Below are 223788 nucleotides of genomic sequence, written 5' to 3' on the forward strand. Positions count from 1 at the left end.
CGAGGCGTGGCGAAGGACGTGGACGCGGAGGTCGTGCTCACGGTCGGCACTGACTGTTCCGTGGGGAAGATGACCGCGACCCTCGAACTGCTGGAAGCCGCCCGAGAGCGGGGCGTCGACGCTGGCTTCGTCCCGACCGGCCAGACTGGAATCATGATAGACGGGTGGGGAAACCCGATCGACCGCGTGGTGAGCGACTTCACCGCCGGGGCGGTCGAGGAGATGATTCTGGAGCGCGGCGACGACTACGACTACCTCTTCGTGGAGGGGCAGGGAAGCATCGTCCACCCCGCCTACTCCGCCGTGACCTGCGGCATCCTCCACGGCTCGATGGCCGATAAACTCGTCCTCTGTCACGAGGCGGGCAAGGAGGTCATCCACGGGTACGAGTCCTTCCCCCTGCCGCCGATTCCGGAGTACATCTCGCTCTACGAAGACCTCGCCCGGCCGGTTCACGAGACGGAGGTCGTCGCCGGAGCCATCAACACCTCGGGAATCGAGGACGACGACGACGCCCGCGACGCGGTTCGGTCGTACGAATCCGCCCTCGGCGCGCCTGCGACCGACCCGGTTCGCCACGACGCCGACGATGCGCTGGAGGCGATACTGTGACTCTCTCGACCTCGTTCGAGCGACTCTCCCTCCCGCTCGAACACGCGTTCACCATCTCGCGGGGCACCCAAACCACCGCCGAGAACGTTGTCGTCCGCATCGAGGACGACGCCGGGAACGTCGGCGTCGGCGGGGCGGCCCCCTCCGAACACTACGGCGAGACGGCGGCGACGGTCGAGGCGGTCTTGCCCGACCTGCTCGACGTGGTCGAATCCGTGGACGATCCCCACGCCCTCGGCCGAATCGAGCGCGAGATGCGCAAGACGGTGAACCGAAACCCGGCGGCGCGATGCGCAGTGAGCATCGCGCTCCACGACCTTGTGGCGAAGCGCGCCGACCTCCCCCTCTATCGGTATTGGGGACTCGACCCCGCTGACGGCGTCGAAACCTCGTTCACCATCGGCATCGACGCGACCGAAGTGATGCGCGAGAAGACCGAGGAGGCGGTCGAAGCCGGATACAGGACGCTGAAGGTGAAAGTCGGCACCGACCGCGACGAGGAGATCATCGGGACGATTCGGGACGCCGCCCCCGACGCGACGATTCGGGTGGACGCGAATCAGGCGTGGAGTCCTCGCGAAGCGGTTCGGAAAATCGACGCGCTCGCCGACTACAACGTGGAGTTCGTCGAACAGCCGGTTCCGGCCGAGAATCCCGAGGGGATGCGGTTCGTCCGGGAGCGCGCCGTCCTCCCCATCGCGGCCGACGAATCCTGCGTGACGCTCGAAGATGTACCGCGAATCGCCGGAAAAGCCGATATCGCCAACCTGAAACTGATGAAGTGCGGCGGTCTCCGCGAAGCGATGCGGATGATCCACACCGCGAGAGCCCACGGGTTGGAGGTCATGCTCGGCTGTATGATCGAGAGCAACGCCAGCATCGCCGCGGCCTGCCACCTCGCGCCCCTGCTCGACTACGCCGACGTGGACGGGTCGCTCCTGCTCGCCGAAGACGAGTACGAGGGCGTCCCGATGCCGAACGGGCGAATCGACCTCGGAACCGGACGGCCGGGAACCGGTGCGCGCAGGTGATCGGCCGTCAGAGTTTCCCCACCCTCTCCGCGCGAAAGCCGACCATCTCGTCGTATCCGTCGGTGGACATCAATACCGGGTAGAATGGGCGGTCGGCGCGCAACTCCTCGCCCACCGTTCGAGCAAACACCGCTCCCTCCTCGACGCGGACGAAGTTCTCGCCGACGAACTCGTAGTCGCGCCCCATCACGGCGTCGAACACGCGATACAGTTCGGGCGTCCCTTCCTCCGAGAGCGCATCGAGCGCGCCCATGGAGCCGAGGGCGTTGCGGAGGACGCGCTCCGCGTTCCGCGCCGCTCGCTCGGTACCGCGAAGTCCGCACTCGACCGCCACGCCGTCGACGTGGTCGACGAGACCTCCGGCGACGTAGCTGATGTCCACCACGCGACCGACGTCGGTCGCCCGCACGAGTCGTTTCGTCCGGTCGTTCAGCCGCGAGACCAGCGCGAACGGATCGGGGTGGGAGCGCGTCGAGTGAAAGTCGAGAACGGCGCAGTCGCGCAGTTCCGACAGGAGCGCCGCCGCAAGTCGAGACTCGTGCGTCGCTCCGTTGGGGTCGCCCGGAAACGCGCGATTCAGGTCTTCGTCGACGTACCGGGCGTTCGCCGCGATAGCTTCCTCGTTGGCGACGACGAACCTGACGGGGCGTTCGAACGCGGGCGTCTCGGCCAGCATGCGCTCGATAGCGGTCTCGCCGCACGGTTCGTCGCCGTGGAGGCACGCGACGACCGCGAGTTCGGGCGTGCCATCGCCGACAGTTCTAACGCGCATCGATGGCGGGTAGCACGCAGACCGCCGACTTGAGACTGTGGTTTCTCCGGTCAGGCGTCGCGGGTGCGCAGCCGAATTTCCTTGTCGGTTATCTCGTCGATGGCGTCGGGCGGAAGCGGGTGGACGTCCTTCGACTTGTCGCCCCAGCCGAGCAGCACCCTGTACTCGTTCACGAGGCTCGGATCGGGGTCGATGTACGCCGTGCCGTCGGTCACCCGAGCGACGATGCCGATCTTCTGGTCGTCCACGTTGAACACCGGTTTCCCTTCGTCGTCGTCTGTCAGTGTGTGGCGCATACGTGCCGTTCGCTCGCCGGGACTATGAGGGTGATTGCCGAGAAGTCGTCGTCTGGTCAGCGTCGGTACGGCTTACTCGCCGGTAGATTCGTCGCTCGCCGTGAACCGAACCGTATCTTCGGCGACCTGCCATATCTGCCGTGCGACGATCTTCAGGTCGAACCAGAACGACTGACGGCGGATGTACTCCAAGTCATACCGGAGCTTCGTCGTCGGGCTCGTGCTCTTGGCGTCGTGAATCTGGGCCAGTCCGGTGAGCCCGGGTTTGACGAACCACCGCTTTCGCCACGTCTTCGTCTCCGGCTCCAGCAGGGGCTCCTCTTCCGTCCAGACGGCGCGTGGGCCGACGACGCTCATCTTCCCCGTGAGTATCGTCCAGAGCTGCGGAATCTCGTCGAGGTGGGTCTTCCGGAGCATCCGACCGACTCGCGTGATGCGGTCGTTGTCCTCGTCTTCCTCGGGTTCCGCCGACTCGCTGTCGGGGAGCATCGTCCGGAACTTGTACACCGGGAATGTATCGCCGAGTTCCGCCGTCCGCTCCTGGCTGTAGAAAACCGGCCCCGGACTGTCGAGTTTGATGGCGAGCGCGATGACGACGAGGATGGGCGCGAACACCGCGAGGCTCACGACCGTGAAGGCCACGTCGAAGATGCGCTTGAATAGGTAGTCCTGTCAGTCCCACAGTTCGAGGGCGATGTCGACCAGTTCGTCGGTGTCCGTCGTCTCCGACCTCGTGAGCACGCTGTCCGTGTGTTCGCGATGGGCCATCGCGGTCACGCCGTGTTTGTAGCAGGTGTCGAGCGCGCTGAAGAACTCGGCCCGGTCGGAGGTCGAGAAGGCGAATATCGTGGTGTTGATGTCGTTCTCGACGAGCACCTCTTCCAACCGGGAGAGGCCGCCGAGACGGTCGACCCCGGAGAACGGTTGTTCGCCCCAATCGTCGGCGACGGGTGGTTCGTTCTTTCTCCCTTCGATTTCGTACCTGTTCGGCGGGGAGACGTACCCCAACACCGGGATGCTGGTGGTCTCAAGGACGGAGCCGATCTGGTCGATATCGTCGCCGACGAAGATGGCGCGCTGAGTATCGCCGACGGGAGGACGGCGAATCGTGATGAACCAGAGCGGAAGGGAGAGGCCGAGCAGCGCCATGACGACGATGAGCGTCGAACGTGGCAGTCGGTAGGTGTAATCGAAGTAACCGATGGTGGCGAGCGCGAAACACGCCGTCAGCACCCGTTTTTCGGTGACGAAGATGATATCCAGGATTCGCCGGAGACGGGGCTTGAATAGGGGAACGAGGCTGGCGGTCACGACCGTCGCGGTCGTGAGACCGTGATGGTAAGGCGCTCCGCGGTGAGCATCTGCGACTCTAGCTGGCTGACGACGGGGAGGAACGTCGTCGAAACCTGCTGAACGGTGGCGTTGTTCGCGAGTAAGACGGCGAGGACGACGGTCAGAACGGTACCACCGACGCTCGCCAGTCGATAACGGAGACCGAAGACCATTTGCTGAGTAAGGGCCGGATCACTGTATAAATCCTGCATGCCGATAATTTTAATAAGAGTTCTAATATCATTCTAAGATGTTGCTATCTCTATTATGTAGATAGGATATCGTGAAATAAGAAACAGCTACCGTATCGTAGACCGCGTCCGTCGACGTGCTGATTGCCGTCTCCGTCGTCTCGGTGCGTCGAACGACGTTCCGAAGATACGATGCAACCGTAGGGGGTGGCTCAAACCGCGTTAGAGCGCGAGGAAGACGACGCACCAAAGGGAAAGAGAGAGCATGGTGGCGAAACAGATACCCTTCCAGAGGTCGGTGAATTCGGATATCGTCTATTCGAGTTCGGCCTTAGCCATCACCTATCGATATATTACGAACGTAAATACTGTCGGATTAGAAGATACAGTCTTTATATGGAGGCGCCGTATCGCCGAGTCGAATCGAACTCCCCCGCTACAGCCGGCGCTTTTGATACTCGCCCGATATCGTGGCGGCCAGAATCTAGAACACGAACGCGATTTTCGCGTTGTATAATTCGGATTCCAGAACGAGTACGCCGCGATACCGAGTAGTCCAGCTAGCGTCCCGGCGACGAGGAGCGTCCCGGTCGAGCGCGCCCGAATGAGTCGCCAGCCGTAGTAGCCGACGACGGTTATCGTCCCGGTGTACAGCGCGAAACCAAGCAGTCCGGTCTCGGTCAGCAACACGAGGTAGGTGTTGTATATAAGACGAGGATGAGCGTACCCGTCGGGAACCGGCAATCCGTACTCCTCCGCGACGTGGACGAAGTTCATGCCGCCGATGCCGACGATGGGATGAGAGGCAAACACGTCGAGCGTGACGGCGTACTGTTGGAATCGAACCCCCAGGTGTTTCGTGGAGAATAGCGGAAACGAGACTTCTGTGGTGGTCCTGTCGCCGCCGGTCGTCTCGGTTGCGTTCTGCGTCGTGGTCGTCTCGGCCGACCACGGCGAATTCCTCGGCGAGCGCCTGTTTCCGACGCCGGTTCAAATCTACGGCCACTCGGACGGCGTGTACATGGAAGAGTTCGTGAAAGTACCGTAGTTCGTCACGCAGAACGGGGAGCACAAGGATATTCGCGGGAAACCGCCGGTCGAGGCCAAATCATACGACGACTCCGCGGTCGAACAGCAGCTCCGCGACCTCGGCTACAGGATGTGAGCCGCGGCGACGCGGAAGCGCGAGATGACGAACCAAGTAAATAAACGCCCGGAGAGGACGGTTTTCTAACAGGAGAGCGACGAAACCGAACCACCTTTCTTCCCCGCCCGACCCCCCTTTGACATGGTCGACCGCTCGCTCCTCATCGCGCTTCTTGCCGGAGTCCTCCAAGGCGTCTTCGAGTGGCTCCCCATCTCCAGCGAAGGGAACATCACCCTTTTCCTCACTGCCGTCGGAACTGCGCCGGAGGCCGCGGTGCGGTTCTCGCTGTTCTTACACGCTGGAACCGCCATCGCCGCCGCGGGCTACTACCGCGGAGAACTCGGGACAGTTCTTCGAGAACTACCGAACTGGCGGCCCTCCTCGGCCTTTGAAGGCGAACGCGCCGACCTAACATTCCTCGCCGTCGCCACGGTCGTCTCGGGCGTCGTCGGCCTCCTCGCGTACTTCACCCTCTACGAGGTCGTCCCCGAACTGGCGGGCGGCGGATTCGTCGCGCTCATCGGCCTGCTGTTGGTCGGCACCGGTATCCTCCTCCGCACGGTGGACAACCTCGATATGGGCGGCCGCGAGTCGCCGGACTTGCTCGACGCGGTGCTCGTCGGCGCGATGCAGGGAATAGCCATCATCCCCGGCGTCTCCCGCTCGGGTACGACGGCGAGCGCACTCCTCTTCCGGGGTCACGACGGACCCAGCGCCTTCCGCCTCTCCTTCCTGCTCAGCATCCCGGCGGCTGCGGGAGCGGGCGTGTTGGTCGTCCTCGACACCGGCGGCCTTCCGGCGGTCGAACCCGGTTCGGCGGTGGTGGCGCTCGCCGCCAGCGCCGTCGTCGGCTACCTCACCATCGACGCGCTGATGCGGGTCGTCGAGCGCGTCTCCTTCTGGGCGGTCTGCGTCGGTCTCGGCTCGTTGGCGGTGCTCGGCGGTGCGTTCTTGCTCGTCCTCTAAACTTGGCGTCGACTCGTGCCGGTTTCGAACGAAAAACGGCGACGTACCGTCCGTCGCACAGAATCCTCCAACACATTTATCTAACATGAAAGATGATACGACAACGCTACCGTTCGGTGCACGCATCGAATCCCGGAGACGGCCGGACGTGAAGCCGGAACGGTCGAGACGCGTGTCCGAACTCGACGAACCACGGTGGGAGTAGAACTATACATCTAGTAGAACTGGACGAGGATACGAATGGAGTTCGACACGCTCGACCGGCGGCCGGGACTCGCCATCTTCGACCCCATCGAGAACGTCCGTTTCGAACTCTACACCGACGAACCCACCGCGCCGGAGCCGGTCGCAACGTCCGACTTCTACTTCCCGGTGGACACCGCTATCGGCCTCGAAGCCGCGTCTATCGAGATTCCGAAGCTCGTCTCCACGGTCGTCCGAATGCAAGACGGGACGATGGTCACGGACGCGACGACGAGCGACGGCCAGACGTTCGCCACCGGAGCGTACCTGCTCGAACTCAACAGCACGCCGATGAAACTCTACGTCGCCGTGGAGGGACGATTCGAACTGTGTCCCGGCGAGACGTCCGTCACCGTGCGATTCGACGGAGTCCAGCGCGTTCGTATCGGCGCACGGTCGTTCCACGAACGTCCGGTCGGGACGATAACCGTCACCGACGACGTCGAAGACGCAATGCGCGCGGTGTCGTTGCTCGGGTCGGCGCTGAAGACGACCTCCTGCGAGCGGTCGTTTCCGACGCTGCGCGGTCATCCTCCCCTCATCGAGCGCGGCGACGCGTTCACCGTTCCAGAGGGTATCGAACGCCCGGAGACGGGCGTCGAACTCGTCCTTCCGCCCGACTGCGAACACGTCTATCCGGCGGCGTCGCTCGCGTACTATCTCGGCGCGGAACTCGTGGCCGGAACCGACCCCCGGCTACTCGTGGACGGAGACGAACACTCGCTCGACGGGCGAGGAGGGTACGAGGTGACGGTCAACCGCGTGCTTCGACAGGCGTTCTTCCTCGACTGTCTCACCCGTACCGAGGGCTACTATCGGGTCGAACTCCACGAGCGCCGACAGGTCGAACCGCTGGTCGACCTCGATTTCGCCGACCTATACGGACGCCCGCTCGCCGACCAGTTGACCGCGTATCTCTCGATACCGTTCGAGACGCTCGAACCGCACGTTCTGGACTGGCACCTGACGACCGACGTCGTCCCGACCGTGGAGAACCTCCCCGCGCTCCCGTACTTCGCCGACGAGCTTTCGCTCCTTCGAACGCCACAGAGCCCACAACAACGCACCGTCGCGCCGACGCCGGAGATACTCGACGAGTTCACGAGGTCGGCCGTCGCCGCGGGCGATTTCACCCGCGGTGCGAGTGACGCGTGGGACTGGGACGACGAGGAGATGTTCCAGGTCGAATCGGCGGAGACAGTCGAGCACGCGTGGGTCGGAAACGGCTATCCGCTCGGGGCCAACAAGGTCACGCTCGAATCGCTTCAGCGACAGGTCGAGCGAACGCCGCCCGACGACTCGGCGCTGAAGATTCACGTGGTCTGCAACGACCGGGAGATGGCCGAAGAGAACGTCGTCAGCGAGTTCTACGGGCTGCGCGATTTCATCAACTACGACGTGTCGATCCACGAGGAGATGACTACCGCCGAACTAGCCGCGCTGTTCGAAACCGACGCGGACTTCGTCCACTACATTGGCCACGTCGACGAGGAGGGATTCCGCTGTACCGACGGATATCTCGACGTGCACTCGCTCGACGAGGTGAACGTCGACGCGTTCCTGCTGAACGCCTGTCGCTCCTACGAGCAGGGCGCGACGCTCATCGAGAAAGGAAGTCGCGGAGGCGTCGTGACGCTGGCGGAAGTCGTCAACACCCCCGCGACGAAAGTCGGACGAGCACTCGCCCGCCTACTGAACTCCGGATTTTCGCTTCGCGCGGCGCTCTCGATAGCGAAGGAAGAAGTCGTCGTCGGAGCCGAGTACATCACCATCGGAGACGGTGGTCTGACGCTCTGTGAGGGGGACAGCGGAGTTCCGACGATGTATCGGGTCAGTCGTGATGAAGGCAGATACGCTCTCGAACATCACTTCTTCCCCGCATCGAATCACGGAATGGGAACGATAACTGAGTCTGAAATCGAGGACGCCTCGACACATTATCTCGCATCCGGCTCAGTGACAGAATTTTACTTGTCCGCGGAAGAACTAGACAGGGTGTTAGGCCTCGAACTCCTCCCAGTCAAAATCGACGACAAACTCCATTGGAGCGACGAACTCTCCGTCTCTGACCTGTCCTAGTTCACGGCCCGGGATTCGAACCCGCTGAGGCCGCAGCCGCGTTTCCGGCCTGCGACGCGACGACACAGATGGTGAACAGGACGCCGATCATTCGTGGGTGCTCTGCCAAGTACGCTTGTGCAGTGTTGTCCGACATGCATGCGAACTATTGTGCTACTGTAACGTATCTTTTTCTTAAATGTGCATACCGTTGTAATATAGGAAAAACGTGTGAACGCACAAAAGGCCACCTCGATTGGGATCTTCGCTCGGGAACGCGAACCGACGAACGAAAAGGCGTTCGACGAGTAGCGCCCGGTAATGAACATCGAGTTCCTCGGCGGTGTGCGCGAGGTCGGCCGGAGCGCAATCCTCGTCAACGACTCCCTCTTGCTCGATTACGGGATGTTGACGGGGACTCCGCCTCGGTTTCCGGTCGGTAGCGTCGCTCCCGAGGCGGTCGTCGTCTCCCACGGCCACTTAGACCACGTCGGGGCGGTTCCGTCGCTCCTCTCCGGCGACGCCCGACCGCCGATTCACTGGACGCCGCCGACCCACGAACTGACGCTGTTGCTCGCGCGGGACACCTTGAAACTGCATGGCGGGAGCTACGACTGCCCGTTCACGGAAGAGGAGATCAGGCGCGTCACGCAGGTCTCGGAAACGCACGGGTACCGCGAACCATTCGACGCCGCGGGCCACGAGGTGACGTTCTTCGACGCGGGGCACATCCCCGGGAGCACGCACGTCCTCGTGGATGACGGCGAGACGCGACTGCTCTACACCGCGGACTTCCACACTGGAAACCAGCGGTTGCTCTCCGGGACGACCGCCCGCCCGAACGCGGACGTCGTGATAGCCGAGAGCACGTACAGCGACGTGGAACACGACGAGCGGGCCGCCGTCGAGGAGCGATTCGCCGAGAGCGTGAAGACGACGCTCTGGGAAGGTGGCACGGTGGTCGTCCCCGCCTTCGCCATCGGCCGCACGCAGGAGATGCTGCTGGTCTGCGACGCCCACGACATCGACTGCTACGTCGACGGGATGGGAAAGCGGGTTACGCGAACGTTCCGCCAGCATCCAGCGTTCGTCCGCGACGCCGACGCCCTCCGGCGGGCGATTTCGAACGCCCGGTTCGTGACCGGCAGAGACGGACAGCGAAAACGAATCGCGGCGAAGAACGCGGTCATCGTCACCACCTCCGGAATGCTCTCGGGTGGTCCGGCGATGACCTACGTTCCGGAGATCCGAGCGAATCCGGTCAACAAAATCACGATGACGGGGTATCAGGTCGAAGGGACGCCCGGACGCGAACTGCTGGATTCCGGGTGCGCGGAGATCGACGGGCGGGTGATGCCGGTGAGCGCGCAGGTGGAGTCGTACGATTTCTCGGCGCACGCCGACCGCGACGGACTGCTCGACTTTCTCGACGCCTACCGCGACGCCCGACTGCTTGTGAACCATGGCGACCGATGCGAGGCGTTCGCGGCAGAACTGCGAAACGACGGGTTCGACGCGAACGCGCCCGAACTCGGCGACGTGGTGGCCTACTGACCTCCTAGCCTGCTGATGGCCGAGACCCGGCCAAAACCTGTCGGTACTTATTTATCACTAGCTATGAAACGCTACTCCGCAATGCGTCGTACCCAAACAATAGACGGTTCCAACCGTGAGTCCGGCGCGGCTCACGGCTGGGTTCCGCGATAACTGTACCGACACGAACACTGACTGGTTTTGTCGCCACGCGATCTGCGAACGAGAGCACTCCGTAGCGACCGCTGGAGGTGATGGTCGTGCGTCGAACTGAGGCGTTCCTCCCCACCAGCCGTGAATCGCGCAACCGAGCCGGGGAGACGGTTCGACTGGCCCTCCGTGCCGGTCTCGTCCGCCAGTTCGGCAGTGGTCTCTACGGCTTCACGCCCACGGCGAACAGATTCGCCGAAAGGTCGTTCACCGCATCGAAGCCGAGATGGATGCCATCGGAGCGCAGGCGGTGAGCCTCCCCCAACTCCAGTACAGACCCCACTGGGAGCAGAGTGGTCGCTGGGCGAATTTCGAAGGAGAGATGTTCACCTTCGAGAACCGCGACGCACGGGAGATGTGCCTCGCACCCTCTCACGAGGAGGGGATCGTCCATCTAGTGGACGGCTACGTCCGCTCGTACGACGACCTGCCCCTCCTGCTCTATCAAGTCGGGACGAAACACCGCGACGACCACGCCCGGAACGGCCTGCTCCGGACGAAGGAGTTCACGATGAAGGACGCATACAGCCTCCACGCCACCGCCGAATCGCTCGAAACGTGGTATCGGCGCGTCCGTGACGCGTACGAGCGAATCTTCGATACGCTCGGCGTCGAGTTCGTCATCGCCGACGCCGAGAACAACGTCATGGGCGGCTCCGCCTCGGAGGAGTTCGTCGCACCCGTCAAGGACGGTTCCTGCGAACTCGTCGCGTGCACGAGCGACCCCTGTCGATTCGGCGTGACCGACGAACACGTCGAATTCGAGCAGTCCGCCGATGGAGATGACTGCCCCCGGTGTGACGGCACGCTCACGGCGAGCGAGGGCATCGAGATCGGCCACGTGTTCAAACTGGGGACGTGCTACTCCGACGCGATGAGGTTGACCGTCGACACGGGTAACAACTCGTCCCGCCCCGTCGAGATGGGAAGCTACGGAATCGGGGTGACGCGCCTCATCCAGACGCTCATCGAACAGCACGCCGACTCGAACGGCTGTCGATGGCCCGTGACCGACGCTGGAACGGTCGCCCCCTACGAGGCCGCCATCCTCCCCCTCCACCACGACGGGGAAATAGGGGAAGTCGCAGACCGCCTGCACGAAGACCTCGAAGAATCGCTGCTCTTCGACGATGAGATGCAGAGTGTCGGCGAGTGCTTCGCCGAGAGCGACCTTCTCGGCATCCCCGTGAAGTTGATCCTCGGGGACTGCTTCCGTGAAACCGGCCAAGTCGAGGTCGAGACGCGGGACGGAGAGACCCGGTATCTCGATCCCGAGGAAGTATCGGCGGTGGTCGGTCAAAATCCGCTGTAGACGCTGGTTCGGGGAGATCACAGTCCTCGCCGTGCTCGAACTACCTTCTAAAACGTCAGGTGCGACGACGACCCCGGCATCCCGTCATCGTCTTCGATACCGCCCTCGTGGAGAAACGTACACTCGTCGTCGGTCAGGTAGACAGCACCGTCGTCGACGGTCACGTCCACGGGAACCAGCGTCGAACCGGCGGCTTTCCCGTTGTCGCAGTGGCCGGAGCAGGCGTCGAACATCGAGCCGTGTTTCGGACAGATTATCTCGCCGTCGCGCATCGCCGCGCCGAACCCGCGGTCGAGTCGCTGGTCGGTCTCGTGCTGGCAGAAGTTCTTCCACGCTTCGATACACCCCTCGCCCCGAACCAGAATCACTTCCTCTCGCGTCCCGTCGTGCTCTCGAACCGTGAACAGAAACGAACCGTTCTCCGGAATCTCCTCGATCGCCGTCAAACGAACCTTGACGCCCATGGACGGGGGTCGTCCGCGCGGTAATTAACCGTACTCCTCCCGCCGCGCGAACCGACGTTACGTCGGTGACCGTCTCGTCAGTCCAATCCGCCCGCGCCCGTGGGTGCGTCGGGGAGGTCGACGGGTTCGACCGGGATGTCGAGTTCTTCGAGCGCGGCTTCGAGGTGTTCTTCTTTGGCGTAGTCGGCACCCGCCTCGACGCGCTTTCGCTGGGCGAGCGCGAGCACTTCGCCGCGCCGGTCGTCGGGGACGTCGAACTTGTCGGTCGTCAACTCGATGGTGAGACCGTTGTGGTCGCTGGTGTACAGCGAGTAGAAGATGCTCCGGTCGAACTCGTTGTACCCGCGACCGCGTTCTTCGAGTCCCGCCCGGACCTCCTCGATTCGCTCGGGGTCGAACCGGAACGAGATGTGGTGAACCGCACCGATGCCGGTTCGTTGCGGGGCAGGGTTCGACTGCCGCCCTTCCTCGACGAAGAACGTGATGATGCGACCGTCGCCGGTGTCGAAAAAGAGGTGCGTGACGTGCGGCGCGTCGAGGTTCGGCTGTTTCAGGACGAGCGGCATGCCGAGAACGTCGCGGTAGAACTCGACCGTATCCTCGACGTTGCTCCCGATGAGCGTGATGTGGTCGGTTCCGGTGACGTGAAACGCGCTATCCGGGCGCTCGGCCGTAACCGGGGGTTCGGTGTCGTTGGTGTTATCGGACATGGTATCCTGTCTACGGATTGTCGTCGGACGACGATATACTCTCGGCGACGGCGACGACACCTCGTTACACCGATGTCAGTGCGAATCAGATGCGGTCGGCGTCACCGGTCGTCTATCAGCGCCCGAATCTCCGGATCGAGGTCGTCGAACGCTCTCCGTCGACCGCCGTCGTCTTCGCTCGCTTTCTGCACGTACGTCCGTTCCTCACGGTCGAAGATGGCGGACTCGTCGAGACTGCGCTCCTCGACGAACCGTCGTATCTTCTTGTTGTCGAAGCTCATCGCTTCGCGGGGGTCGATACCGGCGCGTTCCAGTTCGGCGCGAACGACGGTCTCGTCTTTCAGGTTTCGCCGTCGGGAGGTGTAGCGGCGTATCGACCCGAAGTCGGACGACACCTCGCGGTCGTCCGGTACGACTTCGGTGAGAACGTCGCGCACCTGCTTTCGCGCGTCGTTAGCTCCGCGATTCACGTCGGAGAGCAACGTGTAGAGGTTCACCAGTCGGGACGTGTCCAACTCGTTCAAGGAGTCAGCGTCGTATCGGCGGACGGTATCGAGCAACAGGAGCGCGTCCCGGGCGAATTCGAGGTCGAGTTCGACCGATTCGTCGGCCGGGACGGGCGGTTCATCCGCGGACGGCGCGACCGAGTCGCTACCGGACGACGGATTCGAATCTCGGGAAGACGGGTGGCGCGTGCCGGACTCGAACGTCCCGCTCGCTTCGGTCGTTCCAGTCGCCCCGGTCGTTTCGTTCGCTCCGTCGTGCTGGCGTCGTTTCTCCCGCATCACGAAATCGCGGGGTCCCTCGAACGCGAGGTTGTCCCACGAGTGGCGGTCGTCGTCCGTTCCACTGATGTGCGCGGCGACGGTGCGGATGGCGTCCTCGTAGTCGCATCCGGCGGCCGGGCACACGGTCGAGTCGTACTCTTCGTCTTGCATGGTCGATTTTGGATTCTACTTCGACGCACCGTTCGCACGGGGCGAGGCGCGAGCGGTTGCCGTCCGAACGAGTCGCGCAAACGCCCACGCCGCACCGACCGAGAGCGCCGCCGCAACCCCGGCGGTCACGACCGGCGAGCGGAACGCGAGGTCGGCTCTCGCACCCGCGTAGGCGATCAACGTGACCACCGCGTTGTAGTATACCAGTCGGACGACGAACTGCGAGGGCGTCATCGGCGGCCACTCGACGCCGAACCGCTCACCCCGAAGCGTACCGACGGTGAGTGTGAGCGTCGTCCACGTGACCAGCAGGGTGAACTTCAGCGGACCGTTCGGTTCGGCGTCCATCAGCGCGACGAAGACGGGCAGGGAGAGAAACGTCACTTCGCCAAGGGCGAAGAACACGTCTTCGATCCACTGCTCGACGCCCGCTTTCCCCTCGCGGGGTCGAAGCTGACGCTCATCCGGCGCGTAGTCCGTGCTGCGACCCGTCACAGGAGAAATTTCGGCGTCTTCGCATATAAACGTACGGTGGGAAAAGCGCGACAAGGGGCGGCAAAAGCCATCGATTCCGTCGAATTCATTTCCACGAACGGTTCCTTTTTGCCGCGTCAGACCAATGGTCGTTCGATGACCGAAGGCCCCGAGGAATCGCCCGCGAACCGCGAATCATCCACAGACCGCGAACCGGCCACCGAACCCGAACCCCCCTCAGACCGCGAGTCGCCGGTCGGAAAACCCGTCATTCGCGGGGACGAGACCATCACCGGCGAACGCGCCGACGAAGCGAAAGCGTTCGACCCGACCGACCCCGAGAGCGTCGCCGAGGCGGCGGCGACAGTTCGGGCGTTCGCGGAAGGGAGCGCCGGGAGCGAGGACAACGTCTACATGCTCCGGGGGGCCGCAGCCTGCGCCGCGCTCGTCCGGGGCGAGGGGTCGTACAAGGGTGCCGCGGAGCGGGCGGGCGGCGATGCGACGGTGGCGTTCATCCGAAAGTGGGCGCGGGTACACGACCTCCCGCGGTCGATTCGACGCCACGTCGCGCTCGGCTACATCGCGCCGACGGCGGCCAAGCACGTCGCGCGGGTTGGCGGCGACGCTCGCTACCAACTCGCATGGGCCATCCTCGACGATTCGCTGACCGTTCGGGAGGTGCGCTCCATCGTCAGCGAGATAAACGACGGGACGCCCGCGGAACGAGCACTGCGCGACCACGGCGTCACTCCCGGACGGGTGGCGCTCACCCTCCCGTCCGAGGTATACCGCGAACTCCGGCGCGAGGCCGCGCTCGCGGACGAGGAGCCGGAAGACGTGGTCGTTCGGGCGTTGAAACGCGAACTCGGCTTGGCGGAGAGCGATTAGTCGAGGAATCCGCGAGCCGCGTCGGCTAGCACCGCGCCCGCCGTCTCCACGTCCGGCCAGTGAACCGTCTCGTTCGGGAAGTGCGCCTGTTCGATGGTGCCCGGGCCGAACAGGGCGGTCGGGATTCTGGCGGCGACGTAGTGGCGCGAGTCCGCACCGTAGGTCGCCCCGCGGGGGGTGGTGTCGAGGTCGTGGTCGGCCATCGCCGACCGGAGCGCGGCGACGACCGGTTCGTCGGCGTCGGTCTCCGCGGCCTCGAACTGGATGGAGAATCGCTCGAACTCGGGCGGATGCTCGGCGAGCCATTCGTCTTCCGCGACCAGCTCGGCGAGGCGGTCTTCGTACGCCGCCTCGACCTCAGCGACCGTCTCGCCCGGCGCGACGCCAATGCGCATCTCGGCGGTCAGGTTCGCCGGCACGGTCGACGACCACGTGCCCGCTTCGACCGTGCCGACGACGACCGGCCACGGAACCTCGAACCCCTCGTAGAGGGGGTGAGTGACCGACTCGCTTCTCTCGGCTTCGAGTTCGAAGAACGCCCGTCGGATTCGCTCGAAGTGCGGGAGGATGCTCTCCCCGCGCCAGCGCGTGGCCGCGTGCGCGGAGCGCCCCGCGAGACGGAGGCGTTTCATCATGCTCCCCTCGGTGGCGACGACCGGCGTGAGGTCGGTCGGCTCCGCGACGATGGCCGCGTCGCGCTCGAATGGGTAGGGCGACGAGTGGGCGGCCGCCGTCGCACCCAGTCCGCCTTCCTCCTCGCCAACGACACTCTCGACGACGATTCGCCCGTCGAGGGTTTCCGATTCGGCCCGCTCCGCGATGTGTTTCGCCGCGAAAACGCAGGCCGCCAGCCCGGACTTCATGTCCGCCGCGCCGCGGGCGACGAGGTTCTCGCCGGTTTCGTCCCACGCCGGTTCGAAGGGGTCGGTGTCCCACGAGTCGCGGGCCACGGGCACCACGTCCACGTGGCCGTTCAGGACGAGCGTCGGGCCGGCCTCGGGACGCCCGAACTCCAGCACGCCCGCGACGTTCGGACGCTCGGCGAGGCTCGGCCCGTCGGCGCTGGCCTCGGTGTGCTCGATGTCGGCGGGATCGTCGGGGAAGGAAGGGTGGTCGGCCAGTTTTTCGGCGTCGGCGAACCACTGGTAGGTTTCGAAGCCGAACTCGGCGAGTCGGTCGGCGAACCACTCCTGCGCCGGGGCTTCTCGCCCCCCAGTCGTGTCGAACGAGAGGAGTCGTTCGGTGAACTCTCGCAACTGGTCGCCCTGCGCGTCGGTGAACTCCGTCATGATTCGACAGTCGCGGCCGGAACGGTAAATGTTGCTGACATCGGGCGGGCGTCGGGTTCCGGGCCGGAATGGTAAACGTTTAACCGTCACCACCCGCAACAGCAGTTGTGGGCTGGTAGCTCAGTTAGGCAGAGCGTCTGGCTTTTAACCAGACGGCCAGGGGTTCAAATCCCTTCCAGCCCGCTTTTGCGACGAACGACGGTGAGGAGCGAAGCAGCATGGGGAGTCCGAAGGCGAAGAACGCACACGGCGGTTTCGGTACTTCAAACGCTCACGAAATCCGTTAAATACACTTCCGTGTTAGCTGATACCCTACGTCTCCCATGACTTATCCGTGTCCGCTCCTTACTGATACGTGTGAGTGAAGAAACAGGGCGTCGAAATCTTCGGATGCCCACGAGTGACGAGATGTTCGGTGTCGTAACCCAGCACGACGGCGGAAACCACGTCCGCGTCCAGTGCGAGGATGGCGAAAACCGGATGGGACGGATTCCCGGCCGGATGAAATACCGCACGTGGATCAACGAGGGCGACGTCGTCCTCGTCGAACCGTGGGACTGGCAGGACGAGAAAGCGAACATCGAGTGGCGCTACACGGGGCAGGACGCCGACCAGCTTCGGCGCGAAGGCCACATTCAGTAATTCGCCCTCGAGGGTACGAACGTCTGCATACGGATTCTTATCGAGATCGGCGTCGAGATGCTTCTGTCCAATAGTACGCACGACGAACGACCGCCTCGCCCGAGACGCCCGCCGTCGTTCAGCAGATATTATAAGTTAGCCCGACACAGAACACGGACATGAACCGCTACGTCTCGGATTCGCTCGAACCGCTCGGAGGCGCTTTCGGGGTGCTCCTCGCCCTCGTCGGACTCGCAACGCTCGTCGGGATGCCGTGGGCGCACAAGTCCGGAAGCGTCCTGCTCATGCTCGGGCAGGTGCTCGGGGCGCTGGCCGCAGTCGGTATCGGCGGAGCTCTGGCGTGGATCGCGCGAACGTAAAAGGTTCTCTCGAATTCAACTCCGTTGAGATCGGCAGGACTTGCCACCCTCATCAATTAGCGTGAAAGAGAAAAATTCATGACATATAACCTCACTCTATCGAGAAATGCCCTCCACCCGTCGCCGCTTCTTGATCGGGAGTGGCATCACGGTCGTGCTGCTCTCCAGGTGTACGCGCTTCGGCGATAACGCGGCCACCGTCGACGAATTGGAGGTCGAACTCGTGAACCAGACGAACGTCCGGCAGAGGTTTCACTTCGCCGTCGAAACGGCCGAAGGACTCGGAGAGTGGGAGTCGTGCGAATCCGTGGTGAGAAACCCCCCGAGAGTTACGACCCCGTCGCGATTCACGGCGTCGTGTTACGACCCCGTCGCGATTCACGGCGTCGTCGATGACCACCCGACGGGCGGTGAGTTGATCGGCATCGGCGGAGCGGAAACGGAGATATCTGTCTTCGAATTCTCTTCGAATACGGAATGGGTACGGAGCCGACTATCTTGCAAAGTTCTGACGTCCGCTGCTGACGAGACCGATTGCTCGTTCGCAGACGCAGTCGCTGTTCGGACAGGAACCGATGTGAAAAGGTGTTCCAATGGAGCCGTTCTCTTATCCTTTGAACGGCATGTAGGCGAGCATCGCCAGCAGCATCGCCGCGATGAAGCTGAGGATGGAGACGCCCCAGAGACCCGCGATTCGCTCTTGGAAGTGTCGTATCTCCGCCTGTTGTTCGTTGTAGGCTTTCACGTTCTGCGAGAGCAGAACCTTACTGCCTTCGCTGTGTGCCACGAACGTCTTGTTGTTCGGACCAAGTTGAACCCTCCCGCCGTCGGAGAGCGAGGTCGTGGTCGTCTTCGGTGCCGTCCACTGGAGAGTCACTGACTCCTTCGAGATGTTCGCGATGGTCGTGGAATTGTTCTGGTACCGGAAGTTGTTCCCCTCGCGCAGCGTTCGGGTTTCGGGTTCGCCGAACTGCTGGCGCTTGTACTGCTCGACCGGGACGAGCGACTTGTTACCGCCGCTTCCGTTGACCACGACGTAAGTCTGGTTGCCCTGCTGAACGGTCTGCGTGTTGTTGGTCAGGTTCTGCACCTCGCGGAGCGTCGCCCTGTTCGGATTCGACTGGTTCGGGATGAGGAGGCGGAACGTCGTGTTGCCGCGCTCGACGGTGGAGTTGTTCTGTAACGCTGCCGAGTGGGTGGCCGACTGATTCGTCCACGCGACCTTCGCGGAACCGTCGCTGAGGGAGGTGACGTTGTACTGTCGCCCGTCGACGCTGAATTTCTGTCCCTGATTCGAGAGCGTCTTGTCGGGATTCTCGACCGAGACCGTCGGCTCCTGAGCGACTCCGATGAGTGAGTACGCCCCGGCAGCGATAACGAGAAAGACGGCGACGTAAATGCCCGCTGCTCGTCGTTGCATATCCTAGCCCCAGTCCGCGTGCAGTATAATGGTTACTTTTTGGCGACACCGCATCGGCATCCCGCCTGCGTGACACGGACGGCACGTCGAGGGGCGAAACCGACTACGACGAAAGCGGCTACGGACGAGTCGTGACGAAGACGACGCCGCCCCACGCGACGGCGACGAGACCCGCACCGAACAGCAGCGGTCTGTACCCCGTGCTCACCACGAGCCCCGCGAACAGCACGGGGCCGACCGCCCGACCGAGGAACGTCGTGCTGTTGCGGATGCTCAGCGCGCCGGCGAGGAATCGAGGCGAAACGAGGCCGCTGATGGCCGCGTCCACCGAGGGCATGCTCAGACCAAGACCCGCACCGATGAAGACGACGCTGACGCCGACCAGCAATGGGGTCGCAGCGAGCCAGAGACCGAATAGTCCGACGCCGTAGAGGACGAATCCGAGCGTGCCGTTCGAGAGGAATCGAGCGAAGAGACCGTTCTGCAAGGCGACGACGGACGCCAACTCAGCGACCATCACGACGAGACCGATGAGTACAGGAGAGAGGGAGAACTGTTCAGCGAGGAGAAAGGGGAGCGCGGTGAGCACCGACCCGAAGAGCAACACTTCGGTGAAGAAGGCGGTTCCGTAGAAGGTTATTGTCCGCCGACCGCCGAGCGCGGAGAGCGCGCCTCTGATGTACGTGAGGCTTCGCGGTTCGCGCTCGCTTATCGGTTCGTCGAGGGTCAACAGGGCGAACGCGGCGACCGGTAGCCCGGCGAGATACGCCAAAAACGGCGCGTTCCACGCGTAGCCAACGAGGACGCCACCGACGAGGGGGTAGAGCGCCGCCCCCGCCGACAGCACCGCGGTGTTCACGCCGAGGACGGCGTTGCGCTGGACGCCGTCGAACGCGTCCCCGATGAGCGTGACGGTCGTGATGAAGATGCCGGCGGCCGCAGTTCCTTGGAGGAGGCGGATTATCAGCAGGGTCGTGTAGTCGGGCGACAGCGCGAGCGCACCGCCGCACAGACTAAACACGAACAGCGACGGGACGAGGACGTATCGTCGTCCGAGTCGATCCGCCAGTATGCTGATGAACGGGGAGAGGACGATGCCCGTCAGGAAGTACACCGAGATGAGCAAACTCGCCTGCGCGTCGGTGATGCCGAACGCGTTGCGGATGACCTGAAGCGCGGGGCTGACGAGCGGAACGACTAACGGTGCGAGCGTCGTGCTGGCGAGAACGACCTTGACCGTCGCAGCCCCCACGGAACGGCGTCCCGCGTTCGTTCGCCGGGTACCGTCGTCATGCCACTCTCGACAACGGAAGCGGAGATATAGCCACGTTCGAGGTTCGGCAACCGACGGGCGAAATCATCTTTGGAGATGTTTATCGTATTATAATATGTATTATATGTCTTATAGCTCTCATACTCAAAACGTCCGGTTTCCTCGGACTCGCGGTGATGATGTGTATCGGCGTCTATCAGTTCACGCTGTTAGCGGGCGGCAGTGGGAAGCGACGTTTGATATCGACGAAGCGTCACTACCGATCGCAGTCGAGGTGCTGACCGATGCTATTTGCACTGTTGCTCATCGTGATCCACTCGATTATTCTGAAGAATAAAGAGGGCAATATCGAGCGCGTGAACTTGCCGGCTAGTGTAGTGCTTCGCGCCTCCATTAAGGCTGAAACTTCCTGTTTCAGCAGCAGAAATTGCACCACTGTGAACATAGCGGTTCTTGACTCTATGGGCGATATCCCTCGTTGTGCGGTTTGACCTGGCCCACTCCTATCAATTTGGCACTTTGTCTACACGTCTTCCACACGTTTCTTTCTGCGTTTGATCATCGCTAGAAGCATGGCGGATATCTTACTACTTATTCGATCGCCGATGTTGGAAGATCAGCCACATAGTGAAAATACAGAAACGCTACTGTATTCCTCCCTTACTCTTTTGTCCCCTCCGTTGAAGATGGGGCTTACCACTTGTATTTTGGATACCGTGGAACACCAATTCGGAACTGTAGTCCCTCACGAGTTAACGAGTATGTCTTGGAGTTTTTCCGCCGAGAGGTTGCTTCCTGTGATTGGTAAAACGACGGTCTTCCCTGCAAGTTTGTCGCCCAATTGAACTGCAGCTGCAACACCGACGGCGGCTGCCCCCTCGGCTAATACTGCATCCTCGGTAAGAAGTTTCTGAATGGCAAATCGTATGTCGTCGTCTTCGACAAGCATCATCTTTGTCAGGTAGTCTTGCATAATCTGAAGCGGGAGTGCAAATGGGGTCCGTGTATTGATTCCCTCAGCAAACGTATCAGCTTGCTCTTGGAGTTCAATCGTTCCCTCACTCCACGCTCGATAGACAGCATCAGCCCCGGTTGCCTGAACGCCAATAACATCACCTCCGAGGAGTTTGCCAATCGTGAGTGCATAGGCTGAAGCACTGCTCCCTCCGCCGACAGGGTTAATTACAACATCCACTTCTGGACAGTCCTCCATAACTTCGAGACCAGCACTGGCACGGCCGGCAATCAGATGGGGCTCATTCCCACCGTGCACATACCGATATCCTTCCTTAGCTGCCTGTTGTTCAGCGTATTCGCGGGCTTCATCGAAATCCTGGCCGTGTTTGATGACGGTCGCACCAAGCCGCTTCATACTGCTGATTTTCGTCTGATTCTCGAGTGTCTCAGGAACGACGATAATTGCCGGAATATTGAATTCGCGTGCAGCTGTCGCCATCCCTTGGCCGTGATTGCCCATACTCGCCGTGATTAATCCTTTCTCACGAAACTCTGGCTCAAGCTCGGCGACGAGGTTATAGAACCCCCGAATTTTGAAAGATCGTGTCGGAAGTGTATCCTCACGCTTGATCAACACATTAGCGTCAAGTTCGGCTGAGAGACTCTCACTACGCACTAACGGAGTTCGCGGGAGATACTGCCTGACTATTTGTTGTGCCTTATAGATGTCCCGTGTTGTGGGAGGGGTCAGGTCGTGATAAGAGAAGATCGTCGTCTTGTCTGGGGAGTTGACTGGTTTGTATGGTGGCATCGGCTCGTCGATAGGAGTGCAAGTGAGTTAAGTGTCTACGGCAGGGATGATCGCGTCTTATTAGGGTTTACTACTCTTAGAGGAATTACAGGCGAGAATACCAGACCCTCAAGGGCGTGGATGCATCGCCGTTTTTATCTGTTTAAATCCCCCCTAATCGAAGTCTTAGATGCTCTCTCCGCGCATCTTGCATTGTCAATTCGATGGGGGCCATCGGATTCTGACAGTCTATAAACTGGCAGTTGATTGGGTGTTTGTCTTACCAAATAAGTACGCCCTCGGACGGCGGATCGACACAAAACAACCAAGTACCTCCAAGTCCCGTTCGTTTCCTGAACAAGATAGGAGTACCGGCCACGTGGCATAGCCAGTACCTCGTCGGGGTGCGAACCGTAACCATCCAAACTTAGCACGATCGGCTTGTGGGAGCCCCGCGTCTGTAGGCGCGGGAGGATGTCACACTAACCTGGAAAGGATCTATGGAGCGAGGTGCCAATGCTTAGCGTCCTCACTGGATTTTAGCAGCTCTCCGATATTCTTCTCTCGATGGGTGCGTAGTTGGTGCAAAGTTGGCCGCTTAGGAGCCGCAGGTGCTCGAAAATTTAATACCATGGCGAGCGTATCTACTTATCCCGTTGAGTAATCAGGGAAATCATCCCAGAAATCGACATGATCGTCGATCAGAACAAGTCGTAAATGTATCGCCGTCGGCAGTTCAAACGATCGTTAACCGAACGCCGTATCAATAGTATCCCTACCGTTCGACACTGACTTCCCGAAGGTTGATACGGTCGCTCCTGATACGTAAAAACATGCCAAACTTTCGACTGCGACGGAACGGATGGGCGACGGTCAGTCTCGGGCTCTCCGTGGCATTCGCCGTTGTCGCATTCTCCTACTTCTCACTCGCGGGGGCTCCGTTACGCGGCGCGTTATTTGCGCTCCTCATCTTGTTGGCTGGTGGATGGGAGTATCGACGGAAACTGCAGGATACTGTTATTGCCGAGTCGTACGAGGCGGAAGCAGAGGCACAGCAGCGCAAGAATCGCCAGTAACATCCTCCTTGCCGTAACGGCGAGGCTTCCAACGCATGGGGAATACCAGTTAGTCGTCGCTGGCAGAGGGTTCTGACTCTCGAAACGCCGTGAGCGTCATCTGCGCTGGTATGCTCTTCTCACGGTGAGACGTGGCGGTGTCACAACCGCGCCCATCCCGAGGCGAGTCATCGCGTTCCGCCTTGTCAAGCGGAATGCTCTCTCCCCACGGGTCAACCCGTCGTGCGATATTCGCGGAAGCGTTGATATCAGCCTGAAACGTCGAAACGTAGCAGTCGTCGTTCGGACACCAGAAATCAGCCTGTGAGTCCCGCTGACCAATACGATTGCAGCCGTGACATGTCTGTGACGTGTACGCCGGGTTCACGTACTCGACCGGGATGCTTGCCTCCGTCGCCTTATCCTTGATGCACCCTTGCAGTCGGGCGAACGCCCTCGAGTGAAGGCGACGGTTCATGTACTTCCCGTAGTCAAGCCTTCCCGAATGTACGCAAGTCCTCCATCACCAACACCGGGTTCTCAAACTGTTTGACGTACTTGATGGTTTGCCGAGACACTTTCTCCACGATGTCGGTGAGCGCGTTCTGGTAATGCGAGAAGCGGTCTTCAATCCACCACTCGAATGTGCCACGATCTTGGAGGCGTTTCAGGGTCGTGTGCATCTCTTTGCAGAGGTGCTTTGCTCTGCTTCCGTCATACACGAACGGGTCAGCCAGAGAACCGTCCTTGAGGGCACAGCCCGTTATCAGGCGGTTTCTCCGATGTCTAAGCCGATGTGGTGGCGTTACCGACCGTCGCTGACTCTTCGACCGGGTACTCGACGGTGACGTGTAGTACCCAGTTCTTCCGGTGCTTCTGAAGCCGTATCTCGCCTGCCTTTGCGTCCTCTGCTACGAGGTCGTGCCAGAGATCTTCCTGCTCGGGATTGATGCGAAGCGGTATCCAGAAATTCATTCCCCGACCGGGGCGCGGAACCCACCACATAAACTCATAGTCGCGTTCCTCTAAGTGGTCGAACTTCGCAGACTGATTCGTGAGCCGTATCGGGTGGCCATCGTCCAACTCCTTCGCGTTGTATGTCTTCCGCAGTTTCGGGACGTAGTTGCACAGAGCAGCCTTCGCCTGATACGACAGGTCGTAGGGCGTCACGATGTCGCTCACCGCCGACATGATACTCGCCCCAGCGTCGAACGCCTCTTGCAGACCGTCCTGTAGGTGTCGAGCAAGTCGTTGAGTTTCGACTGCTTGTGCACCGTCGGCGGAGCGAAGGTCGCTTGGAGCGTCTTAGTTATCATCATCACTGACGTCTAATCCCTTCTCGATTAGTTCAGCGTAGGCACGGGGATGTCGGATACCGTTGTCACGAGCGTAGTCTTTTACTCGCTCGTGGAGGTCGTCTCCCCGTTCTATATCGATTTTAGTTCGCACAATTATTTGTGCATTATTTTTGCACTAATAATTTGCGTTGGGTATTCGGACTGCTGTAGATGGTGACTTGCGTAGTCGAGTGACGCGATTCACGCCTGCCCTAAAGGGCGGAATTCTCTCGCTGTTTAAAGATAGTCGAGTCGATCTTCAATGCGTTCACTCGTTCGAGCAATGATAAACCCGGTCGACCTCCGGTGGTTTCATACCTTATTGATTGGTATCCTTTCGCATGACAAAGAGCGACGACCCGATAGCGGCGATGGAATGGTTGCTCGACCGCTTAGAGGACGACGACGATGTCGCGTACGCTGAGGTGGGAGCCGTCTCGCAGGCGAAGACGGACATCGTCGTGACCGAAGATGGCCCACGGGACGAACTCATGTTCGACGAGACAGGCATCTGGTGTCGCGTCTTCGCCAATGGCGCTGCCGACTATCGATACACGACGAATTTAAACGAGGAGACGTTAGCCGACGTAGCGGACAGAGCAGTTCGCGGCGGCAAGTTCCTGGCCCAGGCTGACCCCGCCCGATTTGACCAGCTCACCACCCACAGAGCCGTCCACGATGGTTGGGCAATAGATCGAATCGACAATGTACCGCTAGAAACGAAACGCTCGACCATTAAAGCAAGTCTCACAGCGGCGGCAGATATTGATCTAGAACGACAGTGGGTCAACTATGCCGACGCGCACGTTGAGGAGACCGCGGCGACGACGACTGGAAGCACCGTTCGAACGACGCTAGACCGCGCGAGCGTGGTGTTCACCTTCGCAGTCCGAAACGGGCCGACGATTCGACGCCACGCCGGGTCCACTCGAGGCGCAGCGTTCCTCGACGAGCTCCCAGACATGTTCGAGTCCGTAGCCGCCGACGCTCGGATGTTGACGCGAGCGGCGACGGCCGACGTGCCGACCGGCGAGACGACCGTCGTTCTAAGTCCGCGGGCGGCCGGGCAGTTGTTCGCGTTCGTCTCGCGATATCTCGAAGCAGACATGGTCGAGATGGGATTAAGTCCATACAACATCGGCGACGAACTCGGTCCCGAGTCGCTGTCGATAGAGGATACCGTTCACGCCGGATCGTGGGCCGCTCGCAGCTATGACGCCGAACTCCGGCCGACGACACCGGTGCAACTGGCCGAGAATGGAACTGTGACGAGATACCTCCACAACACCGCCACCGGAGTCGAAGCAGACGAGTCTCCCACCGGGAACGCTGTCCACAGTCTCGGCTTCGGGCAGGCACCACGAATCCATGCCCGCCATCTAGAGGTCGCACCCGGCGACACCAGCCGGACGGCCCTCCGCGACGGGGCCGACGTACTCGTCGAACAATTCGACGAACCGTGGCTTCGTGACGAGTTTGAACGCGTCCAGCGGTCGGGCGTCATGCCCGCTAGTGCCCTCTACGCGAGAGATATTGACCGAAAAGTCGATAATCGAACCGACCGAGGCTGCGCCGAGTTCCCCATCGCGGAGGGCTACAGACTTCGGAACAGCGAACGCGCCGGCCGCATCGAAGGGCTATCGCTAGCGTACGACCCCTCGACACTCCGCAAGGTGACCGCCATCGGATGTGTTCGCGGAACTGTCACGGGTGTCGACGAGAAACACAAATCACAGATTCCGTACGCGGTGACTGCGCCCAGCGTTCGCCTCCGAACGAGGCTTTGCACTCAAAAGTAAGCCGCGGAGAGGAATTAGTCAGAAACTACAGAACTCGCTGTCGGTGACGATACGTAGCGAACAGAGCTTCCCCCGGAAATGCTTCCATACGACGAACGTGTCGTCGACGATAGAATTCCCGGTGGGTTTACAATCCACCTCTACGGAGGTCTCAATTATCAGGATTGCCAGCGTCTCCGATAACCAACGAGAGAGGCGACAACTAACCGACTGACTCACGAAAATGACGAACTCACGATCAGCTATGTTTCATCGGGGTACTGTAGAACGGCAGAGAGCTCGTCTCGCTACGCGACGGCAAATCGATCACGAAGGGCGGGCTGCTCCCGTCGCATCGACCCGATCACCCGGTCCGCCCATCGGACCGCAACGCATGCCGGAGACATCGACTTACACGGATAGTCGCCGGAAAGACCCATGAAGCTTGGAACTGCAGAGTCGGACCCCGGTGAGGTTTCTACGGGCTATCTCTCCGTCACTGATTTGCCGACGGGGCAGCCCGAACATATTCCCGTCGTTGTCATCGAAGGAGAAAAATCCGGGCCGACGGTATGGGTGACCGGAACGATTCACGGCGACGAACCGACCGGAATGGAAGCGATACACGAGTTTGTGGCCCGAATTCGGGACGAACCGCTCCAGGGAACCGTCGTCTGTATTCCGGTGATGAACCCGTCTGGACTCCGGACGAATGCTCGAACCTCATACTATCACGGTGACGACCCGAATCGGTACTTCGGCTTCGAGCGCGGAGACGGCGAGACGCCACCAAGCGTTCAGCAGTTGATCTGCGAGCGGCTGTACGAGGAGATCAGCGCGAGCGCAGATGTGGTCATCTCGCTTCATACGTCTTGGGTCGCGACGTACCCGTACACGATTCGACCGCGAGTGAGCTACGGGGAAAATCGAGAGAAAGTCGAAGCCGTCGAGTTACGTGACCGTATCACCGAACTCACTGATGCGTTCGGCCTCCCTGTGGTCAACCAGTTCAGTCACGAGGAGACCGAGCGACGGTCGCTCGAGCACACGTTGACCGGGACAGCCGTCGCAGACGGGATTCCGGCGTTCACTCCGGAACTCGGCGGTCGGTTCGTCGTGGAACAGGACGTCTGTGAGGCAGCTATCGTCGGGTTGTACAACGTGCTCCACGTCTCCGGGATGGTCACCGAATCGACGTCGTTCCCGATGGAGTTCGAGCTGTCTGCCGAGACCGATCTCAAACGGCTCATCCACCCACACGCGGACACCGCTGGAATCGTTCAATATAGGGTGCAAGAGGGAGAGTGGGTCCAATCGGGACAGGTAGTTGCGGATATTGTCACTCCCCACGGGGAGACGAAGACCCGAGTGAACGCAGACCACTCGGGGTACGTCCTCAGCCGTTACGAGGGCGTGGCAGTATACGAAAACGATCCACTCCTCGATATGGCCGTACCAGACGACGAACCACTGCTACGAGAGCACCGAGACTAATTGGGTTCGTAGCGGCGCCCGGTGAGTTCGGGGCAGCGCCCGGTGAGCGAGACGAGATGAATAGGTCAATCGTCCGCCGGTGCCGACTCGGTGTCGTCGCTCGTGGTGACTTCGTCCTCTCGACGTTCACCTGCTAACTCCTCGTAGGGATTGTACCCCTCCGCACTCTCGTAGAGGTGGCAGGCGATGTCCTGCTCTCCGTCGACGTCCGCCTTCTGTTCCAACGGCGGGGCGACTTTGTCACAGACGTCGCCGATGTGCTTCGGACAGCGGGCCTTGAACCGACAGCCAGTCGGAATGTCGATAACGTCGCCCACTTCGCCCTGTAATTCGACTCGCTCACGTCCCACGTCCGGGTCGGGGACGGGAACCGCGTTGATGAGTGCCTGAGTGTAGGGATGTTGGGGATTCTCAATTACCTGGTCCGTCGGCCCCTTCTCGACGATTTTGCCCATGTACATGATAGCGAGGCGGTCGCACATATGCCGAAGCAACGAGAGATCGTGACTGATGTAGACGACCGAAAGTCCGAACTCGTCGGTCATCCGATCCAGCAGCGACAGAACTCCGGCTCGGAGACTAACGTCGAGCATCGACACCGGTTCGTCTGCGACGATAAAATCGGGATCAAGCGCGAGGGCACGCGCGATGGCGACGCGTTGGCGCTGACCTCCGGACAGCTCATGGGGATACTGATCGAAGTACTGCTCGGCCGGGAGAAGTTCCGCGAATTCTAGTGCGCGCTGGACCCGCGCAGTCTCGTTGCGGATGTCGTGGATGCGGAGCGGTTCGGCAACGGTGTCGTACACCGTCATCCGGGGATTCAGGCTCTCGAACGGGTCCTGAAATATCATCTGGGCGTTCTGCCGGAACTCTTTGAGTTCGTCGTCGCTGGCCTTCGAAAGCCCTTTGTCGTTGTAAATGATTTCACCGGCGGTCGGTTCATGGAGCTTTACCAGCGACATTCCCGTTGTGGTCTTGCCGCAGCCGGACTCGCCTGCCAATCCGAGAGTTTCGCCCGCGTGAAGGTCGAAACTGACGCCGTCGACGGCGTGGACGTACTCTGGTTCCCCACCGGAGACCGACTGCATCAGACTTGCTATCCACCCCTGATCGACCTTGAAGTGTTTCTTGAGATCGTCGACTTTGAGGAGTACGTCGCTCATCTCAGTCACCTCCGACGTCTTGGGCTGCAGCAGTCTGGTCCCACGTTCTTGCGTCGTCGGCGTACGGACGTAGCTCTGCGTCGATCTCGTCGGCATAGTGGCAGTACGATCGCAGGCTGTTGATGTACTGTGCTTCAGGTTCCTCCTCGCGGCACCGGTCGGTTGCCATCGGACATCGCTCGGCGAATCGACAGCCCTGGGGCGGATCCACCAGTTCGGGTGGATACCCCGCTATGGACAGTAGGTCTTGGTCCGTCATCCGGATGTTCGGGAACGCCCGCTTCAGGCCAATAGTGTATGGGTGATACGGTTGATTGAATATCTCTTCGACCGATCCCTCTTCCGCCACTTTCCCAGCGTACATCACGAGGACACGGTCGCATGTCTCAGCAACAACACTCACGTCGTGGGTGATGACCAGCATTGAGGAGTTAATCTCCTGTTGAATCGAGCTGATGCGTTTGAGGATCTGATCCTGCATGATGACATCAAGCGCCGTGGTCGGCTCATCGGCCAACATCAGCGACGGTTCGAGCACAAGCGCCATCGCGATCATGGCGCGCTGACGCATCCCGCCGGAGAACTGATGGGGATAATCGTCGGCACGATCCGGGTCCAGTCCTACGAGTTCGAACATCTCAGTCACCATCTCGTCGGCCTCAACGCGGCCCGTTCCTGGACGATGAGTCTCGACTGCCTCGACTATTTGTTCGCGGATGGTGTACACTGGGTCCAACGAGTTCATCGCCGACTGAGCGATCATCGATATCTCTTCCCACTTGAGGCGGCGGCGCTCGGGGCCTATCATTTCGGTGAGATCGTCGCCCTTGAACTCGATGCTGCCGTGGTTGACATATCCAGCGTCGGGAAGGATGCCGATTATCGCCTTAGCGAGTGTGGTCTTACCGCAACCCGACTCGCCGACGATGCCGAGGTTCTCGCCCTCTTCGAGTTCGAATGACACACCGTCGACCGCCTGAGCGGGACCATCTTCGGTTTCGTAGTAGACTTCGAGGTCTTTGACTTCGAGTAGACTCATTGTAGCTTGGGGTTGGTTATCTCTTCGTAGCCGCGGCCGATGAGGAAGCCGCTAATCACGAGTAGTCCGATACAGATGCCCGGCGGTACGAACCACCACCACGCACCGAACTGGAGTGCCGAGTACGCTCGCGATGCCTGGAGCATCGTGCCCCACGAGACGGTGTTCGGATCGCCGAGACCGATGAACGAGACGCCCGCCTCGGCCAAGATCGCCCACGCGATGCCGAACGAACCGTACAGGAATGTTAGCGGCAGGACGTTGGGGGCAAGATGTCTACTGATGATATGCCAGTCGCCTGCACCGGCGACCTCCGCGGCCTTCACGAACGGCCGCTCGCGGAGTGAGAGTGCCTGCGACCGAATAACACGGGCGGTCGAACGCCACTGGAGGATGATCAACGCGAGGATGATGTTCCAGAGATTCGGCCCCAGCACTGCGACGAGGACGATGACGGTCGGCAACAACGGCATTCCGTACAGAAAGTCGACCAGCCGCATGAGCGCGTCGTCGACTTTTCCGCCGTAGTAGCCCGCGACAAGACCGACGAGCGTCCCTATCCCGGCGGTGAACACCGCTGCGATGAGCCCGACCATCAGCGCCGCACGCGTACCGTACACGAGTTGGCTGAAGATGTCGAACCCCTCTGCGGTCGTCCCAAGGATGTAGGAATTGTCGGCGCCAAGGAGCGATGGTTTTGCCCACTTTTGGATAATTATCTCGGCGTCACCCTGATACTGGCGCTGAAGGGGCTGATGGGTCGCGATGTACGGCGCAAAGATGGCAACGAGTACGAACCCTGCCACGGTTATCAGCGAGAGCTTGACCGAGAGTTCGCTGGTCAATTTTCCCCAGTGGTCGCGAAGCGTCTCACGCCAGAGACGGGCTGTTCGTTGCCACTTGTTGATCTCGTGATCGGACGACCTGTCGTCGAGGTCGGTGAATATCGACCGACTGGTTGGTTCTTCTTGTGCCATTGTTCTAATCGTAGGTCACCCGAGGATCAAGATATCCGTACGCCAAATCGGCGATGAAGTTCAGAGTGATGATGGTTGCAGCGAGGACTATGAACGTCCCCTGTGCGACGGGGAAGTCCCGCCGGAGCACTGCTCGCACCATCTCCCGACCGAGACCGGGCCACGCGAACACCGTCTCGATGAGGACGCTCCCGCCGACGGCATAGCCGAGGGCGATGGCCGCTGCGGTGACGATGGGCAGCAGCGCGTTCCGTGCGGCGTGTTTGAACATTATGGTCCGCTCTTTCAGTCCCTTCGCGCGGCAGACATCGATAAAGTCCTCCGAAAGCACTTCGAGCATGCTGGAACGCATGATGAGCAGCGGGTAGCCCATGAAATAGAAGCCCAGCACCAGCGCCGGAGCGAGGAGGTGATGCAGGAAATCTAGGGAGAACACTATCTGCCAGAATCCCGTACTTTGAGATCCCAGACTGGTCATACCACTCATTGGGATGACGCCAAGGCCTGCACCGAAAATCCACAGGACGATAAGTCCGACGTAGAACGTGGGAACGCTCCGAGCGGTCAGTGCAACGATGACTGTATTTTTCTCGAACCGGGAGCCACGGTACCACCCAGATAAGATGCCGAGCGTGATACCAATAGCGTAAGCCAAGATGAACGCCGTCAGCATGAGCACGAGCGTGTTTGGCAGGTAGGTCGCAATGACGTCTGTGACTGGTCGGTTCGAGTGGAATGATTGACCGAAATCCAGCTTTATCAGGTTCTCAAGGAACTTGATGTACTGAATGTGGAGTGGTTGGTCGAGGCCGTAGCTTGCGATAATCTTTCGACGCGCTTCCGGCGTCATTTGTGAGGAAACCACGTACGAGGTCGGGTCACCTGGCATGAGTCGAAACAGGCCGAATAGCACCGTCCCGACCGCCCAGAGCGTCACGACGAGTTGGAGCGTGCGTCTGATAACGAAACTCGCTTTTCCCATGATATTGTATTATATTTTTCCGTTTTATTTAAGTGAGATCGCGAACCGAAATCGGTTCGTCCAGCTTAGTTACCACTCGGCGCTTGAAGCATGTCGTTGTCATCCCACGTGTAACCAGCCTCCTTGAGTCGGCTTCGGGCGGCTTTTTTGCTCTCCTTGTACTCGGTCACATCATCGGTGTGGAGTTTCCCGAACGCCGACGAGACGACGTTGCTGCCAGGCTTCGGGAAGCCGAACAGAATCTGTTCGACGATGGGCGTCCGAGGGATGGTCTCGACGAGCGCCTTCCGCAACTGTACATCGTCGAGACCCTTTTTACGCTCGTTCGGTGTGAACATCCAAAACGTCGGCGCGGTCTGGAATTTCGTGCCGATGTTCTTGTGATTTTGGTTCTGGTCGAGACTTTTGTCGATGCGGCCGAACGGCTCGTAATTGAGGTCGCCGTTCTTGAGGTTCTCCCACACTGTCGACGATTCGGGGATGACGCGCCAGAACCGTTTTTTGAAGGAAACGGGAGCGAAGTGTTTGTCGAACTTCTTCATTCCAAACTCGCTGCCCTTCTCCCAGTAGTCGAACATCATGGGACCGCTACCGACCGGTTTCTGGACGTTTGCCTTACTCGGGTTTTTCCTGTCGGCCCATTTGTGCTCAGGGATGATGGGGATGAGGTTCGCGACTGCGAGGTTGAACGGTCCCAGCGGTTTGGACATTTTGATTCGAACCGTCGACTCGTCGACAGCTTCGGCGCTCTTGAGGTACTCTATCTGCGTCGAGTACAGCGGTACCTCGTTCTCGATGATGTAGTTGTATGTGAACGCGACGTCCTTGGCGGTGAGGTCCTTGCCGTCGTGCCACGAGTGGTCGGTACGGATGGTGTATTCCATCGTGGTCTCGTCGACCCGGTTCCAGTCCGTAGCGAGGCTGACCTTGGGGTCTGGTTCGGCTTTGTTATTGAGCTGAACCAAGAAGTCGTACATCATGTTGAACTGGTAGACGTGCTTGCTCTCGTCGTTGTGACCGAGCACGTTCATCGTCGAGAGCGTCTCGGGCCAATAGCCCTTGAGGGTGTCCTCGCCGCCCTTCATCTCCAGGTTTATCATCGTCCAGTAGGAGTTGAACCCGTTTGCGAGGTCCGCTTGCCAGTTGCCTACCTGGTTTTTGTTGTAGATGGCCGCCTGCGGCATTTGCGTGATCGGCATCATCGGCACTTCGTCCATCAGTGTCTTCTGTATCTGATGGGCCAGGTCGACTCGCTTGTCGGATTTCGGCTCGGCCAGATAGCTCTTCATTTTCTTGTCGAGGTCAGGGTTCTTATAGCCGGAGTAGTTACCCTGCCCCGGGCCGGTGTTTTTAGAGTTGAAAAGGGTGTTCAGCTCCGTCACCGGTTCCGAGACGAAGAACGTGTGCCACGTTGCGAAACTGTAGTTGTACTCTTCGGATACTCGGCTGTACAAGGTACCCCATTCGAGCACGTCGACGTTCATATCCAGTCCGAGTTCGCTGAACTGTTTCGCGATAAGATTTATCGCGTCGTGTCTCGGAGGGTTGTAGCTTTGGGCGTTGTTAACGTAGGTGTAGGTCGAGAGGCCCTTGCCTGCGCTTGCATTGCCGTTCTTGTTGTCGTTTTGTTTGTCATTCGAATTGCCACCAGAACAACCCGCTAAGGCCGTCATACCCGCGACACCGCCCGCAGTCGCCGCTTTTAGAAATTTCCGCCGCTGGACTAGATTGTCATCCTCTGCCATGGAGTCACAAACCCAAACCCACCATAAAAACCTTTCTGACAGCAATGATAGATTAAACTCTTTTGTTCGAGTACTGTGATCAGTGGGTGATTCTTCAGTACTTAGTGGCTCCGCTATCTCGGTCTGGATGGGCGCGACGGCGGCGCTCGATATCCTGAGCACCGAACGTGGAAAGCCGTTCCACGATTTCGATACGTCGGCCGCTATCGAGTGACGTCCAAACAATGAGCAGAAATAGTAGGGCTGCCGCTCACGACAGGGAGCTAACAAACCGGCGACTACCCGCCTATTCCGGTGGGGGCCCTCTTGGAACGCTGCCAGTGACACGGCTCGCGTCGGGGGCGGGGTGTTGCCAGGCCTAGTGGGTTCCGCCTGTCGCGTCTCGACGGCTTCAATCACTAACGATCACGTATTGGAGCCCCATACGAGGCTGTTAGCGATCTCCTCCGCACCCAGGTCAACCACACCACTCGTCGGTCCCTCCTCAGCGTGGAACACGTCCGCACCGTGTGTCCCAACACTCTCATGACATCGAACGAGGCCGTCGTCGAGCAGTCGAGCGAGTGTCTTTGCCACATGGCGCTTCGACACATCTGTTGCCGCAGCTAACTCTCGAGCCGTCGCAGACCGCCGCTTTCGGAGTGCCTCGATGATAGCACGCTGTGCGTCGGTTGCAACTCACTCGACCTCGGGGACACGACAGTCAGCGAAGCCAGTTGGCATCGCACTCGTGTGGACGAACATGATCGCCTGATTCGCTGGATCATCGGCGCCCCGTGTGTATCGACCTGCGGCCTGGGCGACGTGCGTCTCCCGCACCGAGACCAGAATGTCGCTGGCGCTGTCCGCATCAGGGCCCTCGAACCCACGGCCGTGCGCCCGTCGCTGGTCGCCGTCCTCGGTCTCGACGGTCTCTGGTTGGGCGTGGAGGTCACACTCTGCCAGCAGATTCAGCACTAGTCATCACCAGGATCGATCGACTTGTGGACGAACCCAACGGGACGGTCACCGAAGTCATCGCGAGACCGCTCCTCACCGAAGTGCATCGTCTTGGGGTCGTCAATGCCGACCTCACGCATGAAGTGTTTGACGTCATATTCAACACTCACAGCGGTGATGCAGGTGTCGAACGCATCGCCATAGTGGTTACTGAGGTGGTTTAGGAGAACCTTCGTCACGTCCGGATTGAAATACTCACCACTGGCGAGCGGGCGAACGGCGTCCCCGACCTGCAGAACGCGAAGCCCTCGCTCGTAGCGCCGCCAGAGCCGGCGTTCATTGACATCGAGCACCTGCTCGGGGAGGATGTCCTTGGTCGTATTCCGCTGCCACAGCAGGACTTGGATGGGCGTCGAGGCCGACTACTCACCGTGCTCCTGAGAGATCCGGGACGCTTCGAACGGCGCTTACATGGTTGTCCCTGTCGACGACGACGGTGACCCATGTCCGCGACCACGAGTCGTCATCGCGAGCACTGGCATCGAGCCGGGGCGGCGTGTGCGTGACTGTCCCCACACCGCGCCCGTTCTCGTCGAAGCCCTGCGCCAGCGCCGACCACACTGCCTTCACGAGCGCGGGAATGAGCGTGTGAGCATCCTGCTCTTCGAGATACCATTCACGATCCGGTTCATAGTCGAGAACCGCGCGGGTTGCATGCGCCTCCCGGAGCGCGTCCCCGTGGACGTTCCGCCCATAGGTTCGTCGCGCGAGCTGGACGAAGGCCTCCCAAGTGCTGACCGGCGCACCTGCCTCTTTGAGGAAGGCTGCCGTACCCCGCTGGAGCTGCTCGTTCGAGAGCGACTCACCATCGACAGCGAAGTCAGGTCGCTCATCGAAGATGACGTTACACGACTGCCTAAGCGCTGGAACGTACGCGAACTGGTGGGTGGCGTGAATCACGTCAACCGCCAGCGTCCCGTCCTCGTTTCGCGGCAGCCCTTCCCACTGGCCGATTGCAGGACAGGGATCCTCGCCCCGCGAACACGCAGTTCGATACCCTAGTCGTTGTGCTCGGCGAGGTAGGCATGGGCCGTCGAAAACGGAATGCCGTGGCCGTCACAGACTGCGTCAAACCACTCGGAGGCGGGCGTCCGATTCATCGTCACATCGACCATGTTGGTATCCTCCTCCGATGGATCGTGAATGCCGTGAGCGACCGTGCATTCCTCCTTTCGCCCGCGAAGGACGGCATACGACACACCGTCAGCCTCGCAGCTATGCTCAGCGGCCGCGTCGCGGGCTTTTCGTGTCGGGCTGAAGTGGACGACCGGCTGTTCATTGGTCACGTCGGCGTGATTCAGTCACGGCTCGGTCGCAACGGTGTAGCTCTTCCCCAGGCCGGTCGGGGCGTCGATGACGACCTACTCTTGATGCCGGATGGTGTCCAGCAGGCAATCCCGCAGGCGGTCACGCGCCTCGCCCGTCGATGGCCACTCGACATCGTGCGACGCCGCAACGCGCTCGCTGGCCGTCATCGACGGCATCGAATTTCGTGACCGAGAGCGAACTCAGTGGGTCGGACGAGTCGGATTGGACTCATACTCCGGGATGTGGACACACGATTCCGCAGCGTTTCGACAGCTTCCCAGAACGCCTCGCCACTGGGATACTCGGTGACCTCGGTGATGTTTCGCTCCTCGAGTGCAACGACTTGCAGGGCGTCGAGCTCATACATTCCCTTCCGGTAGACCCAGCCGTCACCAACCTGCGCGAGGCGTGTTCCGCTCTTCGACTGCGCCCAGCTCGGGTCGAAATCCTTGCTGCCGTCACTCCGCTCGCGCGTGACGGTCGACCGAAGCCGAATGTTGGCAGGGCCAGTGTGCTGGATGGCGTCGAAGACGTCCTGGATGTCGGACGTGATCACGATATCTGCGAGGTCGGCCTTCGACGTCTCAGGCTCGCGCTCGAATCCGTCCCGCCGACCAGCAGGCGTCGTCGCCCGCACTGCGTCGAGCGCTCCTAGGTTAGCTGCAAGAATATCGTCGACGATGCCGTGGATGTCTTTCGTTTCGGTCGCGGTGCCAGGGATGTGGTCGCCCGTAATCGTGGTGTACCGGCGCCCAAGGTAAATTTCGAGTTCTGCATCCGGCCACTCAGAGGACGACAAGTCGATTGTGAGTGCCTTCACGTCCTCCGGCAGGGAGAACCCACCAAGGGCGTGCGCACCAGTCCCAGAGGGCGACCACTCGCAGAATGTCCCGGTCAGCCGCTCCAGAAGTTCTGCCGCCGCTGGTGCCACCGCACCGGTCGTCCGGGTCACGGATGTCGTCAAAATCGAGGAGACCGACGTGTGGTTCGTCGGCAGGGTCGTCGTGGGTGTACTTCTCATCGTCCTCCCAGTCGTCACGGTCGGGAGTCGTGAGGTAATATGCAAGCCCGAGGTCGTCGTCGTGGTCAACCCAGCCGGTTGCCTTGTCGAACTCGAACTAGGCCCGTGGATCCTTTGCACCGGCGAACGCGTAACCCGCGCCATGGTCGGAGTATCCCCAGGCTAGATTGCGGGGTACTTCCCGGTCGTCGCTGTATTGCCAGAGTAGCCAGCGGGCACCGTTCTCGACGAGATCTTCGGGATAGGTGCCAGCGGTGACGCCCTGGAGGTCGATCTCCGTCGTCTCACTTGAGGTGGTGGCATCCGAGGCAGCGGTACCGTCAGTGTCGGTGTCATTCTGAGGGTAGTCGTTGGTGTGCCCGTCCGAAATGACAGACGCATCGCTGGGGGCTGTCTCAGTGCCTATCACCGTATCGCTCAGCTGTGCAAAGTGGTATGGACAGCGACTGTTCGATCCGGAGGAGTCCCTCGCTGTTCGCTGACAGTCAGGGAGTCCACACTGGCGGTTGGACGGCCGATCCGTCACGTCGCCTCACCTCCGTTGGGGGCCGCATCTCGAGAAAGGAAGACGAAAATCCCCGCTGCACTATGGGAGTTATTACTCGGATTGTGAGAAAATGGGTATAAGCCAAGGGCCGGATTTGAACCGGCGATGGGCGGCTCTGCAGGCCGCTGCGTTCGGCCGGACTCTGCCACCTTGGCGCACGTCCTGCTTCGTATTCGCTCGCTTTAAATATAGCGGTCTGGGGGAAGCCGCCGAAAATAGAAAAACCCCACACAGAGCATGCTCTGTGTGGGGTTGATGTCGTATGAATGGAGGCGGCGAATCGAATTTCCCAGAGGCTCGCGCACTCCAGTACTGATCGAAACGCAGGCAGGCTTAACTACCGTGTTCGGGATGGGTACGGGTGTGACCCTGCCGCTCTGGCCGCCTTAACGTCAACTCACGGAATCGAACCGTGACGCGGATACCAATCGTTGATGGTTCGTGTGACCATGTGTATGTGCAATCCAGTTTGCGCCTGGACTCACCGTCGGAGTCGACAGTGATTCCAAATGCGGTATGATTGTGTGGCGTTGACCGGTTAGTACTCGCGGGCTGAACACCTCGTTGCCTCGGTGCGTACACCCCGAGTCTATCGAACTCGTCTTCTACGAGTAGTCTCGGTGGTATCTCTTTTCCAGGTGGGTTTCGAGCTTAGATGCGTTCAGCTCTTACCCCGTGATGCGTGGCTGCCCAGCACGCGCCTTGTCAGACGACTGGTACACCAGTGGCATCCATTCGTAGTTCCTCTCGTACTATACGAACGTTCCCGTCAGATACCATAACACCCCCAATAGATAGCAGCCGACCTGTCTCACGACGGTCTAAACCCAGCTCACGACCTCCTTTAATAGGCGAACAACCTCACCCTTGCCCGCTTCTGCACGGGCAGGATGGAGGGAACCGACATCGAGGTAGCAAGCCACCGGGTCGATATGTGCTCTTGCCGGTGACGACTCTGTTATCCCTAAGGTAGCTTTTCTGTCATCAATCGCCCGCATCAAGCAGGCTGATTGGTTCGCTAGACCACGCTTTCGCGTCAGCGTCCTTCGTTATGTAGGACACTGTCAGACTTCCTTGTGCTCTTGCGCTCTTCTCCGAGTCTCCGACTCGGGTGAGGAAATCTTGGGGCGCGCTCGATATCTTTTCGAGCGCGTACCGCCCCAGTCAAACTGCCTGGCTACCGGTGTCCTCCGCCAGGAGTGAGGGTCGCAGTCACTACCGGGTAGTATTTCACGGATGCCTCGGCGGCCCGCTAGCGCGGGTGCCTGGGTGACGGCTCCTACCTATGCTGCACAGTAGCGACCACGTCCCAGCGACAGCCTGCAGTAAAGCTCTATAGGGTCTTCGCTTCCCCTTGGGGGTCTCCAGACTCCGCACTGGAACGTACAGTTCACCGGGCCCAACGTTGGGACAGCGACGCTCTCATTGATCCATTCATGCAAGCCGCTACTGAAGCGGCAAGGTACTACGCTACCTTAAGAGGGTCATAGTTACCCCCGCCGTTAACAGGTCCTTCGTCCCATTGTACTGGGTGTTCAGATACCTGCACTGGGCAGGATTCAGTGACCGTACGAGTCCTTACGGATTTGCGGTCACCTATGTTGTTACTAGACAGTTGGAGCGTCCGAGTCACTGCGACCTGCCCTTCCACAGGGCAGGCATCCCTTATCGCGAACTTACGGGACTAATTTGCCGAATTCCCTAACGTCGGTTGCTCCCGACAAGCCTTGGCTTTCACCGCCAGAGTACCTGTGTCGGATCTCGGTACGATCTTCACACTCACCTTTTCACGGGCCCCAGATTGAGTCGACTTGCGCTATCCCGCCATTCGCTCGCTTCCTGCCATTACGGCTTCCACGGGCTTGGACGGTTCGACCGGGCGACTGCCCGGCTCGACCTGCTCCGAGGCGTCAGTTTTCACTGTGTGAAGGCACTGGAATATTAACCAGTTTCCCTGTTGTCTCGCTCGAATTGCGACGAGACTTAGGATCGGCTAACCCTCAGCTGATCAACATTGCTGAGGAACCCTTACTCGTAAGGCTGTCGAGGGTCTCACCCGACTAACGCTGCTACTATGGCCAGGATTTTCTAAACTGAGCGGTCCATACGAACTCTCGCCCGTACTTCCACCCGCACAGATTGCCAACCTACTGGATCACTCGATGATGAGTGCCGCCAGGTCTCGGTGGCGAGCTTGAGCCCCGATCATTTTCGGCGCCGCAAACCTCGGCCGGTAAGCTGTTACGCTTTTCTTAGAGGGTAGCTGCTTCTAAGCTCACCTCCCGGCTGTTTAGGGCTTGCGACCACCTTCGATTGCACTTAGCTCGCACTTTGGGACCTTAACCCAGCTCTGGGTTGTCTCCCTCACGGTACACAGGCTTACCCCGCGCACCGGATTCCTCGCGTCGACGGCGTCCGTAGGTTCGGAGTTTGACAGGAAGGCCGACTCCTCTCGGAGGCGGGACTTCCAATCGGTCGCTCTACCCCACGAACTGCCTCAGCGAAGGTCATGCTTCGACATGTTTCGGTTGGAACCAGCTGTTGCCGGGTTCGATGGGCCTTTCACCCCTACACATAGGTCACGAGAGGGTATTGTAGGACACCAACTCTAGCAGGCCTCCACGTGGCTTTCGCCACGCTTCGCCTTGCCCATGCGTAGATCACCCGGTTTCGGGTCGTATCCGGTCGACTCCCCGCCCTTGAAGACGGTGACCCTCGCGCAAAGCGCTGCGGTCGTATTGGTTTCCCTGTGCCTGCCCCGATGCTCGGGTTAGGCTCGCCGATCAGATACACTCCCTGGCTCGTTTTTCAAAACGTACGACAGAACACCGGCTCCCAGCAAGTCCTACTGCGGGTTTGCACCCGGGTCGTTTGTTGCTGGGCCTTGTATGCCCTGTCGCTCCATCGCCACTTGATTTCAAGCCCTATTTCACCTCCCTTTTCGAGGTGCTTTTCAGCGTTCGCTCACGCTACTTGTTCGCTATCGGTCTCGAGTCGTGTTTAGTCTTCGCGGTCAATGCCCGCGATATTCACGAGGGATTTCCGACCCCCGCTACTCGGGAGCTGACGCACAACGTAGTAGTCTCTCATACGGGATTGTCACCCTGTTTCATGCTCCGTTCCAGAAGACTTCTGAGAGGCGTTTCGATGCTGAGAGTCAGTCCGCACACCACATTGCCCGTGAGGGCTTCGGTTTGGACTGTGTCGTGTTCACTCGCCGTTACTAGCGACATCGCGTTTGCTTTCTTTTCCTGCCGATACTGAGATGTTTCAGTTCTCGGCGTTCCCCATTGCGCGAAGCAATTGCGGTGGGGATTCCCATTCGGAGATCCTGAGTTCTTCGCCTCCGTGCGGCTCCCTCAGGCTTTTCGCAGCTTGGCACGTCCGTCGTCGGCGCTCGAGCCGAGCTATCCACCAAGTGGCACAGTAGCCACGTAATATTGGATTGGATTCACTGTATGACTCACGGATGTGAGTCCAGTGGACGCCTGGATTGCACGTACACACGGTCGTCATCGCACGTCCCGGTGGTCGCCAAGAGCGTGCGTCGAACCCTTCCCAACCGCGCTTTCGCGGGATGGTGCATCGGTTTATCTCCGGGACCAGAACGTTTCGTCCTCGATTACTTAAGAGGAACGATTACGTTCTGCCCCGAGCAATGGACCCACTGGGATTCGAACCCAGGGCATCCTCCTTGCAAAGGAGGCACTCTACCACTGAGCTATGGGCCCACCTCACCTTGCGGCGAGGGGTCGTGTTAACCCTGGCAGTTCAAAGGTGCCCGGCCAGAAACGTGGCCGAGGTTGTCGAGGACAGCAAAGGTGGGTCAGGCGCGTCGGCCTGATCCCGATCGTTAGGAGGTGATCCAGCCGCAGATTCCCCTACGGCTACCTTGTTACGACTTAATCCCCCTTGCGAAGCCCAGATTCGACCACCGCATGGTGGCCTCATCCGGACCTCACTCGGGTGATTTGACGGGCGGTGTGTGCAAGGAGCAGGGACGTATTCACCGCGCTCTTCTGAAGCGCGATTACTACCGAATCCAGCTTCATGAGGGCGAGTTTCAGCCCTCAATCCGAACTACGACCGAGTTTCCGAGATTAGCGCCCCCTTTCGGGGTTGCAACCCATTGTCTCGGCCATTGTAGCCCGCGTGTAGCCCAGCACATTCGGGGCATGCTGACCTACCGTTGCCCGTTCCTTCCTCCGCTTTGGCAGCGGCAGTCTCCGTAATGTACCCAGCCACCACAAGGGTGCTGCTGGCAATTACGGACGCGGATCTCGCTCGTTGCCTGACTTAACAGGATGCCTCACGGTACGAGCTGACGGCGGCCATGCACCTCCTCTCAGTAGCTCTAGTAAGCTCATCAAACTGACCGTCACTGCTACTGTCGGTGCTGGTGAGATGTCCGGCGTTGAGTCCAATTAAACCGCAGGCTCCTCCGGTTGTAGTGCTCCCCCGCCAATTCCTTTAAGTTTCATCCTTGCGGACGTACTTCCCAGGCGGCTCGCTTCTCGGCTTCCCTACGGCACAGCACAGGCTCGTAGCCTGTGCCACACCTAGCGAGCATCGTTTACAGCTAGGACTACCCGGGTATCTAATCCGGTTCGTGACCCTAGCTTTCGTCCCTCACCGTCGGATCCGTTCTCTCGAGGCGCTTTCGCCACCGGCGGTCCGTCCAGGATTACAGGATTTCACTCCTACCCCAGACGTACCCCTCGAGTCTTCCGGTCCCAAGCCGACTGGTTTCCGCCGGACGCCTGCTCGTTGAGCGAGCAGATTTCCCGACGGACCTGTTCGGCCGGCTACGGACGCTTTAGGCCCAATAATAGCGGCCATCACTTGAGCTGCCGGTATTACCGCGGCGGCTGGCACCGGTCTTGCCCAGCTCTTATTCGTGTACCACCTTACGATACACAAAAGCGAGGACTATATGCCCTCGCACTTGGAGTTCCCTTATCGCACTGGCGTGCAGTGTAAAGTTTTCGCGCCTGCTGCGCCCCGTAGGGCCTGGATTCTTGTCTCAGAATCCATCTCCGGGCTCTTGCTCTCACAACCCGTACCGATTATCGGCACGGTGGGCCGTTACCCCACCGTCTACCTAATCGGCCGCAGCCACATCCTATAGCGCCGGAGCGTTTCCAGCTCCCTGCATTCCAGCACGGGAGCGTTATCCAGTATTAGCCTCAGTTTCCCGAGGTTATGTTGGTCTATAGGGTAGTTTGGCCACGTGTTACTGAGCTTTCCGCTACGAGTCTGAACTCGTACAACTAGCATGGCTAAATCGAACTCCAATAGCAATGGCCTCCGGCAGGATCAACCGGAATGGTTGCCGAGCATACTGCTCGGTGGGTCTGGCGGAGACATGCTAACGCATGTACATTGGTCGCATATACGTTGGTCCGTCAGTTCGACGACCCCGAGCCAAGTAACTGGCCAGGCGTCACCGAACTGCCAGGGCTAACATCAGATCCCATCGTGTACGGAAGACCGCAGGGGTGAGATCCTCATTTCCTTCGGACTTACTGGTAGGCGAGGACAGGTATTAAACCCATCGAAGTGCCGGCGGGGAGCCGACGTGCCGAGCCAGCGCAGCCCGAGATCGCGGGACGATTTGAACGCCCCGCGAATCACAGCGTATCTTTCTTCGCGTTATTATCCAAGCCCTCTCGTTCACTTAAGGGCGTCGGATTCCGCTCGCCCTCGACGGATGACCGCCGAAGGCGCGTTCGTACTTGACCGAGTGGCCTTTAGTGTATAAAGGCATCGAATCGATTGCGTTTGAACGTCCCGAATCGAGAGACGCCGTCCACGTCATGTTCGACTCGCCCCATACACTTAAGGACATTGAATCGGCTTCCTTCCGCCCTAGCAGACACCTTTGTACTAATAAAGGCATCGTATTCGAGCGACCACCGAGTGGGAAAACCACTGGGCGGCGTTCACATTGCTACGAACGGCAGAGTCACACTTAAGGCCGTCGAAAGAGGTTCACTTCGGGATAGAGTAACTAACAATCGCTTGGCCGAACGACGAAGTCGAGCCTGGATGTGTTTGAGAAGTTTATAGCGCGAATGGAGGCCGAGCCGTCATCCCACGCGTCGTGCGCTTAGTCCGGTCGGATGTGTCCCGCGCATCTCTATCGTCGAACAGGGCGAGGAAAAATCTTTCATAATCGGTGCTCGCGTGTGCACGAAGAATTACTAGTATGTAAGCAATCCTCGATAAAACGCACGAGTTGTCGAGTAGGTGTAGTTCACTCGTCCAAGTGCTCGATACCCTGCTTGGAGACGTTCGCTTCGGTGATCTCGTCCGGCATCCAGTCCGGTTTGTCGTCGGGCGCCGCCTCGTGCCACGCCCAACCCTCGTAGATGTGAACCTTGTCTGTACCCTTCTCTCGGAGACGGAGTTCGATTCGATCCGCTTCGTCTTCGGAGCTTCCCGGGTCGAGTCGACGTGCTGCCTTCAAGGCGGCCTGTCGGGGGGTGTTACCGGAAAAGACGCTCGATTCGTCTCCGTCCGTTGCGCGCAGTGCAAAGTTTCGCTTACCATCGTCACGTACCATGGTTTTCTCCTCCATGCCAACCCAGCACAGGGGCCGTTATAAATATATCGCCGATATGAGCGGTTTTCAGCGACAGATATTTATATTAGAATGCCGGAGTCACGTGATTTTCGTGATGAGCAGGTAGTGACAGGCCGAGCAAGGTAAGTGGCTACGGTACATAGCAACTTCCGAAAACGGTCGAAGCGGGATAGTATAGTAGAAAACACTTAAGTACATCCTACGGCGAAGGACTGCATAAGATACCGCGATGGTACGGAAAAAGAAGCTCAGCCCGAGTGGCGCGAAAGACGAAGACGGTGAGTACCATAACGTCCACGTCAACCTGCACGAAGACGAACTAGCCGTCGCAGGCATGGAGATCGGTGACGAAGTCTTCGTCCGAGTTCGGGAAGACAAGATCATCATCCAGAAGGCCGACAAAGACGAGGTCGAACACGAGTTTTAACGCGCCGCGGGCGAGCCGCAGGCGATGCCTTCTCTCTAGGTAGAACGATGAACGGATACGACGTCGTCAAACCGCTGTTGTTTCGATTACCCGCGGAAACCGCTCACGAAACCGTCCACACGCTACTCGAAAGCGTCCAAGGAACGCCGGTCGAACGACTGCTCCGCGCGCGCTACTGCGTTGACGACCCTCGGCTGTCCGTCGATGCGTTCGATCTGCCGTTCCCGAACCCCGTCGGAGTCGCCGCAGGCTTCGACAAGAACGCACAGATTCCATCGGCGCTCGCCAGCCTCGGATTCGGTCACGTCGAAATCGGAGGCGTGACCGCCGACGCACAGGACGGTAACTCCCGTCCCCGAATGTTCCGCCTGCGCGAAGACGAAGGTATCATCAACCGCATGGGGTTCAACAACCACGGGGCCGACAGGATCGGCGCGCGCATGGCACGGCAATCGCTCCCCGACGTGCCGGTCGGCGCGAACATCGGGAAGTCGAAGGCGACCCCTCTCGAACGCGCCGAGGAGGACTACCTGTACACCTACGAGCGCGTGTCCGCACACGCGGACTATTTCGCCGTCAACGTCTCCAGCCCGAACACGCCGGGGCTGCGCGAACTCCAGAACCGTGAGAACCTCGAACGAATCCTGACGACGTTACAGGACGCGGGTGCGAGTCCGCTGCTCGTGAAACTCTCGCCCGACCTCCCCGAACCGGCCATCGCCGACGCGCTCGATCTCGTGACAGAACTCGGTCTCGACGGCGTCATCGCCACGAACACGACGACGGAGCGCCCGGATGGCCTCTGCAGTCGCTACCGCGACGAAGAGGGAGGCCTCTCGGGACGACCCATTCAGTCACGGGCGACGGAGATGATTCGCTTCGCCGCCGAGCGCGTAGACGTTCCGATCGTCGGCGTCGGCGGGATCTTCACCGCCGAGGACGCCTACCGGAAAATTCGTGCCGGAGCGCACGTCGTCCAGTTGTACACCGGTCTCGTCTATCGCGGCCCCTCCATCGCCCACGACATCAACGAAGGACTGCTGGGACTACTGGAGCGCGACGGCATCGATAGCATCGAGGACGCCATCGGCGTGGATCTCGACTGAACGTTTTTTCGGAGCATTTCCGTCCGTACTCGATGGTCACAAGCGACACATCGACGAGGATTAACCCCCTCAACGGAGGGTTCGTCACGATAGCAAACGACGAAAACCGAGGCAACAGACCGGCGCTAGGACGACGAAACCGGGAACGTCATTCGCAGAAACTCGTACTCTCCGCCGTTCGTCTCCTGCACGAACGTCTCGCGTTGTTCGAAGCCGAGAGTTTCGTACACGGAGATCGCCCGCTCGTTGAACGTCGCCACGGCCAGCGAGAACTCCTCTGGGTGATACGCCACCTCCGCAAACTCCAGTCCCGCCTCGACGAACGATTTTCCGTTACCCTGCCCGGTCAAGTCGGGATGCATTCCCAAGCCGATTTCGAGCGTTCCGTCCGCCGATTCGAACGAAAAGAAGCCGACACGCTCCCTCTCGGCATCGAACACTGCGTACTTGTCGTCCCAGTTGTTTGGGTTCGTGAACAGTGCGAAATCCTCCGGGTCGCTCTCCATGTCGTAGAAATCGTAGGGCAGGTCGTAGTGCCACGAAACGATGTCGTCCACGTCGTCGGCAGTGAGTGGGGAGAACTCGTACTTCACACCTGAAAATCGGGTGTCGGAGTATCAATCGTTTCTATTCTAGCGCGTCGAGGCGGAACTCGAATCCGGCCACTGGCAGTTCGAGGTCGTGTTCGACGAGCACTTCGGGATGCACCTCGCCGACGACGCCGACCGTCTGCCCATCCAGCACGATATCCGCCGCACGTCCGGAGATGAACGTCGGGTGCTCGGTCGGCGGCGTCTCCAGTTCGGCGTCGAAGTTCCGCGCGATGGCTTGCAGGCGCGCCTTCGCGTCCTCGTAGGAGGCGTCGTGGCGCGCGAGGACGCTAGCCACGGTGCGGTGTTCCGCGACGCTGGTGTTCTCCGACTCGTCCACTCGCGCCGCCAGCCCGATTTCCGCGAGGTCTTGCGGGTAGGAGCGATGCGTGTTGTTCTCGAGCACCATCATGAGCGAGGGAAGCGCCCACGTCCGAAGCATCGTGTAGTCCTCGCTGTAGGGGTTTTTGATGGTCGCGGGGGTGCCGCCACCGACCACGTCGGTTTCGGTCTCCACGCGCATCCGCTCGAAGTTCTCCTCCTCGCTGATCATGTGGAAGTTGAGCAGGTCTTCGAAGCCCAACCCGACGAGCACCTCGCGGGCCGCGTCTTCGAGTTGCGACCGCTCGTGGCGTCCGCCGACCGTTCCTACGTCGGGGTAGCGCGGCGAGAGATCGTTGAAGCCGTACGCTCGACCGATATCGTCCACGATGTCGACCGGGTGGAGCACGTCCACGCGGTAGGGCGGTATCTCGACGTCGTAGACGACCGAGTCGCCTTCCTCGCTCGCCTCGCCCGACAACCCGGAGCGCTCCAACAGATCGAGCACCTCGTCCGGCCCGAGGTCGACGCCGAGGAGCGTCTCGATTCGCTCGTGCGTGACGGATTTCGTCGTCACTTCCAAGTCCGGCCGAACGAGCGTGTGATCCGGATACTCGACCTCGATCTCCTCGATGGTCGCGCCGCGGGCGTCCAACGCGTAGCAGATGATGGTGCACATCTTGTCGATGGTCCACTGGTCGGTGCCGGTAAGTTCGACGAACAGGTCGCGCGAGTCCGTCGCCACCTCGGTTCGTCGACCGTTGATGACCGGCGGGAACGAGAACAGGCCGATGTCGTCGTAGATGGCCGGGTAGCGTGCGTGGTCGGCGACGAGGTCGGCGTACTTCTCGCCGGTCTGGTGGGAGCGCAAGACTTCTGCGGGCGTCATCTCCGCGTCCGCGTCAAGCGGGACGAACCGGTCGCCGTCGGGGTCGACCCCGACGTACTCGATGCTGTTCCCGCCCTCGTCGGTCGCGGACGACCCCTTCAGCATCGTCAGGTCGTGGATTCCGATCGCGCCCTTCGCACGCTTTCGACCCATCGTCGAGTGGAGCTTCTCCTGCAGTTGGATGAGCGAATCGAGCGCCTGTTCGCTGAGGTTCACGCCGCGAGCGATGGCACCCGTGACGTACGGTCGCTCCTCGGGGACGCTCTCGTCCACCTCGATGACCCAGTCGGGGTCGTTCGGCTTCGGGACGTAGATTCCCCTGTCGTCACCGTACTCGTAGCGAAGCGACCGCGCGACTCCTTCGATGGAGAGGCGGTCGAGGCGGTCAGGTGCGAACTCCAGTTGCATATCGCCGCCTTCCGTCTCGCCCTCGTACTCCAGTCCAAGCGCGAACAGGTCGTCTTTCAGTTCTTCGTCGTCCTTCTCCTCGTGGCCGGTCAATCGGCGCAGTTCGTCGGCGGAAACGTCTACGGTCGGCATCAGTGAATCACCTCCACGTCGCGCAGCAGTTCGAGGTCACACAGCGTTCCGTGCACGTCGCGGATGTCCTCGAAGCCGTACATCAGCATGAGCAGGCGTTCCAGCGCGAGCCCCCACGCCATCACGTCACAGTCGACGCCGAGGGGTTCGAGCACCTCGGGACGGAACATCCCGCTGTTACCGATTTCGATGAGTTCCCCCGTCTCGGGGTGGTTGCCGAACAGTTCGAAGCTCGGCTCCGTGTACGGATTGTAGTGGGGTTTGAACTGGATGTCGGTGATGCCAAACTGCTCGTAGAACTCCTCGAAGGTGCCCATCAGGTCGCGCACCGAGAGGTCGTCGGCCATCACCCAGCCCTCGATCTGGAAGAACTCCAGCAGGTGGGTCGGGTCGAGCGTGTCGTTGCGGTACACCTTCTCGACGCTGAAGAATCGCTTCGGCGGTTCGAGTTCACCGACGGCGTGCCCGGAGAGGTAGCGCATCGACAGCGACGTGGTGTGCCCGCGAAGCGCGATGGCCCGCGCGAACTCCTCGTCCCACGGGGAGTGGTAGCCGTCACTGTCCACTCCGATTCCTTCGAGGTGCGCCCGGCGAACGCGCTCGACGAGGTCGTCAGGCAGGTCGCGGATTTCCGTCGGGTTTGACAGCGCGAACCTGTCCCAGTGGGTTCGCGCCGGATGGTCTTGGGGCATGAACAGGCAGTCGTTGATCCAGAAGTCCGCGTCCGCGTGCGGCCCGTCCATCTCCTCGAAGCCCATCCCGACAAGCACGTCCTTCACGCGATTCGCCGTCTGGCGCAGAATGTGCACCTTCCCGCCGTCGATTCGCTCGGCGTCGGCGGCGACGTTGTACTCGGCGAACTCCACGTCGCGCCACTGGCCCGTGGTGAGCATCTCGGGGGTCAACTGGCCGACCGTCTCGGCGGTCTCGACGCCCTCCATCATCGCCGTGACGCCCGCCTCGGTGAGCGTCACCGACCGAACCGTCGATTCGGCGCGTTCGATTAGTCCGCGGCTCTCCAGTTGGTCGAGGGTGTCCGTGTCGTCCACCGACTCCCCGGCGGCGAGCGCGGACAGGGCGCTCGCTTCCGCGTCGAATTCGGGGTCGGCGTCCGGTGCGGCGGTTATCTCGCCGCTCTCGATGCTTCCGTAGCCTTTCCGGGCGTAGTTAGAGAGCGCGATGTTCACCTGCGAACCGCCCAAACCGGACTGGCCGATGGCCTTCCCCATCTGGGTCGGTTCCTCGTCGGCCCCGGCGTCGAGAGCCGCCTCGTAGAGCCGAATTTCGGGAAGGTTTCCCTCGGCGTACTCCTCGCCCTCCTCCGTGAGCGAGACGGATTCGTCGGTTCGTTCTTCGACGATGAGTAAGCCCTCGTCTTCGAGTTCGAAGACCGCGCCCGTCGCCGTCTCGGGTTTCAGGCCCGCCTTCTCGGCGATCTCTTCGATGGTCTGTTCCTCGTTCGCGCTCGCGGCTTCGAGCACCGCGACCCGTGATTCTGGTAATCTCATCTGCTCTCGGTGGTCGTTGGTCGTATGTCCCTGTCCGGCGGTTTAGCCCTTCTGAAGACCGGGCGTACTGCGTGCGGTTTCGTCCCCCGCCGCGGGGGAGTCCGCCGCGCGCTCAAACCGCGCTAAAAAAGCTGAATCCCGTCGCCGGTCGCCGTTCGACTGCGATACTGCCACGTCGGGATTCGGATGGCATGCGTGGAGATGGGCGGAGAATCGAGAAAAGCGTTCCGGAGGAATTTACCTCGCCACCAGCGATAGACGAGTCGTGATGGATTGGGAGCGGTTCTACCAAAACGCGGACTACGACCGCTGCGCCTACATCGGCGGCGAACGGATGGCCGACCTCGTGGAGCGATTTTTCGAGTGGCGGGGCGTACCCGACGATTTCGCCTCGGTCGGCTGCGGCCCGGCAGTCGTCCCGTTCCTCCTCGCGGAGCGATATCCCGAGGCCGACTTTTTTGGCTTCGACCTCTCGGAGACGGTGGTTCGGGACAACGGCGAGCGGGCGGACGAGCGCGGCTTGGAGAATCTCCGCTTCGCGGTGGACGCGCTCCCCGACCTCGACATCGACCGCCGGTTCGACGTGGTGTACTGCGTCGCCACGCTCTACTTCGTGAAGGAACCGAAACGCGCAATCGAGAGCTTGTACGCCCGAGTGCGAGAAGGCGGCCACCTCGTGTTGAACTACCCGAACGAGGCGAGTCGGGAGACGTTCGACGCGGAGTTCGAGGGGCGAAAGCGCGAGTCGTTCGAATTGGTGATGAGCGGAGCGAATTTGGTGAGCGAGAACGTCATTCGAGAGGTGACCGGTGGCGAGATGCGGAACTACTGGAAACTAGTCGATGCCGAGGACGAGGAGTTCGTGGATTCCGCGACGCCGTGTGTCGTCGTGGAAAAGTGAAATTCGGAGTTACGGGGTTTTTGCGTGTTGGAACCGTAGACATTCTGAATGTCGTCCATCACAACCGAAAACGAAGTCGTGGCGGGAACGACGCAGTGGCTCCGCGGACTGTGGAACTACTATCGGAACTATACCCACACCGCGGTTCACGCCGCCTCGGCGGCGGCACTCACCGCGTTCGGTCTGCTCATCTTTATCGACCGACTGTTCGTGGTGCTAGCGATTGTCGCGTACATCGCCCCACCTCTCATCCTCTACAGCATCGGTTCCGACATCGGGAGGGAATCCGACGCGCGGGAAATCGCTACCGACCGACCCGTCCCGGCAAGAGGCATAGAGACCAATGCGAGCACCAACTCGGAGAGCGGCGACGGGGATACTGATTCGGACGGCAGCGATGGAGATACCGATTCTGATGGTACTGATGGAGACACTGACTCGGACAGCGACGACGGAGACACGGATTCCGATAGCGACGACGGTGATACTGATTCTGATGGAATCGATACGGACACCGACACGGATAACTAGCCGCCGTAATATCTGTTCTCTCTTTTTCGAACAGTGATAGAATAGAGCGCGAGCCGACTTATCGCCGCGACGATTTTAACTGAATGTCTAATTCCTCTAACAACTCCTCCGCCTCCTCGCGCTTTTCCTGATGCTCTTCGAGGAACTCCTCCATCAACCGCGCCGCCTGCTCCTTGCAGTCGCCGCAGAGTCGCTCCCCGCCGACGCACTCGTCGTACACTTTCTTGGCGAACTCGTCGTCGTCGCCGGATAGGAGGTAGGCGTACAGTTCGTACACCGGGCACTCGTCCGCCCTGCCGCCCAACTCGCGCTGAAGCTCCGCCGTCTCTCGTCCCCCCGTCGTCGCCGCCTTCACCTTCTCGTACCCGTCCTCGGGGTCGTCCAGTAGGCTGATGTGGCTCGCCGGAACCGACGAGGACATCTTCCCGCCCGTCAGGCCGGTCATGAACCGGTGGTAGATCGAGGAGGGCATCACGAAACCGTACCCGCCTGTCTCCATCTCCACCTCGCGGGCGAGTTCCTCGGCCTCCTCCCGCGAGAGGTCGAAGGTATCGATGTGCTCCTCGAAGACGCGCTTCTCGCCGTCGATGGCTTCGATGAGGGCTTCGAAGGCCGCCTCGGTCGCGTTGCGGTCGAGGAACCGAACGCGGGGTCGGAGGGGTTCCATACCCGCGTTTTCGAGCTTGGAGATCGCCGTCTCGACCGCGGAAACCCCGGTATCGACGGATTCAGCCAGCCAGTCCGCCGCCTCCTCGCACCGAGGCGTCTCGGGGTCTTCGGCGTACTCAGTGCGCGCTTCGTAGGCCGCCGCGACGTGCGACAGCTCGGTCTCGTCCGCTTCGAAACTCGCGTAGGCTCTCGTCACGCCGAAGTAGCGCATCCGAACCGCGAGGTCGCGGGCCAGTCTGACGTGCGGGTCTTGGTCGGGGCCCACCGGAATGACCGTCGGCTTCGGTTCGTCGAACTGGGGGTAGAGGATGTCGGCCATCTGCGTGACGACGCTCTGGACGTGCGAGACGTTCGTCTCCCCGTCGAAACCGTAGATGGACTGGAACTCCGAGAAGTTCGCCTTCGACCCGAGTTCGAACGAGAGGTCTTGGAGGTCGCGGTTCTCGGACTGGCGGTAGAGCGTTCCGTCCTCGGCGTCGAAGTCGAGCGCAAGCAGCGAGAGCAGGTAGTCGCGGGCGTGTTCGTCGATCTCTTCCCACGACAGGCCGCGGGCGCTGTGGGCTTCGAGGTCGGCGATGAGACCGTAGGTGTCGCCGCCCTGCCGTTGGTGCCAGATGAGTTCGTCGAACACCAGTTTGTGTCCGATATGCGGATCGCCCGTCGGCATGAATCCGGAGAGCGCGGCGAACGGTTCACCCGCCTGCATCGCTTCCGCCACGCGACGGTAGTCGCGGTGGCCGAAGATGACGCCGCGGCGCATCAGGTAGTGCGGGTTCGGAACGTCGGGGAGCACATCGTCGAACTCCTCGATGCCGAACTCCTCGAACAGTTTTCGGTAGTCGGAGATGGTCGCCGACCCCCACGGGTCGAGCGCGACTTCGTCCTCACCCGCGGCGGTACCTCCATCGGACGCGAGTGCCGTCCCGTCCGTCTCGAATCTGTCGTCGGTGTCGTCTCGTGTCATGGTGTAAGTCGCGTAACCGAAAGGAAAGTCGTTATTCGTTCGTTCTCGGCGACGAGCGCAAAAAGCATTCGCTTTCGCACCCCGTGAGCCAGTCGAACGTCCAGCGCGAGGTCTCGCGGGATGAACTCGTGGTCGTCCCGGAGAACCCGAACCAGAAATTCGGAGTGGCCGAGGTTCTCCACCGACTCCACGTCGGCGTAGGTGCGGAAATCCGCGCCGAATTTGAAGCCCGTCTTCGGGACGATGTTCCGCTCCCGAAGCGCGCGATAGACTTGCAGACGGCGGTCGAATCGCTCGCCCTCCACCTCCCGACCGCGCGCGACGATCTCCTCATAGCCTCCCTCGACGGCGAGTTTACCGTCCGCGACGAGGTGGGCCGCCTCCACGAGCGACAACTGGAGGGCACCCGCCGGGTCGCGCCCGCTTATCGGTTGGCCGTAGAACGACCGCCGGTGAAGTTCGTCCGGCGCGTCCCAGAGCAGTACCCGGTCGGCGACGAGCGACCCGGAGAGGTCGGTCGGCACGTCGTGGTTCGTCGTTCCCCGGACGTCGAGTCGGTCGGTTTCGAAGTAGGTTATCTCGCTCTCCTCGTCCACGACCGCCAGCGCCACGTCGCCGAGGCGCGCCGCCGGAATCGTCTCGCGCTCGCTGACGATCCGAAGGCGGTACAGCACCTCGTCGTCCCACGGTCCGCTCCCCCGCGGGTAGACGACGAAGTCGGAGTCGGGGAGGGGATCGTACACCCAGCCGGAGCGGTCGGGTGAGAGGTAGAATCCGCGTTCCCGCAGGTCGGCGTAGACGAGAAACCGCGCGGCGAAGCCGTCGCCCGTCGAACCCTGCAGAAACTCTCGGAACCCCTTCCCGTCGACCGAATCGAGGTCGCCGCGGAGCATGAGGTGAGCGGCCTCGACGCGCGAGAGCGCCACCTCGTTCCCCCCGAGCGGGCGACCGTATCCCCGCGAATCGTAGTAGCGCTGACGGGCGTCGCCGCCAACGAGTACCTCGTCGTCGCGCAGGCGTCCGTCCATACCATCCCTGTGGTGCGGGTCGTCAAAGGCACTGCGACTCTCCGGCGCTGGTCGAAGGTGATTTTCGGAGCGAGGGGAGGGTCGCCAACTCCGTGCTAGCAAGCTTTTTCCGACGCGGACCAATCGCCTCACACATGAAAACGACGGGTGGAAGCGACGAGGCGAAGCGCAACGCGGGTGAGAGCGCGGCGGAGGCGGTCGAAGACGGCACGGTGGTCGGGTTGGGAACAGGGAGTACGGCGGCCCACGCGATTCGAGCCATCGGTCGCAAAGTGGACGCCGGACTCGACGTGCGAGGCGTTCCAACGTCGTTCCAGTCGCGCCAGTTGGCCCGCGACGTGGGGGTTCCGCTGGCCGACCTCGACTCGGTGGCGGCCATCGATCTCGCCATCGACGGGGCGGATCAGTTCGCCGGGCCGCACCTCGTCAAGGGCGGCGGAGCGGCGCACGCCCGCGAGAAGGTGGTCGATGCAGCGGCGAACCGATTCCTGGTCGTGGCCGACCCGAGCAAGGCGGCGGAGCGACTGGCCCATCCCGTCCCCGTCGAAGTGCTCCCGGCGGCGCGAACCGCGGTCGCCGACGACTTGCGCGTGCTGGGCGGTGACCCCGACCTGCGCGAGGCAGACGGGAAGGACGGGCCGGTCGTGACCGACAACGGAAATCTCGTCCTCGACTGCTCGTTCGGCGAGATTCGGTCGCCCGGCGAACTCGCGGACGATCTCTCGACGATTCCGGGCGTGGTGGAGCACGGCCTGTTCGTCGGGATGGCGGACGAGATACACGTCGGCACCGACGACGGCGTCGATATCGAGCGACTGTAGCGGTCGCTCGTCGGTCGAGGATAAATGGAAGGAAGTTCTGAGTTTACAGGTCGCGCGGCTGGACGGTCTTTCGGTCGTTTTCCTCGGCGCGACGTGCGGCGTGCTCGAGGAGCCCAGCGACTTCGTCGTCGAGTGCGTCGTAGAAGTCCGACGCAACGTTTTTGTCGTCGAGCGCTTCCTTCACAGCGGCTTTGACAATAAGGTCTGCCATACAACTTCGACGTTCCGCATCCCTATTAATAAAGCTTCCCAAATTATCCGGCGAACGGCCACGATTCGAAGACTCTCACCTACTCTGTCGACATGGCCGAAGGATTTAAGTTGAGAAAAGTCGAGAGGCGTGGGGCGACAAACAGGAGTAGGAGCGCCACAGAAGGACGCGTATGCGCAAATTACTCGAAGCGGTCGCGGAGGGCGAGGTGAGCATCGCCGAAGCGGAGGCGAAACTTTCGGGCTACGCGACAAGCGAGGCCGGACGGTTCGACGCCGCTCGCGAGACTCGCCGCGGTGTTCCGGAAGCCATCCTCTGCGACGGGAAGACGCCGGACGAGGTGGCGACGCTCGCCGCGACCGCGGTTGAGACGACAGGCCGAGCGCTGGTGACGCGTGCGGACGACGAGCAGGCTGATGCAGTCCGCGAGCGCCTCGCGGACATCCAGCCGGGTTCGGACGTGCGAACCCACCAGCGTGCGGGCGTACTCGTCGCGCACGCGACGGCGTTCGACCCGCCCGAACTCGACGCCACGGTCGGCGTCGTCAGCGCGGGCACGAGCGACGCGATTCCCGCCGGGGAGGCCGCGGTCGTCGCCGGGGAGATGGGCGCGCGAGTCGAGGAGGTACACGACGTGGGCGTCGCGTCGCTGGTGCGCGTGCTGGACGAGGTGGACGCCCTCCGCGCCGCAGACGTGCTCGTCGTCGCCGCCGGGCGTGAGGGCGCGCTTCCGACCGTCGTGGCTGGACTGGTGAACACCCCCGTCATCGGACTCCCAGTGTCGAACGGCTACGGCCATGCGGGCGAGGGCGAGGCGGCCCTCGCGGGGATGCTCCAGTCGTGTACCGTGCTCTCGGTCGTGAACATCGACGCCGGGTTCGTCGCGGGTGCGCAGGCCGGGTTGATAGCGCGGGCGATAGATTCGGCGAAGACGGAGTAAAGACGGTTCTAAAAGTGGGGTATGCCGAAGGATAGTCGAAGGTCGTGGTTCGATTCGCTGGTCGTTCCATTCGATTCGCAGTAGCAGGCCACACAGCCGCTTTTGGGATGCGCGGTGCGTGCACCCGAGCCAGCGGTCGACGAGGGCGCACACGCCGGAGAGGGATGAGGCCGCGAAGGTGGGCGGTCCTCGCGGTTCAGGCCGCCCGTCCGCGCTGCGGTTGCGGTATCGGCCCTAGCGATTCCTGCGGTGGTGGGTTCACCCTCGCAGTCCCAACCACCGGGGTCACCAAAGCGAGCAGACAGTTGCGATCACGGACGAAAACACCGCAGAACCGGTAAACGCCGTAGACCGCCCGAAACGACGTGCGCTGACGGTGCGGTATTTTACCCGAGCGTCGGTAGCGGCCTCGGCTGTAGTGATACCGATATCGGCAGCAGCTACTCCGCCGCTGGCGGACGATACGGCTCAAAAATACCGAAAAAACGGATTTGTTCGTCAGGCTGTGACCTTGACGTGCTCTTCGGCACCCAGCGCTTCGACCACGAGTTCGGCGACGTCCACGATTTCGATCTTGTCCTCGTAGTCGCCCGTCTTCCGCCCATCCTCGTACATCGTCATGCACATCGGGCAGGCGACGACGAACTTCTCGACGGCGCTTCCGGCGTCGGTGTCCTCGAGCGCCTCTCGGATGCGCTCCTCGCTCGGCTTGGGGTCTTCGTCGAAGTCCATCCAGAGGCCGCCGCCGCCCCCGCCGCAGCAGAACGAGTTGGAGCGGTTGCGGGGCATCTCGTCCAGCGTGCAACCGGTGGCGCGGATGATCTCTCGGGGAGCCTCGTACTCGTCGTTGTAGCGCCCGAGGTGACACGGGTCGTGGTAGGTGACGGTGTAGTCGAGTTCGGTGCCCGAGAGACCCATCCGGCCCGCCCGGAACAGTTCCTCGACGACCTGCGTGTAGTGGTAGACCGGGGCGTCGAACTCCTCGGCCTCCTCCGGATACTCGTTTTTGAACGTGTTGTAGCTGTGTGGGTCGGTGCAGACGATCTTGTCGAACCCGCACTCCTCGAAGGCGGCGACGTTGTCCTCGACCAACATCTCGTACAGCCCTTCCTCGCCGACCCGGCGCACGTCATTCCCGTCGTTCTGCTCGTCCTCGTAGAGGATTCCGTAGGAGACGTCCGTCTCGTGGAGGATGGTCGCCAGCGAGCGCGCAACCCGGCGGTTGCGCTCGTCGTAGGACGGGTAGTCGCCGACGTACCAGAGGAACTCCACATCCTCGTCGCGAGCGTCCGGGATCTCGAAGTCGAGTGTGTCGGTCCACTCCGGACGCTTTCGCCCGGGGTCGCCGAAGGTGTTCCCGTTCTGGAAGACATTCATCATCGCATCCTGCACGTTGGCGTCCATCTGGCCGGACTCGGTGAGTCGGCGGTTCATGTCGGTGAAGGAGGTGAGGTGTTCGATGTCCACCGGGCAGGCGTCCATGCAGGCCATGCAGGCCATGCAGGACTCCATCGTCTCGCTGTCGATAACGCTCGCGCCGCCGTCGGCGATGATGGGTTTCTCGTCCGTCCGGCCCGCGTCGAGGTCTTCGCGGTACTGTTTCAGGTCGAGAATCACGTTTCGAGGGTCGAGCGGGCGGTCGGACGCCTTCGCGGGACAGACCGACGAACAGCGACCGCACTTCGTGCAGGCGTCCTGATCGAGTAGCTGTCGCCACGAGAAGGAGTCGATGTCGGTCGCGCCGATTTCCTCGGGGCCGGCGTCCGAAGGGACACCTGGCAGGCGCTTACCCGCCTTCTCGTCGTGGGTGACGACGTTGGCGAACGACGAGAGCATGTGGAACGGTTTGGCGTAGGGTATCGCCGCGACGAACACGAGCGCGGGAATCGCGTGCGCCCACCAAACAACCGGATACCACGCCACGGCCGCTCCCTGAGAGACGCCGACTATCTGCAACACGTCGGCGACGAACCAGCCGACGAAACTGACGCTCTCGAAGTTCCTAAAGCCAGTGCCGAGGATGCGCATGCCCTCTGTGACGTACCCGCCGACGCCGAGCAGGAAGAGCGTCCAGATGAAGAGGTCGTCCTCCAAGCTGGTGTGTCTCCCCCAGAGGCGGTGGTTGCGCACCCAGTAGCGCCGGTAGATAGCCATCCCGACGCCGACGACGAACAGCAGGCCCATCGCGTCCATCACGAGCGAGTAGGCGAGGTAGAAGTCGTTCACAAAGAACGACCGCTCGTTTCCGAGGGCGTAGTGAGTGAACTTCTGATAGATGTCCATATCGATCATCAGGATGGTCGTCCCGATGAGCAGGGTCAGAAAGCCCCACATGATGAACGAGTGCATCAACCCGCCGTACAGGTCGCGGTTGAACTGCTTCTCGTTCGAAACTACGACCTTCGCTGCACGAGAAATCCGTCCCGGAAGGTCGTCCAGTCGGTCGAACCAGTCCTCCTCGCCGCGCGTGTACCGCGCGAAGCGGTCGTACACGCCGTAGACGAAAAAGAGGACGGCCACCACGGCGAGGTAGTAAAACACCGCCTCACCGAGGAGCCCGATCTTCCAGAACGTCGGGCGCGTGGTACCCGTCGTCTGTGCGAGCACGAAGTTTGCCATGTTTTATCAGGTGGGGACGACCCGCTTAAATCTTACCCCCCGTCGTCGCCGCGCCGTCTTGCGAGAATAAGAAACTTGTTTCTAGTTTATAACAGAGTCGACCCGAGTAGCGCAACCGATAGACAAGCGACCGGCACGTCCCACCGCGAAACCGACAGCGGGGGAAGGGTCGGGTTCCACGCGAAGCAGCGAGCGCGAAGCGCGAGCGAGAACCTGTCCGCTCGGTCGAACGCCCGCGCCAATCCCGCAGAGCCGACGAGTCGCATCCGCTCCGCGAGCGGTCGTCTCGCACCGAGGCGCGCCGACATCGCCTCCCGAATCGCCCGGATGTCGGCCTGCAAGACGGGTAGAAACCGGAAGACGAACGCGACACCCATCCCCAAGAACTGCCCCGGTCGTCCCGGAACGAGCCACTGGAGCGCCGCCCGCGACTCACGAACCGGCGTCGTCCGGACGTAGGCCGCGCTGACGCAGAGGACGAGGAAGACGCGGTAGCTCGCCAGCGCGGGCGCGATCGCCTCTTCCGGAACCACCCACGGAGAGCCGAACGAGAGCGCGGCGAACAACGGGCCGCCTAGCAGGAACGGGAGGACGTGCCGAAACTCCCGAATGACCCAAAATGGCGACGTGGCCGCCCCGGCAAGCACCGCGGCGATCAGTACGGTCGACGCTGCGAGTCCGCGAGGCGTCGCGTGCGCGAAGACGGCGACCGCGAACGTAGTCTGAAAGAATAGTTTCGTCCGCGGGTCGAGGCGTTCGGCGAACGACCCGGTGGGGTGATATGCGAGCGTCACGGGACGCGAACCCCGAGGTCGGCGAGTTCGGCTTCGACCTCGGTGGGTGAGCCGTCCACCGCAACCCGGCCGTCGGAAAGCGCGACCACCCTATCCGCGAGCGACCACGCGTCTCGAAGGTCGTGCGTGACGACGACGACGCCGGTTCCGGTGTCGGAGAGGCGTTCGAGATGCGCGACGACCGACTCGCGGGCACGAGCATCGAGTCCGGTGAACGGTTCGTCCAGCACGAGGTGGTTCGGCTCCATCGCTAGCGCGCCCGCGATAGCGACGCGCTGGCGCTCGCCGCCGGAGAGGGCGCCGATTCGGTCGTCGCGGCGATCCGCCATCCCGACCGCCGAGAGTGCGAGATCGACCCGGCGGTCGATCTCGTCGCGCGAGAAACCGAGGTTCTCGGGGCCGAAGGCCACGTCCGCGCCGACGGTCGCCGCGACGAAGCTATCGCGAGGGTTCTGGAACACCATCCCGACGCGCGTTCGCGCGGCCACGAGGTCGTCGGCGACGGGCACGTCGTCCACTAGCACCTGTCCTTCGTCCGGCGCGAGCAGGCCGTTGAAGTGCCGGACGAGCGTCGTCTTCCCGCTTCCGTTCGGACCGGTGAGGACGACGAACTGTCCACCGGGAACGGAGAGGTTCACCCCGTCGAGTGCCCTCGTCTCGCCGAAGCGGTGAACGAGGTCCTGCGTCGCTATCATTCGGCGGTGACGCGGTCGCTCCGGACGATACCGACCGCGGCGGCGATCTTGAACGCCTCGAAGGGGACGAACGCCAGCGCCGAGAGCGTGAACGCTTCGGCGAGCGCATAGTTTCCGACGAGCGAGAAACCGACGGTTCCGAAGGTGTAGATGACGGCAGTTCCGGCGAGCATCCCCGCGACGAGACGGGGGACGCCCGCCGTCTTCGGATCGTGGAGCGTCAGACCGCCGTGAACCGTCGTGCCGACGACGAACGCGGCGACGGGGTACGAGAGCAGGTAGCCGCCGGTCAGACCGACCAGTTCGACCAGCCCCGCGGAACCGCCCGCGAAGACCGGCGCACCGACCGCGCCCGCGACAAGGTAGAGGACGAGCGACGCGCTCCCCCACAGCGGGCCGAGAAAGATACCGGCGAGGAAGACGCCGAGCACCTGCAACGTGACCGGAATTGCGGGAGCGAGCGGATTCGGAAACGATACCTGCGCGAACGCGCCGACGACGGCCGCGAACAGCGCGGTACGAGTGATATTGCTTACCGTCTGCTCGCCGACCAGTTCGACCGACCCAGTTTCCGTTGACATGGCGAAGCGTCGCTCGTCAACCAGCATGATAGCTTCGGTTGACGACCTTGGTTCGTCGAATCATCGCATGGAAAATTTTAGCGCCCGCCCAACAGGTTTTTATATGATTCAGGCGTCACAAACGCGCCATGGACAAGAAGACGGAGGAACTTCGAGACATCTTCATGGATGTGACGGACGAAGCGACGGTTACGGAAAAACAGGAGGAGACGCATGGGTCGCTCGGCTCGGAGAAGAAGGTGGGCGAGCGACTGCGCGGCGTGGTTGAGGAGATGCGCGAGCGGTACGCCTTCGATACGGCGCTCTCCGACGAGGAACTTGTGACGGTTGTCCGACACTTCTACGCCGGGGACGACGACGAGGAGATCGCCGACGAACTCGGCGGTGCGGCGGACGAGAAGACCATCGCGCGGGCGCGGGTCGACCTCCACCTCTTTCGAGAATCGGACGACGACGCCCCGTTCGACGTCGCGGAGTTCCGCGCACTCCTCGCGGACGACACGCCCACCGCCGAGTGCGCCGAGGAACTCGACGTCGGCGAGTCCACCGTCCGGCGCTACCGGCGCATCGTCGAGGCGAAGGACGCGGCGCGAACGGTCAACCGGCAGTACACCAACGAGTTCGAGAACATCCTCCAAGACCGCGAGCTCTCCGACCAGATGACGCGGGATATCCAGCAGGACGGGTTGGACGACGCGACCGAGGGGATGGAGACGAACGTTTCATTCTAACCGAGCTTTTCGCTACCAGCTTTTTCTGCGGTCGGGTGCCGAAACGAGCGTCACGTGGCGCTCGTTTCGGTTTGCCTCCCTGGAAAAAGCTGGGCCAAAAGCACTCCTCACCCCCCCTTCGGGGGTTCGTCGGCCCGGAAAATCGGAGATTTTCCGGTGAGTAGGCTAGCCTCTGGCGGTTGTGTCACCGGGCGATTTCTGACGGTTGGCCTGCTACAGCGTGGCGGCAGGCCTATCAGCCGCTGTTCGGATGCGCGGGGCGTGTGCCTGAGCCAGCGGTCAGCGAAGGCGCACGCACACCGAGGCGGGATGAGGGCTGCGAGGATGGGCGGCTCCGGCGGTTCGGGCCGCCCGTCCGCATGCGGGTGCAGTATCAGCCCTAGCGACTAGTATCACCAGCCACAGCGCAACGATCAGTTAACGGCCTCCGGAAACGCGTCGAGTATATCGAGGGCACTGTTCATGGCATCCGCACCGTATTCGATTCGTTCATCCGCCTCCGCCCGACTCATACCAGGCCCGACCACCCGAACGTCACGCTCCAAGCTGATGTCGGCGACTACAACTCTGATTTCGGGCATAGAACAGGTTGTCGAACGGAATCCGTAATTGAAATGGTTCTCAGATGCGTAATGGGGGAACTGGGTGTAACGACAATAGATGGGCACCGACTGCGTCCCGCGACAGTGAAGAATCGATAAACCGAATCGCTATTCGACGCCCGACTCGACGCCCTCTTCCACCGTGCTCGCCTCTCTCTGGGCGTCGTTCAGACGCGTGAGGCGGGCTTTCATGATGCGGGTGTTCTCGACCTGTTCGACGTGGAGGCGAACCCCGTCGTAGTCGATGTTCTCGCCCTCTTCCACGAGGCGGCCCGCACGGTTGAAGATGAACCCCGCGATGGTCTCGAACTCCTCGCCCTCGGGGAGGTCGATGTCCATCGCCTCGTTCACCTCGTCGATGTTGAGTTCGCCGCGGACGATGACTGTGTCGTCGTCGACGTACTCTATCGGCTCTTCTTCCTCGCCTTCGAGGATGTCGCCGACGATCTCCTCGACCATGTCCTCCATGGTGATGAGCCCCTCCGTCGTCCCGAACTCGTCGATGACGATTACCATCTGCATGCGGTTTTCCCGCATCTCGGTCAACAGTTCGTCCACGTTTTTGCTCTCGGGGACGTGGAGCGTGGGCTGAATCAGGTCGCCGAGCTTGAGACCGTCGCCTCCTTCGCCGTAATCCTTCTCGCGGACGAGGTCGCGGACGGTGGCGATGCCGATGACGTTGTCCAGACTTCCCTCGTACACCGGCACGCGCTCGTGGCCCGCCTGAACAAGCGTCTCGATTGCCTCGTCTATAGCCGCGTTCTGGGGAACGGCGGTCATGTCGAGACGCGGGGTCATCACCTCCTTGGCGATGGTGTTGTTGAACCGGAAGATGCGCTGGAGCATCTCGCGTTCGTCCTCCTCGATAACGCCCTCGCGCTCGCCCGTCTCTATCATGTCCTGAATCTCGTCGCGCGTGACATACGATGTTTCGATGGCCGAGCGCCCGCCAGTGACGCGGTTGACGAGACGCGTGAGATAATCGAACGTGACGACCAGCGGGAGGAGGAGGTACTCGGAGTATTTGAGCGGTCGAGCGACTCTGAGCGCCCACGACTCAGTGTTCTCGACCGCGTACGACTTCGGCGCGCTCTCGCCGAACAGCAGGACGAGTGCCGTGATGCCGAACGTGGCGATGGCGACGGCCTGCCCCTGATTGCCGAGAAAGTACGCGAGCAGACCGGTCGCAATCGAGGACATGGCGATGTTGACGATGTTGTTGCCGACGAGAATCGTCACCAGCAGGCGATGCGGATCGCTCTTGAGCGCCGCAACCGTCTTCGAACCCTCTACGTCATCTTCGACCAGTGCTTCCACTCGATGCTTTGCGAGCGAAAACATCGCGATCTCGGAGGAGGAGAAGAACGCCGAGAGTCCGAGCAGAATGACGATAGCCGCAATTCCGCCCCACTGGATGATCGCGTCGGTGATCGTGATGCCGAACAAGCTATCCAGCGGCGCAGTTTGCGCGAGGATGACCGGTTTCGGAGAGAGTGACATTCAGTAACCCACCTTGAGCGTCAGCGGGATTAACTCTTTATTCTTTTGCCGTGCCCAAAAAAGATGGAACTACCGCGAACGAAGCCCTTACGGAAGTTTCGGCCCAAACCTCGCCCATGAGCGCCGAAACGACAGAGACGGCTATCACGCTGTATCGGTTGCAGGCGTGTCCGTACTGCGAGCGCGTGGTTCGAAAGTTACAGGAGTACGACCTCCTGTACCGGTCGCGGTTCGTTGAACCCGTGCACTCGGAACGGAACGTCGTCAAGCGCATCAGCGGGAAGCGAACCGTCCCCGCCATCGTGGACGAGCGGACGGGCGTGACGATGAGCGAGAGCGGGAACATCGTGGAGTATCTCGACGACACCTACGGACGGGGAGGTGACGAGTGATGGTCGAGTTTGACGTAGTGGAACTCGGCCCGGCGAACCACCCCGAGGTCGGTGAGACGGCACCCGACTTCACGCGACCGCTCGTCAACGACGAGTTCTGGGAGGACGCGTCGCTGTCCGACGTGACGGCAGACGGGCCGACCCTCCTCGTCTTTCACAGCATGGACGGCGCGTTTCCGGCGACCTACGTCTGGAACGAACTCCGGGAACGCGCATGGGACGACGACCACGACCTGCGAATCGTCGGTCTCTCCATCTCGACGCCGTACGAACACAAGACGCTCGTCGAGGAGCGCGGGATAGAGTACCGACTCTTCAGCGACCCGTCGAACGAAGTCGCCGAAAGGTACGGCATCAGTCACGACCTCGACGGGATGGCGGGCATCAGCGAACCGCGCCCCGCGGTTTTCTTGTTGGACGAAAACCGAACGATCGAATACGCGTGGGTGGCGGCGGAGTGGCCGGAGTTCCCGGAGTACGACGAAATCGAACGCGCCATCGAAGAGCGATAATCCGAACGGCCCCGTCGGGAGCAGTAACCGCGACGAACGCCCGTCTCGGAAGGGATTCCACGGAGACCTCCGATGGACGGCAGACGACCGTAGCTCGAACGACCATTCTCCGATGTATATTTCGACTATCGCGTCTATGTATTCACTATCTATATCCTAAAATCCTGTATATAAAGTGTATTTTTATTCTATCTCGAATTCTCGTATTATATTAGTCATGAGAGAATAATTTGGCAGACGGAAGTTCCTCAGCGCATCAAGTAGTGCAATCACCAGTGCTGCCGGTCTCGCGGCCACGTCCGGTACCTCGGCGACCCACTACACTGGGCTGCCAGTTTACACGACCTCCAATCTCAGCGTCCGGAACGGTCCGGGCACCAACTACGGCCGTATCGCCGTGGCGGAGCAGTACACCAGGGGCTACATAATCGACGGTCCGGTCAACGCCGACGGCTACACGTGGTGGAAGCTCCAGTACAACGGCGACGGCAACAACGGTCGCGTGACCGACTGGTCTGCGGGCAACTGGCTCGCCCACGCCGACTTCTCGTACCCGGTCATCGGACAGGTGAGTCGGGAGTACCACAGCGGCCATCTCGCGCTCGACATCGCCGCCAACTCGGGGACGCCGGTGGTGGCCTCCCGCGAGGGAACGGTCGACGTGACCAGATACGAGTCCGGCGGCTGTGGCTACTACATCAAGGTCGGCCACGGTCCTGGATACCAGACCATGTACTGCCACTTCAGCGCCATCCACGTCTCTGAAGGCCAGAGCGTCGGTCGTCACCAACACATCGGCGACGTGGGAAGTACCGGCAATTCCACCGGTCCGCACGTCCACTTCACCGTCGAGCAGAACGGAGCACATCAGTACGTCGCCGGCGACCTCTACGACGAGATAAACGACAAAACGGGTATCGCAAAGAACTACAGCGGCATCGGGACGTTCTGAACTCGGCGAACTCCGCTTCTTCGCGGTGCCGAGGACGACGGACGAGCCTCGGCCCGTTTCGAGGACGCTACGCTTTTTTCGCTCGCCGGTCGAAGAGGAGGTATGGACGACCTCGACCGGGCAGTGGCGGCTATCCGAGACGGGAAACTCGTCGTCTATCCCACCGAGACGGTGTACGGTCTCGGAGCCGACGCGCTCGACCCCGACGCCATCGAGCGAGTGTTCGACGCGAAACGGCGGGCGCGCGAGAAACCGATCTCACTCGCGGTTCCCGATGCGGAGTCAGCACTGTCGTTCGTCCGACCGACGGAGCGCGAACGCGAGTTCATGAAGGAGTTTCTGCCCGGCCCTGTGACCATTCTCTGTGAGAAGCGCGATGCGGTTCCGGACGTACTCACCGCTGGCCGGACGCGCGTCGGCGTCCGAATTCCCGACCAACCGCTCGCGCTGAAGCTCCTCCGGCGCGTTGCGCCGACGCCGCTCACCAGCACGAGCGCGAACGTGAGCGGGCGAGCGAGCGTGATGCGCGCGGACGACCTCGACGACGAGATTCGAGACGCCGCGACGGTCGTCCTCGACGGAGGGGAGACCGGCGGGACGGGGAGCACCGTCGTGAACGTCGAGCGCGGCGAGATACTCCGCCGCGGGACGAGCGCAGACGCGATAGAGGCGTGGCTAGCCGCCGAGGAGTGACCGGAGAGTGCGGGTTTTCACGCCGCACTCGGCCCGATACTCGCAGGCGTCGCACTTCGACTCGTTTTTCAACCGTGGCGGTGGCCCGTCGATGGCTCGAGCGGTGCGGACGGTACGGCGGTACGCGGCCTTTCTCCGGACTGACAGCCGAATCTCGCGAACGACGCCATAGGCGGGATACTCCACGAACGCGCGGTCGACCGTTCGTCCGTGTTCCCACGAGAGCGCCTTCGCGGCGGCGACGGTTCGGACGCTCTGTGGTTCCCAGACGCCCGCTTCCGGTGGCGTTCCGGTGAACACCATCGACGGGACAGGCGTTTCGAGGTCGAGCACCTTGTGAACGATACCGCGACAGTCTTTCCCTTCGACGAGTCGCTCGCGGTCGGCGGGGGCGACGAGTTCCGACCACGCGTCGAGTTCTGCGGCACGGTCGAGGTTCGACCGGAACCGTTCGGGCGAGACGCCGAGCAGGCGAGAGGTGAGGTCGGCGTCGCAGAGCGAATCGTACTCGAACGCGAGTCGCCGCCGGTCGGCGACGAGGTCGGGAACCTCAATGTCGTCCGTCCGCCGATAGTAGAGCTTTCGCAGGCAGTAAGCGGCGGTTTCGAGTTCACTGAACGGTATCTTCGACACCGCGACTCGGTCGCGGGTTCATATATAAATCTCCGGAAGCACGAGGGAAAGCGGCAAGAGTCTGGACAGTCTCTGGTCGCACATGAGCGACTTCGATAAGGAAGCCGAGCGGGAGAAACTCCGCCAGCAGTACGAGAAGGACAAGGAGGAGCGGAAATCGACGCAACGGATGAGCGAGTTGTTGTTGCAGGGGGCGACTATGACGGGAAAACACTGTGACAACTGCGGCGACCCCGTCTTCCGCCAGAACGGAACCGAGTTCTGTCCGACGTGTCAGGGGGAGGCCGCCACGAAAGCGAGTTCCGAAGAGGCGACTCCCGAAGCGGCGACAGAGATCGAGGTCGAACAAACCGGAGCCGAACCGGAGCCGAGTACGGAGTCGGACGAGCCCAGTCAGCAACCTGAGCCGCCGCGACAGCCGAGACAAACGCGGCAGCCGCGACGCACACCGCCGAGTCAGACGGGTCAGACGAGAGAGTCGCAAGGACGGGAAACGCATCAGTCGGAGCCACGGACGGACGCCGCTCGAGACGAAATCGGCGATGCTGACGACCTCGCAGAAGCCCGGGACGCGCTCCGTCGGAAGTTGACGCGACTCGCGCACGAGGCGGAACAGACGGACGACGTGGGCTACGCCCGCGAACTACTGGCCGCGACGCGTGAAGCGGCGGAGGCGCTGACGGCGCTCGACCGGGCCAAACGTTAAGCCCGAACCAACCGACTTCTCGCTATGGACGTTCTCGTGCCTGTCGATGGCTCCGAGTATAGTTTTCGCGCGCTTCGATTCGCCGCAAACTTCGCCCGAAACTTCGATGCCACGCTTCACGTCGTTCACTTCTCCGACGAAGCGACCGACGCCACCGACGAAATTCTCGCGCGCGCCCGCAACGTGCTCGACGCGGAAGACGTCGACGCGGAACTGAAACTCTCGGAGGACGTACAACTCGAGTTCCGACCGGGAGACCGCGTCGGTGAGAACGTCTTAGAACTGGTGGAAGAGAACGACTACGACCACGTCGTCATGGGCCATCACGGCTCGGGAGCCATCGAACGGGCGATCCTCGGGAGCGCCGCCGAAACCATCGTGCGTGCCGAAGCGGTTCCGGTGACTATCGTTCCCTGAAGAAAGACTACCGTCATCGGGGGACGATGACGGCGTCCACCGGAGATTCGAGCCAGTCAAGCGCGTATCCCAGATCCGGGTCGAACTCCGGGGGGAAACGACTGTCCGACACGTCGTGCTGGGGTTCGCCGTACAGTTCCTGTTCGCTCGCTCGTCCGCGCGTTTCGTGCTGTGGCTTTCCATACAAATTCTCGACGCCCCGCCTATCGTCGTCATCGTCTCTCAACCTCGCTGGGGTCAGCATGGGTTTTACTCTCGTCCGGGTAAACGAATCGAGGGCATTTAATGTGGATTGACCGTTCAAGTCGTTTAGAATATCCTTGCCTACCCATTTTCGGCGCGAACGAGCAGGATTAGGCCGAGCGAACTGCACGTACAGATGTGCGGCGTACACCCCGATATTGTTGTCCAGTAACCACGGATTACGGGTCGTACTCGCCCGCGACAACTTCGCGGATACGGTCGGCGGTCACCTCGCCGACACCTTCGGCTTCCATAAGCTCGTCTTTCGACGCGGTCATAACGGCTTGAACCGTCTCGAACGTCTGTAGGAGCGACCGAGCGGTGACGGGGCCGATGTCGGCGATGGAGGCCACCACGTACTCCTGTTGTTCCGGAAGCGTCTTCGCGTGCTTGTCGCCGTGAACCGAAACCTCCCGCTTGCTCACCTCCTGCTCGCGCGTTGCGATGACTTCGAGCAAGTCCGCGGTGTCGTCCTCATCCTCGGTTCGGAGAACGCTCGTGCCGAAATCGACCGCCAGCGAGGCGACTGCGCCGCGGATCGCGTTCGGGTGAACGTTTCGCTGTTCGTACAGTCCGTCGCCCTCGATGATGACGACGGGGCGGGCGTAGTGTCGGTTCATGTCGCCCACCTGCTCGAAGACGGAACGGTCGCCGCCGACCAGCGTATCGAGGAAGTCGCTCACCGATTTTCGCTCCACGACGACTCGGTCGCTCAGCACGTAGTCACCGACCGCCAGCGTCTCCAGTCGCACATCCACGCCGTTGCGGGCGGAGAGGTCGCGGGCGATGTTCGCGTCGAGTTCGCGCTGGTCGGCGACGATTTCGACGCTATCGCCGTCCTCGCGTCTTCGGGCGGTCGCTACCACGCCGTCCAACTCGTTCGCACCGCGGCCTTCCGTCTCGAACTCCTGCAAGCCCTGATTCACTTCGGAAGCGTGGCCGTCACCGCCGAAGTCGCCGAGCGTCTGCTGTGATTCGTCGAGTTCCTCTTCGACTTCCGCGGCGACGCCTTTCAGTTTCCGGAGTTCCTCTTCCATCTCGTCCTCTCGGCGCTTCGAAATCCAGAAGTACGCCTCGTCGCGGGTGTCCTCGGCGAGCAAGACGACGACCTGCCCCTGCGCCTGTCGGCCGGTTCGACCCTTTCGCTGAATCGACCGCACCGCGGTCGGCACGGGTTCGTAGAAGAGCACCAGATCGACCTCGGGCACGTCCAGTCCCTCCTCGGCGACGGAGGTGGAGACCAACACTTCGAACTCGCCGGCGTGGAAGTTATCGAGCACTTCCTGCTGTTCGTTCTGGGTCATCCCGTCGCTCCCCTCCTTGTCGCCCTGCCCGACGAACCGCCGGGCGTCGAAGTGCTGGCCGAAGAACTCGGTCAGCGTCTCGGCCGTGTCGCGTGATTCGGTGAAGACGATGATCCGTTGGCCGCCGTCCACGAGCGTCTGAGCGACGAACGTGTGCGCCTTGCGGAATTTGGGGTGGCGGTCGTCGTACTGCACCGCTTTCCGCATCGCCTCCTGCACTTTGGGTTCCGAGACCATCCGCTGGCTCGCCTTCGACGCGCCCGACGACCGGGCGGAGTTGCGCTGGCGCTCGAAATATCGGCGGAGGGATTCGACGCTCTGCGTTTCCGCGAGTTCGACCGCCCGCCGGAGTTTCATCACCTCCGCGTGGGCGGACATCCCCTTGTACCCCTCCGACTGGTCGTTGTCGATGAGCTTCTGCAACTCGCCCCGAACCTTGTTCAAATCCTTCTGGGAGATATCTGGACGCGTCGTGTTGACGACGCCGAGTTGCTTCAGGCGCTCCAGTCGGTCGGAGATGACCTCGTTCAGTCCGTCTCGAATCTCGAGAATCTCGTCCGGGAGTTGGACGCGAACCCACTCGACTTCGGTGTCGTGGGTGTAGGTCGAAACGTCGCTGTCCTCCTCGGTCATCACCTCGACCTCGTGGAGGCCGAGGTTCTCGCACACCCCCAGAATCGATTCCTTGTCGCCGCCCGGCGAGGCACTCATCCCGGTGACGAGGGGGTCGCGGGCGTCCGCGTGGTATCGCTCGGCGATGTAGTTGTAGGCGTAGTCGCCGGTCGCGCGGTGGCACTCGTCGAACGTGATGTGCGTGACTGGGCCGAGGTCGATGCGCCCGCCGACCAAGTCGTTCTCCACGACCTGCGGCGTTGCGATGATGACTGTCGCCGACTCCCACAGCTCCGAGCGTTCCGCCGGGCGCACTTCCCCGGTGAACACGACGATATCCTCGTCCGGAACCGAGAGCGCCTCCCGGTAGAAATCGGCGTGCTGGTTGACCAGCGGTTTCGTCGGCGCGAGCAGGAGCGATTTCCCGCCAACCTCGTTTAGCCGCTCCGCCGTGACCAGCAGACTGACCGTCGTCTTTCCCAGCCCCGTCGGAAGGCAGACGAGGGTGTGGTGGTTTCGTGCGGTACCCGCGAGTTGAATCTGGTAGAGTCGCCGCTCGATGAACTGCGGCGCGAGATACGGATGTTCCACGTAGTTCAGTTCAGCGTCCGTGGTCGCCATTCGTCGTAGGGTTTCGTCGTCATCCGATTAAAGGGTTCGTGTGGCGGGGTGAAAGTGGTCAGCGAGGGTTTTTCATCGGAAGACGGAATCAGTCCCGACGAATCGAATGTTGAACATCGTACCCCGGTTCGTCGGGTGGCTACTTCCGTGGTTCGCTCTCCGGCGGGGCCGCTCGTCGGGACGGAAGACAGCCGACGGGATGGCTTCCAACAGGAGGCGACACCGAGCTACCTTCAGCGGAACCAATCGCGGAACACCGAAGTACAGATATCGATAGTCAAACGAGCGTCGGCGCGTACTGCAATCCGAGGAAGATCGCCATCGCCGCGCCGATGGGAATCGTGAGGTTGTCGTCGATGACGTAGCCCGCGACGACCGGCTTGACGCCGTCCGCGAGCGTCGCGGCCAGCGCGCCGAGCACGGCGGCCGGAAGCGGGAGGTCGAGAAGCGACGCGATGACGAGGCAGACCGCGAACGTCACGAGGAGGGTGTGAATCGCCTTGATACCAAGTTCGCCCGAGCCGAGCAGACCGCTGATGGGGTCAGCGATGGTCAGCATTAGCATCGCCGGAATCGCCACGCGTGGTTCGAACGCCCACGCAGTCACGGTCATCCCGAAGAAGTAGAGCGCGTACCCCGCGATGTTGTCCTGCTCGTACGACCGCGTGAGTTCGTCGTAGATCCTCCAGTCGAGACCGACGAGCAGGCGGATGATCTCCAGCACCAACGCGACGGCCGAGCCGAGCACGAGCATCAAGCGCAACTGCTCCCACGTCAGCAAGTCAAGCAGGTAGAGCGCCGGCACCCCGGTTCCGCTGACATGCACCAGTCGGCGCTTGACTTCGCTCGCCACGGTTACAGGTTGGCGAACGCGCGGTCGCCGCTCCGGAGGTCGGCAAGGATGTCGGGAAGGTCGGCGATAGCGACCCGCACCTGTTCGGTCGAGTCGCGCTCGCGGAGCGTCACGGCGTCGTCGTCGAGACTCTCGTAGTCCACCGTCACGCAGAACGGCGTGCCGACCTCGTCCTGTCGCCGATAGCGCCGACCGATGTTCCCCGAATCGTCGTAGGTCACGTCGAGGCCACGCGCGCGGAGGTCGCCGGCGATATCGCGGGCCGTCTCGCCCATGCCGTCCTTGTCCATCAGCGGGAAGACGCCGACCGTGGTCGGTGCGAGTTCGGGTTCGAGCGCCAGCCGAGTACGCGTCTCGTCGTCCACCTCGTCTGTTTCGTAGGCGTGCGCGAAGACGGTGTACAGCACGCGGTCGATACCGATGGACGGTTCCACGACGTGCGGCGTGATGTGCTCGCCCGCTTCCGTGACCTCTTCGACGCCGAAGCCGGTCTTTTCGACCGGAATCGCGTGCGATTCGCGGTCGATTTCGACGGTCACCTCGTCGCCCTCGAAGGCGGTTCGGTCGCGCTCAGCGAGCGTCTGAAGCGCGTCCGCGATGTCGCCCGCCACGCCGCCGAACTCCGGGCCGAGATAGCTCATGTCCGGGTCGACGGTGGCGCGTTCGACCACCTTCGGCTCGTCGTACTGGCGGAAGACGGTGAAATCCTCGTCGGAGTACGTGCCGTGTTTCGAGAGGTCGTAGTCGCTCCGGTAGGAGTTGCCGGTGATCTCTATCCAGTCGCCGTCGACTTCGGCTTCGGCGTCCCAGCAATCGCTCGCGTAGTGGGCGCGCTCGCCCGCGAGATGCTGGCGGAAGCGGAATCGCTCCATATCGACGCCGATTCGCTCGTACCACTCCTGACCGACGCCGAGGTAGTAGGCCACCCAGTCGCTCGTGATGACGCCTTCCTCGACCGCCTCGCCGATGGTCATCCGGACGTGGCCGCCGTCCTCGGCGTTCTGCTGGTCGGCGGAGTAGAGGGTGACTTCTGCGTTTTCGACCCGGTGAAGCGGCGGTTCGTCCTCCTCGGGGTCGATGAAGTGTTCCAGTTCGGCCTGCGTGAACTCGCGGACGCGAACGATGGATTTCCGCGGGCTTATCTCGTTTCGGTACGCCCGACCGACTTGCGTGATGCCGAAGGGAAGTTGATTGCGGGCGTACTCCTTGAGACGCGGAAACTCCACGAAGATGCCCTGCGCCGTCTCGGGGCGCAGGTAGCCGGGGTGGCCGGAGCCGGGGCCGATGGTCGTCTCGAACATCAGGTTGAACTCCTCGACCGGTTCGCCCGCGAGTTCGGTGTCGCAGTTCGGACACCGCAGGTCGTGTTCCGCGATGAGCGCGCCGATCTCGTCCAACGGGAGGCTCTCCGCGTCCTCGATGCCCGTGTTGTCCTCGATGATATGGTCGGCGCGGTGGCTCTCACCGCACTCGGGACACTCGATCAGCATGTCGTCGAAGCCGTCGAGGTGGCCCGAGGCTTCGAAGACGGGTTCAGGCATCACGGTCGGCGCTTCGATTTCGCGGTGGCCTTCCTGCACCTGAAAGCGGTCGCGCCACGAGTCTTCGAGGTTGCGTTTCAGCGCCGCACCCTCCGGACCGTATACGTAGAAGCCGGAGACGCCGCCGTACGCTTCCGCCGCCTGAAAGAAGAAACCGCGCCGCTTGGCAAGTTCGACCAGTTCGTCGCTCATCTGAGCGCCTCCAGCAAGTTCATGTCCCGAACGATGCCGACGAGTTGGTCGCCGCTCACGAGCGGAACCTGCTCGATATCCTTCGTGAGCATCGTCTGCGCCACGTCGCGGGCCGTCTTTCGCTTCGAGACCGTGACGACATCGTCGGTCATGAACTCGCGGACGGGTGCGGACGGAATCTTGACGTTCCGGGTCGGGATGTAGCTGTTGCCGACCGATTTGATGCCCTCCCACATCCAATCGTCGTCCTCGTTGGCGATGCTCCCGCCCGTGTCGGCTTCGCCTTCGACCACCTGCGCGACCTCGATGATATCCACTTCGGTGAGGATGCCGTCCATCTCGCCGTCGTCATCCAAGACGATGGCGTAGGGGACGTTGGCGTAGAATATCTCGCGCTCGGCGACCGTCAGCGGCGTCTCGACGTAGCAGGTGTTCACGTCATTGTTCGCCAGTTCGCCGACTTCGGTGTCGCCGTCGGCTTCGTTCTCGGCGATGGCTCGAACCACGTCGGTCACGGTGACGATTCCTTCGAGTTCGCCGTCGACGACCGGCACGCGCCGGGTGCCCTCCTCCATCATCAGGGCGGCGACCTCTTCGACCGACGCGTCCTGCGTCGTCGTCGCCACCTCGCGCATCAGGAGCGCGAGTTGGTCTTCATCGGGATTCTCAATGAGGTCGTCGCGGGAGATGAGACCGCGGTACTGCTCGCCGTCGTCGGTCTGTTTGACGACCGGTACGGAGGAGAACGACCGCTCCTGTAGGTATTCGAGTACGTCGTCGCGCGTACCCGGAAGCTCGACAGTGACCACGTCAGAGCGAGGCGTCATCGCTTCGGCAACGTTCATACGCGCCGGATACGGTTTCACCCTTCTTGTACCCTACGAACCGAGCAGTGAGGCGTGATTCACATGCGCGTCGGTTCGAACCGCGGCGAAACCGGAAAACAGTGCGACCGGCGAGTCGTTACTCGTCGTTCTCTCCGACCTGCGGTTCGACGACGTAGTTCTCGTACTTTTCCGGATTCGGGAAGAACTTCGTGTAGTCGCCGTGGCGGAACGACCCGAGCACCGTCCCGTCGATGGTCTGGACGTGGCTGTACATCTCGTCTTCGCGCATGGCCGTCTTCACGAGCGGCGGCGCGTGCATCATCTCGTACGTTCCGACGATGAGAATCGCGGTGTCAGTGTCGGGGTCTAAGTACTGCGTCAGCATGAACACCCGCGACGACACTTCCTTTCGGAAGACTCGGTACGTCGGGAACGTGCCCACCTCGACGGCGTCGCTGAACTCCTCTGCGTAGTTGTCCGGGATGACGTAGACGAAGCCGAATCGATCCGTCTCGCCCGCGTCGGGGTTCTCGGGCGCGGTGTGGCTGGCCGGTATGTCGATGACGTTCCACCCTTCGTCTTCGAGGTCGGCGGCCATCGCCTCCATATCGTCGAGCGTCAAGCGCCACGCGTCCTTCTCTACGTCAGCGTTGGCGGCAATCCGCTCGGCGTACTCCGTTCCGTCGTCGCCGGTCTCTGGCATAGTGCCATGTCAGGTTTTGAAGCGGTAAAAACTGTTGCTACACGCCGACGCCGAACACCGCTTCCATGACGAACGAGACCGCGAGCACCGTGATGCTCGAGAGAAACAGCTTCACGGAGGACGGGAACCGTTCTTCCGGGGGTATCGAATAATGCGTCAACGGCGGAATCCGCTGGACTGCGGCCTGAAACCGCGTCTCCGTGCGCGACCCGATAACCTCGCCTCGGTCGTTACGCACGACTTCGACCCCGTCGTCGGTCTTCTCAACGTCCCACGGCGGGGACGGGCGCAACTGGAACGTCGCGAAGCCGAAGAGCAGAAGGCCGACCAGAAACAGCACGTACTTCACGCCGACCAGACCCCTGCCGAGGGAGAAACTCAGCAACCCACCGACGAGGAAGGCGACGCACGTCACCGCGACCGCGTAGACGAGCGCGTCGATCACCTGTCGGAACCGCCTCGGTGGTCGGTCTGCGTCGGCCATCACCGCATCGTGTAGGGCGTGAACTCGTCCGGCTCCTCGTACTCGTCCAAGTGGCGGTGACAGTGGCTGAATCGACCGGTGTCGCTCACCACGAAGTCGTCCGGTTCGTCGGTGTCGCAGATGCTACCGAACACGTCTCGGAGGTACTCGCGAGCCTGTTGGTCGTCGTTGTTCTCGATGTAGCCCGCCGTCTCTTCGATGTGTTTTTCGATGTTTCGGGGAACGTTGAGCCCGCCGAACAGCTCCTGTCGAATCTCGCCGATGTCGGAGAAGCGCGTCTCCATCCCGAGCATCTCTTTCAACTGGTCGGTCGCCGACCGCTCCGCGCGCGAACGCTCGCGGACGACCTCCCGAAATACCTCGATGGCGACCCAGAGGTCGACGTCGACGTCTTCGAACTCCTCCGGCCGTATCTTCATCGGACAGCGCGTGCTGAACGGACAGCCTTTCGGCGGGTCGCGCGGACTCGGCGGCGTTCCGCGGAGCGTGATTCGTTCGCGGTCGCTCGTCGGGTCGGGTTCCGGAATCGCCGACAGAAGCGAGATGGTGTAGGGGTTCTTCGGGTTCTCAAACAGCTCCTCGGCGTCGCCGAGTTCCATGATGTGACCGAGATACATCACCGCGACGCGGTCGCAGATGTGGCGCACGACGGAGAGGTCGTGGGCGATGAACAGGTACGTCAGCCCGAACTCGTCCTGCAGATCTTCGAGCAGGTTGAGAATCTGGGCCTGCACCGACACGTCCAGCGCCGAAACCGGCTCGTCCAGCACGATGAACTCGGGTTCCAAGGCGAGTGCTCGCGCGATGCCGATGCGTTGGCGCTGCCCGCCGGAGAACTGGTGGGGGTAGCGGTAGTAGTGTTCGGGTCGCAGTCCGACGACGTCCAACAGTTCGCGGACGTGTTCTCTACGCTCGCGGGGCGTTTTCCAGTCGTGAACGTCCAGCGGTTCGCGAATTATCTCGCCGACGGTCATCCGGTCGTTGAGGCTGGATTCGGGGTCTTGGAACACCATCTGGCTGTTTCGCCGCCAGTTCTTGAGTTCCGCCCCGGAAAGTTCCGTCACGTCGGTACCGTCGAACAGCACCTCGCCCGACGTGGCGTTCTCCAACTGGATGAGCGTCCGGCCGAGCGTCGATTTTCCGCAACCCGATTCGCCGACCAACCCGAGCGTCTCGCCGCGTTTGATGTCCAGCGATACGCCGTCGACGGCTTTGACGGGATTCGAATCGATGAGTCCGCCCTCGCCGTAGTAGGTCTTCAGGTCATTGACCTTCACGAGCGTCTCGCCTTCTTCGACGCTTACCGATTTGGTCTGCTGTACTTCACTCATAGTTCTTCCTCGCTTTCTGTCTCCGCTTCTCGATGCAGTTCGATCGCCCGTTCCTGCGATACGTCTTCGGGGTAGAGCAGGCACGCGGCGGTGTGGTCTTCCGCACCCGCCTCAACTTCCAGTGAAACCGGATGCACCTTGTCACACTCGTCGAACGCCTTGGGACACCGAGGCGCGAACCGACAGTACGTCGCCGGTTCGTTCGGTGTCGGCACGTCGCCCTCGATTGTCGTGAGGCGGTCCTCGTCCGGGGTGTTTCCGGGAATACTCCGCAACAGGCCTCGCGTGTAGGGGTGGCGCGGATTCTCGAACAGTTCCACGACGGGCGCCGTTTCGACGATTTCGCCCGCGTACATCACGTTCACGCGATCCGCGATTTCGGCGATGACGCCCATGTCGTGCGTGATGAACATGATGGCGAGGTCGCGGTCTTCCTGTATCTCCTGAAGGAGTTCGAGGATCTGCGCTTGGATCGTCACGTCGAGCGCGGTCGTCGGCTCGTCGCAGATGAGCAGTTCGGGGTCGCAGGCGAGCGCCATAGCAATGACGGCCCGCTGGCGCATCCCGCCGGAGAATTCGTGGGGATACTCCTTGACGCGCCGGGAGGCGTCCGGAATCCCGACTGCTTCGAGCAGATTGATGGCTTCCTTGGTCGCCTCCGTTCCGCGCAGTCCCTGATGGAGACGGAGCGCCTCCTTTATTTGGTTACCGACCGTGTAGACGGGGTTCAGACTCGTCAGCGGGTCTTGGAACACCATGGCGATGTCCCCACCGCGAATCTGGCGGTACTCCTTTTCGATTTTAGTCGTCAGTTCCTCACCGTCGAACTCGATGCTTCCACCGAGGATGCGGCCCGGCGACTTGATGAGACCCATGATGGAGCGCGCGGTGACGCTCTTGCCGGATCCGGATTCGCCGACGATGCCGACCGTCTCGCCGCGTTCGATGTCGAAGGAGACGCCGTCGACCGCACGGATGACTTCCTTGTCGGTGAAGAACGCGGTCTGTAGGTTCTCCACCTGCAAGATAGAGTCCCCGCGGGTCGCAGACGTGGTGTATTCGCTCGACGCCATTATGCACCACTCCCTCCTGCCGCGGCGACCTCAGCACCGCCGTCTTCGCCGGTTTGGCTCTGCGGGTCGATGGCGTCGCGGATGCCGTCACCGAGCGCGTTGAACGCGGTCACGACTAGCACGATGAGCACGCCCGGGATGAACGGGATGTGCCACGACTGCGTCGCCACGTAACCCTGACCGACGGCCACGGCACGCCCCCACTCGGGCGTCGGCGGGTTGATACCTAGTCCGAGGAACGACAGCCCTGCGGTGGCGATGATGATGCCGCCGAGGCTCATCGAAGCGTACACGAGCAGGTAGCCGAGGATGTATGGGGCCATGTGTTTCTGCATCGTCACGCGGGGTTTCTGGCCGTAACTCTTCGCCGCGTCGATCCACTCCTGTTCGGCCACTTGGAACGCCGGGCCGCGCACTGCGCGCCAGAGGAACGGCCAGCCGGTTCCGGCGAACAGCAGCGCTAACATGAACCCGCCGTTGTAGACGCCCGCAATCCACGTCCCTTGGAGGACGAACGAAAGCAGGATGAGGAACAACAGCCTCGGGAGCGACATGATGGAGTCGCCCACGATGACGACGCCGAGGTCGACGAGACCCTTGTAGTACGCCGTCAACAGCGCGAAGCTCGCCGCGACCAGTCCGCTCAGCCCGATGGCGACGACGCCGATGAACAGCGACACGCGAGCACCGTGTACCATGAAGGTGAACATGTCCTTTCCGGTCGGCATCGTTCCGAACGGGTGCCATCGACCGTACTCGTCGTACGTCCACGGGCCGACGTTTCCGCCGGCACCCTCCGATCCCGACCTGAGGTTCGCATCACCGATGAGAATCGTCTCGACCTTTCCGGTATCTTCGTTCAGATACTTGATTTCGTAGGAGTACGGGTTGTGGATGGTTCTCTCGACCGTCGTCGGACCGAGCGCCGGGGCGAATATCGCCATCACGACGAACATGAAGACGACGACGAACCCGAACTTCCCCCACGTGTGGCCTCGGAACCGATTGACCATGTCGTCGCGGGGCGTCCACTCGGCGTACCGGTAGTGCTCGCGGAACGTCAGGTAGCCGCGCCAAATCCAATAGAGAAAGGCCAGCGCGTAGGCGTACACGAGGACGACGCGAAGCGTCCAGACGATGGACGGGGGCAGGTTGAGAAAAGTACCTTCCCAACCGCCGCCTTGCGGTGTCTTCCATCCTGTGTTGTCGAAGTTCTCCCGCGTGAGCAGGGTCGGTAAGTCCGCTAGCGCGTCGCCGACGGTCGCGAGCGGTGCGGCGATGGGCTTCAAGAACGCCAGCTTGTTCACCAACAGGTCCCACGGAATCGCCATCACGCCGCTCGCCAGCGCGCCGAACTCCACGACGATAAGGAGGACGAGGCCGGCGAGCCACAGCGTGGCCGGTTGCGGATTGTCCGCGATGCGCTCGCGGACGGGTTGTTCGCTTTCGGCGTCGGGAACGCGGCTCATCTCAGGCACCTCCCTCGTAGCCGACGCGGGGGTCGATGACCGTGTACAGGAAGTCTTGAAGGATGTTTATCAGCACGACGAGCAGGATGAAGACGAACATCAGCGAGCCGACCAGCGGTAAGTCGCCCTGGGTGACCGCCCTGAAAAACAAGGAGCCGATTCCGCTGATGTCGAACACCGTCTCGACGAGCACCGACCCGCCGATGAGCAGAAACGCCTCGCCCGTGATGATGGGAACGAGCGGGATGAGAGCGTTCCGGAAGATGTGTTTCCAGACGAGCGATCGGGGCGGAACGCCTTTCGCGCGCGCCGTCTCGATGAAGTTGGAGTTCACCGTCTCCAGCACCGCCGTCCGGCCGATGCGCATCTCGTTCCCCATCGACGCGGAACCGAGCACGAGCGCCGCTGGCGCTATCTTCTTGATCGCCGCGAGGAGGTCGTTCGGGTTCATCAGGTCTTGCGGACTGCTGAACGGCACTCCGACGACCGTCGTCGGCACGAGCCAATTCTCCCAGTTGAAGCCGAACATGAGGGCTTCAGACTGCGAGAGCACCTGCATCACGATCACCGCCAGCCAGAAATTCGGCATCGCACGCCAGACGATACCGCCGAACGACGCCGAGTAGTCGCTCCACGTGTTCGGGTTGAGTCCGGCGTAGAAGCCGAGCGGGATACCGATGAAGATGGCGATGAGCACCGACCAGAATCCCAGCCAGATGGTTCGCGGCGCGTAGCTGAGGATGAGCGAGTACGCGCTCGTATCGGGACTGAGAACCCACGACTTCCCCAGCTGGAACGTGAACATGTTGACCATGTAGTCGATGTACTGTTCCCACAGCGGTTTGGTCAGTCCGAGTTGTCTCTCGATTCGGTTGTACGCCTGCGGGTCGCCCGTCGGCCCGAGGATCGCTGCGACCGGGTCGAGCGGTCCCGCACGGATAACGACGAACGTTATCGACGCCCCGAATATCAGTACGGGGACGGATAGTAACAAGCGTCGAGCGAAGTAACGCCACCGACTCATGACGTTTCGCTCACCCCCTGCTCTCTCTTACTCGTGTCGTGCGGTATGTTGCACCCAATGTTTACCGCGTTCATAGCTAATACGGGAGGGTATTTTGCGTTGCTCTCATTATGTCTTGCGATAGCATCACCGATTTCTGGACAGAGATAGCACTCGCTGGGGGATTCTTCGGCGAAAATAAATGTATAAATGGCGTTATTATTGACGGTCGCCGAGTTTGACTTTGTTGTACATCTGTCGACTGTAGCCGGCACCGCCGTACTTCGGCGCGTCGACCCAGTCGTAGGAGAACCGCTCGCTGAGACTGTGATACGTGTTGAGGAACACCACGTCTTCCCAGTTAGCTTCCTCCATGGTGATGTACGCCTCTTCGCGGGCTTTGAGTGCCGAATCCGTGGGACCGGTGTTGTTCTGGATCTTCTCCCACGCCTTCGTCGCCTTCTTGGAGGCGGCGGTGCCGGACCAGTTCGTGTACGCTTGCGGCGAGGATTTCGAAGTGTCCGTCAGCGGCGGGTACAGCAGTCCGAGGAAGTTGTCCGGTGCGGGCCAGTCCATTATCCAGCCGAGCGAGTAGGCCTGGAGGTTACCCTTCCGGCCTCGCGAGAGAAGCGTGTTAAACGGTGCACTCTTGACGCTCATGTTGATGTAGGCCGCTTGAAGCTGGTCGCGCAGGAGCTTGCCGACTTGCGGCCACGTCTCCGAGGATTCGTACACCGTGAAATCGAAGCTAAACTTGTTGTTCGGGCCGTAGCCCGCGTCCTTCATGACCTTCTTGGCCTTGTCGAGTTGGGACTCGTTGTACCCGTAGGGGTACTTGCTCTCTGCGTGCGACTTGTACTTCTTCGCGCCGCCGGGGTAGATCATCGGCGGAGTGAAGTGGTAGGCGGGTTCACCGCGGCTCTTGAACACTTCCTCGATCATCGTTTTCTGATCCATCGCGTACGCGACCGCCTGTCGAACCGGCTTCGGGATGACGTTCGTGTTGAATCCGATGTAGTAGGAGTTGATGGTCGGCACGGCGAGGTAGTTCAGCGTGCTACCCCCGATCGGACCGTACTTCCCGACCTTACGACCGAGGTCGTCGGTCTTCGTGTCTTTAATCTTGCTGGCTTCGTACTTCGGGGTCGGTATGAAGTGGCTGCCGTACCCCATGTCGGCGTTCTGGTTCGTGACGGCGTACGTGTACTTTGCGTTCGAGTCCGAGGAGATCTTCCAGTGGATGCCGTCGACCTTCGCTGGCTCACCGTGATAGTCCTTGAACTTGGTTACTTCCGCTTTCACGTCGCTCTGCCACGACTTGAACTCGAACGGTCCGGCACCGACGGGTTCTTTCGTGGCGAACGCGCTGTGTTTCTTCTTGCCGTCGTAGCCCTTGATGTCGCCGACGATTCCCTCGGGGATGACGGCGAAGGACGTGTACGCGAGCATCTCGAGCGTGGCGTGGAACGGTTTCTCCAGCGTCACTTGGAGTTCGCGTTTGCCGTTCGTCTTGATCGCCAGCGAGTTTGGCTTTGCGACGGTCATCTCGTGTTTCTCCCCATCGCTGTCCTTGTACGTGACAGTCATGGACTCGTGTTTGATGCCGATGGAGTCGAGGATGAAGTACGCACGACGGGAGTTCTTCGACTCCGCGAGGCGTCGCCACGAGTAGACGACGTCTTTCGCCGTGACTTCCTTGCCGTTGTGGAATTTGGCGCCTTTCTTGAGCTTGAAGGTGTACGTCTTCTTGTCGTCGGAGACCGAGTGGGACTCGACGAGGAGGTTCTCGACGGCGACTTCCCCGTTGGGGTAGTTCATCAGTGGGTCGAAGATCTGCTGAATGACCGTGCCGGACGCCGTGTCGGTCGCCTTGACCGGGTCCAGCGTGGTCATCGTCGAGTTCATCAGCTGGAGCGTTTTCCCGCTGTTCTTACCGTCGCCTTGGCCACCGCCACCGGTACAGCCAGCGAGCGCAGCAGCCGAAGCCGCACCCCCGGTCGCCTGTAAAAACCGCCGACGAGTCAGGTTGTCAGTATCTGTCATCCACACTCGCCTTGTGTGTCACGACGGATAAACATACCGTTTAGGATTGCACCGTTACGGTCTTTAACGGCCAGTTTCTTGCGGAATAGAGTCGATGCGGAGTTTGTTGTACGATTCAAGTATTTCGTCGGAGGAGAGGTAAATCATATGTCACTACGGGCTCGGTAGGGAGAGGGTATCATCGGGAAACGAACCGCTATTTCGTGAAATCTGCTGTTGCAGCGCGTATCGCCCGGTTATAGCGCCAGATCGCATCGATCTGCTAGAGTGTGCATCTGCGTTTCGGTGCGCTTATATCCCTTGGTACGGTTTCTCAGAGTATGACGCCGGATACGGCAGCAGTGTCGGTGTCGGTTGCAGATAGCGCCGAGGTTATGGCCTCGGTGGACGATGACGGCCGCACGGAGCGGCTCGTTATCGCAGACATCTCCCGCGAGGACGCGTGGATTTCCATGCGGATGACAGACGCAGCCTCGCTTTCGGACTGGCAGTAGTCCCCGATATCCTTTACTCGAACAGCCCTCTCATCGACCGTTCTTCTACCGTTTCACGAGTTGCGAAACCCTGTCAGTGCCGCGACCGGAAACGGAATCGATCCCGGATACGCGAGCCCTTCGCTCTCCGGGAAGCGAGAAACGAACCAATACTGAACCTTTTTTGTCCCCGGTGCAGTTCCATCCGGACATGGACTATCGGGAGGTCTCCGGGAAGCAGGAATTCGTCGCCCGACTCGGACACGGAGCGGACTGGCGGGCAGAAATTGAGTCACTGGCGGACGACGAAAACGTGGATGCTGCGTGGTTCGTCGCCATGGGCGCGGTACAGGACGCCGAAGTGTGGTTCTACGACCAAGCGGAGAAGGAGTACCGCGAGGTGCGGTTCGACGAGCCGCTGGAAGTCGCCGCCTGCGTCGGCAACGTCTCGTTCCTCGACGGGGAGCGATTCGCCCACACGCACGCCGTGCTTTCGCGGCGGTCGGGACAGGCGCTCGCGGGACACCTCGATTCGGCGACGGTGTTCGCGGGGGAGCTCTACATGCGAACGTTCGACGAAGAACTGATTCGGGAACGCGACGAACCGACCGACTTGGATCTCTGGCTCTAACATGCGCGAGGAAGACCGGCGATACTTCGAACGGCTGGAGTCGCGGTTAGACCAAGCGTTCGAGGTCGCCGAGACGGCGCGCGTGAACAGCGGCGACCCGCAACCCGAGGTCGAGATACCGGTCGCAAAGGACATGGCCGACCGGGTGGAGAACATCCTCGGCATCGAGGGCGTCGCCGAGCGCGTCCGCGAACTTGAAGGGCGGATGTCCCGTGAGGAGGCGGCCCTCGAACTGGCGAAGGACTTCGCGGACGGGAACGTCGGCGACTACGAAACCCGCGCCGGAAAGGTCGAAGGTGCGGTTCGAACCGCGGTCGCCCTGCTGACCGAGGGTGTAGTCGCCGCGCCCATCGAGGGAATTGACCGCGTCGAACTCCTCCAAAACGACGACGGAACGGAGTTCGTCAACGTCTACTACGCCGGGCCGATTCGCTCGGCAGGCGGGACGGCACAGGCCCTCTCGGTGCTCGTCGCCGACTACACCCGCGCGCTCATCGGACTGGACGAGTACAAGGCCCGCGACGACGAGATCGAACGCTATGCCGAGGAGATCAACCTCTACGACTCCGAGACCGGACTCCAGTACACGCCGAAGGACAAGGAGACGAAGTTCATCGCCGAGAACATGCCTGTCATGCTGGACGGGGAAGCGACGGGCGACGAGGAGGTCTCGGGATTCCGCGACTTAGACCGCGTCAACACCAACAGCGCCCGCGGCGGAATGTGTCTCGTCCTCGCGGAGGGAATCGCGCTCAAAGCGCCCAAGATTCAGCGATACACCCGAAATCTCGATGAGGTGGACTGGCCGTGGCTCCAAGACCTCATCGACGGAACCATCGGCGAGGACGACGAGGAGGTCGAGGACGAGGTGGTAGACGACGACGCCGAAGAGACGAAGAGCGAAGTCGAGCAGGAAGACGACGAACCGATAGGGCCGCCGCGCGTCGAACCCGCGAAGAAGTTCCTGCGCGACCTCATCGCCGGACGCCCCGTCTTCACCCATCCGAGTCGTCCCGGCGGATTCCGCCTGCGATACGGCAGGGCGCGAAATCACGGGTTCGCAACCGCGGGCGTCCACCCCGCCACGATGCACCTCGTGGACGACTTCCTCGCGACCGGAACCCAGATCAAGACGGAACGCCCCGGAAAAGCGGCGGGCGTCATCCCAGTCGACACCATCGAAGGACCGACCGTCCGCCTCGCAAACGGCGATGTCCGCAGAATCGACGACGCCGAAGAGGCCCTCGAAGTCAGAAATGGGGTCGAGCGGATACTCGACCTTGGCGAGTATCTCGTCAACTATGGCGAGTTCGTGGAGAACAACCATCCGCTCGCGCCCGCTTCCTACACGTTCGAATGGTGGGTACAGGACTTCGAACACGCGGGCGCGGACGTGCAAGCAATGCACGACAATCCCCACATCGACCTCGAAGACCCGTCAGCCACGGAAGCGCTCGACTGGGCCGCGGAGCATGACGCTCCGCTCCACCCGAAGTACACCTATCTCTGGCACGATATCTCGGTCACAGAGTTCGAGACGCTCGCCGCCGCCGTTGTGGATGGCGAAGTGCGTGACGGACTGCTTGTCCTGCCGGACACCGACGAGGTACGAGGCATGCTCGAACGCCTCCTCGTTCAACACTCGCAGGGCGAGGAGATAGAGATTCCCGACTGGAAGCCGTTCGTTCGCTCGCTCGGAGTCGACGGCGACCTGGCTCGGACGTGGAACGACCTCTCGCGGAAGGCCCGCGAGTGGGGCGAACACGAGGACGGCGACAACGCCATCGAGGCCGTCAACGAGGTCGCTCCCTTCCGGATCAGAGAGCGCGCCCCGACGCGAATCGGAAACCGGATGGGTCGCCCCGAGAAGTCAGAGAAGCGCGAACTCAGCCCCGCGGTTCACACGCTGTTCCCCCTCGGCGAGGCCGGCGGCGACCAGCGCGACGTGGCGAAAGCGGCACAGCACACCGAGGGGATGTCCGGGACGCGCGGCGAAATCGAGGTACAGGTCGGGCGGCGGGAGTGCGAAGCCTGCGGCACCCACACCTTCAAATCGCAGTGTCCGGAGTGCGGCGGCAACGCCTTCCCGCACTACAAGTGCTCCGACTGCGGCACCGAGGTCGAACCCGACCAGTCCGGACGCGCGGAGTGCCCTCGCTGTGAAGTCCCCGCCACGAGCGTCGAGCGCCGCACCCTGAACATGAACGAGGAGTTCCGGAGCGCGCTCGAATCGGTCGGCGAACGCGAGAACGCCTTCGACATGTTGAAAGGCGTCAAAGGCCTCACCTCGTCGAACAAGACGCCCGAACCCATCGATAAGGGCGTTCTCCGAGCAAAACACGGCGTCAGCGCGTTCAAAGATGGGACGGTGCGCTACGACATGACCGACCTGCCCGTGACCGCGGTTCGTCCCTCCGAACTCGACGTGAGCGCCGACCAGCTCCGGGCGCTCGGGTACGAGGAGGACATCCACGGCGAACCGTTCCGCCACGACGACCAGCTCGTCGAACTCCGCGTGCAGGACATTGTCCTCTCCGACGGTGCGGCGGAACACCTCCTCAAGACCGCCGACTTTGTGGACGAATTGCTCACCGACTACTACGGTCTCGAACCGTTCTACGAGATGGACAAACGCGAGGAGTTGGTCGGTGAGCTCGTCTTCGGGATGGCTCCCCACACCTCCGCCGCGGTGGTCGGGCGCATCATCGGGTTCACGAGCGCGGCGGTCGGTTACGCACATCCGTACTTCCACGCGGCGAAGCGTCGGAACTGCTTCCATCCAGAGACGAAGGTGTGGTATCGAGACGAAGATGAAGAATGGCGATACGACGAGATTCAGCAGTTGGTCGAAGAGCGACTGAAAAATCCGAAAGCGGACGATTTCGGTGCGTTGGTAGAGGAGTTAGATTCTGAAATTCTGGTTCCCTCGATAGATGACTCCGGAAACGTTGTCCGGAAACCCATCGAAGCAGTCTCGAAACATCCTGCACCGAATCATCTGATCGAAATAGAAACGCGGAGTGGGCGAGAGATTACCGTCACGCCCGACCACTCGATGCTCCGGTGGCGTAGGAAGAGCCTTGAAAAAATCGAAGCGCGAGAGTTAGAGGTCGGTGAGCCGATTTCCGGTTTCCTCGGGTCACCCGAGACCGACTTCTCGAAAGTGGGAGAAGATTCAAAAGCGGCCACGGATGGCGGTTCCTTCGAACGCGACGAGGTGACGCGGGTCGAACTCGTCCAGTCCGACGTTTCGAACATTTACTGCGTCACGGTCGCCGACACCCACACCCTCGTCGCAAACGACCTCTACGTCGGGCAGTGCGACGGCGACGAGGACTGCGTGATGCTCCTGATGGACGGCCTGCTCAACTTCTCGAAGGAGTTCCTGCCGGACAAGCGCGGAGGGCAGATGGACGCGCCCTTGGTGATGTCCTCGCGCATCGACCCCTCGGAGATCGACGACGAGGCGCACAACATGGACGTCGTCGACCGGTACCCCCGCGAGTTCTACGAAGCGACGCTGGAGATGGCCGACCCCGAGGACGTGGACGTCACCATCGCGGAGGAGAACCTCGGCACCGACCGCGAGTACACCGACTTCCGGCACACCCACGACACGTCGAACATCGCGCTCGGTCCCGACCTCTCCGCGTACAAGACGCTCGGGTCGATGATGGACAAGATGGACGCACAGTTGGAGTTGGCTCGAAAGCTCCGGGCGGTGGACGAGACGGACGTGGCGGAGCGCGTCATCGAGGGGCATTTCCTGCCCGACCTCATCGGAAATCTGCGGGCGTTCTCGCGGCAGGAGACGCGATGTTTGGACTGCGGCGAGAAGTACCGGCGGATGCCGCTCTCGGGCGAGTGCCGGGAGTGCGGTGGGCGCGTGAATCTCACCGTCCATCAGGGGTCGGTGAACAAGTACATGGGCACCGCCACGCAGGTGGCCGAGGATTACGACTGCCGCGAGTACACGAAACAGCGACTCGAGATACTGAATCGGTCGCTCGAAAGCGTCTTCGAGAACGACAAGAACAAGCAGTCCGGTATCGCGGATTTCATGTGATCCGTTTTCCGAATTTATCGCCGTCGGTATCTAACTCGCCCGCGCCTGTCCCGAACGCGAATACCGCGATTCGGCGATGGCGAAGACGAGCGTGCTGGTCAGCCCCAGCAGCGTCCCGGCGGTGAGCATCGCCGCGAGAAACTCAAGTTCGACGTAGTCGAGGAAGTAGGCGCTCACTGCGCGCAGGACGCCGCCGATGGCGAGGACGTAGAACGGTGCGTTCAGGTAGCGCCACCGGAACTGGTCGGCGAGGTACTCGTCGGTTATCTGGCCGAGACTGGAGGTGATGCCTGCCGCCGAGAACCACACCACGGCACCGTAGATCAGCGACGCGAGCACTCTGAGCGCGCCGAGTTCGTTACCGCCGTAGTCCGCTTTCACCGCGTCGAGCGTTTCGACGCCGCTGACGCCGCCGATGATGAGCAGGGCGGCGGCCACGACGTAGGTGATGAGCGTCACCCGGCCGGCGTAGAGGCTCGTTCGAGTCGTCTCGGCGACACGGTCGACCAGCCGTTCGATCCCGAGTCCGCGAAAGAGGACGTACAGGCCGAGGAGCGCGGACGTTCCGCCGAACACGGCTCCGCCGGGCATGCCGAGCCGATCCGCCGCGAGAGCGAGAGGGTAGATGAGCAACAGGATGCCGAGCGGAACGAGAATTGTCCCGCGCGTCTCGGGGTCGTTCAACACCTGTTTGATGGTGTAGTACATGGACTCCAAGTCCTGTGCCTGCCTGACGACGACCCGCCGGACGCCGTCGACGGGGATACGGGAGCGGATGACGGGGACGACGCTCTCGTCCTGTGCGCCGTCGGTGACTATGACGGTGGTTATCTCCTCGCTCGTGCTGATGCTCGCCAGTACGGTGTCGACCTCTTCGCCGACCTCCCGATTGGCGCTGATGTCGCCACCTTCGTTTCCGGTGACGACCGCCACTTCGACGCTCTCGTCCGCCTGGATTCGGTCGTAGAGATGAACTCCCTCGAACATGACGTTCACGTCGCTGTCCTCGGGGTCTGCGGTGGCGAGCGCGACCGCGGCGGCCTCGACTTCGTCTCGGCCGATGACCGGCGTGTCGAAGTCGGTTTTCCGACCGAGATCGTCGTCCAAGTCGACGCACAACACCAGCAGCATTGGCGGTGGATACGCGGGGGATGGTTAACTGTTTTCGGGAGCGACGAGGGTAGTTTCGTCGCGCCGAAAATCGTCCGAGAAGGCTGAGACGGTGTGCTCGCGCGACATTAGGTGGTTTATAATAATGCTAACGTGCGCGAGTTCTCGACCGATGACGCGAACGCCGACCCGTCGCCGCGTCCTTCGCGCGGCCGGCATCGCAACGACGACGACGCTCGCCGGGTGCTCGTTCATCGGTGGCGACGAGACGACCACCGACGCAGGAACGACCGGCGGGCGGACATCGACGGACGGAACGACCTCGTCCGGCGCGACCGGAACGACAGACGGAACGAACGGAACGACGAGCGAGACGAGCAACGAAGCGACCGACGGCACGGCCGAAACGACCGATACCACGACTGAAACGACCGGCGGAACGGCACCGCCAGAAGGCGGCGGCGACGTCCAGTTCGCCACCAGCGGGGGTGCGACGGTGCAGGGGACGCTCCTCGGCGACGGGTCGTGCGGCGTCGTCTTCGCGCACGGTGTCGGGTTCGGCCGAAAGAGTTGGCTTCCGGAAGCCCGGAAGCTGGCCGAAAAGGGGTACGCTTGCCTCACCATTGACCTGAATCTGGACGACCGGAGCACGACCCCCGACTACGTCCTCGCGGCGAGTCGATACCTCCGCAAACGAGTCGGCACGGAACGAGTGGTACTCATCGGGGCCAGTGCGGGCGCGAATGCGGTCGTGCGCGCAAACGCGCGGGCGAAGCAGGGAACCATCCACGGGACGCTCGCGCTCTCGCCCGGGAAGGCGGTGGACAGCGCGAGTGCGATGCAGGGCTGGAAGCTGTTCGTCGTGAGCAAGGGCGACGACGAGCGGTTCGTCCGGACGACGAAGCGGATGTACCGGAACGCCTCGCGACCTAAGCGCCACGAAACGCTCGGCGGGAGCGCGCACGGCCAACATGTCTTCGAGACGAATCGGAACGCGATGTGGTCGCTGATGAACGCACTCCTCGGAACGGTCTGTGGCGACGGGTAGCGCGATTCGCACGCTTTTTGAGGCTCGGCGAACAAACCGAGACAACGAATGATCTCCAAGGGCTGCGAACAGTGCGCCGAGGGCGGAAAGATGGTGCTCTTCGTCTACGGCTACTGCGACCAGCGCGACTGTTTCTACTGTCCCCTCGGCGAGAACCGGAAGAACGTCACCGACGTGTACGCCAACGAGCGACTCGTCAAGGAAGACGAGGACGTGCTTCGAGAGGCCAAACGGATGGACGCCCTCGGCACGTCCATCACGGGCGGAGAACCGCAGGAGGCGATGAGCAAGACCTGTCGGTACCTCTCAATGCTGAAAGAGGAGTTCGGCGACGACCACCACACGCACCTCTACACCGGCATCACGGGCGGGCGGGAGAACATGCGCCGCCTCTCGGAGGCCGGATTGGACGAGATTCGATTCCACCCGCCCTACGAACAGTGGGGCAAACTGCACGGCACGGAGTGGGAGGATATCCTCTACGGCGCCCGCGAGGAGGGGCTGACCCCCTCGTTCGAGATTCCGGGCATCCGCGCCGAAGAGGAGTTTCTCGAATTCTTGGACGAGGGCGCGGCGGAGTTCTGTAACATCAACGAGTTCGAGATGTCGCAGGGGAACTACCGCCGGATGCAGGAAGCGGGGTACGAGTTGCAGGAGGGTCACATGTCCGCGGTCGACGGTTCGAAGGAGGAGATTCTCGACGCGATGGGTGACCACGAGCGCGTCTACTTCTGTACCTCCGTGTTCAAGGACGCCGCCCAACACCGAAACCGCCTGAAACGCATGGCGCGTCAGATTCGGCGGGAGTTCGACGACGTGACCGACGACGGCACCCTCGTCTACGGGAAGACGTGGGCCACCGAGGAGGAGTTCGCGGCGCTCGGCGTCCCCGAGGAGTTCTACACGGTCAAGGAGAACCACATCGAGGTTGCGTGGTGGCTGCTGGAGGAGATGGTAGCGGAGGGCGACGTGGAGAAAGGCGAAATCGTGGAGCAGTATCCGACCTACGACGGACAGGTCATGGAACGGACGCCGCTCGCCTGACCGTGAGTCACTCGATTTCGGTTCCGCTAGCTCGTTTTTCGACGCCGGGGTCGCGCGCTGCCGGGCGTTTCCGGAATGCGTAGTAGACGCCGAGCAGCGGCCCGAGCGTGACGAGGATTTCCAGTCCGACGAGCGGTCGACCGGCGAGGAGGATCGAGTACGCGAACGCGAACACGACGAGGAAACCGAGAAATCCGAGCAGGGCCTTCGTCGTGCCCGACATCGGTTCCGAGTCGCTTCCGGCGTAGTACGCGATGGAGAGGGCGAGCACCGTGTTCGCGGCGAAGAAACCGAGGCCGGTACTGACGAACACGCCACCGGTGGCGAACACGCTGAAGAAGGAGAAGAGCCACGGCGGGAAGCCGATCCCGAGTCCGAGGACGAGCGTCTGATTGGGAGTAGGGCGGTTCATACGGTTTATTTTTCGAACAGATGTTGAATACTTTGCGGTGATTTCCGACGGAAACGATAGCGAGGGATCGAACCTCGAATCGAGGGAGACCGGCCGATGGTTGCGAGTTCGGAACTTGCGCGGTGTGGAAATCGGTCGGTCGAAATCGCTAACACAAGAACCTCAACACCGCAGAAATCGCTCGGGCAAAACACCGCAACCGCATGCGGACGAGAACGCCCAGTTCGGCGCTCTCGTCCTCGCAGTCCCCATTCCTCCCCGAGCACTCGGGCGATTCGTGTGATTGGCGTGAATCGCCCTCGCCGCGCGTCCCGAAAGCGGCTGTCGGGCTTGCCGTCACGCTGTAGCAGGTGACACTCACCACGGAAAATCGGCAGGCCGAGTCGTTCGTCGCAGCGGCGCGCGTCTCGGCTCCCGACTACAGCAAAAGGTTGCGGAAGTGTTTAGGCGCGCGCCGCGAAACCGTTCACTATGCCGGACTGTCCACTCGCCGACGACTGCCCCAGCTTCGAGGAGCGAATCGACGGAATGGGCTGTCACCACTACGGCGACCGCGGCGGCGCAGAGTGGTGCAACCACTACAACCAACCCATCCGCGAGCTGAAGACCGCGCCCGTCAAGCTCGGCGAGGAGGTTGTCGTGGAGATCGACGACATCCACGAGAGCGGGTCGGGCGTCGGTCGAACCGAGGACGGGTTCATCGTGCTCGTCGACGGAATCCTCCCCGACGCTCGCGCCAAAGTGAAGATCACGAACGTGAAGAGCAATCACGCGACCGCCGACCCCGTCGAGCGACTTCCGATGGAACCCGAAGAGGAGGACGACGAAGAACCGGAGACCACCACCAGCGGCGAACGGGCGAGCCGCCGCCAGCGCCTCGGAAGCCGCGACAACTTCTGGGGCGGATAGGCCGCCGAGTGGACAGTTCTTTGCGGGGGAGGGGCGTACACCCGGACATGCCGGAGGCAACCAGATGAGCGAAAGACCGAACGCGGACGATATTCTCCACCGGGCAGGCTTCGACGCCGAAACGAGCGTGCTCACCCGGCGGCAGGCGGAGGTGTTGGCGCTCCGCGAGCGAGACGTGGCGCAGGCCGTCATCGCCGACCGCCTCGGCACCTCGCGCGCGAACGTCTCCAGCATCGAAGCGAGCGCCCGCGAGAACGTCAGCAAGGCGCACGAGACGGTGGCGTTCGCGGAAGCCCTCCGCGCGCCGGTTCGAATCGAGGTCGAACCGAACACAGACCTCTACGACGTTCCCTCGCGGGTCTACGACGCCTGCGACGAAGCCGGGGTGAAGGTGAACCACGCCGCACCCGAACTGATGAAGCGAATCAGCGACGAGGCCGGCGACGCCGTCGAAGGGCGGGAAGTACGCAGGTCGCTCCTCATCGGCGTGACGCACGACGGCGATGTGACGGTTCGGCAACCCATCCCCGAGGAATTTTAGCGGTTCCCGGTAATACGAAGATATGAACCTCGGACTGGAGGGCAACACGGCACTGGTAACGGCGAGTTCGAGCGGACTCGGATTGGCGAGCGCGAAGGCGTTATCCCGGGAGGGGGCGAACGTGGTCATCTGCGCCCGGAGCGAAGACGGGCTGGCCGACGCCGAGCGGGAGATCGGCGAAGTGGGCGAGGGAAGCGTACTCGCGGTTCCGACGGACATTACCGACCCTGACGAGATCGAAACGCTGGTCGAGGCGACCGTGGACGAGTTCGGCGGTCTCGACCACGTCGTCACCTCCGCCGGGGGGCCGCCGAGCGGCCCGTTTCTCGACACGACCGAGCGCGACTGGTACACCGCCTACGACCTGCTGGTGATGAGCGTCGTCTGGCTGACGAAACGCGCTCACCCGCATCTCGTGGACAGCGATGCGGGAACCGTCGTGAACATCACCTCGACGAGCGTTCGCGAAGCCATCGACGGACTGGTGCTCTCGAACGCGGTCCGCCGGGGCGTCATCGGGCTGATGCAGACGCAAGCCCGCGAATTCGCGCCCGACGTTCGGGTCAACGCGGTTCTTCCGGGCGCACACGAGACGCCCCGAATCCAGGAACTCGTGGAGGCCGCCCTCGAACGCGGCGAGTACGAAAGTTACGAGGAGGGACTCGCGGACTGGGCGAACGGAATCCCGATGGACAGGGTCGGCGACCCGATGGAACTCGGCGACGCGGTGGCGTTCCTCTCCAGCGACCGGGCGAGTTTCATCAACGGTGCGGCGCTCCCGGTGGACGGCGGACGCCTACGAAGCTGATGATGGAACCGACACAGCAGACGACGGTGCTCTCGTGGAGCGGCGGGAAGGACGCTGCGTTCTCCCTACACGAACTGGGTGTAGACGGCGTGGCCGAACTCCTCACGACCGTCTCGGAGAACGGGCGGAGTAGTATGCACGGCGTGCGCCGAGAACTGTACGAAGCGCAGGCCGAGAGCGTCAGCTTACCGATTCGATTCGTGGAACTGCCCGAGGACTGCTCGAACGAGGAGTACGAATCGCACATGGCGGCCGCGATGGTCGAGTACGAGTCGGACGGAATCGAGCACGTCGCCTTCGCCGACCTCTTCCTCGAAGACGTGCGGGCGTACCGCGAGGAGCGACTCGCCGAGACGGCGATAGACGGATGCTGGCCGCTCTGGGGGAGAGACACGACCGAACAGGTTCGGGTGTTTCTCGACGCGGGCTTCCGGGCGACCGTGGTCGCCGTTGAGGGCTCACAACTCGACGCGTCGTTCGCGGGCCGTGAGTTCGACGAAGCGTTTCTCGCAGACCTCCCAGCCAGCGTCGACCCCTGCGGCGAAAACGGCGAGTTCCACACGTTCGTCTGGGACGGCCCCGCGTTCGACTCGCCGGTCTCGTTCGAAGCCGGAAAAACGGTCACATGCGAGGTCGGCGACGGCGAGTTTCACTACTGCGATCTGCGGTAGATGCGTTCGCTCCGCTCGATCCGCTCGCGTCGTTAGGACTCGATCTTCTCGACGATCTGTTTCGCCTCGTCGCGGGCCTTGTCCTCGCCGACCTGCTTTTTTATCAGGACGCTCTGAACCTCCCAGTCGTCGCTGTCTTTCTGCTTGCCGGTTCGAACCTCTGACCCCTCGGAAACGTCCTGCGCCGCGTGCGTAGCCCAATCCGGCGTTCGAATCGTGTCGAACTCGTCGGGGTCGCGGAACCGGACGTGGATGTACTCGTCTTCGGTCTCGACCGATTGGACTGACGGTGTCATAGCATACGGATTTCGACGCGGAGACTGAGAAAGGTGATGGCTAGTTAGAAAGCCAACCAGGGAGAAACGGGTCGTTAAAACAGGTTCGATTCGCGTAGTTCCGCTACGACTTCGCGCACGCGTTGGGCGTCCGATTTCGGAACGACCAACACGCGGTCGTCGTACGCCGCGACGACTAGATCGTCCACCCCGACGAGGCTCACGTGTTTGTCGCCTGCGACGACGTTTCCGCTCGCGTCGACGGTTAGGGCGTCGCCGAGGACGACGTTCTCCCCAGAGACGAGTCGTTCGAGCGCGTCCCACGACCCGAGGTCGTCCCACTCGAATCCGGCGGGGACGACATAGGCGTCGTCGGTTTGCTCCATCACGGCGTAATCGACGCTCACCGGTTCGACCGCTTTGAATCCGTGTTTGAAGTCGCCGTCTTCGAGCGCGGTTATGAGTGGGGAGAGCGAGGAGTCGCGCGCCGCTCGCAGAAAGGCGTCCGGCGTCCATGCGAACAGTCCGGCGTTCCAGTAGAAACCCTCATCGACGAATCGCTCTGCGGTCTTCGCGACGGGTTTTTCCCGAAACTGTTCGACGGCGAAATAGCCACCGTAGTCGGTTCCCGGTTCGATGTACCCGTATCCCGTCGCGGGGCGGGTCGGTTCGACGCCGACCGTAATGAGCCCCTCCGTTTCGACTGCAACCGAGGCGGCGCGGCGGGCGGTGGTCTCGAAGTCGCCCGCGACGTGGTGGTCGCTCGGCAGGCAGAGTATCGCGCAGTCGCCAACTTGTTCGCGGATTCGATGGACGGCGTAGACGAGGGCCGGGCCGGTGTCTTTCGGCTCGGGTTCGACCAACACCCCAGCCTCGGGCGCGTGTTCGCGGACGAGGTCGGCGTAGGCCGCCGCGGTGCAGACAAAGATTTCGTCGGCGAAGCCCGCTCGCTCGACGGTTCTGGCGAGCAGCGATTCGTCTCCGAGGAGCGGAAGGAACTGCTTGGGTCGGTCGCTCCGACTCGCGGGATAGAGACGCGTTCCGGTTCCACCGGCCATCACCAGCGCGACGAGCGGTCGGTGCATGTTTTCGACGAGAATGCGCGGCGTCTAAAATCGCCCTATTGAGGAGCGAGTTGAGTCCGAAAAATCGAATCGTTCAGTTTACGCTCCGCGGGGTTCCGTCGGAGCGGCCTCTTCGCGGGTGCCGGTTCTGCTCCCGCGGGCCATGAGCATCATCGACACGCCGGTGACGAGCAGGTTCACTCCGAAGAGGAGGCCGACCGCCCAGAGCGCGCTGCTCGGGAATCCGGCCCAGATGAGACCGGCGATCACCAGCGCGAGGACGCCGCTCACGATGAGCGACGAGCCACCCCTTTCGCCACGGAGTCGGTATCCCATGACGATTTCGAGGATTCCGTCCGCCAGCAGGAACGCCACGAGGATGATGGTCAACGTCGTCAGCCCGACGACGGGGTTCGCCATCAGCGCGATACCGGCGACTGCGTAGATGACCGCGAGCAGTCCCTGCGCGACGAATCGCTTCCATCCGCCCGAGAAGGCGTGTGCGACGTGCACCAGAGCGCCGACGACCAGCAACGCGCCGAGCAGAATCGACAGTGAGATTCCGGTCACGAACGGGAACAGAACCGCGAGGATACCCAGCACGGCGATAATGGCCCCCGCACCCATCATGGTTCGCCGCGACTCTCCGGCGGTGCTCGATACTACCTCGGTACCGCGTTCTACTTTAGTGCTCATCGTGATTTCACCGTTCATACATAGGCTCGGAGACCTCATAAATTATGTTAGCTATTTGAAAGACATTCTAAGAGTCATACCCATATCCGAGGATTCAAAGCCGTAGCGAGGACGTACCGGCAAAAACGAGATCAAAGATCGATGACAACTAGGTGGAAATAATTTGAATTCAATAATTTATATATATATATATATATATATATCTTTTTATAATATGATTGGAGAAATAATCATTGCTATACGGTCAGAAGATGTCCATATCGAGGCCGAGCATCTCGTCTTGTACCGACTCGCGGGCCCGAATCTCGCAGTCCTCGCGGGGGTACGAGATGCAAAGTAGCGCGTAGCCGTCGTCCTTTTGGCCCGGCTCCAAGGCCGTGCCCTCACTCTGGTCGATCTCTCCCTCGCGGAGTTCACCCGCACAGGTCGTGCAGTTCCCGCTCCGACAGGAGTAGGGAAGCTCCATCCCGGCTTCGAGCGCGGCGTCGAGGAGATACTCGTCTTCGGCGACGGTGACGATCTTCGTCCGATCGGCTTCCTCATGGTCGATGGTGACTTCGTGTTTCGGGGACATCGGCAGTCGTGCTCGCTTTATATCCGCTGGCGCATCTTGTACATCTTGAGCGCTTCGAGGCGAGGATCGCCGGTGGACTCCGTGTCGTCGTTGAGACCGGCACCGCTGACCATCTCGTTGAAGGAGGTGGTCAACTCCTCCTCGCCGAACGACGAGTCGATGATGTAGGCGACGTTCTCCCTTACCTCCTCCTCGCTCTGTCCGAGCTCCTCGGCGGCCTCGGCGATGGCTTCGTCTACCTCCTCCTCGCTCGCGTTGAACTCGGCCCCGCGAGCGAACTCGCGGAGTTCGAGGTCGCGTCCCATCTTCAGTCACCTCCCGCGCCGTCGGCGGCGACGCCCCGCCTGCGGTCGTAGTGTACTTCCTGTCGTTCGACGATCTCTTGGAGGTTCCACCCTTTGATCTCCTCGTAGCGGTCGCTGACGCGGTTGATCATCTCGAGGTAGTCGAGATCGAGTCCGAGCGACTCATTGTACATCCCGTCGATGAGATGCCCGCCGCGCAACAGAACGTCGTCGATGTCGACGCCGAGGGGGTCTCCCATCGCCTCGGTGAACATGTACGCGAAATCGGCCATGTACGGGGCGTCGTGATGGAGCATGTCGATTATACCCTGTTTGACGCCCTGATACTCCGGCTCGCCCCGTTCTTCTTTCTCGATAAGTTCTTTCAGTAGGTTGACGCCGTGGGTGATGTGACGACCCTCGTCGGTGCTGACGAATTTGAACCCGTGATTCAGTAGGGGCAGATAGGCCGCTTCCGAGATCCGGTTGATGGCGAACCCGCCGACGCGCGCGAGGATGCCCTCGACGTTGAGGTGGTAGACGGTCGCCGCCTTGGCGATATCGACCGGATCCCGAGTCTGGGCAGCCTTCGCGGTTTGGAGGCCTTGATTTTCGAAGACCTCGCCGAGTCCGGTCGCTTGGACGATGGGAATGCGGGTTCCCCGTCGGGGGTCGAGTTCGGCGTAGTTGTCGCGGTCGTCCATCACCTCCCGCATGTAGACGTCGATGAACTGGGTGTGTTTGTGCTCGGTGAGCGTGAGCATCGTCATGTACATCTCCTTCTCCTCGTTGTCGTCGAGACACGGCGCACCCATTATCCGGCTCAGATTGGTGGCCGCGTCCCCGGCGACTTCGCGCTCACCGTCGAGGAACCCCGAGAGGAGGTATCGAACCTGGTCGCGCTCGTCTTGTGCCATCGACTCCCACTGCTCGCGGTCTTCTTCGAGACCGACCTCTTCGAACAGTTTCTCGACGTTCCAGGTTCCGAGTTCGACTCCCTTCTGGAACAGCCGATACCACTTGCTCGACGTGTCGACTCGCTGTCCTTCGTACGCCGCTCGAGCACCCCCTGCGTGCATTGTCATACCATGACAGACAGGCGGGAGCGAAAAGACGATTCTCCTCCTCATAGGAGGTCGTTTTTACCGGGACGGTCGAACGACTACGTGGCGAACAGGGGGTCGGAATCGGTTCGGTTGGCGACGACACCCATCTCGTCGGCGGCGTCGGCGTAGTTCATGATCGTGGTGACCGACCCGTCGAGGTCGAGATTCTCGCTGAGAACCGCCTCCATCACGTCTGCACCTTCGGTGAGAGCTTTCCACTCCGGGTAGTCCCCGCGGAGGACGAAACCGACGTCGCGCTCGCCGCCCGGTTCGAGCACTTCGGCTTCGCGGCAGTTCCCGTCGTAGAGGTCGAGGTGGACGCGAACCGTTCCGTCTTCGACGTAGCGTTCGAGCTGGTCGAGTAGGTTCGCAAGATCCTCGGGGAACGCTTCCCGGAGGCTCGGCCGAACGGCGTTGGACAGTTCGACGACGGGCGTCGCAAGCAGCGCGCCGAGAAGTCGCTCCCGGTCGTCGTCCCCGTCGGCGATGCGTTCGCCCAGCGTCTCCGGAGCGTCTTCGACGAGCGTCGCGGCATACTCCTCTGGGAGGGTCGAGACGCTCTCGGCGAGAGCGCCGGAGAGTTCGTCGGGGAACTCCCCGAGGGTCGTCTCCTCGACGGGGAGGCGTCGAATTTCGAAGACGAAACGACCGTCAAAGTCGACGCCCCACCCCTCGCTCTCCTGTCGGTATCGGTCGCTCCGGTTCAGATTCGTTCGGTACGCCCCGAGCCACTCCTCGGACGGAAACCAGTTCGTCATATCCCGTCCTTCGATACACGTTCACAAGATGGTTCCCGGGTTGATGGACGGTCTTTTATTGGGAGGTCGGCTCCGGCACGGTCGAAACGCACCCCCGAATCACCGGCGCCGTCTGTCTCACCCGCCGTCGATATCACCACCCCATCGATTATCACGTCTCTACATTACCACGTCTCTACCGTTCTCTCGCGGATATCTTCCACGCAGCCCTCGCAATCGGGATGTTCGGGGTCGAAGCAGGCCGGTCGTCCCTCCGCATCGAGGGTCACCGCCCGGCGCTCGGCGTACCGTCGGCAGACGATCTTCGCCCTCCCTCGTTCGTCCTGTGGCAGATCCGCGAGGGTGACGTCGTGGGCGTTCTTGTAGGCGTCTTTCGCCTCACCTATCTGGCGATCCGCCGACTCGCGGGCCTCGGCGTACTTCTTCCCCGCTTCCCGAAGTTTGATTCGCAGGAAGCGTTCGAGGCGGTCGTCCATGTCCGTGTTTGGTGGTGGGGGAATGAAAGGTTTCCCCGACCGGAACGGTGCTCACCGAGCGATATGTACACATCCGAACTCCGCCGAATCGACCGCGAGACGCGACGACGGTTCCACTTTCACTTTCGCTCTGCACGCGCACGTAACCTTTTATATCATCGCGCACCAATCTCGATACGTCTCCCACTGAAACCAAAGCGGAGACGGAGCAACCATGACCGATGTGCGACAGCACGCAGAAGAGATACACGAACAGTTCTCTGACCATCTCGACGTAACCGTAGACGACGTAGCCTCGCGTCTCGACAGCCTCGTCAACGAGTACAAAGTGCCGGTGGAAGAGGCGCGGCGAAGTGTCACCAGCCACTACTTGGACGAGGCGGGCCTCGAACGCGACGACATCCACTCCGGCGGCACGAGCGACGTGCAGGCCGCGGATATCGAAACCGACGAGCAGTGGGTGAACATCACCGCCAAGGTCGTCGACCTCTGGGAACCGCGCAGCGACTCCGTCGGACAAGTCGGCTTGCTCGGCGACGAGAGCGGTACCATCAAGTTCACGAAGTGGGCCAAGTCCGACCTCCCCGAACTGGAAGAGGGGACGGTCTACCGACTCGGGAACGTCGTCACCGACGAGTATCAGGGTCGCTACTCGGTGAAACTCAACCGCACGACGACCATCGAGGAACTCGACACCGACATCGAAGTCGGCGACAACGAGAGCGAGATAGAAGGCGCGCTGGTGGACATCCAGTCCGGTAGCGGCCTCATCAAGCGATGCCCGCACGAGGACTGCACGCGCGTCCTCCAGAACGGGCGCTGTTCCGAACACGGCGAAGTGGACGGCGAGTTCGACCTCCGAATCAAGGGCGTCTTGGACGACGGGGTCGACGTCCACGAAGTCATCTTCAACAAGGAATCGACCGAGGAACTGACCGGCATCGAGCTGGACGAAGCCAAGCAGATGGCGATGGACGCGCTCGACACGACGGTCGTGGCCGACGAGATGCGCGACATGACGCTCGGCCACTACTACCGCGTGGCGGGGCCGACCATGGGCCGATACCTGCTGGCGAACGACGTCGAACTGCTCAGTGGGCCAGTGGACGTCGAGGCGGCGCTCATTAAAGCGAGGTCGATGTAATATGAGTGGAGCACCAACACGAGAAGTCGCACGCCGCACCTTCGCGGCCGAGTTCAACGACGCGAGATACACCTTCAAAGAGTCGGAGGATGAGCGCGCACCGGTCTACCTGCTCCTCCCCACGGGCGAGCGGGCGAACCGCGTGTTCGTCGTCGGAACCCTCACCGAGAAAGAGGATGTCGGCGACGACAGCGAGTACTGGCGCGGTCGGGTCGTCGACCCGAACGGAGATACCTTCTTCGTCTACGCGGGCCAGTACCAGCCGGACGCCGCGGCGATGCTCCGCGAGCTGGAGCCGCCCGCCTACGTCGCCATCGCCGGGAAGCCCCGGACGTTCGAGATGGACGATGGAACCGTGAACGTCTCCCTCCGTCCCGAATCTATCACCGTGGTGGACGAATCGACCCGCGACCGCTGGGTGGTCGAAACCGCCGAGCGGACGCTCGAACGCCTCGATGCGTTCGACGACGATTCGAACCGCTACGCCGCGATGGCGAAAGAGGAGTACGACGCGGATATCGAGTCGTACCGAGACAGTGCCATCCGGGCACTCGAAAGCCTCGATACGGGCGATACAGGTGGTTCGGACGAGACGGACGACGGAGCCGAACCGACGGTACAGTAGCGATACACCGCTTTCAGGGTGGACGCGTTTGCACAGATTGAGTCGAAGAGAGCACCGTCTATCGAACGAACCGGCGGGATACGAGATTCGGACGACAGTATGATGCGCGACGCGCGACGCGTGCAACGGACGAACGAAATCACCGAGAGCGATGCCTGACGAGCGCACCTCGCCGAGCGGTGGCTGGAAAGACGTGTACGAGTCGATGGACGTAGAGACGTCCGCCGAAGGGCCGGCACACCCGTGTCCGGAGTGCGGCGCTGAATCGACGCGCGTCTTCCGACGCGTGTTCGAGTGCGAAGAACACGGCGTCTGGGCACTCGACAGGACGGGCAAACCCCGAACGGGAACCGACCCCGAGCGGCCGGAAGCCGACTAATCGAGCGATTCGTCCAGCGCGTCTTCGACGCGCTCTTGGAGCAGGCCGGACCAAACGAGGGTTTCGGCGGCGGAGATATCCTCGTGGATCGGCCGATCGTCGGTGAGCGGCGGCACGACCTCACGAACAGCATCGTAGGCTGCGCCGGTGCCGACGCCATGCACGAGGTCGTCGATGAACTCAGCGGCCTGCGCGCCGCAGACGAGTTCGATGCCGACGACGGCGAGCGCATTTTCCACCGCCCGCCGGGCGTTGAACGCGCTCTGGGCGCTCATGCTCACGTGGTCTTCCTGATTTCCGCTTACAGGAGTGTTGTCCATCGAGGCGCGGCCGATGGAGCGGTTCTCGTTCACCAGTGCCGCGGCGGTGTACTGTGCTATCATGTAGCCCGACCGCAGCCCGCTGTGTTCGGTGAGGAACGGCGGAAGGTGCGGTTCTTGGATGTTCGGGTTGAGCATCCGGTCGACACGGCGCTCCGAGATGGCAGCGAGTTCCGTAACCGCGTTCGTCAGGTAATCTAGCGGAAGCGCGAGCGGGTCGCCGTGGAAGTTACCGCCCGAGAGGACGGCAGCGTCGCCCGTCCCGCTCGCTCGGCTGTTCACCGAATCGGCGGGGAAGATGAGCGGGTTGTCGGTCGCACTGTTGAGTTCGATTTCGACTGCTTCTCGGAGATGGGCGACGGCGTCCCGAACCGCGCCGTGAACCTGTGGGAGACAGCGAATCGAGTAGGCGTCCTGCACCCGATCGCAGTTGCGGTGGGATTCGACGATCTCGGAGTCGGCGGTGAGACGCTTGACGTTTCGCGCGCTCTTCGTGTGACCTGCGTGGGGGCGAACGTCGGCGATGACCGAATCCGACGACGCGGTGGTTCCCATCGTCACTTCCGTGGTGAGCGCGCCGGCGATATCTCCCGCGCGAATCGCGCGCTCCGCGTCGCAGACGGCGAGGGAGGCGAGGCCGACCGTGAGTTGGGTTCCGTTGATGAGCGCCAGCCCCTCCTTCGCGGCGAGCGTGAGCGGTTCGAGTCCGACCATACCGAGGGCGTCTCCGCCGTCCATCCGCACTTCGCCGATGGTCGCGGTTCCCTCGCCCATCAGCACCAGCGCGAGGTGTGCGAGCGGTGCGAGATCGCCGCTGGCCCCGAGGCTCCCGCGCGAGTTGACCACGGGGTGGACGCCCTCGTTCAGCATCGTCACGAGGTGGTCGACCACGATTTCGCGGACGCCGGAGTAGCCCTTGACGAGCGCGTTGACGCGCCCGACCATCATCGCCCGAACCTCCTCGCGAGTCAGTTCCCGGCCCGCTCCGGCGGCGTGACTTCGGACGAGGTTGGCTTGGAGCGTCTCGATGTCCTCGCGGGGGATTCGCTCGTCCACGAGTTCGCCGAAGCCGGTGTTGACGCCGTAGACCGCCTCGCCGCTTTCGACCACTTGCTCTACGCGCTTGCGGGCGGTTCGAACCCGTTCACGGGCTTCTTCGGGGACGAAGACCGTCGCAGCGTCGCGCGCGACTCGTTCTACGTCCGCTGACGTCAGGGATTCGCCGTCGATTCGTACTTCGGTCATTTCGTCATCACTTCCTTTGTAAAGTTGTTACTGTCGATCATTTTGATGTAGAGACAGTCGCAATCACAGTGAAAGCGACCTCGAGATCCCTCGGGCGGTACGCTCGTGCGCCCCACGCTGCGCGCCTCGGTCGCTCGTTTCACTCGCTCCCTGCGGTGCTTACGGGGTCGTGCTTCGCGTACCGCCCTCGCCCTTTCAGTCTGCCAGGATTCGGATGGACAGGTTAGCGCGCTTTCCGGTGAATGACCGGTATGCGCGCTCGGCGGCTGGTCGGCTTGCCGTCGCGGTGGCGCGCAGTGACGCGTCCTCCGGACGCGTCCGCGCGAGGGATGAACACTGGAGCGAAGCGAAGCGCGCAATCGGTCGGGGAGGACGTGGCCTGCTGTGGCGGGTGCGGTAGCGGTGTTGTCTGGGTGGACTGAAAGGGGTCGCCCGCTCGCGTTCGCGTGGTCGTCACAGCGACCCCTCTCGGTGAGGTTCTCGTGAGCGACGGAGGAGCGAACGAGACCAGGGAAGAGCGAAGCTCTTCCCGTGCGAACGGAGTGAGCCGCGCCGAGATGTCGCCGTGCGACCGCGAGCGGGCAGGGGTTTTCCGAGACGTAGCCATTCTGGCGATGAAATCGTCTCGTCGAGAACACCAAGGAACGGTCTGGGTCAACACTACCGCGGTAACGCAGTCCTCTCGAAACCATCGTCCGGCGTAGCCGCAGACTCGTGTTACTCATGATGAACCACCTCGCCGCCCTTCAACACCGTCTCGACCACGTTCACGCCGAAGTTGTAGGGAACGTGGACGTAGCTCGGCGCGTCGAGCACCGCGATATCGCCGGGAGTGCCCGGCTGGAGCGTCCCGGTTCCATCGTCCATATCGAGCGCCTGTGCGGCGTTCTTCGTCCCGGCGACCAGCGCCTCGGCGGGCGTCATCCCCATCTCGACGCAGGACAGCGACGCGGCGAACTCCATGCTCTGCGAGTAGCAGTTCGGGTTGAAGTCCGTGGCGACGGCGACGGGCGCGCCCGCGTCGAGGAACGCCCGCGCGTCGGCGTACTCCGCACCGAGGCCGAAGGCGGTGCCGGGGAGCAGGACGGGCACCACGCCCGCATCGGTGACGGCGTCGATGTCCTCCTGCGTCGCGTACAGCAGGTGGTCGGCGCTGGTCGCGCCGAGCTGGGCGGCGAGCTGCGTTCCGCCGATGTGCGCGAGTTCCTCGGCGTGCACCTTCGGGGTCAGCCCGTGTTCCTCGCCGGTCACCAGCACGCGCCGCGACTGCGGGACGCTGAAGACGCCCTCCTCGCAGAACACGTCGCAGAACCGCGCGATGCCCTGCTCCGCGACCGCCGGAATCTGCTCGTCGACCACCTCGTCCACGTAGTCGTCCGCGTCCCGACCCTCGGGGACGGCGTGTGCGCCCATGAAAGTCGGAACCACGTCGACGGGGTGTCGGTCGTTCGCGCGGGCGATAACGTCGAGCATCCGCAGTTCGGTCGCCGTGTCAAGACCGTAGCCGGATTTCACCTCCACGGTCGTCGTCCCGTGGGCGAGCATGGTGTCGAGGTGCGAGAGGAGGTGCGAGAGCAGTTCCTCGTCGCTGGCCTCCCGAGTCGCTCGGACGGTGCGGAGGATGCCGCCGCCCTCCGCGAGGATCTCCTGATACGTCTTCCCCCGCAGTTTTGCCTCGAACTCGTCGGAGCGGTCGCCCGCGAACAGGGCGTGGGTGTGCGGGTCGACGAAGCCCGGAACGACCGCCTTACCGCGAGCGTCGATCGCGTACTCCGCGTTCTCCGGCGGATACTCGCGCGTTACGGGGCCGGTCGCGCCGACGCGCGTGACTTCGCCGTCGACCACCGCGATCGCCGCGTCCTCGTAGATTCCGAGTGAGCCGTCTGCTTCGACAGTGACTATCTGGGCGGCGTCGTGGACGACGGCGGTGTGGTCGTGGTCAGGGTTCGGGTCGCTCATCGACCACCTCCCAGCGCGGCGAGGAAATGCGCGATCGCTCGCGCCCCCGCCGTCGCGGTCAGGTTTTCACGGTCGAGCGACGGCGCGCATTCGACCACCTCGAACCCCGCGACTCGGTCGTCGCTCGCGGCGAGTCGGAGCATCCGGAACAGTTCGCGGGTCATGATGCCGCCCGGCGTAGGGGCACTGACCCCCGGCGCGGCGGCGGCGTCCAGCACGTCCAAGTCAACGCTGACGTAGACGGAATCCGCATCGCCCATCGCGTCTAGCGCGGTGTCGACGGCGGACACGGAGTTTTCGCCCACTTCTTCCGCCGTAACAATTTCGCCGCCTTCCTCCCGGACGAACTCCGCGTACCCAGTGCTCGTCTCGAAGTGCCGCGCGCCGACGCAGGCGTAGGCGTCCAGTCCGTCCCCGTACAGTTGGCGGTAGGGCGTTCCGCTGGTCGGGTCGTCGCGCACTTCGCGCACGTCGAGGTGCGCGTCGAAGTTGACGACGCCGAGCGAATCGTCGTCGAGGAGGGGGGCGGCGTTCGGGTATGTTAGCGAGTTGTCGCCCCCGAGAAAGACGGGGAACGTGTCGGCGTCGTGGAGTCGCTGCGAGAGGGTACCGACGCTCCGCTGGATGGTCTCGACGGTCGGCGGTTCCGCGGCGTCGAACGCCAGAGTGCAGTCACCCGCGTCGCCGACGCTTCCGACCGGCCCGGCGTCGAAGTGGTGGGTCTTCACCGACGCAAGCGCCTCGCGGAGCGCGGCGGGGCCGTCCGCCGCGCCTTTCCGACCGATGACCGCCCGATCGAACGGTTCGCCGAGGAGCACGGCGTCGAACTCGCTCGCGGTGTCGAGCGAGTCGACGGGTTCGACCACGTCGCCGAACTGCTCGTCGGTCGGGTCGGACGAGGTGCCCGCCCATTCGAAGGTCTGAGTGAACTCGCTCATTTTCTGTCTCGCATCGGAACCGGAACGTTCGATTTCTCCGCCTGTTCCATCGCCGCGTCGTAGCCCGCGTCGGCGTGACGAATCACGCCCATTCCGGGGTCGGTCGTGAACACGCGGCGGGCCTTCTCCGCCGCGAGGTCGGAGCCGTCAAGGACGACGTGGTTGTTCGCGTGGAGCGCGTTGCCGATGCCGACGCCGCCCCCGTCGTGGACGCTCACGATGTCAGCGCCCGCCGCGCAGTTAAGCAGGGCGTTCAGAATGGGCCAGTCGGCGACGGCGTCAGAATCGTCGCGCATGGCCTCCGTCTCACGGTTCGGGCTGGCGACCGAACCGGCGTCGAGGTGGTCGCGTGTGACGACGATGGGAGCCTCGATCTCGCCCTCCGCGACGAGGTCGTTGATTCGAAGGGCGAAGCGGGCGCGCTCCGTGAGTCCCTCATCGTCGGTATCGTATCCGAGCCAGCACACCCGCGATGGGAGGCCCTGAAACGCGACCTGCTCCTGTGCGAGGTCGATCCATCGGTGGAGCTGTTCTTTCTCGGGGAACAGCTCTTTCACTGCATCGTCGGTGCGGCGGATGTCGTCGGGGTTCCCCGAGAGCGCGGCCCACCGGAACGGACCTTTTCCTCGGCAGAAGAGCGGGCGGATGTACGCCGGAACGAAGCCCGGATAGTCGAACGCGTTCTCCATTCCTCGGTGTTCTTTCACCTGTCCGCGGATGTTGTTGCCGTACTCGAACGCGACCGCGCCCGCGTCCTGTATGTCGAGGATAGCCTGCACGTGACGTTCCATCGTGTCGAGGCTCTCCTCGACGTATCTCTCCTGATTCTCGTCGCGGAGTTCGTCGGCTTCTGCGACGGCGTAGCCCGAGGGGTAGTAGCCCTCCAGTTCGTCGTGCGCGCTCGTCTGGTCGGTGACGACGTCCGGGACGAAATCGCGGGAGAGCATCCCTTCCAGCATGTCGGCGGCATTGACGTGGACGCCGACGGAGTAGGGTTCGCCAGCCTCGGCGGCCTCCGTCGCCTTTCGGATGGCCTCGTCCAAGTCGTCGGTCTTCTCCATGCAGTAGCCCGTCTCGATTCGGCGGTCGATGCGGGCCTCGTCTACCTCGGCGGCGATGCAGACGCCGTGATTCATCGTCACCGCAAGGGGTTGGGCACCGCCCATTCCGCCGAGGCCGCCAGTGACGACGATTTTGCCTTCGAGACTGCTGTCGTAGTGTTTGTCCGCGAGCGCGGCCAGCGTCTCGTAGGTTCCTTGGATGATGCCCTGCGTGCCGATGTACGCCCACGACCCGGCGGTCATCTGGCCGTACATGATGAGGCCCTTCGCTTCAAGTTCGTGGAAATGCTCCCAATCGTCCCACTTTCCGACGAGGTTCGAGTTGGCGATGAGCACGCGGGGAGCGCGCTCGTGGGTCATGAACCGGCCGACGGGTTTGCCCGACTGGACGAGAAGTGTCTCGTCGTTGTCGAGTTCGCGCAGTTCAGCCATGATGGCGTCGTAGGCGTCCCAACTGCGGGCCGCCCGTCCGGTGCCGCCGTAGACGACGAGGTCTTCCGGTTTCTCGCCCACCTCCGGGTCGAGGTTGTTGTTTAGCATGCGGAGTGCCGCCTCCTGTCGCCAGCCCTTGCACTCGATGTCCGTTCCGGTCGGCGCGCCCCGGTACTCGCGCCACTGGGCGCTCGGTTCGCCCACGCCGTGGGATTCGACTCGCTCTTCCATACCGTGTCATTGGTGCGCGAAGTGCAAATATCCAAGGCCACGCTTACGGAGGGTTCTTTAAATACTTGCCGCGAGGAAAACGAGTCATGCACGAGGTCGTGATGCGGATCGAGCAACCCAGTGTGTGCGCGAAAGCGACCGCGGGAACCGAGGCGACCATCGAGCTATGGTGTAACGACCACTGCGACCTCCTCCACGTCGGCGGCCCGGCGGGTCGGGCCGCGCTGGAACACGTCGAGGGACTCGTCGGCGTACGGGAACTGCTGGTCGAAGGCGACGAGCGACTGGCGATGACCGAGGCGTGTCTGCGAGACTACGAGACAGACACCGTCGAATCATTTCTCGCTCGGCACGGTTGCCTGCTCGTGCCGCCTCTGCGCTACGCGGACGGCGAGAAGTGGTGTCGGGTGCTCGCTCTCGATTCCGGAAATCTGACCGACCTCTACCGCGATTTAGTGGAGGCGTTCCCGGTGACGGTCGAGTCGAAGCGCGAGATTTCTGCGGTGCCCGGCAACCGCCCGCTGCTCACGCCGGAGACCGCCCTTCCCGACCTCTCGCCCCGTCAGCGCGAGGCGCTAGTCACGGCCCACGAAACGGGGTACTACCGAATTCCGCGCGAGACGACGACGGCCGACATCGCCGCGGAGATGGGGGTCGGGCGCCGGACGGCGGAAGAGCACCTGCGGCGGGCGGAAAACAAACTGGTCGCGGGGCTGGTGGCGTTCTACTGACCTCACTCCGAGAGCGATATTCCCTCCTCGTCGAAGCGTCGTTCGACCCGCCGGAAGAACTCCGAGCGGGCCGCCACGAACTCCGAGTGGTCGGGGTCGTCTATCCAGAAGCGCACCTCCACGTCGACGCGGGAGTCGGTCATGTTGACGATTCGAATCGACGGCTCGGGGTCGTCCAAGACGGCGTCGTGGCGCTCGGCTTCCTCCAACAAAATCGCGCTCACCGCGTCGACGTCCGCGTCGTATCCGACGGGGAACTCGTGGCTGACGCGGAGCGCGTCGCCGGCGACCGGATTCGTCACGGCGTTGGTCGCAAGCACGGAGTTCGGCACCGTGATGAGTTCGTTGTCGAAGGTTCGGACGCGTGTCACGCGGAAGGTGATATCCTCGATGACGCCCTCGTTTCCTTCCCACTCGATCCAGTCGCCGATGTTGAACCGTGGGTCGGTGACGATGAAGACACCGCCGACGAGGTTCGACGCGATGTCGCGGGTTGCGAATCCGACGGCGATGGTCAACGCGGCCGCGAGCGTCGCGGATGCGCCGAAAACGTCGACCCCGGCGAGGTCGAGCGCCAACAGAACCCCCGCGAACCAGATTCCCGCGCGGACGACGCGAAGTATCGCTCCCCGGATGGTGAGATTGACGTTGCGAACCCGGAGCGCGTGCTCGGCCAGCGGTTCTAGCATGAACCGACCGATGGCGTAAACGACGGCGAGCGAGACCGTGAACACCGCCACTCCCAAGGTGTACTCCGGAATCTTATCGAGCAGTTCCAGGTTGTCGAGCACCGTTCCCAACAGCGACCGAAGTTGGACGACGACACCACCCTGCACGTCGATTTCTGACGGACAGTGCACACCTCAGGGTTATGGCCCGCGACCGTCTGACGAAACCTTAAGTGGTGTCAGAACGCGAATGTACCTAACGATGGGCAACAAGAACAAGACGATCTCCTTCCGGGTCAACGAGGACGCCTTCGAAACCCTGCGGGAGATCGCGGAGAAGCGCGATATCTCTCTGTCGGCGGTGTTCCGCGACTACGTGGACATGCTGGTCGCCCACGACGGGAAGATACAGGTCGTCCCCGAAAATCAGGTCGAGGAGAGCGACGGGAACTCGTTCCCGCCGAAGGTCGAGGTGCCCAAGAGCTTCGTCCGCGAGCACGAGCGACTCGAACTGGAGGCCGAACATCTCCGCGAACAGCTACAGGAGCACAAACAGTTCGTTCGCCACCTCCAGACGAAGGTGGATGACGAGGCCGAAGAGGAGGTCATCCAATTGGAGGAGCTGGACGACGAACTGGAGACCGACGAACCGTTCCGTCTCGGGTAGACGGACGGTGCTCGCGCCGATTTCGACGGGTTATCCCGACAGCGAGTGTTTCTTCTGCCGGGCGCGCGCTTCCATCGAGTCGTCGCCCTCCACATCGGCGAGTTCTTCTATTGCTTCGAGCGTCCGCACCGAATCGTCCAGAAACGAGAGGATGTCGCCGGAGTAGGCGTACACCATGTAGTCGTCGCTCATCACGTCCACGATGGCGTCGGGGCCGAGACCGCCTTCGCGCAGTTCCAGCAGGTAGCGCATGAACTTCCGCTCAGGACAGCCGCAGTAGGGATTGCTCTGGCAGTCGCAATCAAGGAAGTCCTCCGCGAAATCGAGGACGCGATCTCGCGTCGCCTCGTCCAGTTTCTGGAGCCCCTCTCCCTGAAAGAGGATGTCCAGCGTCGCACCCTTGAACGCTCCCTTCGGGATGTTGGTATCCAACTGCGAGGAGATCTGGCGATGGTTTTTGACGTAGATTTTGTCCGTGATAGCCACGCGTGGTGAATCGTATTCGGTTCCGCCGGATAAGGGTGTCGTCAAATTGGGGGACTATTCCGCAAACGGAGGGTTCTCGAACTCGGCCCCGCAGTTACGGCAGACGACGACCGTCTGGGTCTCCTCGCCGAGAGCGACGCGAAGCTCGTGGCCGCACTCGGGACACCCCTGCGAGACGCGCTCCGCTCCGCAGTCCGGGCAGACGAACGTGAGCGCGCTCTCACCAATCTCTAAGCGCATATCGTCGTGGGAACACTCGGGACAGTCCGCGGGAATGCGAACATCCTCGCTGTCGCGGGGTGCTCCCATCGCAAGCACGACGAGTTCGTCGTCGGATTCGTTTGCGCCGGATTGGAACTCGCCGGGCGCGAACCTGATCGCTTCGCCAGCGCCGACGGTGACCTCGCCGCCTTCGCTCGTCGTTTCGTCGCTCTCGCAGTCCGCATCTCGAAGCAGCGTAAACGTCTCGAACGTCGCTTCCCCCTCGATGACGACGGACACCTCCTCTTGATCCATGTGCGCGTGGAGTCCTCCGGAGAGTTCTTCGCCGGAGGCGAGCCGATAGTGGTTGATCGCAACGTCGGTCGTTCTCAATGGCTCGGACAGACTGCGGCGGTCGCCGTCGTTCCCCACGGCGTTCGGTTCCTCGTCGTCGATGGAAACGTGCTCCATATCCGTCAGTTCAACCAGTGGCAACAAGTGCGTTTAGGTGTCTAAGAGTGGCCGTACCGATAGAGGAAGCGTCGTCCGGAAGTGGTTGCGCGTGACGATGGTATCAGTGTTCGCGCGTGACGACGAACTCCGCGAAGTCGCACAGGTAGTCCAGCGCCTCGGAGTCCGGCGCGTCCACCCTGTCGAGGGCGGCCAGCGCCGCGTCGGACTGCTCGTGGGCCAGTTCGTTCGCCTCGTCCGCGTCGAGGTCGGTGACCTGCACGATGGAGGGGCGGCCGATCTCCTCGTCCTGTCCCGTCGGCTTGCCGAGTTCGTCCGGGTCGGCGATGGCGTCGAGCACGTCGTCCCGTATCTGGAACGCGACGCCGACACGTTCCGCGTACTCACCGAAGGCGTCGACCGTCTCCGGGTCGCTGTCCGCCGCTAGCGCCCCCAGTTCGGCGGCGGCGCGGAACAACGCCCCCGTCTTCCGGCGCGCGAGTTCCATGTACTCGGACTCGTTCGACGGGAAGTCGACCAATTCCGACGCCTCTCCCATCCCGAGTTCGATCATCGACTCCGCGACGACTTCCATCGCACGGGGTTCGGGGGAGAACAGCTCGAACGCCTCGCCCAGCATCCCGTCGCTGGCGATGATGGCCGAACCGTGGCCGTACTCCGCCCACGCGCTCGGCGTCCCGCGGCGCACGTCCGAGCGGTCGATGATGTCGTCTACCACGAGCGAAGCGTCGTGGACGAGTTCGACGCCGACGGCGAAATCGACGGCGTCCTCGGCGTCGCCGCCCGCCGCCTCGCAGACCAACACGGCCACCGTCGGTCGAACTCGCTTCCCACCCGAGAGCGCTGTGTGTGCCAGCCGTTCCGACAGTTCGTGTGGATCGACCCGCTCGACGACTTCCTCCAACCGGTCTTCGACGAGGGTCCTGCGGGCCATCAGGTACTCCATTCGTGTGGGGTTCGGGACGGGGGACGCAAATACGTGACGGGTTCAGTCGGCCGTCGTGACGGCGCGAACCGATAGAAACGCGGATTTACGTAGGAGAGGTGAAACGGTCGCTATTCGAACTGGTCGATGAGTTCCGGCACTACTTCGAACAGGTCGCCGACGATGCCGTAGTCGGCGATGTCGAAGATGGGCGCGTTGGGGTCGGTGTTGATGGCGATGATGGTGTCGGCACCCTTCATGCCGGCGACGTGCTGCACCGCGCCGGAGATACCGATTGCGAGATACACCTTCGGTGTCACCTGCTTGCCGGACTGGCCGACCTGTCGGTTCTTCGGGAGCCAGCCGTTGTCCACGATGGGACGCGACGACGAGAGCGTCGCACCCGTCGCTTCTACGAGGTCTTTGATGAGCGGGAGATTCTCCTCTTCCTCGATACCGCGTCCGATGCTGACGAGGAACTCCGCCTCGCTGATGTCGACGTCGCCGCCGCCGACCTCCTCGAAGCCGGTGACGGTCGAACGAACTGCGGACTCGTCCAGTTCGAAATCGAACGCGGAGATTTCGGCCTCGCTGACGCCCTCGGCCTCGGGCCACTCGGCCCCGCGGGTTGTGACGGCGAACCGGTCGCCTCCGACTTCCACCGACGTCTCGACCTTCGAACCGTACATCTCGCGGGTCACGACAAGCGTGTCGTCGTACTCGAAGCCGACCGCGTCCGTCACGAGCGGTAGGTCGAGGCGGTTTGCGACCGCCGGCGCGTAGTCCAGCCCGTTGACGCTGTTCGGCATGAGGAGGAACGTCGGCGCGAGGTCGTCGTAGAGCGCGCAGACGGCCTGCACGTACACGTCGTGGTTGAACTCCTCGCCGTGCTCGACGTTGTGGATGGCGTCCACACCCTGACGGTTCAGGTCGTCCGCAAACTCGTCCACGTTGCCGCTGATAACCGCGAGGTGGAGGTCGCCACCCGCATCGTCGGCGAGTTCGCGCCCGGCGGTGATGACTTCGAAGCTCTCATCGCGGAGTTCGCCGCGGCGGTGTTCCGTGACGGCGAGAACGTCGCTCATTCTGCCACCCCCTTTTCGCGGAGAACTTCAGCTAGCTTTCCGGCGGTCTCCTCGGCGCTACCTTCGAATATCTCGGCGTCGCTCTCGCTTTCGGGTTCGTACATCTCTGTCAGCGTCAGATCGCTTTCCAGCTCGGCGGCGTCCAGATCGAGGTCGTCGAGGCTCTTCGGCGCAATCTCTTTGCTCTGGGCCTGCCGAATGCCCCGCAAGCTGGCGTATCGCGGTTCGTTGATACCCGTCTGAATCGTGAGAACGGCGGGAAGTTCCACGTCGGTGACTTCCTCGACGCCCCCCTCCAGTTCGCGGTGGACGTGCGCGACGCCAGTGTCGGCATCCAGATCGAGGGCGTTCACGACCGCGGCCCATTCGAACCCGATGCTGTCGGCGAGCGCGACGCCGGTCGCACCGAAGGCGTCGTCACCGGCCTGCACGCCGGTCAGCACGATGTCCGGGTCTTCGGCTTCGACGATGGCGGACAGGATCTGTGTCTTCGTCTTCACGTCGAGCAGGTCGGCGTCTTCGAGCGCCTCGTCCCAGACGCGAATCGCGCGGTCGGCACCCTTGGCGAGCGCCATCCGAATCGTCTCTTCCGCGCGTTCAGGACCGATGGTGACCGACACCACTTCGTCGGCGATACCGGCTTCGTTCATCTGAACGCCTTCTTCGACCGCGTAGTCGTCCCACTCGTTCAGGTCGTACTCGAGGTATCGGTCGTCAACCTCGGTCCCTTCGACTTCGAAGTCGTCTGCGAGTTCGGCGACTTCCTTCACCGTTACAAGGACCTTCATAATCAATTCGTTTCCGGGAAGGGGGTAAACGTTTTCGAAACTGGCGACAATGCAACTCCCGTACTTCTCGATTTTCTTATTCGTCGTCGAAGTCGGCGACGTTCTCGTCGGGGAGCGTGATAAGGTTCTCGCGCCCGATGCGGAGTTTGTCGACGCGTCCCTCGTCGGCCATTGACGAGAGCAGTTGGGAGACCTTCGCGTTCGACCAGTTCGTTTCCGTGACAATTTTGGCCTGCTTCATTCGACCGCCGTTCTGTTTCAGCAGATGTTCCACGCGCTCCTCGTCGGACAGGAGGTCGAGATTCGGTTCGTCGTCTTCCGATTCCGGCACAAGTTCGGGCTCCGGCGGTGCGACGGGCGAGCGTTCGTCCGAGGACGACTCGTCCACCGACCCGTCGTCGCGGCGCTGTATCAGGACGTAGAGACCGGCGCCACCGGTACCGATAGCGAGCAGGAGCAGGGCGATACCGGAGAAGTCGGACGGGGAGAAACCGGCCGGTGGCTTCGACTCTTTGACGTACGTCACGTCGATCTCGACGGGGGATAGCGACGTCGACCCGTTCAAACGAATCGTCCCGTTGCTGTGACCGAGGTTCGGCGAGTTATGGATTCGATACCCGTTAGGGCTCTCGATGACGAGTCGTTGTTCCGCGGAGAGCGACGGAAGCCATGTCGATTCGCCATCGTCTAGCAAGAACGCGTCGCGGAGAATCAGTCTGCCGCCCTCGACTCGGGTGAAGTTCGTCCAGACGAACGACAGATACAGCGTCCCGGTGTCGTTGTTGACCGCGTAGTCCCTGTCGACGTCTCGAATCTGCATCTCGCGTCCGGTCTCAGTCTTCACTTGGCTGGCGATGCGGCGGAACAAGTCCGCGGAGAATCCCACCTCTTCGTTCCCCTTGTCGAACTCCTGCGCGAGTCCTTTGAACGCGGCCGTTTCGTTCTCGCTCCGGAGCGCGAATTCCATCGAAACGTTCCACTTAGCGTCACCGTCAGGTTGCGGTGTGATCCGAATTATGGTTCCGTTCACCGCCGTCTCATTAGCCGCCGTACCATTCGCACCCGCACTATCGGCACCGGTCGAATCGACCGGCCGCATATCGCCAGCAGCAACGGCGGTGCCCACGACGAGGAAGGCGAAGAAGACCACGAGGAGGGCGGGGTATAACCGCATACCCTTGTGTGGTCAACCAGGTAAGAAAATACTTTCCATCCAATCAATAAAACATCAGAGAACGGTTTACCTGATTCCTACGTTCGTCACCGTTCATACAACAGCTCCGAGATACCATACGTATTTTAACGAGGAGATTCGTACGTATCCAGTATGAGCCGGGTTCTCCCCGTCGCGCTAGCGGTCCTCCTCGTCCTCTGTTCACCCGCCGCCGCGTTCGAAACCGGGTCGTCAACCTCTGATTCCAGCTCTAGAAACGTTGAAAGTATCGTGAAGCCACCGGGCTTCAACGACACTGCGTCGCATCTAAGCGTCGGAAAACCGGGTCGAACCGCAACGTACACCCCGTCCCTCGACCTCGGTGCGGCGCTGACGATGGACAGGAACGAGGTTCAAACGCAGAAACGAATGTCCACGCTCAACGAGAGACTGGCGAACGCCGAGACCCGTCAGTCGAAAGAGCAGGTACTCATTCGATACACGCCCGAACTCGAATCGCAACTGTCGTCGTTGAAACACACGGAGCGAACGATCAGCAAGCGGTTCAACAGCAGTGAGATGACAACTCAGCAGTACGTGAGGCAGCTCGCCATTCTCGACGCAAAAGCGAGAAACATCGCCCATGCTATCGATCACTTGGACAGTCGGGGAGACACCGTCCCAAGCTTCGCACCACCGGTACGGAGACTCAGAGCAGACCTCTACTCGCTACGCGGTCAGGTGCGCCAGTACGCTACTGATCGGTTTCGAGGACAGTCCGCGCCGCGTCCCATCTACGTCGAGACGACGAACACCGGCGTCATCTTATCGACCATCGAAGGGAACCAGTACGTTCGAGAGGCGTTTCGCGCGGACTACCGGAAACCCAGCGAGGCGAAAGCATTGCTGGTCCAGCGAGCGGCGAACATCACGCTGTCACAGTATCCATGGTTGAACGAGCACGAAAAATCGCCCAGTACGGATTACGGCGCGGGGGTCTACCCGAGCGTCATCCCGTACTCGCAGGGAGTGGTCAAGCCCGTACTCGACAGCGGCACCGAGAAGATATTCCGCGAGACGCAGTACAAGTATCTGACCGGCTCCAATCACATTCCATACGGTACGGCCGTCCGGAACAACTCGACATCCCTCAACCTCACCGTCAACCGGACGTACCCCGGCGGACCGCTTCGAATCAACCTGACCGACGCTAGCGGCGACCCCGTCAGGGGGAACATCTCGGTCGGAGACACCCACGTCGGACAAACTGGAAACGACGGCGTTTTGTGGACCGTCGCCCCGAGTCGAACGTTCACCGTCTCGGCCACGTACGATTCCGAGACGGTGAATGTGACGCTCGCTCCGTACGGTATGACGCCGACGAACTCGACGACCAGTCCACCCCGAAACTTGAAATACTGAAACGGGGCCACTCCGACCCGTGTCGAATCGCGCCCTTTCACCCGTCGTCGCAACCGTCCACTTGATAGTCGTCACGCTCGTCCTCGCGGAACGGTCGGAACGGTGGCGCTGGAGTCGGCGTCGCTTCGAAAGCCGACGCAAGTCGTCGTCGACGTCTCGGCCGACGCGGACGCCGACCGCCTGACTTTCGTCCATCGCGCGGGTGACCCCGCTTTCGGTCGACGGACTCGTCGTTCACGTCAGCGTGAACGGAACGCCGCTTGAACGACAACCCCCGATACCGTTCTTCTCGGAGGGGGGGTTTCGACCGGGGCCGACGGGACCGTTCAACAGCGCGACGAACTCCTCGTAGAGCGTCGGCGAACCTGCGAGCGTCGAACTCGCTGGCACGAACGCGCTACTGCTCGAACCCGGAGATACGGTCGTCGTTCGAATATCGGCGGACGGAGCGCTCGTTGCGGAGGTGGAGACGACCGTGAGTTGACGTGCGTTACTGGGTCGTTACCGTCGGTCGTTTTCGGGCACGCGAGCGACGGTCGTGATGGCGATGTCGGGGTCGTAGCTCGGTCCCATCTCGCGGTGCCGAATATCCTCGTATCCCGCTTCGCGGAACATCCGATCCGCCTCGGTGCGGTCGTAAAAGAGCATTATCGCGTCCGCGAGTTTCTGCATGACGCTCGTTCCAGGATAGTTCGGCCCGACGACGAGCACCTCGCCGCCGGGTTTCGCCACGCGGCGCAGATCGCGGAGCGTCTCGACCGGGTTTGGCCAGTACTCGATAGAGCCGGACGACCAGACCACGTCGAACGAATCGTCTCTGAACGGAAGACGCTCGGCGTCACCGCGGTAGAAGCTGACGGGGTCGTGCTTGCCGAGTTTCGCCCACGCCTTCTCCAGTTGGTGGACGCTCTGGTCGAGACCGTGGAGGTTCCGCGTGTGTTCTAGTAGACCCTCGGTGGCGAAACCGGTGCCACACCCCACGTCGAGCACTCGATCGTCCTCGTTGATGTCGAGCATCGACAACGCCTCGGCGCGCATCTCCTCGTTCCAGATGAACGGGTTGACCTGGTCGTACACCTTCGAGAGGTACTTGTAGAAGACTCGTGCTCGGCGTTTGTCCTCGAGGATACCCATTGCTCGGCGCTTGGAACCGGATTGCCATGAATCCCCACCTTTCGACTACGACCTTTTTCTGCGGTCGGGTGCCGAGACGAGCGCCACCTGGCGCTCGTCTCGGCCAGCCTCCCTGGAAAAAGCTCGGCCAAAAGTACTGCGCTCCTCCCTTCGGTCGTCGCTTGGCCCGCTCGCTCAGTCGCATTGTTCCTTCGCTCGCGGTGAGTTCGCTTACACCCTACCGGCTGTGTGGATTGCTGATTTCTGGCGGTTGACCAACCGGCCTATCGCTCACGACTTGTTTCACTCGTCGTTCGCTCGCACCTCGAACTCGCCGATTTCTTCAGGCCAATCAACCGCTAGGTTGCAATCACATCCACCGCGAGTGAGGAGCGTAGCGACGAACGAGTGGGCCGAGGAGTGACCATCGAGAGCGACGAATGCTTTTGGCCGAGCTTTTAGAGGGAGACGGTTCGCGGTCGCGTGCCACCGAGCGCGACCGAGAACGCTCGACCAAGGTCGTGGTTGAAGGGTCGTGGGGGTTTCGCAAGTAGTTTATAGCCAGTGGCGCAACCTTTCCGTGATTACTGTATGCCGAGGCCAGAGGTTCTCGAACGTGTACGTGAGGCCGAAGACGAGGCTGACGATATCGTCGCGAAAGCCGAGGACGACCGCGAAGAGCGGATCTCCGAGGCCCGCGAGCGCGCGGAAGAGATCCGCGCGGAAGCCGAAGAAGAGGCCAACGAACTGGAAGAAAAACGACTGACGGACGCGCGCGAGGAGATAGAATCCGAACGCGAGACACTGCTCGCCGAAGGCGAGCGAGAGCGTGAGGAACTCGAAACGCGCGCCGAAGGGAACGTAGACGACACCATCGAATTCGTCATCGAGAAGTTCCGGGAGGCGGTGCATGCTCAGACCTGAGCAAATGAGCAAGGTCTCGGTGACCGGGTCGCGGACGGTCATGCCCGATGTCATCAAGACGGTTCACGGCCTGAACCTCGTCCACCTGTCGGACTACGACGGGTCGTGGGAAGGATTCGACCCCGGCAACCCCATCGAAGGCGCGGACGAGGCGTCCGACAAGCTCGTCACCGTCCGTTCCCTCGAAAGCATCCTCGACGTGGACGACGACGACGCCGGGCCGCAACGAATCGTCACGGACGACGCGCTGGACGACGAACTGGAGGACATCCGGGCGCAGGTCAACGAACTCGACGACCGCCGGAACGAGCTCGAGGACGAGCTCCGCGCCGTCGAAGACCGCATCGACTCGATGGAGCCGTTCGCCGACCTCGGAATCGACCTCGATCTGCTGTCGGGCTACGATAGCTTGCAGGTCGCGGTCGGCGAAGGCAACGCGGAAGAAGTCGAGCGCGCGCTCGCCGACACCGACGACATCCGGGAGTTCGAACTGTTCTCCGAGGGCACGACGCTCGCCGTCTTCGCGTACCCCGCGGACGGGGCGGACGAAGAGGCGTTGGACGACGCGCTGGTCGGCGTCGACTTCGCGTCGTACGAAGTGCCAGACGCCTCCGGCAGCCCGGAGGATTACATTTCTGAACTTAAACACGAGCGCCAGAAGCTCGAGTCGAAGCTCAACGGTGTCGAAAACGAGCTTCACGACGTGAAACTCGATGCCGCCGGATTCATCCTCGCCGCCGAGGAGAAGCTGGCCATCGAGGTACAGAAGGCGGAAGCGCCGCTCCAGTTCGCGACGACAGAGAACGCATTCGTCGCCGAGGGGTGGATTCCGACCGACCGCTACGCGCAACTGACGACCGCGCTCGATGAGACGGTCGGCGAGCACGTCGAAGTGGACGAACTCGAACGCGCGGACTACGAGGAACACGACGGCCACCACGCCCCCCTCGAACAGGCCGAGGAGACGGGCGTTGCCACGGACGGCGGGCACAGCATGGGCGATGACAGTCCGCCGGTCATCCAGGATAACCCCGCCCCGACCAAACCGTTCGAACTGCTGGTCGAGACCATCAACCGACCGAAGTACTTCGAGTTCGACCCGACGGTCGTCCTGTTCCTCACGTTCCCGCTGTTCTTCGGGTTCATGATCGGCGACCTCGGATACGGGCTGCTGTACATCGCCATCGGCTACTGGCTGTTCAGTAGCTTCGACAGCGACGCCATCAAGAGTCTCGGCGGTATCGCGATGTGGGCCGGCGGCTTCACCGCGCTGTTCGGCGTGCTGTACGGCGAGATATTCGGCCTCCACGTCCTCGGAGACGTCGTCTGGGGCGGCCACCCGCCGATTCACAAAGGACTTCAGCCAGCCTTCGGCGATTACGCAGTGGGTTGGCTAGTGTTGAGCCTGCTGGCCGGCATCGCCCACCTCACTATCGGCTGGGGATTCGACTTCGTCGAGAATCTCGAACACGGGTTCAAGGACGCGATGACCGAGAGCGGTTCGTGGCTGCTGATGATGTTTGGCCTCTGGGTGTGGATCTTTGCCGGTGCGTCCGGTAACGCACCCTCGATTCTCGTCGGCAAAGAAAGCGTCTTCGCCGGATATCCGTTCCCGCTCGGATTTGTGGGCTTCCCAGAACCAGTTGGTATCGTGGGACTGGGAGTGTTCTTCGTTGGACTAATCCTCCTCGTGTTGGGCGAACCCGTCGAAGCGGTCGAGTTCCTCAACGTGCTGGTGAACGTCCTCTCGTACACCCGTCTCGCGGCGGTGCTGCTGGCGAAGGCCGGAATGGCGTTTGTGGTCAACCTGCTGTTCTTCGGCGTGTACGTCACCGGGCACGGACCGCACGCGGAGTGGCACTTCGGCATCGGCCACATGCCGCACCGTGGAGACACGGTTCACGGCCATGCAGTAACCGAGATCATGTTCCCCGGGCTGGCCCACTCCGGCATCGCGGGATTGGTCGGCGGGCTACTCATCTTGGTGCTCGGCCACCTGCTCGTCCTTGCGCTCGGGATTACGAGCGCAGGTCTGCAGGCGGTGCGTCTCGAGTACGTGGAGTTCTTCGGCAAGTTCTACGAGGGCGGCGGCGAGGAGTACGAACCGTTCGGGTACGAGCGAACGTACACGACCCAGGACTGAACATCGCACCTCGTTTTTCGCCTTTCATGACCGAACTGGCCTTGGTCGTCCCTTGACACTGGTATTTGCTACCATGATTTAGGGTTTACAGCCCCCGATACCAGCAAATACGGCGGAACGCTTTGGGAAGTTTTAAGAATCTGCTGGCGCGAATTACGACCTGTTCGGCTACAGAGCCTACAGAGGACCAAACAATGATGGAATTCATACTCGCGTTCGTCGACGCGGCCGCACTGCTCGCACAACAAGGCGCTGGAAGCGCTTCCCCGGCAATCCCCCCGACGGCCGCCGCCGCGCTCGCTGTCGGTCTAGCGGCGTTCGGCGCGGGCTACGCGGAGCGCGGTATCGGTGCCGCGGCCGTGGGCGCTATCGCTGAAGATCGAGATATGTTCGGTACCGGGCTGATCATGACGGTGCTGCCGGAAACGCTCGTGATTCTGGCACTCGTCGTCGTGTTCGTGGTCTAAACGCACTTAACCACTCTTCATCAATGAGCCTGGAAACGGTAGTTGAGGATATTCGAAACGAAGCCCGCGAGCGCGCGGAGGAGATTCGCGCAGAAGGCGAAACCCGCGCGGACGAGATAATCGCCGAGGCGGAGTCGGACGCCGAGGAGATTCTCGCGGCGAAAGAGCGCGACATCGAGAACCAGATCGAGCGAGAGCGAGAGCAGAAGCTCTCCAGCGCGAAGCTCGAAGCCAAGCAGAAGCGGCTGGAAGCCCGCCGTGACGTGTTGCAGGAAGTCCGCGCCGACGTGGAAGAGCGCATCGCCACCCTCGGCGGCGACGACCGCGAAGAACTGACGCGGTCGCTGCTCGACGCGGCGGCGGCGGAGTTCGAGGCGGGCCACACCGTCCGCGTGTACGGACGCGCCGACGACGAGGCGCTGCTCACCGACGTGATCGCCGACTACGACGGCTTCGAATACGCGGGCGAATACGACTGCCTCGGCGGCGTCGTCGCCGAGAGCGAAGCCTCTCGCGTTCGCGTGAACAACACGTTCGATTCGGTGCTCGAAGATGTCTGGGAGGAGAACCTCCAAGCAATCAGTTCGCGGCTGTTCGAGCAATGAGCACGACCGAAGGCACTTCGAACTACGAGTACGTCTCCGCGCGCGTCAAGGCGCGACGAGCGGCCCTGTTCGACGAGGAGGATTACCGAAAGCTCCTCCGCATGGGGCCGGGCGAGATCGCCCGGTTCATGGAGGAGACCGAGTACGAGGCCGAGGTCAACGCGCTCGGGGCGCGCTACGACGGCGTCGACCTCGTGGAGTACGCGCTGAACCGAAACCTCGCCAAGCACTTCGACGATTTGCTGGACTGGGCCGACGGGAAGCTGTACGTCCTCATCGCCCGGTATCTACGGAAGTTCGACGCGTGGAACGTCAAGACGGTGCTTCGAGGCATCTACGCGGACGCCGACAACCAGTCGGTTCGCGACGACATGATTCGGGCGGGCGAGTTCGACGAGACGCTGCTCGATCGACTGTCTGACGCGGGAACCATCGAGGACGTCGTCGAGATGCTCGACACGACCATCTTCGGCGACCACCTCGAAGCGGCCTACGAGGATTACGAGACCACCGAACTGCTGATTCCGCTGGAGAACGCGGTCGACCGCGCGTACTACGAAGGACTGATGGGAGGCGTTTCGGACACCGAGAACCGCGCGATGCAGCTGTACGTCGAGTTCTTGCAAGCCGAGATCGACTTCCGAAACGTCAGAAACGCGCTTCGAATCAGCCGAAGTGGCGCGAACATCGACCCCTCGGAGTACTTCATCGAGGGCGGTCGGCTGTTCAGCGCGACCGAGTTGGGACAGCTCGCGGGCAACACCGAGGAACTCATCGCCCAAATTCGTGACAGCTCGTACGGAAGCGAACTGGACGAGGCGCTGGACGAACTGAAGCGAGCCGACAGCCTCATCGGATTCGAGCACGCACTAGATGCTGCACTGCTCGAATACTCGAACCACCTCTCGCACGTGTTTCCGCTGTCGGTGTGTCCGGTACTCGCGTACGTGCTCGCCAAACAGCGCGAGGTGGACAACATCCGCGCCATCGCGCGAGGACGCGAAGCTGGACTGTCCGAGGACGAGATAGAAGAAGAACTGGTGATACTATGAGCCAGGAGATAGCCGTCATCGGAAGTTCGGAGTTCACGACCGGGTTCCGACTCGCAGGCGTCAGGAAGTTCGCGAACGTTCCGGACGACGAGAAGGAATCGGAACTGGACGACGCGGTCTCCGGAATGTTGGACGACGACGACGTGGGCATCATCGTGATGCACGACGACGACCTTGCACACCTCTCTCGTAACGTCAGGAGCGACGTGGAGACGAGCGTGGAACCCACCCTCGTGACGCTGGGTGGTGGCGCGGGAAGCGGCGGACTCCGCGACCAGATCAAGCGCGCAATCGGTATCGACCTCATGGACGAAGACGAACAAGGTGACAACGAATGAGCCAGGCAACAGACTCCGATGTCGTCCGCGAGGACGGCGTCATTCAGAGCGTGAGCGGTCCGGTCGTGACCGCCACGGACCTCGAAGCCCGGATGAACGACGTGGTGTACGTCGGCGAGGAAGGGCTGATGGGCGAGGTCATCGAAATCGAAGGAAACAGTACGACGATTCAGGTGTACGAGGAAACCTCGAACGTCGCCCCCGGCGAACCCGTCGAGAACACGGGGGAGCCGCTGTCGGTCGACCTCGGGCCGGGCATGCTGTACTCCATCTACGACGGAGTGCAGCGCCCGCTCGACGTGCTCGAAGAGAAGATGGGTGCGTTCCTCGACCGCGGTGTTGACGCACCCGGAATCGACCAGGAGAAGATGTGGGAGTTCACCCCCTCGGTCAAAGAGGGAGACGAAGTCGAAGCCGGCGACATCGTCGGCATCGTCCCCGAAACGGAGAGCATCGAGCACAAAGTGATGGTGCCGCCGGACTACGAGGGCGGCGAAGTCGTCGCCACGAAGGAAGGCAACTACGCCGTCACGGACACCGTCGTCGAACTCGACAACGGCGAAGAGATCCAGATGCAACAGGAGTGGCCGGTTCGTGAAGCGCGGCCCTCCGTCGACAAGCAGACGCCCCGGACGCCGCTCGTGTCCGGTCAGCGCATCCTGGACGGTCTGTTCCCCATCGCCAAGGGCGGGACGGCCGCGATTCCGGGGCCGTTCGGCTCCGGAAAGACGGTGACCCAGCACTCGCTCGCAAAGTGGGCCGACGCGGACATCGTCGTCTATGTCGGCTGCGGCGAGCGCGGCAACGAGATGACGGAAGTTATCGAGGACTTCCCGGAACTCGAAGACCCGCGAACTGGCAAACCGCTCATGTCGCGCACCTGCCTCATCGCTAACACGTCAAACATGCCCGTGGCCGCACGCGAGTCGTGCATCTACACGGGGATCACCATCGCGGAGTACTACCGCGACATGGGATACGACGTGGCGCTGATGGCCGACTCCACCTCGCGGTGGGCGGAGGCGATGCGCGAAATCTCCTCGCGTCTCGAGGAGATGCCCGGCGAAGAGGGGTATCCGGCGTACCTCGCCGCCCGCCTCGCCGAGTTCTACGAGCGCGCGGGTAAGTTCGAGAACATCAACGGGACGGAGGGTTCGGTGTCAGTTATCGGTGCGGTTAGTCCCCCCGGAGGGGACTTCTCCGAGCCGGTGACGCAGAATACCCTCCGTATCGTCAAGACGTTCTGGGCGCTGGACGCCGACCTCGCGGAACGGCGGCACTTCCCGTCCATCAACTGGGACGAGTCCTACTCGCTGTACAAAGACCAGCTCGACCCGTGGTACGAACAGAACGTCGAACCGGACTTCCCCGAGAAGCGCCAGTGGGCGACCGACGTGCTCGACGAGGAGGGCGAACTGCAGGAGATCGTCCAACTCGTCGGGAAGGACGCGCTACCGGAAGACCAGCAGCTCACCCTCGAAGTCGCGCGCTACCTGCGCGAGGGGTGGCTCCAGCAGAACGCGTTCCACGACGTGGACATGTTCTGTTCGCCGGAGAAAACCTACCGGATGCTCGAAGCGATCCAGACGTTCAACGAGGAGGCGTTCGCCGCGCTCGAAGCGGGCGTCCCCGTCGAAGAGATCACGGACATCGACGCCGCTCCGCGCCTGAACCGCATGGGGACGGCCGAGGAGTGGGACGACTTCATCAGCGAAGTCGAGGAAGACATCACCGAACAGCTCAGGGAGAAATACTGATGAAAGAATATCAGACCATTACGGAGATCAGCGGCCCGCTGGTGTTCGCCGAGGTCGACGAACCGATCGGCTACGACGAGATCGTCGAGATCGAGACGCCAGCCGGCGACACGCTGCGGGGACAGGTGCTCGAATCGAGCAAGGGACTCGTCTCGATTCAGGTGTTCGAAGGAACCGAAGGTATCGATCGCAAGTCGTCGGTTCGGTTCCTCGGCGAGACCATGAAGATGCCCGTCACGGAAGACCTGCTCGGACGCGTGCTCGACGGTTCCGGCAACCCCATAGACGGCGGCCCCGAAATCGTCCCGGACGAGCGCCGCGACATCGTGGGTGCGGCGATCAACCCCTACGCCCGCGAGTATCCCGAGGAGTTCATCCAGACCGGCGTGTCCGCCATCGACGGCATGAACACGCTGGTTCGCGGCCAGAAGCTCCCCATCTTCTCGGCGTCGGGACTGCCACACAACGAACTCGCGCTGCAGATCGCGCGACAGGCGAGCGTGCCGGAAGAAGCCGACGAAGAGGGCGAGGGCGGAAGTGAGTTCGCAGTGGTGTTCGGCGCGATGGGCATCACCGCGGAGGAGGCGAACGAGTTCATGGAGGACTTCGAGCGCACCGGTGCGCTGGAGCGCTCCGTGGTCTTCATGAACCTCGCGGACGACCCCGCAGTTGAGCGGACAGTCACGCCGCGTCTCGCGCTCACCACGGCGGAGTACCTCGCGTTCGACAAGGACTACCACGTGCTCGTCATCCTGACGGACATGACCAACTACTGTGAGGCACTGCGCGAAATCGGTGCCGCACGCGAAGAGGTGCCGGGTCGCCGTGGCTACCCAGGTTACATGTACACCGACCTCGCGCAACTGTACGAGCGCGCGGGTCGTATCGAGGGTCGCGAGGGATCCGTCACGCAGATTCCCATCCTCACGATGCCCGGCGACGACGACACGCACCCGATTCCCGACCTCACCGGCTACATCACCGAGGGTCAGATCTACATCGACCGCGACCTGAACTCGCAGGGAATCCAGCCGCCGATCAACCCGCTTCCCAGCCTGTCGCGGCTGATGGACGACGGTATCGGCGAGGGCCTTACGCGCGAAGACCACTCCGGCGTGTCCGACCAGATGTACGCGGCGTACGCGGAGGGTGAAGACCTGCGCGACCTCGTGAACATCGTCGGTCGTGAAGCGCTGAGCGAACGCGACAACCAGTACCTTGACTTCGCCGACCGCTTCGAGAAGGAGTTCGTCGACCAGGGCTTCGAGACGAACCGTAGCATCGAGGAGACGCTGACCATCGGCTGGGATCTCCTCAGCATGCTGCCGAAGGAGGAACTCAACCGCATCGACGAGGAGTACATCGAGAAGTACTACCCCGAAGAAGAGACGCCGGAAGTCGAAGAAGTCGCGGCCGACTAAGTCCATTTTACCCTCTCCGTATTCTCCCGTCGCAGTTCACGCGGAGACTGCCGTCTCTCGTGTGCGCCACTACCGCTTCGTACTGCGGCCCGTGTTCGATTGTGACGTTCTCCGCGGACAGGGTTGGGAAGTATTCTGTCTGCGGGAGGTAGTTCATCAGCACGACGCGGTACGTTTTCTCGGCGTCGAACGCGCCGTCATCGATTCGTAAATCGGCGACGTGGCCGCCGTCCAAGCGAACGCGAGCGCCGGAGAGGTGAAGATTGACGCCGTCCTCGTCGCCGAACGGTTCGCCGACCCATTCGAGTGCGGCACGGAGGTCGCCGCCGGTCAGTTCGAGTTCGACCAACGGCGTTTCGAAGGGAACGACGCCGATAGCGTCCGCGACCGTCACCGCGTCGGCGAGCGGCGGCCCTTCGCGCAGGGACGCGGAGTGGACGAGGCCGGCGTCCGCGCCCGTCTCCTCGCGGTAGACGTCAGTGACGAAGTTGCCGAGGCGACATTCGCCGCCAAACCTGACGTCCGCCGTGCGCTCGACGGGGTCGGCGACGGTGGCGACCACTTCGTTCAGTCCGACGGCGTTTCGACGGCAGCGGTACGTCGCCGCCGCCACGTTCTGGTCGGGCGGTGCGTCCGTGGTCGCGTGGAACGTCACGGTCGGCTCGTCGCCGTCGATGACGACCCCCACGATTTCGGTGCCGTTGCCGCCGGTTTGCACGAGTAGCGTTCCGTCGACGCGGCGAACCCGTCGAACGGTTTCGTGTCCGCAGGGCATCGAATCGACGTCGACCGCCGCCGCGAAGTCGAGGTCGTCGCCGAGGTGCGCGAGGCAGATAACGTAGTCGGCGCGGTCGCGGAGTGCCCGCAATTCGCGGATGGCCGCGGCGACGGGGTCGGTGAAGGTCGCATCGACCCCGCTCATCTTGGCCGTTTGCGGATGGGGCGACGCCGACGACGCCGACTCGATGGCTACCGACCTCGAAGCACGCGGACGGAGCGACCGAATCGAGACCCTATACGTTGGCACAGAGCCACTGCTGCGGCGTTCGGTCGGCGAGTTCGAGGGCACTGTCGGTTCCGTGGTCGAAGTCGTGGTTGCCGAACGTCTCAGCATCGGGGCGAACCGCATCGAAGAACGGTCGGGCCTGCGCTCGCCCCTTGTCGGTGACGAGCGCGAGCGATCCGAGCGCCGTGTTATCCCCCGCGCCGACGACCATCGTATTCTCGTCTCGAAGCTCGTTGATACACTCGGTGAGGCGGCCGACGTGCTCGGAATCGTCGTAGACGGTTTCGAGATCGGCGTAGTGGAGGACGCGAAGTGGTTGGCTTCCGTCAGCGTGTCCGTGCGGTGGATTCATATCGCGGGCGGCGTCCCGAGGGACACCGAATTATCGATGTGTTCTCGTCCCGTCGATATAAAATCCGGTCGTCGAATGGGCGTCACGTATCACGGTTCTCGGTGCCGCACGCACTGACGTAGCGAATCTCGACTGTAAAGAATTATCCCCTTCGAGTTTTTACCATCAAGCAAGATGGCTAAGGACGTCAAACCCACTCGGAAAGAACTGATGCAGATAGAGGATCGCATCGACCTCTCCGAGCGGGGCCACGGCACGCTGGAGAAGAAGCGTGACGGCCTCATCATGGAGTTCATGGACATCCTCGACCAAGCGCAGGACGTACGCTCCGGTCTCGAAGATGATTACGAACGCGCGCAACAGACCATCAACATGGCCCGCGCGATGGAGGGGGACGTGGCGGTTCGCGGGGCGGCCGCGGCTCTGCAAGAGCACCCCGAGATAACGACCGAGTCGAAGAACATCATGGGCGTCGTCGTCCCGCAGATCGAGTCGTCGAAGGTGAAGAAATCGCTCGACGAGCGGGGGTACGGCGTGCTTGGAACCAGCGCCCGCATCGACGAGACCGCGGACGCCTACGAGGAACTCATAGAGAGCGTCATCCTCGCCGCCGAGGTCGAGACGGCGATGAAGAAAATGCTCACGGAGATCGAGACGACGAAGCGCCGCGTCAACGCGCTGGAGTTCAAACTCCTGCCGGAACTGTACGAAGCGCAGGATTACATCGAGCAGAAACTCGAAGAACAGGAGCGCGAGGAGATCTTCCGGATGAAGAAGATCAAGGCGAAGAAAGAAGAAGAGGAGAAAGAAGAAAAACAGGCGCGCGAACCGGAACGCGCCGAAGGCGAAGTCGTCGTCACGAGCTAACTCCTCTCGATAGCGTTTTTCCTTCTGCCGTCGCACGAGTGGTATGACCCAGAGCAGAATCTACGCCGCCTACGAGCGACTGCTCGATAGATTCGTCGCGCGGGCCGAGACGGACTCCGCCCTGCGAGGAATCGTCGTCCTCGGGTCGCGTGCACGAGAACACCGACCGGCGGACGAGTGGTCCGATCTCGACCTGGTGGTCGTCACGACCGACCCGGAGAGCTATCTCTCGGAAACCGACTGGCTCTCCGAACTCGGAACGCCGATACTGACGTTTCTGGAACCGACCGCGACCGGAGACGGAACCGAGCGCCGTGTGCTATTCGACGGCGGCCTCGACGTGGATTTCGTGCCGGTCACCCCCGAACGAATCGTCCGGATGGAGCGCGATGGCTTCGAACCGGACACCGCTACAACGTTCGCCCGCGGCTTCCGCGTCGTCTACGACGAAGACGGAATCGGCGAGACGCTGGCCGCCGCAGTGCCGGACTCTCCACCCGAAACGGAACCCCCTTCGAGCGAGGAGTTTCACGAGTTGGTCGCCGACTTCTGGTATCACACGATTTGGATCGCGAAGAAGCTTCGACGCGGTGAACGGTGGACGGCGATGGGTTGCGTCGACGGCTACGTGAAACACGACTGTCTGCTTCCGATGGTTCGGTGGCACGCTCGCGCTCGAACCGACCGCGATACGTGGCACGGAGGGCGGTTTCTGGAGGAGTGGGCCGACGATAGAGTGGTGGACGAACTCGGCGATGCGTTCGCTCGCTACGATTCGGACGACCTCTGGCGGGCGCTGTTCGCCACGATGGAACTGTTTCGATGGGTGGCGGATGAGGTCGCGGATGAATTGGGATACGACTATCCGACGGCGGAGGATGCGGCGGTAACGGAGTTGGTGGAGGAACTTTTCGAAGGGAGAGACGACGCGAACTGAGGGTTTCGAGCAGCTCGTCGGAGCTTCGCTTCCTCGGTGCAGTTTTATCGAGGAGCGGTAGTGAGAGCCCTCGACTCCCGCAGCACCACGACGAGGAAAAAGGTTCGGACGAAAGGTGTCCCCTAGACGTATGTGAACCACTCTTCGTGGTCGTCGATGCGCCGGTTCACGAGGTCGAAGAAGCGCGACTGGAGCTCCTCCGTCACGGGGCCGCGACTACCGTTGCCGATTTCGACGTTGTCCACTTGCCGGATGGGCGTGATCTCCGCCGCGCTACCGGTGAAGAACAGTTCGTCGGCGGTGTGAAGTTCACCGCGGCTGATGGTTGCCTGGTCGTGGACTTTGTAGCCCATCTCCTCAGCCATCGTGATGACGCTGTTGCGAGTGATACCGTCGAGGATGCCTTCCGCGAGTCCGGGGGTGAAGATCTCGCCGTCGCGCACGAGGAAGATGTTCTCGCCGGGGCCTTCCGCGACGTTGCCCTCCTTGTTCAGGACGATGGCTTCCACGAAGCCGTTTCGTCGGGCTTCCTCGCCGGCGAGCAAGCTGTTGACGTACAGGCCAGTCGTCTTGGCGTTCGTCGGAATCTGGCTGGATGAGTGTTTGCGCCACGACGAGACCATCACTTTCACGCCGTTTTCGAGCGCCTCCTCGCCGAGGTACGCGCCCCACGGCCACGCGGCGATCGCCACGTCGGTCGGACAGTCGCTGGGGCTGACGCCGAGGCTGTGATAACCGTAGTAGGCGATTGGTCGGATGTAACAGGAGCGGAGGTTCTGCCGGTCGAGGAGTTCGAGCGTCGCCTCCGTGAGCACCTCCGGTTCGTACTCGACCTCCATATTGTACGGTTTACAGGAGCTGTAGAGGCGTTCTAAGTGTTTTTCCCACCGGAAGATGGCGGGGCCGTTCTCGGTGTCGTAACAGCGTACCCCTTCGAACACGCCCGTCCCGTAGTGTAGCCCGTGGCTGAGGACGTGGATGTTCGCATCGTCCCAGTCGACGAATTCGCCGTTCATCCAGATGGTGTCCACGTCCATCTCGTCAAAGCTCATACGTCCGTCCCATCGAAGGCCACGGTAATGAGTTTTGGCGATTGTCGCTGGACGATTGTTGTGGATTACTCTCCGCTGAGTAATCGGTCGAAAAATGAGTCGGGTTAGCGTCCGGCAGGCCGTGCCGCACTGCGCCGATCGGAGCCCCGTACAGCCACGATCCGATCACACCGCCGATGATGCCGGGAATCGCAGCGACCATGACGAACAGCACGCCGTAACCGAACAACCCAATCGCCGGAATCGGTCCAGCCATCAATCCCGCGAGGATCAAGATGACGAGTGCTACGATGGCCCCTACGGCAATTGCGATACCACCGTTAAGCGCACCATCATCGAGTCTGCTCCCGGCGACGTAACCGGCTATGATGCCCCCGATGATGTCGGTCAAACCCGCACCGACGATGGGTAAGGTCATGTCGGTGAATGGGAGGGCTGCTCCGCTGAGCAGGCCGACGATGATGGTTGCGACGATTCCGTGTACAACAGCTCTGAGTTAAAAAGTCCATATATGTAGTATCGATTCGTAAAACGGTGAATATTTTTCATAATTACGAGACGTATTCGGAAATTACCGCAATCTAACGGAGAAAATTTCGTTACAGGAGTAATGGATTGCGCTCTCAGCGAGGAAAAGGAACTATTCAGCCCAACAACTCGATGACCTGCGACCCTTCGAGATACGGGAATCCGTGGCGCTCCGCGTACGCTCGGGCGTCCTCGGGCGAGAGCGGCCCTCCGGTCTGGTCGTCCAGCATCTCGCAGACGACGACGGCAGGTGCGTTGTCGGCGGCGTCCGCCAGCGCGATGCCGAGTTCGGTATGACCTTGTCGCTCGGCGAGGAGGGCGGGAGCAGCGCGCAAGAGGTGGATGTGGCCCGGCGCGCGGAACTCGGTGGCGAAGTCGGTTTCGTGGGGAGCGTTCGCCGCGGCGGCGAGTTCCGTGATAGTCAGCGCGCGGTCGTCGTCCGTGATGCCGGTGTAAGTGTCGCGGTGGTTGACGGTGAGCGAGAACGACGACCGGGAATCGTAGCCGAGGTTGTGCCCCTCGCTCGCGGGGTGGTCGATGATCTCGTCCATGTATGCGAGGTCGAACGCTTCGGCCACGTCGTGCGAAAGCGCTACGCAGACCAGCCCTCCGGCGTCGTTTCGGAGGCGCGAGACCGCTTCGGATGTGACCGCCTCCGCCGGGTAGATGAGATCGGTTTCGCCCTCGCGGTCGGCTGCGTCGTGGACGAGCACTGGCGATCCGTCGCGGAACGCTTCGACCGCCTGTTCGACCGTTGCGGCAGCGGTCTGGCTCATGGTGCCTCCTCGACGTGCACCGTGACGTGGTCGTCGTCCGCCAGTCCAAGTTCGTCACGGAGTTTCTCGGGGGCGATGAGTTCCAACTGGCCTTCGTCGTGGTGGGTTCGTTCGGGCGCGATGACGTGCGCCTGCTCGTAGGACTCCCCGTCGGTCGTCTCCACTGTGGCGGGGTAACAGACCGCGGGGCCGTAGGTTCGGTCGCCGTCCTCCCATCCGTCGATGGGGACGGGGTCGAGTGCGTCCATCGCGGAGCGAGCGCGGACACTCTCGGTGGAGAGTTCGACGTTCAACGTCCCGGGGAACGGTTCGTAGCCCAGTCGCTCGACGAACTGCTCCATGTAGCCCGAGAGAGAGATGTAGTGGCGGCCCTCACCCATTCCGCCCGTAACCGTGCCCGAGAGGTCAACGCCGGAGAGATTCTCGAAGATGCGCCGGTAGTCCTCGTACTCGCGTTTCAGTTCCCACTCGCCGTCGTCGGTGATGGCGACCCACTGCCCGTTGCTGACGATTTCGCGGGTGACGAGACCTGCGTCGTCCAATCGCTGGAGGCGACGCGATGCGGTCTGATTGGACGCGTCGAGGCGATCCGCGAGGTCGGCGCAGGACACCTTGACCTCGCTTTCGAGTGCCCCGTCGAGGGCGAGAAGCTTCAGCGCGGCGAGTTCGTCGTACCCGACCACGAGCGATGTCGCTGGCATACTCGTAACTGTGCGCTTCTCTCCTTTAAGCATATCGGCATCGAGATGCGTAACAGAATTGTGATGGTGCGTCGCGGAGTGAGTAGTCGGGGTAACAGATAGCGGGGCATATCATCTAAATTTACTGGTTTCGCGGTGAACTGGGAAGGAGGGGTTGAAAACAGACCATCCGGCGCACTCCGAGACGTCTTCGCTATCGACGAAACGTCGAGAACGAACCGGATTCCAGCAAACAGTAGACGGTTTTCACTCACCTAACCGCTTCCAACTCACGGAGTCTCGCTCCCAGAACTCGCTATCCTTCTTCAGCTTCGGCACCCACGTATCCTCGGTCTTCGAGAGCAGGGCGACCCGCGAAGCGGGCACCTGTTTCAGCACGTCGTGTTCCGGCATGTGTTCCTCAACCTCCTCGGTGAATTCGACGACTTCTTCGTGCTCCAACATCGCCGAGCGGTCGAGACGACCGCGCGAGTGCCCGACGTGCATGTACGCCTTGAGTTCCACGAAATCCGTGTCGGCGCGCTCGTAGAATGCGGCGTACCAGTCCGGGTTGTCGACGTTCTCCCCGCCGACGAGCGTGGTGCGGAGCACGGTTCGCGTCTCGTCTTTCTCGGCCAGCACGTCCATCGTGTCGATGAGCCGTTCCCACGCGTCGTCGTCCACCGCCCGAACCACGTGATCGAAGGTGGCACGGTCTGCGGCGTCCACGCTGACGTAGAGTTGCGTCGGGTCGCACTCCGCCAGCATCTCTGGGTTCGTCCCGTTGCTCACGAGGAAGGTGGTGATATCCCGGTCGTGGAACGCCTCGATAAGTTCCGGCAGGTACGGGTAGAGCGTCGGTTCGCCGTCTAGCGAGATGGCGACGTGGCGCGGTTCCATCGACTCCTCAAACACTTCGCGCGGGACTTCGTCGTTTCCGCCGAATCCGGAGAGGAGTTTGCGCTGGAGGCGGATGCTAGCATCGACAACCGCCTCGGGGTCGTCCCACTCCACGTCGCCCAGTTCGTAGGCGTGTCCGCGGTGGTCGCGCCAGCAGAAGACGCAGCGTTCGTTGCACTTCACCACCGGCGTCATCTGGATGCAGCGGTGGGACTCGATGCCGTAGAAGATGTTCTTGTAGCACTTACCCTCTTCTCGCAGGGCGTTGGCCGTCCACCCGCAGGTCTGGGCTGCGGTGTGGTTCTCGTGGTGGTAGTTCGGGCTGTCTACCTGTTTCGGCCCGTCGGGCTCGCTCATTAGGGTGACAGATGCAGCCCAGACCTAAAACGTTCTTTCCTCCGAGACGCAATCCTCGTGTCTCCCTACGATGGTCGAATCCAGCGGGGCGAGCCCGTCAGGTGGACTCGACGAAGATATCCACGACGCCGCCTCGTCCGGCCAGCGTCACCGTCGCGCCGACGAAATCGTCGTTCGCATCGGTCGCGTAGGACACGTCCCGAATACCGCCACCACGCCGTCCGAACGCGAGCTTCGGCGGGTCGGCGTAGGGTTTCTCGAACTCGACCCGAATCGCGTCTCTTCGACCGTCGGGCGTGAGACCGCGGTACGCGTCCACGGCGGGAGAGTGACCTGCGACCGCCGATGTCGCCGAACCGATGCGCCACGGATTCGGCCCGTCGGCGTCGGCCCAGTTGTCCTCGTAGCGATTCCGTCCCGCGCCGTCGCGTTCGACTATCGCGGGCGCTCCCGACCGGAAGACGTAGTTCCGTCGGACGTTCACGCCCGAATCTCCGACGAGGATGCCCGGCGACGTTCCGCCGCTTCGGCCGAACTCCTTGAGGTAGTTGTCGGCGATGACATGGCGGGCGAGGGTCGAGGCGTTCCGCGAGGCGATGCCCGCACCACCGACCCGACGGACGCGATTCCCGCTAACGGTCACGTACCGGGCGTCGTCGAGGCGGATACCCTCTCCCGCGGCCCCGTCCACGTAATTATCTCGAACGACGCCGTCCGTCCCTCCCGCGACCCGTATCCCCGATTGACCGGCGTCGTAGACGGCGTTGTCGCTGACAGTGAAATCCTCGATACCGCCGCCGACATCGATGCCCCGCCCGGCGTAGTCGTACAGGTCGTTGTCCCTGACGGTCACGTCCTTGGCGCGCTCGATGGCGAGCGAGATGCCGGAGAACTTCCCCTTCTCCGATTGAACGCTCACGTTACCCGCTATCTGGATACCCCGGAGCGTCTGTCCGAAGCCGATGAGACACAGCGACTTGTGCTCGCCGAAGCCGAGGTTGTCCGAGACGTCGAAGTAGCCGACGTTCGACTCCTGGCGACCCCCGCTCGCGCCGACCAGCGCGCCCTGCGGATTACCGCCCATCACGTTCCCCCGCACGAGGACGTTGGTGGCGTGGCGTTCGTCGGGCACCCACGCGTCCAGCGCGACGGAGTGGTCGAAGCCATTTACGACGGTGTTACCGACCACCGCGATACGGTCGCCAGCGAGCTGGATTCCCCGGTCGCCGATGTCGTAGACGTAGTTGTTCGACACGCCAACGTCAGTAGCCCGGCGCTCGACGCTGATACCGCTCCCGCCCGTGTTGTGCTCGTGGTACGGGTGAGTTCGAGTCACCGAGTTGCCCGACAGCAGAACCTCGGCTGTGTCGCGGACGACGAACCCGTGGAGTCGTTTGGCGCTCGGACGCTGTCCGCCGGGGTTGCCGTGATAGCCGATGTCGTGTACCTCGACGTTCTCGCAGTGACCGTCGTGTCCGATTCGGATTCCACCGACGTTCGCACCGTCCGCGGGCATCACGAGTCGCCGGACGCCCGGCCCGATTACGGTTACCCCGTCGACGTCGATATCGAGCCACCGCGTGGTACGGTACGGCGCTCCCTCGTCGCTTATCCAGACGTTCTCCCCGGGCGAGAGGTTTTCGAAGGTGCGTTCGAGTTGTTCCCGAGTGGTGACGACCGTATCCGGAAACGGAAACCGGGACTGTCGACGGGACTCCCCACCGGACTCGGTCGCGGCCTGTCCCGTCGCGGCCGCGAGTAGGCCCGAGAGCACGTCTCTACGCGACGGGTCGACCATTTATTCCCTCCGTTGGTCTACCGCACGTTCTCCCCGCTCGGTCGATTCGTCGTCCGTTTCTGTCGCGTCCGCATTCCGTGTATTCAGAGTCGGTTCGTAGTATCATCGAATCCCCACCCCGGTCTAGCGTCGGCAAGAGGCCCCGTTGCGGCTCTGTGGCTACGACCCTGCCGATTCGACGCGGTGGAGTCGGTTCGAGCGCCCGTTGGTTAGTCGCTCTGGGCGACCACCAAGGTCGTCGAACATCAGGGTGTACAAACACAGTTCAGACCGAAAGCGTTCGTTCCTCCCGTTTCAGCGTCGAAGTCCTCACACAACTCCTTTACCGATGGACGACGCCTTCCCGAGCATGAATTTCGACGCCGACCGACTCGAAGCGCGATTGATGAGCCACGGCGTGTACGTCACGTCACTCGATTACGACGATGAAGGTATAGAGATCGAGTACGAATCGATCGCCGCCGGACGAACGGACGCAGTTCCGCACCGAGAGGTCGGTCGCGTCATCAACGTGGTTCGTGACCTGACCGAAACGCCGGGGAACCTCCACGGGTCGGTGACCGACCTCGACGGCGAGTGGGTAGGGAGTTGGCGGGCCGACGGCCAGTGGCTTCGGGCGCTCGAAGACGATGACCTTTCGGAGGTGGATTTCTCCCAGCGAGTGATCGAGACGATAGACGATTCGTGAGGTGAGTTCGATTTTCCGTCTTCGGTCGTCCTCGCGACGGGTTCGCACCCGAGTCAGCGCTGAAGTTCGCCGACATGCTCCGGTGGGGGGGCGAAGCGACCCCTGAACGAGGAAAGTTGATAGCCGAGCGCGGCGAACTAGCTACCGCGATTACGCGGGGGTTCAAATGGGGGGAAACGAGAGCTTCGGGTTCGAAGGAGTGCTGGGTACTGCGCTGCGGAGCGTGCGATCCGAACTGCAACTGGCGTTCGTCGTCTTCGTCGCGGGATTTCTGGCGACGTTCTACGCCCTCCGCCTCTGGGTGTGGCCCGCGCTCGCGCGGCGACTCCTGAAAACGACGGCGGTCGTCGTCGCGGTGACGCCGTTCGACGTGGTGCTCTTGCAGGCGAAGATCGGTGTCATCGCTGGCTTGTTATCGGCGGTAGGATGGATTCTCTATCGTTTTCGGGGGCGACTACGAACACGTGGCGTCTCGTTTCCGGGCGGACGACGGACGCAGGTGCTCGTCGCTGTACTGGCGGTCGGCCTGTTCGTCGGCGGGGTCGCCTACGCTTACGTCGTCTTCCTCCCGCTCCTGTTCGACTTCCTCGTGAGCAACGCGATAGCGGCGGGGTTCCAGCCGACCTACTCCATCGTCGAGTGGACACAGTTCGTCTTCCTGTTGACGCTCGTGCTAGGGCTGACCGCCGAACTCCCGCTCGTGATGGGCGGACTGGTGTACGCCGACGTCGTCTCCGCCGACCTGTTCCGGAGCTACTGGCGACACGCCGTCTTCGCCATCGTCGTCGTCAGTTCGATCGTGAACGGATCGCCAGACCCCTTTTCGATGTCGCTCGTGGCGATTCCGATGACGGCTCTCTACTTCGTCGGAATCGGATGCGCGAGGGCCGTAGAATGGAGCGGTCGCGCGCGAGCGCAGTACGGGCGACCCGGTTCTGACGGAATCGACCTCGCGACGCTCGACGCGGCAGGGATTCGCGTCGCGCCGCCTGAAGCGTTCGCCGTCCTTACGGAACACGAGGCGCTCGAACTCGCCGATGTCGCGCTCGACGCCGGCGATTCTGAGAAGGCGGAAGCGATTCTCGACCGATTCGACGAACGTGAGGGAGTGTCGGAGATGCCGGCGTCGTCGGTATCGTCCGCACCACCGTCTCCGCCGTCGCCCTCCGATACGGTCCAGCGAACCGCGAGTAGGATGGCGGCGGCGTTCGCCGAGGAGGAAACGATCGAGGACGACATCGGCGGATACTACTACGACCTCCGGTTCGTCGTCGGGAGTCTCAGGAGCAAGTCGTTCCGCATCGTCGGCGCGTTCATGCTCGTCGTCGGGTCGGTGTTCATGTTCCTCTACGGGGGCGGCATCGGCGCTATCAAACGCGACTTCCTCGCGCATCTTCCGGCGGGTTTCCAGCCCGGCGACGTGAATATCGTCCTCTTGCACCCCGTCGAGGCGCTCGCCTTCGAGATGAAGGTCAGTCTCGTCGTGGGGGTCGTCGCGGTGCTCCCGTTGGTGCTGTACTACGTGTGGCCGGCCGTCGAATCGAGGGGGCTAGCTCGTGCCGACCGCGGCGTGTTCCTCGTCTGGGCGGGCGTGCTGGCCGCCGGACTCCTCGGCGGAAGCGTCGTCGGCTATCGGTACATCGCGCCGGCGGTCGTCTCCTACCTCGTCGCCGACGCGCTCGCCGCGGATATGGTCATCGCGTACCGCACCGCGGCGTTCTTCTGGCTCGTCTTCGCGACGACGGTGGGGGTGGGGCTGCTGGTCGAGATTCCGCTCACGATGCTGTTGTTCCACCACGGCGGGGTCGCCACCTACCGGACGATGCGGACGCGCTGGCGAGAGGTCACCGTCGGCGTTCTGGTCGGAGCGTCGCTCCTGCCGGGAACCGTACTGGTCATGCTCGGCGTCGGAGGTGCGGTGATGCTGGCGTACGGCGTCGGTCTCGGCGTGCTCTGGATCGATTCGCTCGGCGAGCGATTGGTTCGGGCAACCAGCTGAGGCGTCGTGACGTTCAGAAACCCATTTACCGGCTGACTCGGAACGAACTGGTATGTTCCTGACCTTCAGGGAGGAAGTCGAGGACGCCCTTCGCGGGGCGCTCGAATCTCTCGACCTCCCGACCGACGACCTCGGAATCGAGACGCCCCCGGAGGGCGTGGACGCCGTACTCGCCTCCAGCGCGGCGTTCCGACTCGCCGGGGAGGTGGGCGCACCCCCGCCGAAAGTCGCGAGCGACATCGCAGAAGAGATCGACGCCGAGGGGTACGACCACGTCGCCGCCGTGACCGCACGGGGCCCCTACGTCAACTTCCTGCCGAGCGGTGCGTACTACAACGAAACCGTCGAAACGGCGCAGGACGAGGAGTACGGTCGCCTCGAACCGACCGGGACGAGCGTCGTGGTCGAACACACCAGCGCGAATCCGACCGGTCCGATTCACGTCGGGCGCGCCCGCAACCCCATCACGGGCGACGCAATCGCTCGAATCCTGGATTTCGCGGGTCACGACGTCGACCGCCACTACTACGTCAACGACGCGGGTCGCCAGATGGCCGTGTTCACGTGGGCCTATGAGACGTTCGACGAGGACGACCTGCCGGAACCGGAGCGCGAGCGCGCCGATTACGACCTCGTGCGCTACTACCGCAAGGGCAACGCCTACCTCGAAGACGCCGACCCGGAGGACGTAGAGAAAGCCGAAACCGAGATTCAGGCCATTCTGCAAGGGTTGGAGGACGGCGACGAAGCGACCTACGAGCGCGTCGGCGACGTGGTCGATACCGTCCTCTCCGGAATGCGCGTCACGTTAGACCGCCTTCCCGCTGAATTCGACGAGTTCGTCAAGGAGACGCGGTTCATGCGCGACGGGAGCACCGACGACGTGGTCTCGCGCCTGAAGGAAACGGAGTACGCGGTGTACGAGGACGACGCGTGGCAACTCGACCTCTCGGAGTTTGGCTTCGAGAAGAAACTGGTCTTCCTGCGCTCGGACGGCACCAGCCTCTACACGACCCGCGACCTGGCGCACCACGAGTGGAAGTTCGAGAACTACGACCGCGCCGTCACCGTCATCGGCGAAGACCACAAGCTACAGGGCGAACAGCTCGCGCAGGCGTTAGAAATTCTCGGTAACGAAACCGAGCAGCTGACGACGTTCCACTACTCGTGGGTCAATCTCCCCGAAGGCGGGATGAGCACCCGTCACGGGACGGGCATCGACATGGACGACCTGCTGGACGAGGCCGAAAAGCGCGCTCGCAGGGAGGTCGAAACACGCATGGACGACCGCATCCGCGACGACGACCTCTCGGAGGCGGACGTCGACCGCATCGCCCGCCAAGTGGGTATCGGCGCAGTGCGCTACGACATCATCTCGAAACAGCCCACGAAGACCATCACCTTCGAGTGGGATCGCGCGCTCGATTTCGAGGCCCAGAGCGCGCCCTACGTCCAGTACGTCCACGCGCGCTGTTGTGGCATCATCGCGGAAGCGGGTGGAGACGTTCCCACCGAAATCGACCCTTCACTCCTCGACACCGAGGAAGAACGCGAACTCATCGAGGTCATCGCCCGGTTCCCCCGCGTAATCGAAGAAGCCGCGGACGATCTCGAACCGCACGCCGTCGCCACCTATACCCGTCAGTTCGCGGAGGTGTTCAACGCGTTCTACCGTGAATGCCCCGTCCTCACGGCGGAGGCCGACGACCTGCGTGACGCCCGCCTCGCGCTGGTCGCCGCCGCGAAACACACCGTCGCCAACGCGTTAGGCGTCATCGGCGTCGAAGCACCCGAGTCGATGTGAACGAACCCCGGTGACGCGAACAGGTCGCCTCCGACGAACAGTATCGCACCCGCGCCGAGACCGAGCGCGACCAGCACGAACAGAACGATCCACCAGAACGGAACCGAACCCTGATCCGCCATTCCGTCCCGCTAGAACACCCCCGGACACTTCGTTATTTCTGGATTACTGGAATAAGGAACCGATTCGACCGAACAAACCGTCTTTCTCGCCTTCCTCGTCTTCGTCCTCGTCGGAAGCGGCGTTCAGTTCTGCCGGGACGGGGTCGTCCTGAAACGGGACGGCCTTGACGTCGTCCGATTCGGCGTCGACTATCTCGTCGGGTAAGTCCGGGGACTCCTCCGGCGGGCTATCTTCCCAGTCGTCGTCGCCCGCACCCGCCGGTTCGGCCTCCGTTATCGGGTCGGCCTCGTCCGTCTCGTCGGGGTCGCCCGTCGGGTCGTCCACGGCGGCCGAATCGACGTCCTCCATCGAGTCGACATCCTCAGCCGATTCGGCCGCCGCTATCGAGTCGGATCCGTTCGTCAGTTCGTCCGACGCCGTCGTGATGACCTGCCTCGTCGGACCGTCCTCCCCCATCGATCCGTCGAACTCTGCGGCGTGTTCCGTGAGGACGGTGTCGAACTCGTCCGAGTCGTCCTCGTCGGGTTTCGCCCCGCCGGGATTCACTTCGTCGGATTTCGCCTCGCCGGATTCGGCGGACGGAGTGTCGGAGGGCTCGTCATTGGACGAGTCGGGGATTTCTTCCGCGGTCGACTCGGCGGTCGCCTGCCGGTCGGCGGAGTCGACGATTCGCTCGTCGATGAGGTCGTGAACCGGATCTGCATCGAAAGACGACTTCGACGGGGCGGCCGTCGAGTTGTCTTCCGGAAGTTTGGCCTCGGCGTCGGCGAGCGTCGGTGCGCGGAAGTCGGCGGGGCGAGGTTCGCCGGACAGTTTGGGGGTGTCCGTCGCGCCCGTGAGGATGTCTGCGAGTTCGCGGTACGCCTTCGCGGCGGGGCTGTTCGGGGTGAACGCGGCCAGCGGTCGGCCTGCGTCGATTCCCATCGGAACCGCCTCGTCGTCGGGGACGACGGTGAGCACGTCGGTGTCGAGCGTCCCTTCCACGTCGTCCGCGTTCAGGATGTCGTTACTTCGTTGGGTGAGCACCGCACCGCGGACGGTCGCTTCAACGCAGGCCACGAGTTCACCCGTCTTGGAGGTGTCGCGCACCGCGGCGATATCCGGGGTGGTGACGAGCAGTACGTCGTCCGCGAGCGAAAGAGGGAGGATGGTGTCGTAGCTGATGCCCGCACCCGTATCGAGCAGGACGTACTCGTAGGATTCGCGGAGATCGGCGACGACCTGCTGGAGGTTCGCCGTCTGCGATTGGGCGAACGCGTGGATGTCGGTGCTGCTCGGGAGAACGTCGATACCGCCTGGCGCGTCGTAGATAGCGTCCGCGACGCCTGCCTCGCCTGCGAGCACCTCGTGGAGCGTCGGGCCGGTGAGTTCGAAATCGAGGTACCCCTCGACGTTCGCCATCCCGAGGTCCGTGTCCACGACGACGACCTCGTAATCCGCCGCCGCGAGCATCGCCCCGAGGTTGATTGCGGTCGTCGTCTTCCCCACACCTCCCTTGCCGCTTGCAACCGCGAACACTATCCCAGTCATGTTTATTACATCAAACCGAACAAGGACGCGTATATAAAGTTAGTCCGTGACGAAGAAGTTCGATCGTGAAGCGACCGGAGGAGCGCCCTCGCTCAGCACTCGCCGAACACGTTCGCGTTCCGAGCCGCCTCGTATCGGTTCGCCACGTCGTTCCAATCCACGACGTTCCAGAAGTTGTCGACGTACTTTCCGCGCTCGTTTTCGTACTGGAGGTAGTAGGCGTGCTCCCACACGTCCAGCACGAGGAGGGACGTCGAACCTTGAACCGCGATGTCGTTGTGATTCTCGGCCTGGATGACAATCGGCTTGTCCGCGACGTGGTCGTAGACCAACATTCCCCAACCGGAGCCTTCGACGCTCTTCGCCGCCGCGGAGAAGTCCTGCTTGAAACCGTCGAACGAGCCGAAGTGCTGGTCGATAGCGTCGGCGAATTCGCCGGACGGTTCGCCGCCGCCGTTCGGCGACATGTTCTGCCAAAACACGGAGTGGTTGACGTGGCCCGAGAGGTTGAATGAGAGGTCGCGCTTGACCGCTTTCACGTCGCTGAAGTTTCCCGACTGTCGCATCTCGGATAGTTTTTCGAGCGCGGCGTTCGCACCGTCGACGTACCCCTGATGGTGTTTATCGTGGTGCAGTTTCATGATTCTCGCGTCGATGCTCGGTTCCAGTGCGTCGTACTCGTACGGGAGCGGAGGGAGTTCGTACGTCATTGTTGGTTTGTTCGCTTCGTCGTTCGTGCTTGCGATGGCGGTTGGCGTGCTGACAGCGACCAATCCGGCGGAGAGACCGGTCGCTTGGAGAAACGACCGGCGGGAAGCGGCAAGCGGTAGCGTCGGGTTATTTTCGTCGTTCATGCCTTATACCACAACCGGGAATATATACTCGGGTGGTAAAGTATAATTGGCCGATTCGGAAATACGTCCGTCAGCGGAAACGATGGGAGGTCAAAGGTTACTTACCGGTTGGGGCGGCTAGATACGTGTAATGAGCCAGCAGGAGGGTGAACCGTCCGACAGGAAGCGGTACGAGTTCCAGAAGGTCATCGAAGACCTACGGGAGTACGAGGGCTCCGGAACGCAACTCGTCACCATCTACATCCCGCCGGACAAGCAGATCAGCGACGTGGTTGCCCATATCACGCAGGAGCACAGCGAAGCGAGCAACATCAAGTCGAAGCAGACGCGAACCAACGTGCAGGACGCGCTTACGTCCATCAAAGACCGCCTGCGATACTACGACACGTTCCCGCCGGACAACGGGATCGTCATCTTCAGCGGGGCTATCGACACCGGCGGCGGCCAGACCGACATGGTTACCAAGGTGCTCGAAAACCCGCCGGAGCCGATCCAGTCGTTCCGCTACCACTGCGATTCGGCGTTCCTCACGGAGCCGCTGGAGGAGATGCTGGGCGACAAGGGGCTGTACGGTCTCATCGTGCTCGACCGGCGCGAGGCCAACGTCGGCTGGCTGAAGGGCAAGCGCGTCGAACCCGTCAAGTCCGCCTCGTCGCTCGTGCCGGGCAAACAGCGCAAAGGTGGCCAGTCCGCCCAGCGTTTCCACCGCCTCCGCCTCGAAGCCATCGACAACTTCTATCAGGAGGTCGCAGAGATGGCGGACGACCTGTTCGTCCCGAAGCGCCACGAACTGGACGGCGTGCTCATCGGCGGCCCCTCGCCGACCAAAGACGAGTTCATGGACGGCGGCTACCTCCACCACGAGATAGACGACAAGGTACTCGGCAAGTTCGACATCGCGTACACCGACGAATCCGGGCTCTACGACCTCGTTGACGCCGCCTCGGACGCACTGGCCGACGCCGAGGTGATAAAGGACAAGCAGGAGATGGAGGAGTTCTTCCGCGAACTCCACGAGGGCGACCTCGCAACCTACGGGTTCGAGCCGACCCGTAGGAATCTCGTGATGGGCGCTGTCGACCGCCTGCTCCTCTCCGAAGACCTCCGCCGCGACGTGGTCGTCTACGACTGTGGCGACAAGGAGGAGTACGAGTTCATCGATCGCCGGAAGAACACGCCCGAGCACAGCTGCGAGGGCGGGTCGGAAGCCGAGATGAAAGAGCGCGAGGACGCCATCGAGTACCTGATGACAATTGCCGAACAACGCGGCACGGAGACGAAGTTCATCAGCACCGACTTCGAGAAAGGCGAACAGCTGATGAACGCCTTCGGCGGCGTCGCCGGCATCCTTCGATACTCGACCGGCGTGTAAGCCGGTTCTCTCTCTGCTGATACCCGCTCAATGTCCGCCCTGATACGCGTTCGATTATTCGTCCGCCGACCGCTCTCCTCTCCCCTTTGGCATCGTCGAGTAGTGCACCGTGACGTCCATATCCGGGCGTTCGCTTTGCATCGTTGAATACCCCACACCCACTTCCATGTCCGGGCGATTTTCCGGTATCGTCGAGACGGCGGTGATACTCTGCGTGGCGGACTCCCCCTCACCGCCGGAACCTAACTCGCTCTGCTCTATCTGCTCTCGAAGCCGGTCGCGGGCGACGTCGATTTTCTCGCGGAACTCCTTGACGTTGTCCCCAGTTCGGACTGGAGTTTCCCCTCGGTTACCTCCGACGCCATCTCGGTCTTCTCCGTGGTGGATTCGACGAGGTCCGAGTCTTCCTCGTCGGCGGCGTCCTCGCCGCTCAGCGCGCCGACCGCGTCAGACAACTCCTTGCTCTCATTCCAGAGTTCCTGCATCTTCTCCGAACTCCAGAACTCACGGAAGTCGACGGCCTCCATCAGTTTCGTGAGGTCGAACGCCTTCCGAGGTTCGCCGCTCTCGACCGCGTTCGGAACGGCGGAGAGTTCTATCGCGTCCGGTAGCGTGTCGGCGTCGACCGTTTCGGAGAACGCCTCCGCGTCGAACGAGACGGCTCGGTGTTCCATCTGTGCATGGTTCAGCGAGGCTTGTCTATAAGTTCACTCGCTGAAATAGAAAGGACCGGCCGACAATCGAGGAGATTCCCACGGGCGTCGGAAGCAGTCGTGGAGGGAACGCGAGAAGGAAAACGACCCTGACCCGAAGTACAGGTCGACTGCATAACCGAACTCACTTTATCTACGAGGATACACACATCGCACATGAGCAGATTCGAGGAAGTAGCCGACCAGTACGATCCACATTCGGTCGAAGACCGGGTGTTCGAGTACTGGAACGAGGTGAACGCCTACGAGAAGACCAAGGCGAACAGGGAGGGCGCGGAGCGGTTCTTCTTTGTCGACGGCCCCCCGTACACCTCAGGGGCGGCGCACATGGGAACGACGTGGAACAAGTCGCTGAAGGACACCTACATCCGGTATCTTCGGATGTCCGGCTACGACGTGACCGACCGCCCCGGCTACGACATGCACGGGCTCCCCATCGAGACGAAGGTCGAGGAGCAGATGGGTTTCGAGAACAAAAAGGACATCGAGGAGTTCGGAATGGAGAACTTCATCCAGGAGTGCAAGGAGTTCGCTGAAGACCAACTCGACGCGATGGACGAGGACTTCCAGTCCTTCGGCGTCTGGATGGACTGGGATAACCCCTACAAGACGGTGAATCCCGAGTACATGGAAGCGGCGTGGTGGGGGTTCCAGCGCGCTCACGAACGCGGCCTCGTGGAGCAAGGGATGCGCTCCATCAGCCAGTGCCCGCGGTGCGAGACCGCCATCGCCAACAATGAGGTGGAGTACGAGGACGTGGAAGACCCCTCCATCTACGTGAAGTTCCCGCTGAAGGGGCGCGACGGGAACCTCGTCGTCTGGACGACCACCCCGTGGACCATCCCGGCGAACACCTTCGTCGCGGTGGACGGCGAGATGACCTACGTCGGCGTCGAAGCCGAGAAGGACGGCGAAAGCGAAATCCTCTACGTCGCCGAGCCGACCGTCGAGGAAGTCCTGAAGGAGGGTCGCTACGAGGATTACGAAGTCGTCGACGAGGTCACCGGCGAAGAGATGGTCGGCTGGGAGTACGAGCATCCGCTGGCCGAAGAAGTTCCCGAGCACCCGTCGGGCGAGGGTGCGCTACAGGTGTACACCGCCGACTACGTCGAAGCCGACCGGACGGGACTCGTCCACTCCGCGCCCGGCCACGGTGAGGAGGACTTCGAGCGCGGGACGGAGCTGGGACTCGACATCTTCTGTCCCGTCGCCGGCGACGGCGTCTACCGCGAGGAGGCGGGCGAGTACGCCGGGGAGTTCGTCAAGGACGCCGACGAGGACATCACGGCCGACCTCGACGCGAACGGCCACCTGCTCTCGTCGGACACTGTGACCCACAGCTACGGCCACTGCTGGCGCTGTGACACGGGTATCCTCCAGATCGTCACCGACCAGTGGTTCATCACGGTCACCGACATCAAAGACGAACTCCTCGACAACATCGAGGATAGCGAGTGGCATCCGCAAGAAGCCCGTGACGAGCGGTTCTACAACTTCGTGGAGAACTCGCCGGACTGGAATGTCTCGCGCCAACGCTACTGGGGCGTTCCTATCCCCATCTGGTCGCCAGAGGAGTGGGACGGCGACATGGCCGACGTGGTGGTCGTCGGCACCCGCGATGAACTCGCGGAGACGGTCGACCAAGACGTGAACCCCGAAGAGGTCGACCTCCACCGCCCGACGGTAGACGAGTTGACCATCACGAAAGACGGGACGACCTACACCCGCGTTCCCGACGTGTTCGACGTGTGGCTGGACTCCTCGGTCGCCTCGTGGGGCACCCTCGACTACCCGAGCGAGGAAGAGGACTTCGAGGAACTGTGGCCCGCCGACCTCATCATGGAGGCGCACGACCAGACCCGCGGCTGGTTCTGGTCGCAACTCGGCATGGGCACCGCCGCGCTCGGCGAGGTTCCCTACGACGAAGTGCTGATGCACGGCTGGGCGCTCGCCGAAGACGGGCGCAAGATGTCCAAATCCATCGGGAACATCGTCTCGCCGGAGGAGGCCATCGAGCGCCACGGCGCGGACCCGATGCGTCTGTTCCTCCTCTCGCAGAACCCGCAGGGCGAGGATATGCGCTTCTCGTGGGACGAGATGCAGAACATGCAACGGAGCCTGAACATCCTCTGGAACGTGTTCCGGTTCCCCCTACCGTACATGCGTCTCGACGAGTTCGACCCGGACGCGGTCGACGTGAAAGACGCCAACCTCGAACTGGTCGACGAGTGGTTACTCTCGCGCCTCCAGACCGTGACGGCCGAGATGACCGACCACTGGGAGGCGTACCGCCAAGACCGGGCGCTTCGCGCGCTCATCGACTTCGTCGTCGAAGACGTTTCGCGGTTTTACATCCAAGTCGTCCGCGAGCGCATGTGGGAAGAAGAGGATAGCGTGAGCAAACAGGCCGCCTATGCGACGTTCTACCACGTCCTGCGACGGTCGGTCGCGCTACTCGCTCCCTTCGCCCCGTTTGTCAGCGAGGAGATATACCAGAACCTCACGGGCGACAATGGCGCTGACAGCGTCCACATGCTCGACTGGCCGGAGGCGGACGAGTTCTGGCGCGACGAGGGACTCGAATCCGACGTGTCGGTGCTTCGCGCCGTCGAGGAGTCGGGCGCGAACGCCCGCCAGCAGGCGGAACGAAAGCTTCGCTGGCCCGTCTCACGAATCGTCGTGGACGCGAACGACGCGGTCGTCGTTCGCGCCGTCGAGAACCACGACGACCTGCTAGCAGACCGCCTGAACGCCCGTGAGGTCGAACTCGTCGCCCCGGACGATCAGTGGGGCGAACTTGCCTACAGCGCCGAGGCGGACATGAGCGTGCTCGGCCCGACCTTCGGCGACGACGCCGGACGGGTGATGAACGCGCTCAACGAAGCCCGAGTGACGGAACCCACCCTCGCCGCGCTCGAAGGTGCGGTCGAAGACGCCCTCGGCGAGGAAGTCGAGTTGGACGACGAGATGGTCGAGTTCGTCACGCGGACGCCGGACGAAGTGACGGGCGCAACGTTCGACGTGAACGGCGACGAACTCGGCGTCGTCTACGTCGATACGGCGCTCACGGAGGACATCGAGAGCGAGGGCTACGCCCGCGAGGTCATCCGCCGCGTACAGGAGATGCGCAAGGACTTGGATCTCGACATCGAGGAGGGCATCCGCCTCGAACTCGACGTGCACGACGACCGCGTGGCAGAACTCGTCGAGCGCCACGTGGAACTCGTGAAAGAGGAGGTTCGCGCCGAGAGCGTGGGCCAGGTCGAAGACGGCTATCGCAAAGACTGGGACGTGGAAGGCGTCGAGATGACGGTTGCGATCGCCCCGCTGGCGGAAGCGCAGGCGTAGTACGGTTTTTTGGTCGGTTGCGCGTTACAGCGCGTCCGCGATGGCCGGCGCGACCGACACCTGACTCACCGCTCGCTCGATGGTGTCGGTGCCGTACACCGCCTCGACGCCGGCTCGCGCGAGTTTCGTCCAGGCGTTTTGCGCGAGCATCGGGTGGACGCAGGTGACGACCACGCGGCCGACGTCGCGTTTCCGGAGGAGGGAAACGGCCTCGCTCATGGTCGAGCCGGTGGCGATGATGTCGTCGGTGACGACCACGTCGCGGCCGGTTACGTCGGTGTCGCTGGGCGTCATCTCGACCTCCGTGCCCGAGAGGCGCTTCTTCTCGAAATAATCGGTCACGCCGCGACCGTAGGCGTCGCACACCGTCTCGGCGATGTCGAGCGCGCCATCGTCCGGCGAGAGAAAAACGGGGTCGGTCAGGTCGTCCGGAAGCGGGTCGGCGAGCCGACTCGCTGCGTCCACCGGTTCGGCGGGCACGTCGAAGAAGTCGCAGACGGTGTCCTCGTGGGGATTGACCGTGAGCACGCGGTCGGTGCCCGTGCTGATGGCGCGAGCGACCGCGCGGGCGGAGATGGGATACCCCGGCGCGGAACCCTCTTTCGCCTTGCCGGGCGCGAGCGGCTTGTCCTGTCGGGCGTAGCCCATGTACGGGAGCACCGTCGTCACCTCCTCGGCACCCCACTGGCGGGCCGCATCCTGCAACTGGAGGAGTTCGAGGTGTGCGTCGCTGGAGACGGTCGAAGCGACGACGACGGCGCGGTCGTTCTCGAATCCCGGCGCACTCGCCAGCAGCTCCCCGTCCGGAAACGTCCGGTACTCCACGGGCGCGAGCGGTTCGTCCAACTCGTCGGCGAGCGTGGTTGCCACAGACTGCGAGGCAGACCCACTGAGTATCATACGGAAAAACTGGACAGCACGGGTTAAACCCGTTTTCACTCGTCGATTCGCGTCGTTATGGGCCGAATACGATTCCGACGTTCCACGGGTCGTGATGCTCCGACGCCGATTCCCCTTCGTTCGGCTCGTCCGTCGTACTTTTGTTATCCTTCATTGTTGTATGTAGGATAGGTACGACAAAACTAAAGTATGGTGGCAGACCCGGTAAACGTACGACGCGATTATCGAATATATTTCTATACGTAATCCTAATAGCATTATATTTATGTTATAGAGTAGTAATGACAGTCGATGGTCTCGGTAACTCGGCTCGATATCGACGTGCCGCCGGTGGTAGACGAAACCGACCTCACGCCGGCCGAGACAGGTATCTTGAACCTGCTCGCCGAAGGTCGGTGTACCCCCGCATACGTCGCCGGCGAACTAGCGATAGGAGCGGAAACGGCCAGAATCACGTTGGATAGACTACGCGAGTACGGCCTCGTCGGAAAATCGTACCGGGGTCTCTACGAACTCCAAATCGACGAGAGAGGGAACGACCCGAAGTACCGACAGACGGAGACGCTGCTCGTGGACGTACCGTTCGAGGACGACGAGTTCTCGCCAGTCGAGCGGGGCGTGTTGAATCTTCTCGTTGAGGGGCGGGCGTCCCCCGTGTACCTCGCACAAGAACTCGACGTGACACAGGAATGGGTGAAAGACCGCCTCCGCGACCTCGTGCGCCTCGGACTCGTTCGAAAGGCGCACCGCGGACTGTACGAACTCGACGTGGACTAGCGAACCGCGAGCGCCGACACGCCGGTTAGCCCGAGGTGGCGGCTTCGCCAGCCGTCGCCGACCGAAGCCAGAAACGCTCCCGACTCGGTCGCGGCGTACACGCCGTCGCCGAACGCGACATCGACGACGGGGTCGGCGACCGGAAGCGAAACTTCCCGCCACTCGTCCCCGTCGCGGACGAAAAACGCGTCGCCGGTCGCGGCATACGCGCTCTCGTCCGTCGCACTCACGACACGGAAGTCCCCCTCCGCGGCGTCCATCCAGCCGTTGCCGAGCCGGTAGAGCCCGTCGCCGGTCGCCGCGATCGGAACCCCGGCGGTGGCGACGTCTCTGGCGTCGTCCAGTCCGACGTGCCGGACACCCTCGCCCGAGAGTCGGTAGACGCCGTCCGCGGTCGCCACCAGATCCCTGTCGATAGCCCGCACGTCGTCCAGCGACGCCAGTTCGCGCCACCGGTCGTCGTAGCGCGCGAGCCGTCCGTCCGGCCCCGCCGCGAGCAGGTCGTCGCCGTCGAATCCGACGGCGACCGCGGAACCGAAATCCAGCGGCGAGAACTCGCGGTCGAGTACGTCCTCGTCGGTGGCGACAGCGAAGTTTCCGTCCGTCCCGGCGATGTCCCGAGCGACGCAGCGATGTGCGATGGAGAACTCGCCGACGATGTCCGCGGAGACCTTGGCGCAGGCGACGCCGATTTCGGTGGCGACGAAGACGGTGGTCGTCCCCTCCCGGTCGCCGTAAACCCGCTTTTCGTCGATGCTGCTCATGCGCGAATGAAGGACGCGAACCGGGGAAAGCGTTCGGGTTCTCGGTTCGCAGCGACGACGCGGTCGCCGGCGGCGGGTCGGTCACCATCCTCGTCCGGAAGTCACCGGTCAAAGCGGCCGCAAGGCGACCAACTGAGGCGGAACAGCACCGCTATTCGGAATCTCTTTGAAGACGGAAACCCCACGCCCGCACATGAAGGTGTTCGGGTCGAGCGGAACGCGGGGGGTCGCAAACGACGAACTGACCCCCGAGTTCGTGCTCAAGATAGCGAAGGCGGCGGGGACGGTCTGGCGCTCCGACCGTGTCGCCCTCGCTCGGGACACGCGAGCCACGGGCGACATGCTCGCGGACGCCGCCGCTAGCGGGCTAGCGAGCGTCGGGGCGGACCTAGATCGCCTCGGCGTCCTGCCGACGCCCGGCGCGCAGGCGTACGCCGACCGCGAGGGGGTTCCAGCGTTGATGATAACCGCCTCGCACAACCCACCGGAGTACAACGGCGTGAAGCTCATCGGCGACGACGGTATCGAACTCGCCGTCGGAAGTTTGGAGCGCGTCGAAGAGAAGTTCTTGACAGAAGCGTTCGACGAAGTTCGCTGGAGCGAGACGGGACACAGCGACTACATCGAGGACGCCCGCGACTGGTACGTCTCGCAATTGCTCGGGGCGGTCGACAGGGAGCGGATCGCCGACGCAAACCTCACCGTCGCGCTCGACCCGGGACACGGTGCGGGGTCGCTCACGTCTCCCGAATTCTTCCGCAAACTCGGCTGCAAGATCGTCACCGCCAACAGCCAGCCCGACGGCCATTTCCCCGGCCGCAATCCCGAGCCGATTCCGGAGAACTTGGACGATCTCGGCCGATTGGTCGAAGCGAGCGACGCGGACGTGGGAATCGCCCACGACGGGGACGCGGATCGCGCCATCTTCTACGACGAGAACGGCGAGTACATCGAGGGCGACGCGACGCTCGCCGCGCTCTCGTCCGCACAACTCGAACCGGGCGACGCCGTCGTCTCCGCGATCAACGTTTCCCAGCGTCTCGTGGACGTGGCCCGCGAAACGGGCGCGACGCTAGAACTGACGCCCATCGGAAGCACGAACATCATCACCCGCATCCGTGAGTTGCAAGACCAGAACATACCGGTTCCCGTCGCCGGCGAGGGCAACGGCGGCATCTTCTTCCCGAACTACCGGCTGACGCGCGACGGAGCGTACACCGCCGCGAAGTTCCTCGAACTGCTGACCGACGGCCGCGCCAGCGAAGTGGTCGCGCCGTACGACGGCTATCACAACGTTCGAACGAACATCCCGTACACGACGGACGCCGAACACGACGCGTTACTCGCCGCCGCCAAGCGGAAGGCCAACGAGTCGAAGGCGGAGCTGAACACCCGAGACGGCTATCGGCTGGACTTCGGCGACGCCTGGGTGCTCGCGCGACCGAGCGGCACGGAGCCGATGATTCGAATCTACGCCGAAGCCCGCGAACGCCACCGCGCCGAAGAACTGGTGACGGAGATAGAAGACGCGCTCCGAACCGCGAAAGCCAGCGTCTAACGCTCCGGACGGTCCGAGAGCGCGTCGGCGAGTTCCGCCTTTCGTTCGCGCGCTCGCCGGAGTTCGTCTTCGACGGCCCCGCGAGCGAGTCGGTCGCGCTCGTCGTCGGTCAACTCGGCACGCGCCTGCGCGGCGGTGCGAAGACGCTCGAATCTAGTTGGTTCGTAGGTGAGTCGCTGCACCTCGCGGAGCCGTGCGACCGCGTCCGGCGGCGCGAATCGATCCGCGACCCGAATCGCTTCCTCGCACCACCACCGGAGTTCGTCGGCGGGCGCCGGCGGCCAGCCGACCGTGAGGGGGTCGGCGTCGAGTCGGTCGAGGTACGTCTCGTTCGTGGCGACGGTTCGTTTCAGGGCGTCCGGGTTGGGGACGTAGTGGTCGAGTTTCGACCGCGAGTAACGGGCGAACTCCAGTAGGTCGGGAATAGACTTCGACCCGGCGTCGCTCTCGCGCAGATAATCGCGGAGGTCGTCCGGCGGCGACTCGAAGCCTACCAGCGGATACCGTTCGGTCGCCGCGAGAAACGCGACCACCTCGCGGGCGCTGGCTTCGCGTTTGAACGCGCGGAACGCGTCGGTGATCGCCTCGTCAGAGGTCTCGACGGGCTCACGAAGCTCCTCCGTGGGGGCGTCCAGATCCGCGTCGCCGAGTTCCTGAAGTCGTTCGAGGTGAGCGATTCGCTCGTCCAGTTCGGTGATTTTCCGGGAGACGGAGTGGCGAGCGTCGCGGTATCGCTCGCGGGCGGCACGGCGTTCGTCCAGCAGGGCCGCGACCGTAGCGGCGGGTTCGAGTGAGGCGCGTGCCTTCTCGAAGTCGCGTTCGTTCAGTCGGCGCTTGTCGATGGCGTCCTCGGCGCGTTCGAACGCCTCGCGCGCGGGGAGGTCGTCCGGCAGGTTCTCCACGAGGTCGGCGAACGTGCCTTGGAACTCCACGAACGCCTGAAAATCCCCGGTGCCGGTCGCTCTGCTCTCGTAGCGGTCGAGGAGGTTCGTTGCGCGTTCGTGGGCGTCGGCGACCGCTTCGACTCGCTCTTCGCCATGCTCGGCGACCGCGGCCTCGGTTTCTCGACACGCCTCGTCCGCGTTTCGGAGGGTCGACAGCGGGTCTGTCATATCACTCGTAGACTTCGTCGGGGTCGAACGTTCGCTCGCCGACGACCTCGGTTTCGGCGGTCAGTTCGTCGTGCAGGGAATCGAGTTTGCGGTAGAAACAGGAGCGGTGGCCCGTGTGACAGGCCCCGCCCTCCTGTTCGACGCGGTAGAGGAGCGCGTCGCCGTCGCAATCGACGCGAACGTCGTCGACGCGCTGGACGTGACCGCTAGTGGCGCCTTTCTGCCAGAGTTCGTCCCGACTGCGGGAGTAGTAGTGTGCGAGGCCGGTTTCGAGGGTCTGTTCGACCGCTTCGGGCGAGACGTAGGCTAGCATGAGCACGTCGCCGGTGACGGCGTCCTGCGCGATGGCGGGGAGCAGTTCGTTTTCGTCGAAGGCGAGAGCGACGTCGGACGACTCGGTCATGGTTCGAACGTGGGTGTTGGGGCGGAATAGGCTTTTTCTCTCGGGATGGAGGTGTGTTCGGTCGGGCGCTCGCAGCAGCGACGAACGCGGACGGGACTCAATCTTCGACGAGTTGGGCGAAATCGTCGATCGGGATGATCTCCATCGTCTGCATATCCATCCCGTGGCTCTCGACCGCGATGCCCGCTTTGAACGCGGTGTCCCTGTCCGGCGCGTCGAAGATGAGCAGGTAATCGTACTCGCCGAGCACCGCGAAACTCCCTTCGAGGTCGACGCCGAACGCCTCGAATTCGAGACGGATATCGCCCCAGACCGATGCTAACTCCTGGGCGTTCTGTATCTGCCCGCGGATGTCGACGAGTGCAACGTACTTTGCCATTTTACGTTGTGAACGCACTCGACTCGAAAAACCGTTTTAGCCATAATCTCAAAAGACTCGCCGCTTTCCTCGAAATCATCGCCGACGAGTCGACGCGACCGACGGCGGGACGTTCGAAGATGGCGTATCCTCACCGCAGTATCGCCGGATACCGAACCCTTCGCCCCCAGAAAATCGCAGTAGGGCCCCTACGTCGTCCGGAAGGCGCGGTCGCCGGCGTCGCCCAGTCCGGGTACGATAAAGCCGTCGTCGTTCAGGTGGTCGTCGATGCTCACCGTCAGCAGGTCGGCCTCGGGGAACTTCTCCTGGACGTTGAGGAGGCCGTCGGGGGCGCTCACGGCGGAGAGGACGAAGAGGTTCTCCGGGTTCGGCTGCTCGCTGAGCACCTCTTCGAGGACGGCGCACATCGTGCTCCCGGTGGCGAGCATCGGGTCGGCGACGATGACCGTGTCCTTCTCGGTGATTTCGGGAAGTTTCACGTAGTCGATGGTGATGGGGAACTCGCCCGCCTCGTCCATGCCGGCCTCCTCGTCGCGCCCGGCGCTGATGACACCCTGTTTCGCGCGGGGGAACGCCTTCAACAGGCCCTCCACGAACGGCGTCGCGGCCCGGAGGACGTTGATGATGACCACGTCGTCCAGTCCTTTGACGCGCTCGCCGGTCGTCTCAGTCAGCGGCGTGTCGATGGAGACGTACTCGGTGTCCATCGCGCCGTCGATTATCTCGTAGCCGCAGATGCGGCCTAGTTTCACCAGCCCCTTGCGGAACCCGACCTGCTCCGTCCGCTCGTCCCGAATCTTCGAGAGGGTATCTTTCGCCATGGCGTGCGTGATGAGGTGGGCGTCGCCCCGCTTTTCGATGGTCATACGCGATTCGTGCGCGGGAGGGGGCTATAAGCTAACGATACGAGAGAACCTACGGTGAAGATTGACACGCCGCCCTCGGGTCGCAACCGGCGCGGCATTATACGGATAGCGAACACCTTAACCGGACGAGGGTCGTTGTCAACGTATGTCACTCCACGAGCGAATATCCGCGTACCGGGCGTGGCTTCACGAAGTCCTGCACGGGCTGTACCACGGGATGATCGAACATCCGTCGTTCGAACTCATCGAGAAGGAAGCGGAGGACGTGGAAGACGAGTTCCTGTTCGCCTGCTTCTCGGACGCCTTCGGCATCCCGAGTCCCGTCTCCTACTACACCGTCGAACTGCTTCCCTACCTCGCCGACGAGTTCGAAGCGTTCGAGCGCCGGATGTGGGATCGCCAATCGCTCGTCGAACGCAAGGGCCAGCAGTACCACTTCTGATATGGAAAAGTTCGTCTTCTTCGGCGGTAAGGGTGGTGTCGGCAAAACGACCATCTCCAGCGCCTACGGGCTGAAATGCGCCCGTTCGGGGCTGAAGACGCTCGTCGTCTCGACCGATCCGGCTCACAGCACCTCCGACGTGTTCGACCAGCAGTTCGGCGACGAACCCGCGTCGGTCGAGGGCCACGAGAACATCTGGGCGATGGAGATCGACCCGGACGAGGAGGTCGAGGAACACATGATGGAGATAAAGCGGTCGATGGGCGACCAAGTGAGTCCCGCCATCGTGAACGAGATCGACCGGCAGATAGAGCTCGCCCACCGCACGCCCGGCGCGTACGAGGCGGCGCTGTTCGACAGATTCGTGGACGTGATGCGCAACAGCGAGGAGTACGACCGGGTCGTCTTCGACACGTCGCCAACCGGCGGCACGCTCCGCCTGCTCGCGCTTCCGGACTTCCTCGAAGGGTGGATAGACCGCTTGCTGGAAAAACGCGCGAAGAGCATCGACCTGTTCGAGAAGGCCGCGATCGGGGAGCGGGAGGCCCGCAGGCGCGCCGAGAACGACCCCATCATCGCCCGCCTTCGGGAGCGAAAGGAGACCTTCGAGTTCGCGGGGAACGTGCTCCGAAACGAGGCGGCGTTCTTCCTGGTGCTCAATCCCGACGAGTTGTCGATTCGTGAGACCGGTCGAGCCATCGAGGAACTGACCGAGTCCGGCCTCTCGGTGGCCGGACTCGTCATCAACAAGGTGACGCCGAAACCCGAGGAGAGCGAGGACGGTCGGGGTGCGCGATATCTCCGCGAACGATGTCAGACCGAACGCGAGCGAATCGACCACATCCGCGAGTCGTTCGACGAACCCGTGATCGCGGTCGTCGAGTCGCGCGTCGAAGAGGTGAAAGGAACCCTGCTATCTGACGTGGCGGGCGAGTTGGACGTGACGGTCGAACGGACGCCAAAATCCACCAGATAGTTGTCAATAACAAGGACTCATTGCTACATAAAAGAGGTTTTCAAATCCATCATACCGTCGAGAACAGAAGGAACACTTATTGTGTTTCGTCATTCTGTATGCCATGGGGCTTAATACCATGGCTACAGCAATCATATGGCTAGTACTAGGCGTTCTGGTGCTTTTCAGCGTCGGGTATCTCGGCTACTCGCGCTACCTCGCACGGTTCGTCGAACTCGACGATAATCGGGACACACCGGCGCATAAGTACGAGGACGGGCAGGAGTACGTTCCCGCGAAGAAGACCGTCCTCCTCGGGCATCACTATTCGAGCATCGCGGGCGGCGCGCCCATCGTCGGCCCGATCACGGCGGGCGCGGCGTTCGGGTGGCTCCCCGCCATCCTGTGGATCGCTATCGGGAATCCCATCCTCGGCGCGGTTCACGACTTCATGGCGTTGTCGGGGAGTCTCCGACACGAGGGGAAGTCCATCGGCTACATCATGGGCGAGTACGTCGGCGAGCGCGGCAAGAACATGCTGTTGTGGTTCGCGTTCCTGACCATCATCCTCGTCATCGCGGTATTCGCGCTGGTGGTGGCGGTCGTCTTCGACGCCTTCCCGAGCGCGGCGACCGCGAGCATGCTTTACATCGTGCTCGCGCTCGTGTTCGGCGTGTGGTTGTACCAGTTAGACCTCCCGTTCGGGGTTGGAACGGCCATCTTCGTCGCGGGCGTGTTCGCCAGCGTGTGGGTCGGCATCCAGTACCCCATCGCGCTGTTCCCCGCGGTCGGCGATGCGTCCTATCCGGCTGGAACCATCGTCCTCCTGTCGGGCGGGTCGGGGCTCCCGCTCGCAGGGGCGTATGGACCGAACGTCGCCGGTTGGGCGCCGATAATAATCGTCTACGCGTTCATCGCCAGCGTTCTTCCGGTGTGGACGCTCCTGCAACCGCGCGATTACCTCTCGTCGTTCCTGCTGTACGCGGGCGTCGGCGGGATGCTGCTGGCGATAATCCTTGGGTCGCTGGGACTGTTCAGCCCAGTCACCGTCGATGGGACGACGTACTCGTCGCTGTCGACGCAACTTCCGGCGTTCACAGGACTCGTCAGCGAATCGCTCGGACCCATCTTCCCGTTCCTCTTCGTCACCATCGCCTGCGGGACGATAAGCGGGTTCCACTCGCTCGTCTCGTCGGGCACGACGGCGAAGCAACTGAACACGGAGAGCGACGCCCGCGTCATCGGTTACGGCGGCATGCTCGGCGAGGGACTGCTCGCCACCACCGCGGTCGCTGCGCTCGCCATCGTCGCGACCACGGAGTTCAGCAGCGGACTCGCGGGCGCGCTGGCAAACTTCCCGACCGGCGGAGGCGTCATGCTATCGAGCCTCGGGATACCGGTCGCGTACGGCGTCCCGTTCATCGGGCTGGTGTTCGTCAGTTTCCTGCTGACGAGCACCGACACGGCGGTTCGCCTCGGTCGGTACATGATGGAGGAGATCGTCGGAACGCCCGAGACGAGCGCGCAGAGAACGGTGACGAACCGCTACGTCAACGCGGGCATCCAGTGCGTTCTCGCGTACGTTCTCGTCGCGAGTGGGACGTGGGAGAGCCTCTGGCCCCTGTTCGGCAGCGCGAACCAGTTGCTCGCCGCGCTCGCCCTGCTGACGGCGACCATCTGGCTGGTCAACTGGGACGACAGCAAGCAGTTGCTCAGCACGGGCGGACCGCTCGTGCTGATGTTCGCGGTGACCATCGTCGCCCTGCTATGGATCGCGCTTATCAAGGCACCGCAGGGAATCATGGAGGCCGGGTCGACGATAGAAGCCGTCTCGATCGGTGCCCAAGCCATCATCTCGCTCATCCTCACAGGACTGGCGCTGTCACTAGCCAGAATCGGCTATCGAAATATCGCGTCCGCCCGGCGTGGCCGACCCAGCACGCCAGTCGCGGACGGCGGTGAAACTGACGCCGACGAGACGGACTAAGAGCGAAGTCGGCGCACGACGCGCGCGACCAATCCCTCTTTCTTCGATTCGAGCGGTCGCCAGAGAGCGAACGCCGCGCTCACGTCGGCGTTACTGCTGGCGACGAGTTCCTCTCGCTCGGGCGCGACGACGACGATATTGATCTCATAGCGCCCGTAGTAACCGTATTTGAGGAGCGTCCGGTCGCGGAATCCGGAGACGAACTCGCGCACGTCGGCCGGAATCTCGGGCGCGACCAGCGCGAAGGTGAATTCGGTGCCGAAGTGCTCTTCGTCGGCGTCGATCCACTCGTCGGCGAGATCGTGACCGAGTTCCACGAGCGACTCGACGTCCGAGACGCGAACCGACTCGACGCGGCGGACGAACAGATGTTCTTCGATGGTGTGGTTGGCGTAGTTGAGCGACCGGTGGAAGAACTGCTTCTGGTTCTCCATCAGCATCCGCCCGTAGAGCGTGAACCGCTCGCCGCGAACCGAGTAGGATTTTTCCAAGTCGAAGTTCGTGAACAACCGGTCGCTCACCCTGTCCACGTACTCGTCTTCCCAGTCGGGAACGTCGATTTCGCTCTCCTCGTCGGAATCCTCCCCCCGTGCTTGAAACGAGTCGTGGGACTCGATGCCGCTATCCATACTGGTTCGCTCGATTGGGAGCGATAAATAACCGTTGCTGGATGCGAGTCGGTACCAGCATTCATTATGGATTTGTTATAAATGGTACTGTGTGACAGAGTGTGATGGACGCAGACCCACTCGGTCGGGCGATGCTCGACTACCAACGAGGCGGACTGCGCGGCGAGTGTCTATACCGAGACGGCGGGGATGTACAGGACGGGAACGTTCGCGGGCACTACTTCACGCCGCCGGAGGAGTGGCGCGACGACTGGCGCGAACTGCTCGAATCGCTGGCGTTTCCCATCGTGGACGTCGGCTGTGGCGTCGGTCAGCACGCCGAGTTTCTGCAAGGTCGGGGCGAAGTCGTCGCCATCGACGCGAGTCCCGCCGCGGTCGAAGCGGCGAGAGAGCGCGGCGTCCGCGACGCCCGCGAGATGGACATGTTCGAGCTGAACTTTCCGCGGGACAGATTCCGGTCCGCGCTCGTCAGCGGCACGCAGATGGGCCTCGCGCAGTCGCTCGCGGGTGCGCGTTCCTTTCTCACCGACCTCGCCCGCGTGACCGACGAGTCGGGGATCGCGGTCGTGGACAACTACGACCCCACGGGACTCGACCCAGGCGACTTGTTCGGCTACCGTCCCGACCCGCGACCGGGGGTCGCACACCGAACCTTCCACTTCGAGTACGTTCGTGACGGAGAGCGAGAAGTCGGACGAAGCCTCCACTTCGTCCTCTTTTCGCCCGCCCGACTCCGCGACGTCACCGTCGGAACGCCGTGGCGCGTCGCCGAGGTGCAGTCGCGGGGCGAATTCTACGAAGCGAAACTGGCGAAGGACGGAACCAAGTCGAGAGAAGCGGGAAGAGGTGAGTGAACGGGAACAACAAATAACACGACTGCGACCGTACCGCGGGATATGAGCGGAAAGCGGACGGAAGCGTGCGGTCGATGCGGTCTATCGTCGGTGGTCGACGCTACGTCAGACGGAGAGCCGCGCGACCCGTACGGCGACGCGCGAATCGAGGTAACCGAGTCGGAGTTGCGGGCGGTCAGCGGGCACGTCGAACTCGTCGGACGAGCGAAGCGCCGACTCGACTCGTTCGCCGAGCGATTCGCGTACGGAAAATTACGATAATAACAGCCGTTCGGCGGAAATCCGTAAATACACGAATCGGGCCGTGAAACGGTCGAAAATCGGGGCGGCAGTAAGAGGTAAATCCCTGCACGCCATACGGCTCATCGACTAGATGGAAGAGAGCATCTCTGGCTTCAAGCTCCGCGGCAGCTGGGGAGATATCGTCGAGCACGGCGAGCGAATCACACGAGCCCTCCGCGACGCGGGTGCGTCGGGCGAAGCGTTCGAGGAGTGGGACGAATGGCGGCCGAAGTTCCACGAACGCCTCGGTGAAGACGTGGCGGAGAAGACCGCCGAGCAGGCGCACGTCGGCGAGGGGAAGGGCGAACAGGCGGGTGAGTCGCCGGACGACGACCTCAAAACGGCGGGCGAGAAGCTGACCGAATCCTACGAGAAACTCGAAAAGGATGACACCGAAGGCGCGATGGACAGGTGGCAGGACTCCGTGAACTACGTCGCCCGCGCCGCCGACTCGGCGGGGCGGAAGGCCATCCGCAAGGTCGAGGACACGGTCTACCAGAAGGTGATGACCCAGCTCGCGCCGTACTACTTCGACAACGACCTCGTCAGCGCGAACATCCAGCAGACGAGTCGAACCGAAAACGGCGATGAGGGGTTCATCTTCGAAGTGAACGTCAACGACGACGACCTCAAAGAGCGCGTCTCGGAGCTGCTCGCCTCCTACGAGGACGAGTTCGACCGCTGGCACGTCGACACCGAGAAGGAGACCGAAACCGTCGAGGCCGCGGAAGGCGTCGAACCCCCGAAGCGGGGCGACGGCCCGCAAGCGAACACGAACTGAGTTTTCGGATATCGAATTTCGGGTATCGAGTCGGTACACTATTGTCTCGAGGGGAGCAAACTGACGGACATGGCTGGGTTGGTGACGCTGGTTATCGCCGGAATGGCGAGTCTCTTTATGGCGTGGGCCATCGGCGCGGGGTCGAGCGGCTCGACACCGTTCGCCCCGGCGGTCGGCGCGAACGCGCTCTCGGTGATGCGCGCCGGATTCCTCGTCGGTATCCTCGGGTTTCTGGGGGCCGCCTTGCAAGGGGCGAACGTCTCCGAGGCGGTGGGTCGGGAGCTGATAATCGGCGTGCAACTGTCGCCGCTCGCGGCGACGACGGGACTCCTCACCGCGGCGATACTGGTCGCGGTCGGCGTCTTCACGGGCTACCCCATCGCCACCGCGTTCACCGTCACGGGCGCAATCGTCGGCGTCGGACTGGCGCTCGGCGGCGACCCCGCGTGGGCGAAGTACCAGCAGATAGTCGCGCTCTGGGTGCTCACCCCCTTCGTCGGCGGCGGGGTCGCCTACGCGACCGCGCGCACGCTCCGGCACGAGGATGTGCCCGAAGGCGTCGCCATCCCCCTCCTCGGCGGCGTCGTAGGCCTCATCGTCGCCAACGTCGGCTTCGTCTTCCTCGGCCCGCCCGGAGCGAGCGCGTCCATCGCGGGCGCCACCGCTAGCGCGTTCTCGTCCCCTCGAATCGCCGGCGTCGATTCCGGAGCCGTCCTCGCGTCGCTCGCGCTCGCCGGTGGGGTCACGCTCGCGCTCCGGCGAGAACTCGCGGTGAACGACACTCGCGGTCAGCGGCGCTTCCTGCTCGCGCTCGGCGGTCTCGTCGCGTTCTCGGCTGGCGGAAGTCAGGTCGGCCTCGCAATCGGTCCGCTGCTCCCCCTCTTGGACGACTTCACGATTCCGCTCGTGGCGGTGCTGGTCGGCGGCGGACTCGGCCTCCTCGCCGGGTCGTGGACGGGGGCTCCTCGGATGATAAAGGCGCTCGCGCAGGATTACTCGGCGCTCGGGCCGCGTCGATCCATCGCCGCGCTCATCCCGGCGTTCGCCATCGCGCAGGCCGCGGTCTTCTTCGGCATCCCCGTCTCGTTCAACGAGATCATCGTCAGCACCATCATCGGAAGCGGGTACGCCGCGAGCGGCGGCGGCGTCAGCGGGCGGAAGATGGGGTACACCGTGCTCGCGTGGGTGCTCTCGCTCGCCCTCGCGCTCGGCGTCGGATACGGCGTGTTCACCGCGGTTCAGTCGATTTTGTGAGCTACGTCGCGTTTCCGATATCGGCGCGACCGCTCGTCGCGCTTCGGAGGCGATCGCACAGCGCGGCGGTCGCTTCGACCGAGACGCGAACCGAAAACCGTACGTTTTCGCCGTACTCCGCGTCGAACTCCACGCCTTCGCTCTCCAAGATTCCCCGAACCGTCCCCGAATCGTCGTAGTCGACCGCGATGTCGACTCGCTCGTGGGGGCGCTCCTCGACGATTTTTGCGTCATCTACCGCCTCCTTGACGGCGCGGGAGTACGACCGCACCAGACCGCCGACGCCGAGGTTCGTCCCGCCGTAGTAGCGCGTGACGACGACGGCCGCGTTCTCCACGTCGCGCTGTTGGAGGACGTTCAGCGCCGGTTTTCCAGCGCTTCCGGACGGTTCGCCCTCGTCGCTCGAATACTCACGGAGGAAGCCGCCATCGTCCCGGTTGGGAACGTTTCCACCGGTCCGGACTCGGTAAGCGGGCACGTTGTGCGTGGCGTCCGGATGGAGGTCGTCAATTTCGGCGACGAACGATTCGGCGGTCTCGACGCTCTCCGCGGGGGCCGCGTAGCCGATGAACTCGGAACCGCGGACTTCGAACGCCGATTCGCCCCGAGCCGTCAGGGTTCGATACGTCGTGTCGCCCATCGCCGACGGGTTCGGGAGCGAGCACCGAAAAGGCGCGGATTTCCGGACGAATGAAGAATCGAGAGGGAAGCCGGAAGACGAGGAAGAGAAGGATGAGAACGTCGGTCGTCGACCGCGTTCGAATCTCGATTCAGCTAAGTTGAATCTGCCGCACGAAATCGAGGTTCTTCAGGTCGTTCAGCACGTTGCCGGGGATGTCCTCGTCGGTCACGAGATAGAGTCGGGGGTCGTCGGTGAACTCCGGGTCCTCGCTTATCGTCTGGCGGATGGAGATGTCGTTGTCCGCCAGTAGCGTCGTGACGGTGGCGACGATGCCCGGTTGGTCGGCGTCGGTCACGTCGACGGTCAGCACCGACAGGTCGAGCACGGGGGCCAAGTCCCGCAGACTGGGAATCGAGGAGATGTTCTGGAAGATGCGGCGCAGTTCTTCGTCCTTCAGAATCGCGTCCGAGGTCGAATCGACCACCCGGCGGTCGACTCCGATCTCCCGTGCTATCTGGGTGTTCGGGATTTCGATGCCGCCCGAGACGACGCGCCCCTCGTCGCTCACCGAGAAACCGCGTTCGAGCAACAGTCTGATGACCCGCTGTTGGCTCGGACTGCCCTCGAACTTCTGCATGATTCTGTCGAACATCCTTGTCGAAAGTAGACGCGCCCGACGATTTAGTCCTGTGGGGTTCGGGAAGGATTCATCGTCTATCCTCTCGTCTGATGCCCCATGGAACAACAAGTCGTCTGGGAGACGGTCGACGGTGTCAGCACCGAACACCTCTCCGTCGAGTTCGACGACCCCGTCCGCGCGGACGGGATCGTCGTTGGAATCGCCGACGGAGAGGGTACGGAAGAACCGTTTCGGGTTCGCTACCGCGTGCAGTGCGACGCATCGTGGGCGGTTCAGCGGGTCGAAATCGACCCGCTCGGAGGAGCGGCCGGAATCGAACTCGAACACGACGGCGAAGGCAACTGGACGAAAAGCGGAGAATCCGCCCCGGAACTCGCGGGCTGTCGTGACGTGGACATCGCGGTGACGCCCTTCACGAATACGATTCCGATCCGCCGACTCGACTGGGATTCCGGCGAGTCGGCCACGATTCGAGTCGTCTACGTCGACGTACCGGCGATGACCGTGGAATCGGTCGAACAGCGATACATCTGCTTGGAACCGCTGGACTCCGACGGAGGGCTGTTTCGGTACGAGAGTTTGGACGGTGGATTTACCGCGGAGCTGCCGGTCGATTCCGACGGAGTCGTGTTGGATTATCCCGGCCTGTTTCGGCGAGTCTATCCGTAGTTACAAGCTCTCCTTCGTGCTCGCAACGTCGCTCCGGCGCTCGTCTATCCGCGTCGCGTCGTCCAGCGCACGCGCCAGTCCCTTGAACAGGGCCTCTATCTCGTGGTGCGCGTTTTCGCCGGTGACGCCCGCATGAAGCGTCAACCCGGCGTTCATCGCCAGCGAGCGGAGGAAGTGGTTCGCCATGTGGCTGGTCAGGTCGCCGACCCTGCCCTGTGAGAACTCGCCCTCGAACTCGAAGAGTGGGCGGCCACTCACGTCTACGACGATGTCGGCGACGGCCTCGTCCAGCGGAACTTTTCGATCGGCGAATCGCCGGATTGCCCGGCGGTCGCCGAGGGCATCATCGAACGCCTGCCCGAGGGTGATCGCCACGTCCTCGACCGTGTGGTGGTCGTCGATATGCAGGTCGCCGTCGGCCCGCACGGTCAAATCGAACAGGCCGTGGCGCGCGAAGCTATCGAGCATGTGGTCGAAGAAACCGATACCCGTCTCGACCGTGGAATCGCCGTCGCCGTCCACGTCGAGGGTCACTTCGATGGTCGTCTCCGCCGTTTCGCGCGTCACGGCGGCGGTTCGGTCGCTCATGGTCGGACATTCGTCCGGAGCTACAAGGTGGTTCCGTTCGGGGTAGTTTCAATCGGGGCTACGACGGTCGAGGTTCATACCACTCGGATTACCCGACATGCGTCTGACGTAGTTATATTTGCCTCGAACACGAATATACGACCGTAATGAAGCGTGATGTGTTGAGCGGGCTGATGGTCGCCATCGGAGTGCTCCTGTGTGGGACGGTGCCCGGCGCAGTTCTGGGCGTGCCGATGGCTGCAACCGGCGCGTACTCGTTCGCAGAGCCGCGACTCGGCTCCGGGCCGGACGTGCTCCGGCGGCTCGCCAGACAAGCCCGTTAGTCGAGCGCTTCCCGCGCCTCCGTCAGGGTGAACGCTCCCCCGTAGAGCGCGCTCCCGACGACGACCGCGGCGGCACCCGTCTCGCGGAGCGCGCGAACGTCGTCGAGGATTGCGACCCCACCGCTCGCCACGACAGGGATTCCGACGGCCTCGGCGACTCGACTGACGGGATTCGTCTGGACGCCCTCCATTCGTCCTTCGACATCGACATCCGTGAACAGAATCGCGCCAGCGCCGAGCTCCTCGTACCGCGTCGCCGCCTCCGCCGGGTCGATGCCGGTCGATTCCGTCCACCCGGAGACGAGGACTTCGCCGTCTTTCGCGTCGAGGCTCACTATCACCGAGCCGGGATGCGCTTCGCTGATCTCGGCGACGATGTCCGGGTTCTCTATCGCGGCGGTGCCGAGGATGACGCGGTCGACCCCGCGTTCGAGGAGGTCGATGGCATCCTCGGCGGTGCGGATGCCGCCCCCCAGTTGCACCTCGACGTCGACCGCGTCCAGAATCGACTCGACCGCATCGGCGTTCTTTCGCTCGCCCTCGAACGCGCCGTCCAAGTCCACGAGGTGGAGCGTCCGCGCGCCCTGTCCGACCCACTTCTCGGCCGCTTCGACGGGGTCGCCGTACGTCGTCTCGGTGCCTTTCTCGCCCTGCACGAGTTGGACGACTTCGCCGTCCTGCATATCGACCGCCGGGACGACCTCGAACGTCGGGAACATACTCCCGATTGGGTTGCGGGGGCGCGTAAATCCAGCGAGTCGTTACCGTTTAAGATGCGGAGGAGAATGTACGAATATGGTCGAACTCTTGCTGGTGGTCGGTCTCACAGTCGCGGTGTTCGTCGGATTCAACATCGGTGGCTCCTCGACCGGCGTCGCGTTCGGTCCCGCGGTCGGCAGTCGAACCGTGTCAAAACTCGGCGCAGCGGGCCTGATGACCGGATTCGCTCTCCTCGGCGGCTGGACGGTCGGGCGGAACGTCATCGAGACGATGGGCGGAGAGATCGTCCCGAGCGGACAGTTCACCCTCGTCGCCAGCGTCGGCGTCCTCTTTTTCGTCGGCATGGCCCTGCTCATCTCGAACCTCTTCGGCGTGCCCGCGTCCACGTCGATGACCGCGGTCGGTGCGATCGCGGGACTGGGCGTGGCGACTGGAACCGTGCGCGAACAGGTGATGTTCGAGATCATCTCGTGGTGGCTCATCGCGCCCGTCCTCGCCTTCTGGGTGTGCGCCGTCATTGGGCGCTACCTCTACCCCTACCTCGACGTGTGGTTCGAACTCGAACAGTCGGAAGGACCGCTGGTGGGGTTCAATCGCGTCGGGTCGGTTCCATACCCGACCGTCTCCTCCAACGCCACGTCGAAGGAGTTCTTCGTCAGCCTGCTCGTGGTCGGTATCGGCTGTTACATGGCGTTCTCGGCGGGCGCGTCGAACGTCGCCAACGCGGTCGCACCCCTCGTCGGAAGCGGTGCTATCGGCGAGAGTCAGGGCGTCCTGCTCGCAGGGGCGGCCATCGCGGTGGGTGCGTTCACCATCGCCCGACGAACCCTCGACACGGTGGGCAACGACCTGACCGACCTACCCCTGCTCGCGGCGCTCATCGTCGAGGTCGTCAGCGCGAGTCTCATCACCTTCCTCTCCTCCATCGGAATTCCTGCAAGTCTCGCGGTGAGCGCGACGATGTGCATCGTCGGACTCGGGTGGGGTCGGGCGACTCGGACGGTACGCATCTCCGACGCCGCCGCCGCCGCGGTTCGCGGGCGGGCCGAAGACGAGGAAGAACGACCGGGAATGTCGGTCAGCGTGCTCACCGCCGAACAGGAAGAAGTGACGAAAATAGGCGAAGAAGACCCGAACACGCTCCAAGCCAGCGACCTGTTCGACCCGTCCACGACCGCGCGGGTCGTCGGCCTCTGGATACTGACACCGTCCATCTCCGCCATCGCGTCGTACCTCCTGTTCTCGTTCGTCCCGCTCGCCTGAACCGGTCCGGTTTATACCCCTTGCCGGTCGAAACAATAACTACTAACCATCCCGCGGACGAAGCCTCGGATGATGCCTACCGTAGAATACCTCAACTACGAAGTGCTGGACGACCAGGGCTGGGATATGAATGACGACGACCTGTTCGACAAGGCCGCCGACGCCGGCTTCGACGACGAGGATTACGGCTCGCTCGACGTCAACGAGGGCGAGTACATCCTCGAGGCCGCCGAGGCGCAGGGCTACGACTGGCCCTTCTCGTGCCGCGCCGGTGCCTGCGCGAACTGCGCAGCCATCCTCTTCGAGGGCGAAATCGACATGGACATGCAGCAGATCCTCAGCGACGAGGAGGTCGAGGAGAAGGACGTCCGCCTGACCTGCATCGGTAGCGCGGCCACCGACGAGGTGCGGATCGTCTACAACGCGAAGCACCTCGACTACCTGCAGAACCGCGTCATCTAAGACCCGGAGTGTTTTCCGGGGGCTTCGGCGGGTGTTTCGTCGGATGGCTGACCGTGGCGGCCTCGTTCTATCGCACATTCGAACTCGACGCTCGCTGGAGCAGGTAAACCGCAACCGAACCGAGTACCAGATCCAAGGCGACGAGAACGACGAATGCGGGGACGAGCGCGTTCCACAACCCGTCGAACCGCGTGACTTGGACGACGGTCATCACGTCCGCGTCGAGCATGATGGCTCTTGCGGCGTCGACGCCGTAGGTGATCGGGTTGAATCTGGCGACCGTCTGAATCCACTCCGGAAGTGCCTCCAGCGGTAAGAACGCGGTCGAGACGAACAGGAGGGGAAACTGGAGTAAGTTCGCTCCGATGATGGTCGATTCTTGGTCTTTGGTCAGCACCGCGAGCGAGTTCGACAGCGAGATGAACCACAAGGAAAAGAGGATGCCGACCGCAATGATTCCCGCCGCACCCGCGAATCCGGTTGCGACGTCCGCGCCAAGCAAGACGCCGAGACCGATGATGATGGTGATTTGAACCGCGATTCGAAGCACCTCGGCGGCGGTCTTACCGACGAAGACCGCGGTACGATTCATCGGCGTCGCCAGCACTTTCTCGAACATCCCGTTCTCGATGTCGTTCACCAGTCCGATACCCGACGTCGCGGCCGCCGCGAGCGACACCTGAATGCAGATGGCCGGGACGAGGTACGTTTCGTAGGAGATAGCGGCCCCGCCGCCGCGGTTGACGGCGCCGGTAGCGACCTGCCCGAACACCTCGGTGAACAACACGAGGAAGATTATCGGCTGGACGAGCGAGACGACGAGGACGAACGGGTTCCGAACCGCCTTGAGATTCCAGCGTTTGAAGTTCACCCAGACGTCCCCGAAGAACGTGTTACTCGACCGTCTGACGCCCTCATCAGACGGGTCGGCGTCGAAGGACGGCGTACTCATCGCCCTCCCCTCTGCGCGGCGACCGATTCGTCCATCGACCGCGTCTCCTCGATGTGCTCGCCGGTAATAGCGAGGAAAACGTCGTCCAACGTCGGCGCTCTTACGTTGAAGCCGGTGACCGTCACTCCGGCGTCGCGGAGCGCGACGAGGAGGTCGGTGCCGTTCGATCGCGCCGACGTAGCCGTGACGTTGAGTCCGTCGTCGGTGCCCTCTATCGTCGCGTCCGAATCGAAGATGTTCGCCTCTCGGGCAACTTCGACGGCGCGTTGGCGGTCGTCCTCGTCCTCCAATTCGATGTCGAGAATTTCGCCGCCGACGCGTCGTTTCAGTTCCGCAGGCGATCCCGTGGCGACGATTTCGCCGTCGAGAATGACCGCGATGCGGTCGCAGAGCTGGTCGGCTTCTTCGAGATACTGGGTCGTGAGAAATATCGTCGTCCCTTCGTCGTTGATCCGTCGGAAGTAGTCCCACAGCCGGTTTCGAGCTTTCGGATCCAACCCCGTCGTCGGTTCGTCGAGGAAGACGAGCGGCGGGCGGTGGACGAGCGCCGTCGCGACGTCGAGTCGTTTTTTCATCCCGCCGGAGAACCCCTCCGCTCGCTTGTCGGCGACGTCCGCCAAATCCGCGAGGTCGAGGAGTTCCTCGATTCGGTTCGAGCGCTCCCCTCGAGGGACGCCGAACGCTTCGCAGGCGAACCGGATGTTCTCACGCGCCGTCAACTCGGTGTCGACGCTCGTCTCCTGCGCCATATAGCCGATGGACTCCCGAACGCTTCGAGCTTCCCGCTGCACGTCGAATCCGTTCACTCGAACATCGCCCGAGGTGGGTCGGAGCAGCGTCGCCAACACCTTGATGGCCGTCGTCTTTCCCGCGCCGTTCGGGCCGAGAAAGCCAAAGAACTCGCCTTTCGGAATCGTCAGGGAGACGTCGTCGACGGCGCGAGTTCCGTCGGCGTAGGTCAACCGCAAGTCGTTCGTTTCGATCGCTGCTGGTCGTCCGTCCACCACCCCCGTTTCGGCGGCCGACTCGTTCGGTCGTGAGCGAGTCCGCTCCGACGCTATCGAATCGTGTCCGGTCATGAAGTTCCTCGCGTATCGTACGGCGACCAGAGGGAAATACTCCCGAGTTCGAAATTTTGGTGTCACTTCGGAGGTCGGAGTTGCTCGACCGGGTCGGGTCAGCGACTCGCTTCGAACTCGTACTCCATCGGCCCCGCCAGCGCCGACGGGGCATCGCCCGTCTCGCGGAAATCGTGGCGATACAGCGTCCGAAAATCGCCGAAGTCGGTCTGTGCGTAGAACTCGTAGCAGGGAAATCCGTCGTGTTGGCCGCGGACATCGACGCCACCGTCTCGGTTCACCGCGAGCATGAGTCGGTAATCGACCGGGTGAGGGTGCGAAACCAACGGGTTGCTCGCGCTGGCGTTCATCTCGAACTCGACGCCCTCCTCACGCCACTCTGGGTCAGTGCAGAAGATTCCGTCCGCGGACGCCTTTCCTTCGCGGAGTTCCTCGGTTCCGTCGGGACAGGTGATTCGTTCCACCGAGCGTCCGGTGTCAGCGTACTCCGACAACGTTTCGCGGGCGAAATCCACGACCGCCTCCTGCTCGACCCGGTTTCTCCCGGTGTTGACGGCGTGCGGCGTGAACTCCCGGTCGTCGCCGCGGAATTCGAGGGTTTGGTCGGCGTCGTCCGCGCGCGAAAGCCACGCCGACGGGATGAAGGTGGCCGCACGAAGTTTGACGATATCAGCGTCGCTCATGGCTACGACTCTCGCCGTCGGTCAAATAAAAATTGGTGGGTAAGTCACCCTTCATTTTTCGAAGATCGCAACACCTAACATGTCTGACCGAGGGCTACCGCGTGGTGCACACTTCGATTCCCGACCTCCTGCGACTGCTCGCCGTTCCCGTCTTCGGGTGGGCCGCGTGGCGCGACGTCGAGACTCGGCGAGTGGACAACCGGACGTGGTATCCGTTGGCCGTGCTCGCGGTCGCGCTGCTGGCGTGGGACGGTCTCACGGCGATGCGGTCCAGTCCCCTCGGACGGCGGTGGTTTCTCTTTCAGGTCGCGGTGAGTCTCCTCTTCGTCGCGCCGCTCGTCCTCGCGTTCTGGTGGTTCCGTGCATTCGGCGGCGCGGACGCGAAAGCATTCCTCGTGGTCGCGGTGCTGTTCCCGACGTACCCGGTCTACCACCTCGGAGCTCGGGTGTTTCCCGTACAGCAGACCGTACTCGGCGTTTTCTCGCTCACGATTCTGACGAACACGGTTCTGGTCGGGGCGCTATACCCCGCCGCACTGTTCGTCCGAAACCTCCTCGCCGGGCGACTCTCGACGGCGATGGCCGTCGGACGCGTCGTTCCGTGGGACGAGATTCCAAAAACCCACGGCAAACTGCTCGAAACCCCCGAGGGAATCACCCGAAGCGGCGCGGATTTGGACGCGATTCGGATGTATCTCCGGTGGCGAGGCGTCACGCTCGCAGACCTGCGCGAGCGAGCGCACGACTTGCGCGACCCCGCGACCCTACCGGAAAATCCGAATCCGACGACCGACGGGGCGATATCTGACGGCGGGACGATGGTCGAAACGAGACGACCGGCGGGCGAGTCCGGCTACGAAGACCCGTGGGGCGCGGCTCTGTTCTTGGCCGACATCGACCGCGACGCCTACGGAACGACGCCCACCAAATTGCGGGAGGGGTTGGAAGTCCTCGTCACCGAAGAGGAGGTGTGGGTGTCGCCCGGCATCCCCTTCCTCGTCCCGATGTTCATCGGGCTGGTCGTCGCACTCGGCTACGGCGACCTGCTCTCCGGACTGCTCAGCCTGCTCGGGTTCGCGACGCTCTGATTCGGATACCCGTCACCTGATGCCGGTCACCATCGCCAGCACGGAGTACATCCCGTAGCCGGTCGCTCCAGCACCGACGAGCGAGACGAGCCACGCGCTGAGCGTGAGCGCTATCTTCCGACCGGAGACGCCCGCCGACCCGACGACGAGACCGCTTCCGACCACGCTGGAGATGATGATGTTGTTGAACGAGATGGGAATTCCCAACGCGATGGCCGCCTGCGCGATGAGAAAGCCGGGAACGAGCGCGGCGATGGATCGCCGCGCTCCGAGTTGCGAATACTCTCGGGAGACCGCTTGCAGGAGGCGCGGTGACCCCATCCACGCACCGAGGAGGATGCCGGTGCCGCCCAAGACGAGCAGCGCGACGCCGGGAACGCCGAGGTCGGTGAAAAGCGGTTCGAGCGGGCCGGTGGCGAGGCCGACTTGACTTCCGCCGCTGGAGAACGCGACGACGGCGCCGAGACCGACGAGGAACCGCTTGATGCCCGCTTCCATCGACCGTTCCATCGCGCGCCGCAGTGCGGCGAAGACGACGGCTCCGACGACGAGACTCACCGCCACCATCACCACGTCGTACGTGCTAAACAGCGTCGGCGTACCACCGATCTGTCGCGAGACGAAGCGTGCGACCGTTCGCTGGCCGGTCGAGCCAGGAACGACGGCGAGGTCGACGTTCGCCAGCACGAATCCCACGAACCCGCCGAGAAGCGGGACGCCGACCGTTTCCGGTATCGAGTCGCTTCGCAGGAGCGAGGCGGTCGTGTAGGCGATTGTCGCCGAGACGAACGGAACCGACACCCAGAAGGTGGCGATGCGGCGGTAGGTGTCCCACGCGGGGTTACCGCCGAGCGCGAGCCCGACGCCGACCATTGCGCCGGTCGTGGCGAACGCCGCAGGGATGGGATAGCCGGTCGAAACGCCGATGGCGATGAACAGGGCCGACGTGAACAGCCCCGCGGCGGCCCCGAGCGGCGTTATCGAGACGCCGTCGATCAGCCCCGTGCCGACCGTCTCGGAGATGCTCCCGCCCTGTGCGACGGCACCGAGCGCAGCGAACACGCCGATGAAGAAGGCCGCACGCATCGTCGGAATCGCGTTCGCGCCGACCGCCGGAGCGAACGGCGGCGAGTTGCTCGACGCGCCGAGCGCCCACGCCATGAACAGGCTCGCTAACACCGCGACGAGGACGACGGCGATGGTTCCCGTGCTCACAGCGCTTCCCGAATCAGGCGATTCAGTCGCGGTCGGATGCCGACCTCCCGACGGGTGATGATGACGGTGGTGTTCGCCCGCCTGCCCACCGTCTGCGGCACGGTTCCGACCAGCTGTCGCCGGAGCACCCCCCGACGGGTCGAGCCGAGGACGGTAACGTCGTGTTTCGACGCTTCCGCGACGACCGTTTCCGTGACGCTTCCGGTTCGAACGTCCGTCTCGACTCGCGCGGGTGGCACCCGATTCACGACGCCGGCGAGGAGGCGCTCGGCTTCGTCGCGGTCGTCGGCGGCGACCCGGAGAAGGCGGACGCGAGCGCCGTTCGCCAGTGCGATGGCGCGGGCCACGTCCGCCGCGAGCTCTGCGTGCGGCCCCTCCGCGACCGGGACGAGGATCGAATCGACGCCGTCCGCGGGGCCGATCTTCTCCACGAGCACGTCGCAGGGAGCGCGTGCGACGAGCCGGTCGACGTTAGTTCCGAGGACGAATTCGCTCGGACGGTCGCGATCGTGCCACCCGACGACGAGCGCGTCGCAGTCGAACTCGACCACGGCGTCCGTGAGCGCCCGCGCCACGTCGTGGGAGACGAGCAACTGACCGCTGACGGGGACGGTTCCGCGGGCAGTTTCGACCACTCGATCGAGAATCTCCCGTCGCTCGCCGCCGAACTCGCGGATGATGACCTCGTCGGTGAAGAGTGCGAATGGCGACTCACGTTCGGTGACGACGACGCTGAACACCAGCACCTCGCCGTGTTGTTCCCGTGCGAGGTCGACCGCGGTGCGGGTCAACTGCGGAGCGTTGGTCGGGTGGCCCACTGCGACCGCGACGCGATACGCATTCGATCTCCCCATTCACGAGGGTTAGGGTCGCCACGAGCAAAAGAATTGACGTTTTACTGGTTTTCGTTCCGCGAGTCGCGTTCGAAACTATGAACCGAACGAATCGCTGGCTTCTCGGCGCACCGGGCCTCCTATCGTCAGCGTCGGTTTCGCCGGGATGCGAACCGGCGGGAAACGACCGTCGGGAAGGCCATCGTTTCAGGTGGAGATGGCTCGCGGGGCGAGCGTGACTACTCCACTTTCGAAAAGTCGGTATCGACGTTGCCGTCCCTGTCCAGGTCGACGACGGCGTCGAACAGGCCGAGGAACCGCTCGATCTGTTCTTCGTCGTGGACGCCCTTCGAGAGGTGAAAGAGGCCGACCGCATCGTGTTCTTCGAGCAGATCGAGCACCTGCAGTACTGCATCGTACACGCGCTGTTCGTCCGCGTAGTACGCCATCTCGGTGATGGAGTCGAAACTGATTCGTCGTTTTCCGTCGGTCTCGGAGAGGAATTGCTCGGTTACCCCGAGGATGCCTTCGAGGTCGTCCGGCGCGGAGACGTAGTGAACGTCGTCGGTGTTCCGGCGGGAGTAGCCGCGTTCGATGCTCAGCGTGTCGAGGATGTCGGCTTTGCGCTCATCCACGTCATAGTGGTCGAGTTTCTGCTTCACCTCGCGGGCCGTCGTGCGGGTCGAGATGACGAGAAAGCGGTCGGTGTCGGTCTTCAGAAAGTCGGTGTCGATTCGATCCGTCTCCCCGGTGCTCGGATGCAAGAGAAGTATGCCAGTGCCACCCGGAATCGTATCCGGCGTGTTTTCGACGGCGAGTCGATACTCCATACCGTCCGGTAACCAGTGGCATCGACTTAAAATATACGGGATTCGGGGTCAGAAGACGCTGTCGGCGGTGGCCGCGCCGACGACGCTGAAGATGGCACCGACGCTGATAGCTTTGAGCGTCGTCGCCAACACCTTTCCGGACGCCTCTCCATCGAGCAGGCCGTCGCCGAGGAACGTCTCCGGCGCGGCGAATATCGTGGCGAGGACGGCCACCGAGCCGAACGCGACGCCCATCAGCGAGATAAACCGCGTGGGGATGCCCGCCACCTCGGCTTCTCGGTCGGGGTCGCGTTCGTGATCCGCCTTGTAGAGCGCGCTGTAACCGATGGCGAAGACGATACAGACGGTCACCAGCGCATGGACGACGCTCATGTTCGTCGCCAATACCCAGACCTCCTCGGTGACGACGAACGGACCGGCGAGGAGGAAGCCACCGACGACCTGCTGGGCGGTGTCGGCGAGGGCGAATCGCTTTTTCGAACCGACCATACCCGCGAAGAAGAACCGAGGGAATGTAAAGCCCTCGCGCGTTTCGAGGGGGTTTTGTCTCCGGCGTCCATCCTCCCGTCCATGAGCGTCCGCGAGGAATTCGACGATTGGGCGACGGATGGCCGCGATAAGGGAATGGAGGAACGTCACTGGCACACCGCGAAGTACGTGCTCGCCCGGATGCCGGTCGAAGCAGGCGACACCGTCCTCGATTTAGGGTCGGGCAGCGGCTACGCCGGGCGGGCGCTCCGCGACGCGAACGATGCGGGGCGAGTGTACGGACTGGACGGGTCGCCCGAGATGGCGCGCAACGCGCGCGGATACACCGACGATTCGTGTGTCGCGTACCTCGTCGGCGACTTCGACCACCTCCCGTTCGTGGACGACAGCGTCGACCACGCCTTCACAATGGAGGCGTTCTACTACGCGACCGACCCCCACGAGACGCTCCGCGAACTCCGGCGTATCCTCCGGCCCGGCGGCACGTTCTTCTGCGCAGTCAACTACTATGAGGAGAACGTCCACTCCCACGCGTGGCAGGAGAACATCTCGGTCGAGATGACGCGCTGGAGCGCCGAGGAGTACCGCGATGCGTTCCGCGAGGCGGGGCTGTACGTCGCCGAGCAGGACAACATTCCGGACCGCGAGACGGAGATTCCCGACGAAACGGCGTTCCCGACCGACAACTGGGACAGCCGCGAGAAGATGGTCGAACGATACCGCGAATTCGGCACCCTGCTGACGGTCGGCGTCGCTCCGTGAGTGCCTTGCGACCGTCGGCGTCCCGTTGCGAAAACGTTCCGTCTCTCCCCGAACCCCTTCATTTCGAGTGGATCGAGAGGAAAATACCTGCACTATCTGAACCCGAAGACGTTCGAGATAGCTGTCTTAGAAGCCCATAGACGCTAGAAATCCTGCGGAACGTCGGAGGTGTCGCGGGCAGCGTGGACGAAGCCCTCGGCGATTATCCAGAGACCCTTGGCGACCAACAGCAGCGCGTAGTAGAGCGCGGGGAGTAAGACGACAAGGTAGAGGCCAAGACCGACGACGGTGCCGACTGGATTGCCGCCGAAGGAGGCGAAGAGAGCACCGCTGACCAGATTCGCCGCGATAACGAGGACGGCGGCGATGAAGAACTGGCGGGTGGCATGGCGGACGTACTCGTCACGATTCATACGGGCAACGTGGCGAGGCGAAACATCAATCCGCCGATTCTTCGACGCCCGTCGTTCGTCCGGTCTTCGAAGTACTGGCAACAGCGTTTCTATCTCACACTCGCGCCGTCACCGACGAACGTCGACCGACCCGTGAACCGCCTCGGAGTCAAGCCCCGGAGCACTCTCCTCGACCGACCGGTAAAAACCGTCTTCGAGACGAAATGAGACGTAAGAAAGCGCGGTTCCGGAGGATTTAACCAAACCGCAGGGCCTCTTTCGAGTGATATGGCGAAAGTTAGCGTAGTCGGCGCGGCTGGCACCGTCGGGGCCGCCGCAGGCTACAACATCGCACTGCGTGGCGTCGCAGACGAACTCGTCTTCGTGGACATTCCGGACAAGGAAGACGACACCATCGGACAAGCCGCGGACGTGAACCACGGGGCCGCATACGACTCCAACACGGTCGTCCGGCAGGGCACCTACGAGGACAGCGCCGGCTCCGACGTGGTCGTCATCACCGCCGGAATCCCGCGCCAGCCGGGGCAGACGCGCATCGACCTCGCGGGCGACAACGCGCCCATCATGGAGGACATCGGCTCCTCCATCGCGGAGCACAACGACGATTTCGTGACCATCACCACCTCGAACCCGGTCGATCTGCTCAACCGCCACCTCTATGAGACGGGCGACCGAGCGCGGGAGAAAGTCATCGGCTTCGGCGGCCGCCTCGACAGCGCCCGGTTCCGCTACGTCCTGAGCCAGCGATTCGACGCGCCGGTTCAAAACGTCGAAGCGACCATCATGGGCGAGCACGGCGACGCGCAGGTTCCGGTCTTTTCCAAAGTGCGCGTGAACGGCACCGACCCCGAGTTCACGGACGGCGAGAAGTCGGAGATTCTCGACGAACTCAAGGAAAGCGCGATGAACGTCATCGAGAAGAAGGGCGCGACCGAGTGGGGCCCGGCGACGGGCGTCGGCCACATGGTCGAGGCCGTCCTGCGCGACACGGGCGAGGTCGTCCCCGGTTCGGTCAAACTCGACGGCGAGTACGGCCACGACGACGTCGCGCTCGGCGTTCCGGTCAAACTCGGCGAGAACGGCGTCGAGGAGATCGTCGAGTGGAATCTGACCGAGTTCGAGCGCGAACAGCTCGGCGAGGCGGCGGATAAGCTCGCGGAGCAGTACGAGAAGATAGAGTAAGCGAGTCTCGCGACGGTTCCGAGTTTCTTCGTTTCGAGATACAATACTTCGTCTTCCGATAGCGAGCGAAACCCTTCTCGCATCGTTCGGTCCGACGGCGTCGAAAAGTCACGTCTTCGGTCTCGTTTCACCGCCCATCCGCCAACCGCGCGCCGATTCGGTCGGGTAAACCGGCTTCTCGCACCGCTTCCTGCACTACTTCGACATCGTACTCGACGCGGTGCTCCTCAACCGCGAGAGACGAGAGATCGAGGATGGCGTAGGCCGCGCGAGGATCTCTGTCTCGCGGCTGGCCAACGCTACCCGGATTCAACACCACACCCTCGTCGTACGATTCGTGGTGCTGGACGTGCGTGTGGCCCATCACCAGCGCGTCCTCGTCGCCCAGTAGCTCCGGCCCGAACTCCTCCGGGTAGGTGTAGTGGTCGGGGTCGTCCGGGTGGCCGTGGACGATTCGTACCCGTTCGCTGCAGGCCTTTGCGCTGGCGGGACGATTCGCCAACCACTCGCGCTGTAGGTCGTTCAGTTCGTCGCGAGCGTACTCGACGCCGGCACTCGCCATGCTGTTGAACCCGAACGTCGTATCGGAGACCACCGCCCGGTCGTGGTTGCCCATCACGCTCACCGTTACGCGGTCGCGGAGCACCTCAACGCACTCCGCGGGCCACGGGTTGTAGCCGACCACATCGCCGGCGCAGAGCAGCGCGTCGACCGGCGGCATGTCGTCGAGCACGGCGTCGAGTGCGACGCGATTCGCGTGAACGTCCGAGATAACGCCGACTTTCATGCCCGGGGATACGACTTCCGCGGACTTAATTCCCGTTTTCGACGGCGAGTTCGAACCCCGCGCCCCCGTCCTCGGCGGTTCGCGCGACGCCGACCGCACAGACCGGATGTTCGAAGTCGAGGTCGTAAACCGCACTCGCGGCCTCCTCCGCACGTCTCATCCTGTCCGCACTCGTTGCTTCGTCCGCGCTCGCCGCCGCGAAGTCGAACGGTTCGGGAGTGTCTTGCTCGTAGGTTGCCACGAGCGTCGGTTCCGTGACCTCCTCCACCAACAGGGCGTCTCGGCGGACGATGCCGACGTACGACTCATCGCCCACGGTGCCCGCGATTCGGGGCGTATCGTAGTCGTCCTTCTCGTAGTCCAGCGCGAGCAGGGTCTCCGCGAGCGCGTCCCGTGCTGGATAGCCGAGTTCGAGCTTTTCGGCGATGGGGTCGACCTGCGAGCCGTTGCCGACGATGGCGTTGTCGCCAGCGATACGGACGCAGTTGTAGGCGATGTAAGGGTTGTCCGTCTCCGGCGCGTCCTCGGTCGGCGCGACGGTGACGGTGTCGCCGCGAGCGACTGCTTTGCGGTTCGGGAACGAGCGCGAGGAGACGCGGTAGGCTCCGATTTCAGGGCCGATCACGATGAATCGTCCGACGTACATACACGACTGTGCGCAATTGAGGTGGAAATAGATGCTGGTTTGTGCATGGTTACGGGATGTCTCGGAGTAACATGCGCGGTCGAAACGCGCAACGCTTACAAGCAAGCGGGCAATAGGGAGTGTTGCTGCAAGCAGTCCCATGGGGTAGTGGCCAATCCTGTTGCCTTCTGGGGGCAACGACCGCGGTTCGAATCCGTGTGGGACTATTCTTCGATTTTTGTCGGTGAACGTTTGATGTCAATTTTCCACCACTCCGCCCAGAAGAACGAAATCCCACGAATATAACCATCCCGTATGCCGAGTGAACTAAGCGGAAAGACCGCCATCGTCACCGGATCGAGCAGCGGTATCGGAAAGGGAATCGCACGCGAGTTCGCACAACGAGGGGTAAATGTCGTTCTGAATTCGCGGTCTCATGAACGGGCGGTGAACGCGGCGGACGACATCGACGCCGAGGCAGGAACCGTACTACCAGTCGAGGGGGACGTGACCGACTACGAGTCGGTTCGGGCGTTGGTCGACGCCACCGTCGAGAAGTTCGGGTCGCTGGACGTCATGGTTAACAATGCGGGAATCAACATTCGAGGGCCCGCGGAGGAGATAACCCCCGAAGACTGGCAGACGGTGATAGACGTGAATCTGACCGGAACGTTCTACGGGGCGCAACTAGCCGGAAAGCGGATGATCGAGCAGGGTTCCGGGGGCCACATAGTCAACATATCGAGCATGATGGGCGAACAGGGACAGACGGGACGAACGCCCTACAACACGTCAAAAGGCGGCGTGAACAATCTCACGCGGTGTCTCGCGGTGGAGTGGGCCGAACACGACATCCACGTCAACGCCATCGCGCCCGGTTACATCCGAACTGAGATGGTAGACGAAGCACAGGATCAGATCGGGTTCGACGAGGACGACATCGTCGATAGGACGCCGCTCGGTCGGTTCGGTTCCGTGGAGGAGATCGCAAACTGTGCGCGTTTCCTCGCCGAAGGAGAACACTTCATGACGGGCGAAGTCCTCCACGCTGACGGCGGCTGGCTCGCGTTCGGGTGGGGGAGTCGGTCGTGACGCTTTTCCGGAGATAACGAAAAGAAACCACCCCTCGCCAACCCCTTCGTTTCAACTGGAACCCCCGGTACCTACCGCCCGCTCGTCTCCGACTCCTCGTCTGTTTCGGCGTCGTCCAACTCGCCTAACGCTCGCTCGTCGTTGTACTCTTCCATCCCGCTCGCCTCGCCGGTTACCTCGTTGTACACCGCTTCGCGGGCTTCGTCCGCGGACTCGAACCGTTCGTCCACAAGGCGGTCAAAGACGCTCCCCAGCGACTCCGTCTCGTTCGGCAGGTCGAGTTGCTGGTCGCCGTACTCCGTCGCGAGTTCTTCACTCGTCGTGGGATACTTGTGCTCGTCGAGCATCTCACCCGCCTGTCCGAGCATATCTTGGACGCTCTCTGCGCGTTCGTGTTGTCGCTCTCGAGCGCTGTCCATCACGTCCTCGGCGTTGTGGTCGTCTCGGGGCATGGACAGACGTACGTTCGGGTTCCGGAAATCCGTACCGGCCCACGCTCCGCGACCACACCTCACAGCGATACTTGGTCACTTCTCGACTTCGAGCAGGGCGACCCGCTCGCAGACGAGGTCGGTGAGCGCGGCGCTGGTGGCGGCCAACTCCCGCTCCGAGATGTCGAAGAACTCGAACACGCGCTCGCAACCCGGTTGGCCGAGCGTCTCGTCGCGTTCGAGGAGATCCGAAACTTCCCCCGCGGCTTGCGCTTCTCGTTCGTCCTTCCTCCCTTGCTTGCCGTCGATCACGACGACAACCGGCTGTTCGCCCTCCGAGACGCCCATTTTGAGCGCCTGATTTATCTGACGGCGACCCGCGGCGTACAGCAGAATCTCGACCGCCGGGTCGCGGGCGACGTTTTCCCCGCGGTCGAACGCTCGATTGGCGTGTTCGACCGCCGATTCGAGGTGTTCTCGGCCGGCCACGTAGCGCGCGTCGAACGCCTGTACCGCACAGTGGAACTCCTCGCCGATGGTTCCGAGTCGAGCGAGAAAGCTATTGAGGTCGGCGATGCTCGCCCGCCCCTCGACCAGCTTCATTCGAAATCACCGAGACTCTGCTGTCCGCCGTCGTCCGCCGACGAGTCGGCCGTCGTCGCGGTTGCTTTCGCGTCCGCGTCCGCCTCGATACCATCCAGCGACGGGTCTTGTCGACCGACGTTTTCGAGAATCGTTTCGGTTGTCTTTCGTCTACCGCGGAGCGCGCCGAGGACGACCGATTTGTCCGCCTCGCGGAGATCGGCCCGCGATTCGATACCGACCTCGTACAGGCGTCGGGCGCGCTTTCGACCGACGTTTCGAATCCCCGCGAGATCGAGGAGTTCCTCTTCGACGCCGTACTCGACTCGCTTTCGCGCTTCGCGGACGGCGGTGGTCGTCTTCGACGGGATGCCTTCGGTTTCGTCGCGCTGAAGTTCGGCGGCGAGTCGCTCCGCCGCGTTCAACAACCACTCGGCCGTATCGACCTTCCCGCGGATGTCGCCGGGACCGATGGCGTAACGCTCGGTGATTCGGTCTTCGTCCAGTTCGCTCGCCCAGTCTTCCAACAGGCGTGCGGTCTTCAGCGCCGAGAGCCAGTCCTCGAAGGCGTGGTCTTCGAACTCTGACGGCATCGAGCCGAGGAACTCCTGCTCGCGCTCGTACGCGATCTCCGTGTACCGCTCGCGGTCGCCCGACCGCAGGTAGAGCTGGTACATGTCCGGCGTGCGCGAGACGAGATGGTACAGACCGAGTGCGGTCGGTTTCTCGTCAGTTGCGTGCAGACCGTCAATTATCTCGGCGGCGCTCATCGGGTCGAGATACAGTTGCGAGACCCGGTGGCCGAGACCGGTCGCTCGCAGGCGGTCGTCGCGTTCGAGGAACCCATTTCGTTCGAGATACTCGAGCACTCGCTGGGTGACCGTTTCGAGGCGACCGGTTTCGTCGGTCTGGGTCGCGTAGAGCGTCCGTTCGAGGAAGTCCAGAAGTTCTGCTTCCGTCCCCGCGAAGCCGGAGGCGACAGTCGCGAGGATGTGCGTACGGAGCGCGGGTTCCGCGGCAAGTTTCGAGTAGACGGGTTCGGGGTCGGCCCAGACGTATTGGTCGAACAGTTCCTGTAGCTCTTCGTGGCTCTTGGCGATGAGCACCGCTTCGCCGTAGGGGTCGAGTCCCGGCCGGCCCGCGCGTCCGAACATCTGATGGATTTCGAGCACGTCGAGTGGTTGCATCCCGCCGACGTCGCCGTCGTAACGTCGCCAATCGCGGACGATGACGCGCCTGCTCGGCGTGTTCACGCCCGCCGCGAGCGTCGGGGTCGCGCTGATGACCTTCACGAGGCGGTCGCGGAAGGCGTCCTCGACCAGCGAACGATGTTCGCTGGCGAGTCCCGCGTGATGGAACGCCGACCCCTTCTCGACGGCGTCCGCGAGGTCGTCGCTCGTCTCAGTATCGCTTACGTCGCGAATCTCGGCGGCGACGGCCGCGAGTTCGCGGCGCTCCTCGTCGGTCAGGTGCGTTTTCGTCACGTCCGCAAGCCGTTTCGCCGACGCCTCCGCGTTCCGGCGCGAGTTGACAAACACGAGCGACGCCCCCTCGTCCCCGAGCGTGTCGCGGACGAGCGCGGCGGTCTCCTTCTCGTTTCCGCGTGCGAGTTCCTGCTGGCTACCGTCGTCGAAGTGGAGCGCTTGCCCGTAGAGGACGCCCTTTCGAAGGTCGATGGGTCGCCACGTCGAATCGACCAGCGTGGCGTCCAGCCAGTCGGCCATTTGGTCGGCGTTGCCGACCGTCGCGGAGAGCGCGACGGTTTGAAGATTCGGGTTGACGCGCCGGAGTTTGGCGAGGGTGACTTCGAGCGTCGGGCCGCGGTGGGCGTCATTGACGAGGTGAACTTCGTCCGCGACGACGCAGGAGAGGTCGTCCACCCACTTCGCGCCATTTCGCACGAGTGAGTCCACCTTCTCGCTCGTGGCGACGATGATATCTTTCGTGGCGAGCCAGTCGCCCTCGCTGTCGTAGTTTCCCGTTGAGACGCCGATGGAGACGCCGTACTGTTCGAACTCCTCGAACTCGGCCTTCTTCTCGCTGGCGAGGGCGCGGAGCGGGACGATGTAGAGCGCCTTCCCGCCGCGGGCGACGCTGGAGAGCATCGCCAGTTCCGCGATGAATGTTTTCCCGCTGGCGGTCGGGATGCTGGCGACGACGCTCTCACCGTCGGTGATGCCCGCCTCGACCGCTTCGGCCTGCGGCGGATACAGTTCCTCGATGCCTTGCGCTTCGAAATGTTCGGGGACGCCGTCCGGCAGTCCCGTCAAGTCGGCGACTTTCACGCACGTTCACCCCGCGAGCGTGCCGCGAATCCGGTCATTACCTCCGTTTGGCGCGTCTTCTGGTTTAAACTGTCGGGTGCTCCGTCAACCATTTCACCCGTCCCGACCGACGTTCGGGTATGAGAATCGAGTTCGACCGCGACACGTGTACCGGGATGTATCAGTGTACCGCCGAGTGGGACGCCTTCGTGGAGAACCGCGAGGAAGGAAAAGCCGACCTATTGGAGAGCGAAGAAAGCGAGGAAGATATCTTCGTGCGCGAAGTCCCGGAAGACGCCGAGTTCGACGCCGAGATGGCCGCGCGCGTCTGTCCCGTCGACGCGATCAAAGTGTACGACGACGACGGCGAGCAGATCGTCTGAGAAGGGGGTTTCGTCGTCGAAAAGTAGATTCATCGTCCAAAGGGCAGTGTTTCGAGTGGAGAAAGCCGGTAGAAGCCGGCACTCTTGTTCTCAGCTGTCGAACCGCGCCTGCTGCATGAAGGGTTGCGTGTCGTCGATATCGCCGAGTCGTGAATCCGAGAGGAGAACGGCTTCGGTTTCGTCGATGGGAACCGAGAGGCTGATCTCCTTCGTGCGGCCGTAACGACCCTTCGAGACGACGACGGCGTTGACGATGCCGAGCATGTCGAGTTCGCTGATGAGGTCGGTGACGCGACGCTGCGTGAGGATGTCGGCGTCGATTTCGTCGCAGAGGTGTTTGTAGACGTTATATACCTCGCCCGTATTGATGTTGCGAACGCCGTTTTTTTCGAGCGAGATAGTGGAGAAGAGGACGAGTTTCGACTGCGTCGGGAGCGTGCGGACGACTTCGACCACACGGTCGAGTTCTATCTTGTCCTGCGCTTTTCTGACGTGGCCCTCCTCGATGCGTTCTTCCTGATCGCGCTCGGCGAGTTCGCCCGCTGTACGGAGGAGGTCAAGCGCGCGTCGCGCGTCACCGTGTTCCTGTGCGGCGAACGCGGCACACAATGGAATCACGTCGTCGGACAGGGCATCCGGTTTGAACGCCACGTCAGCTCGGTGTTGGAGGATATCCCGAAGTTGGTTCGCGTCGTAGGGTGGGAAGACGATCTCCTCTTCGCCGAGGCTCGATTTGACGCGGGGGTCGAGGAAGTCGGTGAACTTCAGGTCGTTGCTGATACCCATGATGGACACCCGCGAGTTCTCCAGTTCCGAGTTCATCCGCGAGAGATTGTACAGCGTGTCGTCGCCCGACTTCTCGACCAGTTTGTCGATCTCGTCCAGCATGATGACGACGACTCGCTCCCGGTAATCGACGGCTTCGAAGAAAGTGTTGTAAACTCGATCTGTCGGCCACCCGGTCATCGGAACCGCCTCCATCTCCTCGGCGTCGTCTTCGAGTTCCTCGATTCGCTCGTCTATCTCCTCCACGGAGGAGAACTCGGTATTCGCTATTTGGGCGGGTTCTGCGGCGGTACCGTCTCGGATATCCTCCAGTTCCTCGATTTGCTCGTCGATGGCGACGTGGTTGTTCTCGATGAACTTGTTGGCGAGCTGTGCGAGCACGCGATACTGCGTGTCGGTCACCTCGCAGTTGATGTACTCCACCTCGCAGGGCACTTCGTATTTCAAAGACGTTCGTTCGAGTTCCTGACTGACGAACTTCGCACTCGCAGTTTTACCGGTTCCCGTCTTCCCGTAGATGAGGATGTTCGAGGGGGTCTCGCCCCGAAGCGCGGCAACAAGGATGGTCGCCATCCGGTTGATCTGCTCTTTCCGGTGTGGAAGCTCGTGCGGCGTATACGAGGGTCGGAGAACTTCCTTATTCTCGAAAATCGGCTCACCGCTGAGCAGATCGTCGAACAACCCTTGATTGCCCTCGTCCGCGTCGTCCAACACGACATCGTCCAGATCGACGCCCTCGAAACCGCTCGTCGCGTCGTCCGGTTCGTCCGGTGGATCGGTGTTTTCGTTTGTCATTCGTCGGCTACTACCCCTTCGTTTCCACTGGAGTTATCGCGCTGCGCAGAGAGAGACGGGGTAATATCGGGAAAAGCGTCCCGATTCGTCCCCGATAGAATGACAGCGCGTCCAGTTGATGCAGATGAACAAAAGGTGGAGCACAGTATTAAAATCTTTCTCATTCGGGAAATGATGGACGAAATACGGGTTCTTTCCCCGGTTTCGCGTCGAATAGAGACTTCCGATTCGATTCGATGAAATCGAGTCGTTGTTATCGTTCGATTTCGTCGTAGTCTCGTCGTTCGAACCATTCGAGAGACGGTTCCGTATCGCCCTCTCGATCCGCTCGACCGAACTTTTGTGGTCTTTGTTCTTTTTATTCTGTAATTCAGAGTTTTTGATTATTCAAGTGATCGGATTTCCCTTACGCAAACTGCCGGTAACCCATCCGTTTCGAGTGGAACCCACTTCGAGACGAAACGTCCGAATCCCCCGTTTCGAGTAGAACACCGGGCTGTTCCACTGGTCGTCGACAACGGACGAAGAACGTGAAGAACGGACGGCGGTCGTTGAATCACGATCGAAGAGAGCAGGGTGATTCCACGTTCGGTCGTGAGTCGTGAATCGAAGAGAAATGGACGCAAAATTCGATGGCTGTGGTTATTGTTGCAGTCATGATCTGGTCGTTGTTATAGTCGCGATCGTTGGTATGACAAACGATAGCTTTTGTCTTGGTTGCCCCCCACCCCTCCGTTTCGAGTGGAGAGGAAGAATGGGTGGGCGGGGGTGGGGGGTAACTAGAACAGGAACCTTTATCACAACATCGAACCAACAATATCCGTAAACTAGAGGATAGATTTTTCTAGAAGAGAGTATCGTATGTAAGTTACCCTTCGATGACACACCGACCCCGCTCCCTTCCGTCTCCACCCGAAACGAAGGGGTGGGGGTCTCCCCACCCGATCGCCCTTTCACCCTTTCATCCTCTCACCGTCTTCGTCATCTCCCCGCCCTCGCCGCTTCGTCCCCCGAGCCGACGACTTCCGCGTTCACTACCGAATCAGCTACGTCCGCTAAACTAATCCAGTCCACCGACTCGTCACCGAATTTATCAACAAACCTCCAAATCGCCATCGAATCACCATCGAATACCATCAGATCCACCATCGAATCCGTCGAATCCTTCACCGAATCGACGCCTTTCACCCGTCCTTCGACCGCCACAACCCCTCCGTTTCAAGTGGAACGTTCACACACCGAGTTGGGTTCCGTTCGTTCGGGCGGCGTTCGAACCGCGTCCTGCTCCATTCCTTGTGCTTCACGTCCAGTGTTCATTTCCTACGCTCCCTTCGTTTCATTTCTTCCAGTCTCGACGTGATATTTGTGTCAACAGTTGTCTGACGTAGATTTAAGTGAATGGCGTGAAGTTCTACGTGCAACAGCCCCGCGCCCGGTATAATCGCCCGTCAGTAGACCTCTCCGGTGTGATTGCCCGACAACGGGGTCTGGGAGGAAAAAGGATGGGATTGTTTACAGGTCTCAAAAGCAGTATTACACGTGTGACCGATAAGCTCTTTGCGTCAGAAGAGCCGAAACGGATCGGTATCTACGGACCGCCGAACGCTGGAAAGACGACGCTCGCCAACCGCATCGCCCGGGATTGGACCGGCGATGCCGTCGGACCCGAGAGCCACGTTCCACACGAAACACGACGTGCGCGAAGAAAAGAAAACGTAGAAATCGAGCGAAACGGCAGAACCGTCACCATCGATATCGTCGACACGCCGGGTGTCACGACGAAGGTGGATTACGAGGAGTTCCTCGAACACGACATGGAAAAGGAGGACGCGGTGCGTCGCTCCCGCGAAGCGACCGAAGGTGTCGCGGAAGCGATGCACTGGCTCCGGGAAGACGTGGACGGCGTCATCTACGTGCTCGACAGCTCGACCGACCCGTTCACGCAGGTAAACACGATGCTCATCGGCATCATCGAGAGCCAAGACTTGCCGGTGCTCATCCTCGCCAACAAGACCGATCTCGAGGATTCGAGCGTGCAACGCATCCGTAACGCGTATCCGCAGCACGAGACGATTCCGCTCTCGGCGCTGGAGGGTGACAACATGGACGAAGTATACACGAAGATCGCGGAGTACTTCGGGTGATTCCAATGCCGGAAATAAAAAATTCAGACGACGGGGTTCAGATCGACCTCATCGGGGGCGAACGGATGGCCGGGAAAACGAGCATGGAGAAGATCCGGATGATACTGGACGGCGTCCGCGAGGGAAACATCGTCATCCTGGAAGAGGGTCTCTCCCCCGACGAGGAGAGCAAGCTCATCGAGGTGACGATGACCGAGATCAGCCCCGACGAGTTCAGCGGCATCGAGATCGAAACGTACCCGCGCTCGAAGACCTCCGATAACGGGCTTCTGGGCCGTCTGATGGGCCGCGAATCGACTGGTTCGAAACTCACAGTCATCGGTCCTGCGAATCAGATTGAGACGCTCCACAAGGACGAGAATCTCATTAGCGCCCTCATATCCCGGAAATAATGCCGCACAAGTGTACGAACTGCGGGCGCACGTTCGCCGATGGGTCGAAGGAGATGCTTTCGGGCTGTCCCGACTGCGGCGGCAACAAGTTTCAGTTCCGACCCGCCGGAGCGTCTCCAGACGAAACGAAGGCCTCCGAATCGCCCGAACCGTCCGAGTCGAGCGTCGACGCCGCATCGAGTTCCGGTGCGGTCGGTCGCGCGGCGTCGACCGTGAAGGGGTGGGTTGGGTCGCGCGAGGACTCGGAAACCGCACGAGCAGACCGAACGTCGGCCGAAGCCGACCGGAAGCGAACGACTGCCAGCGACCGATCGCAGTCTGACACCGGCTCCGATTCAACCGCCGAATCGACCGAATCGAGCACTTCCGGGGGTTCTGCCTCGTCGGGGTCTGCGCGCGAACGGTCGCCCGAGTCTGATGTGGACGAACCGAGTTCGGGAACGGGAAAAGTGAGAGAAGGCGCGGGGACGGGCGAAGACGTAGGTGCGGGAGAAGACCGTGCACAGGCGAGTGCGCGTTCGGAGGTCGTCACGGACGACGAACTCCCCAAGCGACCCGAGACGGACGATGCTGGGACGGTCGTCGAACCGCAGGAGGAGAATCAACCGAGCCTCGAAGAGCTTCGAGAGGAACTCAACAGCCAGTTCGAGAGCATCAAAGTCGTCGAACCCGGCCAGTACGAGCTCAACCTGATGGAGCTGTACGAGCGCGACGAGTACATCATCGCGCTCAAGGAGAACGGGCGGTACGTGATTCAAGTGTCCGATTCGTGGTCAGGTTCGGCCGATAACTGATCGCCATTCCGCGTTTCGCGTTTCGCTGCGTCTCGACCGCGGAGATATCACTCCCTCGGAGAACCCTCTCTTGGACTCTCGAAGGTTGACACTTGAATAACTCCACTCAAAAACCGCGCGATAGCAGGGACGTGACCTTTACTTGCCGACGACGCACACCGACATATAAATCCAGTCGAGCAACTCGCTCGAAACCTGCTCGCGGAGTCGAAAGCCTACGGGTACACGCTGACGATTTGGGGTGGCGGTGCGATACTGATGAACCAGTACGGGTCGCCGGGCATCCTCGACATCTTCCTCTACATCAGCGGTGCGCTGTTCGCGTTCGGCTCCCTGGCGAGCGTCGCCTTCGACGACCTCAAACCGGAGTATCAGGAGGGACTCATCATCGCGTCCATGGTTCACATCGCCGCCACGCTCGGAAACCTCCTGTTGAGCTACGCCATCCTCGTGGCGCTCAACCCCGGCTTCCCGTCGAGCTGGGCGTTCTTCGTCGTCGGTTTCGAGGGGACGCTCACGTACAATCTGATGTTGCTCTTGGAGGACGGCTTCGCACAGTTCGTCACGGCGGTGTTCGACAAAGCGAGCGCCGGAACGTGATGTTCCACCCGAAACGGTGCCCTTTCCGTATCGAGGATGGACGCTCCGTCGCACCGGAACCGGTATCCGCATTGCCAAGAGCCTTCAATGCCGACCGCAAACCACGAACAAATGTGGGGTGACGCGAGACGACAAGTCCAGCGGGTGCTCTTTCTCTTCCCCGCCGCACTTGCCGGCCTCGGACTACTCGACCGGAAGAAAGGCGAGGAGGCGTTCGACCTCGCCATCCCGGTGATGATCACCGGCGGGATGCGAACCCTGCTTCGCGTCGCGGACTTCTTCATGGTGAGCATCGCCCTCGACGAGAACGCGGTCGCCGCGCTAGAGTTCGGATTTCAGTACTTCTTCATCCCGTTCGGCCTCTCTTTGGCGCTCACGAGCGGAACCATCAGCGTCGTCTCGCGGTTCAAAGGCGCCGGGGAGCACGCGAAAGCGGATTTCGCCATCAAGCAGTCGCTGTGGCTCGCGCTGCTCGTCTCGGTACCCACGACGGTCGTCACGTGGGTCTACGCTGAGCCGATGATCGCAGTGCTCACCGACGACCCGCGCGTCATCGAATCCGGTGCGGTGTATCTCAAAATCATTATGCTTTCGGTTTCGTTTCGATTCTGGAGCATGATCGCCGCCCGCGCGCTGGCCGGAAGCGGTGACACCCGAACCCCGATGTACATCCGCCTGCTCACGCTCCCGACCAACATCGCGTTGAACGCGGTTCTCATCTTCGGCCTCGGCTCGTTCGAACCGATGGGCGTCGCGGGCGCGGCGTGGGGAACCGCCATCGCCAACAAGCTCGCGGCGGTGCTCTTCACGGGGGTCTTGCTCTCGGGGCGCTTCTCGGTTCGACTCCGACTCGGCGGGAGACAGTGGGATACCGACATCGCACGCGAAATCGTTCGCGTCGGACTTCCGCTCGCCGGAACTCGCCTCTCGCGGACGCTCGGGCGGTTCCCCTTCCTCTTCGTGCTCGGCACCCTCGGAACCGGGGTCGTCGCTTCCTACGCCATCGGTCGGCGGGTGATGCTCCTCGCGCTGATGCCCGCGTGGGGGTACTCGACGGCCTCCAGCACGCTGGTCGGCCAGAGCATCGGCGCGGGGAACGACGACGAAGCGAACGAGTACGGCTGGCAAACCCTCAGAATCGCGCTGGTGACGCAGCTGATACTCGCAGTCGCTCTTATCGCGGCGGCCCGTCCCATCGCTCGCGGTTTCGGCACCGCGAACCTCGATCTGACTGTCGAGTTCGTCCGCGTGTTCGGACTCGGTGTCGGGGCGTTCAGCGTCTCGCGCACCATGCGCGGCAGTCTCCGCGGCGCGGGCGACACGAAGTGGCCGCTGTACGGAACGTTCGCGGGAACCTTCCTCTACAAGCTTCCCGTCGCGTTCCTCGCGGTTCCGTCGGGCGTCGTCCTCTTCTCGCTCGGAAACTGGTCGTTCGCTCCGGGAGTCGGCCTCGGCCTGCTCGGCGTCTACGCCGCCATACTCGGGGACATATACTTTCGGGCCGGCGTCAACACCTTCCGGTTCTGGACGGGCGAGTGGAAACGGATCGCCCGCGAATCCGAGGCGGGTGTGGGAGCGCGCGCCGATTGACTCGCTCGGAGAGATTTTCAGTACGAAGAACTTTCGAGTGGAAACGAAGGGGTTCCGCCCGGAGTAGGCAGATTTTAAGCGTTCGAGTGGAAACGATGGGGTATGAGCACTCCCACGAAGATCGTCATCGGCACCGTCGGACTGACAGCACTGGCCGCGATCGCCGTCGTTCTCAACCACTGGTTCGCAGCCTGATGTTCGGCGAACGGACGCTCCCCGAGGACGTGGCGGCGGTTCGAGACGAACACGCACCGGGCGCGCTCGTGCTTGACTGCGAGCGGGATTTCGAGACGCTTCCGGTTCCGGCACGCGACGACCTCGCGCTGCTGACGGACGAGATTCGTCCCTTCTCCGCACCCGGCGAGTGGCTTCCGGACGACGCCCCCGAACTCCTGCGGCGGTTCGCAGGAACCGACTTGGTGGTCGGCATGCCGGGCGACGGGAGCGTCGCGTGGACACGCCAGACCGTCCCGCCCGTCCTCTTCGTGAAAGCGCGCGTTCAGGGGTCGCCGGAGGAGTTCGTGGACTTCCTGCTCGCGGAGGCGCTGGTCGAAGTCGGCCTCGGTCTGCCAGAGCAGTTCCTCGGATTTTTCGAGGAGCGGTATCCGGAGTTCGCCGGCGCCGTCCCGCTCGATTCGGGGAGTACGTACCAACTCGCCGCCGCGCTGTGCGACGCCTACAAAGGGCTGTACACCCGCGAGGTGTTCGCCGATTGGCGCGACGTTCACCCCCGTCTATTCGAGGCGTGGCGGGACGCGGGCGAACGAATCGAGCCGCGGCTGGCGAACGTCACCCGAGAGGTCGCCACCGGTCAGTCGGACTTTCCGGACGCCGCCGAGTTCGCGTGTAGCGCCATCAAACACGGCATCGAACCGCCAGCACCCTTCGCGGCGCTCGACACGCGGGCGTACCGCGACCACGGCGTTGACTACGCCATCAAGTGGGCGGAGAAGACGCTGGGATGATCACTCTTCCTGCTCCATCGTCGTGAACGGAATCGTCGCCGTCGTTCGCTGTATGACGGTCGCGGTTCTGAGGATGAACGCGAACAGCACGGCCAACGGAAGGAATCCGATGCCGACGACGATGGGAAGCAGGAGACGCTCGTGGGCCGGTTCGAGAACGCTCCCCGCTGTCGCCGTGAAGGTGAGGAGGACCGCGACGGAAACCGCCTCGGCGGGGATGCCGGCGTAAAAGAGGACGCGCGACAGCGACGAGTGTTCGCTCTGGAGGTAGATGCTCTTGAAGTACTGTCTGGCGATGTCGATGCGCTGTAGGTGATCGACGAGTCGCCCGAGCGCGTCGTAGACGTGCGGGTGCAAGTCGTCCTCGTACGTCGAACGGATTCAACGCACCCGGTTAATCTCGTTCGCGTAGTTCGTCATCAGCGCGACCGAGAGCGCTTCGAACGTCGTCATCTCCGGATTGTCGAGCTTTTCGCCCACTTCGTTGAGATGGTCGGTGAGCGGCGTCACGAGAGATTCCACTTCGTCCTTCGCTTCGCCCTCGCGTTCGATGACGAGTCCTCCGATGCGTTGTGCTTCCCGTCTGGTGTTCTGGAAGAGCAGTTTTAGGAATCCCAACGGTTGAACCGGCGCGACTTCATCGGCGCTCTCTTCGACCTTCGTTCGATACTCGACGACGCTGTCTATCTGCGACCGAAGCTCCCTCGGCGATTTCAGCTCGCGGGATAACAACAGCTGATTGATGGAGACGACGACCGTGATGAGCGTCAGGTTGCCCGAGATGAGACTGCCGAAGACGTAGAACAGCGGTTGGGAATCTTCGAGCGGAACTGCGCCGCTCAGTTCGAACAGCGCGACGACGACGAAGAACACCGCCCCCAGCGCCGCGACGAACAGCCGGTTCCCGTCGAGAAGGAACCACCGCTTCGCGCTGTCGACGGTTCCGCCCCGTTCCTCACCTCCGACGGTGAGACTGTTCTCTCTCACCACGACGGTACTCGTTCACCGCCGAGCACCGAAAGTCCGTCGGCGACTCGCTCGCCTCAGACCGCTTCCGTGCCGCGCTTTCCGGTTCGGACTTGGCAGGCGTCCTCGATGGGGACGACGAATATCTTCCCGTCGCCGGGTTCGCCGGTGTTCGCGGCGTCGCGGACGGCGTCGATAACGTCTTCCGCGGGGATGTCCGCGACCACGCACTCCACCTTCACCTTCTGGTGCAGGTCGACGACGTACTCCTCGCCGCGCCACTGGCCGAGTTTGGCGGGCTGACTCCCGCGCCCGCTGACGTTCGTCACCGTGAGGCTCGGCGCGCCGATGTTCGCCAGCGCCCGCTTCACCTTCGTGAGACGGTCGGGACGGACGATGGCGGTGACGAGCTTTATTCCACCGTCGTTCGGAAGCCCGCCGCCGTCGGCCCGCAGTTGCTCGGCCGCCACTTCGCTCGGACCGTCAATGTCGAACTCCGGATACGTCTCGACGCCGTGTTCGGCGGTGTCCAGTCCTTCGCGCTCGTGTTCCGGCGTGACGCGGGCCTGTCCGAGCGAGCGCGCGACGCCGAACACGGTTCCGGTCGCGGCGACGGTCCAGAGAGCGATGAGGGCGACGCCGACGGCCTGCACGGCGACTCCCGAGAGCACCGCGCCGAGACTGAATCCCTGCCACGTTCCGACGGCGACGAACGGATAGGCCAACGTCCCGAGAACCCCGGCGGAGCCGTGAACCGGAAACACTGCGCACACGTCGTCGATGCGGAGGCGTTTCTCGACGAACTCGAAGACGTAGGGGAGCTGTGCTCCCGCCAGCAGGCCGACCGCGAGCGCTCCGGGCCAGACGATGTCGTCGGCGATGCCCGTGATACCGACCAGTCCCGCGAGCAGTCCGTTCGCAACGTAGAGGGTGTCCACCTTGCCGGTGCGGCGCAGCGACATCGCGCTCGCGCCGAGCGCACCCGCGGCCATTCCGAGCGTCGTGACGAGGGCGACGCGCCCGACCGTCTCGAACGCGGCCAGCGAGAGCGATCCGCCCTCGGCGGCGAACACCGTGGCCGCGGTGCCGACGTTGAAGCCGTACCAGCCGAACGCGAGGATGAGCGTGCCGAGCACGGCGAACGGTAGCGAGTGACCGGGGATGACGTTCGCGGTGCCGTCGTCGTCGAACCGACCCAGACGCGGCCCGACGACCCACGCCGCGGTCAGTCCGGCGATACCGCCCATCCCGTGAACGACCATCCCGCCCGCGAAATCGTGGAAGCCGAGGGTTGCGAGGACGCCGCCCGCCCACGCGAACCCGACGACGACGGGGTAGATGACCGCCACCAACAGGACGGTGTAGGTCACGTACGTCCGGAGTTTACACCGTCCGGCGACGGCCCCGCTGACGATGGTCGCCGCGGTCATGGCGAACACCGCGCCGAACAACCAACCGACCCACGCGTTGACGCCGCTGGGTTCGAGGATGGCCCCGAACTCGCCGCCGAGCGTCCACGCGCCGCCCGCCCCGGTTAGGTAGCCGACGACGTTCGAGAGCGCCGCCCCCACGAGGAAAAAGGCGAGGACGCCGACGCTCCACGTAAGCAGGTTCTTCGTCAACTGGTTGGCGACGTTCTTCGAGCGCACCTGCCCGGCCTCCAGCATGGCGAACCCGGCGTGCATGAAGAAGATGAGGAACGTGACGACGAGCACCCACAGGAGATTGACCCCTTCCGCGATGACGGCGAGGTCGCTTCCCTGTGCGAGGACGGTACCGCTCACAGTTCGTCCTCCCTTTCCCGAACGATGGCGATATCATCTGGACAACTGTCTACGAATATCGAATACTCTTCGACGTTTGGGTTCTTCATCACGTTATAACGAAACAGCATTCCTATTGATAAGCATGATCATTAAAAAACGAATATTTTCTACGCCTTCGGTGGACGAACGGCCGAATTATTATCGTGTACTGTCTGTTTAAGGTTGTAAAATGCCCAGAATGTGGTCGTTCGTCGTTCGAATTCTGGACGAACGTCGACCGCCGGGCGGAACATCCGCCCTTCTACTCCCGACCGGGGTGCGCACGAAAACGAGCGAGTCATAAGGAGACGGTATCACGGATTCACCGGACGATAAAACGCATCTTCGACCCGGTCATTTCAACTGGAAAACCGATAGCGGACTCCCCGTTCACTCGTCGAACGCGGCGGCGACATCCTCCGCGAAGTACGTCAGGATGATGTCCGCCCCGGCGCGCTTTATCGACACCAACGATTCTAGCGCCGTTTCCTGTAAGTCGAGCCACTCCCTGTCGGCGGCGGCGTGGAGCATCGCGTACTCCCCGGAGACGTTGTACGCGGCGACGGGCCGGTCGAACTTCTCTCGAATCGCGCTGACGATGTCGAGGTACGGGAGCGCGGGTTTGACCATCAGCACGTCCGCGCCCTCTCCGACGTCGAGCGCGACCTCGCGCATCGCTTCGCGCGCGTTAGCCGGATCCATCTGGTAGTGTCGCCGGTCGCCGAAGGCGGGCGCGCCGTCCGCCGCGTCGCGGAAGGGGCCGTAGAACGCCGACTCGTACTTCGCGGCGTAGCTCATGATGGCCACGTCCGCATAGTTCGCGTCGTCCAGCTCGGCGCGAATCGCGCCGACCATCCCGTCCATCATCCCGCTCGGGGCGACCATCTCCGCCCCAGCCTCGGCGTGCGAGACGGCTATCTTCCCCAGGAGGTCGAGCGTCTCGTCGTTCTTCACGGTGAGTCGCGGGTCGGTCGCGGCTTCGTCCTCCAACACTCCGCAGTGGCCGTGTTCGGTGTACTCGCAGAGGCAAACGTCGGTGATGACCGTGGCGTCCGTCTCCCGCGTGATTCGGCGCGTCACTTCCTGCACGACGCCGTCCTCGGCCCACGCGCGACTGCCGCGCTCGTCTTTCGACTCGGGGATGCCGAACAGCATCACGGCCTCGACGCCTGTTTCGCGTATCTCCTCGACGCGGGCGACGCTCTCCTCGATGGGTACCCGTTCGTGCCCCGGCATCGATTGGATCGCGACTCGCTCGTCCGTCGTTGCGTCGACGAACATGGGCGCGATGAGGTTGTTCGCGTCGAGCGTCGTCTCGCTGACCAGTTCTCGGAGGCCGTCCCGACGCAGGCGACGTGGGCGCTCGATAGGGTTCATACCGGTGGTAACCGTGGAACGCCCAAAACCGCGTCGTTCCGTCCGTGGGTCACAACGCATTTACTGTATCACCTCAATACTCGTATCAGATGAATATCGCCTCGTTCGTCGCAGTCGAGACGACTCCCTTCGTCGCCCTGCTCGCCTGCTCGATTTTCGGCCTCGCGATCCTCTCGTTCGCCCCGAATTCACGGTCGCTTCGGACGTTCGTCGCCGATTACGGCGTCCTGTTGCTCGTCGGTGCGGTCTTCGTCGCCGCCATCATCGGTATCTTCCTGTTCGTGTTCGGTGACAAAACGCTCGCACAACGGTGGCTCGAACAGTACGGTCTCATGGCGCTCTTCCTCATCCTCATCTTGGAGGGTGCGATGCTGTTGTACTTCGCACCGAGCGAGAGTCTCGTCCCGTTCACCGTGACCGCCCTCGCGTCACCGGACGACCTTCGAAGCATCGCCATCATCATCTTCGTCGCCGTCGTCGGCGCGACCATCGGCCAGTACGCGCTGTTCTCGCTGGCGAAACGCGGCGGACGAGAGTACCTGCAGGAAAAGCCGTGGTTCCGAATCTCCGAATCCTCACTCGACCGCTTCGACGGCTGGTTTCAGAAGTGGGGTCGCGTCATCGTTCCGGTGAGCAACGCCCTATTGTTCACCCGCGGGATGCTCACCGTCCCTGCCGGATTCGCGGAGATGCGCGATTGGGAGTTCATCGTCCTCTCGGCGATCGGGACGTTGATCTTCCAGTCGTGGCTCACGGTGTTCACGCTTTACACTATCAAACTCGGTCTCCTCGACTCGCTCCCGTTCTAATCGTTTTTACTTCTCACTGACACACGCCATCCGAGCAGAAAATCGCCGACTGATGACGGTTCGTTTCGGAACGACGACCGTTCTACCATAGCGATAGAGCTAACAGCGAGAGGAGCGTACTCACTGGTGCGCCCGCGTGTCGTTTGTCGCGTGCCATGCCATGAACGCTGCGCGGGTGCGCTTTCTCTCGAAAAAACGAGTAGTACCGTCTCTAACGCGATTCGATACCGACGAGGACCGATACTGACGAGAGCGACGTTTCTCGCCTCGGTCAGGCGGCCTCGGTCGCCCCGCGCTCGTCCGCGGCCAACTTATCGGCCCGGCGTCGATTCTTGAGCACCAGCGCGCCGAAGGCGACTGCGCCGACCGCCCGGAGCACGAGGTCGAACGAGCCAGGGTCGAAGGTCGGCAGGCCGAACAGTCCGAGCAGACTTGTCGCGCTGTTGAACAGCAACAAGGGAGCCATGAGCAGGAGCGCGGCGAGCGCGAACACCGCCCTGTCCACCCGGCCCACGTCGGTGTAGAGGTAGCCGATGACGGTCGCGCCGAGCGCGATTACGCCGACGAACACCCCCGCCACCGGAATCAGCACATCGGGCATGAAGTAGCCGAGTTCGGTCACGTCGGCGAGACCGATGACGCGAACCTCCTCTCCCGTTCCCGTCCCGCGCAGGAGGAGGATGCCGGGTGTCAGCACGAACGCGAAGGGAACGATGGCCTTGTTCAGAGACAGCGAGAACGCCTCTACCCCCGTCTGGAACTGATCGGATTTGGCGATGCCGGAGGCGGCGTAGGCGGCCACCGCCACCGGCGGCGTGATGTCGGCGATGACGCCGAAGTAGAGGATGAACAGGTGTGCCGACAGGATGGGGATGCCGAACCCGGAGATGGCGTCTCCGAGCATCGAGACGAGGATGATGTACGTCACCGTCGTCGGCATCCCCATCCCGAGGATGATGGAGGAAACCGCCGTGAGCACCAGTAGGGCGACGATGGAACCGCCGCTCACCGTTCGGATGAGCGCAGTGAGGTTCGGTCCAAGTCCGCTGACGCTGATGACGCCGGGGATGATACCCGCTGCCGCCACCGCGATGACCACCGTGGTCGCGGTGCGCGCCCCTGAGTCCATCGATTCGAGGACGAACCCGCCATACTGGAACGCCCGGTTGTCCGCGAGTCGGGGTCGCCGGAGCGCCTTCGCGCCCTTCGCCACCGCGCTGTCGACCTGCCCGTCGAAGTCAAGGAGCGGCGCGTCGGCGTGCGGACGGACGAGGAGCGTGACGAGGCTCACGGCGAGGATTATCCAGCCGAGTTGGCCCGCGACGACGGCGAGCGCAGCGGCGGGAGCTATCCCCGCGCCACCGCCGCCAGTAAGCAGCGAGACGATTCCGACGCCCGCCGTCGTGAACGCGACGAACTGGAGGGCGCACACACCGGCGATGGTTCCGAGCAGCGGAGCCCTCGAACTCCGATTGTACGCGGCGACGAGCGCAATGAGCGCCCCGATGGCGACCAGCGTGAACCACGCCGCCCGCTCGATGGAGAGGCGTTCGACGATGAGGTAGTAGAGGAGCAGTATCAGCGGAACGAGGTAGAACCACCCTCGTAGGAGGTGCGGGCGGAACGAGACGATCTCGGTGTCCGCCAGTCCGCCGATGTTCTCCTTCGACGCTTCGAGGTGCACCATCACCCACACGCCGAAGAAGAAGACGACGGCCGGAATCGCCGCCGCGATTATCACGTCTCGAAACGGCGTCAGCGTGTACTCCACGATGAGGAACGCCGCCGCGCCCATGACGGGAGGGAGGATCTGACCGCCGGACGAGGCGGAGGCTTCCACCGCCCCCGCGAACTCCGACCGGTAGCCGGAGCGTTTCATCAGCGGAATCGTGAAAGCTCCCGTCGTCACCGTGTTGGCGATGGACGAACCGCTGATGGTGCCCATGAATCCCGACGCGAGGATGGACGCCTTGGCGGGACCTCCCTTGCGCTGCCCGGTCGCGGCGTAGGCCAACTCGATGAACCACTGGCCTGCCCCGCTCATCTCCAAGAACGCGCCGAAGAGGATGAAGATGAAGATGAATCGAACGCTCACCGTGACCGGAATCCCAAACACGCCATTTTCGGTGTTGTACCAGAGGTTCTGGACGATGGAACTCCAGTCGAGCGGCGGAATCGAGAGCACGCCGACGACGGGCGCATCGATGGGTATCAGATAGCCCCACCGCGCGTAGACGATGAACGACGCGACGATGACCATCAGGTACACACCCAGCGCGCGCCGGGTCGCGTCGAGCACGAGCAGGACGCCGAGCGCCCCGAGGATGAAGGCGTATGATACCTCGCCCGTCGGAACGCCGACGGTCGAAAGAGCGTCGAGAACCGGCGAAAGGACGGGATACACCTCGGCGGTGGTGCGTCCGAATCCCAGTCCCAGCGCCCGCATCTGGCGGATCTCGTCGAAGTTGGCGAGCATGTACCAAACCGACAGCAGTGCGGACCCCATCATCGCGAGGTCGACGGGCGTTATCCGCGTCCTGTCGGGGTCGACCATCGCCCAGCGGACGCCCCGGCGCGCGCCAACGAGACCCCGAGTGACCGGGTTGTCCTCCCCGAGTCGCTCCCGGGAGAACGGAACGATTCGACCGAACCGCCGCGCGACGGCTCCCCGTCCGGTCGTCGTCGGAAAGAGTAGAAAAGTCAACAGCAGAGCGAACGTGACGTGGACGGCGTTCACCTGCAAGAGTTGGAGGGCGGCCAGCTGCACCTCTCCGACCACCGGAAGCGTCGCCGCGAAGATGAACCCTTGAGCGGCGAGCCACATCTGGAACGCGGAGAAGGCGATGGCGATGGCGGAGGTGACGACGGCGGCGATACCCCGCAGTCTGCGCCTGTGCTCCAGTTCTTGGACGAGTTCCTCCTGCTGTTCCTCGGTGAGCGTGTCGCTCATGACGGACACCGTCGGACGACGAACAGTTCGACCGACTCGCCGCCAGACAGCGCGACGAGGTCGTAGCGCCGGTCACCCACGCGCAGTTCGTGACCCGCGACCTCGCCGGGCGTCACGGGCACGGTGGCGTAGCTCCCCGCCGGGTCGAAGACGAACCACTCGTTCTCGCGGATGACGTTCGCCCGCGCCGGGAGTCCCGCGCCGTACGATTGGAACCGCATCTCGACCATCTCCAACTCGTTCCCGTCGACCGCGTACACGTCCTGAACGGGCGTCTTCTCGACGCTGTGGGTGTACGCGAGCGTCACCTGAGTTCCGTTCTCGACCGGCACGACGAGTATCGGTTCGCCGGTGTCCGCGTCCGCGACCACGAGCACTTTTTCGTTCGCTTGCGCGCGTTCGTCCCGGTTCGTCCGTCCGTCCCCATCGGCTTGCGCGACCGCTGGAACCGCGACGGCCGACACCACGAGTAGGACGACGGCGAGAAGCGCCGGTGCGCTCCGCGCGCCGCCGGAAACCCCGTTACGAACTGTTGTTCCCACCGGTTTGGTTCCCCCCCGTCTGGTTGCCACCGCCCTGCGTCGTCGCCGGACCGAAGATCTCCCTCGCTGCCGGGTGAAGCGGGATGGACATCCCATCCAGCGCGTTCTCCCGGCTGATGAACTGCTTTTTGATGCTCAGTTGACCGGTGTTGTTGAAGATGGACTGCGTCACGGCGCGAACAGACTGGTTCGACTGGTCTTGGGTCGTCGCTATCATCGCCCGAACCGCCACCGTCTGGACGGGTTCGTTCTGTCCGCTGTAGGTTCCCGGCGGAATCCTATCGTCCGCGAACCACGACGCCTGATCTTTGATATTCTGGCGCGTCTGTCCGGATATCTCCACGAAGGCGATGTTGTTCGTCGTCGCTAGTTCCTCTATCGCACCGACGGGCCAGCCGCCGACGACGAAGGCGGCGTCGATGTCGCCGTTGCGGAGTTGGTCCGCCGCCTGTGAGAAGCTGGTGTTCTGCTCGGTGAAGTCGTTCTGCTGGATGCCGACCGCCTCCAGAATCTGGAGGGCGTTCACCTGCGTCCCGCTCCCGAGGTCGCCCGTGTTGATGGTCTTGCCTTGGAGGTCCTGGAGCCGATTGATATTACTCCCTTGAAGTGTGACGATGTGGATCGTCTCGGGGTAGAGGGTCGCTACGCCTCGCAAACTCTTGATGGCGTTCCCTTGGAACTCCTCGATACCGCTTCCGTTGTAGGCGAAGTACGCGACGTCGTTCTGGATAAGCGCGAAGTCGGCGTTCCCCTGCGCGAGGCCGCCGACGTTCTCCACACTCGCGCCCGTGGACTGCACCTGTACCGTGTACTCGGTGTTGTTCTCAATGATCGTCTTGAACTGGTTCGACAGCGGAAAGTACGTCCCGCCGGTTCCGCCCGCGAACCATGTCAATCGTCGTTGCTGAGCGAGCGCGTCTCCGGAGAGTCCGAGAAGTCCCACCGCCCCTGCGGCCTTTACGAACGTGCGTCTGTTGAGTTCCCCCACCATACATCAACTGACCTCTTTCCGAAAGTTCATATAGCCACCCGACGCTTCGTGGCGGAAATACCGCGATACCCGGCGGTAACGCCGAGTTCCGTCGGGAAACGCTCGCTTATTGGAGGGGTTTCGAATCGAAAATGTATTTGGCTTCCCGTTCCGAGGAGGGGGATATGGAAACGATACGTGCCAATGAGTATCACGATATCGCCAAGGTGAGCGACCCGCAGCTCTCGCCGGACGGCGAGCGAGTGGCGTTCGTTCGCTCCGTTCCGGAAGACGACGAGCAGTACGAGGCGACCGTGTACGTCGTCCCGCTCGGCGGCGGCGAACCGACCCAGTTCACCATCAGCGAGGGCACGGACAGCGACCCCCGATGGAGTCCGAGCGGCGACCGCCTCGCGTTCGTGAGCACGCGCGGCGCGGACGACGACCGCCCGCAACTCTGGGTTCTTCCCGCGGCGGGCGGCGAAGCGCGACAGGTAACGGACGTGGCAGGTGGCGTCTCGCAGTTGGCGTGGTCGCCGGAAGGGACGAGAATCGCGTTCGTCCAGCAGAGCACCGAAGACGACCGCGAAGAAGAGCGCGACATCTCGCTCGATGACGAGGAGCACGAATCCGAGACGCCCGACCCGCGCGTCATCGACCGGAAGATCTACCGCGCGGGACAACGCTACTTCGACGGCAGGCGGAGCCACATCTATCTCGTCGACCTCTTTGACGACTCCGTCGAACGACTCACCGACGGCGACTTCGATTGCATGGAACCGGAGTGGGGCGACGCGACGACGCTCTACTACGGCGTCCGGCGCGAGGGCGACCCGGACGACAACATCACGGTCGACATCCTCGCCCGCGACACTGACTCCGGCGAGGAAGAGCAGGTCGTCCGGACGACCGGATGGGGAGCATCCATCGCGGCGACGGAGGACGGACGAGTCGCCTACCTCTACTCGCCCGAGGAGAAGGCGACGCTCCGACAGACCGAGATTGAGGTGTTCGACCGCAAAACCGGCGAGACGGTGGCGCTCACCGAGTCGCTCGACAGGACGCTCTCGATTCCCCCGCAGTGGGACGACGACGAAGAGACGGTCTACTTCGGAACGCCCGACGAGGGCGACTACGTCGTCTGGCGCGTCCCCGGCGACGGGAGCGACGACCCTGAACTCGTTCTCGGCGAGGGTCACGTCACCGATTTCTCGGTCGGGTCTGACGCCATCGCCTACGCGAAATCCGAGTGGGATCATCCGGGCGACGTGTTCGTCTCGACGCCCGGCGGGGCCGAAACCCGACGACTCACTCGGGTCAACGCGGAGTATCTCGACGAACGAGCGGTCAGCCAACCCGAGGAGCTTCGGTTCGAGTCGGACGACAGAACCGAGGTGCAGGGCTGGCTGCTGACGCCGCCCGACTTCAGTTCCGACGAACAGTACCCGCTCGTAGTCGAGATTCATGGCGGTCCACACGCCATGTGGTCTACCAGCGGAACCATGTGGCACGAGTTCCAGACGCTCGCCGCGCGGGGCTACGTCGTCTTCTGGTGTAACCCGCGAGGTTCGACCGGCTACGGCGAGGAACACATGGCCGCCATCGAGCGCGGGTGGGGAACCGTCGATTACGAGGACGTGATGGCCGGCACCGACGCAGCCGCGGAGCGAGAGTACGTGGACGAGGAGAACATGTTCGTCACGGGCGGGAGCTACGGCGGCTATCTCACCACGTGGGTCGTCGGCCACACCGACCGGTTCGCGGGCGCGGTGACCCAGCGCGGCGTGTACGAACTCAACAGTTTCTACGGTTCGACGGACGCCTTTAAACTGGTCGAGTGGGATTTCGACACGACGCCGTGGGAGGAACCGGAGTTCCTCTGGGAGCGTTCGCCCATGGCCTATGCCGACCGAGTGACGACGCCGACGCTCGTCGTCCACAGCGACGAGGATTTCCGCGTTCCGGTGAACAACGCCGAGATGCTCTACCTGTTCCTCAAGAAAAACGACGTGGAGACCCGCCTCGTGCGCTACCCGCGCGAGGGTCACGAACTCTCCCGCAGCGGCGAACCGGCCCACATCGTCGACCGACTTGAGCGCATCGCCCGCTGGTTCGACGGCTACTCCGACCACCACGACGCGCCGAAGGCCTTGGAGCGCGGCGACGACGGACTCTCCACGGCGGAGGGCGGCGACGAGGCCGGTGAAGAAGACGGAAACGGAGCACAGGACGAGGGCGGCGAAACCGACGAGGACGACGGGCACGAATAGCGATAACTATTCACATAGTAAGGTACGTTTCGTTCGGGGCGAAACGTTCGATAAACACACCGCGCGCTATCGATTTTTCACCGGAAACGAGGGGGTTTCCTGTCCGGTTCCTTCATCCCAGTTGACGCTATCGAAAACGGTTTGTCGCTTCGTCGGAAGTTCGCGCGTATGATACTCTCCGCACAAACGACACCGTGGTACGAGATCGGTCTCGTCTACGGCCTCTTGCTCGCGCTCTTCATCGGGCTTCTCGCCTCGTCATACCTATACGTGCGGGCTTTCTGAGAGGGGTTACTTCGGACGTGATTGTGATATCGAAAAGAGAGCCGCTCTCCATCGTTTTCGAGGTCAGTTTCGCCGTCGCGTCGAATCGCCACCGCCCCGCCGTTTTCATCCGATTCTCGACTCGAAAGAAAGGGGTTCAATCGACGATGATCTCGGAGCCTTCGTTCTCCGACTCGTCGGAGCCGGGTGTCATCTCGCCCTCGTAGCGGTCGATCCAGTCGGCGAAGCACTCGGGGCAGAGTCGTTGGCTGTCGATCTGCGAGCGGTCGACCGTCAGGCGGACGGTGCGAGCCAGCGCGTCCGTCAGCGGCTCTCGGCAGTCGTCACACGGTTCAGGTTCGGTCTCGTCGCTCATGAGGGGTCAATGTGACGCCGTGTATATAAAACTCGCCGGAGACGACGTGGGGACGTTTCGGCGGCCATCGTGTCGTTTCGCTTCTTCACGTCGCGGTCAACTACGCGGGCGGAGCGTACTGCGTTCCGTTCGACATCGGCTGAGACGGCTGATACTGCACGCTCGACGGGACGCCCGTGCTAGAGAAGAAGAGACGGACGTGTCCCAACCATGGAATCTTCACCTCGGCGGTGCCGCGAACCCAACTCGGTTTGACTGGTTCGCTGATGCGTACGACCTGGTCGTACGCCCCGTTGTTGTCGCCCTTGGTGATGAATCCGGCGTGCGGGGCCGGGCAGTTCGGCAGCTCGTCGCAGTTGTCCGCTCCGGCGACGTACGCCGGGTTGGCCTCGTCGTACCAGTTTTCCCCGCTCTCGACCCAGAACCGCGCTCGGTGGATGATGGGCGTCTCGTACACGCTTCCGTCGGGTCGGTAGATTATCACGTCGCCGTAGTGGTTGAAGCTCTTGTACCCCGACTGTTTTCCTTGTTGATAGCTGACGACGCCCGTCCCGTCCTGAGCGGCGTTCGGCACGAACCGGTTCTCGTCGACGATGAAGATGAGGTCGCCTCGTTCCATCTGCGGTTCCATGCTCCCGCTCTCGACGGCGACCATCGGCGGCCAGACGCCGCTGATGGCGAAGAGCACGAGACCGATCGCGACGACGACGACGACGCTCTCCAGCATCTCGCGGACGAACACGACCGTCCCGTTGTCGGTGTGTCGGAACCACCGAACCCACGCGACCGGCCCCGACCCGTCTGGGCCGGTATCTCGGCCGCCGTCTGGCGACGACTCGTCTGGGGGACTCATTACGATATCCGTAGACCGTCTCCAGTTGTTAACCTTCTGGGTTGGTTCGCTACGTTTTTTGCCTCCCCGCGTGTGGGTAAAAACGTGCCACTAGAAACCCCGGCTCGAATCGTCAGAGAGCTGACGAGCCGAGGGTACAACGCTGACCGGGAGGCGGTGACGCTCCTTGCGAGCGCGTCCGACCCCTCGGGGGCGCTCGAACGCGCAGTCGAACACGCCCCCGAGGACGCCCTCAAACTCTCCGTCGACCACGTTAAAGGCGTCCTCGACTCCTCGGTTGTCGGTGACGGAAACCCCTCCGTTTCGACTGGAACCGCGACCTCGGAACCGCGAGCGAACGGCGGTGCCGCTCCAGTCGAAACGGAGGGGTCGGCATCGACACCTCGAAGCCCGCACCAGCCGAACATCGAGGGTGATATCACCGGCGAGAGCACCGGAACCGGAGAGTACGACGATTTCGTCGCGGTGTTCCGCGACCGCTTCCAACGACTCTCGGGCAAACTCCGCGGTCGGGTGAACGCTCGCCCGACGAACGCCGTCGCCGAGATGCCGGGCGGGAGCGACGCCGCCATCGTCGGGATGATAAGCGATATTCGCTCGACGGCCAACGGACACTGGCTCGTCGAACTCGAAGACACGAACGGAACCTTTCCCTGTCTCGTGATGAAAGACAAGGAGTTCGCCGGTCTCGTGGACGAACTGCTGTTGGACGAGACCGTCGCGGTCGAGGGGAGTTTGTCGAGCGATGCGGGAATCCTCTTCGTCGACTCACTTCACTTTCCGGACGTGCCGCGCACCTACCAGCCGTCCACCGCAGACCACCACGTGCAGGCGGCGCTCATTAGCGACGTTCACGTCGGCAGTCAGGAGTTCGTGGTCGACGCGTGGCAACGCTTCACGAGTTGGCTCCACACCGACGAAGCCCAGCACGTCGAGTACCTACTCATCGCGGGCGACATGGTCGAAGGCGTCGGAATCTATCCAAATCAGGACGACGAACTCGACATCATCGATATCTTCGAGCAATACGAGCAGTTCTCGGAGCACTTGAAGGAGGTGCCGGGCGACGTGGAGATCGTCATAATTCCCGGCAACCACGACGCGGTGCGCCTCGCCGAGCCGCAACCAGGATTCGACGAGGAACTCCGCAAGATAATGGACGTTCACGACGCTCGCATCACGGGCAACCCCTCCACGGTGACCATCGAAGGCGTCTCGGTGCTGATGTACCACGGCGTCTCGCTGGACGAAGTTATCGCCGAACTCCCCGCCGAGAAGGCGAGCTACGACGAACCGCACAAGGCAATGTACCAACTCTTGAAGAAGCGCCACGTCGCCCCGCAGTACGGCGGTCATACTCGCGTCGCGCCGGAGGAAAAAGATTACCTCGTCATCGACGAGGTGCCGGACATCTTCCACACCGGTCACGTCCACAAACTTGGCTTCGGCAAGTACCACAACGTGCTCGCCATCAATTCCGGCTGCTGGCAGTCCCAGACCGACTTCCAGAAGAGCGTGAACATCGACCCCGATTGGGGGTACGCACCCATCGTGGACTTGGACACCCTCGACGTGACCGCTCGGAAGTTCGTCTGACGGTTTCCGCTACAACCCGTCGCCGTCGCTTGGTTTTCCAGTCGAAACGAAGGGGTTGGTTCCGAAAAAGAGCCGATGAGGTTACCGATTCAACGTGTGAATCGCGTGCCCCAACGCGTTTTCGGCGGCCTCCATCACGCTCTCCGAGAGCGTCGGGTGGGTGTGAACCGTGGCGGCCACATCCTCTATCGTCGCACCCATCTCGATGGCCAGTCCGAGTTCGGCGATAAGTTCGGATGCCTCGGGGCCGACGATCTGCGCGCCGAGGACGAACCCACTCGGTTCGTCGGCGACGATTCGGACGAAGCCGTCCGCGTGGTTCGTCGTGAGCGCGCGCCCGCTGGCTTGGAACGGGAACCTCCCGACGACGGGTTCGAAACCCTGTTCTTCCGCCTCCTCCTCCGTCAGTCCGACCGTGCCGATCTCGGGGTCGGTGAACACCGCGGCGGGCATGGCCTGATAGTCGATAGCCGAGGGTTCGCCGGCGATGACCTCCGCGGCAACTTGCCCTTCCTTGCTCGCCTTGTGCGCGAGCATCGGTTCGCCCGCCACGTCGCCGATGGCGAATATGTGCTCCTGCTCGGTACGCGCGCGGTCGTCCGTCCCGATGAAGCCCTTCTCATCCGTCTCGATGCCCGCATTCTCCAATTCGAGCGTGTCGGTGACGGGTTGGCGGCCGACCGCTACGAGCACCTTCTCGGCACCGAACTCCGAGACGTCGCCGTCCTCGTTCTCGGTCATGACGGTGATGCCGGCGCCCGACTCCTCCCACTCCTTCGCGGCCTGTCCGAAGTGGAAGTCGATGCCCAACTCCTCGGCTTTCTTCTTCACCGGTCGCGCGAGGTCGTCCTCGTAGCCCGGCAGCACCGAGTCGAGCATCTCCACAACCGTCACGTCGGAGCCGAGTTTGGCGAAGACGCCCGCGAGTTCCATGCCAATGTAGCCCGCGCCGACGAGGACGATGCTCTCCGGCACGTCGTCCAGCGCGAGCGCCTGCCGCGAGTTGAGGACGTGTTCGCCGTCGAACTCGAAGCCGGGAATCTCGATGGCGCGACTGCCGGTGGCGACGATGGCGTGCTCGAACTCGACCGTCTCCGCGCCCTGTCCCTCGCCGCCGTGAACGACGCGGACGGAGTTTTCGTCCGCGAACTCGGCGCGACCCTCCATCAGAGAGACGCCGTTCGCCTTGCAGAGCTTCTCGACGCCGCCTGTCAACTGCGAGACGACGCCGTCTTTCCACTCCACCATCTCGCCGAAGTTCACGTCGAGTTTCGTGTAGATGCCCATCTCCTCGGCGTTGTTCGCGTCGTAGGCCAAGTCGGACGCCGTGATCATCGCCTTCGACGGGATGCAGCCGTAGTTCAGGCAGGTTCCGCCGTAGGCGTCCTTCTCCACGAGCGTCACGTCGAGTCCCAGTTGGCCCGCGCGGATGGCGGCGACGTAACCGCCCGGTCCCGCGCCGATAACCAGCACGTCCGTTCCTGTCGAGATGTCTCCGACGACCATTACACGGCTAGAGTGGCTACCGGGTAAAAAATCAGGTGGATTACGAACCGGCGACTGAACGTGTGTTGGCAATCACCACACTTTTGTAGCCGGTACGCTGGCACTGAGAGAAAACGCTATGGTTCGCTTACAACAAGCGAAATCATGAACCATTCTCTCCGGTACGGCATCGCCGTCGTCGTCGGTGCCGTCGTAACCGCCAGCGTGGCCTTCTTCGAACCGCCGACGGAGGAATCGGCGATTCTCCTCGTCGGAATCGCGCAAGTGTACGTCGTCGGTGCGGCGGTCGCGCTTCGATACGGTTCGATTCTTCGAAGCACCGACGGCCGAAGTGGGCGAGCGGCGCGTTCGCCGGTGTTTCGACATTTGGCTGTTTCAGCCTGTTAAGCGGCGTCAATCCGACGCCGAACTTCACCGTGATGGTGCTCGGCTACGGTCTCGTCATGTTCGGTTTCGCCGCCGGAATCGCGTTCGAACACGAGCGAAACGGTTCACCGTAACACCGGTTACGCGCTTCGATTCGAGGAAAATAGAAAATTAGCGAGTCCCGGCTACTCCAATAGGAGCAGTTTCGGGTTCTGCAAGTATTCAAGCACCTGGTTGGCGAACGCCGCGACGATCGCGCCGTCGACGATTCGGTGGTCGATAGACACCGAGATGGGGAGCGTGGGGCGCGCTTCGACCTCGTCGTCAACCACGACGGGTCGCTTTTCCAGCGAGCCGAGTCCGAAGATACCGACTTCGGGGTGGTTGATGATGGGCGTCGCGTACTCGCCGCCGATGGCCCCGAAGTTCGTGATGGTGAACGTGCCATCCTGCATCTCCTCGCGCGAGATGGTGCGGTCGCGGGCCTTCTCGACCAACTCGTTCATCTCCGAGGAGATCTGGAGCATATCCTTCTGGTCGACGTTCTTCACGACCGGCACCATCAGACCGTCGTCGGTGGCGACCGCGATGCCGATGTTGTAGTAGTTCTTGAGGATTATCTCGCCGTTATCCTCGTCCAGCGAGGCGTTGAGGTACGGGTAATCTTTCAGCGCCGCCACGATGGCCTTCAGCACGAAGGGCATGTAGGTCAGCTTGATGCCCCGCTCTTCGGCGACCTCCTTCAACTCGGCGCGCGTCTCGATCAGTTCCGACACTTCGACGGTGTCGTGGTGCGTGACGTGGGGCGCGGTGAACTTCGAGCGCTCCATCTGCTTGCCGATGGTGCGCCGGATACCGCGGTAGGGAACGCGCTCTTCGCGTGGGCCGGTCTCGCCCGCCGCGACCTCCGCGGCGTCCGCGGCCTGCGCCCGCTGTTGTGCCTCGGCGTACTCCGTGACGGCTTCGGGCGTGACGTATGCCTCGCCGTCGCGCTCCTCGGTGGCGGGCACGGCGTTGAGATCGATACCCTGCTCGTCGGCGAGTCGGCGAGTCGCGGGCGCGGCCAGCGTCCGCTCGCGGTCGGCGGCCGCGTCCTCGGTCGTGGGCTGCGAACCTTGCTCTCGCGTCGGCTGCGCGCCGCCCATCGGCTCCTCGGCTTCGGCGAGCGCCTCGTCGCGCTCCTGGGTGCTCTCCACCGACTCGTCCGATTCGTCCGACTCCGCGGCTGACCGCACATCCCCTTCCGTCACGCGACCGCTCGGGCCTGTGCCCTCGACTTCGCCGATGTCCACGCCGAGTTCGCGCGCGAGCCGTCTCGCGCTCGGTGCGGCGAACACGCGACCATCCGGCGTCGTCGTCTCCTCGGAGACTTCTGGCTCCTCCGCGACCTCCTCCTGCGATTCTGTCGGCTCGTCGGACTCGGCGCTCTCGGTGGTCGGTTCGTCCGCTTCCTCTCCTTCCACGTTGAACGTGATGATGACGTTGCCGACGGGGACGACCTCACCCTCTTCCGCCCGCAGTTCACGAACCGACCCGTTCACGGGCGAGGGGACTTCCACGATGGCTTTGTCCGTCTCGACCTCGGCGACCGGCTGGTCTTCGCTGACCGTGTCGCCCTCCTCCACCAGCCAACTGACGAGTTCGCCTTCGGCGACGCCTTCGCCGACGTCCGGGAGTTTGAATTCGCGTACCATGTTAGAAGTTCACCGCGTCGCGGATGCCCTCCTTGATGCGGGCCGGTTCGGGCAGGTAGTAGTCTTCGAGGCTGTACAGCGGGAACGGCGTGTCGAAGCCGGTGATGCGCTCGACGGGCGCTTCCTGGTACAGCAGGGCTTCTTCCTGAATCGTCGCGGCGATCTCTCCGGCGAGACCGCCCGACTTCGGGGCTTCGTGGACGACCGCCGCGCGTCCGGTCTTCTTGAATGACTCGACGATGGTGTCCGTGTCGAGCGGCGAGACGGTTCGAAGGTCGACGACCTCCGCGTCGATTTCGCCCTCCAACTGCTCGGCGGCTTCCATCGTCGGGCGGGTCATCGCACCCCACGTGAACACCGAGATATCCGTCCCCTCTTTGCGCACCGCGGCCTCCCCGATGGGAACCTCGTAGGATTCGGCGGGTACGTCGCCGCGGAACGCGCGGTAGATGAGCTTCGGTTCGAGGAATATGACCGGGTCGGGATCGCGGATGGCGGCCGTGAGCAGCCCCTTCGTGTCGTACGGCGTGCTCGGGATGACGACTTTGAGACCGGGCTGGTGCGCGAAGAACGCCTCCGTCGATTCGGAGTGGTGTTCCGGCGCGCGGATGCCTCCGCCGTAAGGCGCGCGGATGACCATCGGACAAGTGTACCGGCCGCGCGAGCGTGTGCGCAGGCGGGCCGCGTGCGAGACGATCTGGTCGAACGCCGGGTAGATGAAGCCCATGAACTGGATCTCCGGTACGGGCTTCAGACCGTAGGCTGCCATGCCGATCGCGGTGCCGACGATGCCGGACTCCGCCAGCGGCGTGTCGATGACGCGGTCGTCGCCGAACTCGTCGTAGAGCCCTTCGGTCGCGCGGAACACGCCGCCGTTCTTGCCGACGTCCTCGCCCATGACGACCACGTCGTCGTCCTGTTGCATTTCAGTGTACAGTCCGTCGCGGACTGCCTGCACGAGCGTGAGATTCTCCGATTCGGTAGTTGCCTGACTCATAGTTACTCCTCCAGAAGTGCGTCGTCCCCGTACTGTTCGCGGATTCGCTCGAACCACTCGCGCTGTTCGCGCAGTCGTCGCGGCATGTCCGCGTACACGTGCTTGAATATCTCCTCGGGGTCGGGTCGCTCGACCGACTCCGCCTCGTCGATGGCGTCCGCGACCCGCTCTTTGACGTCCTCCCCGATGGCGTCCACCGACTCGTCGTCGAGCCGTCCCGTGTTCCGCAGGAACGCTTCCATCCGCGGAATCGGATCCTTCTGCTTCCACCGCTGGACTTCGTCGTCGTCGCGGTAGACGCTCGGGTCGTCGGCGGTGGTGTGCGCGCCGAAGCGGTACTGTACCGCCTCGATGAGCGTCGGACGTAGTTCGTCCTCGCTGGGGTTTTTCGCCTTGTTCACGGCTTCCTTCGTCACTTTGTACACCGCGAGAGGATCCATCCCGTCGACCTGCACGCCCTCGAAGCCGTATGCTTGCGCTTTCTGCGCGATGGTCTTGGAGGCGGTCTGGCGCTCGCGCGGCACCGAAATCGCCCACTGGTTGTTGTTACAGAAGAAGACGGCGGGTGCGTCGAAGACCCCCGCGAAGTTCATCCCTTCGTGGAAGTCGCCCTCGCTCGTCGCGCCGTCGCCGAAGTAACAGAGAAACGCTTTCTCCTCACCCTTCAGACGCGACGCCCACGCCGCGCCGGTCGCGTGAACGACTTGCGTTGCGATGGGCACCGCGACGGTGAAGATGTTGGAGTCTTCGGGAATTTCGTTCCCCGCTTCGTGGCCCATCCAGTAGAGCATGGTCTGTTTCAGCGAGAGGCCGCGGACGAGCGCCGCGCCGTGTTCGCGGTAGCTCGGGAACATCCAGTCGTCGTCGCTGAGCGCGTAGACGCTCCCGATCTGTGCGCCCTCCTGTCCCGAAAGCGGGGGGTACGTTCCCATCCGACCTTGGCGCTGGAGGCTGACCGCCCGCTCGTCGAAGTGGCGGGCGAGACGCATCTGGTGGTACATATCCACCAATTCCTCATCGGAGAGGTTCGGCACCTCCGCACCGTCCAGCACCGTGCCGTCTTCGTCCAGTATCTGTACTCGCTCCTGGGGGTCTCGGTGTACGATGCTCACGGTCGAACCCATCCTGACATGTGCGAAAAAACTCTCGCGCGCATTATAGGGTTTTCGTAATTAACTTCCCATAGAAACTGCTTCGCATGCCATTTTTACGGGTTTGTGCCGCAAACGCCGGTCAAATTTCCCATTTTAAAATTACCGGCCGGATGTCGGTCAAACGATGGGCAGTCTCGTACGGTCTTGAGAACCGATGAACATCGTTGTACACCGTTTCCTCTTTCGGTCGGACGAATGCCGTGTGCACTTCCCGCTTCGCGGCGTTGCTGCTCGTTCAAACCGAGACCCGGTGGGCCTCGCGGTTCGCGGGTCGTTCCTCTCCGCTCGCTATACGGAGGCTCTCCGAGCCTCGCGCCTCGCTTGCTCCACCGTCTTCCCGTCCCGGAGGATAGCGTCGACGAACAGTTCACCTGCCTTGTAGGACGACCGAACCATCGGTCCGCTGGCGCAGTAGAGAAAACCGAGTTCGTCCTCCGCGACCTGTCGCCACGTCTCGAACTTCGCGGGGTGGACGTACGCTTCGACGTCGAGATGGGAGCGCGACGGCTGGAGGTACTGGCCGAGCGTGACGATGTCCACGTCGGTCTCTCGGAGGTCGGAGAGCGCCTGATACACTTCGTGGTCGTACTCCCCGAGGCCGAGCATCAGACTTGTCTTCGTGTAGATATTCGACTCGCGCCCGACCTGTTCGAGAACGCCGAGGCTCTGTTCGTAGCCCGCACGCGGGTCGCGGACGGGCCGCTGGAGTCGCTCGACCGTCTCGACGTTGTGCGCGATAACGTCCGGTTCGGCGTCGATGATCTTTCGAACGAGACGTTCTTCGCCTTGGAAGTCCGGAATCAACACTTCAACGAGGATACCGGGATGGCGTTTCTTTATCTCTCGAATTGTCTGCGCGAAGTGGCCCGCACCCTGCTCGTCGAGGTCGTCGCGGTCGACCGACGTGAGAACCACATAGTCGAGGCCGATCTCCGCGATGGCGCTCGCCACGTTCGCCGGTTCGTCCGGGTCGAGCGGTTCGCCGCCGCCGGTGTCCACGTCGCAGAAGCCGCAGCTCCGCGTGCACTGGTGGCCCATCAGCATGAAGGTGGCCGTCCCGCCGCCGTCCTCGCCTCGCCCGCTCCAGCACTCGCCGAGATTCGGGCAGTTGGCCTCCTCACAGACGGTGTGAAGGTCGTGCTCTCGGAGCGTCCGCTTGATCCCCGTGAACTCCTGTCCCGACGGAGGCCGCATCTTCAGCCAGTTTGGCTTGCGCCGCCCACTCATTGGTGGCGGCTTCGGGCTACCACGACAAAAAGGATAGGGTATTCGAGGAGGCGAGATGGACGAATCCACCGTTCCGCCCCCACCGTTTCGACTCGATAGCCGCGCGTATCCCCCTGTTGTCGGCAGGAAATCCGAGAGTACTCACCCCGGTTGTGGGATAAGAAGCAAATAACAATGCCGTTCATTCGCCTACTGATTCGGTATGGCTACGAACGATCGTATGAGAACGAACGACGGGATGGACACGAACGGATTGGACTGGTTCAGCATTCTTCTAGTCGTGGTCGGCGCACTCAACTGGGGCATCGTCGGGGTAACGGGACTGATCGGCGAACGACTGAACGTCGTACAGCAGGCGATGGGACTGCTCTTTCTCCCCGATGTCGCTCAGACGATCACGTATCTCATCTACGTGCTCGTCGGTCTCGCGGGGCTGTATTTCATCTACACCAGCTACAAAATCGGTCGCGCGAGTCGCCGGACGCGCCAACGAGCCCCTCAGCAGACGGAGTGACTTCTTTTTTCTTGCCTACCTTTTCAGTCGGTTCTCTACTTTCCCAACTTCCTCCGCGATGTTTGTTTGGTTCCTTATTTCATGGTGATGAACATTGTCATATCCTCTCTCTACAATACTTATAAATACTATCAGGATTTCATGATTTGTATAGCCGCAAACCATGCCCGAGCTATCCCGGGATGAAATCACTGACGGGTCGTTAGTGCGAGCTCTCGTACTTCTCGCCGCACCTCTCGTCTTGCAGAACTTCGTACAAGTCGCCCAACAAGTCGTCGATACGTTCTGGGTCGGTCGTCTCGGCGAGGACGCAGTCGCCGCAGTCGGGTTGAGCTTCCCGCTTACCGCCATCCTGTTCGCTATCTTCATGATTACGAACATCGGAACCCAGGTACTCGTCTCCCAGCGCGTCGGAGCCGACGACGAGGCAGGTGCTCGTCGCGCGGCGTTTCACGGCATCACGCTGGCGTTCGTCATGGGTCTTGTCCTCATCGGCCTCGTGTTCCTCTTCATACCGGATGTCGTCTTCCTGTTCGGTGCGACCTCCACGGTCACGTCGCTCACTATCGTCTACCTGACGACGTACGCGTTCGGGTTGCCGATAATAGGTATGGGCGACGCCATCGAGTTCGGATTCATCGGATGGGGAGATTCGCGCGCCGCCCTCTACATCAACGTCGTCGCGGTCGCCGTCAACATCATCCTCGATCCGTTTCTCATCTTCGGCTACTGGATTCCCGGATTCGACGGGCTCCAAATCGCCGGTGCTGCCCTCGCTACCGTCCTCGGATACGGTATCTCGTCCCTTCTCGCGCTCGGGATGATGCTTCATGGCCGGGACGGGTACACGCTCACACGAAACTCGATGACGTTCCGGATGGGCGACTATCGCGAACTCGTCGATATTGGACTCCCGATGTTCGGCCAGCGCCTCGCCGGCCAGTCGGTTCGCGTTCTCATCGTCGGCATCGTCGCCGTGGCTGGTGGTCCCGCCGCTCTCGCGGCCTACAACGTCGGTGCGCGAATCGCTAGCGTCGCCTTCATCCCCGCGAGCGGTCTCTCGCAGGCCGCACAGAGCATCATCGGTCAGAATCTCGGTGCCGACAAGCCCGCTCGCGCTCGACGGACGACATGGGTCGGCGTGGTCATAGCGATGGTCGGTCTCACCCTCGTCGGCACCGTCCAGTGGGTCGTTCCCGAACTGTTGGTCGAGACGTTCGTCCCCGATATGTCGCCCGAAGGTTTCGAACTGACCGTCCAGTACCTCCAAATCCTCGTCTACGGCTACTGGGGCATCGGTGCGATCTACCTGTTCAACGCCGGGTTCAACGGCGCGCGCCGGACGAAGGTGAGCCTGATAGCCGACCTCCTGAAATACTGGGGCGTTCGACTGCCCATCGCCGCCGTCGGCGTGATGTGGCTCGGGAAAGACGTGAACGTCGTCTTCTGGGCGGTCACGATTTCGAACGTCGTCGGCGCAATCGGCGCTGGCGCGTACTACTACTACTCGACCAGCAACGGGATGTTACAGCGGGCCGCCAAAGCGGCGACGAGTGCCGCAGACTGACGACGTTCCGCTCGGATTTCGAGACGGTTCGGTAAAAGTGACGCTAGCGGTTCGTCTCCAATCGTGCTAGGTCTCCGTTCGAACGATGGAGCCGACCGTTGGGGATATCGTCCCGACTCCGACATTGCGTCGCCACTCACACGGGCGAAAGGGGAAAGAATGGGAGCGCGGAGCGTGTGACCGCACTCGGACAGTGCACTTCGGGGTACTTAAACTCACGGGGGGAAGAGTGAAAGTGAAAACCGACAGCAGGCCCCGCCAAAAGCCGTCCGTCAGACGAAAGGCAGACGTCAGAGTCTGACGCACGTCGCACATAAATCATTCGACTATCCGAACGCTAACATCTCGGTCGCCGACGAACCGACGAACGCGCCGCTCGAACGCTCCCTCACCGGGCCACGAAACGGATTCGGTGACGCCAAGACGGTTCGCGTTTCCCACGTACACTTCCGCTTCGTCTCCTCCCTCTGTTGGAACTGCGATTCGAACGTACAGACCACGTTCCACGCCCTCGTACGCGTCGAGCGCGGCGATGTCGGTGGTTTCGAGGAGCCGACCGTCCGTCTCGCCGCCCGGGGCGAGCGTCGGGTAGCGACCGTCGACGCGATGGAGTCCCGAGAGCACCGCGTCGCCGACAAACTCGAACGTCTTGACCACGGATGCGACGCAGTCGGGGTTCGTGAGGGTTCCGTAGACGAACACCAACATGCGTCACCTCGTCCGAATCGAGAGCACTTTCACGCGCCCGACGGCGTCGAAATCCCTGAGTCGATAGGCGAGGTCGCGGACTCGTTCCGCCGAACCGCGACAAAACACCGTTTCGAGACACCAGTGGTCGTGGTGGACGTGACTGGTCGTGTTTATGACCTCGTGAAACTCGTGTTGGATGGCGTGGAGGTCGCCGACGACCGACCCGTGTTCATAATCGAACGCGAGCACCGCGGCGATGTCGCCCGCCACGTCCTCGAACTGGGCGTGCGCTTCGGTGTACTCGGCCATCGCCTCGCGGACGGCCCGGGAACGCGATTCCAACCCCTGCGCTCGCCACGTCTCGTCGAACGCCGAGAGTACGTCGTCGGGGACGCTGAGACTCGTTCGCATGACCGTCGGTTCGGGATATTACCCCTTCAGCGGTTCGGTAATAACAACCGGTATGTGTCGGTGGTTTGTAACTCCGACCGGATGTGGAACGTCGAACTCGGAGTTCTGTTCGGGACGGTTGCGCTCGGCTTCGTCCACGGCGTTGAACCGGGGCACGGGTGGCCGGTCGCCGCGTCGTACGCGCTCGACCAGACGAACAAGTGGCTCTACGGCTTCGCGGCGAGTTTCGTCCTCGGCGTCGGACACCTGATAAGCAGCGTCGTGATGGTGTTCATATTCTTCTGGGCGAAGGAGTATTTCGACCTCGCGCAGGTGAACGATCCGCTGGCCGTCGGCGGAGTTCAGATCGGCGGCCCGGTGAGCGTCGTCGCGGGCGTCCTGCTGATTCTGCTCGGGGTTCGTGAGTATCTACACGGGCACTCACACTCACCCGGTAGCGGGTATTCGCACGACCATCACGAACACGGTGACCACAATCATGGCCATCACGGGCACGAGCACCATCACCACGGAGGCGGTCTACTCGGAAAGGTGAAGCGGGCACTTCCGTTCGGCGGTCACTCCCACGGGTCGATGGAGGACGCGACCGACCGCGGCCTGTGGGGTATCGCTGGATTCGCCTTCGTGCTCGGCTTCGCCCACGAGGAGGAGTTCGAGATAATCGCCATCTGTAGTACGACGAACCACTGTCTCGAACTTATGTTCGTCTACGCGCTGACGGTCATCGTCGGCATCGTGGGGCTGACGCTCCTGCTCATCGCGGGCTACGAACGATACGAAGAACGGGCCGAGCGCTACGCCGAGCATCTCCCATTGTTCTCGGCTGCGGTGTTGGTTCTGATGGGTGTGGGTTTCGTCGTCGGCCTGTTCTGATTCGTGCTCGTTTGGGTTGCCCGTTCCGGTACAGCCAAACCCCGCCGGACAGAACCGCGTCGCGTGACGCTTCGTAAGCGAGTGGTCGCGGTCTGGCGACGGGTGCTCGGTCTCTCGTGGCCCGTGATGGCCGAGCAGGTGCTCCGGACGCTGATGCGGACGACCGACATCGTCGTCGTCGGACTGTTCTCGCCCGCCGCCGTCGCCGCCATCGGTCTCGCGGATCTCTACGCGCGTCTCCCGCTTCGAATCGGCCTCGGCCTCGGCGGCGGTGCCATCGCGCTCTCCAGTCAGGACACCGGACGCGGTGCGACCGCCAATCGCGACGAGGCCGTCACGCAGGCGATTCTCGTCGGTGCGCTCGCGGGATTCCCCTTCGTCCTCTTCGGGCTGCTGTTCGCCGAGTCCGCGATTTCGGTCCTCGGCGCGCCCGAAAACGTCGCGGAGATGGGCGGTACGTACCTCATCATCATCTTTCTCACCGCTCCCGCCCGCCACGTCGCGCTGGTCGCCGCGCGTTCGTTGCAAGGAACCGGCGACACCCGGACGCCAATGTACGTCAACGTCGTCTCCAACCTCCTCAACATCGGCGGCACCGTGGCGCTCGGCCTCGGTATCGGCCCGTTTCCGGAGTGGCGAATCACCGGTGTCGGCGTCGCCACCGCCGTCGGCAACCTGTTCACCGCGACCGCTCTTCTGCTGGCGATTTACGGCGGTTGGACGCGGGCCTCCTTCGCGCGGCCGCGGAACCAGATCATCACGAAGCAGCTGCTCGTCGTCAGCGCGCCCCGAATCGGCGAGGGGTTCGCGGCGACCGTCGCGGAGTTCCCCTTCAACGCCATCTTGCTCGCGTTCGGCACGGAGGTCAACGCGGCCTACCAGATCGGTCGCCGGGTGTACCAGCAGGTGACCGGCCCGCTCTCGCGCGGGTACAGCGTGGCGTCGAGCGTCGTGGTCGGACAAGCGCTCGGCGACGGCGACCCCGAACGGGCGCGGTTCGAGGGCTGGGCGACCGCCGCCCTCGGACTCCTGACGGTCGGCGGCATCGGCGGCGTGCTCTTTTTCGCCGCGGAGCCGCTCGTTCGATTGTTCACCTCCGCCCCGGAGACCCTGAAGTACGCCGCGGATTTCGCCCGCGTGTACGGGCTGGCCGCGCCGTTCCTCGTCTCGTTCGTCGTCCTCGCCGGCTCGTTGCAGGGTGGTAGCGACACGAAGACGCCTTTTTTCGCCCGCGTCTCCGGAATGTTCCTCTTCATGGTCGGCTTTTCGTGGCTGGTCGGCGTCCGGCTGGACTACGGCGTGGTCGGCGTCTACGCCGGAATCTTGCTCTATTACGTCTGGTCGATGTCGGTGGTCGGGGCTGGGTTCTACTGGGGCGGGTGGGCATCGCGCGCGGCGGCGATGATGGAGGAACGCGGGAGCGCCGAGACGTGACGAAAGTGGCGCGACGACGGAAAGAATACGGGAGACGAACGCGAGTATCGAATCGATGTCGGACTCCAACTTCACCACGGACGGAATCGACGGGCCGCATTCGGGACAACCGGTCGCAACGGCGGGCACGCCGATAGACGAGGCCGACGCCGCGATGGTACTGACCCACGGTCGCGGCGCGACGGCGGAGAGCATCCTCGAACTGGCGAATGAGTTCCAGCGCCCGAACGTCGCCTACGTCGCGCCGCAGGCGACCAGAAACACGTGGTATCCGCAGTCGTTTCTCGCACCGATGGAATCGAACGAGCCGTACCTCTCGTCCGCGCTGGCCCTGCTCGGCGCGGTGGTGGACAACCTCGACGCGGCCGAAATTCCGTCCGAGCGAACGTTCCTGCTCGGCTTCTCGCAGGGGGCGTGCCTGACGACTGAGTTCGTCGCGCGGAACCCGCGGCGGTACGGCGGCGTCGCCGGATTCAGCGGCGGTCTCATCGGCCCCGACGTAACCCCCCGCGACTACGACGGGTCGCTCGGCGGGACGCCCGTCTACCTCGGCTGTAGCGACACCGACCCCCACATCCCGGTCGAGCGAGTACACGAGACGAGGGACGTGCTCGGCGAACTCGACGGTGACGTGACCGAGCGGATATTCGAGGGGATGGGTCACGGCGTCGTGCAGGAGGAGATCGACCACGTCGAGGGGATGTTGGACGAACTTCTCGGCGAGGGATCTCCGTGAGCAGGTAGGCCTCCGTCGCCGTGGAGCGACGAATCCGAACTCTCCGTCCAGTCGCTCGACCGATTCGGTCTACTCCGGTCGAACCGACTCGCCGCTGACCAACTGCGGGAAGACGAGGCGAGCGAAGTTGTAGAACAGAACGAGGATTATCGGGCCGAGGAACAGCCCGTACCAGCCGAACGCGATGGAGCCGAGGACGTACGCGAACAGGATCAGCGCCATACTGATGCTGCCGGCCGAGACGTACGAGCGGATGAAGAAGTTGGGGACGGTGTCCACGACGGCCAGCGTCACGGCGAAGTAGAGCACGGGATGCCAGAGGGGTACCGCCGGATTCCGAACCGCGGCGCCGAGCAGAATTGCAGTGTAGGGCACGTACAGTAACTTCATCCCGACGACGGGGATCAGGGTGAAGATAACCGTGAGCATCCTGAGCAGCACGGGGTACGCGACGATGGATGACTCGACAAGGAGGTTCAGACCGTAGTAGGTGGCGATGGCGATGACAGACGTTAGCGCGATGGTGATGAGGTTGCCGAAGAATATCGTCTCCAGTTGGTCGTCGACGCGCTCGCCGAACGCGACGGCGGTGCCGTGATAGTCGAAACTGCGCCGAAACCAGTCGGCGATCGCGTCGTCGTGCTTGAGGAGGTAGTACGCAAAGAGGAACATCACGAACAGGTGCGAGAGCACGCTGAAGACGAATGCCGCGACGGCCGTGATTTGCCCCAGCGCCCGCTGAAACAGACCCACGGCGTTCCCCGAAAGCAGTCGTTGCGGGTTCAACGCGAGCACGCTCAGCATCTGTCCGAGATTCGTGACGCTCTTCCCCGGGAGATACCGGTTCAGCGTCGACCGAAGCGGGCCGAGCGAGTGCGCCGTGAGGTACTGGTTGAGCTCCTGCGCACTCACGAGCCCCGCGTACCCACGACCAGCAGTATCGGTACCGAGAAAAATAGCAGCGTCATCGTCGTGCTCAGTATCGGGTGGTCAATTCGCCGCTCGATCCGGCGATGAACCGGCCTGTTCGCGTAGTAGAGGAACACGCCGAATACGACCGCGCCGATTGTAGGTGTACAGCGCGTCCGCGACGAGAAGCGTGAGGATAATCCCGACCGCCCCCCACACGAGTCTATCGCTACGTAGTCCCGAAGAAGTCATCATGATCGAGTGCACAGCAGGGACGACCAAAAGTCACCTTGCAGACGAGTGCTCGACCGCCCTCGAATCTCGGCTCGTTATCGCTCGTCGATGGGTACGAACTCCATATTCTCGTTCCCGACGTACTTCGCGCGGGGCCGGATGAGTCGATTGTCCTCGTACTGTTCCAACACGTGGGCGACCCAGCCGCCGACGCGCGAGAGCGCGAAGATGGGCGTGAAGATGTCAATGGGGATGCCCATCTGGTAGTAGGTGGTGGCGGAGTAGAAGTCCACATTGGGAGCGAGTCCCTTTTGCTCCTGCATGTACTCCTCGATGGCGACGCTCATCTCGTACCACTTCGTGTCGCCCGCGGCCTCGCCGAGGTCTTCGCTCCGCTCGCCGAGGATCTTCGCGCGCGGGTCTTTCACGTTGTAGACGCGGTGGCCGAATCCGGCGACGCGTCGACCCTCGTCGAGGGCGTTGTCGATCCACCCGACGGGGTCTTGGTCGCTGTCGTCGATCTCCCTCAGCATCCGCATGACGTTCGCGTTCGCGCCGCCGTGGAGCGGTCCGGCGAGCGTTCCAATGGCGCTCGTGACCGCGCTGTGGAGGTCGGAGAGCGTGCTCGACGTGACCATCGCCGAGAACGTCGAGGCGTTCAGGCCGTGGTCCGCGTGCAGGACGAGCGCCTGGTCGAACACGTCAGCGGTCACGTCGTCGGGTTCCTCGTCGTTGAGCATGTAGAGGAAGTTCGCGGCGTGTCCGAGGTCGGTTTGAGGCTCGACCGGGTCGGAGCCGTCTCGGATACGAGCGAACGCGGCGAGGATGGTCGGAATCTTTGCGGTGATGCGCCGACCTTTCCGGAGGTTCGCCTCGCGGTCTTCGGGGTCGGTCTCGGCGTCGTCCGGGTCGTAGGTCGCCAGCATCGAGACGGCGGTGCGGAGCGCACTCATCGGGTTCGAATCCGATTCGGCAAGTTCGCGCACGGTCGCCATGACGCCGTCGTTTATCGCGCGCTCTTCGGTCATCGCCTCGGTGAAGGATTCCAGTTCGTCCCGGGTCGGCAGTTCGCCATGCCAAAGCAGATACAGCACCTCCTCGTAGCTCGCCCCACGCGCGAGGTCTTCGATGGTGTACCCTCGATAGACGAGTTTGCCCACGTCGCCGTCGATGTGGCTCAGTTCGGACTCAGCGACTACCACGCCCTCTAGGCCTCGTTTGACCTCGTCTGACATACCGTAAAGGTTCACGGGCAACCCCGAAAAGGATTATCTTTCGTGGTTGTTCTGCCGGGACTGGTACGAGATGGCCGCTATCGCCGTCGTTTTGTCGTCGTCGGTCGCCACGCTCTCGAAATCCGGCGCAGTAGTCCGTCTCCATCGACTAGTTCTTTTCCACGCGTTCGACGGAACTCGGCGTGAGGTAGTAGACGACCTTCGGGCCAATGTAATCCCCCTGCGTCGTGGACGACTCGGAGTAGACGGCACCCTGACAGAGGAGAGTCACCGCGTATCACTCCTGCGTTTTCTCGACGCTCCGAACGCTGCACGAGATCGTGTACTCCGACGTATCTTCCCCGTGGTATTCGTTGTAGAGACGCCGTTCTTCGTACTCCGTGGCGTACCTTCGCGCCGACGATTCGTTCCACACGCGCGGCGGAGGCGGTTTTTCCTTCGGCCCCTCGGGGAACGGCGGTCGCTCCCGAAGGGAAATCGTCCTAACCAATGTCGTCGGCGAACTCGTCTTCTCGTCGGTGCCCGTGCGCTTCGTCCGCGAGCCATCCGTTCGGTCGCGCTCGTACCCGACAGCCCATCCGGCGCACCCAGCGGTCGCACCGATGACTGTGGTGACGATTGCAAAGCCCACCCTCCTCCGGGTGAGTCCCATACCCTCTCGTTCGAACGATACGGTGAGTACTTTCCTAGTGATAATTCCTTCTGCGTAACTGCCCCGGAGTTCTATCCGACAGCAAAACCGGGTTCCGGTTTTCGTTCGTTGTTGGCGGCGGAACCGGGGACGGAACCGCCTCCTCCGCGGTGGATTTCCCGATTCTGCGAACGTTTTTACGAGAGAACGACCAACTTCGGCGTATGGAATCCGCGAGCGGCGAGGTGGAGTACGAACCGCGGAGCGTGAAGGAGGTGTTGGCGGAGATGAAAGACACCGCCGAACTGCTCATCGACCTCTCTTTCTCCGCCGTACTCCACGGGAGCGACGACATCGCCACCGAGGTGCTCGCCCTCGAACGCAAGATGGGCGTGCTCGAACTTCAGGCCCGAATGAGCCTACTCATGGCCGCGAGGAGCCCGGAGGACGCGGAGGAACTCGCTCCCGTCCTCGGCGTCGTCGGGGCCGCCGAGAAGATAAGCGACGCCGCGGGCGACATCGCCAAGGTCGTCCTGGAGGACATCGGTCTCCCACAGACGATGCGGGCGACGCTCCCCGAGGCCATCGAAACCCTCGTTCGCGCGTCGGTGGCCGAAACCTCGCCGTTCGGGGGACAGACGCTCGGCGCGCTGAACCTCGAAACCGAGACGGGCGTCCGCATCATCGCCATTCACCGCGGCGGCGACTGGATTCTGAACCCCGACAGGAACACCGACCTCCGGGTGGACGACCGACTCCTCCTCCGCGGCCCGGACGAAGGCATCGCGGACGTGTACGAGCGAGCGACCGGCGAGCGATACGAACCGCCCGACCCACCTGAGGCGGGCGACACCGACCTCGAACGCGCGGTGGACTCCATCGTGCTGATGAAGAACATGAGCGAACTCGCGGTCGACCTCGCCTACGGGAGCGTCCTCTTCGATAGCGCGGAGGTGGCGGAGGAAGTGGTGGAACTCGAAGCCGAGGTAGACGCCCTCCAGTCGCGCTTCGAGGCGTGGACGCTTCAAGCGGCGAGCCACGTCGACGACCCCGTCTCCCTGCGCGGTCTCGTTCACCTCGCCAACAGCACTGAAGTCATCAGCGACGCCGCGGTCGAGATCAGCGAAGGCGTCCTTCACGGACTCGGCACCCACCCCGTCGTCGAGCAGGCGGTACAGGAGAGCGACGAGGTCATCGTTCGCGTGACCGTCGCGCGGGAGAGCGCCTTCGACGGGACGACGCTCGGCGAGGAACGGGTCGAAACCGAGACGGGGATGCGGGTCATCGCGGTTCGCAGACCGCCGGACGACTGGGTCATCTCCCCCGGCCCGGCCACGGAGGTTCACGCTTCCGACGTGCTGCTGGCGAAAGGAACCCGGTCGGGCGCGGAGCGCCTCGAAGAGCTGGCCGGTGGGCCCAGCGGCGGGGTTTAGTCAAGGTCGCGCGCGAGTCGCCGTGCCGAAACGAACGTCAACACCGCGGTCAGGAGTGCGCCGAGCGAGACCGCCAGCACGAATCCGAGCGCGAGGTAGTACACTGGCGTCCCGGCCTGTCCGGCGACCTCGCCGATCAGCACGACGCGGTAGACGTACACGATGGCGGTGAGCGCGATGCTCACGGCGAAGCCGACCGCCGCGTTCCGGCGGACGTTCAGCGCCTCGATGAGTTTCGCGGTCGCCGGACGCTCGGGTGTCTCTTCTTGCACGCTCGGCGGTTGGGACGCTCGGATAAAAGATGCGTCGGTAAGTCTGAAACGACGGCGTCGGCTTCGATTTCGACCAGCATCTCGGGTGCGATTAGCCTGCTCACCTCGACCATGCTCGTGGCGGGTCGCACGTCGCCGAAGAACTCCGCGTGGGCCTCGCCGACCGGTTCCCAGTTCTCGATGTCGGTCACGTACATCCGCGTCCGAACCACGTCGTCGAGACGTGCGTCCGCCTCTTCGAGGGCCGATTCGACGTTTTCGAGCGATCGCTTCGTCTGCGCGGAGGCGTCCCCGACGCCGACGACGTTCCCATCTTCGTCGGTGGCCGTCGTCCCGGAGACGCGAACTTCGTTTCCGACTCGAACTGCCCGCGAGTAGCCGACGCGCGACTCCCACTCCGTTCCGCTGGAGACGTTCTCTCGGTTCACGTTCGGTACACGATGACGAGGACGAAAAAACCGCGGTCAGGCGTAGGTCTCTAACTCCCGCCCGGAGATGACGAAAAACACGGTTCCGGCCGGTCCGACCGCGGTCGCCACGGGTGAACGATTTCACCGATTCCGCATAGTCTCTCCGGATGCCATAACGGAATACCGAACTGCTAAGGGTGTTCGGAAACGGTGTATCGGTAATGACAACGCTCGGAACGGCGAGTGCGGCCCCCGGGGAGGTCGATACTGGCCGCCTCCCGGTGGGTGAGACCCGCGACGGGAGCCAGTTCGGTCTCCCCGTCGCCGTCGTGAACGGTGCGAGAGAGGGGAAAACGCTGTATATTCAGGCCGTCAGCGACGGTGACGAACTCAACGGTCTCGGCGTCGTAAAGCGCGTCGTACCGCAACTCGCACCCGAGGAGCTATCGGGCACGATTCTCGTCGTCGGTCTCGTCAACTACCACGCTTTTCAGGTTGCAGAACACCGTAATCCAGTCGACGATACGAAGATGAACCGCACCTATCCCGGCAACGAGTCGGGCACGTCGAGCGAGCGAATCGCGGCGGCCACCTTTGAAATCGCGTCACGGGCCGACCTCGTGCTCGACCTGCACCAAGGCTCCACGAGCCAGATGCTGAACGAGGCTCGCGTGCGCTGCGGCCCGCGCCACCGCCTCCACGACGAGTGCCTGGAACTCGCCAAGGTGTTCAGCTGCGGCTACGTGCTCGACCAGAAAGGTCCGGACGGGCAGCTCGCCCGCACCGCCCCCGACGAGGGAATCCCGACCATCGACCCCGAACTCGGCGGCTGCGTCG

The 223788-nt window shown here is 62.6% G+C and carries 231 protein-coding genes, 4 tRNA genes, 3 rRNA genes and 4 pseudogenes (2 of these 242 running past the window's edge); 101 read left to right on the plus strand and 141 right to left on the minus strand.

Annotated features, from left to right (window positions below):
• Positions 1-612 carry the 3' portion of an N-acetyltransferase DgcN family protein gene (locus LIW51_RS15035; RefSeq protein WP_227374914.1) on the plus strand. It extends 402 nt beyond the left edge of the window, so only the last 612 of its 1014 coding nucleotides appear in the window; the start codon falls outside the window, past its left edge; it ends in the stop codon at positions 610-612.
• On the plus strand, positions 609-1643 hold the full coding sequence (locus LIW51_RS15040; RefSeq protein ID WP_227374915.1) for a dipeptide epimerase: 1035 nt from the start codon (positions 609-611) through the stop codon (positions 1641-1643). The genes LIW51_RS15035 and LIW51_RS15040 overlap by 4 nt, the downstream gene beginning before the upstream one ends.
• 7 nt (positions 1644-1650) lie before the next feature.
• On the opposite strand, the gene LIW51_RS15045 is transcribed toward LIW51_RS15040, so the two are convergent.
• The 4 genes and pseudogenes from LIW51_RS15045 to LIW51_RS15060 form a co-directional block, all read right to left on the minus strand.
• Positions 1651-2415, minus strand: a complete 765-nt coding sequence (locus LIW51_RS15045; RefSeq protein WP_227374916.1) for a M14 family metallopeptidase — start codon at positions 2413-2415, stop codon at positions 1651-1653.
• Between the two features lie 50 nt (positions 2416-2465).
• A complete protein-coding gene (locus LIW51_RS15050) occupies positions 2466-2711 on the minus strand; it encodes a DUF8593 domain-containing protein (protein ID WP_227374917.1) in 246 nt (81 codons plus the stop codon).
• 72 nt (positions 2712-2783) lie between these two features.
• Positions 2784-4216 (minus strand): annotated as a pseudogene (locus tag LIW51_RS15055) (sugar transferase).
• Between the two features lie 360 nt (positions 4217-4576).
• A complete protein-coding gene (locus LIW51_RS15060) occupies positions 4577-5047 on the minus strand; it encodes an O-antigen ligase family protein (protein ID WP_227374918.1) in 471 nt (156 codons plus the stop codon).
• Positions 5048-5120: 73 nt separating this feature from the next.
• On the opposite strand from LIW51_RS15060, the gene LIW51_RS15065 reads away from it, so the two are divergent.
• The 3 genes from LIW51_RS15065 to LIW51_RS15075 all read left to right on the plus strand — a co-directional run bounded on the left by LIW51_RS15065 (position 5121) and on the right by LIW51_RS15075 (position 8669).
• Positions 5121-5282: a hypothetical protein gene (locus LIW51_RS15065; protein WP_227374919.1), complete on the plus strand. Its 162-nt coding sequence runs from the start codon at positions 5121-5123 to the stop codon at positions 5280-5282.
• A 240-nt stretch (positions 5283-5522) separates the two neighbouring features.
• Complete coding sequence (locus LIW51_RS15070; protein ID WP_227374920.1) at positions 5523-6347, plus strand: undecaprenyl-diphosphate phosphatase; 825 nt, start codon at positions 5523-5525, stop codon at positions 6345-6347.
• Positions 6348-6587: 240 nt separating this feature from the next.
• Positions 6588-8669 carry a hypothetical protein gene (locus LIW51_RS15075; RefSeq protein WP_227374921.1) on the plus strand — a complete coding sequence of 694 codons (2082 nt, stop codon included), beginning with the start codon at positions 6588-6590 and terminating at the stop codon, positions 8667-8669.
• A gap of 1 nt (position 8670) precedes the next feature.
• Here LIW51_RS15075 and LIW51_RS38570 read toward each other — a convergent pair whose 3' ends face one another.
• A complete protein-coding gene (locus tag LIW51_RS38570; protein ID WP_255766701.1) occupies positions 8671-8805 on the minus strand; it encodes a DUF7503 family protein in 135 nt (44 codons plus the stop codon).
• 164 nt (positions 8806-8969) lie between these two features.
• Here LIW51_RS38570 and LIW51_RS15080 point away from each other — a divergent pair, with 164 nt between their 5' ends.
• From LIW51_RS15080 to LIW51_RS15090, 3 genes are all read left to right on the plus strand, one after another.
• Positions 8970-10202 carry an MBL fold metallo-hydrolase gene (locus tag LIW51_RS15080; RefSeq protein WP_227374922.1) on the plus strand — a complete coding sequence of 411 codons (1233 nt, stop codon included), beginning with the start codon at positions 8970-8972 and terminating at the stop codon, positions 10200-10202.
• Between the two features lie 233 nt (positions 10203-10435).
• Complete coding sequence (locus LIW51_RS15085) at positions 10436-10645, plus strand: hypothetical protein (RefSeq protein WP_227374923.1); 210 nt, start codon at positions 10436-10438, stop codon at positions 10643-10645.
• On the plus strand, positions 10618-11703 hold the full coding sequence (locus LIW51_RS15090; protein ID WP_227374924.1) for an aminoacyl--tRNA ligase-related protein: 1086 nt from the start codon (positions 10618-10620) through the stop codon (positions 11701-11703). Before LIW51_RS15085 ends, LIW51_RS15090 begins: the two co-directional genes overlap by 28 nt.
• 47 nt (positions 11704-11750) lie before the next feature.
• Here the strand turns inward: LIW51_RS15090 and LIW51_RS15095 are convergent, their stop codons facing one another.
• The 4 genes from LIW51_RS15095 to LIW51_RS15110 form a co-directional block, all read right to left on the minus strand.
• Positions 11751-12167, minus strand: a complete 417-nt coding sequence (locus tag LIW51_RS15095) for a Rieske (2Fe-2S) protein (protein ID WP_227374925.1) — start codon at positions 12165-12167, stop codon at positions 11751-11753.
• A gap of 77 nt (positions 12168-12244) precedes the next feature.
• Positions 12245-12877, minus strand: a complete 633-nt coding sequence (locus tag LIW51_RS15100; RefSeq protein WP_227374926.1) for a VOC family protein — start codon at positions 12875-12877, stop codon at positions 12245-12247.
• A gap of 101 nt (positions 12878-12978) precedes the next feature.
• Positions 12979-13815 (minus strand): DUF7983 family protein, encoded by an 837-nt coding sequence (locus LIW51_RS15105; protein ID WP_227374927.1) that lies wholly within the window; start codon positions 13813-13815, stop codon positions 12979-12981.
• 15 nt (positions 13816-13830) lie between these two features.
• A complete protein-coding gene (locus LIW51_RS15110) occupies positions 13831-14310 on the minus strand; it encodes a DUF8215 family protein (RefSeq protein ID WP_227374928.1) in 480 nt (159 codons plus the stop codon).
• A 135-nt stretch (positions 14311-14445) separates the two neighbouring features.
• Between LIW51_RS15110 and LIW51_RS15115 the strand changes: the two genes are divergently transcribed.
• Positions 14446-15177 (plus strand): DUF7119 family protein, encoded by a 732-nt coding sequence (locus LIW51_RS15115; RefSeq protein ID WP_227374929.1) that lies wholly within the window; start codon positions 14446-14448, stop codon positions 15175-15177.
• Here LIW51_RS15115 and LIW51_RS15120 read toward each other — a convergent pair.
• Positions 15174-16466 (minus strand): M20/M25/M40 family metallo-hydrolase, encoded by a 1293-nt coding sequence (locus LIW51_RS15120; RefSeq protein ID WP_227374930.1) that lies wholly within the window; start codon positions 16464-16466, stop codon positions 15174-15176. The genes LIW51_RS15115 and LIW51_RS15120 overlap by 4 nt on opposite strands.
• 109 nt (positions 16467-16575) lie before the next feature.
• Here LIW51_RS15120 and LIW51_RS15125 point away from each other — a divergent pair.
• The 3 genes from LIW51_RS15125 (at position 16576) to LIW51_RS15135 (ending at position 17467) form a co-directional block, all read left to right on the plus strand.
• Positions 16576-16649 (plus strand) — tRNA-Lys (locus LIW51_RS15125).
• 174 nt (positions 16650-16823) lie between these two features.
• The gene (eif1A, locus tag LIW51_RS15130; protein WP_227374931.1) at positions 16824-17108 is read left to right on the plus strand and encodes a translation initiation factor eIF-1A; all 285 of its coding nucleotides are present in this window, start codon (positions 16824-16826) and stop codon (positions 17106-17108) included.
• A gap of 158 nt (positions 17109-17266) precedes the next feature.
• Complete coding sequence (locus LIW51_RS15135) at positions 17267-17467, plus strand: DUF8123 family protein (protein WP_227374932.1); 201 nt, start codon at positions 17267-17269, stop codon at positions 17465-17467.
• Between the two features lie 91 nt (positions 17468-17558).
• Here LIW51_RS15135 and LIW51_RS15140 read toward each other — a convergent pair whose 3' ends face one another.
• The 3 genes from LIW51_RS15140 to LIW51_RS15150 all read right to left on the minus strand — a co-directional run bounded on the left by LIW51_RS15140 (position 17559) and on the right by LIW51_RS15150 (position 20139).
• Positions 17559-17867, minus strand: coding sequence for a hypothetical protein (locus LIW51_RS15140; protein ID WP_227374933.1), 309 nt, complete (start codon positions 17865-17867; stop codon positions 17559-17561).
• 207 nt (positions 17868-18074) lie between these two features.
• A complete protein-coding gene (locus LIW51_RS15145) occupies positions 18075-18887 on the minus strand; it encodes a DUF8231 family protein (protein ID WP_227374934.1) in 813 nt (270 codons plus the stop codon).
• A 118-nt stretch (positions 18888-19005) separates the two neighbouring features.
• Entirely contained in the window at positions 19006-20139 is a 1134-nt protein-coding gene (locus LIW51_RS15150) for an MFS transporter (protein WP_227374935.1), read from the minus strand.
• A gap of 161 nt (positions 20140-20300) precedes the next feature.
• On the opposite strand from LIW51_RS15150, the gene LIW51_RS40445 reads away from it, so the two are divergent.
• Positions 20301-20441, plus strand: coding sequence for a DUF8059 family membrane protein (locus LIW51_RS40445; RefSeq protein WP_497007394.1), 141 nt, complete (start codon positions 20301-20303; stop codon positions 20439-20441).
• Positions 20442-20905: 464 nt separating this feature from the next.
• Here the strand turns inward: LIW51_RS40445 and LIW51_RS15155 are convergent, their stop codons facing one another.
• Positions 20906-21928: a threonine ammonia-lyase gene (locus LIW51_RS15155; RefSeq protein ID WP_227374936.1), complete on the minus strand. Its 1023-nt coding sequence runs from the start codon at positions 21926-21928 to the stop codon at positions 20906-20908.
• A gap of 812 nt (positions 21929-22740) precedes the next feature.
• Between LIW51_RS15155 and LIW51_RS15160 the strand changes: the two genes are divergently transcribed.
• Positions 22741-22983, plus strand: a complete 243-nt coding sequence (locus LIW51_RS15160; protein WP_227374937.1) for a hypothetical protein — start codon at positions 22741-22743, stop codon at positions 22981-22983.
• A 49-nt stretch (positions 22984-23032) separates the two neighbouring features.
• Here the strand turns inward: LIW51_RS15160 and LIW51_RS39175 are convergent.
• Positions 23033-24278, minus strand: a pseudogene (locus tag LIW51_RS39175) (RNA-guided endonuclease TnpB family protein).
• Complete coding sequence (locus tag LIW51_RS15170) at positions 24268-24411, minus strand: DNA-binding protein (RefSeq protein WP_227374938.1); 144 nt, start codon at positions 24409-24411, stop codon at positions 24268-24270. The pseudogene LIW51_RS39175 and the gene LIW51_RS15170 overlap by 11 nt, the downstream one beginning before the upstream one ends.
• Positions 24412-24640: 229 nt before the next feature.
• Here LIW51_RS15170 and LIW51_RS15175 point away from each other — a divergent pair, with 229 nt between their 5' ends.
• Positions 24641-26098: a metallopeptidase TldD-related protein gene (locus LIW51_RS15175; protein WP_227374939.1), complete on the plus strand. Its 1458-nt coding sequence runs from the start codon at positions 24641-24643 to the stop codon at positions 26096-26098.
• A gap of 417 nt (positions 26099-26515) precedes the next feature.
• Positions 26516-27571 (plus strand): succinylglutamate desuccinylase/aspartoacylase family protein, encoded by a 1056-nt coding sequence (locus LIW51_RS15180; RefSeq protein WP_227374940.1) that lies wholly within the window; start codon positions 26516-26518, stop codon positions 27569-27571.
• Between the two features lie 65 nt (positions 27572-27636).
• Here the strand turns inward: LIW51_RS15180 and LIW51_RS15185 are convergent, their stop codons facing one another.
• The 5 genes from LIW51_RS15185 to LIW51_RS15205 form a co-directional block, all read right to left on the minus strand.
• Positions 27637-28737 (minus strand): ABC transporter ATP-binding protein, encoded by a 1101-nt coding sequence (locus tag LIW51_RS15185; RefSeq protein ID WP_227374941.1) that lies wholly within the window; start codon positions 28735-28737, stop codon positions 27637-27639.
• Position 28738: 1 nt separating this feature from the next.
• The gene (locus LIW51_RS15190) at positions 28739-29776 is read right to left on the minus strand and encodes an ABC transporter ATP-binding protein (protein WP_227374942.1); all 1038 of its coding nucleotides are present in this window, start codon (positions 29774-29776) and stop codon (positions 28739-28741) included.
• On the minus strand, positions 29773-30753 hold the full coding sequence (locus tag LIW51_RS15195) for an ABC transporter permease (RefSeq protein ID WP_227374943.1): 981 nt from the start codon (positions 30751-30753) through the stop codon (positions 29773-29775). The genes LIW51_RS15190 and LIW51_RS15195 overlap by 4 nt, the downstream gene beginning before the upstream one ends.
• Before the next feature lie 4 nt (positions 30754-30757).
• Entirely contained in the window at positions 30758-31735 is a 978-nt protein-coding gene (locus LIW51_RS15200; protein WP_227374944.1) for an ABC transporter permease, read from the minus strand.
• A gap of 65 nt (positions 31736-31800) precedes the next feature.
• Complete coding sequence (locus tag LIW51_RS15205) at positions 31801-33480, minus strand: ABC transporter substrate-binding protein (protein WP_227374945.1); 1680 nt, start codon at positions 33478-33480, stop codon at positions 31801-31803.
• A gap of 82 nt (positions 33481-33562) precedes the next feature.
• On the opposite strand from LIW51_RS15205, the gene LIW51_RS38575 reads away from it, so the two are divergent.
• Complete coding sequence (locus LIW51_RS38575; RefSeq protein ID WP_255766712.1) at positions 33563-33694, plus strand: hypothetical protein; 132 nt, start codon at positions 33563-33565, stop codon at positions 33692-33694.
• 191 nt (positions 33695-33885) lie between these two features.
• Here LIW51_RS38575 and LIW51_RS15210 read toward each other — a convergent pair whose 3' ends face one another.
• The 4 genes from LIW51_RS15210 to LIW51_RS15225 all read right to left on the minus strand — a co-directional run bounded on the left by LIW51_RS15210 (position 33886) and on the right by LIW51_RS15225 (position 35379).
• Positions 33886-34134 (minus strand): hypothetical protein, encoded by a 249-nt coding sequence (locus tag LIW51_RS15210; protein WP_227376819.1) that lies wholly within the window; start codon positions 34132-34134, stop codon positions 33886-33888.
• A gap of 24 nt (positions 34135-34158) precedes the next feature.
• Positions 34159-34437 carry a hypothetical protein gene (locus LIW51_RS15215; RefSeq protein WP_227374946.1) on the minus strand — a complete coding sequence of 93 codons (279 nt, stop codon included), beginning with the start codon at positions 34435-34437 and terminating at the stop codon, positions 34159-34161.
• A complete protein-coding gene (locus LIW51_RS15220) occupies positions 34437-34772 on the minus strand; it encodes a hypothetical protein (RefSeq protein ID WP_227374947.1) in 336 nt (111 codons plus the stop codon). Before LIW51_RS15220 ends, LIW51_RS15215 begins: the two co-directional genes overlap by 1 nt.
• 73 nt (positions 34773-34845) lie before the next feature.
• Positions 34846-35379 (minus strand): hypothetical protein, encoded by a 534-nt coding sequence (locus tag LIW51_RS15225; protein WP_227374948.1) that lies wholly within the window; start codon positions 35377-35379, stop codon positions 34846-34848.
• 248 nt (positions 35380-35627) lie between these two features.
• Between LIW51_RS15225 and LIW51_RS15230 the strand changes: the two genes are divergently transcribed.
• Positions 35628-35975 carry a hypothetical protein gene (locus tag LIW51_RS15230; RefSeq protein WP_227374949.1) on the plus strand — a complete coding sequence of 116 codons (348 nt, stop codon included), beginning with the start codon at positions 35628-35630 and terminating at the stop codon, positions 35973-35975.
• On the opposite strand, the gene LIW51_RS15235 is transcribed toward LIW51_RS15230, so the two are convergent.
• The 8 genes from LIW51_RS15235 to LIW51_RS15270 form a co-directional block, all read right to left on the minus strand.
• Positions 35951-36808 (minus strand): hypothetical protein, encoded by an 858-nt coding sequence (locus tag LIW51_RS15235; protein ID WP_227374950.1) that lies wholly within the window; start codon positions 36806-36808, stop codon positions 35951-35953. The genes LIW51_RS15230 and LIW51_RS15235 overlap by 25 nt on opposite strands.
• 97 nt (positions 36809-36905) lie before the next feature.
• On the minus strand, positions 36906-37217 hold the full coding sequence (locus LIW51_RS15240) for a hypothetical protein (RefSeq protein ID WP_227374951.1): 312 nt from the start codon (positions 37215-37217) through the stop codon (positions 36906-36908).
• A gap of 217 nt (positions 37218-37434) precedes the next feature.
• Positions 37435-37510, minus strand: a tRNA-Cys gene (locus LIW51_RS15245).
• 112 nt (positions 37511-37622) lie between these two features.
• Positions 37623-37744: ribosomal RNA gene (rrf, locus tag LIW51_RS15250) — 5S ribosomal RNA — on the minus strand.
• A 130-nt stretch (positions 37745-37874) separates the two neighbouring features.
• A 23S ribosomal RNA gene (locus LIW51_RS15255) occupies positions 37875-40794 on the minus strand.
• Between the two features lie 220 nt (positions 40795-41014).
• Positions 41015-41086, minus strand: a tRNA-Ala gene (locus tag LIW51_RS15260).
• Between the two features lie 124 nt (positions 41087-41210).
• Positions 41211-42682 (minus strand): 16S ribosomal RNA (locus tag LIW51_RS15265).
• The 16S, 23S and 5S rRNA genes sit together here with 2 tRNA genes alongside, the layout of an rRNA operon.
• A gap of 929 nt (positions 42683-43611) precedes the next feature.
• Positions 43612-43920, minus strand: coding sequence for a non-histone chromosomal MC1 family protein (locus LIW51_RS15270; protein ID WP_227374952.1), 309 nt, complete (start codon positions 43918-43920; stop codon positions 43612-43614).
• A 250-nt stretch (positions 43921-44170) separates the two neighbouring features.
• Between LIW51_RS15270 and LIW51_RS15275 the strand changes: the two genes are divergently transcribed.
• Complete coding sequence (locus LIW51_RS15275) at positions 44171-44368, plus strand: hypothetical protein (protein WP_007982308.1); 198 nt, start codon at positions 44171-44173, stop codon at positions 44366-44368.
• Positions 44369-44415: 47 nt separating this feature from the next.
• Positions 44416-45474 carry a quinone-dependent dihydroorotate dehydrogenase gene (locus tag LIW51_RS15280; protein WP_227374953.1) on the plus strand — a complete coding sequence of 353 codons (1059 nt, stop codon included), beginning with the start codon at positions 44416-44418 and terminating at the stop codon, positions 45472-45474.
• Between the two features lie 125 nt (positions 45475-45599).
• Here LIW51_RS15280 and LIW51_RS15285 read toward each other — a convergent pair whose 3' ends face one another.
• From LIW51_RS15285 to pheS, 3 genes are read right to left on the minus strand one after another with little or no spacing between them, the layout of a single operon-like run.
• Positions 45600-46067: a GNAT family N-acetyltransferase gene (locus LIW51_RS15285; RefSeq protein ID WP_227374954.1), complete on the minus strand. Its 468-nt coding sequence runs from the start codon at positions 46065-46067 to the stop codon at positions 45600-45602.
• Between the two features lie 34 nt (positions 46068-46101).
• Positions 46102-47814: a phenylalanine--tRNA ligase subunit beta gene (gene pheT, locus LIW51_RS15290; RefSeq protein ID WP_227374955.1), complete on the minus strand. Its 1713-nt coding sequence runs from the start codon at positions 47812-47814 to the stop codon at positions 46102-46104.
• The gene (gene pheS / locus LIW51_RS15295; protein ID WP_227374956.1) at positions 47814-49322 is read right to left on the minus strand and encodes a phenylalanine--tRNA ligase subunit alpha; all 1509 of its coding nucleotides are present in this window, start codon (positions 49320-49322) and stop codon (positions 47814-47816) included. Before pheS ends, pheT begins: the two co-directional genes overlap by 1 nt.
• Before the next feature lie 268 nt (positions 49323-49590).
• Between pheS and LIW51_RS15300 the strand changes: the two genes are divergently transcribed.
• Together LIW51_RS15300 and LIW51_RS15305 are read left to right on the plus strand one after the other, a co-directional pair.
• Positions 49591-50223: a class I SAM-dependent methyltransferase gene (locus tag LIW51_RS15300; protein WP_227374957.1), complete on the plus strand. Its 633-nt coding sequence runs from the start codon at positions 49591-49593 to the stop codon at positions 50221-50223.
• A 48-nt stretch (positions 50224-50271) separates the two neighbouring features.
• Positions 50272-50754, plus strand: coding sequence for a hypothetical protein (locus LIW51_RS15305; RefSeq protein ID WP_227374958.1), 483 nt, complete (start codon positions 50272-50274; stop codon positions 50752-50754).
• Positions 50755-50812: 58 nt separating this feature from the next.
• On the opposite strand, the gene LIW51_RS15310 is transcribed toward LIW51_RS15305, so the two are convergent.
• Positions 50813-52387 (minus strand): tryptophan--tRNA ligase, encoded by a 1575-nt coding sequence (locus LIW51_RS15310; RefSeq protein WP_227374959.1) that lies wholly within the window; start codon positions 52385-52387, stop codon positions 50813-50815.
• Positions 52384-53415, minus strand: a complete 1032-nt coding sequence (gene endA, locus LIW51_RS15315; RefSeq protein WP_227374960.1) for a tRNA-intron lyase — start codon at positions 53413-53415, stop codon at positions 52384-52386. Before endA ends, LIW51_RS15310 begins: the two co-directional genes overlap by 4 nt.
• 134 nt (positions 53416-53549) lie before the next feature.
• On the opposite strand from endA, the gene rpiA reads away from it, so the two are divergent.
• The gene (gene rpiA, locus LIW51_RS15320) at positions 53550-54236 is read left to right on the plus strand and encodes a ribose-5-phosphate isomerase RpiA (RefSeq protein WP_227374961.1); all 687 of its coding nucleotides are present in this window, start codon (positions 53550-53552) and stop codon (positions 54234-54236) included.
• A 43-nt stretch (positions 54237-54279) separates the two neighbouring features.
• Here rpiA and LIW51_RS15325 read toward each other — a convergent pair whose 3' ends face one another.
• Positions 54280-54447 carry a DUF1931 family protein gene (locus LIW51_RS15325; protein WP_227353178.1) on the minus strand — a complete coding sequence of 56 codons (168 nt, stop codon included), beginning with the start codon at positions 54445-54447 and terminating at the stop codon, positions 54280-54282.
• Between the two features lie 172 nt (positions 54448-54619).
• Between LIW51_RS15325 and larB the strand changes: the two genes are divergently transcribed.
• Positions 54620-55387, plus strand: a complete 768-nt coding sequence (gene larB / locus LIW51_RS15330) for a nickel pincer cofactor biosynthesis protein LarB (protein WP_227374962.1) — start codon at positions 54620-54622, stop codon at positions 55385-55387.
• Positions 55388-55885: 498 nt separating this feature from the next.
• On the opposite strand, the gene LIW51_RS15335 is transcribed toward larB, so the two are convergent.
• From LIW51_RS15335 to LIW51_RS15350, 4 genes are all read right to left on the minus strand, one after another.
• Positions 55886-58006 (minus strand): heterodisulfide reductase-related iron-sulfur binding cluster, encoded by a 2121-nt coding sequence (locus LIW51_RS15335; RefSeq protein WP_227374963.1) that lies wholly within the window; start codon positions 58004-58006, stop codon positions 55886-55888.
• An 86-nt stretch (positions 58007-58092) separates the two neighbouring features.
• On the minus strand, positions 58093-58800 hold the full coding sequence (locus tag LIW51_RS15340; protein ID WP_227374964.1) for an energy-coupling factor transporter transmembrane component T family protein: 708 nt from the start codon (positions 58798-58800) through the stop codon (positions 58093-58095).
• A complete protein-coding gene (locus tag LIW51_RS15345; RefSeq protein WP_227374965.1) occupies positions 58797-59495 on the minus strand; it encodes an energy-coupling factor ABC transporter ATP-binding protein in 699 nt (232 codons plus the stop codon). Before LIW51_RS15345 ends, LIW51_RS15340 begins: the two co-directional genes overlap by 4 nt.
• On the minus strand, positions 59492-60076 hold the full coding sequence (locus LIW51_RS15350) for a biotin transporter BioY (RefSeq protein WP_227374966.1): 585 nt from the start codon (positions 60074-60076) through the stop codon (positions 59492-59494). Before LIW51_RS15350 ends, LIW51_RS15345 begins: the two co-directional genes overlap by 4 nt.
• 128 nt (positions 60077-60204) lie before the next feature.
• Here LIW51_RS15350 and LIW51_RS15355 point away from each other — a divergent pair, with 128 nt between their 5' ends.
• On the plus strand, positions 60205-60807 hold the full coding sequence (locus tag LIW51_RS15355; protein ID WP_227374967.1) for a conditioned medium-induced protein 4: 603 nt from the start codon (positions 60205-60207) through the stop codon (positions 60805-60807).
• Positions 60808-61220: 413 nt separating this feature from the next.
• Here the strand turns inward: LIW51_RS15355 and LIW51_RS15360 are convergent, their stop codons facing one another.
• Both LIW51_RS15360 and LIW51_RS15365 read right to left on the minus strand, forming a co-directional pair.
• The gene (locus LIW51_RS15360) at positions 61221-61388 is read right to left on the minus strand and encodes a 6,7-dimethyl-8-ribityllumazine synthase (RefSeq protein WP_227374968.1); all 168 of its coding nucleotides are present in this window, start codon (positions 61386-61388) and stop codon (positions 61221-61223) included.
• Positions 61389-61517: 129 nt separating this feature from the next.
• Positions 61518-62909, minus strand: coding sequence for a hemolysin family protein (locus LIW51_RS15365; protein WP_227374969.1), 1392 nt, complete (start codon positions 62907-62909; stop codon positions 61518-61520).
• 116 nt (positions 62910-63025) lie between these two features.
• On the opposite strand from LIW51_RS15365, the gene LIW51_RS15370 reads away from it, so the two are divergent.
• From LIW51_RS15370 to LIW51_RS15385, 4 genes are all read left to right on the plus strand, one after another.
• On the plus strand, positions 63026-63301 hold the full coding sequence (locus tag LIW51_RS15370) for a glutathione S-transferase N-terminal domain-containing protein (protein ID WP_227374970.1): 276 nt from the start codon (positions 63026-63028) through the stop codon (positions 63299-63301).
• Entirely contained in the window at positions 63301-63813 is a 513-nt protein-coding gene (locus tag LIW51_RS15375) for a redoxin domain-containing protein (RefSeq protein ID WP_227374971.1), read from the plus strand. The genes LIW51_RS15370 and LIW51_RS15375 overlap by 1 nt, the downstream gene beginning before the upstream one ends.
• 397 nt (positions 63814-64210) lie before the next feature.
• Positions 64211-64765 carry a M23 family metallopeptidase gene (locus tag LIW51_RS15380; RefSeq protein ID WP_227374972.1) on the plus strand — a complete coding sequence of 185 codons (555 nt, stop codon included), beginning with the start codon at positions 64211-64213 and terminating at the stop codon, positions 64763-64765.
• 102 nt (positions 64766-64867) lie between these two features.
• Positions 64868-65458 carry an L-threonylcarbamoyladenylate synthase gene (locus LIW51_RS15385; protein WP_227374973.1) on the plus strand — a complete coding sequence of 197 codons (591 nt, stop codon included), beginning with the start codon at positions 64868-64870 and terminating at the stop codon, positions 65456-65458.
• Here the strand turns inward: LIW51_RS15385 and LIW51_RS15390 are convergent.
• Entirely contained in the window at positions 65441-66091 is a 651-nt protein-coding gene (locus LIW51_RS15390) for a CRISPR-associated protein Cas4 (protein WP_227374974.1), read from the minus strand. The two genes, LIW51_RS15385 and LIW51_RS15390, sit on opposite strands and share 18 nt — an antisense overlap.
• Before the next feature lie 82 nt (positions 66092-66173).
• On the opposite strand from LIW51_RS15390, the gene LIW51_RS15395 reads away from it, so the two are divergent.
• Positions 66174-66797 (plus strand): Sjogren's syndrome/scleroderma autoantigen 1 family protein, encoded by a 624-nt coding sequence (locus tag LIW51_RS15395; protein ID WP_227374975.1) that lies wholly within the window; start codon positions 66174-66176, stop codon positions 66795-66797.
• A 24-nt stretch (positions 66798-66821) separates the two neighbouring features.
• Positions 66822-67214, plus strand: coding sequence for a universal stress protein (locus tag LIW51_RS15400; RefSeq protein ID WP_227374976.1), 393 nt, complete (start codon positions 66822-66824; stop codon positions 67212-67214).
• Between the two features lie 13 nt (positions 67215-67227).
• Here the strand turns inward: LIW51_RS15400 and LIW51_RS15405 are convergent, their stop codons facing one another.
• The 12 genes from LIW51_RS15405 to LIW51_RS15460 form a co-directional block, all read right to left on the minus strand.
• Positions 67228-67458 carry a hypothetical protein gene (locus tag LIW51_RS15405; RefSeq protein WP_227374977.1) on the minus strand — a complete coding sequence of 77 codons (231 nt, stop codon included), beginning with the start codon at positions 67456-67458 and terminating at the stop codon, positions 67228-67230.
• 178 nt (positions 67459-67636) lie between these two features.
• The gene (locus LIW51_RS15410) at positions 67637-69994 is read right to left on the minus strand and encodes a DEAD/DEAH box helicase (RefSeq protein ID WP_227374978.1); all 2358 of its coding nucleotides are present in this window, start codon (positions 69992-69994) and stop codon (positions 67637-67639) included.
• 277 nt (positions 69995-70271) lie between these two features.
• A complete protein-coding gene (locus LIW51_RS15415) occupies positions 70272-70847 on the minus strand; it encodes a diacylglycerol/polyprenol kinase family protein (RefSeq protein WP_227374979.1) in 576 nt (191 codons plus the stop codon).
• A gap of 2 nt (positions 70848-70849) precedes the next feature.
• On the minus strand, positions 70850-72580 hold the full coding sequence (glyS, locus tag LIW51_RS15420; protein ID WP_227374980.1) for a glycine--tRNA ligase: 1731 nt from the start codon (positions 72578-72580) through the stop codon (positions 70850-70852).
• Positions 72577-73425 (minus strand): CBS domain-containing protein, encoded by an 849-nt coding sequence (locus LIW51_RS15425; RefSeq protein WP_227374981.1) that lies wholly within the window; start codon positions 73423-73425, stop codon positions 72577-72579. The genes glyS and LIW51_RS15425 overlap by 4 nt, the downstream gene beginning before the upstream one ends.
• Positions 73426-73543: 118 nt before the next feature.
• Positions 73544-74110 (minus strand): DUF7529 family protein, encoded by a 567-nt coding sequence (locus LIW51_RS15430; RefSeq protein WP_227374982.1) that lies wholly within the window; start codon positions 74108-74110, stop codon positions 73544-73546.
• Positions 74111-74147: 37 nt separating this feature from the next.
• On the minus strand, positions 74148-74594 hold the full coding sequence (locus LIW51_RS15435) for a DUF7555 family protein (protein ID WP_227374983.1): 447 nt from the start codon (positions 74592-74594) through the stop codon (positions 74148-74150).
• A complete protein-coding gene (locus tag LIW51_RS15440; RefSeq protein ID WP_227374984.1) occupies positions 74594-75925 on the minus strand; it encodes an ABC transporter ATP-binding protein in 1332 nt (443 codons plus the stop codon). The genes LIW51_RS15435 and LIW51_RS15440 overlap by 1 nt, the downstream gene beginning before the upstream one ends.
• Complete coding sequence (locus tag LIW51_RS15445; protein WP_227374985.1) at positions 75922-76998, minus strand: ABC transporter ATP-binding protein; 1077 nt, start codon at positions 76996-76998, stop codon at positions 75922-75924. The genes LIW51_RS15440 and LIW51_RS15445 overlap by 4 nt, the downstream gene beginning before the upstream one ends.
• Positions 76998-78467 carry an ABC transporter permease gene (locus LIW51_RS15450; RefSeq protein ID WP_227374986.1) on the minus strand — a complete coding sequence of 490 codons (1470 nt, stop codon included), beginning with the start codon at positions 78465-78467 and terminating at the stop codon, positions 76998-77000. The genes LIW51_RS15445 and LIW51_RS15450 overlap by 1 nt, the downstream gene beginning before the upstream one ends.
• 1 nt (position 78468) lies before the next feature.
• Complete coding sequence (locus tag LIW51_RS15455; protein WP_227374987.1) at positions 78469-79491, minus strand: ABC transporter permease; 1023 nt, start codon at positions 79489-79491, stop codon at positions 78469-78471.
• Positions 79492-79689: 198 nt separating this feature from the next.
• Positions 79690-81513 (minus strand): ABC transporter substrate-binding protein, encoded by a 1824-nt coding sequence (locus tag LIW51_RS15460; protein WP_227374988.1) that lies wholly within the window; start codon positions 81511-81513, stop codon positions 79690-79692.
• Between the two features lie 320 nt (positions 81514-81833).
• Here LIW51_RS15460 and LIW51_RS15465 point away from each other — a divergent pair, with 320 nt between their 5' ends.
• The 3 genes from LIW51_RS15465 (at position 81834) to LIW51_RS15475 (ending at position 86683) form a co-directional block, all read left to right on the plus strand.
• A complete protein-coding gene (locus LIW51_RS15465) occupies positions 81834-82007 on the plus strand; it encodes a DUF7556 family protein (RefSeq protein WP_227374989.1) in 174 nt (57 codons plus the stop codon).
• A gap of 190 nt (positions 82008-82197) precedes the next feature.
• On the plus strand, positions 82198-82617 hold the full coding sequence (locus LIW51_RS15470; RefSeq protein ID WP_227374990.1) for a PPC domain-containing DNA-binding protein: 420 nt from the start codon (positions 82198-82200) through the stop codon (positions 82615-82617).
• A gap of 1 nt (position 82618) precedes the next feature.
• On the plus strand, positions 82619-86683 hold the full coding sequence (locus LIW51_RS15475; protein ID WP_227374991.1) for a DNA-directed DNA polymerase II large subunit: 4065 nt from the start codon (positions 82619-82621) through the stop codon (positions 86681-86683).
• Positions 86684-86713: 30 nt separating this feature from the next.
• Here the strand turns inward: LIW51_RS15475 and LIW51_RS15480 are convergent, their stop codons facing one another.
• Positions 86714-87814: a DUF373 family protein gene (locus LIW51_RS15480; RefSeq protein ID WP_227374992.1), complete on the minus strand. Its 1101-nt coding sequence runs from the start codon at positions 87812-87814 to the stop codon at positions 86714-86716.
• A gap of 151 nt (positions 87815-87965) precedes the next feature.
• Here LIW51_RS15480 and LIW51_RS15485 point away from each other — a divergent pair, with 151 nt between their 5' ends.
• Positions 87966-88841, plus strand: a complete 876-nt coding sequence (locus LIW51_RS15485) for an alpha/beta hydrolase (protein ID WP_227374993.1) — start codon at positions 87966-87968, stop codon at positions 88839-88841.
• A 48-nt stretch (positions 88842-88889) separates the two neighbouring features.
• A complete protein-coding gene (locus tag LIW51_RS15490; RefSeq protein ID WP_227374994.1) occupies positions 88890-89885 on the plus strand; it encodes a radical SAM protein in 996 nt (331 codons plus the stop codon).
• Positions 89886-89892: 7 nt separating this feature from the next.
• Here LIW51_RS15490 and LIW51_RS15495 read toward each other — a convergent pair whose 3' ends face one another.
• Positions 89893-90297: a hypothetical protein gene (locus LIW51_RS15495; protein ID WP_227374995.1), complete on the minus strand. Its 405-nt coding sequence runs from the start codon at positions 90295-90297 to the stop codon at positions 89893-89895.
• Between the two features lie 203 nt (positions 90298-90500).
• Between LIW51_RS15495 and LIW51_RS15500 the strand changes: the two genes are divergently transcribed.
• From LIW51_RS15500 to LIW51_RS15520, 5 genes are all read left to right on the plus strand, one after another.
• Positions 90501-90644, plus strand: coding sequence for a hypothetical protein (locus tag LIW51_RS15500; RefSeq protein ID WP_227374996.1), 144 nt, complete (start codon positions 90501-90503; stop codon positions 90642-90644).
• 124 nt (positions 90645-90768) lie between these two features.
• On the plus strand, positions 90769-91206 hold the full coding sequence (locus LIW51_RS15505; RefSeq protein ID WP_227374997.1) for a TRAM domain-containing protein: 438 nt from the start codon (positions 90769-90771) through the stop codon (positions 91204-91206).
• Positions 91207-91270: 64 nt separating this feature from the next.
• Positions 91271-91747, plus strand: coding sequence for a Tfx family DNA-binding protein (locus LIW51_RS15510; protein ID WP_227374998.1), 477 nt, complete (start codon positions 91271-91273; stop codon positions 91745-91747).
• Between the two features lie 22 nt (positions 91748-91769).
• Positions 91770-92555, plus strand: a complete 786-nt coding sequence (locus LIW51_RS15515; protein ID WP_227374999.1) for an SDR family oxidoreductase — start codon at positions 91770-91772, stop codon at positions 92553-92555.
• On the plus strand, positions 92555-93226 hold the full coding sequence (locus tag LIW51_RS15520; protein WP_227375000.1) for a Dph6-related ATP pyrophosphatase: 672 nt from the start codon (positions 92555-92557) through the stop codon (positions 93224-93226). Before LIW51_RS15515 ends, LIW51_RS15520 begins: the two co-directional genes overlap by 1 nt.
• A 32-nt stretch (positions 93227-93258) precedes the next feature.
• On the opposite strand, the gene LIW51_RS15525 is transcribed toward LIW51_RS15520, so the two are convergent.
• From LIW51_RS15525 to LIW51_RS15560, 8 genes are all read right to left on the minus strand, one after another.
• Positions 93259-93522 carry a hypothetical protein gene (locus tag LIW51_RS15525; RefSeq protein WP_227375001.1) on the minus strand — a complete coding sequence of 88 codons (264 nt, stop codon included), beginning with the start codon at positions 93520-93522 and terminating at the stop codon, positions 93259-93261.
• A 74-nt stretch (positions 93523-93596) separates the two neighbouring features.
• Entirely contained in the window at positions 93597-94586 is a 990-nt protein-coding gene (locus LIW51_RS15530) for a mannose-1-phosphate guanylyltransferase (protein ID WP_227375002.1), read from the minus strand.
• Positions 94587-94664: 78 nt separating this feature from the next.
• On the minus strand, positions 94665-95192 hold the full coding sequence (locus LIW51_RS15535; protein ID WP_227376820.1) for an HdeD family acid-resistance protein: 528 nt from the start codon (positions 95190-95192) through the stop codon (positions 94665-94667).
• Between the two features lie 313 nt (positions 95193-95505).
• Positions 95506-95835, minus strand: a complete 330-nt coding sequence (locus tag LIW51_RS15540) for a 2Fe-2S iron-sulfur cluster-binding protein (RefSeq protein WP_227375003.1) — start codon at positions 95833-95835, stop codon at positions 95506-95508.
• Between the two features lie 17 nt (positions 95836-95852).
• Complete coding sequence (locus tag LIW51_RS15545; RefSeq protein WP_227375004.1) at positions 95853-96140, minus strand: hypothetical protein; 288 nt, start codon at positions 96138-96140, stop codon at positions 95853-95855.
• 2 nt (positions 96141-96142) lie between these two features.
• Positions 96143-97204, minus strand: a complete 1062-nt coding sequence (locus LIW51_RS15550; protein WP_227375005.1) for a ferritin family protein — start codon at positions 97202-97204, stop codon at positions 96143-96145.
• Positions 97205-97281: 77 nt separating this feature from the next.
• Entirely contained in the window at positions 97282-97983 is a 702-nt protein-coding gene (locus LIW51_RS15555; protein ID WP_227375006.1) for a hypothetical protein, read from the minus strand.
• A gap of 164 nt (positions 97984-98147) precedes the next feature.
• Entirely contained in the window at positions 98148-98459 is a 312-nt protein-coding gene (locus tag LIW51_RS15560; RefSeq protein ID WP_227375007.1) for a DUF7091 family protein, read from the minus strand.
• 214 nt (positions 98460-98673) lie between these two features.
• On the opposite strand from LIW51_RS15560, the gene LIW51_RS15565 reads away from it, so the two are divergent.
• The 3 genes from LIW51_RS15565 (at position 98674) to LIW51_RS15575 (ending at position 100607) form a co-directional block, all read left to right on the plus strand.
• Positions 98674-99603 carry a replication factor A gene (locus tag LIW51_RS15565; protein WP_227375008.1) on the plus strand — a complete coding sequence of 310 codons (930 nt, stop codon included), beginning with the start codon at positions 98674-98676 and terminating at the stop codon, positions 99601-99603.
• Position 99604: 1 nt separating this feature from the next.
• The gene (locus tag LIW51_RS15570; RefSeq protein ID WP_227375009.1) at positions 99605-100228 is read left to right on the plus strand and encodes an RPA family protein; all 624 of its coding nucleotides are present in this window, start codon (positions 99605-99607) and stop codon (positions 100226-100228) included.
• 151 nt (positions 100229-100379) lie between these two features.
• The gene (locus LIW51_RS15575) at positions 100380-100607 is read left to right on the plus strand and encodes a hypothetical protein (protein ID WP_227375010.1); all 228 of its coding nucleotides are present in this window, start codon (positions 100380-100382) and stop codon (positions 100605-100607) included.
• Here LIW51_RS15575 and hutH read toward each other — a convergent pair.
• From hutH to hutU, 5 genes are all read right to left on the minus strand, one after another.
• Complete coding sequence (hutH, locus tag LIW51_RS15580; RefSeq protein WP_227375011.1) at positions 100604-102172, minus strand: histidine ammonia-lyase; 1569 nt, start codon at positions 102170-102172, stop codon at positions 100604-100606. The genes LIW51_RS15575 and hutH overlap by 4 nt on opposite strands.
• A gap of 223 nt (positions 102173-102395) precedes the next feature.
• A complete protein-coding gene (locus LIW51_RS15585) occupies positions 102396-102779 on the minus strand; it encodes a hypothetical protein (RefSeq protein WP_227375012.1) in 384 nt (127 codons plus the stop codon).
• Between the two features lie 110 nt (positions 102780-102889).
• Positions 102890-104131, minus strand: a complete 1242-nt coding sequence (hutI, locus tag LIW51_RS15590; RefSeq protein WP_227375013.1) for an imidazolonepropionase — start codon at positions 104129-104131, stop codon at positions 102890-102892.
• On the minus strand, positions 104128-105069 hold the full coding sequence (hutG, locus tag LIW51_RS15595) for a formimidoylglutamase (protein WP_227375014.1): 942 nt from the start codon (positions 105067-105069) through the stop codon (positions 104128-104130). The genes hutI and hutG overlap by 4 nt, the downstream gene beginning before the upstream one ends.
• Positions 105066-106793, minus strand: coding sequence for a urocanate hydratase (hutU, locus tag LIW51_RS15600; protein ID WP_227375015.1), 1728 nt, complete (start codon positions 106791-106793; stop codon positions 105066-105068). Before hutU ends, hutG begins: the two co-directional genes overlap by 4 nt.
• An 86-nt stretch (positions 106794-106879) precedes the next feature.
• Here hutU and LIW51_RS15605 point away from each other — a divergent pair, with 86 nt between their 5' ends.
• On the plus strand, positions 106880-107524 hold the full coding sequence (locus LIW51_RS15605) for a helix-turn-helix domain-containing protein (RefSeq protein WP_227375016.1): 645 nt from the start codon (positions 106880-106882) through the stop codon (positions 107522-107524).
• Positions 107525-107526: 2 nt separating this feature from the next.
• Here LIW51_RS15605 and LIW51_RS15610 read toward each other — a convergent pair whose 3' ends face one another.
• Entirely contained in the window at positions 107527-108384 is an 858-nt protein-coding gene (locus LIW51_RS15610) for a mechanosensitive ion channel family protein (protein ID WP_227375017.1), read from the minus strand.
• Positions 108385-108454: 70 nt separating this feature from the next.
• Here LIW51_RS15610 and LIW51_RS15615 point away from each other — a divergent pair, with 70 nt between their 5' ends.
• Entirely contained in the window at positions 108455-108859 is a 405-nt protein-coding gene (locus tag LIW51_RS15615; RefSeq protein WP_227375018.1) for a DUF8146 domain-containing protein, read from the plus strand.
• Between the two features lie 30 nt (positions 108860-108889).
• On the opposite strand, the gene LIW51_RS15620 is transcribed toward LIW51_RS15615, so the two are convergent.
• The 6 genes from LIW51_RS15620 to LIW51_RS15645 all read right to left on the minus strand — a co-directional run bounded on the left by LIW51_RS15620 (position 108890) and on the right by LIW51_RS15645 (position 113989).
• Positions 108890-109345 (minus strand): DUF5814 domain-containing protein, encoded by a 456-nt coding sequence (locus LIW51_RS15620; RefSeq protein ID WP_227375019.1) that lies wholly within the window; start codon positions 109343-109345, stop codon positions 108890-108892.
• Positions 109346-109399: 54 nt separating this feature from the next.
• A complete protein-coding gene (locus LIW51_RS15625) occupies positions 109400-110017 on the minus strand; it encodes a cupin domain-containing protein (RefSeq protein ID WP_227375020.1) in 618 nt (205 codons plus the stop codon).
• A 103-nt stretch (positions 110018-110120) separates the two neighbouring features.
• Entirely contained in the window at positions 110121-110963 is an 843-nt protein-coding gene (locus tag LIW51_RS15630) for a polyprenyl synthetase family protein (RefSeq protein ID WP_227375021.1), read from the minus strand.
• 110 nt (positions 110964-111073) lie between these two features.
• Positions 111074-112027 carry an electron transfer flavoprotein subunit alpha/FixB family protein gene (locus tag LIW51_RS15635; protein WP_227375022.1) on the minus strand — a complete coding sequence of 318 codons (954 nt, stop codon included), beginning with the start codon at positions 112025-112027 and terminating at the stop codon, positions 111074-111076.
• Positions 112024-112815, minus strand: a complete 792-nt coding sequence (locus tag LIW51_RS15640; protein WP_227375023.1) for an electron transfer flavoprotein subunit beta/FixA family protein — start codon at positions 112813-112815, stop codon at positions 112024-112026. The genes LIW51_RS15635 and LIW51_RS15640 overlap by 4 nt, the downstream gene beginning before the upstream one ends.
• 76 nt (positions 112816-112891) lie before the next feature.
• Positions 112892-113989 carry a helix-turn-helix transcriptional regulator gene (locus LIW51_RS15645; RefSeq protein ID WP_227375024.1) on the minus strand — a complete coding sequence of 366 codons (1098 nt, stop codon included), beginning with the start codon at positions 113987-113989 and terminating at the stop codon, positions 112892-112894.
• A 153-nt stretch (positions 113990-114142) separates the two neighbouring features.
• Here LIW51_RS15645 and LIW51_RS15650 point away from each other — a divergent pair, with 153 nt between their 5' ends.
• Both LIW51_RS15650 and LIW51_RS15655 read left to right on the plus strand, forming a co-directional pair.
• Positions 114143-115390, plus strand: a complete 1248-nt coding sequence (locus tag LIW51_RS15650) for a DUF7096 domain-containing protein (RefSeq protein WP_227375025.1) — start codon at positions 114143-114145, stop codon at positions 115388-115390.
• 19 nt (positions 115391-115409) lie between these two features.
• Positions 115410-115574: an archaellin/type IV pilin N-terminal domain-containing protein gene (locus tag LIW51_RS15655; RefSeq protein WP_227375026.1), complete on the plus strand. Its 165-nt coding sequence runs from the start codon at positions 115410-115412 to the stop codon at positions 115572-115574.
• 50 nt (positions 115575-115624) lie between these two features.
• Here the strand turns inward: LIW51_RS15655 and LIW51_RS15660 are convergent, their stop codons facing one another.
• Together LIW51_RS15660 and LIW51_RS15665 are read right to left on the minus strand one after the other, a co-directional pair.
• Entirely contained in the window at positions 115625-115780 is a 156-nt protein-coding gene (locus LIW51_RS15660; protein WP_227375027.1) for a hypothetical protein, read from the minus strand.
• Between the two features lie 111 nt (positions 115781-115891).
• Entirely contained in the window at positions 115892-116524 is a 633-nt protein-coding gene (locus tag LIW51_RS15665) for a methyltransferase domain-containing protein (protein WP_227375028.1), read from the minus strand.
• 570 nt (positions 116525-117094) lie between these two features.
• Here LIW51_RS15665 and ahaH point away from each other — a divergent pair.
• The 8 genes from ahaH to LIW51_RS15705 all read left to right on the plus strand — a co-directional run bounded on the left by ahaH (position 117095) and on the right by LIW51_RS15705 (position 125210).
• A complete protein-coding gene (gene ahaH / locus LIW51_RS15670) occupies positions 117095-117427 on the plus strand; it encodes an ATP synthase archaeal subunit H (RefSeq protein ID WP_227375029.1) in 333 nt (110 codons plus the stop codon).
• Positions 117414-119570: a V-type ATP synthase subunit I gene (locus LIW51_RS15675; protein WP_227375030.1), complete on the plus strand. Its 2157-nt coding sequence runs from the start codon at positions 117414-117416 to the stop codon at positions 119568-119570. The genes ahaH and LIW51_RS15675 overlap by 14 nt, the downstream gene beginning before the upstream one ends.
• A gap of 197 nt (positions 119571-119767) precedes the next feature.
• Complete coding sequence (locus LIW51_RS15680; protein WP_438267341.1) at positions 119768-120037, plus strand: ATP synthase subunit C-like protein; 270 nt, start codon at positions 119768-119770, stop codon at positions 120035-120037.
• A 23-nt stretch (positions 120038-120060) separates the two neighbouring features.
• Positions 120061-120642: a V-type ATP synthase subunit E gene (locus LIW51_RS15685; RefSeq protein WP_227375032.1), complete on the plus strand. Its 582-nt coding sequence runs from the start codon at positions 120061-120063 to the stop codon at positions 120640-120642.
• A complete protein-coding gene (locus LIW51_RS15690; protein WP_227375033.1) occupies positions 120639-121694 on the plus strand; it encodes a V-type ATP synthase subunit C in 1056 nt (351 codons plus the stop codon). Before LIW51_RS15685 ends, LIW51_RS15690 begins: the two co-directional genes overlap by 4 nt.
• Positions 121691-122032 carry a V-type ATP synthase subunit F gene (locus LIW51_RS15695; RefSeq protein WP_227375034.1) on the plus strand — a complete coding sequence of 114 codons (342 nt, stop codon included), beginning with the start codon at positions 121691-121693 and terminating at the stop codon, positions 122030-122032. Before LIW51_RS15690 ends, LIW51_RS15695 begins: the two co-directional genes overlap by 4 nt.
• Entirely contained in the window at positions 122029-123789 is a 1761-nt protein-coding gene (locus tag LIW51_RS15700) for an ATP synthase subunit A (protein ID WP_227375035.1), read from the plus strand. Before LIW51_RS15695 ends, LIW51_RS15700 begins: the two co-directional genes overlap by 4 nt.
• Entirely contained in the window at positions 123789-125210 is a 1422-nt protein-coding gene (locus tag LIW51_RS15705) for an ATP synthase subunit B (protein WP_227375036.1), read from the plus strand. Before LIW51_RS15700 ends, LIW51_RS15705 begins: the two co-directional genes overlap by 1 nt.
• Positions 125211-125217: 7 nt before the next feature.
• On the opposite strand, the gene LIW51_RS15710 is transcribed toward LIW51_RS15705, so the two are convergent.
• Both LIW51_RS15710 and LIW51_RS15715 read right to left on the minus strand, forming a co-directional pair.
• Positions 125218-126237 carry a 5'-nucleotidase C-terminal domain-containing protein gene (locus LIW51_RS15710; protein WP_227375037.1) on the minus strand — a complete coding sequence of 340 codons (1020 nt, stop codon included), beginning with the start codon at positions 126235-126237 and terminating at the stop codon, positions 125218-125220.
• Positions 126224-126568, minus strand: coding sequence for a metallophosphoesterase family protein (locus tag LIW51_RS15715; RefSeq protein WP_227375038.1), 345 nt, complete (start codon positions 126566-126568; stop codon positions 126224-126226). The genes LIW51_RS15710 and LIW51_RS15715 overlap by 14 nt, the downstream gene beginning before the upstream one ends.
• Before the next feature lie 174 nt (positions 126569-126742).
• Here LIW51_RS15715 and LIW51_RS15720 point away from each other — a divergent pair, with 174 nt between their 5' ends.
• Positions 126743-127435 (plus strand): V-type ATP synthase subunit D, encoded by a 693-nt coding sequence (locus tag LIW51_RS15720; RefSeq protein WP_227375039.1) that lies wholly within the window; start codon positions 126743-126745, stop codon positions 127433-127435.
• Between the two features lie 43 nt (positions 127436-127478).
• Positions 127479-128372, plus strand: a complete 894-nt coding sequence (locus LIW51_RS15725; RefSeq protein WP_227375040.1) for an aminoglycoside 6-adenylyltransferase — start codon at positions 127479-127481, stop codon at positions 128370-128372.
• Positions 128373-128494: 122 nt separating this feature from the next.
• On the opposite strand, the gene LIW51_RS15730 is transcribed toward LIW51_RS15725, so the two are convergent.
• The 6 genes from LIW51_RS15730 to LIW51_RS15755 form a co-directional block, all read right to left on the minus strand.
• On the minus strand, positions 128495-129424 hold the full coding sequence (locus LIW51_RS15730; RefSeq protein WP_227375041.1) for a branched-chain amino acid transaminase: 930 nt from the start codon (positions 129422-129424) through the stop codon (positions 128495-128497).
• The gene (locus tag LIW51_RS15735) at positions 129414-129899 is read right to left on the minus strand and encodes a DUF5518 domain-containing protein (protein WP_227376821.1); all 486 of its coding nucleotides are present in this window, start codon (positions 129897-129899) and stop codon (positions 129414-129416) included. The genes LIW51_RS15730 and LIW51_RS15735 overlap by 11 nt, the downstream gene beginning before the upstream one ends.
• A gap of 169 nt (positions 129900-130068) precedes the next feature.
• Positions 130069-130728 carry a 3,4-dihydroxy-2-butanone-4-phosphate synthase gene (ribB, locus tag LIW51_RS15740; RefSeq protein ID WP_227375042.1) on the minus strand — a complete coding sequence of 220 codons (660 nt, stop codon included), beginning with the start codon at positions 130726-130728 and terminating at the stop codon, positions 130069-130071.
• Entirely contained in the window at positions 130725-131429 is a 705-nt protein-coding gene (locus tag LIW51_RS15745) for a DUF120 domain-containing protein (protein WP_227375043.1), read from the minus strand. The genes ribB and LIW51_RS15745 overlap by 4 nt, the downstream gene beginning before the upstream one ends.
• Positions 131430-131675: 246 nt before the next feature.
• Complete coding sequence (gene twy1, locus LIW51_RS15750) at positions 131676-132665, minus strand: 4-demethylwyosine synthase TYW1 (RefSeq protein WP_227375044.1); 990 nt, start codon at positions 132663-132665, stop codon at positions 131676-131678.
• A gap of 97 nt (positions 132666-132762) precedes the next feature.
• The gene (locus tag LIW51_RS15755; RefSeq protein WP_227375045.1) at positions 132763-134463 is read right to left on the minus strand and encodes a right-handed parallel beta-helix repeat-containing protein; all 1701 of its coding nucleotides are present in this window, start codon (positions 134461-134463) and stop codon (positions 132763-132765) included.
• Between the two features lie 349 nt (positions 134464-134812).
• Here LIW51_RS15755 and LIW51_RS15760 point away from each other — a divergent pair, with 349 nt between their 5' ends.
• From LIW51_RS15760 to argS, 3 genes are all read left to right on the plus strand, one after another.
• Positions 134813-135151 carry a DUF8159 domain-containing protein gene (locus LIW51_RS15760; RefSeq protein ID WP_227375046.1) on the plus strand — a complete coding sequence of 113 codons (339 nt, stop codon included), beginning with the start codon at positions 134813-134815 and terminating at the stop codon, positions 135149-135151.
• Positions 135152-135317: 166 nt separating this feature from the next.
• Positions 135318-137150, plus strand: coding sequence for a twin-arginine translocase subunit TatC (locus LIW51_RS15765; protein ID WP_227375047.1), 1833 nt, complete (start codon positions 135318-135320; stop codon positions 137148-137150).
• A gap of 52 nt (positions 137151-137202) precedes the next feature.
• On the plus strand, positions 137203-138954 hold the full coding sequence (gene argS, locus LIW51_RS15770; RefSeq protein WP_227375048.1) for an arginine--tRNA ligase: 1752 nt from the start codon (positions 137203-137205) through the stop codon (positions 138952-138954).
• Between the two features lie 165 nt (positions 138955-139119).
• Here argS and minD read toward each other — a convergent pair whose 3' ends face one another.
• Both minD and LIW51_RS15780 read right to left on the minus strand, forming a co-directional pair.
• Positions 139120-140607: a cell division ATPase MinD gene (gene minD, locus LIW51_RS15775; protein WP_227375049.1), complete on the minus strand. Its 1488-nt coding sequence runs from the start codon at positions 140605-140607 to the stop codon at positions 139120-139122.
• A gap of 92 nt (positions 140608-140699) precedes the next feature.
• Positions 140700-141461, minus strand: coding sequence for a superoxide dismutase (locus tag LIW51_RS15780; RefSeq protein ID WP_368411743.1), 762 nt, complete (start codon positions 141459-141461; stop codon positions 140700-140702).
• A 130-nt stretch (positions 141462-141591) separates the two neighbouring features.
• Here LIW51_RS15780 and prf1 point away from each other — a divergent pair, with 130 nt between their 5' ends.
• The gene (gene prf1, locus LIW51_RS15785) at positions 141592-142833 is read left to right on the plus strand and encodes a peptide chain release factor aRF-1 (protein ID WP_227375050.1); all 1242 of its coding nucleotides are present in this window, start codon (positions 141592-141594) and stop codon (positions 142831-142833) included.
• 257 nt (positions 142834-143090) lie between these two features.
• Here prf1 and LIW51_RS15790 read toward each other — a convergent pair whose 3' ends face one another.
• Positions 143091-143507 (minus strand): hypothetical protein, encoded by a 417-nt coding sequence (locus LIW51_RS15790; protein WP_227375051.1) that lies wholly within the window; start codon positions 143505-143507, stop codon positions 143091-143093.
• 195 nt (positions 143508-143702) lie between these two features.
• Here LIW51_RS15790 and ileS point away from each other — a divergent pair, with 195 nt between their 5' ends.
• On the plus strand, positions 143703-146894 hold the full coding sequence (ileS, locus tag LIW51_RS15795) for an isoleucine--tRNA ligase (protein WP_227375052.1): 3192 nt from the start codon (positions 143703-143705) through the stop codon (positions 146892-146894).
• A gap of 24 nt (positions 146895-146918) precedes the next feature.
• Here the strand turns inward: ileS and prs are convergent, their stop codons facing one another.
• Positions 146919-147794: a ribose-phosphate diphosphokinase gene (gene prs / locus LIW51_RS15800; protein ID WP_227375053.1), complete on the minus strand. Its 876-nt coding sequence runs from the start codon at positions 147792-147794 to the stop codon at positions 146919-146921.
• A 291-nt stretch (positions 147795-148085) separates the two neighbouring features.
• Between prs and LIW51_RS15805 the strand changes: the two genes are divergently transcribed.
• Positions 148086-148571 carry a hypothetical protein gene (locus tag LIW51_RS15805; RefSeq protein WP_227375054.1) on the plus strand — a complete coding sequence of 162 codons (486 nt, stop codon included), beginning with the start codon at positions 148086-148088 and terminating at the stop codon, positions 148569-148571.
• On the opposite strand, the gene LIW51_RS15810 is transcribed toward LIW51_RS15805, so the two are convergent.
• Positions 148568-149335 (minus strand): HVO_0234 family beta-propeller protein, encoded by a 768-nt coding sequence (locus LIW51_RS15810; protein WP_227375055.1) that lies wholly within the window; start codon positions 149333-149335, stop codon positions 148568-148570. The two genes, LIW51_RS15805 and LIW51_RS15810, sit on opposite strands and share 4 nt — an antisense overlap.
• A 193-nt stretch (positions 149336-149528) precedes the next feature.
• Here LIW51_RS15810 and glmM point away from each other — a divergent pair, with 193 nt between their 5' ends.
• Positions 149529-150893, plus strand: a complete 1365-nt coding sequence (gene glmM, locus LIW51_RS15815; protein WP_227375056.1) for a phosphoglucosamine mutase — start codon at positions 149529-149531, stop codon at positions 150891-150893.
• Here the strand turns inward: glmM and LIW51_RS15820 are convergent.
• From LIW51_RS15820 to upp, 4 genes are all read right to left on the minus strand, one after another.
• Positions 150890-152005 carry a DUF7118 family protein gene (locus tag LIW51_RS15820; protein WP_227375057.1) on the minus strand — a complete coding sequence of 372 codons (1116 nt, stop codon included), beginning with the start codon at positions 152003-152005 and terminating at the stop codon, positions 150890-150892. The genes glmM and LIW51_RS15820 overlap by 4 nt on opposite strands.
• A 1-nt stretch (position 152006) precedes the next feature.
• Positions 152007-152408 (minus strand): phosphoribosyl-AMP cyclohydrolase, encoded by a 402-nt coding sequence (gene hisI / locus LIW51_RS15825; protein WP_227375058.1) that lies wholly within the window; start codon positions 152406-152408, stop codon positions 152007-152009.
• 97 nt (positions 152409-152505) lie between these two features.
• Complete coding sequence (locus LIW51_RS15830; protein WP_227375059.1) at positions 152506-152787, minus strand: GYD domain-containing protein; 282 nt, start codon at positions 152785-152787, stop codon at positions 152506-152508.
• 188 nt (positions 152788-152975) lie between these two features.
• Complete coding sequence (gene upp, locus LIW51_RS15835) at positions 152976-153653, minus strand: uracil phosphoribosyltransferase (RefSeq protein ID WP_227375060.1); 678 nt, start codon at positions 153651-153653, stop codon at positions 152976-152978.
• 145 nt (positions 153654-153798) lie between these two features.
• On the opposite strand from upp, the gene LIW51_RS15840 reads away from it, so the two are divergent.
• From LIW51_RS15840 to LIW51_RS15850, 3 genes are all read left to right on the plus strand, one after another.
• Positions 153799-154095, plus strand: coding sequence for a DUF7990 family protein (locus LIW51_RS15840; RefSeq protein WP_227375061.1), 297 nt, complete (start codon positions 153799-153801; stop codon positions 154093-154095).
• 1 nt (position 154096) lies between these two features.
• Positions 154097-155071, plus strand: coding sequence for an ArsA family ATPase (locus tag LIW51_RS15845; protein ID WP_227375062.1), 975 nt, complete (start codon positions 154097-154099; stop codon positions 155069-155071).
• 118 nt (positions 155072-155189) lie between these two features.
• The gene (locus tag LIW51_RS15850) at positions 155190-157037 is read left to right on the plus strand and encodes a carbon starvation CstA family protein (protein ID WP_227375063.1); all 1848 of its coding nucleotides are present in this window, start codon (positions 155190-155192) and stop codon (positions 157035-157037) included.
• Here LIW51_RS15850 and LIW51_RS15855 read toward each other — a convergent pair.
• Positions 157034-157666 carry a DUF8052 family protein gene (locus LIW51_RS15855; RefSeq protein WP_227375064.1) on the minus strand — a complete coding sequence of 211 codons (633 nt, stop codon included), beginning with the start codon at positions 157664-157666 and terminating at the stop codon, positions 157034-157036. The genes LIW51_RS15850 and LIW51_RS15855 overlap by 4 nt on opposite strands.
• Positions 157667-157770: 104 nt before the next feature.
• On the opposite strand from LIW51_RS15855, the gene LIW51_RS15860 reads away from it, so the two are divergent.
• From LIW51_RS15860 to LIW51_RS15875, 4 genes are all read left to right on the plus strand, one after another.
• Positions 157771-158520, plus strand: a complete 750-nt coding sequence (locus LIW51_RS15860) for a class I SAM-dependent methyltransferase (protein WP_227375065.1) — start codon at positions 157771-157773, stop codon at positions 158518-158520.
• A 42-nt stretch (positions 158521-158562) separates the two neighbouring features.
• Positions 158563-158781: a DUF8007 family protein gene (locus LIW51_RS15865; protein WP_227375066.1), complete on the plus strand. Its 219-nt coding sequence runs from the start codon at positions 158563-158565 to the stop codon at positions 158779-158781.
• 112 nt (positions 158782-158893) lie between these two features.
• Positions 158894-159583 carry a DUF5828 family protein gene (locus LIW51_RS15870; RefSeq protein ID WP_227375067.1) on the plus strand — a complete coding sequence of 230 codons (690 nt, stop codon included), beginning with the start codon at positions 158894-158896 and terminating at the stop codon, positions 159581-159583.
• 69 nt (positions 159584-159652) lie between these two features.
• Positions 159653-160837, plus strand: a complete 1185-nt coding sequence (locus LIW51_RS15875) for an inorganic phosphate transporter (RefSeq protein WP_227375068.1) — start codon at positions 159653-159655, stop codon at positions 160835-160837.
• A 1-nt stretch (position 160838) separates the two neighbouring features.
• On the opposite strand, the gene LIW51_RS15880 is transcribed toward LIW51_RS15875, so the two are convergent.
• Together LIW51_RS15880 and trpY are read right to left on the minus strand one after the other, a co-directional pair.
• A complete protein-coding gene (locus LIW51_RS15880; RefSeq protein ID WP_227375069.1) occupies positions 160839-161477 on the minus strand; it encodes an IMPACT family protein in 639 nt (212 codons plus the stop codon).
• Positions 161478-161607: 130 nt separating this feature from the next.
• Positions 161608-162111: a TrpY family transcription regulator gene (trpY, locus tag LIW51_RS15885; RefSeq protein ID WP_227375070.1), complete on the minus strand. Its 504-nt coding sequence runs from the start codon at positions 162109-162111 to the stop codon at positions 161608-161610.
• Between the two features lie 84 nt (positions 162112-162195).
• On the opposite strand from trpY, the gene LIW51_RS15890 reads away from it, so the two are divergent.
• Positions 162196-162768: a putative glycolipid-binding domain-containing protein gene (locus LIW51_RS15890; protein ID WP_227375071.1), complete on the plus strand. Its 573-nt coding sequence runs from the start codon at positions 162196-162198 to the stop codon at positions 162766-162768.
• Here the strand turns inward: LIW51_RS15890 and hisB are convergent, their stop codons facing one another.
• Positions 162769-163356 carry an imidazoleglycerol-phosphate dehydratase HisB gene (hisB, locus tag LIW51_RS15895; RefSeq protein ID WP_227375072.1) on the minus strand — a complete coding sequence of 196 codons (588 nt, stop codon included), beginning with the start codon at positions 163354-163356 and terminating at the stop codon, positions 162769-162771.
• 146 nt (positions 163357-163502) lie between these two features.
• On the opposite strand from hisB, the gene LIW51_RS15900 reads away from it, so the two are divergent.
• Entirely contained in the window at positions 163503-163679 is a 177-nt protein-coding gene (locus LIW51_RS15900; RefSeq protein ID WP_227375073.1) for a hypothetical protein, read from the plus strand.
• On the opposite strand, the gene hisA is transcribed toward LIW51_RS15900, so the two are convergent.
• On the minus strand, positions 163676-164398 hold the full coding sequence (hisA, locus tag LIW51_RS15905) for a 1-(5-phosphoribosyl)-5-[(5-phosphoribosylamino)methylideneamino]imidazole-4-carboxamide isomerase (protein ID WP_227375074.1): 723 nt from the start codon (positions 164396-164398) through the stop codon (positions 163676-163678). The two genes, LIW51_RS15900 and hisA, sit on opposite strands and share 4 nt — an antisense overlap.
• Before the next feature lie 76 nt (positions 164399-164474).
• On the opposite strand from hisA, the gene LIW51_RS15910 reads away from it, so the two are divergent.
• Positions 164475-165662 (plus strand): inorganic phosphate transporter, encoded by a 1188-nt coding sequence (locus tag LIW51_RS15910; protein WP_227375075.1) that lies wholly within the window; start codon positions 164475-164477, stop codon positions 165660-165662.
• Between the two features lie 72 nt (positions 165663-165734).
• Complete coding sequence (fer, locus tag LIW51_RS15915; protein WP_227375076.1) at positions 165735-166124, plus strand: ferredoxin Fer; 390 nt, start codon at positions 165735-165737, stop codon at positions 166122-166124.
• A gap of 67 nt (positions 166125-166191) precedes the next feature.
• Here the strand turns inward: fer and LIW51_RS15920 are convergent, their stop codons facing one another.
• The 3 genes from LIW51_RS15920 to LIW51_RS15930 form a co-directional block, all read right to left on the minus strand.
• On the minus strand, positions 166192-167076 hold the full coding sequence (locus LIW51_RS15920; RefSeq protein ID WP_227375077.1) for an ABC transporter permease: 885 nt from the start codon (positions 167074-167076) through the stop codon (positions 166192-166194).
• On the minus strand, positions 167073-168155 hold the full coding sequence (locus LIW51_RS15925) for an ABC transporter ATP-binding protein (RefSeq protein WP_227375078.1): 1083 nt from the start codon (positions 168153-168155) through the stop codon (positions 167073-167075). Before LIW51_RS15925 ends, LIW51_RS15920 begins: the two co-directional genes overlap by 4 nt.
• A 98-nt stretch (positions 168156-168253) precedes the next feature.
• Positions 168254-168838, minus strand: a complete 585-nt coding sequence (locus LIW51_RS15930) for a DUF3238 domain-containing protein (RefSeq protein WP_227375079.1) — start codon at positions 168836-168838, stop codon at positions 168254-168256.
• A 104-nt stretch (positions 168839-168942) separates the two neighbouring features.
• On the opposite strand from LIW51_RS15930, the gene LIW51_RS15935 reads away from it, so the two are divergent.
• A complete protein-coding gene (locus tag LIW51_RS15935) occupies positions 168943-169926 on the plus strand; it encodes an A24 family peptidase C-terminal domain-containing protein (RefSeq protein WP_227375080.1) in 984 nt (327 codons plus the stop codon).
• A 12-nt stretch (positions 169927-169938) separates the two neighbouring features.
• On the opposite strand, the gene LIW51_RS15940 is transcribed toward LIW51_RS15935, so the two are convergent.
• From LIW51_RS15940 to LIW51_RS15955, 4 genes are all read right to left on the minus strand, one after another.
• Complete coding sequence (locus LIW51_RS15940) at positions 169939-171087, minus strand: inorganic phosphate transporter (RefSeq protein ID WP_227376823.1); 1149 nt, start codon at positions 171085-171087, stop codon at positions 169939-169941.
• Between the two features lie 50 nt (positions 171088-171137).
• Positions 171138-171995, minus strand: a complete 858-nt coding sequence (locus LIW51_RS15945; protein ID WP_227375081.1) for a universal stress protein — start codon at positions 171993-171995, stop codon at positions 171138-171140.
• 218 nt (positions 171996-172213) lie between these two features.
• On the minus strand, positions 172214-172804 hold the full coding sequence (locus tag LIW51_RS15950) for a DUF7090 family protein (RefSeq protein WP_227375082.1): 591 nt from the start codon (positions 172802-172804) through the stop codon (positions 172214-172216).
• A gap of 48 nt (positions 172805-172852) precedes the next feature.
• Positions 172853-173293 (minus strand): DUF2391 family protein, encoded by a 441-nt coding sequence (locus LIW51_RS15955; protein WP_227375083.1) that lies wholly within the window; start codon positions 173291-173293, stop codon positions 172853-172855.
• 81 nt (positions 173294-173374) lie between these two features.
• Here LIW51_RS15955 and LIW51_RS15960 point away from each other — a divergent pair, with 81 nt between their 5' ends.
• The gene (locus LIW51_RS15960; RefSeq protein ID WP_227375084.1) at positions 173375-174055 is read left to right on the plus strand and encodes a class I SAM-dependent methyltransferase; all 681 of its coding nucleotides are present in this window, start codon (positions 173375-173377) and stop codon (positions 174053-174055) included.
• A 143-nt stretch (positions 174056-174198) separates the two neighbouring features.
• Here the strand turns inward: LIW51_RS15960 and LIW51_RS15965 are convergent, their stop codons facing one another.
• Positions 174199-174468: a hypothetical protein gene (locus LIW51_RS15965; protein ID WP_227375085.1), complete on the minus strand. Its 270-nt coding sequence runs from the start codon at positions 174466-174468 to the stop codon at positions 174199-174201.
• On the opposite strand from LIW51_RS15965, the gene LIW51_RS15970 reads away from it, so the two are divergent.
• A complete protein-coding gene (locus LIW51_RS15970) occupies positions 174442-174675 on the plus strand; it encodes a hypothetical protein (protein WP_227375086.1) in 234 nt (77 codons plus the stop codon). The genes LIW51_RS15965 and LIW51_RS15970 overlap by 27 nt on opposite strands.
• Before the next feature lie 60 nt (positions 174676-174735).
• Positions 174736-175650 (plus strand): malate dehydrogenase, encoded by a 915-nt coding sequence (gene mdh / locus LIW51_RS15975; protein ID WP_227375087.1) that lies wholly within the window; start codon positions 174736-174738, stop codon positions 175648-175650.
• A gap of 127 nt (positions 175651-175777) precedes the next feature.
• Here mdh and LIW51_RS15980 read toward each other — a convergent pair whose 3' ends face one another.
• Both LIW51_RS15980 and LIW51_RS15985 read right to left on the minus strand, forming a co-directional pair.
• Positions 175778-176437 carry a metallophosphoesterase family protein gene (locus LIW51_RS15980; protein WP_227375088.1) on the minus strand — a complete coding sequence of 220 codons (660 nt, stop codon included), beginning with the start codon at positions 176435-176437 and terminating at the stop codon, positions 175778-175780.
• Positions 176438-176462: 25 nt separating this feature from the next.
• Positions 176463-177083 (minus strand): IMP cyclohydrolase, encoded by a 621-nt coding sequence (locus LIW51_RS15985; protein WP_227375089.1) that lies wholly within the window; start codon positions 177081-177083, stop codon positions 176463-176465.
• Between the two features lie 133 nt (positions 177084-177216).
• Between LIW51_RS15985 and LIW51_RS15990 the strand changes: the two genes are divergently transcribed.
• Both LIW51_RS15990 and LIW51_RS15995 read left to right on the plus strand, forming a co-directional pair.
• A tRNA-Gln gene (locus LIW51_RS15990) sits at positions 177217-177289 on the plus strand.
• Positions 177290-177377: 88 nt separating this feature from the next.
• On the plus strand, positions 177378-178154 hold the full coding sequence (locus LIW51_RS15995; RefSeq protein ID WP_227375090.1) for an SDR family NAD(P)-dependent oxidoreductase: 777 nt from the start codon (positions 177378-177380) through the stop codon (positions 178152-178154).
• Positions 178155-178225: 71 nt separating this feature from the next.
• Here LIW51_RS15995 and LIW51_RS16000 read toward each other — a convergent pair whose 3' ends face one another.
• From LIW51_RS16000 to LIW51_RS16010, 3 genes are all read right to left on the minus strand, one after another.
• Complete coding sequence (locus LIW51_RS16000; protein WP_227375091.1) at positions 178226-178606, minus strand: DUF5789 family protein; 381 nt, start codon at positions 178604-178606, stop codon at positions 178226-178228.
• Between the two features lie 75 nt (positions 178607-178681).
• A complete protein-coding gene (gene cgi121, locus LIW51_RS16005) occupies positions 178682-179188 on the minus strand; it encodes a KEOPS complex subunit Cgi121 (RefSeq protein ID WP_227375092.1) in 507 nt (168 codons plus the stop codon).
• Complete coding sequence (locus LIW51_RS16010) at positions 179185-181452, minus strand: ATP-dependent DNA helicase (RefSeq protein ID WP_227375093.1); 2268 nt, start codon at positions 181450-181452, stop codon at positions 179185-179187. Before LIW51_RS16010 ends, cgi121 begins: the two co-directional genes overlap by 4 nt.
• 119 nt (positions 181453-181571) lie before the next feature.
• Between LIW51_RS16010 and LIW51_RS16015 the strand changes: the two genes are divergently transcribed.
• Positions 181572-181814 (plus strand): ferredoxin, encoded by a 243-nt coding sequence (locus tag LIW51_RS16015; protein WP_227375094.1) that lies wholly within the window; start codon positions 181572-181574, stop codon positions 181812-181814.
• A gap of 90 nt (positions 181815-181904) precedes the next feature.
• Here the strand turns inward: LIW51_RS16015 and LIW51_RS16020 are convergent, their stop codons facing one another.
• Together LIW51_RS16020 and LIW51_RS16025 are read right to left on the minus strand one after the other, a co-directional pair.
• Positions 181905-183395 carry a Cdc6/Cdc18 family protein gene (locus tag LIW51_RS16020; protein WP_227375095.1) on the minus strand — a complete coding sequence of 497 codons (1491 nt, stop codon included), beginning with the start codon at positions 183393-183395 and terminating at the stop codon, positions 181905-181907.
• Positions 183396-184376: 981 nt separating this feature from the next.
• A complete protein-coding gene (locus LIW51_RS16025) occupies positions 184377-184601 on the minus strand; it encodes a hypothetical protein (RefSeq protein ID WP_227375096.1) in 225 nt (74 codons plus the stop codon).
• 296 nt (positions 184602-184897) lie between these two features.
• Between LIW51_RS16025 and LIW51_RS16030 the strand changes: the two genes are divergently transcribed.
• The 7 genes from LIW51_RS16030 to LIW51_RS16055 all read left to right on the plus strand — a co-directional run bounded on the left by LIW51_RS16030 (position 184898) and on the right by LIW51_RS16055 (position 189880).
• Positions 184898-185539: an Era-like GTP-binding protein gene (locus LIW51_RS16030; protein ID WP_227353026.1), complete on the plus strand. Its 642-nt coding sequence runs from the start codon at positions 184898-184900 to the stop codon at positions 185537-185539.
• A gap of 5 nt (positions 185540-185544) precedes the next feature.
• The gene (locus LIW51_RS16035; protein ID WP_227353025.1) at positions 185545-185931 is read left to right on the plus strand and encodes a DUF2073 domain-containing protein; all 387 of its coding nucleotides are present in this window, start codon (positions 185545-185547) and stop codon (positions 185929-185931) included.
• Positions 185931-186725: an OapC/ArvC family zinc-ribbon domain-containing protein gene (locus LIW51_RS16040; protein WP_227375097.1), complete on the plus strand. Its 795-nt coding sequence runs from the start codon at positions 185931-185933 to the stop codon at positions 186723-186725. Before LIW51_RS16035 ends, LIW51_RS16040 begins: the two co-directional genes overlap by 1 nt.
• Before the next feature lie 258 nt (positions 186726-186983).
• Positions 186984-187325 (plus strand): hypothetical protein, encoded by a 342-nt coding sequence (locus LIW51_RS16045; RefSeq protein ID WP_227375098.1) that lies wholly within the window; start codon positions 186984-186986, stop codon positions 187323-187325.
• A gap of 111 nt (positions 187326-187436) precedes the next feature.
• Positions 187437-188915: an MATE family efflux transporter gene (locus LIW51_RS16050; protein WP_227376824.1), complete on the plus strand. Its 1479-nt coding sequence runs from the start codon at positions 187437-187439 to the stop codon at positions 188913-188915.
• A gap of 102 nt (positions 188916-189017) precedes the next feature.
• Entirely contained in the window at positions 189018-189110 is a 93-nt protein-coding gene (locus LIW51_RS39925; protein ID WP_438267342.1) for a hypothetical protein, read from the plus strand.
• The gene (locus tag LIW51_RS16055) at positions 189110-189880 is read left to right on the plus strand and encodes a DUF7089 family protein (protein ID WP_227375099.1); all 771 of its coding nucleotides are present in this window, start codon (positions 189110-189112) and stop codon (positions 189878-189880) included. Before LIW51_RS39925 ends, LIW51_RS16055 begins: the two co-directional genes overlap by 1 nt.
• Here LIW51_RS16055 and LIW51_RS40450 read toward each other — a convergent pair.
• The 3 genes and pseudogenes from LIW51_RS40450 to hemB all read right to left on the minus strand — a co-directional run bounded on the left by LIW51_RS40450 (position 189881) and on the right by hemB (position 194028).
• A pseudogene (locus LIW51_RS40450) lies at positions 189881-190870 on the minus strand (DUF7972 family membrane protein). It lies immediately after the preceding gene.
• A gap of 53 nt (positions 190871-190923) precedes the next feature.
• On the minus strand, positions 190924-192630 hold the full coding sequence (locus LIW51_RS16070; RefSeq protein ID WP_227375102.1) for an ammonium transporter: 1707 nt from the start codon (positions 192628-192630) through the stop codon (positions 190924-190926).
• Positions 192631-193041: 411 nt separating this feature from the next.
• Positions 193042-194028, minus strand: a complete 987-nt coding sequence (hemB, locus tag LIW51_RS16075) for a porphobilinogen synthase (protein ID WP_227375103.1) — start codon at positions 194026-194028, stop codon at positions 193042-193044.
• 89 nt (positions 194029-194117) lie between these two features.
• Here hemB and LIW51_RS16080 point away from each other — a divergent pair, with 89 nt between their 5' ends.
• Positions 194118-194837, plus strand: a complete 720-nt coding sequence (locus LIW51_RS16080) for a DedA family protein (protein ID WP_368411744.1) — start codon at positions 194118-194120, stop codon at positions 194835-194837.
• Positions 194838-195108: 271 nt separating this feature from the next.
• Here the strand turns inward: LIW51_RS16080 and LIW51_RS16085 are convergent, their stop codons facing one another.
• The 3 genes from LIW51_RS16085 to LIW51_RS16095 are packed head-to-tail and all read right to left on the minus strand — an operon-like array spanning position 195109 to position 199320.
• Complete coding sequence (locus LIW51_RS16085) at positions 195109-197787, minus strand: TRAP transporter permease (protein ID WP_227375104.1); 2679 nt, start codon at positions 197785-197787, stop codon at positions 195109-195111.
• Positions 197784-198329, minus strand: a complete 546-nt coding sequence (locus LIW51_RS16090; RefSeq protein WP_227375105.1) for a DUF1850 domain-containing protein — start codon at positions 198327-198329, stop codon at positions 197784-197786. The genes LIW51_RS16085 and LIW51_RS16090 overlap by 4 nt, the downstream gene beginning before the upstream one ends.
• Positions 198310-199320, minus strand: a complete 1011-nt coding sequence (locus LIW51_RS16095; protein ID WP_227375106.1) for a TAXI family TRAP transporter solute-binding subunit — start codon at positions 199318-199320, stop codon at positions 198310-198312. Before LIW51_RS16095 ends, LIW51_RS16090 begins: the two co-directional genes overlap by 20 nt.
• A 164-nt stretch (positions 199321-199484) precedes the next feature.
• Here LIW51_RS16095 and LIW51_RS16100 point away from each other — a divergent pair, with 164 nt between their 5' ends.
• A complete protein-coding gene (locus LIW51_RS16100) occupies positions 199485-201569 on the plus strand; it encodes a S9 family peptidase (RefSeq protein WP_227375107.1) in 2085 nt (694 codons plus the stop codon).
• A 421-nt stretch (positions 201570-201990) separates the two neighbouring features.
• Here the strand turns inward: LIW51_RS16100 and LIW51_RS16105 are convergent, their stop codons facing one another.
• Entirely contained in the window at positions 201991-202209 is a 219-nt protein-coding gene (locus tag LIW51_RS16105) for a DUF7569 family protein (RefSeq protein WP_227375108.1), read from the minus strand.
• 100 nt (positions 202210-202309) lie between these two features.
• Entirely contained in the window at positions 202310-203062 is a 753-nt protein-coding gene (locus tag LIW51_RS16110) for a S24/S26 family peptidase (protein WP_227375109.1), read from the minus strand.
• A gap of 84 nt (positions 203063-203146) precedes the next feature.
• On the opposite strand from LIW51_RS16110, the gene LIW51_RS16115 reads away from it, so the two are divergent.
• Positions 203147-204658: a DNA-directed DNA polymerase II small subunit gene (locus LIW51_RS16115; RefSeq protein WP_227375110.1), complete on the plus strand. Its 1512-nt coding sequence runs from the start codon at positions 203147-203149 to the stop codon at positions 204656-204658.
• Positions 204659-204739: 81 nt separating this feature from the next.
• On the opposite strand, the gene lpdA is transcribed toward LIW51_RS16115, so the two are convergent.
• Entirely contained in the window at positions 204740-206164 is a 1425-nt protein-coding gene (gene lpdA / locus LIW51_RS16120) for a dihydrolipoyl dehydrogenase (RefSeq protein ID WP_227375111.1), read from the minus strand.
• Positions 206165-206308: 144 nt separating this feature from the next.
• Here lpdA and LIW51_RS16125 point away from each other — a divergent pair, with 144 nt between their 5' ends.
• Entirely contained in the window at positions 206309-206551 is a 243-nt protein-coding gene (locus LIW51_RS16125; RefSeq protein ID WP_227375112.1) for a hypothetical protein, read from the plus strand.
• Positions 206552-206715: 164 nt separating this feature from the next.
• Here the strand turns inward: LIW51_RS16125 and LIW51_RS16130 are convergent, their stop codons facing one another.
• The 4 genes from LIW51_RS16130 to lipA all read right to left on the minus strand — a co-directional run bounded on the left by LIW51_RS16130 (position 206716) and on the right by lipA (position 211602).
• Positions 206716-208224 (minus strand): dihydrolipoamide acetyltransferase family protein, encoded by a 1509-nt coding sequence (locus LIW51_RS16130; protein ID WP_227375113.1) that lies wholly within the window; start codon positions 208222-208224, stop codon positions 206716-206718.
• Position 208225: 1 nt separating this feature from the next.
• Positions 208226-209221, minus strand: coding sequence for an alpha-ketoacid dehydrogenase subunit beta (locus LIW51_RS16135; protein ID WP_227375114.1), 996 nt, complete (start codon positions 209219-209221; stop codon positions 208226-208228).
• A gap of 2 nt (positions 209222-209223) precedes the next feature.
• A complete protein-coding gene (gene pdhA / locus LIW51_RS16140) occupies positions 209224-210333 on the minus strand; it encodes a pyruvate dehydrogenase (acetyl-transferring) E1 component subunit alpha (RefSeq protein ID WP_227375115.1) in 1110 nt (369 codons plus the stop codon).
• Between the two features lie 330 nt (positions 210334-210663).
• Entirely contained in the window at positions 210664-211602 is a 939-nt protein-coding gene (gene lipA / locus LIW51_RS16145) for a lipoyl synthase (protein WP_227375116.1), read from the minus strand.
• Positions 211603-211822: 220 nt separating this feature from the next.
• Between lipA and LIW51_RS16150 the strand changes: the two genes are divergently transcribed.
• On the plus strand, positions 211823-212116 hold the full coding sequence (locus LIW51_RS16150) for a DUF378 domain-containing protein (RefSeq protein ID WP_227375117.1): 294 nt from the start codon (positions 211823-211825) through the stop codon (positions 212114-212116).
• 163 nt (positions 212117-212279) lie between these two features.
• Positions 212280-213683 (plus strand): MATE family efflux transporter, encoded by a 1404-nt coding sequence (locus tag LIW51_RS16155; RefSeq protein ID WP_227375118.1) that lies wholly within the window; start codon positions 212280-212282, stop codon positions 213681-213683.
• A gap of 318 nt (positions 213684-214001) precedes the next feature.
• Here the strand turns inward: LIW51_RS16155 and LIW51_RS16160 are convergent, their stop codons facing one another.
• Positions 214002-214391 carry a gamma-glutamylcyclotransferase family protein gene (locus tag LIW51_RS16160; RefSeq protein ID WP_227375119.1) on the minus strand — a complete coding sequence of 130 codons (390 nt, stop codon included), beginning with the start codon at positions 214389-214391 and terminating at the stop codon, positions 214002-214004.
• A gap of 3 nt (positions 214392-214394) precedes the next feature.
• On the minus strand, positions 214395-214784 hold the full coding sequence (locus tag LIW51_RS16165) for a CopG family ribbon-helix-helix protein (protein WP_227375120.1): 390 nt from the start codon (positions 214782-214784) through the stop codon (positions 214395-214397).
• An 81-nt stretch (positions 214785-214865) separates the two neighbouring features.
• Between LIW51_RS16165 and LIW51_RS16170 the strand changes: the two genes are divergently transcribed.
• The 3 genes from LIW51_RS16170 (at position 214866) to LIW51_RS16180 (ending at position 217827) form a co-directional block, all read left to right on the plus strand.
• Positions 214866-215657: a hypothetical protein gene (locus tag LIW51_RS16170; protein WP_227375121.1), complete on the plus strand. Its 792-nt coding sequence runs from the start codon at positions 214866-214868 to the stop codon at positions 215655-215657.
• Between the two features lie 126 nt (positions 215658-215783).
• A complete protein-coding gene (locus tag LIW51_RS16175) occupies positions 215784-217091 on the plus strand; it encodes an MATE family efflux transporter (RefSeq protein WP_227376826.1) in 1308 nt (435 codons plus the stop codon).
• Positions 217092-217146: 55 nt separating this feature from the next.
• On the plus strand, positions 217147-217827 hold the full coding sequence (locus LIW51_RS16180; RefSeq protein ID WP_227375122.1) for an alpha/beta hydrolase: 681 nt from the start codon (positions 217147-217149) through the stop codon (positions 217825-217827).
• A gap of 69 nt (positions 217828-217896) precedes the next feature.
• Here the strand turns inward: LIW51_RS16180 and LIW51_RS16185 are convergent, their stop codons facing one another.
• The 5 genes from LIW51_RS16185 to LIW51_RS16200 all read right to left on the minus strand — a co-directional run bounded on the left by LIW51_RS16185 (position 217897) and on the right by LIW51_RS16200 (position 220857).
• Complete coding sequence (locus LIW51_RS16185; protein WP_227375123.1) at positions 217897-218739, minus strand: AI-2E family transporter; 843 nt, start codon at positions 218737-218739, stop codon at positions 217897-217899.
• Between the two features lie 78 nt (positions 218740-218817).
• On the minus strand, positions 218818-218955 hold the full coding sequence (locus tag LIW51_RS16190; protein WP_227375124.1) for a hypothetical protein: 138 nt from the start codon (positions 218953-218955) through the stop codon (positions 218818-218820).
• Positions 218956-219065: 110 nt separating this feature from the next.
• Positions 219066-220205 (minus strand): citrate synthase, encoded by a 1140-nt coding sequence (gene citZ, locus LIW51_RS16195; protein ID WP_227375125.1) that lies wholly within the window; start codon positions 220203-220205, stop codon positions 219066-219068.
• Positions 220206-220353: 148 nt separating this feature from the next.
• Positions 220354-220476 carry a hypothetical protein gene (locus tag LIW51_RS38580; RefSeq protein ID WP_255766782.1) on the minus strand — a complete coding sequence of 41 codons (123 nt, stop codon included), beginning with the start codon at positions 220474-220476 and terminating at the stop codon, positions 220354-220356.
• Positions 220477-220482: 6 nt separating this feature from the next.
• The gene (locus LIW51_RS16200) at positions 220483-220857 is read right to left on the minus strand and encodes a hypothetical protein (protein ID WP_227375126.1); all 375 of its coding nucleotides are present in this window, start codon (positions 220855-220857) and stop codon (positions 220483-220485) included.
• A 203-nt stretch (positions 220858-221060) separates the two neighbouring features.
• Here LIW51_RS16200 and LIW51_RS16205 point away from each other — a divergent pair, with 203 nt between their 5' ends.
• Positions 221061-222269, plus strand: coding sequence for a potassium channel family protein (locus tag LIW51_RS16205; RefSeq protein WP_227375127.1), 1209 nt, complete (start codon positions 221061-221063; stop codon positions 222267-222269).
• On the opposite strand, the gene LIW51_RS16210 is transcribed toward LIW51_RS16205, so the two are convergent.
• Together LIW51_RS16210 and LIW51_RS16215 are read right to left on the minus strand one after the other, a co-directional pair.
• Positions 222266-222541 (minus strand): DUF7536 family protein, encoded by a 276-nt coding sequence (locus LIW51_RS16210; RefSeq protein ID WP_227375128.1) that lies wholly within the window; start codon positions 222539-222541, stop codon positions 222266-222268. The genes LIW51_RS16205 and LIW51_RS16210 overlap by 4 nt on opposite strands.
• Positions 222542-222585: 44 nt before the next feature.
• Positions 222586-222969, minus strand: a pseudogene (locus LIW51_RS16215) (RidA family protein); the annotation flags it as partial.
• Between the two features lie 203 nt (positions 222970-223172).
• On the opposite strand from LIW51_RS16215, the gene LIW51_RS16220 reads away from it, so the two are divergent.
• Positions 223173-223788: the 5' portion of a succinylglutamate desuccinylase/aspartoacylase family protein gene (locus LIW51_RS16220; RefSeq protein ID WP_227375129.1), read on the plus strand. It continues 341 nt past the right edge of the window; 616 of the gene's 957 nt are visible here — the first part of the coding sequence; the start codon lies at positions 223173-223175; the stop codon falls past the right edge of the window.

Origin of the sequence: Haladaptatus halobius, from assembly GCF_020618475.1 — an archaeon.
Taxonomy (GTDB): Archaea; Halobacteriota; Halobacteria; order Halobacteriales; family Haladaptataceae; genus Haladaptatus; species Haladaptatus halobius.

What these genes read in the sequence shown, in the direction of transcription:
- LIW51_RS15870 (WP_227375067.1), top strand. Translation starts at nt 158,894, where the DNA reads ATGGAAGAGAGCATCTCTGGCTTCAAGCTCCGCGGCAGCTGGGGAGAT.
- LIW51_RS15985 (WP_227375089.1), bottom strand. Translation starts at nt 177,083, where the DNA reads ATGTACGTCGGACGATTCATCGTGATCGGCCCTGAAATCGGAGCCTAC.
- LIW51_RS15050 (WP_227374917.1), bottom strand. Translation starts at nt 2,711, where the DNA reads ATGCGCCACACACTGACAGACGACGACGAAGGGAAACCGGTGTTCAAC.
- LIW51_RS15385 (WP_227374973.1), top strand. Translation starts at nt 64,868, where the DNA reads ATGGACGACCTCGACCGGGCAGTGGCGGCTATCCGAGACGGGAAACTC.
- LIW51_RS15070 (WP_227374920.1), top strand. Translation starts at nt 5,523, where the DNA reads ATGGTCGACCGCTCGCTCCTCATCGCGCTTCTTGCCGGAGTCCTCCAA.
- LIW51_RS16180 (WP_227375122.1), top strand. Translation starts at nt 217,147, where the DNA reads ATGTCGGACTCCAACTTCACCACGGACGGAATCGACGGGCCGCATTCG.
- LIW51_RS15950 (WP_227375082.1), bottom strand. Translation starts at nt 172,804, where the DNA reads ATGGAGTATCGACTCGCCGTCGAAAACACGCCGGATACGATTCCGGGT.
- LIW51_RS16155 (WP_227375118.1), top strand. Translation starts at nt 212,280, where the DNA reads ATGCCCGAGCTATCCCGGGATGAAATCACTGACGGGTCGTTAGTGCGA.
- LIW51_RS15465 (WP_227374989.1), top strand. Translation starts at nt 81,834, where the DNA reads ATGACGCCGGATACGGCAGCAGTGTCGGTGTCGGTTGCAGATAGCGCC.
- LIW51_RS15370 (WP_227374970.1), top strand. Translation starts at nt 63,026, where the DNA reads ATGAGCGCCGAAACGACAGAGACGGCTATCACGCTGTATCGGTTGCAG.
- LIW51_RS15475 (WP_227374991.1), top strand. Translation starts at nt 82,619, where the DNA reads ATGCGCGAGGAAGACCGGCGATACTTCGAACGGCTGGAGTCGCGGTTA.
- LIW51_RS15450 (WP_227374986.1), bottom strand. Translation starts at nt 78,467, where the DNA reads ATGAGCCGCGTTCCCGACGCCGAAAGCGAACAACCCGTCCGCGAGCGC.
- LIW51_RS15890 (WP_227375071.1), top strand. Translation starts at nt 162,196, where the DNA reads ATGGAACAACAAGTCGTCTGGGAGACGGTCGACGGTGTCAGCACCGAA.
- hemB (WP_227375103.1), bottom strand. Translation starts at nt 194,028, where the DNA reads ATGAACCCTATCGAGCGCCCACGTCGCCTGCGTCGGGACGGCCTCCGA.
- LIW51_RS16020 (WP_227375095.1), bottom strand. Translation starts at nt 183,395, where the DNA reads ATGACAAACGAAAACACCGATCCACCGGACGAACCGGACGACGCGACG.
- LIW51_RS15190 (WP_227374942.1), bottom strand. Translation starts at nt 29,776, where the DNA reads ATGAGTCTACTCGAAGTCAAAGACCTCGAAGTCTACTACGAAACCGAA.
- hisI (WP_227375058.1), bottom strand. Translation starts at nt 152,408, where the DNA reads ATGACCGAGTCGTCCGACGTCGCTCTCGCCTTCGACGAAAACGAACTG.
- LIW51_RS15860 (WP_227375065.1), top strand. Translation starts at nt 157,771, where the DNA reads ATGGACGCAGACCCACTCGGTCGGGCGATGCTCGACTACCAACGAGGC.
- LIW51_RS16035 (WP_227353025.1), top strand. Translation starts at nt 185,545, where the DNA reads ATGCCGGAAATAAAAAATTCAGACGACGGGGTTCAGATCGACCTCATC.
- LIW51_RS15960 (WP_227375084.1), top strand. Translation starts at nt 173,375, where the DNA reads ATGAGCGTCCGCGAGGAATTCGACGATTGGGCGACGGATGGCCGCGAT.
- LIW51_RS15540 (WP_227375003.1), bottom strand. Translation starts at nt 95,835, where the DNA reads ATGTCCCCGAAACACGAAGTCACCATCGACCATGAGGAAGCCGATCGG.
- LIW51_RS15205 (WP_227374945.1), bottom strand. Translation starts at nt 33,480, where the DNA reads ATGGCAGAGGATGACAATCTAGTCCAGCGGCGGAAATTTCTAAAAGCG.
- LIW51_RS15675 (WP_227375030.1), top strand. Translation starts at nt 117,414, where the DNA reads ATGCTCAGACCTGAGCAAATGAGCAAGGTCTCGGTGACCGGGTCGCGG.
- LIW51_RS15535 (WP_227376820.1), bottom strand. Translation starts at nt 95,192, where the DNA reads ATGGGTGCGGGGGCCATTATCGCCGTGCTGGGTATCCTCGCGGTTCTG.
- mdh (WP_227375087.1), top strand. Translation starts at nt 174,736, where the DNA reads ATGGCGAAAGTTAGCGTAGTCGGCGCGGCTGGCACCGTCGGGGCCGCC.
- LIW51_RS15460 (WP_227374988.1), bottom strand. Translation starts at nt 81,513, where the DNA reads ATGACAGATACTGACAACCTGACTCGTCGGCGGTTTTTACAGGCGACC.
- endA (WP_227374960.1), bottom strand. Translation starts at nt 53,415, where the DNA reads ATGGACGGACGCCTGCGCGACGACGAGGTACTCGTTGGCGGCGACGCC.
- LIW51_RS15545 (WP_227375004.1), bottom strand. Translation starts at nt 96,140, where the DNA reads ATGGGACGCGACCTCGAACTCCGCGAGTTCGCTCGCGGGGCCGAGTTC.
- LIW51_RS16050 (WP_227376824.1), top strand. Translation starts at nt 187,437, where the DNA reads ATGTGGGGTGACGCGAGACGACAAGTCCAGCGGGTGCTCTTTCTCTTC.
- LIW51_RS15820 (WP_227375057.1), bottom strand. Translation starts at nt 152,005, where the DNA reads ATGACAGACCCGCTGTCGACCCTCCGAAACGCGGACGAGGCGTGTCGA.
- LIW51_RS15145 (WP_227374934.1), bottom strand. Translation starts at nt 18,887, where the DNA reads ATGCAACGACGAGCAGCGGGCATTTACGTCGCCGTCTTTCTCGTTATC.
- LIW51_RS15840 (WP_227375061.1), top strand. Translation starts at nt 153,799, where the DNA reads ATGTCACTCCACGAGCGAATATCCGCGTACCGGGCGTGGCTTCACGAA.
- LIW51_RS15410 (WP_227374978.1), bottom strand. Translation starts at nt 69,994, where the DNA reads ATGGCGACCACGGACGCTGAACTGAACTACGTGGAACATCCGTATCTC.
- LIW51_RS15520 (WP_227375000.1), top strand. Translation starts at nt 92,555, where the DNA reads ATGATGGAACCGACACAGCAGACGACGGTGCTCTCGTGGAGCGGCGGG.
- LIW51_RS15665 (WP_227375028.1), bottom strand. Translation starts at nt 116,524, where the DNA reads ATGGGTATCCTCGAGGACAAACGCCGAGCACGAGTCTTCTACAAGTAC.
- LIW51_RS16170 (WP_227375121.1), top strand. Translation starts at nt 214,866, where the DNA reads ATGTGGAACGTCGAACTCGGAGTTCTGTTCGGGACGGTTGCGCTCGGC.
- LIW51_RS15120 (WP_227374930.1), bottom strand. Translation starts at nt 16,466, where the DNA reads ATGACGGAGTTCACCGACGCGCAGGGCGACCAGTTGCGAGAGTTCACC.
- LIW51_RS39925 (WP_438267342.1), top strand. Translation starts at nt 189,018, where the DNA reads ATGAGCACTCCCACGAAGATCGTCATCGGCACCGTCGGACTGACAGCA.
- LIW51_RS15530 (WP_227375002.1), bottom strand. Translation starts at nt 94,586, where the DNA reads ATGCACCGACCGCTCGTCGCGCTGGTGATGGCCGGTGGAACCGGAACG.
- LIW51_RS15940 (WP_227376823.1), bottom strand. Translation starts at nt 171,087, where the DNA reads ATGGCGTGGGCGCTCGGCGCGTCGAGCAACTCGCCGCCGTTCGCTCCG.
- LIW51_RS15550 (WP_227375005.1), bottom strand. Translation starts at nt 97,204, where the DNA reads ATGACAATGCACGCAGGGGGTGCTCGAGCGGCGTACGAAGGACAGCGA.
- LIW51_RS15850 (WP_227375063.1), top strand. Translation starts at nt 155,190, where the DNA reads ATGGCTACAGCAATCATATGGCTAGTACTAGGCGTTCTGGTGCTTTTC.
- LIW51_RS15830 (WP_227375059.1), bottom strand. Translation starts at nt 152,787, where the DNA reads ATGGCAAAGTACGTTGCACTCGTCGACATCCGCGGGCAGATACAGAAC.
- LIW51_RS15685 (WP_227375032.1), top strand. Translation starts at nt 120,061, where the DNA reads ATGAGCCTGGAAACGGTAGTTGAGGATATTCGAAACGAAGCCCGCGAG.
- LIW51_RS15730 (WP_227375041.1), bottom strand. Translation starts at nt 129,424, where the DNA reads ATGAGCTTTGACGAGATGGACGTGGACACCATCTGGATGAACGGCGAA.
- LIW51_RS15455 (WP_227374987.1), bottom strand. Translation starts at nt 79,491, where the DNA reads ATGAGTCGGTGGCGTTACTTCGCTCGACGCTTGTTACTATCCGTCCCC.
- LIW51_RS15630 (WP_227375021.1), bottom strand. Translation starts at nt 110,963, where the DNA reads ATGGAGTACCTGATGGCCCGCAGGACCCTCGTCGAAGACCGGTTGGAG.
- LIW51_RS15275 (WP_007982308.1), top strand. Translation starts at nt 44,171, where the DNA reads ATGGTACGGAAAAAGAAGCTCAGCCCGAGTGGCGCGAAAGACGAAGAC.
- LIW51_RS15690 (WP_227375033.1), top strand. Translation starts at nt 120,639, where the DNA reads ATGAGCACGACCGAAGGCACTTCGAACTACGAGTACGTCTCCGCGCGC.
- LIW51_RS15970 (WP_227375086.1), top strand. Translation starts at nt 174,442, where the DNA reads ATGGCGGACGTACTCGTCACGATTCATACGGGCAACGTGGCGAGGCGA.
- LIW51_RS15920 (WP_227375077.1), bottom strand. Translation starts at nt 167,076, where the DNA reads ATGAGTACGCCGTCCTTCGACGCCGACCCGTCTGATGAGGGCGTCAGA.
- LIW51_RS15865 (WP_227375066.1), top strand. Translation starts at nt 158,563, where the DNA reads ATGAGCGGAAAGCGGACGGAAGCGTGCGGTCGATGCGGTCTATCGTCG.
- LIW51_RS15115 (WP_227374929.1), top strand. Translation starts at nt 14,446, where the DNA reads ATGACCGAAGGCCCCGAGGAATCGCCCGCGAACCGCGAATCATCCACA.
- LIW51_RS15980 (WP_227375088.1), bottom strand. Translation starts at nt 176,437, where the DNA reads ATGAAAGTCGGCGTTATCTCGGACGTTCACGCGAATCGCGTCGCACTC.
- LIW51_RS15525 (WP_227375001.1), bottom strand. Translation starts at nt 93,522, where the DNA reads ATGACACCGTCAGTCCAATCGGTCGAGACCGAAGACGAGTACATCCAC.
- LIW51_RS16080 (WP_368411744.1), top strand. Translation starts at nt 194,118, where the DNA reads ATGAATATCGCCTCGTTCGTCGCAGTCGAGACGACTCCCTTCGTCGCC.
- LIW51_RS15705 (WP_227375036.1), top strand. Translation starts at nt 123,789, where the DNA reads ATGAAAGAATATCAGACCATTACGGAGATCAGCGGCCCGCTGGTGTTC.
- lipA (WP_227375116.1), bottom strand. Translation starts at nt 211,602, where the DNA reads ATGAGTGGGCGGCGCAAGCCAAACTGGCTGAAGATGCGGCCTCCGTCG.
- LIW51_RS15310 (WP_227374959.1), bottom strand. Translation starts at nt 52,387, where the DNA reads ATGACACGAGACGACACCGACGACAGATTCGAGACGGACGGGACGGCA.
- LIW51_RS16015 (WP_227375094.1), top strand. Translation starts at nt 181,572, where the DNA reads ATGAGAATCGAGTTCGACCGCGACACGTGTACCGGGATGTATCAGTGT.
- LIW51_RS15185 (WP_227374941.1), bottom strand. Translation starts at nt 28,737, where the DNA reads ATGAGCGACGTACTCCTCAAAGTCGACGATCTCAAGAAACACTTCAAG.
- LIW51_RS15635 (WP_227375022.1), bottom strand. Translation starts at nt 112,027, where the DNA reads ATGAGCGACGTTCTCGCCGTCACGGAACACCGCCGCGGCGAACTCCGC.
- LIW51_RS15430 (WP_227374982.1), bottom strand. Translation starts at nt 74,110, where the DNA reads ATGCCAGAGACCGGCGACGACGGAACGGAGTACGCCGAGCGGATTGCC.
- LIW51_RS15350 (WP_227374966.1), bottom strand. Translation starts at nt 60,076, where the DNA reads ATGTCAACGGAAACTGGGTCGGTCGAACTGGTCGGCGAGCAGACGGTA.
- LIW51_RS15155 (WP_227374936.1), bottom strand. Translation starts at nt 21,928, where the DNA reads ATGCCACCATACAAACCAGTCAACTCCCCAGACAAGACGACGATCTTC.
- LIW51_RS15405 (WP_227374977.1), bottom strand. Translation starts at nt 67,458, where the DNA reads ATGCTGACCCCAGCGAGGTTGAGAGACGATGACGACGATAGGCGGGGC.
- LIW51_RS15575 (WP_227375010.1), top strand. Translation starts at nt 100,380, where the DNA reads ATGCCTGACGAGCGCACCTCGCCGAGCGGTGGCTGGAAAGACGTGTAC.
- LIW51_RS15680 (WP_438267341.1), top strand. Translation starts at nt 119,768, where the DNA reads ATGGAATTCATACTCGCGTTCGTCGACGCGGCCGCACTGCTCGCACAA.
- LIW51_RS15510 (WP_227374998.1), top strand. Translation starts at nt 91,271, where the DNA reads ATGAGCGAAAGACCGAACGCGGACGATATTCTCCACCGGGCAGGCTTC.
- larB (WP_227374962.1), top strand. Translation starts at nt 54,620, where the DNA reads ATGCGCAAATTACTCGAAGCGGTCGCGGAGGGCGAGGTGAGCATCGCC.
- LIW51_RS16205 (WP_227375127.1), top strand. Translation starts at nt 221,061, where the DNA reads ATGGAATCCGCGAGCGGCGAGGTGGAGTACGAACCGCGGAGCGTGAAG.
- LIW51_RS16000 (WP_227375091.1), bottom strand. Translation starts at nt 178,606, where the DNA reads ATGCCCCGAGACGACCACAACGCCGAGGACGTGATGGACAGCGCTCGA.
- LIW51_RS15355 (WP_227374967.1), top strand. Translation starts at nt 60,205, where the DNA reads ATGGACAAGAAGACGGAGGAACTTCGAGACATCTTCATGGATGTGACG.
- LIW51_RS15045 (WP_227374916.1), bottom strand. Translation starts at nt 2,415, where the DNA reads ATGCGCGTTAGAACTGTCGGCGATGGCACGCCCGAACTCGCGGTCGTC.
- LIW51_RS15300 (WP_227374957.1), top strand. Translation starts at nt 49,591, where the DNA reads ATGGATTGGGAGCGGTTCTACCAAAACGCGGACTACGACCGCTGCGCC.
- LIW51_RS15695 (WP_227375034.1), top strand. Translation starts at nt 121,691, where the DNA reads ATGAGCCAGGAGATAGCCGTCATCGGAAGTTCGGAGTTCACGACCGGG.
- LIW51_RS16175 (WP_227376826.1), top strand. Translation starts at nt 215,784, where the DNA reads ATGGCCGAGCAGGTGCTCCGGACGCTGATGCGGACGACCGACATCGTC.
- LIW51_RS15855 (WP_227375064.1), bottom strand. Translation starts at nt 157,666, where the DNA reads ATGGATAGCGGCATCGAGTCCCACGACTCGTTTCAAGCACGGGGGGAG.
- hutG (WP_227375014.1), bottom strand. Translation starts at nt 105,069, where the DNA reads ATGAGCGAGTTCACTCAGACCTTCGAATGGGCGGGCACCTCGTCCGAC.
- LIW51_RS15280 (WP_227374953.1), top strand. Translation starts at nt 44,416, where the DNA reads ATGAACGGATACGACGTCGTCAAACCGCTGTTGTTTCGATTACCCGCG.
- LIW51_RS15095 (WP_227374925.1), bottom strand. Translation starts at nt 12,167, where the DNA reads ATGGGCGTCAAGGTTCGTTTGACGGCGATCGAGGAGATTCCGGAGAAC.
- upp (WP_227375060.1), bottom strand. Translation starts at nt 153,653, where the DNA reads ATGACCATCGAAAAGCGGGGCGACGCCCACCTCATCACGCACGCCATG.
- LIW51_RS16055 (WP_227375099.1), top strand. Translation starts at nt 189,110, where the DNA reads ATGTTCGGCGAACGGACGCTCCCCGAGGACGTGGCGGCGGTTCGAGAC.
- LIW51_RS15505 (WP_227374997.1), top strand. Translation starts at nt 90,769, where the DNA reads ATGCCGGACTGTCCACTCGCCGACGACTGCCCCAGCTTCGAGGAGCGA.
- LIW51_RS15805 (WP_227375054.1), top strand. Translation starts at nt 148,086, where the DNA reads ATGGTCTCGGTAACTCGGCTCGATATCGACGTGCCGCCGGTGGTAGAC.
- LIW51_RS15615 (WP_227375018.1), top strand. Translation starts at nt 108,455, where the DNA reads ATGGGCAACAAGAACAAGACGATCTCCTTCCGGGTCAACGAGGACGCC.
- LIW51_RS15435 (WP_227374983.1), bottom strand. Translation starts at nt 74,594, where the DNA reads ATGGCCGACGCAGACCGACCACCGAGGCGGTTCCGACAGGTGATCGAC.
- LIW51_RS16135 (WP_227375114.1), bottom strand. Translation starts at nt 209,221, where the DNA reads ATGAGTCAGGCAACTACCGAATCGGAGAATCTCACGCTCGTGCAGGCA.
- LIW51_RS15995 (WP_227375090.1), top strand. Translation starts at nt 177,378, where the DNA reads ATGCCGAGTGAACTAAGCGGAAAGACCGCCATCGTCACCGGATCGAGC.
- LIW51_RS16200 (WP_227375126.1), bottom strand. Translation starts at nt 220,857, where the DNA reads ATGGGACTCACCCGGAGGAGGGTGGGCTTTGCAATCGTCACCACAGTC.
- LIW51_RS15270 (WP_227374952.1), bottom strand. Translation starts at nt 43,920, where the DNA reads ATGGTACGTGACGATGGTAAGCGAAACTTTGCACTGCGCGCAACGGAC.
- LIW51_RS15175 (WP_227374939.1), top strand. Translation starts at nt 24,641, where the DNA reads ATGACAAAGAGCGACGACCCGATAGCGGCGATGGAATGGTTGCTCGAC.
- LIW51_RS15810 (WP_227375055.1), bottom strand. Translation starts at nt 149,335, where the DNA reads ATGAGCAGCATCGACGAAAAGCGGGTTTACGGCGACCGGGAGGGGACG.
- LIW51_RS15395 (WP_227374975.1), top strand. Translation starts at nt 66,174, where the DNA reads ATGAGCGACTTCGATAAGGAAGCCGAGCGGGAGAAACTCCGCCAGCAG.
- glmM (WP_227375056.1), top strand. Translation starts at nt 149,529, where the DNA reads ATGAAGGTGTTCGGGTCGAGCGGAACGCGGGGGGTCGCAAACGACGAA.
- LIW51_RS15645 (WP_227375024.1), bottom strand. Translation starts at nt 113,989, where the DNA reads ATGCGGTTATACCCCGCCCTCCTCGTGGTCTTCTTCGCCTTCCTCGTC.
- ribB (WP_227375042.1), bottom strand. Translation starts at nt 130,728, where the DNA reads ATGAGCCAGACCGCTGCCGCAACGGTCGAACAGGCGGTCGAAGCGTTC.
- LIW51_RS15515 (WP_227374999.1), top strand. Translation starts at nt 91,770, where the DNA reads ATGAACCTCGGACTGGAGGGCAACACGGCACTGGTAACGGCGAGTTCG.
- ahaH (WP_227375029.1), top strand. Translation starts at nt 117,095, where the DNA reads ATGCCGAGGCCAGAGGTTCTCGAACGTGTACGTGAGGCCGAAGACGAG.
- LIW51_RS15085 (WP_227374923.1), top strand. Translation starts at nt 10,436, where the DNA reads ATGGTCGTGCGTCGAACTGAGGCGTTCCTCCCCACCAGCCGTGAATCG.
- LIW51_RS15755 (WP_227375045.1), bottom strand. Translation starts at nt 134,463, where the DNA reads ATGGTCGACCCGTCGCGTAGAGACGTGCTCTCGGGCCTACTCGCGGCC.
- rpiA (WP_227374961.1), top strand. Translation starts at nt 53,550, where the DNA reads ATGAAAACGACGGGTGGAAGCGACGAGGCGAAGCGCAACGCGGGTGAG.
- fer (WP_227375076.1), top strand. Translation starts at nt 165,735, where the DNA reads ATGCCTACCGTAGAATACCTCAACTACGAAGTGCTGGACGACCAGGGC.
- pheS (WP_227374956.1), bottom strand. Translation starts at nt 49,322, where the DNA reads ATGAGATTACCAGAATCACGGGTCGCGGTGCTCGAAGCCGCGAGCGCG.
- LIW51_RS15965 (WP_227375085.1), bottom strand. Translation starts at nt 174,468, where the DNA reads ATGAATCGTGACGAGTACGTCCGCCATGCCACCCGCCAGTTCTTCATC.
- LIW51_RS16110 (WP_227375109.1), bottom strand. Translation starts at nt 203,062, where the DNA reads ATGAGTCCCCCAGACGAGTCGTCGCCAGACGGCGGCCGAGATACCGGC.
- LIW51_RS16045 (WP_227375098.1), top strand. Translation starts at nt 186,984, where the DNA reads ATGAACCAGTACGGGTCGCCGGGCATCCTCGACATCTTCCTCTACATC.
- LIW51_RS15375 (WP_227374971.1), top strand. Translation starts at nt 63,301, where the DNA reads ATGGTCGAGTTTGACGTAGTGGAACTCGGCCCGGCGAACCACCCCGAG.
- glyS (WP_227374980.1), bottom strand. Translation starts at nt 72,580, where the DNA reads ATGAGCGACGAACTGGTCGAACTTGCCAAGCGGCGCGGTTTCTTCTTT.
- LIW51_RS15780 (WP_368411743.1), bottom strand. Translation starts at nt 141,461, where the DNA reads ATGAACGACGAAAATAACCCGACGCTACCGCTTGCCGCTTCCCGCCGG.
- citZ (WP_227375125.1), bottom strand. Translation starts at nt 220,205, where the DNA reads ATGTCAGACGAGGTCAAACGAGGCCTAGAGGGCGTGGTAGTCGCTGAG.
- LIW51_RS15495 (WP_227374995.1), bottom strand. Translation starts at nt 90,297, where the DNA reads ATGAACCGCCCTACTCCCAATCAGACGCTCGTCCTCGGACTCGGGATC.
- LIW51_RS16100 (WP_227375107.1), top strand. Translation starts at nt 199,485, where the DNA reads ATGGAAACGATACGTGCCAATGAGTATCACGATATCGCCAAGGTGAGC.
- hutI (WP_227375013.1), bottom strand. Translation starts at nt 104,131, where the DNA reads ATGAGCGACCCGAACCCTGACCACGACCACACCGCCGTCGTCCACGAC.
- LIW51_RS15720 (WP_227375039.1), top strand. Translation starts at nt 126,743, where the DNA reads ATGGCTAAGGACGTCAAACCCACTCGGAAAGAACTGATGCAGATAGAG.
- LIW51_RS15105 (WP_227374927.1), bottom strand. Translation starts at nt 13,815, where the DNA reads ATGCAAGACGAAGAGTACGACTCGACCGTGTGCCCGGCCGCCGGATGC.
- LIW51_RS15625 (WP_227375020.1), bottom strand. Translation starts at nt 110,017, where the DNA reads ATGGAGCACGTTTCCATCGACGACGAGGAACCGAACGCCGTGGGGAAC.
- LIW51_RS15745 (WP_227375043.1), bottom strand. Translation starts at nt 131,429, where the DNA reads ATGCCAGCGACATCGCTCGTGGTCGGGTACGACGAACTCGCCGCGCTG.
- LIW51_RS15305 (WP_227374958.1), top strand. Translation starts at nt 50,272, where the DNA reads ATGTCGTCCATCACAACCGAAAACGAAGTCGTGGCGGGAACGACGCAG.
- LIW51_RS15345 (WP_227374965.1), bottom strand. Translation starts at nt 59,495, where the DNA reads ATGATAGCGACGCAGGACCTCGTTCACCGCTTCGGCGAGACGAGGGCA.
- LIW51_RS15075 (WP_227374921.1), top strand. Translation starts at nt 6,588, where the DNA reads ATGGAGTTCGACACGCTCGACCGGCGGCCGGGACTCGCCATCTTCGAC.
- LIW51_RS15235 (WP_227374950.1), bottom strand. Translation starts at nt 36,808, where the DNA reads ATGAGAAGTACACCCACGACGACCCTGCCGACGAACCACACGTCGGTC.
- lpdA (WP_227375111.1), bottom strand. Translation starts at nt 206,164, where the DNA reads ATGGTCGTCGGAGACATCTCGACAGGAACGGACGTGCTGGTTATCGGC.
- hutU (WP_227375015.1), bottom strand. Translation starts at nt 106,793, where the DNA reads ATGGAAGAGCGAGTCGAATCCCACGGCGTGGGCGAACCGAGCGCCCAG.
- LIW51_RS16125 (WP_227375112.1), top strand. Translation starts at nt 206,309, where the DNA reads ATGAACCATTCTCTCCGGTACGGCATCGCCGTCGTCGTCGGTGCCGTC.
- LIW51_RS15945 (WP_227375081.1), bottom strand. Translation starts at nt 171,995, where the DNA reads ATGGGGAGATCGAATGCGTATCGCGTCGCGGTCGCAGTGGGCCACCCG.
- prs (WP_227375053.1), bottom strand. Translation starts at nt 147,794, where the DNA reads ATGATACTCAGTGGGTCTGCCTCGCAGTCTGTGGCAACCACGCTCGCC.
- LIW51_RS15700 (WP_227375035.1), top strand. Translation starts at nt 122,029, where the DNA reads ATGAGCCAGGCAACAGACTCCGATGTCGTCCGCGAGGACGGCGTCATT.
- LIW51_RS15640 (WP_227375023.1), bottom strand. Translation starts at nt 112,815, where the DNA reads ATGAAGGTCCTTGTAACGGTGAAGGAAGTCGCCGAACTCGCAGACGAC.
- LIW51_RS15195 (WP_227374943.1), bottom strand. Translation starts at nt 30,753, where the DNA reads ATGGCACAAGAAGAACCAACCAGTCGGTCGATATTCACCGACCTCGAC.
- LIW51_RS15480 (WP_227374992.1), bottom strand. Translation starts at nt 87,814, where the DNA reads ATGCTGCTGGTGTTGTGCGTCGACTTGGACGACGATCTCGGTCGGAAA.
- LIW51_RS15790 (WP_227375051.1), bottom strand. Translation starts at nt 143,507, where the DNA reads ATGGAACACCGAGCCGTCTCGTTCGACGCGGAGGCGTTCTCCGAAACG.
- LIW51_RS15470 (WP_227374990.1), top strand. Translation starts at nt 82,198, where the DNA reads ATGGACTATCGGGAGGTCTCCGGGAAGCAGGAATTCGTCGCCCGACTC.
- LIW51_RS16085 (WP_227375104.1), bottom strand. Translation starts at nt 197,787, where the DNA reads ATGAGCGACACGCTCACCGAGGAACAGCAGGAGGAACTCGTCCAAGAA.
- LIW51_RS15765 (WP_227375047.1), top strand. Translation starts at nt 135,318, where the DNA reads ATGGGGGGAAACGAGAGCTTCGGGTTCGAAGGAGTGCTGGGTACTGCG.
- LIW51_RS15910 (WP_227375075.1), top strand. Translation starts at nt 164,475, where the DNA reads ATGGTCGAACTCTTGCTGGTGGTCGGTCTCACAGTCGCGGTGTTCGTC.
- LIW51_RS15325 (WP_227353178.1), bottom strand. Translation starts at nt 54,447, where the DNA reads ATGGCAGACCTTATTGTCAAAGCCGCTGTGAAGGAAGCGCTCGACGAC.
- hutH (WP_227375011.1), bottom strand. Translation starts at nt 102,172, where the DNA reads ATGACCGAAGTACGAATCGACGGCGAATCCCTGACGTCAGCGGACGTA.
- LIW51_RS15335 (WP_227374963.1), bottom strand. Translation starts at nt 58,006, where the DNA reads ATGGCAAACTTCGTGCTCGCACAGACGACGGGTACCACGCGCCCGACG.
- LIW51_RS15445 (WP_227374985.1), bottom strand. Translation starts at nt 76,998, where the DNA reads ATGGCGTCGAGCGAATACACCACGTCTGCGACCCGCGGGGACTCTATC.
- LIW51_RS15760 (WP_227375046.1), top strand. Translation starts at nt 134,813, where the DNA reads ATGAATTTCGACGCCGACCGACTCGAAGCGCGATTGATGAGCCACGGC.
- LIW51_RS15605 (WP_227375016.1), top strand. Translation starts at nt 106,880, where the DNA reads ATGCACGAGGTCGTGATGCGGATCGAGCAACCCAGTGTGTGCGCGAAA.
- LIW51_RS15845 (WP_227375062.1), top strand. Translation starts at nt 154,097, where the DNA reads ATGGAAAAGTTCGTCTTCTTCGGCGGTAAGGGTGGTGTCGGCAAAACG.
- LIW51_RS15565 (WP_227375008.1), top strand. Translation starts at nt 98,674, where the DNA reads ATGACCGATGTGCGACAGCACGCAGAAGAGATACACGAACAGTTCTCT.
- LIW51_RS15160 (WP_227374937.1), top strand. Translation starts at nt 22,741, where the DNA reads ATGCCAAACTTTCGACTGCGACGGAACGGATGGGCGACGGTCAGTCTC.
- LIW51_RS15135 (WP_227374932.1), top strand. Translation starts at nt 17,267, where the DNA reads ATGAACCGCTACGTCTCGGATTCGCTCGAACCGCTCGGAGGCGCTTTC.
- hisA (WP_227375074.1), bottom strand. Translation starts at nt 164,398, where the DNA reads ATGTTCCCGACGTTCGAGGTCGTCCCGGCGGTCGATATGCAGGACGGC.
- LIW51_RS15715 (WP_227375038.1), bottom strand. Translation starts at nt 126,568, where the DNA reads ATGAATCCACCGCACGGACACGCTGACGGAAGCCAACCACTTCGCGTC.
- LIW51_RS15725 (WP_227375040.1), top strand. Translation starts at nt 127,479, where the DNA reads ATGACCCAGAGCAGAATCTACGCCGCCTACGAGCGACTGCTCGATAGA.
- LIW51_RS15500 (WP_227374996.1), top strand. Translation starts at nt 90,501, where the DNA reads ATGCGGACGAGAACGCCCAGTTCGGCGCTCTCGTCCTCGCAGTCCCCA.
- LIW51_RS16165 (WP_227375120.1), bottom strand. Translation starts at nt 214,784, where the DNA reads ATGCGAACGAGTCTCAGCGTCCCCGACGACGTACTCTCGGCGTTCGAC.
- LIW51_RS15555 (WP_227375006.1), bottom strand. Translation starts at nt 97,983, where the DNA reads ATGACGAACTGGTTTCCGTCCGAGGAGTGGCTCGGGGCGTACCGAACG.
- LIW51_RS15570 (WP_227375009.1), top strand. Translation starts at nt 99,605, where the DNA reads ATGAGTGGAGCACCAACACGAGAAGTCGCACGCCGCACCTTCGCGGCC.
- prf1 (WP_227375050.1), top strand. Translation starts at nt 141,592, where the DNA reads ATGAGCCAGCAGGAGGGTGAACCGTCCGACAGGAAGCGGTACGAGTTC.
- LIW51_RS38570 (WP_255766701.1), bottom strand. Translation starts at nt 8,805, where the DNA reads ATGTCGGACAACACTGCACAAGCGTACTTGGCAGAGCACCCACGAATG.
- pheT (WP_227374955.1), bottom strand. Translation starts at nt 47,814, where the DNA reads ATGCCGACCGTAGACGTTTCCGCCGACGAACTGCGCCGATTGACCGGC.
- hisB (WP_227375072.1), bottom strand. Translation starts at nt 163,356, where the DNA reads ATGAGCGACCGAACCGCCGCCGTGACGCGCGAAACGGCGGAGACGACC.
- LIW51_RS15365 (WP_227374969.1), bottom strand. Translation starts at nt 62,909, where the DNA reads ATGTCACTCTCTCCGAAACCGGTCATCCTCGCGCAAACTGCGCCGCTG.
- ileS (WP_227375052.1), top strand. Translation starts at nt 143,703, where the DNA reads ATGAGCAGATTCGAGGAAGTAGCCGACCAGTACGATCCACATTCGGTC.
- LIW51_RS15080 (WP_227374922.1), top strand. Translation starts at nt 8,970, where the DNA reads ATGAACATCGAGTTCCTCGGCGGTGTGCGCGAGGTCGGCCGGAGCGCA.
- LIW51_RS15560 (WP_227375007.1), bottom strand. Translation starts at nt 98,459, where the DNA reads ATGGACGACCGCCTCGAACGCTTCCTGCGAATCAAACTTCGGGAAGCG.
- LIW51_RS15585 (WP_227375012.1), bottom strand. Translation starts at nt 102,779, where the DNA reads ATGGCTACGTCTCGGAAAACCCCTGCCCGCTCGCGGTCGCACGGCGAC.
- LIW51_RS15440 (WP_227374984.1), bottom strand. Translation starts at nt 75,925, where the DNA reads ATGAGTGAAGTACAGCAGACCAAATCGGTAAGCGTCGAAGAAGGCGAG.
- LIW51_RS15360 (WP_227374968.1), bottom strand. Translation starts at nt 61,388, where the DNA reads ATGCCCGAAATCAGAGTTGTAGTCGCCGACATCAGCTTGGAGCGTGAC.
- LIW51_RS15425 (WP_227374981.1), bottom strand. Translation starts at nt 73,425, where the DNA reads ATGAACGTTGCCGAAGCGATGACGCCTCGCTCTGACGTGGTCACTGTC.
- LIW51_RS15875 (WP_227375068.1), top strand. Translation starts at nt 159,653, where the DNA reads ATGGCTGGGTTGGTGACGCTGGTTATCGCCGGAATGGCGAGTCTCTTT.
- LIW51_RS15400 (WP_227374976.1), top strand. Translation starts at nt 66,822, where the DNA reads ATGGACGTTCTCGTGCCTGTCGATGGCTCCGAGTATAGTTTTCGCGCG.
- LIW51_RS16160 (WP_227375119.1), bottom strand. Translation starts at nt 214,391, where the DNA reads ATGTTGGTGTTCGTCTACGGAACCCTCACGAACCCCGACTGCGTCGCA.
- minD (WP_227375049.1), bottom strand. Translation starts at nt 140,607, where the DNA reads ATGACTGGGATAGTGTTCGCGGTTGCAAGCGGCAAGGGAGGTGTGGGG.
- argS (WP_227375048.1), top strand. Translation starts at nt 137,203, where the DNA reads ATGTTCCTGACCTTCAGGGAGGAAGTCGAGGACGCCCTTCGCGGGGCG.
- trpY (WP_227375070.1), bottom strand. Translation starts at nt 162,111, where the DNA reads ATGTTCGACAGAATCATGCAGAAGTTCGAGGGCAGTCCGAGCCAACAG.
- LIW51_RS16130 (WP_227375113.1), bottom strand. Translation starts at nt 208,224, where the DNA reads ATGGTACGCGAATTCAAACTCCCGGACGTCGGCGAAGGCGTCGCCGAA.
- LIW51_RS15180 (WP_227374940.1), top strand. Translation starts at nt 26,516, where the DNA reads ATGAAGCTTGGAACTGCAGAGTCGGACCCCGGTGAGGTTTCTACGGGC.
- LIW51_RS15955 (WP_227375083.1), bottom strand. Translation starts at nt 173,293, where the DNA reads ATGGTCGGTTCGAAAAAGCGATTCGCCCTCGCCGACACCGCCCAGCAG.
- LIW51_RS16105 (WP_227375108.1), bottom strand. Translation starts at nt 202,209, where the DNA reads ATGAGCGACGAGACCGAACCTGAACCGTGTGACGACTGCCGAGAGCCG.
- LIW51_RS15930 (WP_227375079.1), bottom strand. Translation starts at nt 168,838, where the DNA reads ATGAGCGACGCTGATATCGTCAAACTTCGTGCGGCCACCTTCATCCCG.
- LIW51_RS15200 (WP_227374944.1), bottom strand. Translation starts at nt 31,735, where the DNA reads ATGGGAAAAGCGAGTTTCGTTATCAGACGCACGCTCCAACTCGTCGTG.
- LIW51_RS16095 (WP_227375106.1), bottom strand. Translation starts at nt 199,320, where the DNA reads ATGGTGGGGGAACTCAACAGACGCACGTTCGTAAAGGCCGCAGGGGCG.
- LIW51_RS15090 (WP_227374924.1), top strand. Translation starts at nt 10,618, where the DNA reads ATGGATGCCATCGGAGCGCAGGCGGTGAGCCTCCCCCAACTCCAGTAC.
- LIW51_RS15880 (WP_227375069.1), bottom strand. Translation starts at nt 161,477, where the DNA reads ATGGGCGACACGACGTATCGAACCCTGACGGCTCGGGGCGAATCGGCG.
- LIW51_RS15650 (WP_227375025.1), top strand. Translation starts at nt 114,143, where the DNA reads ATGAGCCGGGTTCTCCCCGTCGCGCTAGCGGTCCTCCTCGTCCTCTGT.
- LIW51_RS16040 (WP_227375097.1), top strand. Translation starts at nt 185,931, where the DNA reads ATGCCGCACAAGTGTACGAACTGCGGGCGCACGTTCGCCGATGGGTCG.
- cgi121 (WP_227375092.1), bottom strand. Translation starts at nt 179,188, where the DNA reads ATGAAGCTGGTCGAGGGGCGGGCGAGCATCGCCGACCTCAATAGCTTT.
- LIW51_RS15490 (WP_227374994.1), top strand. Translation starts at nt 88,890, where the DNA reads ATGATCTCCAAGGGCTGCGAACAGTGCGCCGAGGGCGGAAAGATGGTG.
- twy1 (WP_227375044.1), bottom strand. Translation starts at nt 132,665, where the DNA reads ATGAGCGAGCCCGACGGGCCGAAACAGGTAGACAGCCCGAACTACCAC.
- LIW51_RS15100 (WP_227374926.1), bottom strand. Translation starts at nt 12,877, where the DNA reads ATGTCCGATAACACCAACGACACCGAACCCCCGGTTACGGCCGAGCGC.
- LIW51_RS15485 (WP_227374993.1), top strand. Translation starts at nt 87,966, where the DNA reads ATGACGCGAACGCCGACCCGTCGCCGCGTCCTTCGCGCGGCCGGCATC.
- LIW51_RS16150 (WP_227375117.1), top strand. Translation starts at nt 211,823, where the DNA reads ATGAGAACGAACGACGGGATGGACACGAACGGATTGGACTGGTTCAGC.
- LIW51_RS15925 (WP_227375078.1), bottom strand. Translation starts at nt 168,155, where the DNA reads ATGACCGGACACGATTCGATAGCGTCGGAGCGGACTCGCTCACGACCG.
- LIW51_RS16030 (WP_227353026.1), top strand. Translation starts at nt 184,898, where the DNA reads ATGGGATTGTTTACAGGTCTCAAAAGCAGTATTACACGTGTGACCGAT.
- LIW51_RS15900 (WP_227375073.1), top strand. Translation starts at nt 163,503, where the DNA reads ATGAAGCGTGATGTGTTGAGCGGGCTGATGGTCGCCATCGGAGTGCTC.